205 protein-coding genes and 4 pseudogenes (1 of these 209 cut by a window edge) are annotated in these 190702 nt (G+C 74.8%); 121 read left to right on the plus strand and 88 right to left on the minus strand.

The window, feature by feature from the left end; all coding sequences use genetic code 11:
- The 3 genes in view from WCD58_RS20930 to WCD58_RS20940 are tightly spaced (at most 17 nt apart) and all read left to right on the plus strand, a layout consistent with a single transcriptional unit that may run on beyond the window.
- Positions 1 to 53, plus strand: the 3' portion of a protein-coding gene (locus tag WCD58_RS20930; RefSeq protein WP_337705001.1) for an LLM class flavin-dependent oxidoreductase. The gene continues 1105 nt to the left of window position 1, outside the view; the window shows 53 of its 1158 coding nt (coding positions 1106-1158); its start codon lies off the left edge, out of view; its stop codon occupies positions 51 to 53.
- Positions 50 to 1546, plus strand: coding sequence for an aldehyde dehydrogenase family protein (locus WCD58_RS20935; protein ID WP_337705002.1), 1497 nt, complete (start codon positions 50 to 52; stop codon positions 1544 to 1546). Before WCD58_RS20930 ends, WCD58_RS20935 begins: the two co-directional genes overlap by 4 nt.
- A 17-nt stretch (positions 1547 to 1563) precedes the next feature.
- A complete protein-coding gene (locus tag WCD58_RS20940; protein ID WP_337705003.1) occupies positions 1564 to 2694 on the plus strand; it encodes a cobalamin-independent methionine synthase II family protein in 1131 nt (376 codons plus the stop codon).
- A gap of 8 nt (positions 2695 to 2702) precedes the next feature.
- Here the strand turns inward: WCD58_RS20940 and WCD58_RS20945 are convergent, their stop codons facing one another.
- On the minus strand, positions 2703 to 3632 hold the full coding sequence (locus tag WCD58_RS20945) for a LysR family transcriptional regulator (RefSeq protein WP_337705004.1): 930 nt from the start codon (positions 3630 to 3632) through the stop codon (positions 2703 to 2705).
- 132 nt (positions 3633 to 3764) lie between these two features.
- Here WCD58_RS20945 and WCD58_RS20950 point away from each other — a divergent pair, with 132 nt between their 5' ends.
- Positions 3765 to 4277 (plus strand): cupin domain-containing protein, encoded by a 513-nt coding sequence (locus tag WCD58_RS20950; protein WP_337705005.1) that lies wholly within the window; start codon positions 3765 to 3767, stop codon positions 4275 to 4277.
- 11 nt (positions 4278 to 4288) lie between these two features.
- Here the strand turns inward: WCD58_RS20950 and WCD58_RS20955 are convergent, their stop codons facing one another.
- The 4 genes from WCD58_RS20955 to WCD58_RS20970 are packed head-to-tail and all read right to left on the minus strand — an operon-like array spanning position 4289 to position 7414.
- Positions 4289 to 5158 (minus strand): sugar phosphate isomerase/epimerase family protein, encoded by an 870-nt coding sequence (locus WCD58_RS20955; RefSeq protein WP_337705006.1) that lies wholly within the window; start codon positions 5156 to 5158, stop codon positions 4289 to 4291.
- On the minus strand, positions 5155 to 5916 hold the full coding sequence (locus WCD58_RS20960) for an SDR family NAD(P)-dependent oxidoreductase (RefSeq protein WP_337705007.1): 762 nt from the start codon (positions 5914 to 5916) through the stop codon (positions 5155 to 5157). Before WCD58_RS20960 ends, WCD58_RS20955 begins: the two co-directional genes overlap by 4 nt.
- Positions 5913 to 6566 (minus strand): nitroreductase family protein, encoded by a 654-nt coding sequence (locus WCD58_RS20965; RefSeq protein WP_337705008.1) that lies wholly within the window; start codon positions 6564 to 6566, stop codon positions 5913 to 5915. Before WCD58_RS20965 ends, WCD58_RS20960 begins: the two co-directional genes overlap by 4 nt.
- Positions 6563 to 7414 (minus strand): alpha/beta fold hydrolase, encoded by an 852-nt coding sequence (locus tag WCD58_RS20970; RefSeq protein ID WP_337705009.1) that lies wholly within the window; start codon positions 7412 to 7414, stop codon positions 6563 to 6565. Before WCD58_RS20970 ends, WCD58_RS20965 begins: the two co-directional genes overlap by 4 nt.
- 245 nt (positions 7415 to 7659) lie before the next feature.
- On the opposite strand from WCD58_RS20970, the gene WCD58_RS20975 reads away from it, so the two are divergent.
- Positions 7660 to 8172 carry a DUF421 domain-containing protein gene (locus WCD58_RS20975; RefSeq protein WP_337705010.1) on the plus strand — a complete coding sequence of 171 codons (513 nt, stop codon included), beginning with the start codon at positions 7660 to 7662 and terminating at the stop codon, positions 8170 to 8172.
- A 19-nt stretch (positions 8173 to 8191) separates the two neighbouring features.
- Positions 8192 to 8527, plus strand: a complete 336-nt coding sequence (locus WCD58_RS20980; protein WP_337705011.1) for a DUF1330 domain-containing protein — start codon at positions 8192 to 8194, stop codon at positions 8525 to 8527.
- Between the two features lie 39 nt (positions 8528 to 8566).
- Here the strand turns inward: WCD58_RS20980 and WCD58_RS20985 are convergent, their stop codons facing one another.
- Positions 8567 to 8956 carry a DUF5997 family protein gene (locus WCD58_RS20985; protein WP_337705012.1) on the minus strand — a complete coding sequence of 130 codons (390 nt, stop codon included), beginning with the start codon at positions 8954 to 8956 and terminating at the stop codon, positions 8567 to 8569.
- Between the two features lie 42 nt (positions 8957 to 8998).
- On the opposite strand from WCD58_RS20985, the gene WCD58_RS20990 reads away from it, so the two are divergent.
- The gene (locus WCD58_RS20990) at positions 8999 to 9685 is read left to right on the plus strand and encodes a LysR family substrate-binding domain-containing protein (RefSeq protein WP_337705013.1); all 687 of its coding nucleotides are present in this window, start codon (positions 8999 to 9001) and stop codon (positions 9683 to 9685) included.
- 15 nt (positions 9686 to 9700) lie between these two features.
- Here the strand turns inward: WCD58_RS20990 and WCD58_RS20995 are convergent, their stop codons facing one another.
- Positions 9701 to 10111, minus strand: coding sequence for a hypothetical protein (locus WCD58_RS20995; RefSeq protein WP_337705014.1), 411 nt, complete (start codon positions 10109 to 10111; stop codon positions 9701 to 9703).
- Positions 10112 to 10278: 167 nt separating this feature from the next.
- On the opposite strand from WCD58_RS20995, the gene WCD58_RS21000 reads away from it, so the two are divergent.
- The 3 genes from WCD58_RS21000 (at position 10279) to WCD58_RS21010 (ending at position 11876) form a co-directional block, all read left to right on the plus strand.
- Positions 10279 to 10716 (plus strand): tautomerase family protein, encoded by a 438-nt coding sequence (locus tag WCD58_RS21000; RefSeq protein ID WP_337705015.1) that lies wholly within the window; start codon positions 10279 to 10281, stop codon positions 10714 to 10716.
- Positions 10717 to 10735: 19 nt separating this feature from the next.
- Complete coding sequence (locus WCD58_RS21005; protein WP_337705016.1) at positions 10736 to 11470, plus strand: aspartate/glutamate racemase family protein; 735 nt, start codon at positions 10736 to 10738, stop codon at positions 11468 to 11470.
- A gap of 205 nt (positions 11471 to 11675) precedes the next feature.
- Positions 11676 to 11876, plus strand: coding sequence for a hypothetical protein (locus WCD58_RS21010; protein WP_337705017.1), 201 nt, complete (start codon positions 11676 to 11678; stop codon positions 11874 to 11876).
- Positions 11877 to 11946: 70 nt separating this feature from the next.
- Here the strand turns inward: WCD58_RS21010 and WCD58_RS21015 are convergent, their stop codons facing one another.
- Positions 11947 to 13029 (minus strand): LLM class flavin-dependent oxidoreductase, encoded by a 1083-nt coding sequence (locus tag WCD58_RS21015; RefSeq protein WP_337705018.1) that lies wholly within the window; start codon positions 13027 to 13029, stop codon positions 11947 to 11949.
- Positions 13030 to 13170: 141 nt separating this feature from the next.
- On the opposite strand from WCD58_RS21015, the gene WCD58_RS21020 reads away from it, so the two are divergent.
- The 5 genes from WCD58_RS21020 to WCD58_RS21040 all read left to right on the plus strand — a co-directional run bounded on the left by WCD58_RS21020 (position 13171) and on the right by WCD58_RS21040 (position 18661).
- Entirely contained in the window at positions 13171 to 15324 is a 2154-nt protein-coding gene (locus tag WCD58_RS21020) for a malate synthase G (RefSeq protein WP_337705019.1), read from the plus strand.
- Positions 15325 to 15388: 64 nt separating this feature from the next.
- Complete coding sequence (locus WCD58_RS21025; RefSeq protein ID WP_337705020.1) at positions 15389 to 15952, plus strand: TetR/AcrR family transcriptional regulator; 564 nt, start codon at positions 15389 to 15391, stop codon at positions 15950 to 15952.
- Between the two features lie 70 nt (positions 15953 to 16022).
- Complete coding sequence (locus tag WCD58_RS21030; RefSeq protein ID WP_337705021.1) at positions 16023 to 16925, plus strand: SDR family NAD(P)-dependent oxidoreductase; 903 nt, start codon at positions 16023 to 16025, stop codon at positions 16923 to 16925.
- A gap of 145 nt (positions 16926 to 17070) precedes the next feature.
- The gene (locus tag WCD58_RS21035; protein WP_337705022.1) at positions 17071 to 17814 is read left to right on the plus strand and encodes a GAF and ANTAR domain-containing protein; all 744 of its coding nucleotides are present in this window, start codon (positions 17071 to 17073) and stop codon (positions 17812 to 17814) included.
- A gap of 73 nt (positions 17815 to 17887) precedes the next feature.
- The gene (locus WCD58_RS21040) at positions 17888 to 18661 is read left to right on the plus strand and encodes an alpha/beta fold hydrolase (protein WP_337705023.1); all 774 of its coding nucleotides are present in this window, start codon (positions 17888 to 17890) and stop codon (positions 18659 to 18661) included.
- Here WCD58_RS21040 and WCD58_RS21045 read toward each other — a convergent pair whose 3' ends face one another.
- The 3 genes from WCD58_RS21045 to WCD58_RS21055 all read right to left on the minus strand — a co-directional run bounded on the left by WCD58_RS21045 (position 18662) and on the right by WCD58_RS21055 (position 20434).
- A complete protein-coding gene (locus WCD58_RS21045; RefSeq protein WP_337705024.1) occupies positions 18662 to 18877 on the minus strand; it encodes a dodecin family protein in 216 nt (71 codons plus the stop codon).
- Between the two features lie 115 nt (positions 18878 to 18992).
- A complete protein-coding gene (locus WCD58_RS21050) occupies positions 18993 to 19514 on the minus strand; it encodes a GtrA family protein (protein ID WP_337705025.1) in 522 nt (173 codons plus the stop codon).
- 74 nt (positions 19515 to 19588) lie between these two features.
- Entirely contained in the window at positions 19589 to 20434 is an 846-nt protein-coding gene (locus tag WCD58_RS21055; RefSeq protein ID WP_337705209.1) for a helix-turn-helix transcriptional regulator, read from the minus strand.
- A 175-nt stretch (positions 20435 to 20609) separates the two neighbouring features.
- Here WCD58_RS21055 and WCD58_RS21060 point away from each other — a divergent pair, with 175 nt between their 5' ends.
- Together WCD58_RS21060 and WCD58_RS21065 are read left to right on the plus strand one after the other, a co-directional pair.
- On the plus strand, positions 20610 to 21290 hold the full coding sequence (locus WCD58_RS21060; RefSeq protein ID WP_337705026.1) for a DUF3159 domain-containing protein: 681 nt from the start codon (positions 20610 to 20612) through the stop codon (positions 21288 to 21290).
- Positions 21291 to 21316: 26 nt separating this feature from the next.
- Entirely contained in the window at positions 21317 to 22285 is a 969-nt protein-coding gene (locus tag WCD58_RS21065; protein WP_337705027.1) for an SDR family oxidoreductase, read from the plus strand.
- 21 nt (positions 22286 to 22306) lie between these two features.
- On the opposite strand, the gene WCD58_RS21070 is transcribed toward WCD58_RS21065, so the two are convergent.
- The 3 genes from WCD58_RS21070 to WCD58_RS21080 all read right to left on the minus strand — a co-directional run bounded on the left by WCD58_RS21070 (position 22307) and on the right by WCD58_RS21080 (position 24856).
- Positions 22307 to 23044, minus strand: coding sequence for a response regulator transcription factor (locus WCD58_RS21070; protein ID WP_337705028.1), 738 nt, complete (start codon positions 23042 to 23044; stop codon positions 22307 to 22309).
- A gap of 48 nt (positions 23045 to 23092) precedes the next feature.
- Positions 23093 to 23566 (minus strand): 2,4'-dihydroxyacetophenone dioxygenase family protein, encoded by a 474-nt coding sequence (locus WCD58_RS21075; RefSeq protein WP_337705029.1) that lies wholly within the window; start codon positions 23564 to 23566, stop codon positions 23093 to 23095.
- Between the two features lie 81 nt (positions 23567 to 23647).
- Positions 23648 to 24856 carry an MFS transporter gene (locus tag WCD58_RS21080; protein ID WP_337705030.1) on the minus strand — a complete coding sequence of 403 codons (1209 nt, stop codon included), beginning with the start codon at positions 24854 to 24856 and terminating at the stop codon, positions 23648 to 23650.
- A gap of 73 nt (positions 24857 to 24929) precedes the next feature.
- Here WCD58_RS21080 and WCD58_RS21085 point away from each other — a divergent pair, with 73 nt between their 5' ends.
- Positions 24930 to 25835: a LysR family transcriptional regulator gene (locus tag WCD58_RS21085; protein WP_337705031.1), complete on the plus strand. Its 906-nt coding sequence runs from the start codon at positions 24930 to 24932 to the stop codon at positions 25833 to 25835.
- A 66-nt stretch (positions 25836 to 25901) separates the two neighbouring features.
- Here WCD58_RS21085 and WCD58_RS21090 read toward each other — a convergent pair whose 3' ends face one another.
- The gene (locus WCD58_RS21090; protein WP_337705032.1) at positions 25902 to 26483 is read right to left on the minus strand and encodes a DUF6790 family protein; all 582 of its coding nucleotides are present in this window, start codon (positions 26481 to 26483) and stop codon (positions 25902 to 25904) included.
- Between the two features lie 110 nt (positions 26484 to 26593).
- Between WCD58_RS21090 and WCD58_RS21095 the strand changes: the two genes are divergently transcribed.
- Positions 26594 to 29302, plus strand: coding sequence for a helix-turn-helix transcriptional regulator (locus WCD58_RS21095; protein ID WP_337705033.1), 2709 nt, complete (start codon positions 26594 to 26596; stop codon positions 29300 to 29302).
- Positions 29303 to 29304: 2 nt separating this feature from the next.
- On the opposite strand, the gene WCD58_RS21100 is transcribed toward WCD58_RS21095, so the two are convergent.
- From WCD58_RS21100 to WCD58_RS21115, 4 genes are all read right to left on the minus strand, one after another.
- The gene (locus WCD58_RS21100) at positions 29305 to 30246 is read right to left on the minus strand and encodes a ketopantoate reductase family protein (RefSeq protein ID WP_337705034.1); all 942 of its coding nucleotides are present in this window, start codon (positions 30244 to 30246) and stop codon (positions 29305 to 29307) included.
- Positions 30247 to 30615: 369 nt separating this feature from the next.
- Entirely contained in the window at positions 30616 to 31392 is a 777-nt protein-coding gene (locus tag WCD58_RS21105) for an alpha/beta fold hydrolase (protein ID WP_337705035.1), read from the minus strand.
- Positions 31389 to 31763, minus strand: coding sequence for a DUF1330 domain-containing protein (locus WCD58_RS21110; protein ID WP_337705036.1), 375 nt, complete (start codon positions 31761 to 31763; stop codon positions 31389 to 31391). Before WCD58_RS21110 ends, WCD58_RS21105 begins: the two co-directional genes overlap by 4 nt.
- 93 nt (positions 31764 to 31856) lie before the next feature.
- On the minus strand, positions 31857 to 32609 hold the full coding sequence (locus WCD58_RS21115) for an alpha/beta fold hydrolase (protein WP_337705037.1): 753 nt from the start codon (positions 32607 to 32609) through the stop codon (positions 31857 to 31859).
- A gap of 110 nt (positions 32610 to 32719) precedes the next feature.
- Between WCD58_RS21115 and WCD58_RS21120 the strand changes: the two genes are divergently transcribed.
- Positions 32720 to 33406 (plus strand): GntR family transcriptional regulator, encoded by a 687-nt coding sequence (locus tag WCD58_RS21120; protein ID WP_337705038.1) that lies wholly within the window; start codon positions 32720 to 32722, stop codon positions 33404 to 33406.
- Positions 33407 to 33421: 15 nt separating this feature from the next.
- On the opposite strand, the gene xylA is transcribed toward WCD58_RS21120, so the two are convergent.
- Entirely contained in the window at positions 33422 to 34606 is a 1185-nt protein-coding gene (gene xylA / locus WCD58_RS21125) for a xylose isomerase (protein WP_337705039.1), read from the minus strand.
- A gap of 89 nt (positions 34607 to 34695) precedes the next feature.
- Between xylA and WCD58_RS21130 the strand changes: the two genes are divergently transcribed.
- The 3 genes from WCD58_RS21130 to WCD58_RS21140 all read left to right on the plus strand — a co-directional run bounded on the left by WCD58_RS21130 (position 34696) and on the right by WCD58_RS21140 (position 36803).
- Complete coding sequence (locus WCD58_RS21130; protein WP_337705040.1) at positions 34696 to 35838, plus strand: PucR family transcriptional regulator; 1143 nt, start codon at positions 34696 to 34698, stop codon at positions 35836 to 35838.
- A gap of 88 nt (positions 35839 to 35926) precedes the next feature.
- Positions 35927 to 36379, plus strand: a complete 453-nt coding sequence (locus WCD58_RS21135) for a VOC family protein (protein ID WP_337705041.1) — start codon at positions 35927 to 35929, stop codon at positions 36377 to 36379.
- Between the two features lies 1 nt (position 36380).
- Positions 36381 to 36803, plus strand: coding sequence for a nuclear transport factor 2 family protein (locus WCD58_RS21140; protein ID WP_337705042.1), 423 nt, complete (start codon positions 36381 to 36383; stop codon positions 36801 to 36803).
- 48 nt (positions 36804 to 36851) lie between these two features.
- Here the strand turns inward: WCD58_RS21140 and WCD58_RS33700 are convergent, their stop codons facing one another.
- Positions 36852 to 37193: an aldo/keto reductase gene (locus WCD58_RS33700; protein ID WP_373696258.1), complete on the minus strand. Its 342-nt coding sequence runs from the start codon at positions 37191 to 37193 to the stop codon at positions 36852 to 36854.
- A gap of 144 nt (positions 37194 to 37337) precedes the next feature.
- On the opposite strand from WCD58_RS33700, the gene WCD58_RS21150 reads away from it, so the two are divergent.
- The 4 genes from WCD58_RS21150 to WCD58_RS21165 are packed head-to-tail and all read left to right on the plus strand — an operon-like array spanning position 37338 to position 40241.
- Positions 37338 to 37718, plus strand: a complete 381-nt coding sequence (locus WCD58_RS21150) for an STAS domain-containing protein (protein ID WP_337705043.1) — start codon at positions 37338 to 37340, stop codon at positions 37716 to 37718.
- A gap of 7 nt (positions 37719 to 37725) precedes the next feature.
- Positions 37726 to 39360: a PP2C family protein-serine/threonine phosphatase gene (locus tag WCD58_RS21155; RefSeq protein ID WP_337705044.1), complete on the plus strand. Its 1635-nt coding sequence runs from the start codon at positions 37726 to 37728 to the stop codon at positions 39358 to 39360.
- Positions 39357 to 39740: an ATP-binding protein gene (locus WCD58_RS21160; RefSeq protein ID WP_337705045.1), complete on the plus strand. Its 384-nt coding sequence runs from the start codon at positions 39357 to 39359 to the stop codon at positions 39738 to 39740. The genes WCD58_RS21155 and WCD58_RS21160 overlap by 4 nt, the downstream gene beginning before the upstream one ends.
- Positions 39741 to 39767: 27 nt before the next feature.
- On the plus strand, positions 39768 to 40241 hold the full coding sequence (locus WCD58_RS21165) for a cupin domain-containing protein (RefSeq protein WP_337705046.1): 474 nt from the start codon (positions 39768 to 39770) through the stop codon (positions 40239 to 40241).
- Between the two features lie 34 nt (positions 40242 to 40275).
- Here the strand turns inward: WCD58_RS21165 and WCD58_RS21170 are convergent, their stop codons facing one another.
- Both WCD58_RS21170 and WCD58_RS21175 read right to left on the minus strand, forming a co-directional pair.
- Positions 40276 to 41211, minus strand: a complete 936-nt coding sequence (locus WCD58_RS21170; protein ID WP_337705047.1) for a YihY/virulence factor BrkB family protein — start codon at positions 41209 to 41211, stop codon at positions 40276 to 40278.
- Positions 41212 to 41593: 382 nt separating this feature from the next.
- Positions 41594 to 42754 carry a hypothetical protein gene (locus WCD58_RS21175; RefSeq protein WP_337705048.1) on the minus strand — a complete coding sequence of 387 codons (1161 nt, stop codon included), beginning with the start codon at positions 42752 to 42754 and terminating at the stop codon, positions 41594 to 41596.
- Between the two features lie 331 nt (positions 42755 to 43085).
- Between WCD58_RS21175 and WCD58_RS21180 the strand changes: the two genes are divergently transcribed.
- The 3 genes from WCD58_RS21180 (at position 43086) to WCD58_RS21190 (ending at position 45591) form a co-directional block, all read left to right on the plus strand.
- A complete protein-coding gene (locus WCD58_RS21180; protein WP_337705049.1) occupies positions 43086 to 44066 on the plus strand; it encodes an AraC family transcriptional regulator in 981 nt (326 codons plus the stop codon).
- A gap of 170 nt (positions 44067 to 44236) precedes the next feature.
- Positions 44237 to 44620, plus strand: coding sequence for an STAS domain-containing protein (locus WCD58_RS21185; protein WP_337705050.1), 384 nt, complete (start codon positions 44237 to 44239; stop codon positions 44618 to 44620).
- Positions 44621 to 44682: 62 nt separating this feature from the next.
- Positions 44683 to 45591, plus strand: a complete 909-nt coding sequence (locus tag WCD58_RS21190) for a helix-turn-helix transcriptional regulator (protein WP_337705051.1) — start codon at positions 44683 to 44685, stop codon at positions 45589 to 45591.
- Positions 45592 to 45598: 7 nt separating this feature from the next.
- Here WCD58_RS21190 and WCD58_RS21195 read toward each other — a convergent pair whose 3' ends face one another.
- Entirely contained in the window at positions 45599 to 46180 is a 582-nt protein-coding gene (locus tag WCD58_RS21195) for a hypothetical protein (protein WP_337705052.1), read from the minus strand.
- A 146-nt stretch (positions 46181 to 46326) separates the two neighbouring features.
- Here WCD58_RS21195 and WCD58_RS21200 point away from each other — a divergent pair, with 146 nt between their 5' ends.
- Positions 46327 to 47448: a helix-turn-helix transcriptional regulator gene (locus WCD58_RS21200; RefSeq protein ID WP_337705053.1), complete on the plus strand. Its 1122-nt coding sequence runs from the start codon at positions 46327 to 46329 to the stop codon at positions 47446 to 47448.
- On the opposite strand, the gene WCD58_RS21205 is transcribed toward WCD58_RS21200, so the two are convergent.
- Positions 47438 to 47863 carry an NUDIX domain-containing protein gene (locus WCD58_RS21205; RefSeq protein WP_337705054.1) on the minus strand — a complete coding sequence of 142 codons (426 nt, stop codon included), beginning with the start codon at positions 47861 to 47863 and terminating at the stop codon, positions 47438 to 47440. The two genes, WCD58_RS21200 and WCD58_RS21205, sit on opposite strands and share 11 nt — an antisense overlap.
- Before the next feature lies 1 nt (position 47864).
- Positions 47865 to 49238, minus strand: a complete 1374-nt coding sequence (locus tag WCD58_RS21210; protein WP_337705055.1) for a mycothione reductase — start codon at positions 49236 to 49238, stop codon at positions 47865 to 47867.
- A 197-nt stretch (positions 49239 to 49435) separates the two neighbouring features.
- On the opposite strand from WCD58_RS21210, the gene WCD58_RS21215 reads away from it, so the two are divergent.
- The 6 genes from WCD58_RS21215 (at position 49436) to WCD58_RS21240 (ending at position 56047) form a co-directional block, all read left to right on the plus strand.
- A complete protein-coding gene (locus WCD58_RS21215; RefSeq protein WP_337705056.1) occupies positions 49436 to 50467 on the plus strand; it encodes a VOC family protein in 1032 nt (343 codons plus the stop codon).
- Positions 50464 to 51669, plus strand: a complete 1206-nt coding sequence (locus tag WCD58_RS21220) for a cytochrome P450 (protein WP_337705057.1) — start codon at positions 50464 to 50466, stop codon at positions 51667 to 51669. The genes WCD58_RS21215 and WCD58_RS21220 overlap by 4 nt, the downstream gene beginning before the upstream one ends.
- A gap of 53 nt (positions 51670 to 51722) precedes the next feature.
- Positions 51723 to 52646 (plus strand): LysR family transcriptional regulator, encoded by a 924-nt coding sequence (locus WCD58_RS21225; RefSeq protein ID WP_337705058.1) that lies wholly within the window; start codon positions 51723 to 51725, stop codon positions 52644 to 52646.
- A gap of 114 nt (positions 52647 to 52760) precedes the next feature.
- Complete coding sequence (locus tag WCD58_RS21230; RefSeq protein WP_337705059.1) at positions 52761 to 53876, plus strand: FAD-dependent monooxygenase; 1116 nt, start codon at positions 52761 to 52763, stop codon at positions 53874 to 53876.
- Entirely contained in the window at positions 53876 to 54892 is a 1017-nt protein-coding gene (locus WCD58_RS21235; RefSeq protein WP_337705060.1) for an SMP-30/gluconolactonase/LRE family protein, read from the plus strand. Before WCD58_RS21230 ends, WCD58_RS21235 begins: the two co-directional genes overlap by 1 nt.
- 21 nt (positions 54893 to 54913) lie before the next feature.
- The gene (locus WCD58_RS21240) at positions 54914 to 56047 is read left to right on the plus strand and encodes an alpha/beta hydrolase family protein (RefSeq protein ID WP_337705210.1); all 1134 of its coding nucleotides are present in this window, start codon (positions 54914 to 54916) and stop codon (positions 56045 to 56047) included.
- A 9-nt stretch (positions 56048 to 56056) separates the two neighbouring features.
- On the opposite strand, the gene WCD58_RS21245 is transcribed toward WCD58_RS21240, so the two are convergent.
- The 4 genes from WCD58_RS21245 to WCD58_RS21260 all read right to left on the minus strand — a co-directional run bounded on the left by WCD58_RS21245 (position 56057) and on the right by WCD58_RS21260 (position 58990).
- On the minus strand, positions 56057 to 56656 hold the full coding sequence (locus tag WCD58_RS21245; RefSeq protein WP_337705061.1) for a dihydrofolate reductase family protein: 600 nt from the start codon (positions 56654 to 56656) through the stop codon (positions 56057 to 56059).
- 10 nt (positions 56657 to 56666) lie between these two features.
- Complete coding sequence (locus WCD58_RS21250; RefSeq protein ID WP_337705062.1) at positions 56667 to 57401, minus strand: NAD-dependent epimerase/dehydratase family protein; 735 nt, start codon at positions 57399 to 57401, stop codon at positions 56667 to 56669.
- Between the two features lie 11 nt (positions 57402 to 57412).
- A complete protein-coding gene (locus WCD58_RS21255; RefSeq protein WP_337705063.1) occupies positions 57413 to 58255 on the minus strand; it encodes an AraC family transcriptional regulator in 843 nt (280 codons plus the stop codon).
- Positions 58256 to 58378: 123 nt separating this feature from the next.
- Positions 58379 to 58990, minus strand: coding sequence for a dihydrofolate reductase family protein (locus WCD58_RS21260; RefSeq protein ID WP_337705064.1), 612 nt, complete (start codon positions 58988 to 58990; stop codon positions 58379 to 58381).
- 16 nt (positions 58991 to 59006) lie between these two features.
- On the opposite strand from WCD58_RS21260, the gene WCD58_RS21265 reads away from it, so the two are divergent.
- Complete coding sequence (locus WCD58_RS21265; protein ID WP_337705065.1) at positions 59007 to 59213, plus strand: hypothetical protein; 207 nt, start codon at positions 59007 to 59009, stop codon at positions 59211 to 59213.
- Between the two features lie 40 nt (positions 59214 to 59253).
- Here the strand turns inward: WCD58_RS21265 and WCD58_RS21270 are convergent, their stop codons facing one another.
- Together WCD58_RS21270 and WCD58_RS21275 are read right to left on the minus strand one after the other, a co-directional pair.
- Positions 59254 to 60186, minus strand: coding sequence for a DUF5996 family protein (locus WCD58_RS21270; protein WP_337705066.1), 933 nt, complete (start codon positions 60184 to 60186; stop codon positions 59254 to 59256).
- A 17-nt stretch (positions 60187 to 60203) separates the two neighbouring features.
- Positions 60204 to 60611 carry a nuclear transport factor 2 family protein gene (locus WCD58_RS21275; RefSeq protein ID WP_337705067.1) on the minus strand — a complete coding sequence of 136 codons (408 nt, stop codon included), beginning with the start codon at positions 60609 to 60611 and terminating at the stop codon, positions 60204 to 60206.
- A gap of 80 nt (positions 60612 to 60691) precedes the next feature.
- Between WCD58_RS21275 and WCD58_RS21280 the strand changes: the two genes are divergently transcribed.
- The 3 genes from WCD58_RS21280 (at position 60692) to WCD58_RS21290 (ending at position 65358) form a co-directional block, all read left to right on the plus strand.
- A complete protein-coding gene (locus WCD58_RS21280; protein ID WP_337705211.1) occupies positions 60692 to 63430 on the plus strand; it encodes an AAA family ATPase in 2739 nt (912 codons plus the stop codon).
- A 78-nt stretch (positions 63431 to 63508) separates the two neighbouring features.
- Positions 63509 to 64693: a CE1758 family FMN-dependent luciferase-like monooxygenase gene (locus WCD58_RS21285; protein ID WP_337705068.1), complete on the plus strand. Its 1185-nt coding sequence runs from the start codon at positions 63509 to 63511 to the stop codon at positions 64691 to 64693.
- Complete coding sequence (locus WCD58_RS21290; RefSeq protein WP_337705069.1) at positions 64690 to 65358, plus strand: CE1759 family FMN reductase; 669 nt, start codon at positions 64690 to 64692, stop codon at positions 65356 to 65358. The genes WCD58_RS21285 and WCD58_RS21290 overlap by 4 nt, the downstream gene beginning before the upstream one ends.
- A gap of 3 nt (positions 65359 to 65361) precedes the next feature.
- On the opposite strand, the gene WCD58_RS21295 is transcribed toward WCD58_RS21290, so the two are convergent.
- The 5 genes from WCD58_RS21295 to WCD58_RS21315 form a co-directional block, all read right to left on the minus strand.
- Positions 65362 to 66918, minus strand: a complete 1557-nt coding sequence (locus tag WCD58_RS21295) for an acetolactate synthase large subunit (RefSeq protein WP_337705070.1) — start codon at positions 66916 to 66918, stop codon at positions 65362 to 65364.
- 103 nt (positions 66919 to 67021) lie between these two features.
- The gene (locus WCD58_RS21300; RefSeq protein WP_337705071.1) at positions 67022 to 67225 is read right to left on the minus strand and encodes a hypothetical protein; all 204 of its coding nucleotides are present in this window, start codon (positions 67223 to 67225) and stop codon (positions 67022 to 67024) included.
- 74 nt (positions 67226 to 67299) lie between these two features.
- Entirely contained in the window at positions 67300 to 68709 is a 1410-nt protein-coding gene (locus tag WCD58_RS21305; protein WP_337705072.1) for a cytochrome P450, read from the minus strand.
- Complete coding sequence (locus WCD58_RS21310; RefSeq protein WP_337705073.1) at positions 68706 to 69341, minus strand: TetR/AcrR family transcriptional regulator; 636 nt, start codon at positions 69339 to 69341, stop codon at positions 68706 to 68708. The genes WCD58_RS21305 and WCD58_RS21310 overlap by 4 nt, the downstream gene beginning before the upstream one ends.
- Positions 69342 to 69389: 48 nt before the next feature.
- On the minus strand, positions 69390 to 70217 hold the full coding sequence (locus tag WCD58_RS21315; RefSeq protein WP_337705074.1) for an SCO6745 family protein: 828 nt from the start codon (positions 70215 to 70217) through the stop codon (positions 69390 to 69392).
- A gap of 89 nt (positions 70218 to 70306) precedes the next feature.
- On the opposite strand from WCD58_RS21315, the gene WCD58_RS21320 reads away from it, so the two are divergent.
- A complete protein-coding gene (locus tag WCD58_RS21320) occupies positions 70307 to 70576 on the plus strand; it encodes a DUF2277 domain-containing protein (protein WP_337705076.1) in 270 nt (89 codons plus the stop codon).
- 6 nt (positions 70577 to 70582) lie between these two features.
- Here WCD58_RS21320 and arr read toward each other — a convergent pair.
- The 3 genes and pseudogenes from arr to WCD58_RS21340 all read right to left on the minus strand — a co-directional run bounded on the left by arr (position 70583) and on the right by WCD58_RS21340 (position 76312).
- Positions 70583 to 71009 (minus strand): annotated as a pseudogene (gene arr / locus WCD58_RS33705) (NAD(+)--rifampin ADP-ribosyltransferase).
- An 87-nt stretch (positions 71010 to 71096) separates the two neighbouring features.
- Entirely contained in the window at positions 71097 to 73529 is a 2433-nt protein-coding gene (gene hrpB, locus WCD58_RS21335) for an ATP-dependent helicase HrpB (RefSeq protein WP_337705077.1), read from the minus strand.
- A 47-nt stretch (positions 73530 to 73576) separates the two neighbouring features.
- Entirely contained in the window at positions 73577 to 76312 is a 2736-nt protein-coding gene (locus tag WCD58_RS21340; RefSeq protein WP_337705078.1) for an ATP-binding protein, read from the minus strand.
- 105 nt (positions 76313 to 76417) lie between these two features.
- Between WCD58_RS21340 and WCD58_RS21345 the strand changes: the two are divergent.
- From WCD58_RS21345 to WCD58_RS21355, 3 genes and pseudogenes are all read left to right on the plus strand, one after another.
- A pseudogene (locus WCD58_RS21345) lies at positions 76418 to 76724 on the plus strand (helix-turn-helix domain-containing protein); the annotation flags it as partial.
- Between the two features lie 55 nt (positions 76725 to 76779).
- Positions 76780 to 77757 (plus strand): aldo/keto reductase, encoded by a 978-nt coding sequence (locus tag WCD58_RS21350; protein WP_337705079.1) that lies wholly within the window; start codon positions 76780 to 76782, stop codon positions 77755 to 77757.
- 5 nt (positions 77758 to 77762) lie between these two features.
- The gene (locus tag WCD58_RS21355) at positions 77763 to 78164 is read left to right on the plus strand and encodes a DUF4260 family protein (RefSeq protein ID WP_337705080.1); all 402 of its coding nucleotides are present in this window, start codon (positions 77763 to 77765) and stop codon (positions 78162 to 78164) included.
- 9 nt (positions 78165 to 78173) lie between these two features.
- Here the strand turns inward: WCD58_RS21355 and WCD58_RS21360 are convergent, their stop codons facing one another.
- On the minus strand, positions 78174 to 79469 hold the full coding sequence (locus tag WCD58_RS21360; RefSeq protein WP_337705081.1) for an MFS transporter: 1296 nt from the start codon (positions 79467 to 79469) through the stop codon (positions 78174 to 78176).
- Between the two features lie 72 nt (positions 79470 to 79541).
- On the opposite strand from WCD58_RS21360, the gene WCD58_RS21365 reads away from it, so the two are divergent.
- The 4 genes from WCD58_RS21365 (at position 79542) to WCD58_RS21380 (ending at position 84406) form a co-directional block, all read left to right on the plus strand.
- Positions 79542 to 80417: a PaaX family transcriptional regulator gene (locus WCD58_RS21365; RefSeq protein ID WP_337705082.1), complete on the plus strand. Its 876-nt coding sequence runs from the start codon at positions 79542 to 79544 to the stop codon at positions 80415 to 80417.
- Between the two features lie 78 nt (positions 80418 to 80495).
- Positions 80496 to 81857 carry a phenylacetate--CoA ligase family protein gene (locus WCD58_RS21370; protein WP_337705083.1) on the plus strand — a complete coding sequence of 454 codons (1362 nt, stop codon included), beginning with the start codon at positions 80496 to 80498 and terminating at the stop codon, positions 81855 to 81857.
- A 12-nt stretch (positions 81858 to 81869) separates the two neighbouring features.
- Complete coding sequence (locus tag WCD58_RS21375; RefSeq protein WP_337705084.1) at positions 81870 to 82076, plus strand: hypothetical protein; 207 nt, start codon at positions 81870 to 81872, stop codon at positions 82074 to 82076.
- 2 nt (positions 82077 to 82078) lie between these two features.
- Positions 82079 to 84406 (plus strand): bifunctional salicylyl-CoA 5-hydroxylase/oxidoreductase, encoded by a 2328-nt coding sequence (locus WCD58_RS21380; protein WP_337705085.1) that lies wholly within the window; start codon positions 82079 to 82081, stop codon positions 84404 to 84406.
- On the opposite strand, the gene WCD58_RS21385 is transcribed toward WCD58_RS21380, so the two are convergent.
- The 4 genes and pseudogenes from WCD58_RS21385 to WCD58_RS21400 all read right to left on the minus strand — a co-directional run bounded on the left by WCD58_RS21385 (position 84403) and on the right by WCD58_RS21400 (position 87818).
- Positions 84403 to 84801: a RidA family protein gene (locus WCD58_RS21385; protein ID WP_337705086.1), complete on the minus strand. Its 399-nt coding sequence runs from the start codon at positions 84799 to 84801 to the stop codon at positions 84403 to 84405. The two genes, WCD58_RS21380 and WCD58_RS21385, sit on opposite strands and share 4 nt — an antisense overlap.
- Positions 84798 to 85565, minus strand: coding sequence for an SDR family NAD(P)-dependent oxidoreductase (locus WCD58_RS21390; RefSeq protein WP_337705087.1), 768 nt, complete (start codon positions 85563 to 85565; stop codon positions 84798 to 84800). Before WCD58_RS21390 ends, WCD58_RS21385 begins: the two co-directional genes overlap by 4 nt.
- A 4-nt stretch (positions 85566 to 85569) precedes the next feature.
- Complete coding sequence (locus WCD58_RS21395; RefSeq protein ID WP_337705088.1) at positions 85570 to 86394, minus strand: enoyl-CoA hydratase family protein; 825 nt, start codon at positions 86392 to 86394, stop codon at positions 85570 to 85572.
- 52 nt (positions 86395 to 86446) lie between these two features.
- Positions 86447 to 87818: pseudogene (locus WCD58_RS21400) on the minus strand (NAD(P)/FAD-dependent oxidoreductase).
- A gap of 132 nt (positions 87819 to 87950) precedes the next feature.
- On the opposite strand from WCD58_RS21400, the gene WCD58_RS21405 reads away from it, so the two are divergent.
- The 5 genes from WCD58_RS21405 to WCD58_RS21425 all read left to right on the plus strand — a co-directional run bounded on the left by WCD58_RS21405 (position 87951) and on the right by WCD58_RS21425 (position 91927).
- Complete coding sequence (locus tag WCD58_RS21405) at positions 87951 to 88154, plus strand: hypothetical protein (RefSeq protein WP_337705089.1); 204 nt, start codon at positions 87951 to 87953, stop codon at positions 88152 to 88154.
- An 86-nt stretch (positions 88155 to 88240) separates the two neighbouring features.
- Entirely contained in the window at positions 88241 to 88438 is a 198-nt protein-coding gene (locus WCD58_RS21410; RefSeq protein ID WP_337705090.1) for a hypothetical protein, read from the plus strand.
- A gap of 64 nt (positions 88439 to 88502) precedes the next feature.
- The gene (locus WCD58_RS21415; protein WP_337705091.1) at positions 88503 to 88697 is read left to right on the plus strand and encodes a hypothetical protein; all 195 of its coding nucleotides are present in this window, start codon (positions 88503 to 88505) and stop codon (positions 88695 to 88697) included.
- A gap of 273 nt (positions 88698 to 88970) precedes the next feature.
- Positions 88971 to 91076, plus strand: a complete 2106-nt coding sequence (locus WCD58_RS21420; protein ID WP_337705092.1) for a DUF222 domain-containing protein — start codon at positions 88971 to 88973, stop codon at positions 91074 to 91076.
- A 107-nt stretch (positions 91077 to 91183) separates the two neighbouring features.
- Positions 91184 to 91927: an ANTAR domain-containing protein gene (locus WCD58_RS21425; RefSeq protein ID WP_337705093.1), complete on the plus strand. Its 744-nt coding sequence runs from the start codon at positions 91184 to 91186 to the stop codon at positions 91925 to 91927.
- 13 nt (positions 91928 to 91940) lie between these two features.
- Here the strand turns inward: WCD58_RS21425 and WCD58_RS21430 are convergent, their stop codons facing one another.
- Genes WCD58_RS21430 through WCD58_RS21440 form a run of 3 tightly spaced genes read right to left on the minus strand, consistent with a single transcriptional unit; the run spans position 91941 to position 94123 of the window.
- Positions 91941 to 92666: a 3-keto-5-aminohexanoate cleavage protein gene (locus tag WCD58_RS21430; protein ID WP_337705094.1), complete on the minus strand. Its 726-nt coding sequence runs from the start codon at positions 92664 to 92666 to the stop codon at positions 91941 to 91943.
- A gap of 15 nt (positions 92667 to 92681) precedes the next feature.
- Positions 92682 to 93530, minus strand: coding sequence for a mycofactocin-coupled SDR family oxidoreductase (locus WCD58_RS21435; RefSeq protein ID WP_337705095.1), 849 nt, complete (start codon positions 93528 to 93530; stop codon positions 92682 to 92684).
- Positions 93527 to 94123: a hypothetical protein gene (locus WCD58_RS21440; RefSeq protein WP_337705096.1), complete on the minus strand. Its 597-nt coding sequence runs from the start codon at positions 94121 to 94123 to the stop codon at positions 93527 to 93529. The genes WCD58_RS21435 and WCD58_RS21440 overlap by 4 nt, the downstream gene beginning before the upstream one ends.
- 166 nt (positions 94124 to 94289) lie before the next feature.
- Between WCD58_RS21440 and WCD58_RS21445 the strand changes: the two genes are divergently transcribed.
- On the plus strand, positions 94290 to 95186 hold the full coding sequence (locus WCD58_RS21445; RefSeq protein ID WP_337705097.1) for a LysR family transcriptional regulator: 897 nt from the start codon (positions 94290 to 94292) through the stop codon (positions 95184 to 95186).
- Here the strand turns inward: WCD58_RS21445 and WCD58_RS21450 are convergent.
- A complete protein-coding gene (locus tag WCD58_RS21450; protein ID WP_337705098.1) occupies positions 95173 to 95766 on the minus strand; it encodes a dihydrofolate reductase family protein in 594 nt (197 codons plus the stop codon). The genes WCD58_RS21445 and WCD58_RS21450 overlap by 14 nt on opposite strands.
- A gap of 175 nt (positions 95767 to 95941) precedes the next feature.
- Between WCD58_RS21450 and WCD58_RS21455 the strand changes: the two genes are divergently transcribed.
- The 8 genes from WCD58_RS21455 to chrA all read left to right on the plus strand — a co-directional run bounded on the left by WCD58_RS21455 (position 95942) and on the right by chrA (position 102623).
- Positions 95942 to 96601: a head GIN domain-containing protein gene (locus WCD58_RS21455; protein WP_337705099.1), complete on the plus strand. Its 660-nt coding sequence runs from the start codon at positions 95942 to 95944 to the stop codon at positions 96599 to 96601.
- Between the two features lie 142 nt (positions 96602 to 96743).
- The gene (locus tag WCD58_RS21460; RefSeq protein ID WP_337705100.1) at positions 96744 to 97592 is read left to right on the plus strand and encodes a CPBP family glutamic-type intramembrane protease; all 849 of its coding nucleotides are present in this window, start codon (positions 96744 to 96746) and stop codon (positions 97590 to 97592) included.
- Positions 97593 to 97652: 60 nt separating this feature from the next.
- Positions 97653 to 98633, plus strand: coding sequence for an alpha/beta fold hydrolase (locus tag WCD58_RS21465; RefSeq protein ID WP_337705101.1), 981 nt, complete (start codon positions 97653 to 97655; stop codon positions 98631 to 98633).
- A gap of 187 nt (positions 98634 to 98820) precedes the next feature.
- Positions 98821 to 99954, plus strand: a complete 1134-nt coding sequence (locus WCD58_RS21470; RefSeq protein ID WP_337705102.1) for a heparin lyase I family protein — start codon at positions 98821 to 98823, stop codon at positions 99952 to 99954.
- Positions 99955 to 100068: 114 nt separating this feature from the next.
- On the plus strand, positions 100069 to 100248 hold the full coding sequence (locus tag WCD58_RS21475; protein ID WP_337705104.1) for a hypothetical protein: 180 nt from the start codon (positions 100069 to 100071) through the stop codon (positions 100246 to 100248).
- Positions 100235 to 100723: a Chromate resistance protein ChrB gene (locus tag WCD58_RS21480; protein ID WP_337705105.1), complete on the plus strand. Its 489-nt coding sequence runs from the start codon at positions 100235 to 100237 to the stop codon at positions 100721 to 100723. Before WCD58_RS21475 ends, WCD58_RS21480 begins: the two co-directional genes overlap by 14 nt.
- A complete protein-coding gene (locus WCD58_RS21485) occupies positions 100720 to 101151 on the plus strand; it encodes a chromate resistance protein ChrB domain-containing protein (RefSeq protein ID WP_337705106.1) in 432 nt (143 codons plus the stop codon). The genes WCD58_RS21480 and WCD58_RS21485 overlap by 4 nt, the downstream gene beginning before the upstream one ends.
- A gap of 62 nt (positions 101152 to 101213) precedes the next feature.
- Positions 101214 to 102623 carry a chromate efflux transporter gene (chrA, locus tag WCD58_RS21490; RefSeq protein WP_337705107.1) on the plus strand — a complete coding sequence of 470 codons (1410 nt, stop codon included), beginning with the start codon at positions 101214 to 101216 and terminating at the stop codon, positions 102621 to 102623.
- On the opposite strand, the gene WCD58_RS21495 is transcribed toward chrA, so the two are convergent.
- From WCD58_RS21495 to WCD58_RS21515, 5 genes and pseudogenes are all read right to left on the minus strand, one after another.
- On the minus strand, positions 102595 to 102807 hold the full coding sequence (locus WCD58_RS21495) for a MerR family transcriptional regulator (RefSeq protein WP_337705108.1): 213 nt from the start codon (positions 102805 to 102807) through the stop codon (positions 102595 to 102597). The genes chrA and WCD58_RS21495 overlap by 29 nt on opposite strands.
- 35 nt (positions 102808 to 102842) lie before the next feature.
- The gene (locus tag WCD58_RS21500; protein ID WP_337705109.1) at positions 102843 to 103976 is read right to left on the minus strand and encodes an MFS transporter; all 1134 of its coding nucleotides are present in this window, start codon (positions 103974 to 103976) and stop codon (positions 102843 to 102845) included.
- A gap of 2 nt (positions 103977 to 103978) precedes the next feature.
- Positions 103979 to 104395: an arsenate reductase/protein-tyrosine-phosphatase family protein gene (locus WCD58_RS21505; RefSeq protein WP_337705110.1), complete on the minus strand. Its 417-nt coding sequence runs from the start codon at positions 104393 to 104395 to the stop codon at positions 103979 to 103981.
- A pseudogene (locus WCD58_RS21510) lies at positions 104388 to 104510 on the minus strand (ACR3 family arsenite efflux transporter); the annotation flags it as partial. The pseudogene WCD58_RS21510 and the gene WCD58_RS21505, both read right to left, overlap by 8 nt.
- A gap of 44 nt (positions 104511 to 104554) precedes the next feature.
- A complete protein-coding gene (locus WCD58_RS21515; protein ID WP_337705111.1) occupies positions 104555 to 104983 on the minus strand; it encodes an ArsR/SmtB family transcription factor in 429 nt (142 codons plus the stop codon).
- Between the two features lie 72 nt (positions 104984 to 105055).
- On the opposite strand from WCD58_RS21515, the gene WCD58_RS21520 reads away from it, so the two are divergent.
- The 8 genes from WCD58_RS21520 to WCD58_RS21555 all read left to right on the plus strand — a co-directional run bounded on the left by WCD58_RS21520 (position 105056) and on the right by WCD58_RS21555 (position 109160).
- Complete coding sequence (locus tag WCD58_RS21520) at positions 105056 to 105604, plus strand: ArsI/CadI family heavy metal resistance metalloenzyme (protein WP_337705112.1); 549 nt, start codon at positions 105056 to 105058, stop codon at positions 105602 to 105604.
- Between the two features lie 180 nt (positions 105605 to 105784).
- Positions 105785 to 105931, plus strand: a complete 147-nt coding sequence (locus tag WCD58_RS21525; protein ID WP_337705113.1) for a hypothetical protein — start codon at positions 105785 to 105787, stop codon at positions 105929 to 105931.
- Positions 105932 to 105956: 25 nt separating this feature from the next.
- Complete coding sequence (locus WCD58_RS21530; RefSeq protein WP_337705114.1) at positions 105957 to 106484, plus strand: DinB family protein; 528 nt, start codon at positions 105957 to 105959, stop codon at positions 106482 to 106484.
- A 240-nt stretch (positions 106485 to 106724) separates the two neighbouring features.
- Entirely contained in the window at positions 106725 to 107063 is a 339-nt protein-coding gene (locus WCD58_RS21535) for an ArsR/SmtB family transcription factor (RefSeq protein ID WP_337705115.1), read from the plus strand.
- Positions 107060 to 107536: an SRPBCC family protein gene (locus WCD58_RS21540; RefSeq protein ID WP_337705116.1), complete on the plus strand. Its 477-nt coding sequence runs from the start codon at positions 107060 to 107062 to the stop codon at positions 107534 to 107536. Before WCD58_RS21535 ends, WCD58_RS21540 begins: the two co-directional genes overlap by 4 nt.
- On the plus strand, positions 107533 to 108159 hold the full coding sequence (locus tag WCD58_RS21545; RefSeq protein ID WP_337705117.1) for a maleylpyruvate isomerase family mycothiol-dependent enzyme: 627 nt from the start codon (positions 107533 to 107535) through the stop codon (positions 108157 to 108159). Before WCD58_RS21540 ends, WCD58_RS21545 begins: the two co-directional genes overlap by 4 nt.
- A gap of 97 nt (positions 108160 to 108256) precedes the next feature.
- Positions 108257 to 108535 (plus strand): hypothetical protein, encoded by a 279-nt coding sequence (locus WCD58_RS21550; protein WP_337705118.1) that lies wholly within the window; start codon positions 108257 to 108259, stop codon positions 108533 to 108535.
- A 28-nt stretch (positions 108536 to 108563) separates the two neighbouring features.
- Positions 108564 to 109160 (plus strand): carboxymuconolactone decarboxylase family protein, encoded by a 597-nt coding sequence (locus WCD58_RS21555; RefSeq protein ID WP_337705119.1) that lies wholly within the window; start codon positions 108564 to 108566, stop codon positions 109158 to 109160.
- A gap of 4 nt (positions 109161 to 109164) precedes the next feature.
- Here the strand turns inward: WCD58_RS21555 and WCD58_RS21560 are convergent, their stop codons facing one another.
- Positions 109165 to 109728, minus strand: a complete 564-nt coding sequence (locus WCD58_RS21560; RefSeq protein WP_337705120.1) for a TetR/AcrR family transcriptional regulator — start codon at positions 109726 to 109728, stop codon at positions 109165 to 109167.
- A gap of 86 nt (positions 109729 to 109814) precedes the next feature.
- Between WCD58_RS21560 and WCD58_RS21565 the strand changes: the two genes are divergently transcribed.
- The 4 genes from WCD58_RS21565 to WCD58_RS21580 all read left to right on the plus strand — a co-directional run bounded on the left by WCD58_RS21565 (position 109815) and on the right by WCD58_RS21580 (position 111996).
- Positions 109815 to 110468 carry an FAD-dependent oxidoreductase gene (locus tag WCD58_RS21565; protein WP_337705121.1) on the plus strand — a complete coding sequence of 218 codons (654 nt, stop codon included), beginning with the start codon at positions 109815 to 109817 and terminating at the stop codon, positions 110466 to 110468.
- Complete coding sequence (locus WCD58_RS21570) at positions 110465 to 111217, plus strand: FAD-dependent monooxygenase (protein WP_337705122.1); 753 nt, start codon at positions 110465 to 110467, stop codon at positions 111215 to 111217. Before WCD58_RS21565 ends, WCD58_RS21570 begins: the two co-directional genes overlap by 4 nt.
- Complete coding sequence (locus WCD58_RS21575) at positions 111214 to 111627, plus strand: hypothetical protein (RefSeq protein ID WP_337705123.1); 414 nt, start codon at positions 111214 to 111216, stop codon at positions 111625 to 111627. The genes WCD58_RS21570 and WCD58_RS21575 overlap by 4 nt, the downstream gene beginning before the upstream one ends.
- A 93-nt stretch (positions 111628 to 111720) precedes the next feature.
- Entirely contained in the window at positions 111721 to 111996 is a 276-nt protein-coding gene (locus WCD58_RS21580; RefSeq protein ID WP_337705124.1) for a hypothetical protein, read from the plus strand.
- Positions 111997 to 112010: 14 nt separating this feature from the next.
- On the opposite strand, the gene WCD58_RS21585 is transcribed toward WCD58_RS21580, so the two are convergent.
- Together WCD58_RS21585 and WCD58_RS21590 are read right to left on the minus strand one after the other, a co-directional pair.
- Positions 112011 to 112865, minus strand: a complete 855-nt coding sequence (locus WCD58_RS21585) for an aldo/keto reductase (protein ID WP_337705125.1) — start codon at positions 112863 to 112865, stop codon at positions 112011 to 112013.
- Positions 112862 to 113512: a CGNR zinc finger domain-containing protein gene (locus tag WCD58_RS21590; RefSeq protein WP_337705126.1), complete on the minus strand. Its 651-nt coding sequence runs from the start codon at positions 113510 to 113512 to the stop codon at positions 112862 to 112864. The genes WCD58_RS21585 and WCD58_RS21590 overlap by 4 nt, the downstream gene beginning before the upstream one ends.
- Before the next feature lie 87 nt (positions 113513 to 113599).
- Here WCD58_RS21590 and WCD58_RS21595 point away from each other — a divergent pair, with 87 nt between their 5' ends.
- Complete coding sequence (locus tag WCD58_RS21595; protein ID WP_337705127.1) at positions 113600 to 114472, plus strand: pyridoxamine 5'-phosphate oxidase family protein; 873 nt, start codon at positions 113600 to 113602, stop codon at positions 114470 to 114472.
- Positions 114473 to 114514: 42 nt separating this feature from the next.
- On the opposite strand, the gene WCD58_RS21600 is transcribed toward WCD58_RS21595, so the two are convergent.
- Both WCD58_RS21600 and WCD58_RS21605 read right to left on the minus strand, forming a co-directional pair.
- A complete protein-coding gene (locus WCD58_RS21600; RefSeq protein WP_337705128.1) occupies positions 114515 to 115594 on the minus strand; it encodes a CHAD domain-containing protein in 1080 nt (359 codons plus the stop codon).
- 279 nt (positions 115595 to 115873) lie between these two features.
- Positions 115874 to 116584 (minus strand): hypothetical protein, encoded by a 711-nt coding sequence (locus WCD58_RS21605; protein WP_337705129.1) that lies wholly within the window; start codon positions 116582 to 116584, stop codon positions 115874 to 115876.
- Here WCD58_RS21605 and WCD58_RS21610 point away from each other — a divergent pair.
- Positions 116565 to 116789: a hypothetical protein gene (locus WCD58_RS21610; RefSeq protein WP_337705130.1), complete on the plus strand. Its 225-nt coding sequence runs from the start codon at positions 116565 to 116567 to the stop codon at positions 116787 to 116789. The genes WCD58_RS21605 and WCD58_RS21610 overlap by 20 nt on opposite strands.
- Positions 116790 to 118209: 1420 nt before the next feature.
- The gene (locus WCD58_RS21615) at positions 118210 to 118524 is read left to right on the plus strand and encodes a hypothetical protein (RefSeq protein ID WP_337705131.1); all 315 of its coding nucleotides are present in this window, start codon (positions 118210 to 118212) and stop codon (positions 118522 to 118524) included.
- Here the strand turns inward: WCD58_RS21615 and WCD58_RS21620 are convergent.
- A complete protein-coding gene (locus tag WCD58_RS21620; RefSeq protein ID WP_337705132.1) occupies positions 118521 to 119141 on the minus strand; it encodes a DNA-3-methyladenine glycosylase family protein in 621 nt (206 codons plus the stop codon). The genes WCD58_RS21615 and WCD58_RS21620 overlap by 4 nt on opposite strands.
- A 23-nt stretch (positions 119142 to 119164) precedes the next feature.
- The gene (locus tag WCD58_RS21625) at positions 119165 to 119824 is read right to left on the minus strand and encodes a DUF4190 domain-containing protein (RefSeq protein WP_337705133.1); all 660 of its coding nucleotides are present in this window, start codon (positions 119822 to 119824) and stop codon (positions 119165 to 119167) included.
- A gap of 132 nt (positions 119825 to 119956) precedes the next feature.
- Between WCD58_RS21625 and WCD58_RS21630 the strand changes: the two genes are divergently transcribed.
- Positions 119957 to 120682, plus strand: a complete 726-nt coding sequence (locus WCD58_RS21630) for a PIG-L deacetylase family protein (protein ID WP_337705134.1) — start codon at positions 119957 to 119959, stop codon at positions 120680 to 120682.
- Positions 120683 to 120688: 6 nt separating this feature from the next.
- Here the strand turns inward: WCD58_RS21630 and WCD58_RS21635 are convergent, their stop codons facing one another.
- Together WCD58_RS21635 and WCD58_RS21640 are read right to left on the minus strand one after the other, a co-directional pair.
- Positions 120689 to 121597, minus strand: a complete 909-nt coding sequence (locus tag WCD58_RS21635) for a catalase family peroxidase (RefSeq protein WP_337705135.1) — start codon at positions 121595 to 121597, stop codon at positions 120689 to 120691.
- 122 nt (positions 121598 to 121719) lie between these two features.
- The gene (locus WCD58_RS21640) at positions 121720 to 122664 is read right to left on the minus strand and encodes an NADP-dependent oxidoreductase (protein ID WP_337705136.1); all 945 of its coding nucleotides are present in this window, start codon (positions 122662 to 122664) and stop codon (positions 121720 to 121722) included.
- A gap of 94 nt (positions 122665 to 122758) precedes the next feature.
- On the opposite strand from WCD58_RS21640, the gene WCD58_RS21645 reads away from it, so the two are divergent.
- Complete coding sequence (locus tag WCD58_RS21645) at positions 122759 to 123262, plus strand: MarR family winged helix-turn-helix transcriptional regulator (RefSeq protein WP_337705137.1); 504 nt, start codon at positions 122759 to 122761, stop codon at positions 123260 to 123262.
- Here WCD58_RS21645 and WCD58_RS21650 read toward each other — a convergent pair.
- Complete coding sequence (locus tag WCD58_RS21650) at positions 123259 to 123972, minus strand: TetR/AcrR family transcriptional regulator (protein ID WP_337705138.1); 714 nt, start codon at positions 123970 to 123972, stop codon at positions 123259 to 123261. The two genes, WCD58_RS21645 and WCD58_RS21650, sit on opposite strands and share 4 nt — an antisense overlap.
- A gap of 53 nt (positions 123973 to 124025) precedes the next feature.
- Between WCD58_RS21650 and WCD58_RS21655 the strand changes: the two genes are divergently transcribed.
- Positions 124026 to 125462: an MFS transporter gene (locus tag WCD58_RS21655; RefSeq protein ID WP_337705139.1), complete on the plus strand. Its 1437-nt coding sequence runs from the start codon at positions 124026 to 124028 to the stop codon at positions 125460 to 125462.
- Here WCD58_RS21655 and WCD58_RS21660 read toward each other — a convergent pair whose 3' ends face one another.
- The 4 genes from WCD58_RS21660 to WCD58_RS21675 are packed head-to-tail and all read right to left on the minus strand — an operon-like array spanning position 125463 to position 129364.
- Positions 125463 to 125822, minus strand: coding sequence for a hypothetical protein (locus tag WCD58_RS21660; protein WP_337705140.1), 360 nt, complete (start codon positions 125820 to 125822; stop codon positions 125463 to 125465).
- Between the two features lie 41 nt (positions 125823 to 125863).
- On the minus strand, positions 125864 to 126322 hold the full coding sequence (locus WCD58_RS21665) for a hypothetical protein (protein WP_337705141.1): 459 nt from the start codon (positions 126320 to 126322) through the stop codon (positions 125864 to 125866).
- Positions 126323 to 126359: 37 nt separating this feature from the next.
- Positions 126360 to 128327 carry a CheR family methyltransferase gene (locus WCD58_RS21670; protein ID WP_337705142.1) on the minus strand — a complete coding sequence of 656 codons (1968 nt, stop codon included), beginning with the start codon at positions 128325 to 128327 and terminating at the stop codon, positions 126360 to 126362.
- On the minus strand, positions 128324 to 129364 hold the full coding sequence (locus WCD58_RS21675; protein WP_337705143.1) for a chemotaxis protein CheB: 1041 nt from the start codon (positions 129362 to 129364) through the stop codon (positions 128324 to 128326). The genes WCD58_RS21670 and WCD58_RS21675 overlap by 4 nt, the downstream gene beginning before the upstream one ends.
- Positions 129365 to 129475: 111 nt before the next feature.
- Here WCD58_RS21675 and WCD58_RS21680 point away from each other — a divergent pair, with 111 nt between their 5' ends.
- The 3 genes from WCD58_RS21680 to WCD58_RS21690 all read left to right on the plus strand — a co-directional run bounded on the left by WCD58_RS21680 (position 129476) and on the right by WCD58_RS21690 (position 133721).
- Positions 129476 to 129754: a hypothetical protein gene (locus WCD58_RS21680; protein WP_337705144.1), complete on the plus strand. Its 279-nt coding sequence runs from the start codon at positions 129476 to 129478 to the stop codon at positions 129752 to 129754.
- Between the two features lie 44 nt (positions 129755 to 129798).
- Positions 129799 to 132630 (plus strand): chemotaxis protein CheB, encoded by a 2832-nt coding sequence (locus tag WCD58_RS21685; RefSeq protein ID WP_337705145.1) that lies wholly within the window; start codon positions 129799 to 129801, stop codon positions 132628 to 132630.
- Positions 132631 to 132731: 101 nt separating this feature from the next.
- Entirely contained in the window at positions 132732 to 133721 is a 990-nt protein-coding gene (locus WCD58_RS21690) for a helix-turn-helix transcriptional regulator (protein ID WP_337705146.1), read from the plus strand.
- Here the strand turns inward: WCD58_RS21690 and WCD58_RS21695 are convergent.
- The 3 genes from WCD58_RS21695 to WCD58_RS21705 are packed head-to-tail and all read right to left on the minus strand — an operon-like array spanning position 133685 to position 135715.
- Positions 133685 to 134908 (minus strand): RNA polymerase sigma factor, encoded by a 1224-nt coding sequence (locus WCD58_RS21695; protein WP_337705147.1) that lies wholly within the window; start codon positions 134906 to 134908, stop codon positions 133685 to 133687. The two genes, WCD58_RS21690 and WCD58_RS21695, sit on opposite strands and share 37 nt — an antisense overlap.
- 8 nt (positions 134909 to 134916) lie before the next feature.
- Positions 134917 to 135264 (minus strand): YciI family protein, encoded by a 348-nt coding sequence (locus WCD58_RS21700; RefSeq protein WP_337705148.1) that lies wholly within the window; start codon positions 135262 to 135264, stop codon positions 134917 to 134919.
- 31 nt (positions 135265 to 135295) lie between these two features.
- Positions 135296 to 135715: a DUF6069 family protein gene (locus tag WCD58_RS21705; RefSeq protein ID WP_337705149.1), complete on the minus strand. Its 420-nt coding sequence runs from the start codon at positions 135713 to 135715 to the stop codon at positions 135296 to 135298.
- Positions 135716 to 135869: 154 nt separating this feature from the next.
- On the opposite strand from WCD58_RS21705, the gene WCD58_RS21710 reads away from it, so the two are divergent.
- From WCD58_RS21710 to WCD58_RS21750, 9 genes are all read left to right on the plus strand, one after another.
- Complete coding sequence (locus WCD58_RS21710) at positions 135870 to 136847, plus strand: helix-turn-helix transcriptional regulator (RefSeq protein ID WP_337705150.1); 978 nt, start codon at positions 135870 to 135872, stop codon at positions 136845 to 136847.
- A gap of 104 nt (positions 136848 to 136951) precedes the next feature.
- Positions 136952 to 137932 carry a molybdopterin-dependent oxidoreductase gene (locus WCD58_RS21715; protein WP_337705151.1) on the plus strand — a complete coding sequence of 327 codons (981 nt, stop codon included), beginning with the start codon at positions 136952 to 136954 and terminating at the stop codon, positions 137930 to 137932.
- 50 nt (positions 137933 to 137982) lie between these two features.
- Positions 137983 to 138342: a hypothetical protein gene (locus WCD58_RS21720; protein WP_337705152.1), complete on the plus strand. Its 360-nt coding sequence runs from the start codon at positions 137983 to 137985 to the stop codon at positions 138340 to 138342.
- 12 nt (positions 138343 to 138354) lie between these two features.
- The gene (locus tag WCD58_RS21725; protein WP_337705153.1) at positions 138355 to 138699 is read left to right on the plus strand and encodes a rhodanese-like domain-containing protein; all 345 of its coding nucleotides are present in this window, start codon (positions 138355 to 138357) and stop codon (positions 138697 to 138699) included.
- Between the two features lie 202 nt (positions 138700 to 138901).
- Positions 138902 to 141271, plus strand: a complete 2370-nt coding sequence (locus WCD58_RS21730) for a molybdopterin cofactor-binding domain-containing protein (protein WP_337705154.1) — start codon at positions 138902 to 138904, stop codon at positions 141269 to 141271.
- 10 nt (positions 141272 to 141281) lie between these two features.
- A complete protein-coding gene (locus WCD58_RS21735) occupies positions 141282 to 141761 on the plus strand; it encodes a (2Fe-2S)-binding protein (protein ID WP_337705155.1) in 480 nt (159 codons plus the stop codon).
- A 31-nt stretch (positions 141762 to 141792) separates the two neighbouring features.
- Positions 141793 to 142101 carry a hypothetical protein gene (locus tag WCD58_RS21740; RefSeq protein ID WP_337705156.1) on the plus strand — a complete coding sequence of 103 codons (309 nt, stop codon included), beginning with the start codon at positions 141793 to 141795 and terminating at the stop codon, positions 142099 to 142101.
- Positions 142102 to 142257: 156 nt separating this feature from the next.
- A complete protein-coding gene (locus tag WCD58_RS21745; protein WP_337705157.1) occupies positions 142258 to 142482 on the plus strand; it encodes a hypothetical protein in 225 nt (74 codons plus the stop codon).
- A gap of 66 nt (positions 142483 to 142548) precedes the next feature.
- A complete protein-coding gene (locus tag WCD58_RS21750) occupies positions 142549 to 145176 on the plus strand; it encodes an amidohydrolase family protein (RefSeq protein ID WP_337705158.1) in 2628 nt (875 codons plus the stop codon).
- Between the two features lie 210 nt (positions 145177 to 145386).
- Here the strand turns inward: WCD58_RS21750 and WCD58_RS21755 are convergent, their stop codons facing one another.
- Entirely contained in the window at positions 145387 to 145593 is a 207-nt protein-coding gene (locus WCD58_RS21755; RefSeq protein ID WP_337705159.1) for a DUF8691 family protein, read from the minus strand.
- A 168-nt stretch (positions 145594 to 145761) separates the two neighbouring features.
- On the opposite strand from WCD58_RS21755, the gene WCD58_RS21760 reads away from it, so the two are divergent.
- The 3 genes from WCD58_RS21760 (at position 145762) to WCD58_RS21770 (ending at position 149847) form a co-directional block, all read left to right on the plus strand.
- On the plus strand, positions 145762 to 146889 hold the full coding sequence (locus WCD58_RS21760) for an AI-2E family transporter (protein ID WP_337705160.1): 1128 nt from the start codon (positions 145762 to 145764) through the stop codon (positions 146887 to 146889).
- Positions 146882 to 147112 carry a LapA family protein gene (locus tag WCD58_RS21765; RefSeq protein ID WP_337705161.1) on the plus strand — a complete coding sequence of 77 codons (231 nt, stop codon included), beginning with the start codon at positions 146882 to 146884 and terminating at the stop codon, positions 147110 to 147112. The genes WCD58_RS21760 and WCD58_RS21765 overlap by 8 nt, the downstream gene beginning before the upstream one ends.
- Before the next feature lie 179 nt (positions 147113 to 147291).
- Complete coding sequence (locus WCD58_RS21770) at positions 147292 to 149847, plus strand: winged helix-turn-helix domain-containing protein (RefSeq protein WP_337705162.1); 2556 nt, start codon at positions 147292 to 147294, stop codon at positions 149845 to 149847.
- A gap of 3 nt (positions 149848 to 149850) precedes the next feature.
- On the opposite strand, the gene WCD58_RS21775 is transcribed toward WCD58_RS21770, so the two are convergent.
- Together WCD58_RS21775 and WCD58_RS21780 are read right to left on the minus strand one after the other, a co-directional pair.
- Positions 149851 to 150633: a universal stress protein gene (locus tag WCD58_RS21775; protein WP_337705163.1), complete on the minus strand. Its 783-nt coding sequence runs from the start codon at positions 150631 to 150633 to the stop codon at positions 149851 to 149853.
- A complete protein-coding gene (locus WCD58_RS21780) occupies positions 150630 to 150992 on the minus strand; it encodes a cupin domain-containing protein (protein ID WP_337705164.1) in 363 nt (120 codons plus the stop codon). Before WCD58_RS21780 ends, WCD58_RS21775 begins: the two co-directional genes overlap by 4 nt.
- A gap of 128 nt (positions 150993 to 151120) precedes the next feature.
- Here WCD58_RS21780 and WCD58_RS21785 point away from each other — a divergent pair, with 128 nt between their 5' ends.
- From WCD58_RS21785 to WCD58_RS21805, 5 genes are all read left to right on the plus strand, one after another.
- Entirely contained in the window at positions 151121 to 152425 is a 1305-nt protein-coding gene (locus WCD58_RS21785; RefSeq protein ID WP_337705165.1) for a PP2C family protein-serine/threonine phosphatase, read from the plus strand.
- 109 nt (positions 152426 to 152534) lie between these two features.
- On the plus strand, positions 152535 to 152837 hold the full coding sequence (locus WCD58_RS21790; protein WP_337705166.1) for an urease subunit gamma: 303 nt from the start codon (positions 152535 to 152537) through the stop codon (positions 152835 to 152837).
- Complete coding sequence (locus WCD58_RS21795; RefSeq protein ID WP_337705167.1) at positions 152834 to 154885, plus strand: urease subunit alpha; 2052 nt, start codon at positions 152834 to 152836, stop codon at positions 154883 to 154885. Before WCD58_RS21790 ends, WCD58_RS21795 begins: the two co-directional genes overlap by 4 nt.
- 1 nt (position 154886) lies before the next feature.
- On the plus strand, positions 154887 to 155564 hold the full coding sequence (locus WCD58_RS21800; protein WP_337705168.1) for an urease accessory protein UreF: 678 nt from the start codon (positions 154887 to 154889) through the stop codon (positions 155562 to 155564).
- A gap of 79 nt (positions 155565 to 155643) precedes the next feature.
- Positions 155644 to 156288, plus strand: coding sequence for an urease accessory protein UreD (locus tag WCD58_RS21805; protein ID WP_337705169.1), 645 nt, complete (start codon positions 155644 to 155646; stop codon positions 156286 to 156288).
- Here WCD58_RS21805 and WCD58_RS21810 read toward each other — a convergent pair.
- Positions 156267 to 157934: a purine-cytosine permease family protein gene (locus WCD58_RS21810; RefSeq protein ID WP_337705170.1), complete on the minus strand. Its 1668-nt coding sequence runs from the start codon at positions 157932 to 157934 to the stop codon at positions 156267 to 156269. The genes WCD58_RS21805 and WCD58_RS21810 overlap by 22 nt on opposite strands.
- A gap of 139 nt (positions 157935 to 158073) precedes the next feature.
- Here WCD58_RS21810 and ureG point away from each other — a divergent pair, with 139 nt between their 5' ends.
- Positions 158074 to 158721 (plus strand): urease accessory protein UreG, encoded by a 648-nt coding sequence (gene ureG, locus WCD58_RS21815; protein ID WP_337705213.1) that lies wholly within the window; start codon positions 158074 to 158076, stop codon positions 158719 to 158721.
- A gap of 22 nt (positions 158722 to 158743) precedes the next feature.
- Here ureG and WCD58_RS21820 read toward each other — a convergent pair whose 3' ends face one another.
- Positions 158744 to 159565, minus strand: a complete 822-nt coding sequence (locus tag WCD58_RS21820) for an LLM class F420-dependent oxidoreductase (protein ID WP_337705171.1) — start codon at positions 159563 to 159565, stop codon at positions 158744 to 158746.
- A 46-nt stretch (positions 159566 to 159611) separates the two neighbouring features.
- Here WCD58_RS21820 and WCD58_RS21825 point away from each other — a divergent pair, with 46 nt between their 5' ends.
- Complete coding sequence (locus WCD58_RS21825) at positions 159612 to 160760, plus strand: cobalamin-independent methionine synthase II family protein (protein WP_337705172.1); 1149 nt, start codon at positions 159612 to 159614, stop codon at positions 160758 to 160760.
- Between the two features lie 66 nt (positions 160761 to 160826).
- Positions 160827 to 161384, plus strand: coding sequence for a dihydrofolate reductase family protein (locus WCD58_RS21830; protein WP_337705173.1), 558 nt, complete (start codon positions 160827 to 160829; stop codon positions 161382 to 161384).
- A gap of 6 nt (positions 161385 to 161390) precedes the next feature.
- Here WCD58_RS21830 and WCD58_RS21835 read toward each other — a convergent pair whose 3' ends face one another.
- Genes WCD58_RS21835 through WCD58_RS21850 form a run of 4 tightly spaced genes read right to left on the minus strand, consistent with a single transcriptional unit; the run spans position 161391 to position 165601 of the window.
- Positions 161391 to 162056 (minus strand): TetR/AcrR family transcriptional regulator, encoded by a 666-nt coding sequence (locus WCD58_RS21835; protein ID WP_337705174.1) that lies wholly within the window; start codon positions 162054 to 162056, stop codon positions 161391 to 161393.
- Between the two features lie 32 nt (positions 162057 to 162088).
- Positions 162089 to 163603: a pyruvate, phosphate dikinase gene (locus tag WCD58_RS21840; RefSeq protein ID WP_337705175.1), complete on the minus strand. Its 1515-nt coding sequence runs from the start codon at positions 163601 to 163603 to the stop codon at positions 162089 to 162091.
- Positions 163600 to 164403 carry an NAD-dependent epimerase/dehydratase family protein gene (locus WCD58_RS21845; RefSeq protein ID WP_337705176.1) on the minus strand — a complete coding sequence of 268 codons (804 nt, stop codon included), beginning with the start codon at positions 164401 to 164403 and terminating at the stop codon, positions 163600 to 163602. The genes WCD58_RS21840 and WCD58_RS21845 overlap by 4 nt, the downstream gene beginning before the upstream one ends.
- Positions 164396 to 165601 (minus strand): cytochrome P450, encoded by a 1206-nt coding sequence (locus WCD58_RS21850; protein ID WP_337705177.1) that lies wholly within the window; start codon positions 165599 to 165601, stop codon positions 164396 to 164398. The genes WCD58_RS21845 and WCD58_RS21850 overlap by 8 nt, the downstream gene beginning before the upstream one ends.
- Positions 165602 to 165701: 100 nt before the next feature.
- On the opposite strand from WCD58_RS21850, the gene WCD58_RS21855 reads away from it, so the two are divergent.
- Complete coding sequence (locus tag WCD58_RS21855) at positions 165702 to 166319, plus strand: helix-turn-helix domain-containing protein (RefSeq protein ID WP_337705178.1); 618 nt, start codon at positions 165702 to 165704, stop codon at positions 166317 to 166319.
- Between the two features lie 6 nt (positions 166320 to 166325).
- On the opposite strand, the gene WCD58_RS21860 is transcribed toward WCD58_RS21855, so the two are convergent.
- Both WCD58_RS21860 and WCD58_RS21865 read right to left on the minus strand, forming a co-directional pair.
- Positions 166326 to 166952, minus strand: a complete 627-nt coding sequence (locus WCD58_RS21860; RefSeq protein WP_337705179.1) for a histidine phosphatase family protein — start codon at positions 166950 to 166952, stop codon at positions 166326 to 166328.
- A 16-nt stretch (positions 166953 to 166968) separates the two neighbouring features.
- Complete coding sequence (locus WCD58_RS21865; protein WP_337705180.1) at positions 166969 to 168501, minus strand: AMP-binding protein; 1533 nt, start codon at positions 168499 to 168501, stop codon at positions 166969 to 166971.
- A gap of 182 nt (positions 168502 to 168683) precedes the next feature.
- Here WCD58_RS21865 and WCD58_RS21870 point away from each other — a divergent pair, with 182 nt between their 5' ends.
- The 8 genes from WCD58_RS21870 (at position 168684) to WCD58_RS21905 (ending at position 176118) form a co-directional block, all read left to right on the plus strand.
- Complete coding sequence (locus tag WCD58_RS21870) at positions 168684 to 170420, plus strand: PEP-utilizing enzyme (RefSeq protein WP_337705181.1); 1737 nt, start codon at positions 168684 to 168686, stop codon at positions 170418 to 170420.
- Positions 170421 to 170422: 2 nt separating this feature from the next.
- Positions 170423 to 170779, plus strand: coding sequence for an ester cyclase (locus WCD58_RS21875; RefSeq protein ID WP_337705182.1), 357 nt, complete (start codon positions 170423 to 170425; stop codon positions 170777 to 170779).
- 19 nt (positions 170780 to 170798) lie between these two features.
- Positions 170799 to 171896 carry a phosphotransferase family protein gene (locus WCD58_RS21880; RefSeq protein WP_337705183.1) on the plus strand — a complete coding sequence of 366 codons (1098 nt, stop codon included), beginning with the start codon at positions 170799 to 170801 and terminating at the stop codon, positions 171894 to 171896.
- The gene (locus tag WCD58_RS21885; protein ID WP_337705184.1) at positions 171893 to 173251 is read left to right on the plus strand and encodes a hypothetical protein; all 1359 of its coding nucleotides are present in this window, start codon (positions 171893 to 171895) and stop codon (positions 173249 to 173251) included. The genes WCD58_RS21880 and WCD58_RS21885 overlap by 4 nt, the downstream gene beginning before the upstream one ends.
- Positions 173248 to 174297 carry a TIGR03857 family LLM class F420-dependent oxidoreductase gene (locus WCD58_RS21890; RefSeq protein WP_337705185.1) on the plus strand — a complete coding sequence of 350 codons (1050 nt, stop codon included), beginning with the start codon at positions 173248 to 173250 and terminating at the stop codon, positions 174295 to 174297. Before WCD58_RS21885 ends, WCD58_RS21890 begins: the two co-directional genes overlap by 4 nt.
- Positions 174294 to 174692 (plus strand): PEP-utilizing enzyme, encoded by a 399-nt coding sequence (locus WCD58_RS21895; protein WP_337705186.1) that lies wholly within the window; start codon positions 174294 to 174296, stop codon positions 174690 to 174692. The genes WCD58_RS21890 and WCD58_RS21895 overlap by 4 nt, the downstream gene beginning before the upstream one ends.
- Before the next feature lie 23 nt (positions 174693 to 174715).
- A complete protein-coding gene (locus WCD58_RS21900; protein ID WP_337705187.1) occupies positions 174716 to 175681 on the plus strand; it encodes a D-2-hydroxyacid dehydrogenase in 966 nt (321 codons plus the stop codon).
- 110 nt (positions 175682 to 175791) lie between these two features.
- Complete coding sequence (locus tag WCD58_RS21905) at positions 175792 to 176118, plus strand: hypothetical protein (RefSeq protein ID WP_337705188.1); 327 nt, start codon at positions 175792 to 175794, stop codon at positions 176116 to 176118.
- 37 nt (positions 176119 to 176155) lie between these two features.
- On the opposite strand, the gene WCD58_RS21910 is transcribed toward WCD58_RS21905, so the two are convergent.
- A complete protein-coding gene (locus WCD58_RS21910; protein WP_337705189.1) occupies positions 176156 to 176824 on the minus strand; it encodes a LysR substrate-binding domain-containing protein in 669 nt (222 codons plus the stop codon).
- 166 nt (positions 176825 to 176990) lie between these two features.
- Here WCD58_RS21910 and WCD58_RS21915 point away from each other — a divergent pair, with 166 nt between their 5' ends.
- The 5 genes from WCD58_RS21915 to WCD58_RS21935 all read left to right on the plus strand — a co-directional run bounded on the left by WCD58_RS21915 (position 176991) and on the right by WCD58_RS21935 (position 180324).
- Complete coding sequence (locus WCD58_RS21915; RefSeq protein WP_337705190.1) at positions 176991 to 177605, plus strand: RNA polymerase sigma factor; 615 nt, start codon at positions 176991 to 176993, stop codon at positions 177603 to 177605.
- 15 nt (positions 177606 to 177620) lie between these two features.
- Positions 177621 to 178238 (plus strand): ribonuclease H family protein, encoded by a 618-nt coding sequence (locus WCD58_RS21920; RefSeq protein ID WP_337705214.1) that lies wholly within the window; start codon positions 177621 to 177623, stop codon positions 178236 to 178238.
- A 115-nt stretch (positions 178239 to 178353) separates the two neighbouring features.
- Positions 178354 to 178542, plus strand: a complete 189-nt coding sequence (locus WCD58_RS21925) for a DUF7455 domain-containing protein (RefSeq protein WP_337705191.1) — start codon at positions 178354 to 178356, stop codon at positions 178540 to 178542.
- A 55-nt stretch (positions 178543 to 178597) separates the two neighbouring features.
- Positions 178598 to 179827, plus strand: coding sequence for an MFS transporter (locus tag WCD58_RS21930; protein ID WP_337705192.1), 1230 nt, complete (start codon positions 178598 to 178600; stop codon positions 179825 to 179827).
- Positions 179828 to 179871: 44 nt separating this feature from the next.
- Positions 179872 to 180324 carry a hypothetical protein gene (locus WCD58_RS21935; RefSeq protein ID WP_337705193.1) on the plus strand — a complete coding sequence of 151 codons (453 nt, stop codon included), beginning with the start codon at positions 179872 to 179874 and terminating at the stop codon, positions 180322 to 180324.
- On the opposite strand, the gene WCD58_RS21940 is transcribed toward WCD58_RS21935, so the two are convergent.
- Positions 180321 to 181940, minus strand: a complete 1620-nt coding sequence (locus WCD58_RS21940) for an AMP-binding protein (protein ID WP_337705194.1) — start codon at positions 181938 to 181940, stop codon at positions 180321 to 180323. The two genes, WCD58_RS21935 and WCD58_RS21940, sit on opposite strands and share 4 nt — an antisense overlap.
- Before the next feature lie 180 nt (positions 181941 to 182120).
- Here WCD58_RS21940 and WCD58_RS21945 point away from each other — a divergent pair, with 180 nt between their 5' ends.
- Both WCD58_RS21945 and WCD58_RS21950 read left to right on the plus strand, forming a co-directional pair.
- Complete coding sequence (locus WCD58_RS21945) at positions 182121 to 183446, plus strand: MFS transporter (protein WP_337705195.1); 1326 nt, start codon at positions 182121 to 182123, stop codon at positions 183444 to 183446.
- Between the two features lie 119 nt (positions 183447 to 183565).
- A complete protein-coding gene (locus WCD58_RS21950; RefSeq protein ID WP_337705196.1) occupies positions 183566 to 185380 on the plus strand; it encodes a glycosyltransferase in 1815 nt (604 codons plus the stop codon).
- Here the strand turns inward: WCD58_RS21950 and WCD58_RS21955 are convergent.
- Genes WCD58_RS21955 through WCD58_RS21965 form a run of 3 tightly spaced genes read right to left on the minus strand, consistent with a single transcriptional unit; the run spans position 185346 to position 188320 of the window.
- Entirely contained in the window at positions 185346 to 185684 is a 339-nt protein-coding gene (locus WCD58_RS21955; RefSeq protein WP_337705197.1) for an AtuA-related protein, read from the minus strand. The two genes, WCD58_RS21950 and WCD58_RS21955, sit on opposite strands and share 35 nt — an antisense overlap.
- Complete coding sequence (locus WCD58_RS21960; RefSeq protein ID WP_373696261.1) at positions 185671 to 186957, minus strand: acyclic terpene utilization AtuA family protein; 1287 nt, start codon at positions 186955 to 186957, stop codon at positions 185671 to 185673. The genes WCD58_RS21955 and WCD58_RS21960 overlap by 14 nt, the downstream gene beginning before the upstream one ends.
- A gap of 19 nt (positions 186958 to 186976) precedes the next feature.
- Complete coding sequence (locus WCD58_RS21965; protein WP_337705199.1) at positions 186977 to 188320, minus strand: CitMHS family transporter; 1344 nt, start codon at positions 188318 to 188320, stop codon at positions 186977 to 186979.
- Between the two features lie 99 nt (positions 188321 to 188419).
- Between WCD58_RS21965 and WCD58_RS21970 the strand changes: the two genes are divergently transcribed.
- A complete protein-coding gene (locus WCD58_RS21970) occupies positions 188420 to 189343 on the plus strand; it encodes a LysR family transcriptional regulator (protein WP_337705200.1) in 924 nt (307 codons plus the stop codon).
- On the opposite strand, the gene WCD58_RS21975 is transcribed toward WCD58_RS21970, so the two are convergent.
- The gene (locus tag WCD58_RS21975) at positions 189340 to 190368 is read right to left on the minus strand and encodes a DUF2332 domain-containing protein (protein WP_337705201.1); all 1029 of its coding nucleotides are present in this window, start codon (positions 190366 to 190368) and stop codon (positions 189340 to 189342) included. The genes WCD58_RS21970 and WCD58_RS21975 overlap by 4 nt on opposite strands.
- Positions 190369 to 190702: the final 334 nt, after the last annotated feature.

A 190702-nucleotide genomic window follows, 5' to 3' on the forward strand; every position in this document is an offset into this window, starting at 1 on the left:
CCCGGTTCCAGGAGGAGACCCACCCGCTGCTGGTGCAGGCGGGCGTGCGGTGACGACGACCGACGTCACGGACTCCACCGACGCGGCGGCCGCCAACGACCGTCGCGTCCGCGAGCTGCTCGACCGGGACTGGCGCCTCCTCATCGGCGGCGAGCTGGTGGCGACCCCACGGACGTTCACCGTCACCAGCCCCTACAGCCGGCACGCGATCGCCGAGGTCCCCGACGGGACGGCGGCCGACGCCACGGCCGCCGTCGAGGCGGCCGGGCGCGCGTACCCCGGGTGGGCCGCGCGGCCCGCGACGGCGCGCGCCGACGTGGTGCACGCCCTCGCGGACGCGGTGGCCGAGCGCGCCCACGACCTGGCGCTGCTCGACGCCGTCGACGGCGGGGCGCCGATCTCCGTGATGGCGGGCGACGTGCGGATGGCCGTCACCGCGCTGCGCTGGTTCGCCGGGCTGGCGCTGGAGATGAAGGGCTCCTCGGTGCCCGCCAGCACCGGCCTGCACTTCACCGAGCGCCAGCCCTACGGCGTCGTCGCGAAGATCATCCCCTTCAACCACCCGATCATGTTCGCGGCCAGCAAGATCGCCGCGCCGCTGGTCGCCGGTAACACCGTCGTGCTCAAGCCCTCCGAGGCCACCCCGCTCTCGGCGCTGCTGCTCGCCGAGATCTGCCGCGAGGTCCTGCCCCCGGGCGTCGTGAACGTCGTCGTCGGCGACGGCCCCGAGGTCCCGGACGCCCTGGTGCGCCATCCCGACGTCCACCGCATCGGCTTCACCGGCAGCGAGCGCACCGGCCGCGGCATCCAGCGCGCCGCCGCCGAGGTCGGCGTCAAGACCGTCACCCTCGAGCTCGGCGGGAAGAACGCGCTGATCGCCTTCCCCGACGCCGACCCGGACGAGGTCGCGCGCGCCGCGGTGCAGGGCATGAACTTCACCTGGTCCGGCCAGTCGTGCGGCTCGACGTCGCGGCTGCTGCTGCACGAGTCGATCGCCGAGGACGTCGTCGGCCGGCTCCGCGGCCTGCTCGGCGAGCAGCACTACCGCTCACCCCTCGACCCCGCCGCCGACAAGGGCACGATGGTCAGTCAGCGGCAGTTCGACCGCGTCGTCGGCTACCTCGACGACGCACGGCGCGACGGTGCGCGGGTCCTGGTCGGCGGCGGGCGACCCGACGGGGTCGGCGACGCCCTGTTCATCGCGCCGACCGTGCTCGACGGCCTCCCGCCGACGCACCCGGTCGCCACGGAGGAGATCTTCGGACCGGTGCTGACCGTGCTGCGCTTCCGTGACGAGCCCGAGGCCGTCGCCCTCGCCAACGGGGTGCGCTACGGGCTGACCGGGAGCGTCTTCACCGACGACGTCCGCCGCGCGCACCGCGTCGCGCGCGCCCTCGAGACCGGCTACGTCTGGATCAACACGGCGGGGCCGCACTACCTCGGCATGCCCTACGGCGGCTGGAAGAACTCGGGGGTCGGGCTCGAGGAGGCCTCCGACGAGCTGCTCAGCTACACGCGGGTCAAGTCCGTGAACGTCGCCCTGTGACCAGGAAGGACAGCACCATGTCGAGCGGCCCCCTCGACGACCTGCGGGTCGACAACGTCGGGAGCCTCCTGCGCCCGCCGTCGCTGATCGAGGCCTTCGCCCGGTTCCGCAGCGGCGGGCTCTCGCCGGAGACGCTGCGCGACGCCCAGGACGACGCGGTGCGCGAGGTCGTCCGCGCGCAGGAGAAGGTCGGCCTGCCCGTCGTGGTCGACGGCGAGTACCGCCGGTCCACCTTCATGGACAGCTTCGCCGAGGTCGACGGGTACCGGGAGCTGGGCGGCAACCTGTGGGCCTCCCACGCCGACCGGGTGCTCGACGCCGCCGCCGGCGACCGCGCCGAGGCCCCGTCCGCGTCGAGCGCGACCGTCGCCACCGAGCGCCTGCGGCTGCGCGAGAGCGCCCCGCGGCGCGAGTTCGTGTTCGCGCAGGACTGCACCGACCGTCCGGTGAAGACGACGCTGCTCGGTCCCGACAGGATCTTCCAGACCTTCGACGCCGCCGGCTCGTCCGCGGTCTACCCCGACCCGTGGGCGTTCCTCGACGACGTCGTCGCGGTGGAGCGCGACATCGTCGCCGGCCTCGTGGACGCCGGGTGCCGCTACGTCCACGTCGACGCGCCGGGCCTGACCGCCTACGTCGACCCGCCCTCGCTCGAACGCTTCCGGCGGCGGGGACTGGACCCCGCCGAGCTGCTCACCCGCACACTCGCGGCCGAGAACGCCGTCGTCCGGGACACACCGGGCACGACGTTCGGCATCCATCTCTGCCGCGGCAACGAGCAGGGCCACTGGCACCGCGAGGGTTCCTACGACGCCATCGCGGAGCAGGTCTTCGGCGAGCTGACCCACCAGCGGCTCCTGCTGGAGTACGACACCGAACGGGCCGGGACCTTCCGCGCGCTGCGCTTCGTGCGCCCGGGGACCACCGTCGTGCTCGGCGTCGTGAGCACCAAGTCCGCCCGCGTGGAGACGGTCGACGAGGTCGTCGCCCGGATCGAGGACGCCGCGCGGTACGTGGCGCTCGACCGGCTCGCGATCAGCCCGCAGTGCGGGTTCGCGTCCACCATCGAGGGCAACGACCTCACCGCGGACGAGCAGTGGCGCAAGTTCGACGTGCTGCTCCGGGCCGCCGAGACGGTCTGGGGCTGACGCACGCCTCACCCGGCGCGGCCCCGCACGGCACGCAGCCGGGACCCGACGCCGGGACAGTGCTCGGCGGTGACGGCGAGGAAGGCGTCGACCACCGGCGAGTCGGTCTCGGCGCGGTGGACGAGGCAGAGGTCGGGGAGCGGCACGACGGGCTCCACCTCGAGCAGGGCGGTACCGGGGCGCACGAGACCGCGGGCGCAGGACGGGAGGAGCCCGACCCCGAAGCCGCAGGCCGCGAGGCCGATGATGGTGTGGACGTCGCGGGCGTGGGTCGTCGACAGGGTCGCGTCACGGTCGGCCAGGAGCTCCGCGAGGGCGGTGACCGTCGAGGGCTCGTCGTCGCTCGTGGTCAGGACCAGCGGTTGCCGCCGCAGCTGGTCGACGGTGATCACGCCCCGGGCGGCGAGCGGGTGGGCGCGCGAGCAGATCCCGACGAGCTGATCGTGGCCGACCGCGACGGCCTGCAGCCTCTCGGCGCCCGGGCCCCGCGGCATCCCCCGGCAGACGGCGAGGTCGATCTCGCCGGCGACGAGCGCGGCGGTGCTCTGGGCGCTGGAGAGCTCGCGGCAGCCGACGCCGACGCCGGGGTGGGTCGTCCGGAAGCGCGCCAGCAGCCCCGGCAGCAGCTCGATGAGGGCGGAGCCGATGATCCCCAGCCGCAGCGTCCCGCTCTGACCGCGCGCGGCGCGGCGGGCGTCCTCGGCGCCCACGTCGACCTGCTCGAGGATGCGGCGGGCGTGGGCGACGAAGACCTCGCCGGCCACCGTCGGGATCGTGCCGCGACCGGTGCGCTCGAACAGGCGCGTGCCGAGTTCCTCCTCGACGGCCGCCACCTGACGCGAGAGCGGCGGCTGGGCGATCCCCAGGGCGCGCGCGGCCCGGCCGACGTGCCGGTGCTCGGCGACGGCGACGACGTAGCGCAGGTGCCGCAGTTCCATCGTCGGCATTATCGACCTGCTCCCTGATATCCAGGAGGTATCAGGCCGATCCTCCTGTGGACCCTCCCCCGCCCGCGATCTCGTCCCGGGCACGGTGGGCGTGCTCGCGTCGAGAAGACAGGAGGGCCTGCGATGAAGCTGGTGACGACCGGACGGGACGGCGCCGGACGCTCGGTGTTCGTCGAGGACGATCGACCGGCGGCGCTCGTGGCGTCGGGCTTCGCCGGCCTGGTGAACACGCCCCTGTGGGCCGACGACGAGGTGCCCGCCGTCGGCGCGGACGGGTCCCGCCCGACCACGGCCGGGGACTTCCTGCCGCCGCCGGGAGGACACCGCTTCTTCGTGCTCACCATCGCCCCGGACCAGGTCGAGACCGCGCCTCCGACGACGGCGCAGGTGGCCGAGTTCGAGTCCCTCTTCCCCGGTCTCCTCGCGACCTACGACGGGGAGCCGGGGATGCACGCCACCCGGACGACCGACCTCGGGATCCTGCTCGCCGGGCGCCTGGTGCTCGAGCTCGACGACGGTGCGGAACGGGTCCTCGAGGCCGGCGACGCGTTCGTGCAGACCGGGACCCGTCACCGCTGGCGCAACCCCGGCCCGGACGCCGCGACCTTCGCCGTGGTCATGATCGGCGCCCGCTGACCCGGCCGCGCTCACCCTCGCCATCCCGGCGCCCGCAGCGCGGCGAGCACGGCGGCGTTGTGCTGCAGCGTCGCCAGCGGGCTCCGCTCCGAGCTCAGGTCCTCCAGCGAGACCCAGCCCCGGTATTCGGCGTCCACGAGGTGGCCGAGCACGGCGCCGACGTCCACCACGCCGTCGTCGAGGGGGCTCCACGTCGCGCGGTGCACGCGCACCGGCCCGGGCGTCGCCGGGTCCGGGGCGAACCGCGCGTTCTTGAGGTGCACGTGCCGCAGGTGCGCGCCGAGCAGCGCGATGCCGATCCGGTGGTCCTCGTAGCCCTCGACGACCATGTTGCCCACGTCGTAGATCACGCCCACGCGGTGCGGGTCGAAGTGCGCGACCAGCCGCTCGGCGAGCGAGGCGCTCGGGAAGATCGTGTCCTGGTGGATCTCCACGACGACGCTGCTGCCGTGGTCGACCGCGATCGCCGCGGCCTCGCCGGTGAACGCGAGGGCCCGGTCGAACAGCTCGCGGTAGCCCGGCCCGCCGCGGTGGGGGCGCGGGCCCTGCAGCCTGATCTGCGGCGCGGAGGCCGCCTGCGCCAGCGCGGCGACGCGCCGGAACGTCTCGAGGTCGCCGGTGCGGACGTAGGGGGTGAGCCCGATGAGGTGGAGGCCGGCGTCCGCGCTGATCCGCGCCGCGCGCCGGCCGTCCCGCGGGTCGAGGTCCAGCGTGGTGCGGTTGTCGGCGAGGAAACGGCGCGCCGGGCTGTCCCGGGCGCGGGGCGGCTCGCCGACCTTGCACTCGAGGCCCTCGAAGCCTGCGCCCGCGGCGGCCGCGGCCGCCTCGGCGAGGCTCAGCGTGGGCAGGGCGACCGTGGCGTAGCCCCAGCGCAGGGTCACGGCAGCGGGGCCAGCTGGGCGCCGCCGCAGACGTGGAGGACCTCGCCGGTGATGGTGCGCGCGGCCGGGGACGCCAGGAAGGCGACGGCCTGGGCGACGTCCTCGGGCTCGGTGAGGGTGCCGAGCGGGGTGATGCGCCGTTGCCGCTTCACCAGGTCCGACCAGCTCTGCTCGTCGTGCCCGCGCCGGGTGAAGGCGGTCGCGACGAACCCGGGCGCGACCGCGTTCGCCGTCACCCCGTGCGGGGCCAGTTCGGTCGCCAGCGAGCGCGTCAGCCCGACCAGGCCGGCCTTGGCCGCGACGTAGATCGGCGCGCCGCCGCTGAGCCAGACACGGGAGGCGATGTTGACCACGCTCCCCGCCCGCTGCCGCTCCCAGTACGGATGGACGGCCCGGCAGAGCAGCATCGGACCGCGCAGGTCGACCCGGTGCACCTCGTCCCAGTCCTCCGTCCGCAGGGCGGCGATCCCGCCCCGGCGCTGGATCGCCGCGTTGTTGACGACGACGTCGATGCGACCGCAGCCCGCCCCCACCCGGTCGACGAGGCGCTGGACCGAGTCGGGGTCGGCGACGTCGACCTGCTCGGTCCGCAACCGCTCGTCGGCCCCGGACCAACCGATGCGGGCGCTCGCCCGCGACGCGGCGTCCCGGTCGACGTCGGCCAGCACCACGACGTCCCCGGCGCCGTGCAGACGCCGGGCGATCGCGGTGCCCAGAGCCCCACCGGCTCCGGTGACGATGCTGACCCGGCCGCTCACCACGTCTCCCAGTGCAGGACCTCGTCGACGTCGACGCGGGGGCCCGGCCGGAAGTCGGTGCCCACGGTGTGGGCGAGCGGGATGAGCGCGGCCTGCATCACGGTGTCGTAGGGGATCCCGAGCAGGCTCGCGACGACGCGCTCGACGGGCATGGTCCCGGTGGTCCAGACGGTGCCGAGCCCGTGCAGACGGGCGGCCAGCATGAAGCTCCAGACCGCCGGGAGCACGGAGCCCCACTGGCCGGCCTGCCGGTCGGCGCCGAGCCCGTCGGTCCGACCCTCGATGCACGGCACGACCAGCACGGGCACGCGGTGCAGGTTCTCCTTGAGGTGGTCGAGCCCGCTCCACACCCGTTGCATCGAGCGCGGGTCCTGGTACGCCCGCCGCATGTCGGCGTCGGACATCGGGCTGTCGCCCTGGCCGATCCCGGCGCGCCACAGGTCCGCGAGCGCCGCGCGCCGCGCGGGGTCGGTGACCACGACGAAGCTCCACCGCTGGGAGTTCCGGCCCGACGGGGCCTGCATCGCGAACTCGACGCAGCGCCGGACGAGCAGCGGGTCGACCGGCCGATCGAGATCCAGCCGGCGCCGGACCGCGCGGGTGGTGGTCAGCAGCTCTGCGGCCGAGAGGTCGAGGGACGTGACGGTCACGAGGACACCTCCTGAGAGGGGGACGGGGACGGGACGGCGCGCCGGAGCCACCGGTCGACCGCGGCCGCGACGCGGGCCGGGCGCTCCTCGTGGATCCAGTGACCGGCGCCGGGGCAGACGCGGACCTCGGAGTCCGGGTGCGTGACGAGGCCGCGCTCCCACGAGGCCTGCTCCGGGCGCCGGTGCAGCGCCAGCACCGGTTGCGTCCGCCGCGCGAGCACGATCTCCGCCTCCGGCCGGAAGCGGGGCGAGGGGAGCCCGCCGACGAGGCCGGCGAGCGTCCCCCGGACGGCGTGCGCCGGGACGCGCGCGGCGTCGGCGCGGTGCGCGGCCCGCAGCGCGGGCGAGGCGGTGTCCGCGTCGATGCGGTCGAAGAGCTCGGCGACCGCCGCGCGCAGGACGTCGTCGTCGGGGATCGCCGCAACGGCGGCGAGCCGGTCGCGGGCACCGGGATCCCCGCCGTAGTCCGGGTCCACGAGCACCATCCCCGCGACCAGGTCCGGGCGCTGCACCGCCAGCCGGCTCGTCACGGAGCAGCCCAGCGAGTGCGCGACGACCACCGCCCCGCGCAGCCCCTCCGCATCGAGCAGTGCTGCGAGGTCGCCGGCCAGGTCCGGGAGCGCGTAGCCGGAGGGCGGCGCCGAGCTGGCGCCGTGCCCGCGCAGGTCGACCGCGAGGACCCGACGCTGCTCCCGCCACCGCGGCGCGAGGTGCGCCCACGTCCGGTGGGATCCCAGCCAGCCGTGGACGAGCAGGAACGGTGGCGCCCCGGGCGGCGACGATCCGCCGTCGTCGACCGCCAACCGCAGACCGGGCAGTCGGACGAGCCGCACCGTGCTCACAGCCATGGTCGGCCCTCCGTGGTCGTGTCCGCCGCACCGTCACGGTGCCGCGCACCGACCGGCGCGGCGGCCGCGATGAACCACACGACCGCCGCCGATACCTCTGCGGTATCGCGTCTCCCACCGCCGAGCCGGCGGAGGGCGGAGCAGGCGTTGCTCCTGGGCGGGCGCCACCCCGACGCCGTCGTCACCAGCGCGCCGGCCGCTCTCGGGGTCGGCCTGGTCGGGCTCGCACCCCGATGATGGCCGGCATGACCGGCCAACTCGGTACCGATCCCGTCACCGCGCTCCAGGTGGTCGTCGCGACGGTGGGCATCTGCCTCACCCTCCTCGTCCTGGTCCGCCTGTCGGGCGCGCGCAGCCTCGCGACGATGTCGGGGACGGACGTGGCGTGCGTGATCGCGCTCGGCGCGATGGTGGGTCGCACGACCCTGCTCGCCGACCCGACCCTCGCGACCGGCGCGATCGCGCTCGTCGTCCTGTTCGGCCTCCAGCGGCTCCTGGCGCGGCTGGAGCGTCGACCGGCCTGGGGACGCCTCCTGACCCGGCGTCCCGTGGTCCTCGTGGTCGACGGCGAGGTCCGGGCCGAGGGGCTGCGACGGGCCAGGATGAGCGACGACGACCTGCGCCAGCGACTGCGCCTGGCCGGCGCCGCGCGCCGGGACGAGGTCCGGCTGGCGGTGCTGGAACGCACCGGGCAGGTCAGCATGGTCCGCGGTGCCGCCCCTGAACCGTGGCTGCTCGCCGACCTCGCGACCGAGTAGGCGCTGCCAGACTGCCGCCATGAGTGCGATCTATGCGCTGAACCTGTTCGACCTCGCCCCGAACGACGACTACAAGGCCTACTCGAAGCGCTCCGTCGCCGCGGTCGGCAAGCACGGCGGCAGCGTCGTCGCATTGGGCAGGCTCAGCGAGGACTCCCCCAGCACCGGCGACTCCCCCCGCCAGGTCCTCGTGCTCGTCGAGTGGCCCTCCCCCGAGGCGTTCCAGGCGTTCAAGGACGACCCCGACCACGTCGACCTCCACCCGCTGCGCGAGGGCGGCACGGAGAACTACCTCTGGTGGGCCTACGACAAGCTCGAGGACCTCCGCCCGGTGCTCAACGACCGCGGCCTCTGACGGAGGCCGTCGCGCCGGGCGGGCGCCGGCCGGGAGTGGTTAGCGGGCGCCCTGGTTGCCCGCGCGCTCGGCGCGCAGGCGGGCCTCCTCGCGCTGCACCTCGGCGCGGAGGTTCCGCTCGCGGCGCAGCCACTCCGGCTGTTCCTCCTTCAACGCCGCGATCTGGGCCGTGGTCAGCGGCTCGGTGATCTCCGCCCGGGCCAGGCCGGAGATCGACACACCGAGCCGGTCCGCGACGACGGGGCGCGGGTGCGGGCCGTCGCGCCGCAGCTCGCGCAGCCACGCGGGCGGGTCGGCCTGCAGCGCGTCGAGCTCCTCCCGGGAGATGACGCCGTCGCGGAACTCGGCGGGCGTCGCGTCGAGGTGCACGCCCAGCTTCTTCGCCGCCGTCGCGGGCTTCATCGTCTGCGTCGCCCTCTGCCGCGTCATCGGTGCAGATTATCCGGCCCGACCGGCCGATAGCCTGGGCCCGTGACCCAGCCCGGCGACGCCGTGACCTTCCGGCTCGGCTACGTCCCGGGTGCCACGCCGGGCAAGTGGGCGCGGATCTGGGCCGAGCGTCGTCCCGACGTCCCCCTCGAGCTCGTCGGCGCGAGCACGGACGAGGTGGTGGACCGAATCCGGGCCGGGACGGTGGACGCCGGGGTGGTGCGGCTGCCGATCGACCGGACCGGGCTGCACGCGATCCCGCTCTACACCGAGACCACCGTGGTCGTCGCGCCGAAGGAGCACGTGCTCACCGCGGTCGACGAGGCGGGGCTCGACGACCTGGCCGACGACGTCGTCCTCCGACCGCAGGACGACACCCTCCCCTGGCCCGGCGACAGGCCGGGCCGGGCGGCGGTGTACGACCCCCCGACGACCGCCGAGGCGGTCGAGCTCGTCGCGGCGGGCGTCGGCCTGCTGGTCCTCCCCCAGTCGCTGGCCCGGCTGCACCACCGTCGGGACCTCACCCACCGACCGGTGGCCGACGCGCCGCAGTCCAGCGTCGTCCTCACCTGGCCGGACGCGGAGAACACCGAGCTGATGGAGGAGTTCATCGGCGTCGTCCGCGGACGCACCGCCAACAGCTCCCGCACGCCACGCCGGGAGGGCCCGTCGCCGAGCGCGGCCGCGACGAAGAGACCGTCGCGGCGCCGCACGGCCCGTCGTCGGTGACCACGGACGGCCCACTCAGCCGTTGGCGGCGTCGACGGCCTCGATCACCTTGAGGTCGTCGCGGACCGCCCAGTGGTCGGTGAGGTACTCGCCGTCGGTGGCGAAGACGTGCAGCTGCTTCCAGGCGATCAGGGCGCCGCTCGGCGGCCGGTCCCCCAGCCAGGGCATCCCGCTGTGGACGTGCCGGCCGTGCAGGGTCACCCACACCGCGATCCGCCCGTCGTCGAGCCTGCCCCAGCCGTGCAGCTCGGCGCGGCGCTCCTCGAAGCTCGACTCGATCCAGCCCCAGACGACGTCCCACGTCCCCGGCCCGCGCCGGCCGCTGACGTGGTCGTGCAGATCGTCCCGCATCATCGCCTGGAACCCGGGCTCGCCGTGCGCGATCCACCCGGCATAGGCCTGCGCGACCTGCTCCGCCTCGAGCACCGGCCCACTCTGGCACGGGCTCGGGCAGTGGTCACCCGTCCGGGCGCGCTCACCGCGGTCCCGGGTCGTTGGCTCGGGGTTGGAGCGGGGTGGGAGGCCCCTCGGACATCGTCGTTCCCGTCGCGGACCCCGCTCCCGGGGACCGCCCTCGAGGGGAAGGACACCCGATGCCCGTCTACCAGGTCGTGACCAGCGGAGTGGAGCTCACCGAGGAGCAGCGGGACACGCTCGCCACCCGGTTCACCCAGACCCACCACGAGACCACCGGCGCGCCCGACCCCTTCGTCCGGGTCGTGTTCCAGCCGATGCCACTGGGCCTGATGTACACCGCGGGCCGCGTCGAGCCGTCGCTCATCCTGAACGCCGGATGCCGCGCGGGACGCTCCGAGCAGACCCGCCACGAGCTGATGGACAAGCTCTACGCGGTCATCCAGGACGTCGTCGGACTGCCGGCCGACCAGGTCGTCCTGGTCGTCAGCGACACCCCCAGCAGCTGGCTCATGGAGGCCGGGATGGTGCTGCCCGAGCCCGTCCACGACGCCGAGGTGCAGTGGATGAAGAAGATCAACGAGCAGTTCCCCGGCAAGTACGCCCAGTACGTCTGACCGACGCGGAGGAGGAGCCGTGCCACACGCCGGCATCCTGGCCGCCAACCCGGACGGCGCGGCGCAGTGCTTCCTGCGCTACTGCCGAGCCGGCGCCGCGGAACTGGGCGGCCACACGTACCCCGACGTCAGCCTGGACTACATCGGGTTCGGCCACCATCTGCGCGCCTGGCAGGCCGGGGACCTCGACACGGTCGGGGCGTACCTCGCCCGGAGCGTGGCGCGCCTCGCCGCGTCGGGCGCGGAGTTCTTCGTCTGTCCCGACAACACCGCCCACCTCGTGCTCGACGAGATCGGACCCGAACTGCCCCTCCCCGGGATCCACATCGCCCAGGCCGTCGCCACGACGGCCCGCGCGGCCGGGCACCGCCGCGTGGGCGTCCTGGGCACGGCGTTCATCACCGGCAGCGCGCTCTACCCCACCTGGCTGGGCGCCGACGGGATCGAGGTCGAGACGCCCGCGCCACCGGACGCGGAGCGGCTCGACGGGATCATCTTCGGCGAGCTGGTCGACGGCATCGCGAGCGAGGCGTCCCGGGCCTGGTTCGTCGAGGTCGTCCGGGGTCTCGCCGCACGCGGCTGCGACGCCGTCGCCCTCGCCTCCACCGAGCTCCCGCTCCTGCTCGCACCCGACGACAGCCCCCTGCCCGTCATCGACTCGACCGTCGTGCTCGCCGACCGGGCCCTCGACACGGCACTGGGCCGCTCCTCGCTGCCCACCTGGCGCGGAGGTCGACACGGCGATCTCAGGTGAGCGACGGGGATCGAGCCGGCCGCCCGGTCGCCGGGGTTCGACTCCTCGGCGGCCGGGCATCTCTACTCCGTAGCGTCGGACCGTGGGCCGTGATGACCCGCGCTGCGGTTCCACTCGGGGGTTGGCCGTGTCCTCTCGTCTCTCCGTCCCGCGCCCGCGGTTGCTCGCCTGGGGGCAGCCGCCTGATCGTCGGCGGGGGGACGAGGTGCTCGGCGCCGCCGTCGCGCGGCAGCGCTACCACCGCGCGCTCTTCCTGCTGATCGGCTTCTGGGCTCTCGTCACGTGCGTGACGGCCGCCGTCTACCCCCTGGCCGCGCTCGTCGCCGCGGTCGCCGGGCTGACGCACATCATCGCCGGCTACCGGGTCGAGCAGCGGCGGCGGACCGAGGAACGGACGAGGGCCTAGCGAACCGGAACGCCGTGGGTCACCGGGCGCAGCTCTCTGGGGCCCGACGCCGATCGCCCGAGGGGCGATCTCAGGTCCGGGGGTCGCCGGCCCGTCCGACGTCGCGGAGCGCCGGCAGCACCTCGGTCGCGAGGAGATGGTCCGACCGCTCCCGCACGGTGTGGTCGACGTCGCGGGACGCGCCGACGAACACCAGGTGCGACAGGCCCAGCCCGATCAGCTTCTGCAGTCGGGCGATGCAGTCGTCCGGCGTGCCGATGACGCAGAACCGGCGCAGGAAGTCGTCGGGGAGCGTCGCCGCCTGCGTGGCGTGCTCGAGACCGTGGTGATAGAGGTCGTACTTCCCGGAGACCCGGTCGACGGCGGCCACGTCCCCCTGGGACAGCGACGCGGTGACGTTGCGCTGGAAGTGCGCCGAGATGCTGGCGTTGCCGCGCGCGAGCGCGTCGAGGGCTGCCTCGTCGGTTCCGACGCAGACCACCAGGAAGGCGCCGACCCGCAGCGTCGCCGGGTCGCCTCCGGCCGCCGCACGCGCGTCCCGCGCGGTGCGGATCGCCCAGTCGACCCGGTCGGGTTCGGCGCCGACGGTGGCGGTGACCTGGTCGCCGATCCGCGCGCCCGCGTCGATCACGTGCGGACCGGAGCCGAACACGTCGACCGGGACCTTCGTCTCCTCGGGGAGCGGCAGCCAGGTGATGTGGCTGGCGAAGCCGTCGGCGTCGACCGTCTCCCCGCGCAGGTAGGTCTGCAGCTCGCTGAGCTGACCCTCGAACGTGTGGGCCGACGGCGGCCGGACGCCGATCAGCTCCAGCGCCGTGTCGCCGCGTCCGACGCCGATGTGCGCCCGGCCGCCGCTGACGTGGTGCAGGGTGGCGATGGTCGAGGCCACCACCGCCGGATGACGGCTGGTCAGGTTGGTGACCGCCGTCCCGAGCTTGAGCCGCGAGGTGGCCGCCACCGCGAGGTAGAGCGACCCGTACACGTCCATGCTGAGGTTCTGGGTGTCGGTGAACAGGAGCCCGTCCCAGCCGTCCTGCTCCACCGCGGCCGCGTGGGCCGCCATGCCGTCGGGGATCGGGTAGGACCTCAGGTAGATCTCCGGCTGGGGCATGGCGACCTCCGGCTCGTCCCCGACGGCAACGGTGCGCAGCATGATGGCCGAGCGCGGCGATCCGCCGCCAGACGCAAACCACTCCGACGACCGGACGGAGCGGGTGTTCGACCGGTGCCCGCGTGGGCAACTGGGTCCTGAGAGGTCCAGCAGGTGAGAGAGGACGGTCCGTCTGTGTCCACGATGTCCGAGCGATCCGGACTGAAGGTCGACGAGCACCTGCGAGCGTTCGTCGAGGACGAGCTGCTCGCGCAGGTCGAGCTCACACCGGAGGACTTCTGGTCGACCCTGGCCCGCCTGCAGGAGCGGTTCGCGCCGCGGATCGCGACGGCGCTGACCGAGCGCGACGACCTCCAGGCCCGGATCGACGCCTGGCACGCGGAGCACGGCGCGGGCTCCCGCGACGACTACGAGAAGCTGCTCACCGATCTCGGCTACCTGCAGCCGGAGCCGTCGAGCGTCCCGACCATCGACGTCGACCGGGTCGACCCGGAGATCGCCGAGGTGCCCGGCCCGCAGCTGGTGGTGCCGTCGACGAACGCGCGGTTCTCGCTCAACGCCGCGAACGCCCGCTGGGGCTCGCTGTTCGACGCGTTCTACGGCACCGACGCGCTCCCCCAGGACCACGAGCTCGCCCAGGGCTACGACGAGCGGCGCGGCGCCCAGGTCATCGAGGCCGCCGACGGGCTGCTCGACGAGCTGTTCCCGCTCGAGCGCGGCAGCCACGCCGACGTCACCGCCTACCGCCCGTCGACCGACGGGCTGGCCGCCGACACGGCGGACGGCACCGTCGGGCTCGCCGACCCGTCCGCGTTCGCCGGGTTCACCGCCCCGGACGCCGACGGCAAGGGCAACGTGCTGCTCGTGCGGAACGGCCTGCACGTCGACCTGGTGATCGACCCGTCTACGCAGGTGGGCGGGCAGCACCACGCGGACGTCAGCGACGTCGTGCTCGAGTCGGCGGTGACCACGATCGTCGACCTCGAGGACTCCGTCGCGACGGTCGACGGCGAGGACAAGGCGCTGGCCTACCGCACATGGCTCGGGCTGATGACCGGCGCCCTCGTCGCGGAGTTCACGAAGGGCGGGAAGACGGTCACCCGCCGGGTCCACCCGGACCGGGAGTACACCGCGCCCGACGGCTCGGCGCTGACGCTGCCGGGTCGCTCGCTGATGCTGGTCCGCACCTGCGGCCACCACATGACGACGAACGCGGTGCTCACCGCGGACGGCGAGGAGGTCGCCGAGGGTGTGCTCGACGCGCTCGTGTGCGCCGTCGCCGCCCTCTACGACCTGCGTGGGCTCGGTCCGCACACCAACTCCCGCGCCGGGAGCGTCTACGTCGTCAAGCCCAAGCAGCACGGGCCGGCGGAGGTCGCGCTGACCGTCGAGCTGTTCGCGGCGGTCGAGGAGGCCCTCGGGCTCGACACGAACACGCTCAAGATCGGCATCATGGACGAGGAGAAGCGGACCACGGCCAACCTGTCGGCCTGCATCGGCGAGGCGGCGCACCGCGTGATCTTCGTGAACACCGGGTTCCTCGACCGGACCGGCGACGAGATCCACACCTGCTTCGCCGCCGGCCCGGTGCTGCGCAAGGGCGACATGAAGTCGACGGTCTGGCTGCAGACCTACGAGGACCGCAACGTCGACGTCGCGCTGGCGGCGGGCTTCGAGCACCACGCGCAGGTCGGCAAGGGGATGTGGGCCAAGCCCGCCGCGATGGCCGAGATGCTCGAGCAGAAGATCGGGCACCCGAAGGCGGGCGCGAACACGGCGTGGGTGCCCTCGCCGACCGCCGCGACGCTGCACGCACTGCACTACCTGCGCGTCGACGTGCACGCCGTCCAGGAGGAGATCGCGCAGCGGGAGACCGCCGACCGCCGGAACCTGCTGGAGCTCCCGCTCGCCGACCCGGGCACGCTGTCCGACGACGACGTGCGCCGGGAGCTGGAGACCAACGCCCAGTCGATCCTCGGCTACGTCGTGCGCTGGGTGGGGATGGGGATCGGCTGCTCGACGGTGCCCGACCTCGACGGGGTCGGGCTCATGGAGGACCGCGCGACGCTGCGGATCTCCAGCCAGCTCATCGCGAACTGGCTCGAGCACGGCGTCGTCGACGCCGACACGGTGCGCGAGACCTTCGCCCGCATGGCCGCGCTGGTCGACGAGCAGAACGAGGGCCAGGACGGCTACCCGCCGATGGCGCCGGATCTGGAGGGCAGCGAGTCGTTCCAGGCCGCCCTCGAGCTCGTCTTCACGGGCGGGACCGAGCCCAATGGCTACACCGAGCGTCCCCTCACCCAGTGGCGCCGGAAGGCCAAGGCCCACGCCTGAACGACCTCCGCCTGGTCCACCCGGCCTTCTTGACTGACCAGGCACTCTCCTACATGCTGTCCTCGTGCCGCGACCCCGGAGCGACGACAAGCGTGCCGCGATCATGTCCGCGGCGACGCGCGTCGTCGCCGTCCAGGGTCTGACCGCGGCGACGGCGGCCATCGCGAAGGAGGCCGGCGTCTCCAACGGCTCGCTGTTCACCTACTTCGACACCAAGGCCGACCTGCTCAACCAGCTCTACCTGGAGCTCAAGACCGAGATGGGGGCGGCCGCGGGCGGCGGCCCCGCCGAGGGTGACGTCCGCGAGCAACTGCTCCGCATGTGGACCGGATGGCTGCGATGGTCCACGGACCATCCGGAGAAGCGGCGCGCGCTCGCGCAGCTCGGCGTCTCCGACGAGATCACGGCGGCGACCCACCGGTCCGCGCGCGAGAAGATGGCGAACGCCGCAGCGATCCTGGAGCGCAGCCGCGAGCACGGACCGATGCGCGACGAGCCGCTGGCCTTCGTGCTCGGCCTGGCCGACGCACTGGCCGACGCCACGATCGACTACGTGATCCGTGACCCCGCCAACGCCGACGCCCACGGTCGCTCCGGCTTCGACGCGCTCTGGCGCATGATCGCCTGACCCCTCGCCGTCCGGTGGGCCACACCTGCTGCTCGTTGATGAGTGACCAGTCAGACTCGAAAGGAACGCCATGGCCGACAGGGCCTTCATCGTCACCGGCCCCACCGCGGGCATCGGCTACCGCACCGCACTCGAGGTCGCCCGGCACGGCGAGGTCGTGCTGGTCGGCCGCAACGCCGCCAAGCTGGACGACGTCCGCGCGGCCGTCGGGCGCGAGGGCGGCACGGCCGTCCCGGTGGTCTGCGACCTCGCCGACCCCACGAGCGTGCAGCGTGCCGCCGCCGAGATCCTCGCCCTCGACCTCCCGATCGCGGGCCTGCTCAACAACGCCGGCGTCTCGCCGACGCGCGCCACCACCAACCGGCTCGGGTGGGACACGACCTTCGCCACGAACCACCTCGGACCGTTCGCGCTCACCGAGGCCCTCGCCCCGCATCTCCCCGACGGCGCGAACGTCGTCTTCATCTGCTCGGCCGTCGAGGACCCCGGACGCCGGTTCGCGACGATGGCCGGGTTCCGCGGCGGCCGCTACATCTCCGCCGAGGCGAGCGCACGCGGCGAGTGGGAGCCCGGCGGCTCCGCGCTCCCCGGCGGCGACGCCTACGCCACCTCCAAGCAGTGCAACCTCGCGACCGTGCTGGCGTTCGCCCGGGAGACGCCGCGGCTGCGCTTCAACGGCATCGAGCCCGGCTTCTGCCCCGGTAGCGACCTGGGCCGCGACGCCCCTGCTGTCCTGCGTGCGGTGATGAAGTACGTGGTCTCCCCGATCGCCCCGCTCCTCCCGTACTGCAGCAACCCGAGGACGGCCGCTCGGATGATCACCGCGGTCCTCACCGACGAGTCGAGCGGCACCGGCATGTACTACGACGAGAACGGCCGGCCGATGACGGGCTCGGCGCTGGTCCGCGACCCGGACTTCGATGCCCGCGTCGTCGCCGAGACGCGCGCCCTGCTGGCGGCCGTGGCCTCCTAGCAGCGCACCCCGCACCAGGATCCGAGTGGACGCTCAACGCACAGCTTGTACGGTTGTCGGCGAGGGTCGACCCAGCGGCCCGGCGCCGGCGCGGGCTCACGGCGGCTCGGCCGGCTCCTTCCCGGGGCGGAGGAAGGACGACGGCATGCAGGATGTGCACGACGAGCAGCTGGTCAAGTCGCTGCGCAGCGCGGCCGAGCAGCTCACCGAGAACCGCAGCATCCGCGACCTCGAGACCACGGTCACCAAGCTGATGCACGCGGCGGTGGCCACGATCCCCGGCGTCGCCGGAGGCGGCATCTCGCGCACCGAGCAGGGCACCGTGCGCTCCAGCCACGCGACCGACGCCGGCATCTACGAGCTCGACCAGCTCCAGTCCGAGCTCGGTCAGGGCCCGTGCATCACCGCCGCGGACGACCCGCCCGTCGCCGGCGTCGTGACCGCCAACGACCTCGCCGGGGCGGACGCGGACCGCTGGCCCCTCTTCGCCCCGCGGTGCGTCGAGGCCGGCTTCCGCTCGCTGATGTCGGTCCAGCTGTCCCTGCAGGGCAGGCGGCGCTCGGCCCTGAACCTCTACAGCCACGAGGTCGACGTCTTCGACGCCTCCGCCGAGCTCACGGGCGGACTGTTCGGCATCCAGGCCGCGACGCTGCTCCACGGCGCCGAGCACGCCGCGGACCTGGGCAAGGCGCTCGAGAGCCGCGACGTGATCGGACAGGCCAAGGGCATCCTCATGGAGCGCTTCACCGTCGACGACGACGAGGCCTTCCAGATGCTGGTGAACTCGTCGCAGGACACCAACATGAAGCTCGTCGACGTCGCCCACTGGCTGGTCGAGGAGGCGCGCACCCGACGGACCGGCGGCGGGCCGCGGACCGACAGGCGGTAGCCGGCGGCCGGGCGCGCCGGAGCGGTCCGTCCCACGTCGCGACACCGACGCGGACGGAGCAGGATGCGGCGCCATGACGGTGGCACTGGTGCACGGCAACCCGGAGAGCGCGGCGCTGTGGGACCCGCTCGTCGCCGAGCTCGCCCGCGCGGGCGTCGACGACGTCGTCCGGCTCTCCCCGCCCGGTTTCGGCGTGCCGCTGCCGGCCGGCTTCCCGGCCACCGTGACGGCGTACCGCGACTGGCTGATCGGCGAGCTCGAGCGCTTCGACCGGCCCGTCGACCTCCTCGGCCACGACTGGGGCGGCGGCCACCTCGTCACCGCGCTCATGGCGCGCCCGGAGCTGGTCCGCAGCTGGGCCAGCGACGCGCTGAGCCTCTTCGAGCCGGACTACGTGTGGCACGACCTGGCGCAGACGTGGCAGACGCCCGGGGACGGCGAGTCCCACCTCGACGAGATGTTCGGCGGGACCCCCGCCCAGCGGGCCGAGCAGATGGAGTCGTTCGGCGTGAGCCACGCCGAGGCCCTGCAGATCGCCGGCGTCCAGGGCGACGAGATGAAGCGGGCGATCCTCGCGCTCTACCGCTCCGCCGCCCAACCGGCCATGGCCGAGCTGGGCCGGGGACTGCCGACCCTGGCCGCTCGCCCGGGCCTGGCGCTCCTCGCCACCGCGGACCCGTTCGGCGGCAGCGAAGAGCTCCGTCGCCGGGCCGCGGAGCGCGCCGGCGCCGAGGTCGCGGTGCTCGACGGGCTGGGCCACTGGTGGATGACCGAGGACCCGGCCCGGGCAGCCCGGGTGCTCACCGCCTTCTGGCGCGCCCGGGCCTGGAGCCCGTCGACGGCGTGATCAGCCGTCGGTGCCGTACTTGAACGAGATCGCGAGCTTCGTGCGGAAGGTCTTGATCTGGCCGTCCTCGATGACGACGTCCTGCTCCAGCACCTCGGCCACCCGCAGGTCGCGCACCGAGGCGGCGGCCGTGCTCACGGCGTTCCGCGCCGCCGCCTCCCACCCCTGGTCGCTGGTGCCGATCACTTCGGTGACCCGGTAGACGCTGTCGGCCATGGGACTCCTCCTCCGCTCGGGTCCCGCGACAATCTCCGCACAGGACCACGATGTGCTCTGCGTCACATCAGTACCCGTGCGGGCGGCGCATCGAACCTCGGCCGGCGGGGAGCGCTCAGCTCGGGCCGGTCCGGGCCCGGGTCGCGGTCGCGGTGCGGTGCTGGTGATCGGAGAACACCCACAGCCGCAGGAAGACGAACCGGGCCAGGCCGACCGCGCCGGTCACCGCACCGATGAGCACTACCTGCGCCCACCCAGCGTCGCTGATCAGCGGGTCGACCACTGCCAGGGCCGTGGCGGTCGCCAGCAGCCCGGCCACGGCCAGCCCGCCGCCTTCCCACTGCGCCGTCCACCACCCGACCCGGCCGCCGGCGTGGAAGGTGAGCCGCCGGTGCAGCTCGTTGGCGAGGACGGACGAGAGCACGGCGCCGACCAGGTTGGCGACCTGGCTGCCGAGCGGGCGCAGCAGCAGGAACACGCTGAAGTAGACCAGCGAGCTGATCACGCCCACCGTCACGAAACGGGCCAGCTGAGCGGCCGGGGCGTCGCCGTGCAGGCGGGCCCGCGTGCCGCAGAGCGCCACCTGCCAGGGCCGGGCTCCCTCCGAGCACGGCCGGCACCACCGTGCGGCGACCACTCCCTCACCGTAGCTCGGGGAGACCCAGGCCTCGTGAGGGTCCGGCTCCGCCCTGACGACGCACCCGTCGCCGGTCAGCGCGTCGTGACCGACGGGGCCCCGATGACCGAGAGCAGCTGCAGCTTCTCGTAGCTCTCGCTGCCCGGCACCGCGGTGTAGACGAACAGCCGGTGCGACTGGTCCGGGTCGAGCAGCGTCTGGCAGTTCAGTTCCAGCGCGCCGACCTCGGGATGCACGAAGCGCTTCACGTCGTGGGGCCGGATGCCGATCTCGTGGGCGTCCCACAGCACGCGGAACTCCTCGCTGCGCGCCAGGAGGAGGTCGGCGTAGTGCGCCGCCCTCGACCCCGGGCCGCGCAGCGTCGCGAGGCCGCGCAGACCCGACGCGTACATGCGGGAGAGGAACGCGTGCTCCTCGGGCGCGTAGATCGCGCGGCTCGCGGGGTCAGTGAACCACCGGTAGCCGCGGCTGCGCGCCGGGCCGGTGTGGTCGACGGCGTCGCCGACGAGCGCGACGCCCAGCGGGGTCTGGCGCAGCGTCTCCCCGAGCTCGGTGACGATCTCCGCCGGGGTGTCGGCGAGACGGTCGAGGATCCGCAGCAGGCCCGGGCTGATGTGCTCGCTGTCCACGCCCCGTGCCGGCGGGTGCTGCCCGGCGAGCCGGAAGAGGTGGTCGCGCTCGTCGAGCGAGAGATGCAGGCCCTGCGCGATCGAAGCGATCATCTGCTCCGAGGGCTGCGGCCCACGCTCCCGCTCCAGCCGCGCGTAGTAGTCGGTCGACATGTGACACAGCGCCGCCACCTCCTCACGCCGCAACCCACTGGTCCGGCGGCGCTGCCCCCGCGGCAGACCGACGTCCTCGGGCTGCAACGACTCCCGACGACGCCGCAGGAACTCCGCCAGCCCGGCCCGATCGATCATCGCCACCGCCCTCTCCTCCGTCGCCCCCGTTCCTACCGGCGCCGCACGGGGCGCAGCCACGGCCTGGCGATCCCCCTCTCCGCGCGTCGCGAAGGGGGGATCGGGAGGCCGTGGCTGTCCGGGTGGCGAGGCCCGAGTGTCGACGTCGTCCGGCCCCGACCCCGAGGAGCGCCCCATGACGAACGACCCCGCCACGGCCGCCCCGGCCGAGCGGCCCACCGACCCGCTCCCCGCGGACGGAGCGACCACGTTCGCCGACGCGCTGCGCCGGGCGCTGGCCCGCTCCGGAGGCGTGACGGGCATCCTCGTCGCCGCCGCCCCGGCCGTGGTGTTCGTCGTCGCCGACGCCCTCGGCGGGCTGACCACGGCGTTCGTCGCGCTGGCGGTGGCCGCGCCGGTGGCGTTCGGTGTGCGGCTCGCCCGCCGCGAGTCGGTGCGGGGCGCGGCGATCGGCCTCGCCGTCGCCGGGGTGTGCGCCGCCGTCGCCGCGTTCTCCGGCGAGGCGCGGGCCTTCTTCCTGCTCCCCACGCTGATCCCCGCCGTGCTCGGGGTGGTCTTCCTCGGCTCGGTGCTCGCCCGCAGGCCGGTCACCGGCATGCTGTTCAACCGCCTCGTCGGCGGACCCGACGACTGGCGTGACCACGCCCCGCTGATGCGCGTCTACACCGTCAGCACGCTCGCCGCGGTCGCCTTCCACGCCCTCAACCTCGTCCTGCGCGGCGTGGCCTACCTCGCGGACCAGCCGGCGGTCCTCGCCGCCCTCGGCGTCGCCGCTGCCCCCGTGTTCGCCGTCATCGCCGCCGCGACCCTCGTCGCCGCCCGGCGCGCGATCTCCACGACCCCGTCCGCCGCCTGACCACCGCCCCACCGGAGGAGACAGCCGTGCCCCGCACCCCCGACATCACCGTCCCCGACCTCACCGGCCGGCGCGCCGTCGTCACCGGCGGCAGCGACGGCATCGGCCTCGGCATCGCCCGACGGCTCGCCGCCGCGGGCGCCGAGGTCCTGCTGCCGGTGCGCAACCCGCGCAAGGGCGAGGCGGCGCTCGCCGCGATCCGGGAGGAGGTCCCCGGCGCCGCGGTGTCCCTGCGCAGCCTCGACCTGTCCTCGCTCGCGTCGGTGGCCGCCCTCGGCGCGACCCTGCGCGAGGAGGACCGCCCGATCCACCTGCTGATCAACAACGCCGGCGTCATGACCCCGCCGGAACGTCAGACCACCGTCGACGGGTTCGAGCTCCAGTACGGCACGAACCACCTCGGCCACGTCGCCCTCGTCGCCCACCTGCTGCCGCTGCTGCGCGCCGGCCGCGCCCGCGTGACCTCGCAGCTCAGCGTCGCCGCCCGCCGGGGAACGATCAACTGGGACGACCTCCAGTGGGGCCGCTCCTACGACGGCATGCGCGCGTACTCCCAGTCGAAGATCGCGTTCGGGCTCTTCGCCCTCGAGCTCGACCGGCGCAGCCGCGCCGGCGGCTGGGGGATCACCAGCAACGTCTCCCACCCCGGGGTCGCCCCGACCAGCCTGCTCTCCGCCCGCGCCGAGCTGGGCCGCGACGAGCCGGCCCGCGGTCGCCGGATCATCGGCGCCCTGTCGGCCCGGGGCATCCTGGTCGGCACCGCCGCGAGCGCCGGGCTCCCGGCCCTCTACGCCGCGACCATGCCGGACGCCCGCGGCGGGCGCTTCTACGGGCCGAGCGGGCTCGGCCACCTCGGCGGCCCGCCCGCCGAGCAGAAGCCGTTCCCCTCGATGCGCAGCACCGAGGACGCCCAGCGGATCTGGACGGTCTCCGAGCAGCTCACGAAGGTGACCTTCGGTGACCCCGTCGCCGGTCCGGGCGTGGCGACCCGCTGATCCGCGGCGTCGACCCGGACCTCAGCGCCCGCCCGCGACGAGCAGGGCGAGTTCCGTGCGGTTCGTGCACCCGGTCTCGGCGAGGACCTGGCTGGTGTACTTCTTGACGCTGTCGAGGGCCAGCCCGGTGCGGCGGGCGATGGTGGCGTTCGAGCACCCCTCGCCGATGAGCGTGGCCACCTCCCGCAGACGCGGGGGCAGCGACGCCAGCGCCGCGGGCGACCCCGCCGACGCCGGCAGGCGCCGCGCCACCGGCGACAGCTGCCGGACGATGACGGCGAAGCCCGCCAGGTCGGCGCGGCTCAGGCCGTCCGGGGTCTCGTGGAAGACCCCCGCGACGCCGCGCTGGCCCGCCGGGAGCTCCAGGTCGATCGCGCAGACCGAGCGGAACCCCCGGCGGAACACGAAGTCGTCCAGGTAGGCCCGGGCCGTGGCGGGCACCTGCTGCGGCCGGAGCTGGGTCAGCGAGCTGACGCCGTACCGGCCGATCCGCGCGATCGACTCCCGGGTGAACATGACGTCCTGCGGGAACCACCGGCCCCGGTACTCGTCGATGATCTTCGGGAGCCGACCGTTGAGGACCGGGGCCGGGTCGGCGAAGGTCCGGGTGAAGGCGCGGGTGCGGAAGAACGCGGTGTGGACGCAGCCGTACACGGACCCGAGTGCCTCGAGGAACTCCTCGCCGAACGCGTCGACCGACTCGATCCGCACGCACCGGTCCAGGACGGCGAGGGCGCGCTCGTAGTCGCGGGAATCCATGGTCGGGGCCACCGTCCACCTCCGCGTCGTCGCCGGCGCGGTGCCGCCTCAGAACGGGCTGAGATCGGGCTCAGGGTAGCCCTTGTCGCGGCAGAACTGCAGGTAGCGATCGGCGAACGTCTGCGCGGTCTCGATGCCGACGACGTTGTCGTCGCCGTCGAGGAAGTGGATGGGTCCCTCGAGGTAGATGAACAGGACGATGTCCTCGGACGGGTCGGCGACCAGCGTGTGCTTGCTGTTCGCGACCTCGTAGACGAAGTCCCCGACGTCGGCGACCCAGTCGTGCTCGGCGTAGCTCCAGCGGCCGGCGATGGAGTAGGCCAGGACCCGGCCGTAGTGGTCGTGGACCCCGAGCTGGGCGCCGGCCTTCGCGCGCAGGAGCACGACGGTCTCGTTGCGGGTGAGGTCGACGGTGAAGAGCTTCAGCTCGACGTCGTCGCTGTATGGGGTGAAGGGGTGCCAGTGCCGGGTCCCTCCGCCGATGTGGGCGGGATCGAGGGACGTCGGGGCCGTGGTCGTCATGGCGGGACTCCTGTGGTGGTCGCGGTCACCACAGGACGCTAGGCACGGGTCCGGCGGGCCGTCAGTGCACCAAAGTGGAGGTCAGCCGGTGCCCCGCTGCCGTCCGGTGACGACGATCATGAGTGCGGTGAGCGCGAGCGTGCCGACGGCGATGGCCGGCAGGGCCGTGTCGAGCGGGAGCGCGGTCGTGAGGAGGCCGACGAGCAGGGCCGGGAGGCCGGCGCCGAGGTAGAACGCCGAGTACACCGCCGCGGCGGTGCGGCTGGCTCGTCGCGGCGGGGCCGTCGTCGCGACGGTGGTGGTCGCCGCGCCGTAGAGCAGCCCGTTGGCCAGGCCCGCGACGACGCAGGCCACGACGACCGCGGCGAGGGAGCCGACGCCGGCCGCGAGCACAACGAGCGACACCGCCAGGGCGGCCAGGCCCACCAGCTGGGCGCGGCGGGGTCCCAGGCGGCCGACCGCCGGCACGGTCAGCGTCGACCAGAGCAGGAGCGCCCCGGCGAGGACCCCGGCCACGAGCGGGTCCCGGAGGCCGAGGTAGCGCTCGGCGACCGAGGAGATCAGCCCCAGGAAGAGACCGACCACCGCCCAGCCGAGGAAGCCCCCGACGGCCGTGACGACGAGGGCCCGCCGCGCGGTGCGGGTCGTACCCGCCGCGCCGGGCGCCTCGGTGGTCGACGGACGGGGCCCGGCGTCGCGCACGCTGCCCAGCCCGACGAACACGACGCCCAGCAGCACGAGGGCCACCCCGAAGGGCAGGAGGCCGGGCGTCGGCCCGACGCCGGTGAGCGCGCCCCCGAGGACGGGGCCGGCGCCCGTGCCGAGGATGAACACGACGGCCGACACCCGGCCCGCGCGCACCTTGTCCGCGCCGCTGGTGGCCACCGCGACCCCGGCGCCGGTCATCACGGCGAGCGCGATGCCGTAGGCGACGCGACCGACGATCAGCCAGCCCGTGTGCGCCGCCAGGGCGAGCGCGAGCGACCCGGCGGCGGCGATGACGATCCCGCCGCGCATGACCCGGCGCGGGGACAGCTGGTCGCCGAGCGGGCCCAGCAGGAACACGGCGGGCACGCTGACCAGGGGGTACACCGCGTAGACGGCGGTCATGGTCACGTCGGTGAAGCCGAGCTGCGCCTGGTACGCGGGATACAGCGGGCTCGGGATTCCCGCGCCCGCGGCCCCCAGGGCGAGCAGCGCGAGGGCCCACCCCCGCGCGGCTCGCGACGCCCCCGGGGACGACCTCGCCGGCACCGTGGCCGTCGCCGGCGTGGACGCGGAGGCACTCATGACCCTGACGATGCGGTGGCGCGAGCGTTCAGCACCAGCGCACGCTTCTTCATCCAGTGCGTAGCATCGCTACGTGATCGACGCGCGCCTGCGGACCCTGCAGCTCGTGGCCCACCACGGCTCGGTGAGTGCGGCGGCCCGGGTGCTGCACTTCACGTCGTCCGCGGTGTCCCAGCAGCTGCGCGGGCTCTCCGACGAGCTCGGCGTGGCGCTGGTGCGCCAGGTCGGGCGGCGCATGGAGCCCACCGCGGCCGGGCGCGTCCTGCTCCGTCACGTCGAGGTGCTGCACGCGCGCGCCGAGATCGCGCGCGCGGAGCTGGCCGGCGTCGAGGACCTGCCGGGCACGATCGGGCTGTGCGGGTTCTCCACCGCGGCGGCGAGGTTCCTCGTCCCGACGGCGGCGGCCCTGCGCGAGCGCTTCCCCGCGCTGGCGATCCAGGTCGTGGAGGCGGAACCGGCGCGCTGCCTCGACCTGCTGCTCGCCCGTGACGCCGACCTCGCGCTGCTCGTGGTCGACGACCGTGTCCCGCCCGGGGCCGACGAGCGCTTCGAGCAGCACACGGTGCTCGACGAGCCGATCGACCTCGCCGTCCCCGTCGGGCATCCCCTCACCGCCCGGTCCGAGGTGACCCTGCGCGACGCCGCCTCCGAGCCGTTCATCACCTGCCGTCCCGGGAGCGCCTACCACCACCTCACCCTGGCCGCGTGCCAGGCCGCAGGCTTCCGACCGACCGTCGCCCACCACGCCGAGGAGTGGGACACCGGCACGGCGCTCGTGGCCCACGGTTTCGGGATCTTCATGCTCCCCCGGTTGGCGCTGGTGCATCCCGGCACCGACGTGGTGCGGCTGCGCCTGAGCGGGCCGGCGGCTCCCGTGCGGCGGATCGTGGCGGTGACCCGCGCGGGCGGTGCCGCCCAGCCCGTCATCGCCCACGCGCTGGCGACGATCACGAACGCCGCGGCGTCGCTCGCCGCGTGACCCGGGCGCGCGCGAAGGCCGGTCGCGGGGTGCACGACCGGCCTCCGGGTGTGGCGAGGGTGGCGGCTACGCCGTGAGCACCGGCGCGTCGGTGCGGACGGTGACCTCCCCGGTGCGGCGGGCACGCCGCAGCGCCGCGGCGTGCCACAGCACGAACGCCAGCCCGACCGCGTTGATCGCGATGTCCGAGAACAGCAGCAGGCCGGTGTTGTTCACGGCGTCGTCGTGGTTCACGACGAGCTGGTAGACGTGCCCGAGGGCGGCGCCCCAGCCGAAGATCACCGTGGCGACGACCAGCGCGACCTTGCCGCGGAACGCGCTGTTCCTCGTGCACAGGATGAACGCCATGACGCCGACCCCGAGGCTGCTCAGGGCGAGCTCCAGCTGGAAGGGGCTCTGCGCCCAGCCGATGGTCCTCGCGGCGAAGTCGCCGAAGACGGAGTGCATGACGAAGTTGACGACCTGCGCCACGCCGATCGCCCAGAGGACGAAGGAGTTCAGGAACGTGCCCGAGATCGTGACGGGCGTTCGTTCCCGACCCTGCCTCAGGACCTTGACGGCCGCGACGACCAGGCCGACCACGAACAGCGTGGTCATGTAGTTGCCGATCAGGAACGCGATGGTGCCGGCGATCGGGCCGTTGTTCATGGGGTGCTCCTCGGGGCTGCGGGCTGCTCGTCACTGACACGAGAAGCGTCGCGCCGCCTCACCGCGGAAACATCCGTCATCTCACCCGGATTGCTTCGTACGATCCGTGGGTGGCGACCACCACGGACACCGTGCACCCCGACGCGCTCGACGTCCTCGGGGACACGGTCGACGCGATGGCCGACGGGCGGGCCCCGCAGCAGGTGCTGCTCCTGACGGGAGCGCCCGGGGCGGGGAAGTCGACGGCGCTCGACCAGCTGGGCCGCATGCTGGGCGAGCGCGGCGTGCGGGTGTACCGGGTCGTCGCCGACGAGATCGGGCGGCGCCGGCCGTTCGGGCTCATGACGTCGCTGCTCGGCCTGGAGGAGCACTACCCGCCGCTCGCCGAGACGCCGGACGTCGTGATGGAGGCGGTCGAGAAGCGGTGCGCCGAGGGGCCGGTCGCGCTGTGCGCCGACGACGTCCACCACGCCGACGCGGACTCGCTCGCGCTGCTCGGGCGGCTGACGGGCGCCGTCCGGGACCTGCCCTTGTCGCTGGTCCTCGCGCGCCGCGCGCTGCCCGTCCGCGAGACCCTCGAGGCCCTAGCCGCCCGCCCCGACGTGCGGACGATCGAGGTCGCCGGGCTGGGGCCGGACGGCCTCGAACAGCTGGTCCTCGCCCGGCTCGGGGCCCCGCCCGGGTCCGGCCTCCGCGCGCTGCTCGCGGTGACGGACGGCAACCCGTTCCATGCCGGCGTGCTGCTCGACGACCTGGAGCGCCAGGGCCGGCTGGAGGTCGCCGACGGCGTGGTCGTCGTCCGCGGCGGCGACCACGACGTCCCCACCTCGGTCCAGGCGAGCGTGCGCGCCCACCTCGCCCTGCTCGAGCCGGGTGCCCGCGATCTCCTGCGGCTGCTGGCGGTCTGGGGGCGTCCGTCGGGCGTCGAGCAGCTCGCCGCGGTGGGCGGGACCTCGGCCCTGGGCCTGGTCGGCGCGGTGGAGTCCGCGGTCTCCGCCGGCATCGCGGTCTGGACCGCCGACGACGAGCTCGCGTTCCGGCACGACCTCTTCCGCGACGTGGTCCTCGCCGACCTGGCGCCGCCGCTGCGCAAGCTGCTCCACGAGGCGTGCGCGGCGCAGCTGCGGGCCACCGGCGGCATCGCCACCCAGATCCTCCAGCACGACACCGACGCCGCCGAGCCGATCCCGCCCGCCGAGGCGCTGCGGATCGCCGGGTCCGATCTCGCGCACGCGCCCGCCCAGGCCGCGGACGTGCTCGCCGCGGCCGCGGCCCGCTGCGGGGCCGGTCCCGAGGCCGACGCCATCGCCCTGGCCCGCGCCGGCGCCCTCGCCGCGGCCGGGCAGATCGCCGAGGCCGAACGCGTCGCCCGGGAACGGCTCGGCGCGCACGGCGACCCGGCGGCGCGCTACGACCTGACCCGGGTGGCGCTGCACGCGATGGTCAGCAGCGCTCACGTCGACGCGGCGCTGGCGACCATCGACGATCACCTCGCCGGGGATCCGCCGCAGGCGCAGCGGACGACGCTCGGCCACCTGCGGCGCTGGGTGGAGGTGCTCGCGGGACGCGGGCCCGTCGACCGTGCGGTCCCGCCGGGGCGGCCGGGCACCCGCACCGGCGCCGCACTCGTCCCCGCGGCCATGGACCTCTTCCTCGCCGCCCGGTGCGAGAGCGCGCTGGAGCTGGCCGTCGAGGCCCGCGACGCCCGGGAGGCCGGCAACTCCCCCGCCTGGGCGGACGGGGCGACCGCGCCGATCTGGCCGGCGTGGTTCGCGCTCTACGCCCGGGGTCCGGAGGCCGCCCGCACGCTGTCCCTCGAGGCCCGCCGGCGCGCCCAGGAGCGGGGTCACGGCTGGCTCGGGCCGCTGCACCTGTTCGTGGCCGGCGAGATCGACCGCGTCGCGGGACGCTGGGACGACGCGCTCGCCGAGCTGGACACGGGGCTGGAATCCGCGGCACTCACCGGCAGCGGATGGCTCTCCCGCGGGACGGCCGGCGTGCTGCAGATGCGCATCCGCCGGGGCGAGCTCGACGGCCTCGAGGCCGCCCAGGAGCGCTGGCGGCTCCGCGGCCTCCCCGAGCAGTTCGGCCTCCCGGTGACCGCGCTGACCACGATCCTCCTGGCCGAGGCCCACGGCCGGCACGAGAGCGTCACCGACCTCGCGCGCGAGAGCTGGACGACCGCGCTGGGCGGCGGGCGGCTGCTCTGGGCGCTGATCGCCGGCCCGGACGTCGCGCGCGTGGCCCTCGACGCGGACGACCGGGCGCTGCTGCGCCAGGTGGCCACGGACACGGCGGCGGTGCCCGCCGAGGAGGCCGTGGCCCTGGCGCCCGCCGTCGACCTCGTCGCGGCCATGGCCGACGCGGACCCCGCGCGCGCCGCGGCCGCCGCCACGACGTACGAGAACCGGGGCCACGTGGCCGGGGCGCTCGGCGCGTGGGAGGAGGCCGCGGTCGCCGCCGCGACGTCGGGCGACGGGGAGCAGGCCCGGACCTGCGCGCGGCGGTGCACCGACCTCGCCGCGAGCCTCGGCGCCGCGGGCACCGTGCGCCGGCTCACCGCGCGCCTCCGGGCGCAGGACGTCCGCCTGGGTGTGTCCGGGTCCCGGCGCCGCCCGGCGAGCGGGTGGGAGAGCCTGACGCCCACCGAGCGGCAGATCGCCGAGCTCGTCGGGCAGGGCCTGACCAGTCCGCAGATCGGCGCCCAGCTCTTCGTCTCGCCGCGGACCGTCCAGACCCACATCTCCCACAGCCTGCGCAAGCTGGGCCTGCGCTCGCGGGTGGAGCTGGCGACGACGGTCGCGCGTCACCGGACCTGACGTCAGCTGGTCGAGCGGGCGGTCTCGTACACGCGCAGCCGCACGAGCGCCGCGTCGAGCAGCCCGGGCGACGGGTCCGGACGGCGGGCGACCAGGTCGCCGAGGAGGTGCTCCGCCTCGGTCCGCCGGCCCGCGCGCAGGTCCTGCAGCAGCGAGGGCACCAGCTCGGAGCCGGGCTCGGTCACCGTGCGCCGGGCGGACGCCAGCGCCTCCTCCCGCTGCGGGAAGCCCTGCGCCGCCGCGATCGCCGCGGCCTCCGCCAGGCACTCCTCGGCGAGCCAGGACCCGCCGGCCGCGACGAGCTCGCCGACCGAGCCGCCGACCAGGCCGGTCGCTCCCGCGGCGGCCGCGATGAAGACCCACTTCGCCCACATCTCGGCGGCGATGTCGGCGGAGCGGTGCACCGTGAAGCCGGGGCAGGTCAGCAGCGCCTCCACCGCGTCGGCGGGGACGCGCAGCGGGCCGCGCGCGCCGAACGTCAGCCGGGCCGCGCCCCCGCGGTGCACGATCGTGCCGTCGTCGTCGCGGCGGACCGACAGGAAGCAGGTCCCGCCGGCCACGGCGTCGGCGCCGCAGTGCGCGTCGAGGACGTCGAGCTGACGCAGGCCGTTGAGCAGGGGCAGCACGAGCGCGCCACGGCGCACCACGGGCTCGATCTCCCGGGCCACCGCGTCGAGGTCGAACGCCTTGCACGCCACCAGGACCAGGGCGAACGGCCGCTCCGACGCGAGCTCGGCGGCGGTGACCGTGCGCGGGTGGGCCAGCTGCGCGGGCGCCTGCGCGCTGTCCACGGTCAGCCCGCGCGCGACGGCCGCCCGCCGCGCGGGGCGCACCAGGAAGGTCACGTCCCGCCCCGCGGCGGCGAGCTGGGCGCCGAAGAACGAGCCGATCGCGCCCGCCCCGGCGACCAGGATGCGATCCCCGTTCTCCTCGCTGTCCGGCATCGGATCCTCTCCCCCGGGGTGCTCCGTCCGCGTCGACGATAGGAGCGAGCGCGGCGCGGTGGATGGGTGCAGCGCACCCAGGCGAAGGGCCACGACGCGTCCCTAGCGTCGGCGGCATGGATCACGACCGATCACCACGTCAGCAGGACCAGACGACCGTCCTGGTGTGCCACGCCGCGGCCTGGCACCGCCGGCACGTCGCGGAGACCGCGCCCGACCCGCGAGGTCGGCGCCGCCGGCGCACACCGCCGTCGCGCCCGACCACGACTGAAACCTAGGGGGCTCGGACGTCGCCGAAGTGCCTCTCCCGGGGGAAGTCGGGGAGGTCGGCGAACCGCTCGTCGGGCGTCCGCAGCGCGGGGATCGTGGTCACGACGCGACCTCCTTCCAGAAGTCCACGAGCACTCGGGCACCGCGCTCCGGGTCCTGGGCCATCCACCAGTGCCCGAGGCCCTCGAGCTCCGCGATCCGGGCCCCCGCGCGCGCCGCCGCGCGCCGGCGCTGCTCCTCGTTCCCCACCACGTGGTCGGCGGTCGCGAGCACCGCGAGGCCCGGGCGCCGCGCCGCGTCCGGCAGGTGGGCGCCGGCCTGCGCCATCACCGGCTGCACCGCGGCGCGGTAGTGCCGCAGCACCGCGCGTCCCATCGCCTCGTCCTGGCCCGCGACGACCCGCCGGGCGACCGGCTCGGGCATCCCGCGACCGACGAGCAGCGCCACCACGGCGTCCACGTCGCGGTCCGGGCCGAAGCGTTCGGCGACGTCGGCCTCGCCCACCCCGGGCGTCTGCCAGCGCTGCGCGAGCTCGTGCCAGACGTAATCGGGCTCGAAGGCCCCGAGGGTGTCGCTGACCCAGCTGCGCAGCAGGTCGGGACGGCTGATCGCGACGCGCAGCGTGTGGCTCCCGCCCAGGTCGTGACCGACGAGGTCGACGGGCCCGTCGGTGGCGGTGATCGCCTCGAGCTCGCCGACGAGCCAGTCGCGGTAGGCGTCCGGCGTGGCCGGGAAGTCCTCGGGCAGGGGCGCACCGAACCCGGGCGGCGCGAGCCGCACGATCCGCTCGCGCACCCCGGCCCGCTCCAGCGCCTCGAGCAGCGGCTCCCAGACCGCGGGGGTCTCCGGGTTGCCGTGCACCAGCACCACGGTCACGCCGCCACCTCGGTCAGCGGCACGGTCGGCTGCAGCACGGCCTCGACCAGGGCCTCGGTGCGGAAGTGCTCGGCCTGCCGGTACTCCGGGTCGCTGATCATCGCCGCGAAGTGCTCCCTGCTCGGGTAACGCACGAGCGCGACCATGTCCCAGGCCTGCCCCTGCTCGGCGGCGAGCGGGCGGCCGCCCTCGCCGAGGTAGGTGATCTGGACGCCGTGGCGCGCCACCACGCCGGCGATGGCGTCCACGTAGCGCTGGTAGCTCTCGCGCCCGCCGTCGGGGCGGAAGCGCAGCAGGTTGAGCATGACGACGGGACCCCCGGGGTCCTCGGCGAGCATCGTCTCCACCGCGCCGTCCTGTAGCTCGATCATCGATGGCTCCTCTCGGGTCGCCACCACTCTCACATACTTGCAAGCTGACACGCAAGTAAGGCTCGACACGGTGCCTTCCCGGGGGTCGCGCGATCAGCCCGCGGTCGCGCGGGCGGCCTCGCGGATCAGCTCCGCGACGGCGTCGGGCCGCGACACCGTGACGGCGTGGGAGGCCGTGACCTCCACGGTGTGCGCCCCCGCGCGCTCGCCCATGAACCGCATGGCGGCGGCGGGGATGGCGAGGTCGTCGGTGGTGACGAGGTTCCACGAGGGGATCGTCGTCCAGGCGGCCGCCGCGGCCGGCTCGTCGAGCGCGGCCGAGGTGATGGGCCGCTGGGTGGCCGCCATGAGGTCGGCGACCTCCTCGGGGACGTCCGCGGCGAACACCTTCCGGAACTCCTCCTGCCGGATCCAGAGGTCGGTGCCGGTGCCCCCGTCGGGCAGGGGGATCGGCACGGCGTCGAGGGCGGCACCGAGCTGGGCACCGGGGAACTGCCCGGCCAGCTGCGAGGTGCTCTCGCCCGGCTCGAGGATGAAGCTCGCGACGTACACCAGCGCCGCGACGCGGGGGTGGCCGTCGGCGGCCTCGCTCATCACCGACCCCCCGTAGGAGTGCCCGGCCAGCACGATCGGCCCGGCGACCCCGTCCAGGACGCTCCGCACGTAGGCGGCGTCGGTGTGCAGGCCGCGCAGCGGGTTGGCGGCCGAGACGACGCGGTGGCCGTGGTCCTGGAGGTCCCGGATCACGCCGTTCCAGCTCGAGGAGTCGGCGAACGCGCCGTGGACCAGCACCACCGTCGGCGTGGTCGAGGACTCGGTCGTCGCGGTGGGGTTCGCGGTGCTCATGGGGGCGCCCTCTCTGGCTGTGATCCGACATGCAAAATATTGCACTCTGCATGAGGGCGGTCAAGAGTGTCGTGTTGACAGAGCTGCGCGAGCGAGATGCGGTGTGCTGCATGCCGGTTCCGGAGAGTCGAGGACTCGTCGCCAGATCGCTCCTGCGCGAGGACGCCTACCGGGCGCTGCGGGACGCGATCGTCGACGGCACGCTCGCCCCCGGCGAGCGCCTCAACGACGGGGACCTCGTCGAGTGGCTGGGGGTGAGCCGCACCCCGGTGCGCGAGGCCCTCGCCCGGCTGGAGCAGGCCGGACTGGTGGAGACGAAACCCGGCCGCTACACGATGGTCAGCCCGCTCGACGTCCGGGCGGCCCGCAACGCACAGTCGGTCACGGCCGCCATGCACGAGCTCGCCGCCCGGGAGGCGCTCCCCCACCTCTCCGCCGCGGAGCTCGACGCCATGCGCAGCGCGAACGCGGTCTTCGCCGACGCGCTGGACCGGAAGGACCCCGACGCCGCGACGAGGGCCGACGACGACTTCCACGGCGTCCTGGTCACGGCCAGCGCGAACACCGCCGTCCGCGAGGTCCTCGAGCGGTACACCCCGGTGCTGCGCCGCCTCGAGAAGCTCCGCTTCGCGTCACTGAGCGGCCGGGCCTCGGTGGCGCAGCACGAGGAGATCATCGCGCTCTGCGCCGCGGGGGACGTCGACGGGGCCGCCGCCGCGAACCGCGCGAACTGGCAGACGCTCGCCGCCCTCATCGACGGCCTCGACGCCGCGGAGGACGCCGCCGCCGGGACCTGACGCCGGCCCGCGGCGTCAGCGCCGCCCGAGCAGGTGCTCGACGGCGAGCCGCTGGACGCGGGCGAACCCGTAGCCCTGGGTGCGGGCGCGGTCGATGTCGAAGTCCTCGAAGGCGCTGCGGTCGGCGAGCAGGTCGCTGTAGGTCTCGCCGGCGCCGAGGGTGGGCTGCGCGAGCTCGGCGACCCGGGCGGCGTCGAGCGCCTCCCGGACCTCGGGGTCGGCGCGGAAGGCCCGGGCCTTCTCGCGCAGCGCCAGGTAGGTCTCCATGTTGGCCAGCGCGGACTCCCACACGCCGTCGATGCTCTCGGTGCGCAGCGGCTTGTAGTCGAAGTGCCGCGGCCCGTCGTAGCCCGGCCCGCCGCCCGGGGAGCCGTTGTCGAGCAGGTCGACCGTCGAGAACGCCTGCAGCAGGTCGCCGTAGCCGAACACGAGGTCCTGGTCGTAGCGCGGACCCTTCTGCCCGTTGAGGTCGATGTGGAAGAGCTTGCCCGCCCACAGCGCCTGCGCGATGCCGTGCGTGTAGTTGAGCGTCGCCATCTGCTCGTGGCCGGTCTCGGGGTTGATGCCGACCATCTCGTGGTGCTCGAGCCCGTGGATGAACGCCAGCGCGTGCCCGACGGTGGGCAGCAGGATGTCGCCGCGCGGCTCGTTGGGCTTGGGCTCGAGCGCGAAGCGGATGCCGTAGTCGTGGTCGAGGACGTACTGCGCGAGGGTGTCGATGGCCTCGCGGTAGCGGTCCAGCGCGGCGCCGACGTCCTTGCCGAAGTCGACCTCCGAGCCCTCGCGCCCGCCCCAGAACACGTAGGTGTGCGCGCCGAACTCCGCGGCGAGGTCGAGGTTCCGCATGACCTTGCGGATCGCGTAGCGCCGCACGCTGCGGTCGTTGCTGGTGAACCCGCCGTCCTTGAACACCGGGTCGCCGAACAGGTTCGTGGTGGCCATGGGCACCACAAGCCCGGTCTCGTCGAGCGCGCCCCGGAACTCGCGGACGATCTGCGCGCGCTCGTCGGCGCTGCTACCCGGCGGGACCAGGTCGTCGTCGTGGAACGTGATCCCGTAGGCGCCCAGGTCGCTGAGCCGGTGCACCGCCTCGACCGCGGCCAGCACCGGCCGTGTGGCCTCCCCGAACAGGTCGCGGGCCTGCCAGCCCACGGTCCAGAGCCCGAAGCTGAACTTGTCCTCGCGGGTCGGCGCGGCCATGGGCACATCCTCGTGTCGGCGTCGACGGCGAGCCTCGTCCTCGTCGTCGACGACGTCCATGGCCCACGCCACCGACTATCGTCCCGGGGGTGTCCGCGAGTCCGTCCGAGCTGGTCGCCGGTGCGCTCGCGGCCCGCGGCGACGACATCGCCCGCACTGTCCACGCCCGCATCGACGCGAACATCCCCACCTACGAGCGGGTGCCGCGCGCCGACGTCCAGGCGTCGGTGGTGCAGATCGTGCGGGACGTGTGTGCGGTGGTCCGCACGGGCGCGGTTCCCGCGCCGCCGCAGATCGTGCAGGCCGAGGAGTCGTCGCGGGCACGCGCGAAGCAGGGCGTGCCGATCCACGACATCATGCATGCCTTCCGGTTCTCGATGGGGGCGATCCGGGACGCCCTGGCGGCGGTCGCCGCGGAGGTCGGGCTGGACGCCACCGACACGGTCCGGCTTCTCACACTCGCGTGGTCCTTCAGCGACGCCTACACCGGCAACGTCGTCGCCGTGTACCGGCAGTCGGACATCGAGAACGCGCTGGACCAGGCCCGCCGGTCGCAGCAGTTCCTCCTCGGGCTGCTCGACGGCACGCTCGAGGGCGCCGACCTGACGCTGGCGGGCACGGCGCTGCTGCTCGACCCGGCAATGCCATACCGCGCCCTGCGCGCGCAGCCCGCAGCAGCGGACCCGGGTCCGCTGCTGCACGAGCTGCAGCGCCAGGCGGCGCGGCACCCCGGGGTGGCGGTGCTCGCGGCGATCGGCGCCCACGTCGCCGGCGTCGTGCCCTTCCGCCCGGACGCGGTGGGCGACGGGACCCTGATCACCCTCGGCCCGGCGGTCCCCCTCGACCGGCTCGACCGCTCGTTCCGCACCGCCCAGGCCGTGCTGACCGCGTCGACCACACTCGGGCTCGGCGGCGTCCGCGCGCTGGAGGACCTCAGCTGGCGGGTCGCCGCGACCCACGCCGGCGAGGTCAACGGGCTGCTGCGCGAGCGGTACCTCGCGCCGCTGGACGACCAGGGCGAGTTCGGGCGGCTGGTGCTCGAGGCGGTCGCGGTCTACCTCGCCGAGGACCGCCACGTGGCCCGCGCCGCCCGCGCCCTGCCCGTGCACCCCAACACGCTGCGGTACCGCCTGCGGCGGTTCGAGGAACTGACCGGGTCGTCCCTGGACTCGACCGAGACGATCGTCGAGGTCAGCTTCGCGCTCGGCGTCAGCGCCCGCGCCGCGGAGTGAGCCCGTCGTCGGCCGGGACGAACGACGGGCACCAGATGTGTGGCCGCGAACGAAGACCGGCCGCCCGCCGGTTCCTAGCGTCGGGGACATGCCGCTTCCCGCGAACCCCGCCCGCAATCCCGCCTCGCCCTTCGCCTCGATGCGCGCCCACCACACCGGCATCCGCTACCCCGACTTCGAGGACGCCCGCTCGTTCTGGGTCGACAAGATGGACTGGCGGGTCCTGCAGGCCTGGCCCTACGGCGACCTGACGCTGGCCTACGTGATGCCGCCCGACCAGGACGACTTCCACCTCGAGATCCTCGCCGGCCCCGGCGCCACCGCGCAGCCGGAGTTCGCCGACGTCGACGAGAGCCTCGGGGTCACCGGGCTCAACCACGTGTGCATCGAGGTCGACAGCGTCGACGACACGCTCGCCGAGCTCCGCGCGCGCGGGGTCGACGTCGTCAACGAGCCCTTCGAGCTCGAGGAGATCAGCGCACGGCTGGCGTTCTTCCGCGACCCGTGGGGGAACATGTTCGAGCTCTCCCAGAGGATCTGACGTGGCCAGGGACCTCGCCGCGGAGGACGCCCGCAAGCAGACCGTCGCCCGCGCCTTCGACGACTGGGCCGCCGGGACCGGGGGCCCGTTCGCCCTGCTCGCCGACGACGCCCGCTGGACGATCGTCGGCAACAGCCCGGTGTCGCGGACCTACGAGAGCCGCCAGGAGTTCCTCGACGTCTTCATCGACCCGTTCAACGCCCGGATGTCGGCGCCGCTCGTGCCGGTCGTGCGCGGGCTCTACGCCGACGGCGACTGGGTGATCGCGCTCTTCGACGCCGCCGCGACCGCCCGCGACGGCCGCCCCTACCGCAACACCTACACCTGGTACCTCCGCTTGCACGGCGAGGCGATCGTCGAGGCCGTCGCGTTCTTCGACACCCTCGAGTTCACCGACCTCTGGGAGCGGGTGGTGCCGGCCTGACCGACCGCGCCCGCGTCCCGGAGGGCCACCGCACGTCGCGGGCGCCGCTCAGCGCTCGATCAGCCTCATCTGGGCCTCGGTGTGGTGGCCGCCCTCGGCCGGGGGCAGCTCGTCGAGGCGGCGCAGCTGCTCCGCGGTGAGCTCGACGGCGTCGGCCGCGGCGTTCTCCTCGAGGCGCGCGAGGAGCGCCTTCCCGACGAGCTCCTCGTTGGCGTACGGCCCGTAGACCTCGGCGGTGTCGAGGAAGGTGACGCCGAGGTCGAGGGCGCGGCGGATGGTGCGGATCGACTCGGCGTCGTCGCTGCCGGCGCCGGTGTAGCCGTGGGACATGCCCATGGCGCCCAGTCCGATGCGGCTGACCTGGAGGTCGCCCAGCGTTGCGGTCTTCACGGTGTGGTCCTCGGGGTCGTCGGGGTGGCGTGCGGGCGGGCCCGTCCAGGATGACAGCGGGGCCGGACGCCGGGGACGGCCGCCGATCGGCGGCAGCCGCCTCCTGCCGTCGAAACCCGAACGGGCGCGCGGCAAGATGAGCCCATGACCGAGCCCGGACGGGATGGTCGAGGCCCGCTCGACGACGAGCCCGAGGGCTCGGTGACCCTCGAGCAGGTCCCGGAGGGCGTGGTGCTCGCCGTCGCCGGCGCGCTCGACCTGTCGCTGGCGTCGACGCTGCGCCGCACCGTCGAGCGGGCGGCCCGGTTGCGTCCGTCGGTCCTGGTCATCGATCTCACCGCGGTGACGTTCCTGGCCTCGGTCGGGATGGCGGAGCTGGTGCGGGCCCACCGCCAGTCGGGCGAGGACACCGCGGTGCGCGTCGTGGCGACCGGGCGGCTGGTGCTGCGCCCACTGCAGGTCACCCGGCTCACCGACGAGCTCGCCCTGCACGACACCCTCGCCGACGCCCTCGCCGCGCGGTGACCCGCCCATGACCCTCACCCCACGCGGCGCCGCCTCGTCCGAGCCGGAGACCGCCGCCCTGCTGGACGCGCTCGCCCCGTCGTTCACCGCACCGGACGGGCGCCCGGTCGCCGTGGAGCGGCGCGCGATCACCCCGGACGAGCTCGCCGCCCTGGCGCCCGTCGACGGCGAGGTGGTCGTGGTCCCCGACGACACCCGGCTCGCGGCGCTGGTGCCCGGCGCGACCGCGGCGCTCGTCGTCGTCGACCCGGAGCGCGGCGACAGCACGAGCGGCGCGGGCGGCACGGCGCTGGTCGCCCGGGAGCCGGTGGACCGGTCGCACGTGGCCGCGGCCCGGGCCGTCGCCGCGGCCACCGGCGAGCTGCGCCGCACCGTCGCCGGCCTGCGCGGCGAGGCCGCCGTCATCGACGCGCTGCAGTCGGTGGGGCGGCAGCTGACCGCGCAGCTCGACATCGACACCCTCGTGCAGGACGCGACCGACGCGGCGACGACGGCGGTCGGCGCGGCGTTCGGCGCGTTCTTCTACAACCTGATCAACCAGTTCGGCGAGTCCTACACCCTCTACACGCTCTCGGGCGTGCCGCGGGAGGCGTTCTCGCGCTTCCCGATGCCCCGCAACACCGAGGTGTTCGCACCGACCTTCGACGGCAACGGCACCGTCCGCAGCGACGACATCACCGCCGACCCGCGCTTCGGCCACAACGCGCCGTACCACGGCATGCCCGAGGGGCACCTGCCCGTGCGCAGCTACCTCGCGGTGTCGGTGATCAGCCCGAGCAACGGCGAGGTCCTGGGCGGCTTCTTCTTCGGGCACCCCGAGCCCGGCCGCTTCACCGCCCGCCACGAATACCTCGCCGAGGGCATCGCCGGCTACTCGGCGATCGCGCTGGACAACGCCCGGCTCTACGGGCGCGAGCGCAACTTCACCCGCGAGCTCTCGCGCAGCATGCTGCCCGACGTGCCGCCGGTGCCGGGGCTGGACCTGGTCACGCGCTACCTGCCGGCGGCGACCGGCCCGAACATCGGCGGCGACTGGTTCGACGTCATCCCCCTGGGATCGGGCGCGACGGCCTTCGTCATCGGCGACGTGGTGGGCCACGGTGTCCCCGCGGCCACGATCATGGGGCAGGTCCGGACCGCGATCCGCTCCTACGCCCTGCTCGACCTGGGCCCGGCCGACGTGCTGGGCCACGTCGCCACCCTGCTCGGCGGGTTCACCGAGCCGACGTTCGTGACCTGCTTCTACGCGGTGCACGCCGCGCAGGAGCTGGTGTACGCCAACGCCGGGCACCTGCCCGCCCTCCTGCGGCGGGCCGACGGCACGATCGAGCAGCTCGGCGAGGCGACCGCCCAGCCCCTCGGCGTCGGCGCCGCGTTCCCGGAGCGCCGGACGACGTTCCCGCCGGGCGACGGGCTGCTGCTCTACACCGACGGGCTGGTCGAGAGCCGCAGCAGCCGCGACCTGGCCCAGGGCATGGAGTGGCTGCTGGCCGCGGTGGCCGCGCTGCCCCGTCCCCTCGGCCCCGCCGACTGCGACCGCCTCGTCGCGACCCTGACCGGCGGCGAGCACGACGACGACATCGCGCTCGTCTCCGTGCACCACCGCGACGGGCATCACCGCGACGCGGAGGCCGCCCGATGACCGACGCGGACTTCCACGCCCGCATCTGGGCCACGGCGCAGCGGCTCATCGGGCTGCGGCAGTCCCTGGCCCGCTGGGCCGCGGAGACGCCGCTGTCCGAGGACCGGCAGGAGGACCTCGTGCTCGCCGCGTACGAGGCCATGGCCAACTCCGCCGAGCACGCCTACCCCGCCGGCCAGGGCGGCCCGCTGGAGATCACCGCCGTCTGCGCGGCCGACGAGCTGCGCGTGACCGTGGCCGACGAGGGCCGCTGGAAGACCCCCGACCCCGGCGAGACCGTGCGCGGGCGCGGCCGCGCGATGATCGGGTTCCTGTCCGACGCCAGCGACGTCGAGCACCGCGACGGCGGCACCACCGTCACCATGCGCTTCCAGCGCTGACCGCCGACACCGACGGAAGGGTTCCCCATGGATGCCGCGACCGACCCCCTGGTCGTCCGGCCCGGTGAGGCCGCCACGCTGCCTCTCGCGCACGGGGCGTTCGAGCTGCTCACCGACGGGTGCGCGGTCAGCGCCAGCCGTCTCACCCTGGCCACCGGGGCGGACGGGGCTCCCCCACACCACCACGAGTCGTCCCACGAGGTCTTCTACGTGTTGGACGGAACGATGCTCTTCCGCCTCGGCGACGCCCTGACCACGGTCGGGAAGGGCGGTCTCGTCATCATCCCGCCCGGTCTGACGCACGCCTTCGGAGCCGCCGAGGGCGAGGTCGCCGACGTGGTGATCCTGCTCAGCCCGGGCGTCGAGCGGTTCGGCTACTTCGAGCAGCTGTCCCTCATCAGCCGTGGGGAGGCGGACTTCGCGTCGCTGCTGCCCCAGCAGGACCGCTACGACGTGCACCTCGACGAGCTCCCCGACTGGCGGTCGGGCTCACCCCGCTGACGCGGGTGAGCACCGTCCGCACGGTGCGGCGAGGTCACCCCACGATGTCGGCGACGAGCTCGAGACCGACACGGCCGGCCTCGCTGCGATCGGTGACGGCGGCCGGTGCCCGCGTGTCCGTCCACACCGTCACCAGGAACAGCCACCGGACGACGAGGTAGACGATCAGCAGGACGCCGACCAGCGCGCCCAGCGCCGTCACCGCCGGCGAGTTGCCGAGCAGGCGGAAGTAGAGGCCGCCGAGCTGCTGCAGGACGCCGAGGCCCACCGCCGCCACCGCCGCGGCCGGCAGCACGGGGCGCAGCGGACGCGCCGGGCGCGGGAGGTGGGCCAGGCACCAGGCGACGACGAGCCAGTTGGCGGCGAGCCCGATCACGACCGAGCCGACCGCCAGCACGATGCGGGCGCCGGAGGTGCTGGTGAGGTCGAGGAGGGCGAGCAGCCACCGACCCACGGCACCCGAGAGCGCCGCCAGCGCGAACGAGACGGCCAGGGCGAGACCGATGCCCAGCAGCGCGCCCACGTCCGAGACCGCGTGACGCCACCGGCGCTCCGGGAGCGGCCGCCCCAGCAGCGCGGTCATGGCGTCGCGCAGGTGGCTGATCCAGCTCCACCCGGACACCGCCGCGGCCGCCAGGCCGAGCACGCCGAGAGTTCCCCGCTCGGCCACCACGATGTGGACGACGTCGACGACGGCCGTGCTCGCCGGCTGCGGCAGCGCCACCGCGATCAGGTCCTCCACCTGCGCGAACACGCTCTGGCTGGACGACAGCAGGAACCCGACCACCGAGACCGCCATCATCAGCAGCGGCACCAGCGCGAGCACGGTGAAGAAGGTGACCGCCGCCGAGAGGTGGTCGCCGTGACGGGCGCGGTAGACGCGCCGCGTCTCGCGCAGGCGTCGCCACCACGGCGCGACCCGGCGCGTCGTCAGCGCGACGACCCGTCCTCGCCCGATCGCCGGTGCCATCCGACCACCCCCGGCACGCAGGCAACCACGAGCACACACGGCCACCACGGCCGGGGCCGATACGGCGACTCCGATCGGACACGAACGGTCGTTGTCCGTCGAGCGCACGCGGCGTACAACAGACGCATCAGGGCCGCGGTCGGCCACGACGGGACCGGTAGAGAAGGTCACGTCCCCCGGCGGGCTCTGTGCTCGGACCACGGGAACCCACGCGACACCGCCGCGGGATGCGGAGGCAGCCGGGGGTCTGCGTCGGCCGTTGATCCGCGGCGACCGACGCCGAGACCGCGACCACGGCTCCAGGTGCACGCCTGGTACCCCGCGCTCCGAGTACCCGGGCGCCCGTCCCTGCCTTGCTCCGCGGGGGCGGGCGCCCGGGACCTCACGTGTCGGAGCGGTCCGACGAGGTGGCCTGCTCCTCCGGGTCGACGGCGTCGTCGGCGTCGGCATCGGCGACGCCGGAGAGGTCACGCACGGACAGCTCGGCGGTGTCGTCCGTGTCGTCCGTGTCGTCCGGCGGGGTGCCGCCGAACGTCAGCACCGAGGTCCCGACCGCCGGCGCCGAGCCGTCCGGCGGCGCGACGGGTGCCTCCGCCGGGACCGCAGCCGGCCCGCCGGAGCTCGGTCCCTCCGCCCCGGGCGCCGCCGAGGGAGTCGGCGTGGGCTCCGGCGCCGGCGCCGGCGCCGTGCCCGCTCGCAGTGACCGGCCCGCCTCCGGGTCCTCGGCGCCCCCCGACGGCACCGAGGACCCGGGCGACGAGTCCCGCGGACCTTCCTCGCTCGCCGTCGAGGAGCTCTCGACGGCTACCGGGCGGACCGCGACCGCCCGGGTCGTCGGCCGGCCGGCCACGACGGGTCCCGCCGCACCGAGGGGCGTCGAGACCCGGACGGCCTGCACCGGTGTCCGGTCGCTCCGGGACGCGGCCCCGGACGCGGCGAGACCCGCGCGGTCGCCCGCGAGCCTCAGGACCGCCGCCTCCATCGGGTCCCCGAGCACACCACGACCCGAGTCCAGTTCCCGCAGCATCTGCTGCGCGGCCCGGAGCTGCTCCGCGGCGCTCGACAGCAGCGGTTCCGACGCGGGCTCCGCACGGAGGGCGACCGTGGCCGCCCGCAACGTCTCGCGGTGCCGCTCGAGCGCGGCCCGCCGATCGAGCAGCGCCGCGACCGCGCTCGGCGGTGGCCCGGTGCGCCGCGCCATCGGCGACGTCTCCCACTGCTTCCGGACGCCCTCGACCCGCCGGAGCTCCACCTCGACGCCGGCCAGCACGGGGCCCGCGTCCCGCAGCCACAGCGAGCTCCGGGCCAGGACGGACCCGGAGGTGTCGGCGGGTCCCGGTGGCGGGTCCGGCCGCCACACCGACCGCGTCTGGGTCGCCGCGGCCCCGCCCGCCACGACGCAGGCCGCGAGCGCGCCGACCGCGACGGCGCGGCGCCGGAGCAGCCCCTCCCGTCGTCCGGGTCCCCGCGAGGCCCGGTCGACGCTGTCCGGGAGGTAGCCCCGCCATCCGGGCATCTCGTGCCGGCCCTGGTGAACGGTCACGCCCCGCACCTCCCCCGGATCGAACGGCGCCGCCACCCTCCCCCGCGATCGACGCCGCAGGAAAGCCTTCTGCGCGAATCTCGACACTATTTTCTTGTCGTCACAGATCCATTACGGCGAATGCGCTAGGCATCCGCCCGCGAATGGTTGTGGATCGGGAATGTGATGAGCTCGAATTGTCCGGCCGCTGATCACGTCGTCGCCCTCCTCCGGGGCGCTGCGCGCCGCGTCGCCGCCACGGTGGACGATCCGCGCGGCGCGGGGGCACGCTGTGCTGTCGTCGGCGTGGTGCGGACGGCCCAGAGCGGTCGTCCCGACGGAAGGGGGACGGGTGACGTCGGTGTCGGCGCCGGAGGCGTACGAGTTCGCGACCGACGACCCGGAGACCGCGTACGAGATGATCTGCGCCCGGTACACGGAGAGCACGTTCCGGCTCTCGGGTCACCGCGCGGGATTCCGCCTGCACATCCGGGGCACGGACACCGACCGGTTCACCCTCGAGCGGATGCGCCAGTCGGTGGCGTTCCGGACCGGCACCTCACCGAGCGAGGGGCTGTTCGTGGCCCGGCCGAGCGCCGGTCGCTGCCAGGTGACGTCGAGCGAGCAGGAGATGCGGTTCGGCGCGGGCGAGACGGTGCTGATCGATCCGCACCTGCCGCTCGAGGTGCTCCTCGACGACGTCGACTACGACGTGGTCCGGCTCGACCTGGGGCCGACGCGGGCGCTCGCCGCGGACGTGTCCGGGCTCGCTCCCGACCGGATCCGGTTCCGCATGTCCCGGCCCGTGTCGGCCCGGCGGGAACGGCACTGGCACGCGGTCGCCGAGTACGTGCGTCGTGACGTCCTGGGCGACGACGAGATCGCCGCCAGCCCGCTGGCGCGTGCCGAGGCGTTCCGGCTGCTGGCGAGCACGTTCGTCCACACCTTCCCCAACGCGGCGCTGGACGCCGTGAACGACCCGACGGGTCCCGGTCCGGGCAACGGCGATCCGGCGGTCGTCCGGCGGGCGATGGACTTCATCGAGGAGCACGCCGGCGAGTCGATCGACGTCGGTGACATCGCCGCCGCGGCGGGGATCGGCGCCCGCGGCCTGCAGCACAGCTTCCGCCGGCACCGCGGCACCACACCGCGTGCCCACCTGCGGATCGTCCGGCTCGAGCGCGCCCACCGCGACCTCCAGGTCGGGGACCCGTCGCGGGGCGACACGGTCTCCGCGATCGCGCGGCGGTGGGGGTTCACGCACCTCGGCCGGTTCACCGCGGCGTACCGCGACCACTTCGACTGCCTCCCGAGCGACACGCTGCGCCGCTGATCTCCGTCCTCCTATCCGTTACCCGACAACACGAGTACGGTTCGCGACGCCTGCCCTGAGGACGGGGCGGGGTCGAGGGGGACCTGGTCATCAGCGGACGGCCTGACGTCGGCGGCGCAGAGCCGCACGACCGACCGAGCGGAACCGGGAACGGCTTCCGGGCGGACGTCGTGTGGGCGGCCGGCGAGGAGGTCGTCGTCCTGCGCGGCGAGGGCGAGCTCGATCTGGTCACCCGCCCCGAGGTGCACAGCACCGTCGCCCGCGCCCTCGGCGAGCGACCCGGTCCACCGCCGGAACGGGCGGCACCGGCCCCGGCCCTGGTGATCGACATCGGCGCGGCCACCTATCTCGGTGCCACCGTCGTCGCCGCCCTCGTCGAGGAGGCGGAGCGGAGGCCGGCGACGCGCACGCCCCGGCTCGTCGTCGGTCGGTGCGGGCCCGCGGCCCGCGTGGCCGCGATCCTCGACCTCACCGAGGCCTTCGACGTCTTCGCCGACCTCCACGAGGCGATGGGCGGAGGGGACGCACAGCCCCGGCGAGAGGAGGGCCCCTGACACGCGCGGGGCCGGAAGAGACGGTCACGCGGACGCGGTGGTCGAGCGCCGATCCGGACGCGGTGACCCTGTACCTCCGGGCGACCTACACCGACCTCCGGCCGGCGCCGATCGACGCGGACGGGTTCGCGTTCTGGACGCAGGTCGTCTCCACCCGCGCCCTGTCGATGGGGCGGTTCCGGCACTCGGGGTCCGTCGAGGCCGTCGCCGAACCCCCGTCGGCCCTCGTCGTGTTCCAGACCCTGTGCGGCGGGGCACTCCGCATCGAGGACGACCACGGGCAGGTCAGCGCACCGCTCGTGCTGCTCCCGACCTGGTCGGCCTATTCCCTCGGGTGGGACGACGTCACGGTCCGGACCACCACCCTCGACCCCGCCGAGGTCGCCCGCGTCGGCGCCGAGCTCTCCGGTCTGAGCCCCGACGCCGTCGCGTTCACCTCCGCGGTCCCCGTGTCCGCCGCACTCGCCCAGTACTGGTCCCGCGTCAGCGCCCACGTCCACGACGACGTCCTCACCTCGGACACGCTGGTCGGCGCACCGCTGGTCCACGCCGACACGGTGCGCCATCTCGCGACCGCCCTGCTCGCGACGTTCCCGAACACCGCCGTCGCCGCCCTCGACCGCGGCGACGCCGATCCCCGGGGCGAGCCGGCGACCCTGCGCCGGGCCGTGGACTTCATGGAGGCCCACGCCCACGAGGACATCGGGCTGGCCGAGGTCGCCGACGCCGCCCGCGTCGGCGTCCGGTCCCTGCAGCTCGCCTTCCGTCGCCACCGCGACAGCACCCCGCTGGAGCACCTGCGCCGTGTCCGCCTCGAGCGCGCCCACCGCGACCTCCAGGCCGGCGACCACACGCGCGGCGACCGCGTCGAGGCCATCGCCGCGCGGTGGGGCTTCGGGCACCCCGGCCGCTTCTCCGTGCTCTACCGCGAGCACTACGGGCACTCCCCGAGCGACACCCTGCGCCGCTGAGCCGCCGTCAGGTGGCGCGCGAGCCGGCCGACGCCTCCTGGGCGACGGCGAGACCCAGCGCGGCCAGCCCCAGCTCGAAGCCGATGAACACGGTCCAGAAGGCCGCGTCGGTCCCGATCGCGATCATCACGGGCAGGAAGACGGCGAGCACGTAGGCCCCGACGGCGAGCGGGACGACGCGGCGCCACCCCGACCACCGCCGCGCGTGGAGCACCGCGGCGCCGGCCAGCACCAGGCCGGGCCCGATCACCAGCGGGGCGAGCTCGAAGATCGCCATGGCCGTCACCGGGTCGACCGGTTCGAGGACCTCGGCGACGGTCAGCGCCACGAAGCCCAGGATCGTCAGGCCGAGGCCGAGCCGGCCCCACCACGCGGTCCCGACGGCCCCCAGGGCGGCCAGCCCGGCGAGCGCGACGATCGTCGCCACGTGGAGCAGCGCGTTGCGCAGGCCCGAGGTCGTGCTCACCTCCAGGGGCAGCGTCGAGAGCTCGTAGGCGCCGACGCCCACGGCGACGAGTCCGCCGACGAGACCGACGATCCCGGCGGGGCGCGCCCACCCGGTGCGCTGCGCGACGGTGGTGGTGTCCATGGCTGCTCCTCGCTGTCCCGTACGGAGGTGTCGGCGAGCAGAGTGACGCCACGCCACCGGCGTGCCCATCCCACGAAGCTGGCCCGCGGCGACCCCAGAAAAGTGGGGGATTCCGATCAGGATGTGCAGCGCATCACACTCGAATCGTGCAGATCGCGGCAGAACGGGCACGCCTGGAGATCCGATCGCTGGCGACGGCCGGCCTCGACATGCCGACGTTCAGCCACGCCGCGCTCGACGTCCTGACCCGCGCGGTCCCGTTCTCGGTCGCCTGTCTCGCGCCCGCCGATCCCGCCACCAACCTGATCACCGGCAACGTCAAGTGGGGCGGCGTCGGCGACGAGTACGACGAGCAGTGGATCTACCACGAGTACGAGGGGCCGGACCCGTTCAACTTCCAGGTCGTGGCCGGACGGCCGGGCGGGGTCGCCACGGCGATGGTGGAGACCGGAGGGGACCTCCGCAGTTCGCCACGGTTCACCGACCTGTACCACCACTGGGACGTCGGCGACGAGGCACGGATGGCGCTCCAGAGCGACGGTGCGTCCTGGGGGTTCCTCGCGCTGTTCCGCGACGGGGCGCGTTCGGCGTTCACCGACGCGGAGCAGGAGTACCTCAGCGGCGTGCGGACGGCCCTGGCGGTCGGGCTGCGCGCCGGGACGATCGCGTCGGCGGGCACCGAGCTGCTCCCGGCCGCGCAGGGCCCGGTCGTGCTGGTCGTCGACGGCGCGGACGAGATCGTGCGGCTCAGCGTGGGCGCCGCGGACGGGCTGGCGCACCTCACCGGCGAGCCGATCGGCCGGGGCCCGTTGCCGTTCAGCGTGCGCGCCCTGGTCGGGGCCGCCCGCCGGTTCGCCCGCGGGCAGCACCCCACGGTGCCGCGCATGCGGCTGCGCTCGCGCACCGGGCGCTGGCTGGTCGGGCACGCCTCGCCTTTGCTCGCACCGGACGGCGGCGCCGCCGAGGTCGTCGTCACCCTGGAGGAGGCCCGGCCGCCCGAGATCGTGCCGCTGGTGATCGCGGCGCTCGGCCTCACCGGCCGCGAGCGGGACGTCGTCGCCCTCACCCTGCAGGGAGTCAGGACGGCCGACATGGCCCGGACCCTCGAGCTGTCGAGCTACACCGTCCAGGACCACCTGAAATCGATCTTCGAGAAGGCGGGCGTCCGGAGCCGCCGCGAGCTGCTCGCCACGGTGTTCTACGACCAGTACGCCCCGCGGCTGGAGGCCGGCGCGGGCCTCGGCCCGTCGGGGTGGTTCACGACGTAGGACCTCGGCCCTCCCCCAGGATCGGCAGCACCTCCCGCGCGAAGAACCGGCCGTCGGCGGGGTTCGACAGCCTCCCCGCGACCTCCTCCGGCGCCACCCACCGGGCCTCGGGGTTCGCCGGGTCGCGCGGCTGCAGCGTCGCCTCCGGGCTGCGGAACAGGAACAGCGTGATCGTCTTGCTCTCGGGCAGGGCGTGGCGGACGCCCAGCCGCGTGTAGGACCCCAGCTCGCGCACGAGCTCGAGGTCGGTGAGCCCGCACTCCTCCTCGATCTCGCGCCGTGCCGCCTCGAGCACGGACTCGCCGTCCTCGACGTGCCCCTTGGGCAGCGACCACGTCAGGGCGCGCTGGCGGACCACCGCGACCCGCCCCCGCGGATCGACCACGACGCCGCCGGCGGCTCGGCTCCGGAGCACCTCAGACCGCCAGGCTGCGCAGGGCGTTGTCGATGACCTCGGTGAGGGCGGGGTGGACCCAGTAGGGCCGCTGCGACAACGCCGTCGCGTCGATGCCGAACGTCATCGCCACGCTCAGCACGTGGATCATCGCGGGCGCCTGCGGGCCCATGATGTGGGCGCCGAGAATGCGGCCGGTGCCCCGCTCGGCGAGGACCTTGCAGAAGCCCGTCCGCTCCTCCATGGCCCAGCCGTAGGCGACGTCGGCCATCTCCACGGTGGCGCCGATGTAGTCGAGTCCCTCGTCGCGGCACTGCTGCTCGGTGCGTCCCACGGCCCCGACCTGCGGGTTGGTGAACACCGCGGAGGGCACGAGGTCGTGGTCGACGGTGCGCAGGTCGTCGGGGTGGGCGAGGTTGTGCCGGACCACCTCGGCCTCGCGGTTGGCGACGTGCTTGAGCTGCAGCGGCGAGCTGACGTCGCCGAGCGCCCACACGCCCGGCGCCGAGGTGCGCTGGGCGTCGTCGACCGCGATCCGCCCGTCGTCGTGGACGTCGATGCCGGCGGCGGCCAGGTCGAGCCGGTCGGCGTTGGAGGTGCGCCCGGTGGCCACGAGCAGGGTGTCGGCCTCGACCACGCTGTCGTCGTCGAGCACGAGGCGCAGCGCCCCCGGCTCGCCCTCCAGCCTCTCGAAGCGACGCTCGAGGTGGAGCTCGTAGCGCTCCCGCGCGATGTCGGTGAACCGGGCGGCGACCGACTCGTCGTGGCCCTCGAGGAGCTGGTCATGGGGCTCGATCACGACGATCTCGCTGCCCGCGGCGTGGAACACGTGGGCCTGCTCGGCGGCGATGTAGCCGCCGCCGAGCACGGCCAGACGCCGCGGCGGCGCGTCGATGCGCATGATCGTGTCCGAGGTGTGGAACGGCAGCCCCGACTCCTGCACCGGCGGCGGGACCGAGGGACGCGACCCGGCCGCGACGACCACCTGGTCGCCCTCGATCTCCACCGGGTCCTCGCCGTCCTCGCCCTCGATGCGCAGGCGGCGCGGGCCGGTGAAGCGGGCGACGCCGGTGTAGACGGTCACGAAGTCCTCGCTCCGCCGGCCCTGCTCGCCCTCGGCGGCGGTCCCGTCGGTGCGGTCGAACACCCGCTTGCGCACGTCGGGCCAGCGCATGCCCTCGAGCCGGGCGTCGACGTCGTAGGTCGGCGCATCGGCGACGAGCTCGGTGACCTCGGCGGTGTAGGACAGCATCTTCGACGGGATGCACCCGCGGTTGAGGCACGTGCCGCCGAAGGCGTTGTGCTCGATGACGGCGACCCGGCGGTCCGACCACGAGTCGTCGATCACCATGTTGCCCGAGCCGGCACCCAGGACGACCAGATCGAAACGACGCACGAGACACCTTCCACGGAGGAGCAGAACCCCGCCGTGGTACCCCCGGCCACCCGCATCCGTAACGCTCGCGGCCACGATCCATCGACTCCGACGATGCCAGAAATCGACAACAATTGTTTCCGGCGATCTGACGGGCGAAATAGCGTTCCCCGCACGGTCGGCACGGCGCCGAACCCCGCGTGCACGGGAGGAACGGCATGCCCAGGCTGCTCAGCCATCTGATCTCCCTCGAGATCACGAGCCCGGACGTCGAGTCGTCGGTCGCGTTCTACGTGGAGCGTTTCGGCCTGCGGGTGGTCGACCGCGCCGACGGGAAGGTCTACCTGCGCTGCTGGGGCGACCACTACCGCCACAGCGTGGTCGTCGCGCCGGGCCCGGACGCGGGGCTGGCGGACATGACGTGGCGCGCGGACAGCGAGAGCGCCCTCGACGATCTCGTCGGGCGTGTGGAGGCGGCGGGCGTGCGGGGCGAGTGGCGCGACGACCGGCCCGCACAGGGCCGCACCTTCACCTTCGTCGGCCCCTTCGGGCACCGGATGAGCCTGGTCTGGGACGTCCCGGCGTTCACCGCCGAGCCCGGCCACGAGTCCACCTACCCGGACCGCCCGGAGCGGCGGAGCAGCCACGGCGCGGCGCCGCGGTTCCTCGACCACGTGACGATCGCGGCGTCGGACGTCCGCGGCTTCGCGCAGTGGTACTCCGACGTCCTCGGGTTCCGCGTCATGGCCTTCACCGACCTCGAGGACGCGCCGGTCACCGTCTTCTCGGTCCTGACCACTAACGAGAAGTCGCACGACCTCGGCATCGTCATCGACACGTCCCCGACCGCCGGCCGCGTCCACCACATCGCGTTCTGGGCCGACCATCCCGAGGACCTCAACCGCGCGGCCGACATCCTCATCGAGAACGGCACGCCGATCGAGTACGGGCCGTCGGTCCACGGCATCGGGGAACAGAACTTCCTGTACTTCCGGGAGCCGAGCAACCTGCGGGTCGAGCTCAACTCCGGCGGTTACCGCAACTACGTGCCGGACTGGCGCGCCCGGACGTGGCGGCCCTCGCAGGGGTCGAACGACTTCTTCCGCAACTGGCACATGCCCGACTCGATGATGGACGCCTTCCCGTCGGCGGCCGGGATGGCGGGCACCGAGGACGGGGTGTCGCCGCAGCTGCACGAGGACCTCACCAACCCGTGGGCCGCGAAGACGCCGGAGGTGAGCCCCCGGTGACGACGATCTCGGGTCCCTCGGCGGGGTCGGCCTTCGATCCGTTCGCCCCCGAGCTCCGCGACGACCCCTATCCCGCGTACGCCGCCCTGCGCGACGAGGCGCCCTGTGTCCGTCTCGACCGGTACGGCGTCTGGCTGATCTCCCGGTACGACGACGTCGCCGCGGTCCTGCGCGACTGGGAGACGTTCTCATCGGCGCAGGGAGCGGGCCTCGAGCCCGTCGCCACGCCCGAGGAGGGCGGGGTCATCCTCTCCACCGACCCGCCGGACCACACCCGGGTCCGCCGCGCCGTCGCCCGCGACTTCACCCCCAAGGCCATCGGCGCGCTGGAACCCCGGGTGCGCGACCTGGTGCGCGCAGCGCTCGACGGCGCCCTGACCGAGGGCGAGGTCGACTGGATCGCGCAGGTCGCGCAGCCGGTGCCGACGACGGTGATGGCCGAGCTCATGGGCTACCCCGACCGCCACCGCGAGGAGTACTGCCGCTGGGCGTCGACGATCTTCGACTCGATGGGGTGCCCGGCCGGCGGGGCGACGCCCGCCCTCGCGGAGGCCACCGGCGGGCTCTTCGGCTTCGTGGCCGGGATCGCCGCGGAGGGCGAGTACGTCACCGACGGGTGGGCCGACCGGATCGTGCAGGCGGGCGGCCGGGGCGAGCTCGCCCGGGGCGAGGTGGTCTCCCTGCTCGGCGGGATCCTGGTCGCGGCGATGGACACCACGGTGAACATGCTGGGCAACCTCGCGCACGCCCTCGCGACGCACCCCGACCAGTGGGCCCGGCTCGTGGAACGGCCCGAGCTGGTGCCGTCGGCGATCGAGGAGTGCCTGCGCTTCGAGTCGCCGGTCCAGCCCGGGTTCTTCCGCGTGACGACCACCGACACCACCGTCGCCGACGTCCCGCTCCCGGCCGGGTCGCGGGTCATGGCCGCCTTCGGCAGCGCCAACCGTGATCCGCGCCGGTTCGCCGACCCCGACCGGTTCCTCGTCGACCGGAGCCCGAACGAGCACCTCGCCTTCGGGCGCGGGGTCCACTTCTGCCTCGGCGCCCCGGTGGCCCGGCTGATCGGGCGGGTGGTGCTCTCCGAGCTTGTGGCGAACGCGGCGGAGGTCCGCCTCGCCGGGTCGCCGGTCCGCAAGCCGAACCGCATGCTGCGCGGGTTCGACAGCCTCCCGCTGGCTGTCCGAAATCGATCACGTCGATGACCGGGCGCCGCTCGCGGTAACGTCGTCGCCCCGCGGAGGAGGTGGCGCCGACGATGGACCGCGACTCCCTGCTGCCGCAGCTGGACCTCAACCTGCTCGTCGCGTTCGACGTCCTGATCGCCGAGTGCAACGTCACCCGGGCCGCGGAGCGGCTCTCGGTGGGCCAGCCGGCGATGAGCGCGTCGCTGGCGCGGCTGCGGAAGTTCTTCGACGACCCGCTCCTCGTGCGCGAGGGCCGGTCGCTCACCCCGACCCCGACGGCCCTGGAGCTCGTCGGGCCCATCCGCGACGCGCTGGACACCATCGAGTCGACGGTGCGCGCGACCCGCGAGTTCGACCCGCGCACCGACTCGCGCACCTTCGCGCTGATGGCCAGCGACTACGTGCTGCTCGTGCTGCTGCAGCCGCTGCTCGCCCAGCTCGAGGCGGAGGCGCCGAAGCTGCGCCTCAACGTGCGGCCGGCGACCTCCGACTCCGACGAGCGCCTCGCCCGCTCGGAGCTCGATCTGCTCATCCTGCCCACGGAGCTCGCCGCGCGGAGCTCCGAGGTGCGGTCCGCGCCGCTGTTCACCGAGCGGTTCGTGGTGGCCGTCGACCGCGACCACCCCGACGTCGGCGAGCAGATCACCGAGGAGCAGTTCCGGACGCTCCCGTACCTCGCCTACGACGGCGCGCCGGGCGTCACGATCAGCGAGCTGCGGCTGCGCCGCCTCGGCATCGACCGGCACGTCGACGTCCACACCCAGAGCTTCGTCATCCAGCCGCTGATGCTGCCGGGCACGCGCCTGATGGCGTTGCTGCACGAGCGTCTCGCCACCTACTTCGCGTCCCACCTGCCGATCCGGCTGCTCGACCCGCCGTTCGACGTCCCGCCGATGACCGAGGCCATGTTCTGGTCGCCGCGGACCGACGCGGACCCGGCGCACCGCTGGCTGCGCGACCGCGTGCGGCGCGCCGCGGCGGCCATGGACGGCTGACGAGCACGCTCCGGGCGATCGATGCGGTCGATGGCTCGCATCGACACGCGTCGCTAACTGCGACACACCGGACGCCCCTAGCGTCGTCGGCACAGCCGCCGAAGGAGGAGCGCCATGACGAGGGCACTGGTCGTCGGGGGCGGGATCGGTGGGCTCGCCACCGCCACCGCCCTCGCGTCCCGGGACATCGACGTCGAGCTCGTCGAGCGCGAGTCGGAGATCCACGCGCTCGGCAGCGGCATCACGCTCATCGGCGCCGCGCTGCGGGCGCTGGAGCGGCTCGGGGTCTACGAGGAGTGCGCCGCCGCCGGCTACGCCATGGACGACTTCGAGCTCTTCGACCCGGCGGGCAACGCGATCACGCGCTTCCCGCTGCCGAAGGCGGTCGGCACCGACCACCCCGGCATGGTCGGGATGATGCGCCCCGAGCTGCACCGCATCCTGCTCGCCCGCGCGCAGCGGGCCGGGGTCACGATGCGCACGGGCACCGCGGTCGCCGGCGTCGAGCACCACGCCGGCTCGGCGACGGTGACGCTCGACGACGGCGGGAGCGCGCGCTACGACCTCGTCGTCGGCGCCGACGGGCTGCGCTCGACCGTGCGCCGGCTCGTCGTCGGCGACGTCCCGATCCGGTTCCTGGGCCAGGGCATCTACCGGGTCGTGCTGCCGCGACCGGAGGCGCTGACCACCGAGTGCCAGCTCGTCGGCGACCCCGAGACCACCGTCGGCTTCACGCCCACCGGGCCCGACAGCATGTACATGTACGTCCTCTTCCCGATCGACGAGGCCTTCCGCCCGGGCCCGGACGCCGCGGCGGCCGTCCGCGAGCGCCTGGAGCCGTTCGGCGGGTTCGGTGCGACGGCGCGCGCGGCGGTCGACGAGACGACGCCGATCAACTACACGGTCTTCGAGAACCTCCTCGTCCCCGAGCCGTGGCACCGCGACCGGGTCCTCCTGGTGGGCGACGCGGCCCACGCCACGACCCCGCACCTCGCGGCGGGGGCCGCGATGTGCCTGGAGGACGCCGTCGCCCTCGGCGAGGAGCTCGGCGCCGGGGCGGGCATCGACGACGGCCTGCGCACCTTCGCCAAGCGCCGGTTCGACCGGTGCCGGTACGTCGTGGAGACCTCGGCGCAGATCAGCTACTGGGAGACGCACCCGGGCACGCCCGGCGCGGACCACGCCGGGCTGATGGGCCAGGCCTTCACGCAGCTCGCGCAGCCCTTCTGATGGCCTCGAACCCGCTGCTGACCTGGGAGTTCGATCCCACCCTCGTCCGCACCGTGGGGCGCGACCTCCAGCGGCCGGAGTGCATCCTCGCCGAGCGCGACGGCACGCTCTGGACCGCGGACGCGCGGGGCGGCGTCGTGCGGATCCACCCCGACGGCACGCAGGACCTCGTCGCGGCGCGCCCGTCGGAGCACTTCGACACCGCCCACGACATGGCGGGGAGCCTGCTGTCGGGCACGCTGCCCAACGGGCTCGCCTTCGCCGCGGACGGCGAGATCCTGATCGCCAACTTCGGCACCGACGCCCTCGAGGTGATGGACCGCGACGGCCGGGTCCGCACGCTGCACGACACCATCGACGGGCAGCCGCTCGGGAAGGTCAACTTCGTGATCCGCGACCGGCGCGGCCGGATCTGGATCACGGTGTCGACGAGCGTGAACCCGTGGAGCGACGCGATCGGCCGCCACGTCGCCGACGGCTACGTCGCCGTCCTCGACGACCGCGGCCTGCGCGTCGTCGCCGACGGCTTCGCCTTCACCAACGAGATCCGCTTCGACGCCGACGAGCAGTGGCTCTACGTCGCCGAGACGACCGGCAAGCGCGTGAGCCGCCTGCGCCTCGCCGACGACGCCACCGTGCTCGAGCGCGAGGTGTTCGGGCCGAGCTCGCTGGGTGACGGCGTCGTCGACGGCATCACCTTCGACAGCTACGGCAACCTGTGGGCGACGATGATCTTCGCCGACCGCCTGGTCGCGCTGACCCCCGACGGCGAGCTCCTCGAGCTGTTCGCCGACGGCGACCCGGAGGCCACCGCGGCCTTCGAGGCGGAGTTCGCCGGCGGGACCGCGGTGAGCTTCGAGACCCTGTCGCGCACCGGCGGCACCCTCGCCCCCTGGCTCGCCAGCGTCACCTTCGGCGGCCCGGGCCTCGACCAGGTCTACCTGGGGAGCCTGCGCGGGACGACCCTGCCGACCTTCCCCTCCCCCGTCCCGGGACTGCCCCCGATCCACTGGTGAGAGGAGCACGCCGTGTTCGAGATGTTCCCCGGCAACTACGTGTGGAACCTGTCGGTCAACATCGCGCTGAACACCGGCGCGCACATCAGCGAGGTGGACGAGGCGTGCGCGCCGGTGCTCGAGGCCGCCCGTGACGGTGAGGACGCCGGCACCGAGCTGTTCTTCCGCTCCTGGACCGCGGTGGCCGACCGTCTCGCCGGGCTCGCGCAGGAGGACGAGGCCGCCGGGCGGTCGCTCTCGGCCGGCGCCCGGTACTACCGCGCCGCCGTGCACTACCTGACCGCGGAACGCCTGCAGAGCAGGCACTACGCCCCGCGCCGGGAGGCCTACCGCGCGATGCTCGACGCCTTCGCGAAGGCCATCACGCTCGACCGGCACGACACGGTCCGGGTGGACATCCCCTACGGGGACACGAGCATGCCCGCCCTCTTCGTCGCCGCGCAGGGCGTGTCCGGGCCGGCGCCCTGCATGGTCTTCACCAACGGGCTGGACAGCACCAAGGAGATGGTCCACGGGTCGGGGATCGCCCGGGAGCTGGCGCGGCGGGGCGTGTCGACCCTGATCGTCGACCACCCCGGCAGCGGGGAGGCGCTGCGGCTGCGCGGGCTGACCGGACGGCACGACAGCGAGCACTGGGCCGGGCCGTGCGTGGACTGGCTCGAGACCCGCGACGACGTCGACGGCGACCGCGTCGGCGTCATCGGCTGGTCGCTCGGCGGCTACTACGCGCCGCGCGCCGCCGCGTTCGAGAAGCGCTTCCGCGTCTGCGTCGCCTGGGGCGCCAACTACGACTGGGGCGAGCTGCAGAAGCGCCGCCTCGCCCGCGAGGGCGACCGGCCGGTGCCGCACTATTGGGACCACGTGCAGTGGGTGTTCGGCAAGGAGAGCCTCGACGAGTTCATGCAGTTCGCGCCGTCGATGAGCCTCGTCGGGGTCACCGAGAGGATCACCGTGCCGTTCCTGGTCACCCACGGCGCGAACGACCGGCAGATCCCCCGCGAGTACGCGGTCGCCCAGTACGAGACCGCGGTCAACAGCCCGCGGCGCGAGCTGAAGTGGTTCACCGCGCGCGAGGGCGGCGTCGAGCACGTCAGCGCCGACAACATGCCCGCCGCCACCGGCACCATCGCCGACTGGATCCGCGAGACCCTCTGACCGGGCCGGTCACCCCGTCCTGACGGTGTAGTGCAGGTGCAGGACGCGGTCGCCCTGGACGATCCGGTCGGCGTCGTCCAGCAGCACGGCCCCGGTGTGCGCGCCGAAGAAGCGGACCCCCTCGCCGAGGACGACCGGCACGACGTCCATCGCCACCTCGTCGACCAGGCCCGCCGAGAACGCCTGCCCGCCGAGGTCCCCGGCGGAGACGACGACGAGCCCGTCACCGGCGAGGTCCCTCGCCAGCGCGATCCCGTCCTCGACCGACCCGGCGGTGTGGAACGGGGCGTCCGGGTGGGCCGCGACCCAGTCCTCGGGCAGGGGCCGGTGGGTGACGACGACCAGCTGCTCCCCGGCGGCGGGCTTGCCGTCCCATCCGTTCGTCGTGTCGAACAGGTGCCGGCCGATGACGGTGACCGCGACGGCGTCCCAGATCGGCTGGAGGTACTCCTCGGACGCGGGCGACACGCGGAACGTCCAGCCGCTCGGCCGGGCGGTCAGGGTGGAGGCGCCGTTGAAGTACCAGTCGAACAACGGTCCGACGGTGTCGTCGGGGAAGGCGATGAAGCCGTCCACCGACACCACGGCCTGGATCACGACACGTGCCATGGCGAGCTCCTCATGCCTCGTGGGTCCGCAGCCAGGCGACGTAGTCGGGCACGGCGCGCCCGACGTCGTAGGCGGGGGTGAAACCGGTGTCGCGCGCCAGCCGGCCGATGTCGAGGTGCCCCTCGGGAGGGCGGCCCGTGCTGTGTCCCGGCGGCAGGGTGAGCTCCGCGCGGAGCAGCCGCGGGAGCGCGAAGAACGGCGAGTCGGGCAGCCCGAGCGGGCCCCAGATCGTGCCGATGCGCAGGGTGACCACGTCGAACCCGGCGTGGGCGCCGGCGAGGGTGCTGAACAGCTCGGCGGCCTTCTTGAACACCGGGATCTGGTGCGGCGCCACCGTGGGCAGCGGGGCGTCCTCGCGCCACGGCGGGTCGTCCACCCCCACATACGCCGCGATCGTGCTGGCGACGGCGAACCGCCGCACACTCCACGCCGTGGCGGCCTCGAGCGCGTTGAGCAGCGCCGTCGTCTCGGCCCGGAGGTAGGCGACGGGGTCGGGCGAGTCGTGCGGGGCCGCCGCGAGGTGGACGATGCCCGTGATGCGGTGCCGCGCGCCGACGTCGAGGAACGCCGCCGCGTCCGTGGTGTCGAGCGGCTCGACGACCACCCGGTCGCGCGGCTCGTCGGCGAGGAAGTCCGGCAGCCGGGTCGAGCGGTGCGCGGTGAGCACCACCGGCTCCCCGAGGTCGAGCAGCGCCCGCGCGGTGTGCGAGCCGATCGAGCCCAGGCCGCCGGTCACGAGGATCATGGGTGGGGACGCTAGGCCGGGCGCCGCGCGCGCTCTTGTACGGAACGGCCATGTGCCCGCAGCATCGGCAGGTACGCCGCCGCGTGGTCGTGGTCGTCGGCGCCGCCGCAGGCGTCGCGGTACTGCCCGAGGAACTCCGCGGGTGTCACGCCGGTGAGCCGGCGGCACTCCCGCGTGAGGTGGGCCTGGTCGTGGAAGCCCGCGTCGACCGCCCACCCCGCGAGGTCCCCGGGCGCGCCCCGGTCGACCGCGGCCTGGACGCGGGCGGTGAAGCCGTGGAAGCGCAGGATGCGCTGGAGCTCCTTCGGCCCGACGCCGACCGCGGCACGGCACCGGCGCCGCAGCTGCCGCTCGGACACCGGCAGCAGCTCGGGGAGCGCCGTGGTCCCGCCGCGCCACGGCATGAGGTGCCGGACCGCCTCGTCGACGACCGGGTCCGGGTCACCGATCGCGCGCGCGACGAACACCTGCAACCGCTCGAGCGCGGCCTGCGGGGACGGGGCGGCGCCGAGCAGGTCCGTGAGGCGCGGGAGGTCCCGCCACAGCTCGGAGCCCGCGAGGTCCTCGTCGGTCACCTCGTCGGCCGGCATCCCGGCGAGGCCGCCCAGCATGCCCGGCCGCAGCCGGATCCCGATCACGGTGCCGCCGGCCGGGGCGTCCCGGTGGGTCGCCGCGGTCAGCACCCCCAGCAGGCGGGGCTCCTCGCCCAGGACGCAGCGCACCTCGGCGCCGCCGTGGGGCACGTGGCGCTGGGCGATCGGCTGCGCCCCGACCTGCTGGATCCACACCGACGACGCGAGCCCGGCGAGCGCGGGCGCCGGCGCCCGGTCCGTGTACGACGACGCCGCGGTCACCCCGGCATCGTCCCGCGTGGATCGGCGACCCGGGGAGGGCGCCGAGATCACGAGCGACGCCATCCACCTCCGGCGACACCCGAGGTGCACAGCGGCGCCCCTGATCATGGCGGGCGGCGACCGTCAGCCGGCGCCGGCCCGGCGGTAGCGGATGTGCGTGGCCAGCGGCGACTGGAGCACCTCGACGGGCTCGAAGTCGAAGGACTCGACGCCGTCGAACAGGCGCTCACCCGAGTGCAGCAGGGTGGGGGCGATGTCCAGGGTGAACTCGTCGATCACGCCCGCGATCAGCGCCTGGCGCACGGTGGAGGCGCCACCGGCGATGTCCACGCCCCGGTCGCCCGCGGTCTCGGACGCGCGGGCGTAGGCGACGTCGAACCCCTCGGTGACGAAGTGGAACGTCGTCCCGCCCTCCATCTCGACGGGGTCGTGGGCGTGATGGGTCAGCACGAACACCGGCGCGTGGTACGGCGGTTCGGGCCCCCACCAGCCGCGCCAGTCCTCGTCCCACCCGCCGCGGACCGGCCCGAACATGTTGCGGCCCATCACGTACGCGCCGCGGGGGCGCATGAGCCAGCCGGTCGCGACCTCGTCGGCCTCGTTCGCCCGGGGGTCGCCGATGTGCCACCCGTGCACCTCGACGCCCCGCATCCCGAGCGGGTTGTCGCGGCTCTGGTCCGGCCCGGCGGCGAAGCCGTCGACCGAGATCGACATGTGGCAGGTGGTGTCCGCCATGGGCACTCCTCGGTGATTGCGAGATGCAAGCAGTTCGGAGGAGGCTAGCAGCCCGGAACAGCTGGAGCGCGCCGAGCAGACCCTGTGCGACCTGCTGGCCGACGCCCCGGCCGACGGCTACGCCCGCCTGCTGCTGGGCCGCACGCTGCAGCGCCGGTCCCGGCACGCCGAGGCCGCGACGCACCTGCGGCTGGCCGCGGCGATGGGTGTCGCCACCGACTGATGTGCCTGGTCGGGGTCGCAGGACGCGACCCCGACCGGGATCAGCGTGGCGTCCACCGGAACGGGTCGTCCTCCAGCGCGGCGCGGTCCCAGTGCCCGCGATCGGCCGCGGCGGCGTAGGTGGCGTGCAGGAACTCGGCGACCGCGCGGTCGGGGTCGGGTGCGGCGCGCGCGACCTCGTAGGGCAGCAGGAACTGCTGGAACTCGCGGCTGAAGAACGCGCCCTCGGGCCCGGCCGGCTGGTCGGCGAACCCGTCGGGCTCCGGGTAGGCGTAGGCGTAGAAGGCTCCCTCCTCGCCCCCGCCCGGCCAGAACCCGCAGCTCGACAGCTCGCGGGAGTAGCCCTCGACCATCACCCAGTCCCCGCAGTTCGGCGCCCCGCCGGGGTGCGGCGGCGCCGGGCGGCCGGAGAAGCGGGTGCAGGCCAGGTCCATGGCGCCCCAGAAGAAGTGCACCGGGCTGACCTTGCCGACGAAGTGCGAGCGGAACTCGCCGATGACCCGGTTCGCCTGGAGCAGCTGACGCCAGAACAGGGTGGCCGCCTCGGCGTCGTAGGAGGCGTGGGTGTGGTCCTCGGCGAAGGGGATCGCGGGCTCGACCTCGTTGGGGTGCGGGCGGATCGGCGCCTCGATCCCGAGCGCGTCGAGCATCTCGAGGGTCCGGGCGTAGAACTCGGCGACGGGCATCGGCCGCAGCGGGAAGCTCCGCGCGCCGCCGTCGCTGCTACGGACCTCGAGGGTGTGGCCGACGAGGTCGAACTCGATCTCGAAGGCCCCGCCGCGGTACGGGACCGTCGACGTCGTGAGCCCCCGCGGGCTGACGTACAGGGTCACCTGCCACCAGTGGTTGAGCAGCGGGGCGTGGGCCATCCGGATCTTGCCCACGATCTGGGTCCACATGTGCAGGGTCTCGCGGGTGTCCGTCCAGTCCGCGACCCGCAGGGCCGGCCAGCTCGTCGTCACCGGGCTGATCATCGGTTCCGTCCTTCCGCTCAGGTGTCGAGCAGGGTGTGGAGCGACCGGATGCGGCCGTCCGCGACGAGCACGACGTCCGTGCCGGTGACGACCGGGTCGCCGCCGTCCGGCCCGAACGCCCAGTCCAGGACGCTCACGGTCCCGGCGTTCTGGCGCGCGCGGATCAGGGAGAACGCGAACCCGGGCGCGTCGTCGAGCAGGGCGCCGGCCTTGGCCGCGACGGCTTCCCGCCCGCGGACCGTGCCCTCGGGGTCGTGGAACTCGATGTCCCCGGAGTAGATCTCCTCGGCGGCGCGGGCGCGCGCCTCGGGGTCGCGCTCGTCGAAGACCTCGAACAGGTTGCGCTGCGCGAGGGCAGACGCCGAGGGCGGCGGCGATCCCGGTCCGTCCTCCTCGGGCACGATGGCACGTGCGGGGTGGGTCACGCGCCGAGTGTCGGGCGCCGCGGACCCCGGCGAATCGGTCGTCGGATCGGTCGTCACGGCGACGGGGAGACTGCGTGACCATGGAGCTGTTCGGGCGGCGCGCCGAGACCGCGGCCCTGGACGAGCTGCTGGCCCGCGCGGCCGACGGCGCGGGCTCGGCGCTCGTGCTGTGGGGCGAGCCGGGGATCGGCAAGACCGCCCTGCTGGAGCACGCCGTCGACGCCGCCGCGGGCGCCACGGTGCTGCGCTGCCGCGGCACGCGCATGGAGACGGGGCTCGCGTTCGCCGCGCTGCACGAGCTGCTGTGGCCGGTGGCGGACCGGCTCGAGACGCTCCCCGACCCGCAGGCCGCGGCGCTGCGCGGCGCCCTCGGCCTGAGCCCGGCCCCGGCCAACCGGTTCCTCATCGGCGCCGCCGTGCTGTCGCTGCTCGCCGGCCTCGCCCGGGAACGACCGGTGCTCGTCGTCGTGGACGACGCCCCGTGGATCGACGAGGCGACCGCCCACTGCCTGGGCTTCGTCGCCCGGCGGGTGCGCAGCGACCCGATCCTGGTGCTCCTGAGCGGGCACGAGGAGCCGGACACGGGGCCGTGGGAGGGCCTGCCGTCGCGGGAGGTCGACGGGCTGGCCGACGACGACGCCCGCCGGCTGGTCGCCGCCGACGTGCCGGGCGCCGACGCGGCGACGGTCGAGCGCACCGTCCGCGCGGCCGGGGGCAACCCGCTGGCGCTGCACGAGCTGCCCACCCTGGGCGGCGGGGAGGACGAGGCGGCGCTGACGCCGTCCGCGGAGCCGGTGCCCGTCGGGCCCCGGTTGCGGCGGGCGTTCTGCGCGCGGGCCGAGGCCCTCAAACCGCCGACGCGGGCGCTGCTGCTGCTCGCCGCGGCCGAGGGACGCGGCGACCGCCACGTCGTGCACCGGGCCGGCGCCGGGTGGGGCGTCGACGCGTCCACCTGGGACGAGGCCCTGCGCTCCGGGCTGCTGCGCGCCTCGGGCGCCCGCCTCGAGTTCCGGCACCCGATGATCCCCGCGGCCCTCTACGACGGCGCCACGGTCCCGGAGCGGCAGGCCGCGCACCGCGCCCTCGCCGCCGCCCTGCCCGACGACGCCGTCGAGGAACGGGCGTGGCACCGCGCGGCCGCCGCGGACGCGGCCGACGAGGACGTCGCCGCGATGCTGGAGGGCGCGGCCGCACGCTGCCTGCAGCGCAGCGCCGACGCGATGGCGGCGCGGACCCTGCGCCGCGCCGCCGAGCTGTCGCCGGCGCCGGCGGACGCCGCCCGGCGGCTCGCCGCCGCGGCGCGCGCCGCGTGGGACGCCGGGCACGCCGAGACGGCGCGGCGGCTCCTCGACGACGCGGAACGCCGGGGCGGCGAGGAGCCCGTCGCCCGCCGCAGCGGCGGGCTGCGCGGCATCCTCGAGTTCGCCGACGGCAGCCCGGAGCGCGCGCACCACTACCTCGCCCGCGACATGGGCGTCGTCGACGGCGCCCGGGGCGCGGTGGAGCTGGGCACCGTGGCGGTCCGCGCGGCGTGGTCGGCCGGGCGGTCCGACCTGCAGCGGGAGGCGCTGCGCCGGCTGCTGGCCGTCGACGTCGAGAGCGACCCGGGCCTGGCGCCGGTCGTGCCGGTGCTGCGCGCCTGGTGGGCCTGCTACGACGAGACCGGTGAGGTGGTCCCCACGGCGCCGCCCGGGACCGGCGACGCGGTCGGCCGGCTCGCCACCGCCCCGTGGGAGCTGCTGCCGCCCGTGCCGCTGGTGCAGGCCTGGGGCGTCGAGGGCCCGCTGTCCGACGTGCTGGGCCTGCGCGCCGCGCAGCTGCGCCGGCGCCACGAGCTCGCCGCGCTGGCGATGGTCCTCGCCCAGACCGCCGTCCTCGATCTCCACGCCGGCCGGTGGGAGGCCGCGGAGTCCTCGGCGACCGAGGGCCTGCGGCTGGCCGAGGAGGCCGGCGCGCACCACGTCGCCACGCAGAGCCGGCTCTGCCTGTCGAGCCTGGCCGCGGCCCGCGGCGACGACGACCTCGTCGACGAGCACACCACGCACGCCCTGACCGCCTCGGCCCCGCGCGGGGTGCGCGCGCTCAGCGCGTCGGCGTACTGGCACCGCGGCCGGGCGGCGCTGTTCGGCGGCCGGCCGCAGGACGCGCTGCAGCACCTGCTCCCGCTCGGCGAGCCCGGGCACGAGGCCGCCCACACCACGTTCGCGCTGCTCGCCGCCCCGGACACCGCCGAGGCGGCGGCGCAGGTCGGGCGCGCGGACGTCGTCGCGTCCCGGCTCGCGACGGTGGCGACCTGGGCGGAGCGCACGGGCGCGGGCTGGGCCCGCGCGGCCGCCCACCGACTGCGCGCCCTCGACGACGGCGAGGCCTCCTACCGGGCGGCCCTCGACGCCGAGGGCCCCGGCGACGACCCGTTCGAGCACGCCCGCACCCGGCTGCTGTACGGGGAGTGGCTGCGGCGGGCCCGCCGTCGCGCCGACGCCCGTCGCGAGCTCGCCGCGGCCGCCGACACCTTCGGCCGGCTCGGGGCGACGCCGCTGCGGGCGCGGGCGCTGCGCGAGCAGGACCTCGCCGAGGCCTCCGGCGTCCGCGACACCACCGGACCACCGACCGGGCTGACCGCCCAGGAGCTGCGGGTCGCGCAGCTGGCCGCCGAGGGCCTGACCAACCGGGAGATCGCGGCACAGCTGCTGATCAGCCACCGCACGGTCGGCCACCACCTCGCCAACGTCTACCCCAAGCTCGGCATCACCTCGCGCGCCGAGCTCGCCCGGATCGACGGCGACCTCCGCCTCCGCGCGGCCTCCCCCGGCCGATGACCGATTGCGTGCCCGATTCGCCCGCCCCCGGGCGTCCCTAGTCTCGCGGCGAGATCACCTCCCGAGAGGACCCTCGCCGTGCAGTTCGGCATCTTCACCGTCGGCGACATCGCCCCCGACCCGCTCGGCGGGCCGACGCCGAGCGAGGCCGAGCGCCTCCGCGACATCGTCCGGCTGGCCCGGCGTGCCGACGAGCTCGGCCTCGACGTCTTCGCCCTCGGCGAGCACCACAACCCGCCGTTCGTGCCGTCCTCGCCGCCCGCGATCCTCGGGCACGTCGCGGCGTCGACCAGCAGCATCGTCCTGAGCACGTCGGTCACGCTGATCACGACCAACGACCCGGTGAAGATCGCCGAGGACTACGCGACCGTCCAGCACCTCGCCGACGGCCGCCTCGACCTCATGATCGGGCGGGGCAACACGGTGCCCGTCTACCCCTGGTTCGGCAAGGACATCCGCGAGGGCCTCGCGCTCGCCCTCGAGAACTACAACCTGCTGCACCGGCTGTGGCGCGAGGACGTCGTCGACTGGGACGGGCGGTTCCGCACGGCCCTGCAGGGCTTCACCTCGACGCCGCGGCCGCTCGACGACGTGCCGCCGTTCGTCTGGCACGGCGCGATCCGCACACCGGAGATCGCCGAGCAGGCCGCGTACTACGGCAACGGCTACTTCGCCAACCACATCCTGGCGCCGAACATGCACTTCAAGCCCCTCGTCGACTTCTACCGGAAGCGCTTCTCCCACCACGGGCACGGGGCCGAGGACCAGGCGATCGTCGGGCTCGGCGGCCACGCGTTCATGGCCCGGCGGTCCCAGGACGCCTACGCCGCGTTCCGCCCCTACTTCGAGACCCACAGCATGTTCCGCGGTAGCCGCCTCGAGGACTACGCGGACCGCACGCCGCTGTCGGTGGGCAGCCCGCAGGAGGTCATCGACAAGACCCTGACGTTCCAGGACGGGTTCGGCGACTACCAGCGCCAGCTCTGGGCCGTGGACAGCCTGGGCGTGCCGATCGAGGCGGCGCTCGAGCAGGTCGAGCTGCTCGCCACCGAGGTCGTCCCGGTGGTGCGCCGCGAGCTGGACGCCCGCCGCGCCCCCGGTGTCCCCGACGCGCCCACGCACGCCGCGCTGGTGCGGGCGAAGTACGGCGACGCCGAGCCCCGCCGGCCGCGACCCAACCCGAACCGCGGCGACAACCTGACCGCCGGCTCCCCGTACGAGGACAGCGACCGCACCGCGCCGACCCGGTACCCCGCCGCATGACCACGACCCTGGTGGTGGTCAGCGCCGGGGTGAGCGAGCCGTCGAGCACCCGGCTGCTCGCCGACCGCGTCGCCGGGAAGGCCCTCGAGGCGCTGCGCCGCGACGGCGGCGACGCGACCGCGAGCGTGGTCGACCTGGCGCCGCTGGCCGCCGACGTCGCGCGGGCGGTCGTCTCGGGCCAGCTCGACGGGCCGGTGCAGGACGCCGTCGACCGGATCGCCGCCGCCGACGGGCTCGTCGTGAGCACGCCGGTCTACAAGGCCGGGGTCAGCGGGCTGTTCAAGTCGTTCGTCGACGTCCTCGACGACGACCTGGTCGTCGCGACCCCGGTGGTGCTCGCCGCGACCGCGGGCAGCGCCCGCCACGCCATGGTGGTGGACGAGCAGATGCGCCCGCTGTTCGCCTTCCTGCGGGCGCTCCCGGTGCCGACGTCGCTGTTCGCGGCGCCCGACGACTGGGCCTCGCCGGCGTTCACCCGGCGCATCGGGCGCGCCGCCGCGGAGCTGGCCCACCTGGTCCGCGCCGGGGTCCGGACGACCATCGCCGACGCGGGCTGGGACGGCTACCAGCACCGCTTCGCCGGCAACGCCACCCGCGCCGAGCAGTCGGTCGACGACGTCGACTTCGACACCGACCTCATGCGGCTGGCCACCGGCGGCGCGTGACCGCTACCCCAGCGCCGGGACGATCGCCTCGATCAGGTGCGGGCCCGGCTCGGCGCGCGCCCAGCGCAGGGCGTCCAGCAGGTCCTCGGTCGTGTCGACCCGCCGCGCGGGCACCCCGTAGCCCGTGGCCAGGGCGACGAAGTCCGGCGTCGGGTCGGTCAGGGTCAGCATCCGTCCGGCGCGCCCGGAGTGGGCCGCCTCGCCCGCCCCGGTGCGGGCCAGCTCCACCCGCAGGATCGCGTACGCGGAGTTGTTGATCAGCACGGTCGTCACGTCGAGCTGCTCGCGGGCCTGGGTCCACAGCGCCTGCAGGGTGTAGAGCGCGCTGCCATCGGCCTGCACGGCGATCACCGGGCGGTCCGGCGCCGCGATCGCCGCACCCAGCGCGGCCGGCGGGCCCTGCCCGATCGCCCCGCCGGTGAGCGCGAGCTGCGTGTGCGGGGCCGCCGTCTGCAGCGCGGGCGCGAGCAGGGCGGCGGCGGTCAGCGACTCGTCGACCACGATCGCGTCCTCGGGCAGCGTCGCCGCGACCGCGGCGCACAGCGACGCCACGTTCAGCGGCCCGGCCGGGGGCTCCGGCGCGTCCCGCGGCGCCGGGTGGGCCTCGGCGTCCGGGGCGACCTCGGCGGCCAGCGCCTCGAGGGCCGCCGCCGCGTCGGACGCCGCGTCCGCCAGCCCGACGACCGTGCACCCCTCCGGCACGAGGTCGCCGGGGATCCCCGGGTAGCCGAAGAACGACACCGGCGAGCGGGCGCCGGCCAGGACCAGCGACGACGCCCCGTCGAGCTGCTCGAGCGCCTGCTCCGCGAAGTAGGCCAGCTTGTCCGCCCGCGGGCGGCCGGCACCGGTGTCCCACCGGCGCGGGAACGTCTCCACCAGCAGCCGGGCGCCGGTGGCGGCCGCGACCCGCCCGGCGGCGTCCATGGCCGCCGCGGTGAGCGCGGGGCCGCCCAGCAGGATCACCGCGCCGGGCTCGCGCACGGCCTTCGCGGCCGCCGCCACCCGCGACGGCGCGGGCGGGACCGGTGCCGCGGACGGCAGGGCGGGGGCGAGCGCGCCGCCCTCGGACCACGACAGGTCGGCGGGCAGCACCAGCGTCGCGACCTGGCCGCCACGCTCGGAGGTCGCCGCCACGGCGCGCACCGCGTCGTCGGCGACGTCCCGGACGTCGCCGCAGACGTGCACCCACCCCGAGACGGTCCGCGCGAGCGCGGTGATGTCGGACTCGAGCGGCGCGTCGTGCCGGACGTGGTCGGTGGCGTGGGCGCCGACCACGCACAGCAGCGGCGTCCGGGCGCGGCGGGCGTTGTGCAGGTTCGCGATCCCGTTGCCCAGCCCCGGGCCCAGGTGCAGCAGCACCGCCGCGGGCCCGCCGGCGAGGCGGGCGTAGGCGTCGGCGGCCCCGGTGGCGACCCCCTCGAACAGGGTCAGCACCCCGCGCATTTCCGGCACCGAGTCCAGCGCCTGCACGAAGTGCATCTCGGAGGTGCCGGGGTTCATGAAGCACACGTCGACGCCCGCCCCGACCAGCGAGCCGACCAGCGCCTCGGCGCCCCTCACGCGACACCGCCGGCGGTCGAAGCGGGCGGGGAGCACACCATCGAGGTCGGCACGGGTCCACTCCACACGATCGGAGCGGGTGCGCGCGACGCGGGGTCGGCGGCTACTCCGGCCCGTGGAGGAAGATGCCGAGGGACGTGCTGCCGCTGTCGTCGCCGGACAGGGTGTGCCCGAGCACGACCTCCACCCCGGTGACCAGCAACAGGGCGAGCACGAAGATGGCGACGGCCGTGAGGACCGCGTGCGCGACGGCGACGGTCCGGCCGCGCGGGCGCCCGTGCGCGGGCCCGCGTGTCGTCCGGTCCATACCGGTCCATACCCCGGACGGCGCCGGACGACTCCCCGGGCCGCTCAGGGCCGCTCAGAGCCGCTCAGGGCCGCTCAGAGCCGCTCGAGGCGCAGCGGCAGGTGGTCGGCGGGCGTCGGGCCCGTCGTGAGGCCGACCGGCATGACGTAGTCCGCGGGCACCGACCAGCGGAACCGGCGCAGCATCGCGTGCATGATCGCCTTGACCTCCATGCCGCCGAAGTGCAGCCCGATGCACTTGTGCACCCCGCCGCCGAACGGCATCCAGGCGAAGCGGTGCGACTTGTCCTCGGCGCGCTCGGGGGCGAAGCGGTCGGGGTCGAACTCGTCGGGGCGGTCCCACCACGGCTCCATGCGCTGCGAGGCGTGGACGCCCAGCGACATCAGCGTGCCCGCGGGGATGTGGAAGCCCTGCAGGTCGGCGTCGCGCACCGTGATCCGGGCGAGCTGGCCCACCGGCGCGTACATGCGCAGGGTCTCGCGCATCGCGAGGTCCAGGGAGACCAGCGAGTCGAGCTCCGGTCCCGTCAGCTCGTCGCCCCCGAGCGCCAGCGACTCCGCGCGCAGCTTCTCCTGCCACTCCGGGTTCTTGGCCAGCAGGTAGCACATCATCGACAGCGTGATCGTCGACGTGTCGTGCGCGGCCATCAGCAGGAAGATCATGTGGTTGACGACGTCGTCGTCGGAGAACGTCTCGCCCTCGTCGCTGCGGGCCCGGCACAGCACGCTGAACATGTCCCGTCCCTCGCCGGCGCGCTTGGCGGGGATCTGCTCGGTGAAGTAGCGCTCCAGGACCTTGCGGGAGTCGAGCCCCCGCTTCCACGAGCCGCCGGGGACCGGCGCGCGGACCACCGCGACGCCGGCGTGCACGGTGTCGACGAAGGCGCGGTTGACGCGGTCCGCGCGCGGGCCGAGCTCGTCGCCGACGAACACCTCGGTGCCGATGTCGAGGGTCATCTGCTTGATGCGGTCGTAGATCCGGATGCCGTCGCCGGTGGACCAGTCGTCGAGGCTGCGCCGGATGCGCGGGTTCATGACCTCGAGGTACTCGGCGAGCCGGTCGCGGGTGAACGCTTCCTGCAGGATGCGCCGGTGGGTGCGGTGCTCCTCGAAGCCGAGCAGCATCACGCCGCGACGGAAGAACGGCCCGATGAAGAAGCCCCAGCCGTCCGCGTTGCCGAAGAACTTGTCCTTGTTGACCAGCACCTGGCCGAGCGCGTCGGGCCCGAGCACCGCCACCATGGGCCGCCCGAACGCCCCGGTCCACGACACCGGCCCGTACTTCTCGTACCGCTGGCGCGCGAACCCGAGCATGTCGGCGGCGAACTCCAGGGACCGCCCGACCAGCGGGGCGCCGAAGTCACCGGGCACCGGCGCCAGCCCGCTGCCCGGGGGCGGCGGCGCCAGGGGGCCGGACGACGCCGGGACCCGGCTGACGGCGTTGGCGAGCACCTGCTGGACGCGGTGCTGCAGCATCGACGTCATCGTTCCTCCCGGGCCATCTCGGTGTGGTGCTGGTCGGCCGCGGCCACGACGAGGCGCGCGCAGCGGGTCAGGAGCGCGTCGACGTCCGCGTCGAGGCGGCCGTCGAGCCAGAACCCGACGGCGTCGATGACCCCGCCGGTGAGCACAACCGTGCTGAGCCGCACGTCCTCGGTGCGCAGCGCGGGACGGGCGTCGGTGATCAGCCGTTCCAGGAGCGCGGCGAAGGCCGCGATCGTGTCCTGGCGGCGCCCGGCGAGCTCGGGGTGGCCGATCGCCTCCCGGTAGAGGCGGGCCACCCGCGGGTCCTCGCCGAGCAGCGTCGTCGTCGCGCCGATGGCGGCGCGCGACCGGTCCTCGAGCCGCGCGGGCGGGACGGCGTCGGCGGCGCGCACGGCGAGGTCGAGGGCGTCGGCGGCGACGCTGTCGAAGAGCGCCTCGAGCAGGTCCTCGCGGCGGGCGAACGACTCGTAGAAGTAGCGCTCGGTCAGCCCCGCCGCGCGGCACACCGCGGTCATCGTGAAGTCCCGGACCCCCCGCTCGCCGACCACGTCGAGCGCCGCCGCGAGCAGGCGCGTGCGCCGCTCGGCGACGCGCTCCGCCGCGCTCGCGCCCTGGAGGGTCCGCGTGACCACGCCCGCATCCTGACAGGACGTCCTGTCAGAAAGGAAGAGCTGCCACCCTCACGAGGACCCGGCGGCGACCAGCCTCGCGGTGAGGGGCTCGAGCACGGCGATCAGCTCGGCGAGCTCGTCCGGGGCGAGCGCGTCGTACGGCGGGGCGGCGAGCTCGTCGGTGACGGCCTCGATGCGCCGCTTGGTCTCGCGGCCGGCGTCGGTGAACCGCCCGTCGGCGTCGACGAGCCCGCGCCCGCGCAGCCCGTCCATCACCGCGGCCAGCCGCGTCCCCGGCAGGTGGTGGATGCGCCCGAACGACTCCGCCGGGTGGATGTCCATGTCCAGCGCGCTCAGCACGTGCGCCTCGGTGCCGCCGACGCCCGCCGCGAGCAGCGCGGCGACGTGCCCGTCCCCGCGGTGCTCGCGCAGCATCGTCGCCGCGTGCCACAGCCGCGTGACCGGGTCGGCCGGCACCTCGAGGCTCCGCCACCCCGCGTGTACCACGCGGCCCTCCGTCGGCGCGCTCACCGCGGCCTTCGTCGTCAGGTCGGCCGCGCGCACCAGGCCCGGGGAGTCGGCCAGCTCGTCACCGAGGATCCGCCGGACCGACGCCGCGCTGCCGCGACGCCACGCGGCGAAGGACACCTCCGCCGGGACCGTCTCCCACGCGCTCGGGATGTGCCGCGCGGCCTCCCCCTCGGCGAAGCTGTAGAACGCCGCGTGCACGACCTCCGCCGGCACCCGGCCCAGCGGTGCCGCCCGGGCGGCGAAGTAGCCGTCCCAGTAGGTGCGGTGGCCGAGCGCGGCCAGCTCCTCGTTGCTCTCGTCGGCGAAGTACGTGACGAGGCAGATCGGCTCCAGGAGCTCGAACATGCGGCGGGCGGTGCTGGTCATGGCGGGTGCCTCTCGCTCGGTGATGGGGCCGTCACCACGACGACGAAGGAGGCTCCCGCCGATTCGACGTCCTGGGGCACGATCGGGGCATGTGCCGCAACATCCGGGTCCTCCACAACTTCGAGCCCCCGGCCACCGACCACGAGGTGCACGAGGCCGCCCTGCAGTTCGTGCGCAAGATCAGCGGTGCGGCGAAGCCCTCGAAGGCCAACGAGGACGCCTTCGCCCGGGCCGTCGCCGAGATCACCGCGAGCACCCGCGTGCTGCTCGACGAGCTGGTCACCACCGCCCCGCCGAAGGACCGCGAGGTCGAGGCGGAGAAGGCGCGCGAACGGTCGCGGGAGCGCTACGGCCGCTGAGCCGCGTCAGTCGTAGATCACCGCGGCGCCCCGACGCCGGAGGTCGGCCAGGCCGTCCGTCATGGCCTGCAGCTGCTCGGGGGTGTGGCCGATCCAGTCCTCGATCTCCCCGACGACGCGGACGGGCTCGCGGGTCCGGTACGACCGGGTCGGGTTGCCGGGCATCTTCTTGTCGGTGACGTTCGGGTCGTCCTCGATCGCACCGGTGGGCTCGACGACGTAGATGCGACCGGGGCCGTCGCCGGCGGCTCTCGGCGCCCCAGGTCGCGGCGTCGAGCGTCTCGGTGACGTAGACGTGGTTCATCACCCGCCCCTCCTCGAAGTTCGAGAGGCGGCCGGGGACCAGCAGGTCACCGACCGCGAGGTCCGCCTTCGTGCCGTGCAGCAGGACCCCCGGCCCGTAGACCTCGTACGGCGTCGGCACCGTCGCCATGTCACGTCCTCCCGTCGCCGGCAACGCGGGAGATCGTCCACCGCGACGGAGGGCTTGCCGCAAGCCCCGTCCCGCGCTATACGTTGATCACGGCGGGGTGCTGCGCCGCGGGTCCTCGGGCCACGCGTGCTTCGGGTAGCGGCCGCGCAGCTCGGCGCGCACCTGCGGGTAGCCGGTGTCCCAGAACGACGCGAGGTCGGCGGTCACCGCCGTCGGGCGGCCCGCCGGCGAGAGCAGGTGGACGACCACCGGGACCCCGGCGAGGACGGGCGCCCGCTCCCACCCGAACGCCTGCTGGACCTTCAGCGCGACCACCGGCGCCGCGGGGTCGGAGTAGTCGACACGGACGCTGCGCCCGGACGGCGTCGTGATCGTCGTCGGCGCGAGCTCGTCGAGCCGGCCGGCCTCCGACCACGGCACGAGGTGGCGCAGCGCGGACGCGACCCCCAGGCGCGCGAGGTCGGCCCGGCGGCGGACCCGGGTGAGGTCGAGCCACTCGTCGAGCCGGGCGAGCAGGGCATCGTCGTCGACGGCGGGCCACGGCTCGCCGCGCGCGGCGTGCAGGAACGCCAGCCGCGCCCGCAGCGCGGTCGCGGCGTCGTCCCAGCGCAGCAGCCCGAGCCCGTCGACGGCCAGGCCGTCGCGCACCGCGGCCGCGACCGCCGCCGGGTCGGGGTGCGCCAGCGGCCGGCGGGCCAGCACGATCGCGCCGAGGCGCTCGCGGCGCTCCGCGACGACGTCGCCGTCCTCCCAGGCCACCACCGCGTCGTCGTGCCACCAGCCGGCCGCGGCCTCCCGCGCCCGGTCCTCGTCGACGGGCACGGCGAGGCGCACCCGGGCCACCCGGTCGCCGGGACCGCGCACCGCGTCGGCCACCGCGATCCAGGGGCTGCCCCGCAACCGGGACCCCGTGGCGAGCTCCACCCCGGTGCCACCGGTCGTCAGGTACTCGCGGGCGTCGTCGCCGCGGGCGCGCGCGATCCGGTCGGGGTAGGCGAGGGCGACGACCGTCGCCGCGTCCCGGGACCCCGAGCCGGTCGTGGGCGTCACCGGCCGGAGCCGGCGCACCTCCGCGCGCCACCGCGGATCCCTCGACGCCCGGACCGCCCGCAGGCGCTCCTCGAGGTCGTCGGTGTCGCCCGGCACGTCGGCGGCGAGCAGCGCCACCACCTCGCTCGCCGTGTCCGCGCCGACGATCTCGGCGCCGTCGAGCAGCGCGCGCCCGAGCCGGGGGTGCACGCCCGCCGTGGCCACCGACCGTCCCCGCCCGGTGATGCGCCCGCCCTCCTCGATCAGCCCGAGCCCGCGGAGCACCTCCCGTGCCGCCCCGAACGCCGTGGCCGGCGGCGGGTCGAGCAGCGCCAGCCCCGCGGCGTCCGGCGTGCCCCAGCGCGCGAGCTGCAGCGCGAAGCCGGCGAGGTCGGCGTGCGCCACCTCGGGGGCGTCGTCGCGGTCGCGGTGCGCGTGCTCGGCCTCCGACCAGCAGCGGAACACCGTCCCCGCTGCCTCGCGGCCGGCGCGCCCGGCGCGCTGGGTGGCCGAGGACTGCGACGCGAGCACGGTGACCAGGGCGTCCAGACCGCGGGCGTGGTCGGTCCACGGCCGCCGCGACAGCCCCGCGTCGACGACGACCCGCACGCCGGGCACCGTCAGGCTCGTCTCCGCGATCGAGGTCGTCAGCACGACCCGGCGCCCGCCGGCGCCGCCGCCCAGCACCCGGTCCTGCTGCGCCGCGTCCTGGCCGCCGTGCAGCGTGAAGACCTCGGCCGCGACGCGGTGCCCATCTTTCTGGCCGAGGCGCCGGGCGACGTCGTCGATCTCCCGGCGGCCGGGCAGGAACACGAGCACGTCGCCGGGCACGGCGTCGAGCGCCCGGCGCACCACCGCACCGACGTGGTCGAGCAGCGCCGGCTCCACCCGCATCCCGCGCGGCGGCGGCACGGGGCGCGGCGGCGGGCTCCAGACGACGTCGACGGGGTGCAACGGGTCGGGCGCGGTGACGACGGGGCCGTCGAGGGCGACCGCGAGGTCGTCGGCGGCCGCCGTGGCCGAGGTGGCGAGCAGGCGCAGGTCGGGGCGCAGCGCCGCGCGGGCGTCGACGGCGAAGGCCAGGGCGAGGTCGGTGTCGAGGTGGCGCTCGTGGCACTCGTCGAGGACGACGGCGTCGACGCCCGCGAGCTCCGGGTCGCGCTGCAGCCGCGCCACGAGCAGCCCCGTGGTGACGACCTCGATCCGCGACCCCGGGCGGCGCTCGCCCCGGATCGCGTAACCGACCCGCTCCCCCACCGGCTCGCCGAGCAGCCACGCCATCCGGGCGGCCGCGGCACGCACGGCGACGCGGCGCGGCTCGGCGACCAGGACCCGCCCGTCGACCGACCCGGCGAGCGCGAGCGGCACCAGCGTGGTCTTCCCGGTGCCGGGCGGCGCGACGAGGACGGCCGCCCCGCGCCCGCCCAGCGCGGCCCCGAGCTCCGGCAGCGCCGCGCGCACCGGCAGGTCGAGGTCGACCTCGTCGATCACGCCTGCCGGTCTACCAGTCGGTGCACGCCGGGAGGGGCGTCGCCCCGTCAGTCGAGCGGCAGATCCCGGAGTCGGCGGCGGGAGGTGATGCCCAGCTTGCGGAAGATGTTGCGCAGGTGGGTCTCGATCGTCCGCGGGCTGAGGAACAGCTGCGCGGCGACCTCCTGCGAGGTCGCCCCGGTCGCCACCAGGCGGGCGATCTGCCGCTCCTGCGCGGTCAGCGCGTCGGACGGCCGCTCCGTCCGCTTGCGGGGGTGCTCGCCGGTGGCACGCAGCTCGCGCGCGGCGCGCTCACCGAACGCCTCCGCCCCCATGGCGGTCAGCTGCTCGTGGGCGGTGCGGAGCTGGTCGCGGGCCGCCTGCCGGCTCCCCTCCCGGCGCAGCCACTCGCCGTAGACGAGGTGGGTGCGGGCGAGGTGGGTCGCCATCCGGCTCTCCCCGAGACGGTCGATCGCCTCGCGGTAGTGCCCGTCGGCCTCCGGGCCGGTGCTCGTCAGGGCCCGCGAGCGCGCCGCGAGACCGAGTGCCCACGGGGTGCCGCTCGCCGCGGCCCGCGAGGTCAGCTCCTCCAGCGCCGCCGCCGCGCGCTCGGGCGCGCCCGCGCGGACGGCCGCCTCCACCAGCTCGGGGAGGGCCAGGCTGCTCGTCGGCGGGTCGTCCGACGCGCTCGCCCGCGCGGCGGCCTGCAGCGCCGAGGGATAGTCGCCCAGCCCGTTGTGCAGCACGGCGAGGGCGTACTGCGCGAACGTCGCCTCGGCGCCTGCTCCCCGACCGCCCGCGTCCTCGGCGCCGGCCGCCGTCAGCTCGGCGGTGTCGGCCTCGCGGCCGCGCCAGCCGGCCAGGGCGAGCTGCGCGTACCGCGTCGGTTCGGCGCCGGTCGCCCGCATGAGTGCGGCCCCCTCGGCGTCCAGGTCGGCGGCACCCTGGGCGAGCCGGCCGGTGAGCACCAGCGCGGCGGAGCGGGCGATCAGGGCCGCGGGCAGCGTGGACAGCGCGCCCGCCTCGCGCGCGAGCCGGACGTTGCGGGCCGCGAGGACGTCGGCCGTCTCGTCGTCGTACAGCGCCGTCGCCGTGCGCATCCCGAGCAGCAGCCACCGGTGGTCGGCCCGTCCCCCGTCGCCGCGCCCCCCGTTCCGGATCGCCTCGAGCGCCCGCCGCAGCCCGGGCGCGCCCGCCGCGAACCCCCGCGTGAACGTCGTGACCAACCCGTCGAGCAGCAGATCCGCCGCCCGGGGCCGCCCAGGCGCCGGGGGCGCGGCGCGGGCGGCCGCCGCGATCTCCCGGACGCTGCGGTCGTGGCCGCCGCCGGTGACGGACGCGGCGTCGATCGCGTGCAGGTAGGTCTCGCGGGAGAGCGCGGCATCGAGCGGGGCGAGCGCCTTCGCGGCGTCCAGCAGCATGCCCGGCACCTCGCCGCCGGGTGACAGGTGCAGCGCGATCCGGGCCCGCAGCAGCTCGAGGCGGGCGAGGGACAGAGCGTCCAGCGGCCCGTCCGCCGCGACCGCCAGCAGCTCCAGCGCCTCCGCGGACGCACCGGCCTCGTGCTGGGCGTCCGCGGCCTCCAGCGCCCGCGCCGCCCGCCGTGCCGGGTCGGGGGTCAGCTCGGCGGCGTGCTGCAGGAACGCGGCCGCCGCCGCCACGCCGCCACGGGCGCGGGCACGCCCCGCCGAGAGCTCCAGCTCCGCGGCGGCCTCCTCGTCGGTGCCCAGGACCGCCCGCGCCCGGTGCCACGCGCGCCGGTCCGGGTCGGACCGCGGGTCGGTGGCCGCCGCCAGCGCGGCGTGGGCGCGGCGGCGATCGGTCGGCGTGGCGGCCCGGTACACCGCCGAGCGCACGAGCGGATGCCGGAACCGCACCCGGGCGTCGATCTCCACCAGCCCCGCCGCCTCGGCGGGCGCGGCGGCGTCGTCGTCGACGCCCAGGTGCCCGGCCGCACGCCGCAGCAGCGCCGTCTCGCCGGTCGGGTCGGCCGCCGCGACGAGCACCAGCAGCTGCGTCGCGGCCGGCAGGCTCGCCGAGCGCAGCCGGAACTCCTCCTCGACGCGCCGCGGCACGCCGAGCACGTCGGGCCGCTCGAAACCCCCGGCCAGCCGGGCCCCCTCGGCGGCCCGGGGCAGTTCGAGGAGCGCGAGCGGATTGCCGCGGGCCTCGCCGACGATGCGGTCGCGCACGCCGGCGTCCACCGGTGCGGGCCATCCCGCCGCGAGCAGCGCCCGCGCTTCGGTCACGCCGAGCGCGGCCGGGCGCAGGACCGGGAGCCCGGTGAACGGGTCGGTCCCGGGGCCGTCCGTGTCGCGCAGCGCGAACACCAGCGCCACGCGTTCGGCCACCACCCGCCGCGCCACGAACGCCAGGACCTCGGCCGACGCACGGTCGAGCCACTGCGCGTCGTCGAGGAGGCACAGCACCGGCGCGTCCTCGGCGACCTCGGCGAGCAGGGTGAGGACGGCCAGGCCGACCAGGAACCGGTCCGGGGCGTCGCCGTCGCGCAGACCGAACGCGACGCCCAGCGCGGCCTGCTGCGGTGCGGGGAGCGCGTCGACCCGATCCATCAGCAGCCCGCACAGCTGGTGCAGCCCCGCGAACGCGAACTGCGTCTCGGACTCGGCGCCGGCCGCGCGCTCCACCCGGAAGCCCGCCCGGCCGGCCGCGTCGCGGGCGTGCTCGAGCAGCGCCGACTTGCCGATGCCGGCCTCGCCGCGCACCACCAGCACCCCGCTGCGCCCGTCCCGTGCGCCGGCGAGCAGGTGGTCGACGGCCTCGCGCTCCGCGCGACGGCCCACGAGGTCCGCCAGCTCTGCTCCCGTCCGCCTGCGCCGCGCTCTCCGCACGGGCTACGGAAGTATCACCGACGCGAACCGGACGTTCCAGACGTCATCCTCGGGCGCGTGACCTGGAGTACGCGCGAGCTCGCGGAGCTCGCCGGCACGACCGCACGGACGGTGCGGTACTACCACGAGATCGGGCTGCTCGACGAGCCCGACCGCCGGTCCAACGGCTACAAGAACTACGACGTCGCCCACCTCGCCCGGCTGCGGCGCATCAAGCACCTCGGCGACCTCGGGTTCTCCCTGCCCGAGATCGGCGCGATGGGCGAGCACGACCCCTCCGACGAGGCCCTGCGCTCCCTCGACGCCGAGCTGGCGGCCGCCGTCGAGCGTCTCCAACGGGCCCGCGCGGAGCTCCGCACGATCCGGCGGCACCCGGTCGCGGCCGGCCGCCACGAGACCCTCCCGAGAGGACACCGGCCATGCGCTCTGCCCAGCTCGGCGGGCTGACCGTCGCCCGGATCGGTCTGGGCGTGATGGGGATGTCGGCCTTCTACAGCGGCGCCGGCGAGGACGACGCCGCGTCGATCCGCACGATCCACCGCGCCCTCGACCTCGGCGTCGACCACGTCGACACCGCCGAGGCCTACGGCCCGTTCACCAACGAGGAGCTCCTCGGGCGCGCGCTGCGCGGCCGTCGCGACGCGGTGGTGCTGGCCACCAAGTTCGGCTTCGTGTCGCACACCGGACGCCCCGAGGGCGCGCTCGACAGCAGCCCTGCGAGCGTCCGGGCCGCGGTCGAGGGCAGCCTGCGCCGGCTGGGCACCGACCGCATCGACCTGCTCTACCAGCACCGGGTGGACCCGGCCACGCCCATCGAGGACACCGCCGGCGCGCTCGCCGAGCTCGTCGCGCAGGGCAAGGTCCGCCACATCGGGCTCTCCGAGCCCGGGGTCGAGACCATCCGCCGCGCCCACGCCGTGCACCCGGTCGCCGCGGTTCAGTCGGAGTACTCGCTGTGGACCCGGGACCCGGAGGCCGAGGTGCTCCCCGTCCTGCGCGAGCTGGGCATCGGCCTCGTGCCGTACTCCCCGCTCGGCCACGGCTTCCTCACCGGCACCATCCGCTCCGAGAGCGACTACGGACCCGACGACTGGCGTGCGACCAACCCCCGGTTCACCGGCGAGAATCTGCGCAGCAACCTCGTCATCGCCGACCGCGTGCAGGCGGTCGCCGCGGACGTCGGCGCGACCCCGGCCCAGGTCGCGCTGGCCTGGCTCCTGTCCCGCGGCGACGACATCGCCCCCATCCCCGGCACCCGGCGCATCGACCGGCTGGAGGAGAACCTGGCCGCCGAGGACGTCACCCTGGCCCCGGAGCAGGTCGCCGCCCTCGACACGCTCGCACCGCCCGCGGGCACCCGTCACGACGAGGCGCAGATGCGCCTGCTCGGCGGCTGACGGCGATGAGCACACGGACCCTGCAGCGGGTCGAGAGCGCGGTCGTCGCGGTCGTGGCTGTCGTCGCCGCCGTCGCGTGGTACCCGTCGTGGTGGTGGGTGCTGCTCGCCGCGTTCCTGCTGTTCGACCTGTCGATGGTGGGCTACGTGCGGTCACCCGGCGTGGGGGCGGCCTGCTACAACGCCGTGCACACCTACGTCTGGCCCGGGGCGCTCGCGGTCGTCGCGATCGTGACGGCGGCACCCCTCCCGCCCCCGCCCGTCTCGACCGCGGCGGGTGTCGCGGCCTGCGCGTGGGCCTTCCACGTGGGTGTCGACCGGATGCTCGGCTACGGGCTCAAGCTCCCCGAGGGGTTCGACCACACCCACCTCGGTCGGACCGGGAAGCGAGCGGCACCGTCGTCGTGATCAGGACAGTCAGGATCCCGCGGTGGCTCGACCGGGCACCAGGGCCATCAGCACCGCGCCGATCACGGCCGGGATCGCGAAGGCCAGGAAGTTGGCCTGGAAGCCCCACCCGACCGACATGATCAGCCCGCCGTAGAGCGGCCCGGCGATCGCGCCGAGGCGGCCGACGCCCAGCGCCCAGCTCAGGCCGACGGCGCGGAGGTGCTCGGGGTAGAAGGTCGCCGTGTAGGAGTTGACGATGATCGTCGTCCCGATCGTGCAGGCGCCCGCCACCGCCACCAGCGAGAGCAGCAGCACGGTGGGCAGCGGGACCATGAGCAGGAGGATCGACCCGGCCGCGGCGAGGAACATGCCGGTGACGACCGGGCGCGGCCCGATCCGGTCCGCGAGGGTGCCGAACAGGGGCGCGCCGAGGATCGCGCCGAGGTTGAGCGCGAGCAGGAAGCCCAGCGCCGGGCCCAGCGGGTAGCCGGCCTGCCGCATGATCTGCGCGAGCCAGGTGTTGAGCCCGTAGACGAGCAGCAGGCCCGCGGCGGTCCCGCCCCAGAACAGGAACGTGCCGACGCGGTTCCGGTGCGCCAGGAGCTCCCGCAGGCCGCCGCCCGTCCGCCCGGCCACGGGCTCGGGGACGTCCATGCCGTAGCGGGCGGCGACCTCGGCCGCCTCCTGCTGCCGCCCGCGTCCGACCAGGTAGACCACCGACTCGGGCATGAGCGCCCACACCACGACGACCAGCACGGCGCCGACGAGCGCGCCGGTCCAGAACATGGACCGCCAGCCGAGCGCCTCGATCATGACGATCCCGCCGAGGGCCGCGAGCACGCCGCCGACCGAGTAGCCGGAGAACATGAGCGCGTTCGCGGCGTTGCGGCGGCCGGGCGGGGCGAACTCGACGGTGAGCGCGATGGCGGTCGGCACCACGCCGCCCAGACCGATGCCGGCCACGAAGCGCGTGAGCAGGAACAGCTCCGGGATGGGCGCCAGCGCCGAGAGGCCCATCGCCACGGAGAACCAGGCGATGCACAGCACCATGAGGCGCCGGCGCCCGATGCGGTCGGTGAGGTAGCCCGCGACCAGGGCGCCGAGCAGCATCCCGACGAGTGCCGCCGCGCCGATCCGCCCGCCCTCGGCGGCCGTGAGCTGCCACTCCCCGCGGAGGAGGGCGGGGAGCACGGAGCCGTAGACGATCAGGTCGTAGCCGTCGACGACGATGGCGAGCCAGCACAGCCCGATCACGGTGGCGCGGGACCGGACCCGCGGCGGCGCGCCCGCCACCGGGGCGGCACGGCTGGCGGGATCCTCCATGGCACGCTCCTCGGAGTCGACCGTCGGATGCTGCGATCATGACGCCCGTCACGTGCGCGCTACGCTAACGCCGTGTCAGATGCGGGGGCAAGGTCCGATTCGCCGGGTTCACGGGAGGAGGGCGACGAGGGGGTCGTCGGCTCCCGGGCTCCCCGGGCCCTGATCGTCACCCTCTACGGCCTGTACGGGCGCGACCGCGGCGGGTGGATGTCGATCGCCGACCTCGTCGCCCTCATGGCCGACCTGGGGGTCGACCAGCAGGCCGTCCGGTCGTCGATCTTTCGCCTCAAGAAGCGCGGACTGCTGGTGGCCGAGAAGGTCGACCGGGCCGCGGGCTACCGGCTCTCCCCCGACGGCGAGGCGATCCTCGCGGAGGGCGACACCCGGATCTTCGCGCGCACCCGCGCCGCGGTCGGCGACGGCTGGCTGCTGGTGGTGTTCTCGGTGCCGGAGGCCGAGCGGGACAAGCGGCACACGCTGCGCACGACGCTGGCGCGCCTCGGGCTGGGCACGGTGGGGCCGGGGACGTGGGTGGCCCCGGCGCACCTGGAGCCGGCCGTGGTCGAGGCGCTCGAGCGGGTCGGCCTGCGCGGGTTCGCCGACCTGTTCGTGGGCGCGCACGTCGGGGCGGCGTCGGTGGGCGAGACGGTGGCCGGCTGGTGGGACCTCCCGGCCATGGAGATGCTGTACGCGGAGTGGGTCGACCGGTGCGCGCCGATCGGCGCCCGATGGAGTGCCGGGGACGCCCCGGACGCCCAGGCCTTCGCCGACTGGGTCGACACCGTCACGGCGTGGCGCCGCCTGCCCTACCTCGACCCGGGCCTGCCGCCGGCGGCGCTGCCCCCCGACTGGACCGGCCTGCGCGCGGAGGCCCTCGTCGCCGAGCTCCGCGAGCTCCTCGCGCCGCGCGCGCGCCGTCACGTCGACCGCGTCCTCGCGAGGGCTTGACCGGCACCGAACAGGTCGTAGTGTGTTGTCGTGACCACCGCAACGTAGACGCAATATTGGTCCCGACGGGAACCCGCCATGGCCGACCAGCCCTTCTGGAACCCCAAGACCGAGACCCTGCCCCGCGAGCAGCTGCGCGAGCTCCAGCTGGCCAAGCTGCGCCGGCAGGTGGCGTGGGCCCGGTCCCGCAGCCCGCACTACCGGCGCACGCTGCGCGACGTCGATCCCGACCGGCTGCGGAGCTGGGACGACCTGGACCGCCTCCCGTTCCTGACCCGCGAGGAGTGGATGGCGGGCCAGGAGACGCACCCGCCGTTCGGTGAGCTGCCGGTGGTCGGGCCGGAGGCCGCGATCCGGGTCCACACCACCAGCGGCACCTCCGGCCGCATGCCGCTGCGGGCGCTGGACGGCCGCAAGGACTGGTCGTGGGCCGCGGAGATGTGGTGCTACGCGTTGTGGGGCGCCGGGGTGCGCCCGCACGACGTCGGGTACGTCGCCTTCGGCTACGGGTCCTTCATCGGGTTCTGGGGGCTGCACGGCGGGCTCGAGAAGCTCGGGGCGCTCGCCGTGCCCGGCGGCGCCCAGACCACCGCCAGCCGGGTTCAGCAGATCGTCGACTTCGGGGCGACGGTCGTCGCGTCGACGCCGACGTACGCGCTGCGGCTGGCCCAGGAGGCGGAGTCCCTCGGCGTCGACCTCCCCGGCAGCGCCGTCCACACGCTGATCCTGTCCGGCGAGCCGGCGGGCTCGATCCCGGAGACCAAGGCCCTCATCGAGCGGGCCTGGGGCGCGAAGGCGTTCGACACCGCGGGGATGACCGAGGTGTCGACGATCGTGATGTTCGAGCCGGCGAACCAGCCCGGCGGCTGCCACGTCATCGAGGACCACTTCATCGAGCAGGTCGTCGACCCCTCCACGGGCCTCGAGGTGGGCTACGGCGAGCGCGGCGAGCGCGTGTGCACCTCGTTCGGCCGCAGCACCACCCCGCTGATCCGCTACCGCACCGCCGACCTCGTGGTGAAGGTGCCGGGCGCGACCGCCGGGAACGGGCGCACCTTCGACCTCTACGAGGGCGGGATCATCGGCCGCGTCGACGACATGAAGCTCGTCCGCGGCACCAACGTCTACCCCGGTGCCATCGAGGCCATCGTCCGCGGCCACGCGGGGATCGAGGAGTTCCAGGTGCGCCTCGAGCACCTCGACGGCCGGGACGAGGTCATCCTGCTCGTCGAGCCGCACCCCGCCCTGCCCGAGGACGGCTGGTCCGCCCTCGAGCGGGCGCTCGCCACCGACCTCGCCGACGCCCACGAGGGCCTGCGCTTCCTGCTCCGGCGCGCCGAGACGGGATCGCTGCCGCGCTTCGAGCTCAAGGCGAAACGCCTCACCGACCTCCGCGCCGAGCAGCGCGCCGCGGCGGGCGTCCCCGAGCTGTCCGTGTAGGGGGGAACCTCCATGTCCGACGCCACCGACCTGCTCGGCACCCCGCTGACCGACGACGAGCGCGCGCTGCTCGCCTCCTACGACGGCCTGCGCGCGCTGCTTCGCACCGACCTCGCCCCCTGCGCCGCCGCCGGCGTCCGTGCCGCCCTCGCCCACCTCGGCGTGGTCGTCACGGACCTCGGCCTGCGCTACGACCACCTGCTCGACGACGGGGTCTGACCATGGCTCCACCGAATCGACTGCCGATCCGGAGGGTCGCCTCGATCGGCGGCGGCCCCGGGGGTCTGTTCACCGCGATCCTGCTGAAGAAGGCCCACCCCGACCTCGCGGTCACCGTCTACGAGCGCAACGCCGCCGACGACACCTTCGGCTTCGGGGTCGTGTTCTCCGAGGAGACGCTGCAGAACATCGCCGACGCCGACCCGGAGTCGATCGCGCGCATCCAGGCCGAGTTCCGCCACTGGAGCGCCATCGACGTCGACTTCCTCGGCACCGTCGAGCGCTCCGACGGCCACGCCTTCGCCGCCCTCGAGCGCCGGCGCCTGCTGCAGATCCTCGGCGAGCGCGCCCGGGAGCTCGGCGTCGACGTCCGGTACGAGACGCCGGCGCCGGCGCTGGCCGACCTGCGCCGCGAGAACGACGTCGTGCTCGCGGCGGACGGCGTCAACAGCCCCACCCGCCAGGCGCTGGCCGACGACCTCCGCCCCCGCACCGAGGGCCGGACCGCGCGCTACGCCTGGTTCGCCACCGAACGCCCCTTCGACTGCTTCACCTTCCTCATCGTCGACACCCCGTACGGGCTGTTCTGGGCGCACATCTACCCCTTCGACGACACCCGCTCGACGTTCATCGTCGAGACCGACGAGGCGACGTGGCGCCGCGCCGGGCTCGACGCGTACGCCGCGGTGCCGCGGAGGCCGGGCGAGAACGACGAGGCCTCGATGCGGTTCTGCGAGGAGGTCTTCGCCGAGCACCTCGACGGCCACCCGCTGATCGGCAACAACTCCGGCTGGCTCGCCTTCACCGTGATGCACAACGAGCAGTGGTCCACCGGCGAGGTCGTCCTCGTCGGGGACGCCGCGCACACCGCGCACTTCTCGATCGGCTCGGGCACCAAGCTCGCCCTCGAGGACGCGATCGCGCTGGCCGGCGCGCTGGATCGGGAGCACGACGTCGACGCCGCGCTCAAGAGCTACGCCGACGAGCGCCGGCCGGAGGTCGCGTCGCTGCAGCGATCCGCGCAGACCAGCCTCGAGTGGTTCGAGGGGCTGCCGCGCTACCGGCACCTCGCGCCCGAGCAGTTCGTGTTCCAGCTGCTCACGCGCAGCCAGCGCATCACCTACGACAACCTGCGGCTGCGCGACCCCGACTACGTCGCCCGCCTCGACGCCTGGCTGGCCGGCCGGACCCGCGCGTCGGGTCTCGAGGTCGCCGACGGCACCCCGCCGATGTTCCACCCGTTCCGGCTGCGGGACCGCGTGTTCCCGAACCGCATCGTCGTCTCCCCGATGGCGCAGTACTCCGCGGTCGACGGGATGCCGACCGACTGGCACCTCGTGCACCTGGGCGCCCGGGCCACGGGCGGCGCCGGACTGGTGATGGCCGAGATGACCTGCGTGACGCCCCAGGGCCGCATCACCCCCGGCTGCCCCGGGCTCTGGAACGACGCCCAGCAGCAGGCCTGGACGCGCATCGTCGACTTCGTCCACGACAACAGCGCCGCGCTCATCGGGATGCAGATCGGCCACTCGGGGCGCAAGGGGTCGACCAAGGTGATGTGGGAGGGCATCGACGACCCGCTCGAGTCCGGTGGGTGGGAGGTCCTCGCGCCCTCCCCGCTCCCCTACCGCCCGGACAGCCCAGTGCCGCGGGAGATGACGTCCGAGGACATCGAGGACGTCGTCGCCGCCCACGTCGCGTCGGCGCGGCGCGCGGCCGCGGCGGGCTTCGACCTGCTCGAGCTGCACTACGCCCACGGCTACCTGGTCTCGAGCTTCCTGTCGCCGCTGTCGAACCGGCGCACCGACGCCTACGGCGGCTCGCTGGAGAACCGCGCGCGGCTCGGGCTGCGGATCCTCGACGCGGTCCGCGAGGTCTGGCCCGACGACCGGCCGGTCAGCGTGCGGATCAGCGCGACGGACTGGGTCGACGGCCTGGAGGGGATCGGCCCGGGCTTCTGCGGTGACGACGCCGTCGCGCTGGCGGCGATGCTCGCCGAGCACGGCGCGGACGTCGTCGACGTCTCCACCGGGCAGACCTCCACCGACGCGGCGCCGAGATACGGGCGGCTCTACCAGACCCCGTTCGCCGACCGGATCCGTCAGGAGTGCGGCGTCCCCACGATCACCGTCGGCGCCGTCGCGTCGGTGGAGGACGCGAACACGATCGTCGCGGCCGGCCGGGCGGACCTGTGCGCGATCGCGCGCCCGCACCTGGTCGACCCGTCCTGGACCTGGAACGCCGCGCTCGACCAGGGCTACGAGGGGGTCGCCGTGCCCAAGCAGTACCTCGCGGGCCTCTCGGCGCGGCGTCGGGAGCAGCGCCCCTAGGAGGCGACGCAGGCGGTCCCCTGCACCTCGACCAGCGCCTCGGCGTCCCAGAGCCGGGCGACCCCGATCCCCGCGACCGCGGGGTAGGAGCCGCCGATGAGCTTCTTCCACACGCGCCCGAGCTCGCGGGAGTGCGCGCGGTAGTCGTCCACGTCGACGATGTAGATGGTGAGGCTGACGAGGTCGGCGGGCGTGCCCCCGGCGGCGCGCAGGGCGGTCACGAGGTTGCCCAGCGCCTGCTCGAACTGCTCGACGACGGTCTCCCCGACGATCACCCCGTCGGCGTCCAGCGCGGTCTGCCCGGCAAGGTGGACGTTCTCGCCGCCGGAGGTCCGCACGGCGTGGGAGAAGCCGGAGGGCGTCGCGAGCTCGGGCGGGTTGATATGGGTGATCATGACTGCACGGCTCCTCCGTCGACGTTGATGCCCTGGCCGGTCACCGCGCCGGTGGCGACGCAGAAGGCGACGGCGTCGGCGACCTCGCCGGTCGCGATGAGCCGACCGATGGGCTGGCGGCGCGCCAGGGCGTCGCGGGCCTGCTCCTCGGTGCGCCCGGAGCGCTCGCTGATCGCGCGGACGGTCCGGTCGGTCATGGGGGTGTCGACGTAGCCGGGGCAGACCGCGTTGACGGTGACGCCGCTGCTCGCGAGCTCGGCGGCGGCCGAGCGCACCAGCCCGAGCACGCCGTGCTTGCTCGCGGTGTAGGCGGCGACCTGCGCCTCGCCGCGCTTGGCGACCACCGACGCGATGACCACGACCCGCCCCCACCGGCGCTCGAGCATGGCCGGCAGCGCGCGGCGCAGGCAGCGGAACGGCGCGGTCAGGTTCAGCTCGATCGCGCCGCGCCAGTCGTCGTCGGTGGTGTCGACGAGGGCTTTGCCGGAGCCCGACCCGGCCGCCGCCACCAGCACCTCGACCGGCCCCCACGCCTCCTCGACCGCGCGGTACATCCCCTCGACGCCCTCGGCGTCGGTGACGTCGGCGGGGACCGGCAGGACCTGCCCGTCGTTCGCCCGGATCGATGCGGCGACCGCGTCGAGGTCGTCCTCGGAGCGCGCCGCCAGCGCGACGCGGTGACCGTCGGCGGCCAGGCGCTCGGCCACCGCGGCCCCGATGCCGCTGCTCGCGCCGGTCACCAGGCAGACCCGGCCCGAGGTCATCGGGTCATCGCCCCGTCCAGCGCGGGTCGCGCTTCTCGGTGAAGGCGGCGTGGAACTCGGCATGGTCGTGCGTGGTCATGAGCAGCGCCTGGGTCATCGCGTCGAGCTCCATCGCGGCACCGAGCGGCATGTCCATCTCGCGGGTGACGAGCGACTTGGTCTGCGCGTAGGCCAGGGTCGGGCCGTCGGCGAGCCGGCGGGTCAGGCGCGAGCAGGCCTCGTCGAGCTCGTCGTCGGCGACGAGCTCGCTGACCAGGCCGTACCTCTCGGCTGTGGCCGCGTCGACGGTGTCGCCGAGCATCAGCATCTGCGTGGCGCGGCCGGCGCCGACCACGCGCGGCAGCAGGTAGGCCGCGCCCATGTCGCCGCCGGAGAGCCCGACCTTGGTGAAGAGGAAGGCGAACCTCCCGGACTGCGAGACGATCCGGAAGTCGGACGCGAGCGCCACGACGGCGCCGGCCCCGGCGGCGACGCCCTGGATGCCCGCGACGATCGGGATCGGGCACTCGCGCATCGCCTTGATGACGTCGCCGGTCATCTTGGTGAAGGCCATGAGGTCGCGGGCGTCCATGCGGATGAGCTCGCCGATGATCTCGTTGACGTCACCGCCCGCGCAGAACGCCTTGCCCTCGCCCAGGATCAGCAGGACCCGGACGTCGCCGCGCTGGGGCAGTTCGTGGAGCAGGTCGCGCAGGTCGGCGTAGCTGTCGAAGGTCAGCGGGTTGTACTTCTCGGGCCGGTTGAGCCGGACGGTGGCGACGCCGTCGTCGACCGCGAAGTCGAAGTGCTCCCACTCGCCGGTGAGGGGCGCCGAGGCACGGAACGGCATGGCCCCACCGTATGACGGTCGTTCCACGACCGTCAACGCAGCGCTATACGCGCTACTCGCCGGACGTGATCGACCGCTCCGGCGGGAACGACATCCGCGGGTGGTGGGGCACCTCGGGCGAGGACGAGTCGAGGGGCACCGAGGGCGAGCGCACCAGGCCCAGCTGGGTGGTCTGGCGCCCCAGGACGGCGTCGTGGAGCCAGTCCGACGCCGTGCGCACGCGGTTGCCGGGCATCGAGAGCAGGTGGTAGCCGCGGGTGATCACCTTCGCGGGGAAGCCGGCGAGGCGCAGGTGCAGGGGGTTCGCGGCGGCGTCGGTGCTGCCGAGGTCGACGAGGAACCCGAGGTCCCGGTGCCGGTAGGGACGGCGCCTGCCGTGGCCCAGCGACGCCGCGACGTTGCGCCCCGCGAGCCTGCCCTGGCGTTCGGCGTGCTGGGCGGTCATCGCCGTGGAGCGGTCGGGGTGCTTCGGGTCGGGGACGGCGGCGGCGTCGCCGCAGGCGAACACGTCGGGGTGGCCGGGCACGTTCAGGGCGCGGTCGACGACGACCCGGCCCTCGGCGAGCTCGAGGCCCACGTCCTCGATCAGCGGGTCGGGGCGGACGCCGACACACCACGCGAGCGTGCGCGTCGGCACCTCCTCGCCGCTGCTCAGGCGCACGCCGTCGGCCGTGGCCTCCTCGACGGTCTCCCCCCGTGCGCACCTCGACCCCGCGTTCGCGCAGCACCCGGTCGGCGGTGGCGCCGAGGTGCGGGTCGAGGCCCGAGAGGACCTTGCCCCTGCTCACCAGGAGCCAGCGGACGGCGTCGTCGCCCAGGCCCCGGGCGCGGGCGAGGTCGCGGGTGAACAGCTGCCCCTGCGCGGCGACCTCCGTGCCCGTGTAGCCCGCGCCCACGACGACGAAGGTGCACCGGGCGCGGCGCTCCTCGGGGTCCTCGGCCTGCGCGGCCAGGTCGATCTGGCGGATGAGGTGGTCGCGCATGTACAGGGCCTCGGGGATGCCGCGGAAGCCGTGCGCGTACTCGCTCAGTCCCGGGACGGGCAGCAGCTTGTGCACGCTGCCGACCGCGAGCACGAGGCGGTCGTAGGTGGTGGTGTGGTGGCGGCCCTCCGGGTCCATCCACCGCACGGTCCGCTCGGCGAGGTCGAGGGCGTCGACCTCGCCCTGGGCGTGCGACACCGTCGCCGGCAGCGTGTCGGCCAGCGACACCGAGATGCGCCGCGGCTCGAGCACCCCGCTCGCGACCTCGGGCAGCAGCGGCAGGTAGAGGAAGTAGTTGGTCGGGCTGACCAGGACGATGTCCACGGCGTCGCCCATGCTCCGGGCGAGGGACTTCGCCGCGTGGTAGCCCGCGAACCCGCCGCCCACGACCACCACCCGCGGACGGGAGCCGGTCTCGTCGTGCCGCTCTGCGCGCGTCATGGGGCGGGCTTCCCCGGCGGGTGGTGACGGCGAAACGACGCTCGCCGCAATCGCTTACGGCCTCACCCGGCACGCGATGCTCGAGGGGAATGAGGTGGTTCACCGGACACGCAGCGTGCATGCTTGTCCACCATGACCGCTGCGCCGCACGACGCCGAGGTCCCTGGCGAGCAGGGCACGGATGCCGCTCGCCCGCAGGTCCACCTCGACGGGACCTACGACAACCCGGTGCTGAGGGTCTTCCGGACCGCCGAGTGGATCCCGCCGGCGTACCGCCAGGCCTACCTCGACGGCGCCGCCGCCGTGCTCGGCACCGAGCGCCTCGACGACCGCTGAGGCGCGGACGGTCCGGACCGCCACGGTTTCGCGATCCGGCCGGATCGGGCAGGCCCATCCCATCGGTCCACCGAGGGGAGACGCCGATGCCTCGTGTCCCGAACCTCCACGGAGCGGCCGTCGCCCTGTCCCGCGCGCAGGCGGTGACCGCCGCGGCGCAGGCGGCCCGTGACCGCAGCACGGAGGGGCGGCTGCGACGGTGGCGCCAGCGGCGCCGGGAGCAGCGACCCCTGGAGGTCTCCTCCGAGACCGAGGCGATGCTGCGGGACCGTCTCTTCACGTAGCTCGTCACGGAGCTCTTCACGGAGCGGGGTGCCGTCGACACCGTCCGACGCGGATACTGGGCGCGTGGAGCCCGACCACGGCGAGCCGGCCGACCGCTTCGCCACGCTCCAGCGCGCGCAGGCGGTGCTGGCGCGCGCCGAGGCGACCCGCGAGCGGGCCCTCGAGCAGCAGCTGCAGGCGATGCTCATCCGCCGACGCGGCGAGTACCCGCGGCTCGAGGAAGCGACGCTGGCGAAACTCCGCTCCCTGCTGGGCTGAGACTTCGCTCGCGGGGTGTGTCAGCGTGGCGGCCACGCCGGCGTTGGACGTCAGGATCGCCACCAGCTCGATGTGCGACACGCCGGGACTCGGCGGGCTGCTCGAGGTTCGCCGGTTGTGCCAGCGATGCGGCATCGCTGGCGTGGGACGCCAGGATCGCCTCATCCTCGCTGCGCGACACGCCGCAGCTCCCGCGAAGGCCCGATGAGGTGCCTGTGACCTGCAGTTCTTGATCCACCGAGGTTGTCGGGGGTCGGGGCTAGCGTTCTGGTCGTGAGCATCGAAGACGTCGAGACGGGCACGTCGGTGCCGCTCGACGCCCTCGACGCGGTGGAGTTGTCCGGCCTGGTCGGGGCCGAGGTCGTGGACCACGCCAGGGCGTGTTTCCGGGCCCGCAACCGCGCCACCGCCCGGTTGCTGACCGCGCTTCACGAGACCGGCCGCGCGGTCGACGGGCACAAGGGCCGCCGGGCGCTGCTCGACGAGTTCTCCGCCGACGAGTCCGCCGCCGCCCTGGGCTGGTCGCGGGCGATGGCCACCCGCTGGCTCGACCTGGCCGACGACCTGCTGCGCCGGCTGCCCGAGGTCCACGCCGCCATGCGCAGCGGCGAGCTCGACGACACCAAAGCCCGGGTCATCAGCGACTGGACCCGCGACCTGAGCGACGACCACGCCCACCAGGTGTGCGAGCTGGTGCTGCCCGAAGCACCCGAGCTGCCGGTCGGGGCGCTGATCGAACGCCTCCAGCAGCTCGCCGGGGCACTCGACCCCGAGTGGGCCGCGCGGCGGGAGAACAACGCCGAGAAACGCGCCCGCGTGCTCGCCTCGCGTAACCCGTCGGGCACCGCGAACGTTTGCGGCTACGACCTGCCCCTCGAACGCGCCGCGGTCGGCATGGCACGGATGGAGGCGATCGCGGCGGCACTGCGCCGCCGCGGCATCCCCACCAAGATCGAGACGCTGCGCGCGCACGTCTACATGGCCCTGTTCGACGGCACCGCCGCCGGCCTCGACGAGGACACCCTCATCGACCTCCTCGCCGCCAACCTCCGCCCCGACGATCCTGACGATGACGGACCGGACGACCAGGGACCCGACGACCAGGGACCCGACGACCAGGGACCCGACGACCAGGGACAAGACCACGGCCCGGGCGATGGCCCCGGCGATGGGCCCGGCGATGGGCCCGGCGATGGGCCCGAGGACGCCGACACGCCAGACGACTCCCGCGACGGGCCGGATGACGATCAGGGCGACGGTCACAGCGACGGTCACAGCGACGGTCACAGCGACGAGCCCGTCGGGGATCCTGAGTCCGACCACGACCTCGAATCCGACCCCGACCCCGACCCCGAGCCCGAGCCCGAGCCCGAGCCGGACATCGCGCCCGACGGGGAGCCGGCGCGGGGGTCGCCGGTGCGCGACGGGACCGTGGAGATCCGCCTGCGGCTCACCACCGCCCTCGGACTCGACGACCTCCCCGCCCACATTCCCGGCTGGGGCACCACCACCGCCCCCACCGCCCGCTCCCTGCTCGAGCGCTACCACCACGGCCAGTGGCACATCGCGCTCACCGACCCCGACGGACGCCTCGAACACCTCTTACTCGCCCGCCGCCGACCCACACCCGGCAGCGATCGACCACCCGGCCCCCGCCGCCACCCGCGGCGGGGGCGACACGGACCAGCCATCGTCGAACTCCAGGTTCCGACGACGCTGCTCGCCGCCCTCGACCCCGACGACCACCCCACCTGGGCCGGACTGCTCCACGAACTACAACACCGCCTCACCCACACCACCGACCCGGACAACGGCGCACCACCCGGCGCCCCCGGCGCACCCGGCGCACCCGACGACCACGTCGCGCCCGCCGACGCCCGCCACCGCCGACCCAGCGCCGAGGTCGACCGCTGGGTCCGCACCCGCGACCGCCACTGCGTCGCCCCCTGCTGCCGGCGCACCGCCCACCGCAGCGACCTCGACCACACCCTCGACCACGCCCACGGCGGACCCACCCTCAGCCGACAACTCGGCGCCTGGTGCCGCCACCACCACCGCGCCAAACACGACGCCGGCTGGCAAGTCACCCAACCCCAACCCGGCCGCTTCCTGATCACCACCCGCGCCGGCGCCCGCTACCAGACCCAGCCCCGCCGCATCACCGAACCACTCCCCGCGCCCTCCCCCGCCGCCACACCCCGCCCCCTGCCGCCCCACGAACACCCCCGCGACGGAGACGACACCCGCTCCTTCAGCGACCTCCTCCGCCGAGCCCGCGACGACGCCCGGGCCCGCCGCACACCGACCACAGCCACGACCACAGCCACCACCACCGGGAACACCGCCCCCGAGCCCGACCTCGACCCACCGCCCTTCTGAGCCCGCTGCGGGTCACGCCCTCGCCACCCGGCCACCGCCGGAGATCGACGACAAACCGGCCAGGGTTCGGCTGGGCTACCGACCGGTAGGGGTTCTACAGTCGACGCGTGGTCGAGGACGACGGCGACCGGCTCGAGTCCGGGATACGCGACACCGCCCGGGCGCTGATCGACACGATCGACCTGCGCGCCGACCACGCGGACGTGCTGCGAGCCCTCGCCGACGCCGCGGTCCGCGTCGTCCCCCACGCCGACGCCGGGGGCATCTCGCGGATCGCCGAGCCCACCGTCGAGCCGGCTCGGGCCACCGCCGCCGTCGGGGTCCTCGACCGGATCCAGGCCGACCTCGAAGAGGGTCCCTGCCTGGATGCCGCGAAAACGCCGGCCGGCGCCGGGGCGATCCTCGTGGGCGACCTCGCGAACGACGAGGCCCGCTGGCCCGAGTTCGCCCGCCGCGCCGTCGCCCTGGGCTATCGCTCGATGCTGTCCGTGCAGCTGTACGTCAAGCCCGGACGGCAACGCTCGTCGCTCAACCTGTACTCCCGGCGACCCGACGCGTTCGACGACGCCGACATCCGTGCGGCCGGCCAGTTCGCTCTCCAGGCCGCCGCGCTGCTGCGCGGTGCGGACGAGATCGGCGGACTCGTCCGGGCGCTCGAGAGCCGCGACGTGATCGGGCAGGCCAAGGGCATCCTGCGCGAGCGGTCGGGCCTCACCGACGGCCAGGCCTTCCAGCGGCTGGTCACCGCGTCACAGGAGACCAACATGAAGCTCGTGGACGTCGCGCAGTGGCTCTGCGACGAGAGCGGCACCACCGCGGCGTCCCCCGTCGACCACGCCGTCGCGGACTGAGGGAGCCGGCCGACTACGCGCGACGGGATGCCGCGACGATCTCCGCGGCCGCGGCGACCAGGTCGGCGTTCGACGTCGCGGCCGAGCCGTCGGGCAGGGTGTCGAGGTCCTCGAGACCGACCCGGACGCCGTGCCCCCGCAACGCCGCCCGCCGGATCACGTCCCACGAGGCCGCGCCGACGCCGTGGTGGAGCTGCTCGAGCGTGACGCCCGCCGCGACCACGACGTCCTCGATCTCCGCCGCGAGGTCGAGCGCCGCCTGCGGGTCGCCGACCAGGGGTTCGACGACCACCCGCGCGAACGACGAGATGCGCGGCGACCGCACGAACCGCCGCGCGTCGTCCACCGAGAGCAGGCACGCCTCGACCGCCACCCCGCGGGCCGCCAGGGTCTCGCCGAGCTCGTCGATGCCGTCCTCGCCCTGGTTGGCGGCGACGAGGTCGGGGAGCTCGGTCCAGGCGCTGACCAGCCGGAACCGCCGGTCGACGTCCGGTTCGATCTCGGCGAAGGTCGTGACGTTGAGCGGCGTGCCGGGGCACGCGGCGCGGACGGCCCGCAGGACCCGTCCGACGTGCTCGCCGTCCAGCGACTCCCGCCCGTCGTCGTCGAAGGCGTGCAGGTGGAAGAGGTTCGCGCCCGCCGCGACGCACGCCGCGGCGTCGGCCGCGATCTCGTCGGGGGTGCGAGGGACGGCCGGGTGGACGCTGTCGCCGTTGAGGGCGGCCTGGAGAGCGGTCACCGGCGTCGTTCTACCTCACCCCACGGCATGCGGAATCTTGAACGGCGCCGTGATGCCGCCGTCGACCGGCAGCGCCACGCCGGTGACGTAGCGGGCCTCGTCGGACGCCAGCCACGCGACCGCGTTGCTGATGTCGACCGGATCGGCCCAGGAGATCGGCAGGGCGTGCATGCCCTTCATCGCGGCCGCCGCCATCTCCCGGTCCGCGTCGGGCACGCCGGCGAACAGGCTCTGGATCGCCGGGTTCTGGATCATCGGGGTGTCGACGTTCGTGGGGTGCACGGAGTTCACCCGGATGCGGTGCGGCGCCAGCTCGACGGCGAACACCTTCATGAGCCCGACCAGGCCGTGCTTGGCCGCGCAGTAGTGGGCCAGGTTCGGGAAGGCCATCAGCCCGGCCACCGAGCTCGTGAGGACGATCGACCCGCCGCGGCCGCCCTCGACGACGGCGGGTGCGGCCGCGCGGAGCGTCTTCCACACCCCGCTGAGGTTGATGTCGATCATCTCCTGCCAGCTGGCCTCGTCCATCTCCAGCGCGGGCGCGAAGCCGGCGATGCCGGCGTTGGCGACCACGATGTCGAGCCTCCCGAACGCGGCGACCGCGTCGGCGACCGCGCCCTGCAGCGCCGCCAGGTCACGGACGTCGGCGGTCACCGCGAGGGCCCGTCGATCGAGGTCCTCGACCAGCTTCACGGTCTGCTCCAGGTCCGCGGGCTCGGCCATCGGGTAGGGCGCCGAGTCGACCGGCGCACAGAGATCGACGAGGACGACGTCGGCACCCTCCTCGGCCAGCCGGACGGCGTGCGAGCGGCCCTGCCCGCGCGCTCCCCCGGTGATCAGCGCGACCTTCCCCTGCAGCTTCACGGCAGCACCCGGTCGATCTCCGGGGCGAGCAGCTCGGCCGCGCGCTCGGCGGTGATCACGTCGGCGGGGTCGGGGCGGGTGATCTCGCGGGACGCGCCGTCCTCGTAGACGTGCTCGCCGATGAGCCGCTGGCGCTCGTCGTACGGCCAGACGAAGGCCAGGGTGCGACGCAGCAGGTACATCTCGCCGGGGTCGCCGGCGCGGATGTCGGAGAAGGCGCTGTCGCCGAGCATCGGCGCCGGGACGAACGCGTTGAACACGACCTCGCCGGAGAAGCCGTGGTCGTTCACCGCGATGTCCTGGTCGGCCACCCACATGACGATCGCGTTGGCGGCCATCAGCGACTCGTAGAAGGCGACGACCTGCTCCATGCCGTCGATGACGATCGACTGGCCGCCCTCGTGGAGGCGGTACTGGGGGTGCTCGACGGTCATGTCGGGGGCGAGCAGCTCCTGGTAGCGCCCGGCGACCTCCAGCAGCCCGTGGCGGCGGTAGTTCTTCAGGATCGCGCGGTGGCGGGGGTTGTCGATGTTCTCGAGCTGCTTCTCCAGCCCGGCGAACATCGTCACGAACTCGTGCTCGTAGCGACTCACGGTGGTGGCTCCTCGGTCGGTGGGGGGCACCGACGAGCGTCACGGGCGGCGCGGGCCCGGTCCATGACACATGTCGACAGGGCCGTGAACCATCCGGTTATCGCCGCAGGTAGAGGACGTGCAGAGCGCGTGATGTGCGACACTGACGGCGATCGGAGGAGTCGGCGTGGACCTCAACCTGCACCTCGTGCGCTACCTCGTCACGGTCCTGGACGAGGGGCACTTCGGCCGGGCCGCCGCGCGGCTCTACGTCAGCGGGCCGGCGCTGAGCAAGCAGGTCCGCACCCTCGAGCGCAAGCTCGGCGTCGACCTCGTGGACCGCAGCGCGCACCCCCTCGCCCCGACCGAGGCGGGCCGCCGCTTCCTCCCCGAGGCCCGGGCCGCGCTGGCCGCCGCGGACCGCGCCGTCGCGGAGATCGAGACGCACCGGCGCGCCCTCGCCGGGGTCCTGCGGCTGGGCTTCATGACGGCCGCGACCGGCACCCACACGCGGCGCGTCCTCGAGGCGATGCAGCGCGAGGTGCCCGACGCGTCGGTCCAGCTCGTGCAGCTGCCGTGGCCCAAGCAGGCCGAGGCGGTGCGCGCCGGCACCGTCGACGCCTCGCTCGTCCGGCCCCCGGTCGCCGACGCCGAGGGTCTGCGGCTCGAGCTCGTCCGACACGAACCCCGCGTGGTCGCGCTGTCCGCGGGGCACCGGCTGGCCGCGCACGCCGCCGTCACGCTGGCCGACCTCGACGACGACGCCCACGTCACCGACGACGAGACCGACGAGCAGTGGGTGCGGTGGTGGGCGTGCGACCCGCGGCCCAGCGGCCGGCCGGTGCGCTACGGGCCCACGGTGCACACGCTCGACGAGCTCCTCGAGGTCGTCGCCTCCGGCGAGGCCATCGCCATCACCGGCGGCTCGGTCGCCGACAGCCACCGCCACCCCGAGGTCGTCTTCGTCCCCGTCTCCGACGCCGACCCCTGCCCGATCTCGCTGTGCTCGCGCAGCGACGACCCGTCGCCGCTCGTCGCCGCCCTCCGCCGGGCCGTCCGAGAGGCCCGGCTCAGCCTCGGCTGACGTGCAGCGTCGGCCGGTAGACGAGCTCCTGGATGTCGCGGTCGAGCGTCCGGTGCTCGAGCAGCTCGAGGTCGAAGTCGTCCGCGCCGCCGAGTACCGGTCCCTCGCCGGTCCTCCCGGTGATCACGGGGAAGAGCGTGACCTGGATGCGGTCGACCAGGCCGGCCGTCATGAGCGCCCAGTTCAGCGAGAGGCTGCCGTGCGAGCGCAGCGGCACGTCGGACTCCTCCTTGAGCCGGCGCACGATGTCGATCGCGTCCCCCTGCGCGACGGTCGCGTCGGGCCACTCGAGAGGCCCCTGCAGCGTCGACGACACCACCGTCATGGGCATGCTGCGCATCCGGTCCACCCACGGGTCGCGCACGTCGGACTCGTCGGTGCTCTCGGCCAGCATGTCCACGAACTGCCGGAACGTCGTGGCCCCGAAGACCATCCGGTGCGGGGTGTCGAACGAGCGCAGGCGGTGCTCGAGGAGCTCGGGGCCCTGCTTGCCCCAGTAGCCGCCCCAGTCGCCGTCGCCCCCGTAGGAGCCGTAGCCGTCGAGGCTGGAGAAGACGTCGAAGGTGTACGTGGCGGTCATCGGGTCCTCCGTCGGACGGTGGACCGGCCCGTCGCCGGTCCCTCATCTCGACGACGAACGGGCCGTACCCCCTTTCGACATCGGCGGCTGTCGGGTCCCTGACGCGCTGCTGGCGTCGCACCGCGGCGACCCGATACACCTCGCCGGACTCGCCGCGTCCACGTCTGGGGGAACCATGCGCGCCACCGTCGCCGCACTCGCCACCGCCGTCCTGCTCGCACTGGTGGCCACGGGGTGCTCCGGCGCGTCCGGTGGCACCGAAGGCTCCGGGAACGTCCAGGCCCAGGACCGGCCCGTCGCCCCCTTCACCTCGGTCGACTTCTCCGCCGCGGGCACCGTCACGATCGAGCAGACCGGCACCGACTCGCTGCGCGTCGAGGCCGACGACAACATCCAGCCCCTGCTCGTCACCGAGGTCGAGGGCACCACGCTGAAGCTGGGCACACGCCCGGACGCGAACCTCGGGCGCTCCACCGTGAACTACCGGATCACGGTCCGCGAGCTGCGCGGCATCGTGCTCTCCGGCGCCGGCACGGTGACCGCCACCGGTGTCGACAGCCCCGACCTCGCGCTCGCCAACAGCGGCGCCGGCACCCTCACTGTCTCCGGGCGCGCGGCGCAGCTCAACGTCGACCTCATCGGTCTCGGAGCGGTCGACGCCCGCGGGCTCACGGCGCAGGCCGCCGACGTCTCGGTCGGCGGTGCCGGCACGGCGACCGTGAACGCCACCGCCACCCTCGACGCCCGGATCACCGGTGTCGGCGGCATCGTCTACCTCGGCAACCCGGCCGTCGTCCAGAACGTGTCCGGTCTCGGCAGCGTCAGCCGCGGGTGACTGCGCTGCGTGTCGGATTTCCGCCATCCGCTGGGCCAGCGGAGTGATGCGGCGTTGACGCTCCGATCACCACGAGCTGACGATCGCCTCGAGCGAGGGGGTCGCCATGAGCGAGGACGTCGACAGGTCCGCACCGGGAATCGTGGACGTACGAGGGAACGCGCGCCGGGGTCTGACGCTGTTCCTGTCGTTGGTCGTCGCCTTCTCGATCGCCGTCAACGCCTGGGCGTTCACGCACCCCGCCGACGCCGCGGTGTCGATCGCCGTCCTGATGTGCACGCCCGCGCTCGCCTCGGTCATCACCCGGGTGGTCCGGCGCGAGGGCTTCGCCGACGTCTCCTTCCGCTTCGGCCCCGCCCGCACGACCCTGCCGTGGTTCGCCGCCGCGGCCGTCCTCCCGATCGTCGTGGGCTCCGTCGCCTACGGGACCGCGTGGGCGACAGGACTCGCCGACTTCACCGGCACGGTCGGCGGCGTCGCGGTCGGCGTCGCGTCGATGTTCGTGGTGGCCGTGTGGGGGACGTGCGTCTTCGCCGCCGGCGAGGAGATCGGCTGGCGCGGCTACATGCTCACGCGCCTCATCGACGCCGGGGTGCCGCGTCCGGTGCTCGCCAGCGGTCTGATCTGGGGGGCGTGGCATCTGCCGATGGTCGCCGGAGGCTTCTACGCGGCCGGCACGAACCGGCTGCTCTCGAGCGTGCTGCTCCTGATCTCGGCGACGTCGTTCGCGTTCTTCCTCGCCCGCATGCGACTGGAGAGCGGGAGCATCTGGCCGGTGATCTTCGCCCACAGTGCGTGGAACGTGATCATCCAGAACCCGTTCGACGGCGCCTCGGGCGGCGAGGGCGCGACGCTCTGGGTCGGCGAGGCGGGCATCCTCACCTGCGTCGTCCTCGTCGTCATCGGCGTCGTCGTGTCGCGCGGACGATGGGCCGACCGTCGGTGGCCGCCACGCGCGTCGGACGGCGATCCGGCGCTGTCGCGGGCGTGACAGCCGATCCGTGCCCGCCTCCCTAGATTCCGTCAAGTGATCGCCGGACGCGGAGGACCCATGAGCGCCTCTCGACGGATCCCGCGCGCGGGACTGCGCCGGGCCGCGATCGTCGCGACCCTGGCGATCGCCCTGACGGCCTGCGCCGGCGCGACCGGGGCGACACCGCCGCCGCCGAGCGGGGCGTCGGGCGACTTCGCGCAGGGCGTCGACGTCGGCAGCCGCAGCGTCTACCTCGAGTGCCACGGCGCGAACGCCCCCGGTCGCCACACCGTCGTCCTGATCTCGGGGTACCACGACTCCAGCGACGCCTGGGGCATCGACGAGATCATCCAACCGCCGGCGGTCGGGCCCGCCGTCCCCGTCGCCCTCGCCCGCGACCACCGGGTCTGCACCTACGACCGTCCCGGCACCCTGCGGATCGCCCTCGAGGGCGCCCCGATCACCGACCGCAGCACCCCGGTGCCGCAGCCGCGCACCGCCGCGGACGTCGTCGCCGAGCTGCAGGCCCTCCTCGCGGCGGCCGGGGTGCCCGGGCCGTACGTCCTCACCGGGCACTCCATGGGCGGGCTGTTCGCCCGGCTGTACGCGCAGACCCACCCGGAGCAGGTCGCGGGCGTGGTGTTCGTGGACGCCTTCTCCCCGACGGTGCCGACGGTGTTCGGCGGCACGAGGTGGCCGATCTACCGCGACTCGTACCTCAACGCGGTCCCGCCGGGCACGCCGCTCGCGGCGCCGGAGTCGGAGCGGATCGACGTGGACGCCAGCGTGGCGCAGGTGACGAGCGGGCCTGCCTTCCCGCCCGTCCCGATCGCTGTGCTCACCAAGACCGAGCCCTTCCAGACCACGCTCCCGCCGCCGCCCGGACTGACCGTCGAGGAGCTCAACGCGCTCTACGAGGACGCGCAGGCCGACTACGTCGCGCTGCGGCCGGGCACGCCGCAGACGATCGCGAACGGCGACGCCCACTACATCCAGTGGCAGAGCCCCGACCTCGTGGTCGGCGCGACGGAGCTCGTCGACGGGCGCGCGGCACGCTGAGAACCCGTGCACTGCCCGGGCGACCAGCGACCTCGCAGACGTCGCAGGCGATACCTCCACCGGCCCCAAGTCGGCCCGTCAGGCGTTTCGGTCCCGGTCACGCGGCAACGCTTCAGGGGTCGGGAACGAGGGGGCTGCCGGTTCATCCATGGGACGTCATCGCGACACAGGCGCCGGACGACGCCCGATGCCGCCGTCCGCCGGGCGGGACGTGCGGTCGCACCGCCGGCCGCCGGGACCGGCCCGGGCGCGCGCCGTCTCGCTGGTCGCCGTCGGAGCGCTCGCCGGCGGGGTGGCGATCGCGAGCACGTCGGCGCCGTGGCCGCGCGAGGCGACGGACCGGCAGCCGCAGGGGCCCGACAGGGCGTCCGGCGCGTCGGGGACCGATCATCGCGTGGCGCCCGTCCCGCCGGTGCCCGCCCAGGAGCCCGTGGCCGCCGAGACCGACCCGGACCCCGCCCCGCCCGTGCCCGCACCGCAGGTGTGGCGGGCCGACGGCCCGGGCGCGTTCCACCGCACTCCGTGGACCACGGTCGGGACCGCCGTCCCGCAGGTGGACGGCGACGAGGTGTCGTTCCGGCTGACCGGGCGCGGTCAGCGCAGCGAGCTCGAGCCCGCCATCCCCGTCGTCCACGAGGGGGACCAGCACGACCTCACCTTCGCGGTCCGCCTCGACGGCGAGCACACCGGCGACCACGTCATCGCGCGGTGGGAGAACGACAGTCCCGGACAGGCACCGCTGGCCCTGCGTGTGCGGAACGGTGAGCTGGTCCTGCGCGGCGGCGAGGGCCACCCGTCGGGCCCCCGGACGTTCACCCGCGCCCTGGGCCACGCGCCCCTCGGCGAGTGGACCCGGCTCCGTGTCCTGGTCCGCTTCTCGGCCGACCCGGAGAAGGGCGGCGTCAGCGTCTGGCGGGACGGGCGACCGGTCGTCGACGACGAGCGCCCGCGCGGCGGCACGCTCTACCCGGGTCAGCAGAGCTACCTCAAGGTCGGCCTGCACCGAGACCGCACCGTGGCGTCACCGAGCACGGCGCGCTTCGGAGCCTTGCGGGTCGACCACGGACGCGCCGACCGGGAGCGCGACGACTCCCGCACCGACGTGCGCCGGTCGACGGACGACCGTGCCGGGTCCTCCGGAGACAGGTCGGCGCGGGACGGGTCGGAACGCCGCCGGGACGAGGCGTCCGAGAGGTCGGGGCGGCAGCGGGCCGACCGTGGCGGGACCGGGACCGACGAGCGGCGCTCGACCGACGCCTCGGAGGACACCGGTTCCGATCGGGACGCCCCGTCGACGGGGAGCGACACCGAGGACCGGTGAGGTCGGGACGCGAGCAAGCGCTGGTCGTGCGTCCGGCTGGTGCAACCGCGGTTTCTGTGCAACCGTGGTTGCATGATTCACGTCCAGTGTCGGCGATCGGGCTCGTCGCCCGGCGTGAGCGCCTGCGACGGACCCGCGGTCGCGGCGCTGGTGGTGGGCCTCGTGCTGCTCGTCGCGCCGGCGCCGTTGCAGGTTTCCGCGCTGCTCGCCCTGGTGGGCGCCCTCGCCGCGTGGACGGTCAGCGACCGGCTGGCCCGTCGGCTGACCGAGGAGGACGTCCGTGGCCGGCCGTGACACGGCGGGCCCCTGGGTGCTGCTGACCCATCGGATGCCGCGGGAGCCCTCGACCGCCCGGGTGGCGGTGTGGCGCAAGCTCAAGCGCCTCGGGGTCGTCCAGATCGCCGACGGCGTGGTCGCCCTGCCCGCGGACGCCCGGACCCGGGAACACCTGGAGTGGCTGGCCGACGAGATCGTCGAGAACGGCGGAAGCGCGACCGTCTGGGACGCCACTCCGGGCAGCCGCGAGGCCGAGCGCGACCTCGCCGAGGCCATGAGCCGGGCACGGGCCGCCGAGTACGCCGCGATCACCGAGCAGGCACGGGTCGCGGTCAGCGAGGACCCCGGAGCGCGGCAGGCCGCCGTGCGCCGGCTGCGGGGCGAGCTGCGCAGGATCGGCCGCCGCGACTACTTCCCCCCGCCCGAGCGCACCGAGGCCCGTCGCGCGGTCGACGAGCTCACGGCGTCGCTGCCCGAGGAGGTGCACCGATGAGGTGGGCGACCCGCGCGCACATGCACATCGACCGCGTGGCCTGCGCCTGGCTGATCCGCCGCACCGTCGACCCCGACGCCGAGTTCGTGTTCGTCACCGACCCCGCCGACGTGCCCGCCGACGCGACCGCGTTCGACATGCGCGGCGTGGAGCTGTCCCACCACGAGGGCGACTGCAGCTTCGAGACCATCCTGCGCCGCTACGAGATCACCGACCCCGTGCTGTGGCGCATCGCCGAGATCGTCCACGAGGCCGACCTCGACGACGAACGCTTCGACTCCCCCGAAGCGCCCGGCGTCGACGTCGTCGTGCGCGCCCTGGGCATGGTCTGCGACGACCCGACCCTGCTGCAGCACACCGGCCCGCTGTTCGACGGGCTCTACGAGTACTACCGCCGCGCCACCCTGCTCGGTCGTGAACCCGCCTGAACCCCGCCGTCCCGCTCAGCCCACCCGACGTGGGTCGCCGCCGCCCGCCCGAGGAGCCGCCCGTGCCGTCCGACCCGCTCCCGCCCGCCGACGACACCGCCGATACCGGCGCGGCCCGAGCGGAAGGGCAGGACCTGGTGCCGTTCGCCACCGCGCTGCGGGCGTGGTTCGCGATCTCCTGGCAGACCTTCGGCGGTCCGGCCGGCCAGATCGCGGTCATGCAGCGCGAGCTGGTCGACCGGCGCCGCTGGATCGGGCAGCGACGGTTCCTGCACGCCCTGAACTACTGCATGCTGCTGCCCGGCCCCGAGGCCCAGCAGCTCGCCATCTACATCGGCTGGCTGCTCAACGGCGTCCGCGGCGGACTGGCCGCCGGCATCCTGTTCGTCCTGCCCGGCGTGGTCACCCTGCTCGCCCTCTCCGGCATCTACGTGGCCGCCGGTGACACCACCGTCGTGACCGCCGTGTTCGCCGGCCTCGCCCCCGCCGTGGTCGCCGTGGTCGTCCAGGCCGTGTGGCGCGTCGGACGCCGGGCACTCACCCGGCCCGCCCTCGTCGGGATCGCCGTGGCCGCGTTCCTCGCGCTGACCGTGTTCGGCGTGCCCTTCCCCGCGGTGATCGCCGTCGCCGCCGTCGCCGGCTGGACACTGCACCGCGTCCGACCGCGGGCCGACACCGGCCCCGATCGCGAGTCCGACGACGAGCCGGCCCCGGTGGTCGCCGACGACGCCCTGCACTCGAGCCGGCCGTCCCTGCGCCGCGCGGCGCTGATCCTCGGCATCGGCGTGGCGCTGTGGGCGGTGCCGATGCTCGCCGTGGTCGCCCTGACCGGCGCGGGGAGCGTCCTGACCACCCAGGGTCTGTTCTTCTCCGGCACCGCGCTGATCACCTTCGGCGGCGCCTACGCCGTGCTCGCCTTCGTCGCCCAGCAGGCCGTCCAGACCTACGGCTGGCTCACCGCCGGCGACATGGTCCGCGGCCTCGCCCTCGCCGAGTCGACCCCCGGCCCGCTGATCATGGTCGTGCAGTTCGTCGCGTTCCTCGGCGCGTTCCACCAGCCCGGCACACTCAACCCCTGGGTCGCCGGCGTGCTCGGGGCGCTCCTGACGACCTGGGTGACGTTCGTGCCCTGCTTCCTGTTCATCTTCCTCGGCGCCCCGCACATCGAGCAGCTCCGCCACAACCGCGCCCTCTCCGCGGCCCTGACCGGCATCACCGCCGCCGTCGTCGGCGTCATCGCCAACCTGGCGCTCTACTTCGCCGGGCACACCTTCTTCGACCAGTACCGGCCGGTGCAGCTCGGGCCGCTGACCCTGGACGTTCCGCAGCTCGCGAGCGTGCAGCCCCTCTCGGTGGCGATCGCGGTCGTCGCCGCCGCACTCATCTTCTGGCGCGGCTGGCCGGTCCTGCGCACCCTCGGCGTCTGCGCCCTCCTCGGGCTCGTCACCGCCCTGGCGCCGGCCCTGGCCTGAAGGCGTCGGGCTCCCCGAACAGCTCGTGGACCAGGACCAGGGCCTCCGCGGGAGCGCGGACCTCCAGGGCGTACCCCGACGCCGACCGGCGGGCCGGCAGCAGCCCCTCGGTGTCGTCGTACCGCACGGTGCTCGCCGGCACCCCGGCCCGGTCCGCGAGCTCGGAGACCCTCCACCCGTCCACGGCGGCGACGCCAGACCCGGGAGTCGGCTCGAAGGTCAAGCGCGAGCACGGGTCAGCACGGTGAAGGCGCCCACGGCCAGCCAGGCCGCGGTGCCGACAGCGAGGAAGGCGACGTAGACGCCGGTGAAGCCGAGCATCGGGGCGAGCGCGGCGGCGGCCACCGGCGCGAGCAGGCCGGCGAGTCCCCACCCGGTGAACACGAGCCCGAAGGTGGCGCCGAACCGCTCGGGCGGGGTCACATCGGCGGTCGCCGCCGGCGTGAGCGTGGACAGGGCCCCGTACTGGGTCCCGAGAACGAGCAGGGCGACCAGCGCGACCGGACCGTCGGCCCCGAGCGCGAGGGGAAGGCACACCAGGACCAGGAGCGCGGCGTTCGCGTGGAGCGCGACCGGGCGCCCGATCCGGTCGGAGAGCAGGCCGGCGATCAGGCGTCCGGCGAAGTTGCCGACGTTGAGGAGGGTGACGGCGAGCGCGACGCTCGCGGCCGTCCCCGCGAGCTGCCCGGCCTGCGCGAACGCGGCCAGCGCCGGCGCGCTCCCCAGCCCGAACGCCAGCCACAGCGCGACGACGGGTGTCCGCCGAGCTCGGCCGGACCTCGCGGCAGCCGCCCGCCGCTCCGGGGCAGCGCCGGGGACGAGGACCGCGGCGACGACCAACAGGACGCCGAGGACGGCGGCGAGCAGGGCGAACGTCGCCGGACGTCCCACGCCGTCGAGAAGGGTCGAGGCGACGGGCGCGAGCGCGGCGGTGCCGATGGCGTAGGCGCTGACCACGAGACCCAGCGCCAGACCTCGGCCGGTCGCGACGGTGCCGGCGACGCGGACCGCGGTCACGTAGCCGACCCCGCTCGTGGCCCCGACGAGGACACCGAACGCGAGCACCATCGTCGCCACCGAGCCCGCCGCCGCGCTGCCGAGCAGGCCGGCCGCCATGCCCACCGCGGCGACCACGGCCAGGCGGCGCGGCGCCACGCGGTCCGCGACCCGCCCGCCGAGGACCACCGCCGCCATGAACGCGACCAGGCCGACGGAGAAGACGCCGGCCAGGGCGGTGTCGCCCGCGCCGAGCTCGCTCCCCAGGGCGTCGGTGAAGACGTCCCACGCGAACAGCGGGCTGACCGCGAGGTCGAGCAGGACCGCACCGGTGAGCGCACGTCTCTTGCCGGCCACGATCACAGGGTGGCGGTGGGGACCAGTTCGGTCAGCAGTTCGCGGACGCGACGGTCGATCTCGTCGCGGATCGGGCGGACCTCGTCGACGCCCCGACCGGCGGGGTCCGGGAGCTCCCAGTCGAGGTAGCGCTTGCCGGGGAAGACGGGGCAGGCGTCGCCGCACCCCATGGTGACGACGACGTCGGCGGCGTCGACATCGTCGGTGGCGAGCCTGGTCGGCACCTGCTGGGAGAGGTCGATGCCCACCTCGTCCATGGCCGCCCGGACGGCGGGGTTGACCTCGTCGGCCGGTGCCGAGCCCGCGGACCGCACGCGGACGGCGCCGGCCGCGTGGAGGTCGAGCAGGGCGGCGGCCATCTGGGAGCGGCCGGCGTTGTGGACGCAGACGAACAGGACTTCGGGACGGTCGTCAGCCATGGCGGGCCTCCTCGAGAAGTGGGCGGGACGAGAAGAGTCGACGGCGCAGCCACAGCGAGACGTAGACCAGGGCGACCAGGACCGGCACCTCGATGAGGGGTCCGACGACCCCGGCACCAGCTGGATCGGCCGGATCGCGCGAGGTCAGGTTGTCCGCGCTCACGCGTCGACCACCGGCAGCGCGTCGCGGTCAGCGGGCATCGCGGCGGGGCTGCCCGGGGCGGCGGGCACGAGCACGGCCGACAGCTGGTCCAGCAGCTCCGGGCGCACCCGGTAGTAGACCCAGGTGCCGCGGCGCTCGCCGGTGATCAGCCCGGCCTCGCGCAGCACCTTGAGGTGATGGCTGATGGTCGGGCCGGACAGGTCGAACACGTCGGTCAGGTCGCAGACGCAGGCCTCTCCTCCGGCGTGGGAGGCGATCAGCGAGAGCAGCCGCAGGCGCACCGGGTCGCCCATCGCCTTGAACACCCGCGCCAGCTCGGTGGACTGCTGGGCGGTCAGCGGCTCGCGCGCCAGCGGCTCGCAGCATCCGACGACCGCGGCGAGGTGGGCGAGCACTCGCTCCTGCGCCTCATCCTGCTTCGACATACGTCTACCTTGACATCCATCGAAGCAGTAGGCAACCTTTGATTCGACTGACATCGAAACAAGGAGGACACCATGTCTTGTGTGCAGCTCGCCCTGCGGGTCTCCGACCTGGAGGGCTCGGTCCGCTTCTACAGCCGGCTCTTCGGTGTCGAGCCGGCCAAGCGCCGGCCCGGCTACGCCAACTTCGCGGTCGTCGAGCCGCCGTTGAAGCTGGTGCTGCTCGAAGGTGAGGCAGACCGTCCGACGGTGATGGACCACCTCGGGGTCGAGGTCGAGTCGACCGAAGAGGTCAACGACGCCACCGCGCGCCTGTCCGAGCTGGGGCTGTTCACCCAGGTCGAGGACGACACGACCTGCTGCTACGCCCGCCAGGACAAGGTGTGGGTCCAGGGCCCGGGCCACGAGCCGTGGGAGGTCTACACCGTCAAGGAGGACTCCCAGGTCTACGGCACCGACGGCATCGTCGGCACGATGCCCGACGACGCCTCCGCCGAGCAGACCACCGGCCGGACCGCGTGCTGCGGGGTCACCGCCTGCTGCTCCCACGACGAGCAGGCCACCGACCCCGGCGCGACCGTGACCGAGGCCAAGACCGCCGCCGGCTGCGGGTGCGTCGCGTGACCACCGGGTCCGCGGCGACGCCGACGACCCGGCCGACCTCGCCGGCACCGCGGGCGCGGGGGCGGCGAGCCTCGGGAGCGGGAACCCGCTCGCGGTGGCCGAACTCGACGCCGGGGAGACCGTGCTCGACCTGGCTCGCGGCCACGCCGCCGAGGCGGGCGCGACGAACGTCGAGTTCCTGTGCGGGCATATCGAGGCGATCCCGCTCCCGGACGCCACTACCGCGCGCAGCTCAAGAGCGCCGGGCTGTCCGGGGTCACGATCACGCCGACGACGGCCGTCGCCACCGGCGTCTCCTCGACCGTCGTCCGGGCCTCGCGCCCCTGACCCGGCCGGGCGCACACTGCGCCTCATGGACCGACAGGCGGTTCACCAGGACCTGGAACGCGCGCGCTCGACGTTCCACGACCTCCATGCGCAGGCGACACCCGCAGCGTTGAGGCGACGCTCGAACGGCACGCGGTGGAACAACCAGCAACTGCTGTTCCACATGCTGCTCGGTTACCTGATCATTCGGGCGCTCGGGAACCTCGCGCGTGTCGTCGGACGGCTTCCGCCCGGTGTGGGCCGCGCCTGGGCGAGGACCTTGAATGCGGGGACCGTGCTGTTCGACGTCGCCAACTTCGTCGGCTCCTGGGCCGGGGGCAGCACCCTCGGACGGCGCGGGCAGATCGTGCTCTTCGACCGGGTCATCGCCGCCCTCCACCGCCGCCTCGACCGGGAGACCGACGCCGACCTCGCTCGCGGCATGCACTACCCCACCCGCTGGGACCCCTACTTCACGCCCTATATGACCCTCGTCGACATCTACGCCTTCCCCACCCAGCACTTCGACCACCACCGTCGACAGCTCACGCTCGAGCTGCCCGAACCGTCGTGACGCGATGCTCACGGCTCCGGCGTCGACGGACGTACTCAGCGTCGTGCTGATGGGGTCTCGACGGTCACCACGGTCGACTTGATGACCGCGATCGCGAGGTCGCCGACTTCGAGGTCGAGCTCCTCGACGTCGCGGCTCGAATCGCGGTCACTTCCGATCAGACCCGCTGCGCCACGGTCCCTTCCCATTCGTAGTTCGAGGGCTTCCGCGATGCCATCGGTCGTTCTAGGCTTACCGTTCGTGTCGGCTTACCAAGATACCGGGCTGGGGTTGCTGGGCGACCCCATGCGCCGCGCGATCTTCGAAACTCTGGCGCGCCGGCCCAGCTCGGTCGGCGAGCTCGCCGCACAGCTCCCGATCAGCCGCCCGGCGGTCTCCCAGCACCTCAAGGCGCTCAAGGACGGCGGCCTGGTCGTCGCCCACGCCCAGGGCACCCGACGCATCTACCGGCTCGACCCCCAGGGCGTGGCCGCGCTGCGCAGCTGGCTCGACGGCGTCTGGGAGCACGCCCTGGCCGACTTCCACAAGTTCGCCGAACAGGCCGTCGCCGATGGATCCACCACCGAGGAGCAGCCGTGACCACGCCGATCCCCGCCATCGAGGGCAAGACCACCGTGAACATCAGCCGTGACCGCGCGTTCGCGCTGTTCACCGGCTCCTTCGGCGCCTGGTGGCCCCGGCAGTACCACATCGGGCAGGCCGAGGTCGCCGACGTGATCCTCGAACCCGCCGAAGGCGGCCGCTGGTTCGAGCGCGGGGTCGACGGCAGCGAGTGCGACTGGGGCCGGGTGCTGGCCTGGGAGCCCCCGGAGCGGGTGCTGTTCACCTGGCAGATCGGCGGCGACTGGCAGTTCGACCCCGACCCGGCCCACGCCAGCGAGATCGAGGTCCGCTTCCACGCCGACGGGCCCGAGCAGACCACCGTCGAGGTCGAGCACCGCCACTTCGAGCGCCTCGTCGGCGGCGACGGTGTCCACGGCGCCATCGAGCACGGCGGCGGCGGTTGGGTCGCGCTGCTCGCCGCCTACGCCCGGATGGTCGAGAACCGGTGACCGACCCGAAGCGCCTGGCCCAGGACGACCGCGCCGAGCTGGCCGAGTTCCTGGGCGGGCTCACCCCTGAGCAGTGGGGAGCCCCCACGCTGTGCACCCGGTGGAGCGTGCGAGAGGTCGTCGCCCACGTCATCAGCTACGACGACCTCGGACCGGTCGGCTTGGCGCGACGCTTCGCGGCCGGCCGGTTCGACCCCGACCGGGCCAACCAGGTCGGCGTCGACCAGTACCGGTCACTCGCCCCGGACGAGCTGCTCGCCGAGCTGAACCGCCATCTGCGGCCGGCCGGACTGACCGCGCGGTTCGGTGGCCGGATCGGCCTGGTCGACGGGCTGATCCACCACCAGGACATCCGGCGCGCGCTCGGAGCGCCCCGCACGGTTCCGCGGGAGCGGCTCGCCGCGGCGCTGCCGTTCGCCACCATCGCACCGCCGATCCGGGCCTCCGCGCGGATCAAGCGCCTGCGACTCGTCGCCACCGACGTCGACTGGTCCACCGGCCAGGGCCCCACGGTCGACGGCCCGGCCGAGCCGCTCCTCATGGCGATCGCCGGCCGCGCCGACGCCCTCGACGAGCTCTCCGGACCAGGCCTGCCCACGCTCACCTCCCGGATCGCGGGATAGCCGGCTCTCGCCCGTCGAGGTGACCCCGAGACGAACACCCGGCGACGACACGCGCGCCGCACCACACGGACTGCGCGTCCGCCGCCATGCTCGGGTCGTGGTGCACCTGGTGCGCGTCCCACATCCCTCCGACAAGGTCCTGATCTCGCTGCGCCCCGACGAGGACGACGAGGCGGCGATCGTCGCCGTGCGCGGACGGGTGCGCGTCGCCGAGCCCGCGGTGGCCGACCGGCTCGAGCAGCTGCTCCACGCCACCGTGGCCCACCGCCGGGCCGCCGGCCTCCCGGTGACGGTCGACCTCGACCGGCTCCTCGACCGCGCGACGACCGACGTCGCCGGGCGACGCCCGGGTCCGGTGGTCGGGCAACACCCGTAGGAGCCGGCCGCGACGCGAGGATGGCGCGATGGACGAACGCCCCCTGCGCGGCCGGCCGCGACCGCTCGGCCCGCCGCGTCTCGAGCGGCTGCACCCGGCGGACCTCGACACCGACCAGGCCGGTCTCCACGCCCGGATCGCCGGCGGCCCACGACGCGCGCAGGCCCGTGTCCCGCTCGTCGACGAGCACGACCGGCTCCTCGGACCGTTCGGGCCGATGCTCCTGTCGCCGCGGATCGGCGACGCCGTCCAGCAGGTCGGCGCCGCCCTGCGCACGGATCCCGATCTGCCACCGCGCCTGCGCGAGCTCGCGATCCTAACGGTGGCCGTGCACACCGGGTGCGCCTTCGAGTGGTCGGCGCACGAAGAGGCCGCCGTCGAGGCCGGCCTGGACGACGACCAGTTGCAGGCGCTGCTCGACGGCCGCGAACCCGGCGGGCTGGAGCCCGGCGAGCTCGTCGGGCTGCAGATCGTGCACACGGTGCTCGCCGGAGGAGGTCCGGACGACGAGCTCCACCGCCGCGCCGAGTCGACGCTCGGCCGGGCGAGCCTCGCCGCGCTGGTCTGGCTGACCGGCTACTACGCCGCGCTGGCGGGCGCGCTGGCCGTGTTCCGCCCGGAGTAGGGAGTCACGGACCGAGGTCGGGGTCGGTGAGGTAGCGAGCGAGGGTCGGGCCGACCCAGGCGCGGACGTCGTCGCGGGACATCGCGGCGGCGGCCGGCGCGCCGAGCACCAGGCGCACGAACGCGAACCCGAGGATCTGCGAGCCGACCAGCGCCGCGCGCTCGGCGGGCCGGTCCACCGCGGCCGTCGCGAGCGCAGGCCCGGCCTGGTCGAGGATCACCGCGAGGAGGCGCTCGGCGGCCTCCGGGCTGGTGGCGGCCGCGCGCAGGAGCACCAGCAGCGTGGGGCTCTCCTCGAACAGGGCGAAGAAGCGGTCGACGAGGGCGTCGGCGATCTCGTCGGGCCCGAGACCGGCCAGGTCGGGCAGGACCAGCTCCGTCGCCGCCGCCTCGGCGAACAGCCCGGCCTTGTTCGTGAAGTACCGCATCACCATCGCCGGATCGACGCCGACCTCGGCCGCCACCGACCGCACGGTGACCCGCTCGAAGCCGTCGCGGGCGAACTGCCGGCGGCCCGCGTCGAGGATCGCGGCACGGGTGGCGGTCGCGTCGCGGGGTCGTGGCGTCATGCCCCGAGTATAAGTCCACGCGTGTTGACTTCGATCTCGAACCCGCCCTAGCCTTCAAGTCAACATGCGTTGACCGAGGAGGCACGGTGGAACACACAGAGGTCGTCGTGGTCGGCGGCGGGCCGACGGGGATGACGGTCGCGGGCGATCTCGCCCGGGCCGGACGCTCGGTCGTGGTGCTCGAACGCCGCCCGCAGCCGCACCCCGCGAGCCGCGCGTTCGCGACCATGCCCCGGACGCTCGAGCTGCTCGACAGCCGCGAGGTCGGCGGGCGCAGCATCACCGACCAGCTCCTGGAGCAGGGCGCCACGGTGCCGCAGGTGAACCTGTGGCCCGGCGCCGCGGTCCGTCTCGCCGACCTCGACTCGCCGCACCCGTACGTGCTGGTCGCCCCGCAGACGGTCGTCGACGGCCTGCTCGCCGACCGCGCGCAGGCCGAGGGCGCCACGGTGATCCGCGGCAGCGAGGTCGTCGACATCGACCAGGACGCCGACGGGGTCACCGTCACGACGGCGGACACGTCGTGGCGCGCGTCGTACGTCGTCGCCGCCGACGGCGCCCACAGCACGGTCCGCCGGCTGCTCGACATCGGCTTCCCCGGGCGGGCCGTGCTCTCGTCGGTCGTCCTGGCCGACGTGCTGCTGGAGCACCCGCCCACCGGGCCGGGGCTCACGCTCGGCACCACCCCGGAGGCGTTCGGTTTCCCGCGCCGTACGGCAACGGCTGGTACCGGTCGATGACCTGGGACCGCCACCGGCAGCTGCCCGACGACGCGCCGGTCGACGACGCCGACGTGTCCGCGGTGCTCGACCGCGCGATGGGCCGCGACGTCGGCGTCCGCGACGTCGGATGGCGCTCGCGGTTCCACTGCGAGGAGCGCCAGGTCGTCCGCTACCGCCACGGCCGCGTCCTGCTCGCCGGCGACGCCGCCCACGTGCACTCGCCGATGGGCGGGCAGGGCATGAACACCGGCATCCAGGACGCGATCAACCTGGCGTGGAAGCTCGACGCCGTCCTCGCCGGGGCCGACGACGCCGTGCTCGACAGCTACCACGACGAGCGCCACCCCATCGGCCGCCGCGTGCTGTTCCAGAGCGGGGCGATGATGCGCGCGGTCACGCTGCGCCCCCGCCCGGCGCGGGCCGTCCGCGACGCCGTCAGCGGGCGACTGTTGCGCTGGCGCCCCTCCGCCGGCCTCATCGCCGGGAGCTTCTCCGGCGTCGGCCTGCGCTACGCGCGCCGTCGCGGCGACCACCCGCTGGTCGGGACCCGCGCCACCACGATCCCGCTCACCGAGGGCACCGTCGCCGACCGCCAGCGCGACGGACGGTTCCTGCTGGTGCGCGAGGCCGACCGACGCGACGACGGGCCCGCCGTGCTCGTCCGCCCCGACGGCTACATCGCCTGGGCCGGCGCCGGCGACGACTTGCGCCGCGCCCGCGACGCCTGGACCACCCCGCAGACCCACCGATCGGAGGCCACACGATGACCGTCAAGGTGCTCCAGACCGGGCTCGACCCGGACCTCATCGACTACGGCGCGCCCGAGTTCGCGCGCTTCGAGGGCCTGACCCCCGAGACGCTGCGCCAGGCGAACGACGACAACGTCGCGGGCCTGCGCGCGGCCGGCTACGACGTCGACAACATCCTCATCGACTTCGGCGAGACGGCGGTCGACGTCATCCGCGAGGCCGTGCGCGCGACGCCCTACGACGCCGTGCTCATCGGCGCCGGGGTGCGCCTCGTCGCCTCCAACACCCTGCTGTTCGAGGCCCTGGTGAACCTCGTCCACACCGAGCTCCCGTACGCCCGGTTCGTGTTCAACCGGTCGCCCGAGTCCACGCCCGACGACATCGCACGGTGGTTCGCCTCCCCGGAGGCCACGGCCCCGACGAGGTGATGTCCGCCGGTGCGGCGCCTCCCGCCCGGTGTGACCGACGAGGCCGTGCACCGCGGCGGATCTCCCCCCGGCGGCGAACTAGGCTCGGCGACCGTGAACGACACAGCGGTCGATCGGGAACGGCTCGCGATCACGGCTCGGTCCGTCGCGGCGAACACGGAGGTCCTGGAGGACGGCCGGCTGGACGCCGACGGCCGCGCCCGTGTCGCCCAGCTCGCGGAGCAGCTGGGCGGCGAACCCGGTGTGGCGGACGAGGCGTCGGTGTCCGCGGCCGCCGGCGAGCTGCGGACCCTTCTCGCGTCCAGCGACGGCGACACCGAGCACACGTGGGTCGTGTGGCTCGATGACGCCCTGGCCGGCGGCGAGTGACCTCCCGCGCAGGGTCAGCGGGCTGATCCGCCCGGGTCGTCGGGCACCGGACCGATCCGGCCGGCGTCGTCGGGGACGTGGAGCGTCGCGATCGCGGCGTGGTCGTCGGCGCTGAGGCGGAGGTCGGCCGCGGCGCGGTTCTCGGTGATGCGGCCCGGGGTGTCGGACTTCGGGATGACGATGCGCCCCGCGTCGAGGTGCCAGCGCAGCACGACCTGGGCGGGCGTCGCGCCGAGCCGGTCGGCGATCCCGTGCAGGACCGGCTCGTCGAGCACCGAGCCGCGCCCGAGCGGGCTCCAGGCCTCGGTGACGATGCCGTGGGCGTCGTGCAGGGCCCGCATCTCGTGCTGCTGCAGGTGCGGGTGCAGCTCGATCTGGTTGACCGCGGGCACGGTGCCGCCGAGCTCCAGGATGCGGCGCAGGTGACCGGCGCGGAAGTTCGACACCCCGATCGTGCGGGCGCGGCCCTCCTCGCGCAGCTGCTCCATGCCGTCCCAGGTCTGCACGCACTCGGCGAGCGCGTCGGTCGGCCAGTGCACGAGGTAGAGGTCGACGTACTCGAGGTCGAGCCGGTCCAGGCTGGCCGCGGCACAGTCCAGGGCGTGGTCGCAGCCCTGGTGGCCGTTCCAGACCTTGGTGGTGACGAACAGGTCCTCGCGCGGGACGCCGGACGCGGCGATCGCGCGCCCGACGCCGTCCTCGTTGCCGTAGACCGCCGCGGTGTCGATGCTGCGGTAGCCCTGGGCGAGCGCCTCGGACACCGACGCCTCGGCGTCGCGGGCTTCGGAAACGCCGAAACCCAGCTGCGGCATGCGGACGCCGCTGTTCAGCGTGATCGTCGTGTCGGCGCGGCCGAGGATCTCGGTCATCGGGTGTCCTCCCGGGTCGCGGTGGTCGATGGGCGGTGGCGCCGGTAGTGGCGGGCGACGCGGGCGCGGTTGCCGCACCCGGCGGAGCACCACTCCCGCCGGGGGTGCTGCTGGGTGAAGTACAGGACGCACCCGGGCCCGTGGCAGGCGCGCAGCAGGGACGCCTGCTCGCCGGCGAAGAAGGCGGCGCCGCCCTCGGCGAGCCCGGCCACGAGGACCGCACCCGGCGCGGCGTCGCCGTGCACGACCCGCCGCGGGCTCTCGCCGTCGGGCCACCGCAGCGAAGACCAGGTCGGCGCGGCGGCGCAGGCGCGGTCGAGCACCGCGAGCGCGACCTCCCGGTCCGGGAGCGCGGCACCGGCGGGTCGGTCGTCGCCGGTGGTGTCCGCGGCGAGCCGGCGCAGGGCGTCGCGGAGCCGGCGGAGATCGTCGGCGGCGGCGTCGAGGCCGTCCGGGCCCGGCTCCCGCAGCCAGTGGTCGACCGTCGGCGGCCGCGGCGGGAGACGGTCGTGGACCGCGCGCCACCAGCCGAGGGCCAGCGCCGGGGTGCCGAGGGCGTCGTGCACGCCGTCGCGGTCGGCCCAGACGGTGTTCATCAGCTCGACCGGCAGCTCCTCGCCGAGCAGCGGCGCCGCGGTCCCGTCCATGACCACCACCGTACCCGTTCCTAATGGTTGACAGTATCTCTAACGTTAGAGAAGACGACCAAGCGTTAGCCGGACGAGGAGAGCCTCATGACCGCTTCCGACCTCCGGGGCTTCCACGACGGGGAGCTCGCGGTGCAGCAGCGCGCCGGCGTGCGGAGGGCGGCCGACCGGCTCGAGGGCATGCTCGACGCGCCCGCACTCGACGGCGGCGCGGGACGCTTCCTCGGTGAGCGGACCTTCGCCGCCCTCACCGCACACGACGCCACCGGCCGCCTGTGGACGTCGCCGCTGACCGGGGCGCCGGGATTCCTCGAGACCCTCGGATCGTCGACGCTGCGGGTGGCCGCGGGTCCGGGCGTCGGCGACCCCCTCCACGCCCTGCCGGCCGGCCAGCCCGTCGGCATGATCGCGATCGAGTTCTCCCGGCGCCGCCGGTTCCGCGTCAACGGCACCCTCACCGCGGTGGGCGAGGACCTCCTCGTCGAGGTGGACCAGGCCTACGGCAACTGCCCGCAGTACATCCACCCGCGCGTCCTCGAGACCGGCGCCCCCGGCGACGTCGCCCGGGGACGACGGGGCGACGGCCTCGACGCGCAGGACACCGCGCTGATCGGGCGCGCCGACACGTTCTTCCTCGGCACCGTCCATCCCGAGCGGGGCGCCGACGCCTCGCACAAGGGCGGACCGGCCGGCTTCGTGCGCGTCGAGGACGAGCGCACCCTGTGGTGGCCGGACTACGCGGGCAACAACATGTTCAACAGTCTGGGCAACCTGGTGGTCGACCCCGCCGTCGCCCTGCTGTTCGTCGACTTCACGACGGGCGCGACCCTGCAGCTCTCCGGCACCGCGCGCCTCGACTGGCACACCGACCCCGACGTCGAGGGCGGCACCGGCCGCCGGGTGGTGGTCAGGGTCGACGCCGTGTCCCGCGATGGCCGGGTTCCCCTGCGCGCCGCGTAGCCCGCCCCTTCGCCGAGGGATCGACACCACGCGTCGTTCTGATCAGGCGGCGTCCGCGAGCCCCTTGCGCAGCTTGGGCCGGGTGTACGCCGCGACGGCGGCCGCGAGCGCCTCGTCGGCGACCGCCCGGCGCGCGCCCGCCTCGGCGTGCAGCACGCCGTAGGTGAAGCTCGGCTCCCCCGCGCGGTGGGCCAGGTCGGCGAGGTCGACCAGCCAGTGCGCGACGGCCTCGCTGCGGCGCCGCTGCTCGAGCGCGCCGGCCAGCGCGTCCGCCGCGTCGGCGAGCTTGCGGGCCTGCTTGCCCAGCACGGCACGCGAGACCCGGGCGGTGGTCGCGACCGTGTGCGCCGCCGTCACGACCGACGCCAGGTCCGGGTCGGGCGCCTCGACGACGGCGTCGGCGGCCTCGCGGGCCGTGGCGTCGACGTCGGCGAGCGCGCGGGCCAGGACCCGCACCGTCTGCTTCGGCTTGCGGCCCCCGATGGGCGCGGTGAGCACCAGCTGGTCGGCGTGCGCGAGCAGGCTCGTCCACTCGGGCTGCGCGAGCATCGCGGTGACGGCGTCGCGGCGCTCGGAGGTGCGCGCGGCGACGACGATCCCGACCCGTGCCTCGACGGGTCCCTGGCGCAGGGTGGGGTCGAGGTCCTCGAGGAGCTCCTCGAGCACGTCGACGGTGCCGTCGAGCGCGCGGACCTCCTCGACGGTCGAGCGTGCCCACGCCAGCTCGGCGCGCAGCGCCGGGAGCTCGCCGCCCTCGATGAGCGGCGCGAACCCGGTGACGACGGCCTCCAGGTCGGCGAGCGCCTCCGCGAGGCGCTCCACGTCCGGCTCGTCGGGACCGCCCGTGGCGGGGGCGGGCTCGTCGTCCGGCGTCTCGTCCTCCGCGGCCGGGACGGTCACCGACGACCCGCCGTCCGCGCCGAAGTCGCCGTCGCCCGCGGTGTCGGTCTCCTCGGTCTCCTCCACCTCCGCCACGACCTCCGCCGGAGGCGCGGTGTCCGGTTCGACGGCCGCATGGAGAGCGGCGACCCGGTCACGGATGGCGGCGAGGACGACGGTGGAGGCGGAGACGGTGTTCGACACGGCCCACACATACCCCAACCGCGCGGCGCGTGCGCTCACGGGGCCGACGGATCCTCCGTGTTCACGAGCAGGCCACCTCGCGTCCGGGGCTCCGGAGGGGAGTACTGAACGGCGATGGCACCACAGTCGGTCTGGAGCGGGGCGATCACGTCCCGACTCGTGACCATCCCGGTCGGCCTCCACAGCGCGACCGGGCGATCCGATGCCGAGCGAGGACGTGGTCAAGGGCCGCGAGGTCGAGGGCGAGATCGTCGTCGTGGAGCCCGACGTCGAGCTCCCCGGCCAGACGCAGCACAGTGCTCGCGCCCTGATGCCCCATCACCCGCCACGCACCGCCGGGCCGGTGTCGTCGCCGCCGGCCTCCGGCTCGTCGCCGGCGGACTCGGCGTCCTCGCCGCCGGATCGTGCTCCGTTCTCGGCCTCGGGCGCGCCGCCGGCTCCGGCGTCCGCCGCGTCGTCGGCACCGGCGGCTCCGCCCTGGCCGGCACCGCCCGCGGCCGGCGCAGCGGGAGCAGCCGGACGCGCATTGCTCCCCGACCCGCCCCGGCCCGAGCCGGACGTTCCGGAACCGGCCGACGCACCACCTGCGCTCGCCGGTGAGCCGGCACTGCCCGGGCTCGCTCCCGCACCCGCCTGGCCGCTGTCGGCGACCGGGGCCACGCCGGCCGGGGCCGGGGCCGAGGGCGTCGACGACAGGCCCGACCCGAGGGCGATCGCCCCCGCGGCGGCCGCGGCGACGAGCACGGTCGCCACCACGCCCCGCTTCGCGTAGCGCGTGACCTTGCTGCGGTCGATCCCGGTCTGGTCGGGCGAGGGCTCGTAGCCCCGCGGCACCTCGTCGACCGCCTGCCACTGCGTCGGGACCCCGTCGTTGCTCGCCGGCGGGGTGTACGGCCGGGCCACCGCACCGACCTGTTTCGTGGGCGGGGTGTACGGGCGGACGACCGCCCCGACCTGCTGGGTCGGCGGCGTGTAGGGACGCACCGCCGCGCCGACCTGCTGGGTCGGCGTGTACGACCGCGGCGGCACCCCGACCTCCGCCGTGTTCGTCCGCGGGATCGCACCGATCTGCGCCGCCGGCGTGTACGACCGCGGCGGCACCCCGACCTCCGCCGTGTTCGTCCGCGGGATCGCACCGATCTCCGCCGTCGGCGTGTGCTGCCGCGGCACCCCGACCTCCGGCTCCGGCGAGCTCGACGGCCTCGCCTCGGGCACCGGGGCCCGCCACCGGTAGTGGAGACCGTTGTCCCGACGGCGGTGACGGGGTAGGCCTGCTCGATCGGGACCATCCGCCCGGACGCGTCGGGAGCGGTGTGCACCTCTTCGATGTCGCCGCTCGGGCCGGTGGCGAGGTAGCGCGTGCCCCCGTTCTTCCGGGGATAGCTCTCCTCGAACCATTCGGCGGGTTCGCCGACGATCTCCTCGAACTTCTGGACCGTCGGGTCCCAGATCATGTGGTGGGGCACGGTGGTGACCCGCTTGCCGTCGAAGGTGCGCCTCGTGGGCACCCGGGCGTCGGCGCGCGTGGACGGCGCCGGGCCCTGACCGGTCCGCGGAGTGGGCAGCACCGGGGTCGGCCCCGTCGGCGGGTCGTCGACCCCGCCGTCACCGGCCGGTGGGCCGGGCGCCCGCACGACGGTCGTGACCACGGGCCGGCCCTTGTCGGTGTCGCCCGGGCTCTCGGGGCGGTCCGCGCCGGCCTGGTCGCCGTCCGCCCCACCGCCCGGCGTCGCCTGCAGGGGCGGCGCCGCGCCCGAGCCCGTCGTGGGGGACGGCCCGCCCGCGGAGGGTGGTTCGGCGTACGACCCTCCGACGAGGTGCACGCCGTAGTTGTACGTGTCGAGCTTCCGCAGGCCGGTCGACATGGGCGCTCCGGGGAACTGCCCGATGGCGACGTACGTGTTGGACGGTCGCAGCACAGCGGCACGGTGCCCCCACCCGTCCCCGCCGTCGTTGTACATCCACCCGAAGACCGCACCCGCCGGGTTCGAGTCGGTGGCGAGGATCTCGTCGGGGTTCAGCGCGTCCAGGCCTGCCGCCGCCCGGCGGTCCTTGTACCCCGCGTGGGTGGGGTTCGTCCCGGCGACCCAGGCGTCGGTCATCTTCCGGAGCGGCTGTCCGGCACCGCCCCGCGTGAGAGCCGGGAGCCCACCCGCCTCGCGCTCGATGTTGAGCAGGCAGAAGACCTGGTCGTACGGCGACCGTGACAGGAAGTCGGCCGGCAGCACGAACTTCTTCGGGGAACCGTCCGGGTTGCGGATGTCCTCGGCCGTCCAGCGCTCCTGGAAGGCGCTCGTGATGAGCTCGAGCGTCGGGGAGTTGGTGAGCCAGAGGGCGGTGGGCTGCACGTCCCGGGTAGGAGTCCCTCTGGGCATCCTGCGCTCCTCGCTGCTCCGAGCGGGGCAGTTCGCCCGCTGCGAGCACGGAGAGTACTCAGAACCCTGTGATCTCGGTCAAGTAGGCTCGACCGGACACTCGAACAGCCGCTTCTCGATTACTGAGAGCTGATCAGCGAGCACCCCGGTACTCGGTGACCCGAGAGGCACGCCGCGCATGATCGACGGCGGGATTCGTCTGCGGGACGTGCCGGTGGCCTGACAGGGTGGCGGCCGCACCGGGGTACTCCCCCGGTCCCGACGGCCCCAAGGAGCACCGTGTACCTCGACATCGCCAGCGACGGACTCGACCTGCGCCAGCCCGAGAACACCAGGGACCTCTACGCGTCCTACTACGAGCGCCTGGGGCCGGAGCAGATCCAGAAGGTGCTGGTGGACAACGACGCGGGCGAGCTCTCCGAGGACCGCCAGCACGTCATGATCCCCGTCGCGGCGCTGCGCCGCCTCGCCGCCGGCAAGGTCCCCGAGGGCTGGGACGCGGAGTTCGACGCCATGATCGAGAAGGCCCGGGAGCGGGGCTGGCTCAACGAGGCCGGCGACGCCGTGCAGGCCCACCTCGAGCGGGAGCGCTAACCGGGCGCCTGGCCCAGCACCGCCCAGCAGTACCAGGCGGCGACGCTGCGGGCGGGCCGGAACGCCTCGCCCAGGACGTCCAGTTCCTTCGCGGTGGGCACCGGGACCTCCCAGGCGACCGCGTAGCCCTTGCGGATCGACAGGTCGCCGGTCGGCCAGACGTCGAGGCGTTGCAACCAGAAGAGCAGGAACATCTCGGCGGTCCAGCGACCGACGCCCCGGACCGCGGTCAGGTTCGCCACCACGGTGTCGTCGTCCTGCTCGGCGAGCGCGGCCCGGTCGAGCACCACCGTGCCCTCGGCGACCTTCGCGGCGAGGTCGCGCAGCGAGAGGATCTTCGCGAGCGACAGGCCGGCCCGGCGGAGGTCCTCGTCGGTGACCGCGAGCAGGGCCGCGGCCGTCATCTCGCCGCCGAGCGCGTCGAGCAGCCGTCGGTGGATGGCCTCGGCCGAGCGGTTCGAGAGCTGCTGGTGGGTGATCGCGCGGGCGAGGGAGGCGAACCCCGTCTCCGTCGGTGCGGGATAGGTCGGCAGCCCGTAGGTGTCGGCGAGCCGCGCGACGACGGGATCCCGCGCCGCCAGCTCGACGGCCGCCGCGCGGTGGCTCTCCGACAGCACGGCACCACCGTAGGGGTGGGCGGTCAGCCCACCCGCGCGATGTCGACCGTCGCCTCGCTGCCCTCCACCGCGGTGACGCGGGCCTCGAGCTGCGCCTGCTGCCCGTCGACCGCGCCGGCGCAGATCGTCGACGCCTCGACCTGCGCGGGCAGGTAGCCGGGGCAGATCACGTCCGTCGCGCCGCTCTGGGCGCCGACCTGCTCGGCGAGGGCCTCGCTGGGCACCTCCGGGCCGTAGTCGCCGTCGGCGATTCCGACCTGCGCGGTGCCGGCCGGTCCCGTCGGCACCGGCCCGGTCGGCGCGACGGGCTCCTCCGCGGGCAGGTCCGCGGGCTCGGAGACGCCGGGCTGGTCGGTCGGCACCGAGCCCACGAACTGCGCCGCGAGGACGGTGACGTACAGGGTGGCCGCGACCGCGGCGACCAGGAAGACGATCGACAGCACGAGCCCGGTGGCCGCGAGCCCGCGCCCGGCCTGCCCGGTGCGCCGGGTCTGGTTGCGCCCGACGACCCCGAAGACGATGCCCAGCGGCGAGAACACGAACGCGAAGACGATCGCGAGGATCGCCATCGTGTTGGTGCCGGTGGGGCGGTTCTGCAGCGGCGGAGGCGGGCCGTGGGTCGCCGACGGGCGCAGCGTCACCGTCGGCGCGTCGTCGTGCGGGTACGGCGGCTGCTGGCTCATGCGCGGCGTCCTCGGGGGGAGCGATGCGGGGTGCCGCGAACGCTACGACCGCGACGATCACCGGCGAAGGCCTGCGCGGGCGATGCAGTAGCGCGCCGGTCGGAAGCAGTAGTCGTGATCTAGGCTCCGCCCGTGCCCGACCCCGTGAGCCGCGCCCTGGTCGTCGTCGCGCACCCCGACGACGTCGACTTCGGGTCCGCCGGCACGGTCGCCGCGTGGACCGCCGCCGGGATCGCGGTGTCGTACTGCCTGGTGGCCTCCGGGGACGCCGGCGGCTTCGACGACACGCCCCGCGACGCGATGGCCGGGCTGCGCGAGGACGAGCAGCGCGCCGCCGCCGCGGAGCTCGGCGTCACCGACCTGACCTTCCTGCGCTGGGCGGACGGCGAGGTGACGCCGAGCCTCCCGCTGCGCCGCGACATCAGCCGCGTCATCCGCCGGGTGCGCCCGCAGCGGGTGCTCACCCAGTCGCCCGAGTACTTCTGGGAACGCCTCGGTGTCTCGCACCCGGACCACCGCGCGACCGGCGAGGCCGCCCTCGCCGCGGTCTACCCCGACGCGCGGAACCCCTTCGCGCACCCCGAGCTGCTCGCCGACGAGGGCCTCGAGGCGTGGACGGTGCCCGAGACGTGGCTGATGGGCTGCCCGCCGGAGCGCGTGAACCGGGTGGTCGACGTCGGTCCCACCCTGTCGGCCAAGTTCGCGGCCCTGCGCGCGCACCGCTCCCAGACCGCCCACCGCGACGACCTCGAGACGCTGATCAAGGGGTTCCTGGCCCGCAACGCCGAGCGCTACGCGTCCCTCGCCACCGGCGGCGAGGAGTACGTCGAGGCGTTCCAGGTGGTCGACACGGCCTGACGCCGCTCACGTGCGCCGGCGCACCGACTCGGCGTAGAGCAGCGGGCGCAGGTGCAGGATCGGGTCGTCCGAGGGCTCGATGCCGTCGGTCACCCGCATCGGGTCGTTGACCAGGACGTCACCGTCGCGCTCCCGCTCGGTGTCGGGCCCGGTGACCTCGACGACGCCGAGGTCGACCCACTCGCGCTCGGCGGGCCACGCCTTGCTCGCGTCGGTGGTCTGGTCGCCGTCCTCCGCAAGCTGGGCGAGGAGGCGGTGGCGCACCGGGACCTGCTCGAGGACGCCGGTCATGAGGTAGTCGTCGTCGGCGCTCCCCTGCTGCTCGGGCGGCAGGGAGGCGACGCCGGCCTCGGGCTCGAGGCGGAAGCGCACGTACCGGCCGACGCCGTCGGCGTTGACGAGGCGGTAGGCCACCAGCGAGTTGAACGCCATCGCGCCCCACGCGAGCGGCGGATCCCCGAGCGCGGCGATCGCCTCCAGCGCCTCGGCGATGTCGGGGTTCTCGGCGAGGAAGCTCTCGGTCGCCTCCGGCCCGGCGCCCTGGGCGCGCATCAGCCCGAGGAACGCCCGCGGGGTGCCGGCCGGGAAGACCGGCCACGACTGGCAGACGAGGTCGGTCTCCGACCCGTCGGGCAGCGCGAACTTGACCGCCATCCCCCGCGGGTCGTTCTGCGCCGCGTCGGGGCACCGCGGGTCTCCCGCGCCGTTGGAGAACCGCACCGTCACGGGCACCGGGTCGCCCTGCATGTGCGCCGCGCGGGTCAGCTCCCGGGCGCGCGGCGTCGCGGTGAACGTGCCGCGCAGGACGATGCCCTTCGCGTGGGTCACCCGGTGCCCGGGCACCGAGCCCATGACGACGGCGACCGCGTCGATGAGCTCCCGGGCGAGTTCGGTGTCGTCCTGCACTCCGGTCATGGCGTCCCCCGGCGACACGGACGTCGTGGTGGTGACGTCGGGTGCGCACCGACGCTAGCCGGGGCCCCGCCCCCGGACCAGGACGGTCGCAGTCCGGACGGACACGATCGGATTGCCCACGATCAGGCGCCCGGGGCCAGGACCACGACCTTGCCGCGCAGCGTGCCCGCGTCCGCCTCGGCGTGGACCGCCGGCAGGTCGGCCAGCGCCACGCGGCGGTCGACGTCGACGCGCAGCTCGCCGCGGTCGACCATCGCCACCAGCCCCGAGAGCTGCTCGGCGTCGCTGCGGACGAAGACGTCGACGGCCCGCACGCCCCGGGCCTCGTCGGCGGGCGCGGGCGTGCGGGGCACCGTGTTGACCACGACGCCGCCGTCGCGGACCAGCGTGACGAGCGCGCTCAGCTGCTCCGGGGTGATCGTGGCGAGGTTGAGCAGGACGTCGACCGGCTCCCCCACGGCGGCGACGACGTCCGTGGCGGTGTGGTCGACGACCTCGTCGGCGCCGATCGCCCGCAGCCGCTCGGCGCTGCGGGCGCTGCCGACGGCGACGACGTGGGCCCCGACGTTCTTCGCGATCTGCACGGCGTAGCCGCCGACGCCGCCGCCCGCGCCGTTGATCAGCACGCGCTGCCCGGCGGTGAGCTTCGCGTCGTCGACGAGCGCCTGCCAGGCCGTGAGCCCCACCGACGGCAGCGCGGCGGCGTCGGCCGGCGGGACGCTCGTGGGCGCCGCCGCGAGGAGCTCCGCCGGCGCGAGCACGTACTCCGCGGCCGCGCCGTCGGCCAGCATCGGGAGGAAGCCGACCACGGCGTCGCCGACCCGCCACCCCTCGACACCCTCGCCCAGCGCGTCGACCGTGCCGGACACGTCGATGCCCGGCGTGTGCGGCAGCGCCACCGGGAACGGGCCCTGCAGGTACCCGCCGCGGATGCCGTCGTCGACGAGGTTGAACGCCGACGCGGCGACGCGGACCCGCACCTCCCCCGCGCCGGGGACCGGCTGCGCCACGTCCTCGTACCGCAGGACCTCGGGGCCGCCGTACTCGTGGAAACGCACTGCCTTCATGGGGAGCCTCGCTCTCGTCCGACGTGCTTCGAACTCGAAGCACCTGCCGACGACGCTAGACTCGCTTCGAATTCGAAGCAAGTAGGATCGAGCGATGCCGGAGCCCCCGCACTCGGTCGACCCCGTGCAGCTCGGCGCGTACTTCGCGCTGATCGAGGTGTCCGGGCTGCTCCGGTACGCGATCGAGCAGCAGCTCGGCGAGGCGGGCGACCTGACGTTCGTGCGGTTCCAGGTGCTCATGCGGCTGCGGCGGACGCCGACGGGGACCCTGCGCATGACCGACCTCGCCGACGCGATCGTCGTCAGCCGCAGCGGCCTGACCTACCAGGTCGGCCTGCTCGAGAAGGCCGGCCTCGTCACGCGCGCGCCGTCCCCGGACGACGACCGCAGCGTCACCGTCACCATCACCGACGCCGGCCGCGCGCTGATCGCGGAGGTCCTGCCCGGTCACGAGGAGGTCGTCGCCCAGCAGCTCTTCGAGCCGCTCTCGCGCGACGACGCCCGCACCCTGGCCGCGCTGCTGGAGCCGGTGCGCGACCACATGCGCGCCGCCCCGCCCCGGTCCGCGGCGGCCCGCCGCCGGCGGAACGCGCCCTAGCCGAGACCGCCGAGCAGCAGGCCGAGCGTGAAGTCGAACCGCTCGTGCCCCTCGCCGCCGGCCAGCTCCGGGGCGTGGGCGACGGTGTGCGGGAAGCGGTCGGCGGGCAGCATCCGGAACCGGGCGACGACCTCCTCGCGATCGAGGAGCCGCCGGTCGGCGTCCGCGGCGGCGCGCCGGCGCAGCGAGGCCTCGAGGCTGTAGGCGCCGACGTAGAGGAACGCGGCGTCGATCGTCCAGGCCGCGTCCTGCGGCGGCACCCCGCCGGCCAGGAGGATCGCCAGCAGTCCCTCGGTGAGCCGGAGGGCGTCCGGGCTGCTCGGGGCCGTCGCCAGGGCGGCGCGCGAGATCCCCGGGTAGCGGAAGTACTGGTCGCGCAGCTGCCCGCAGACGTCGAGGACCTGCTCGCGCCACCGGGCGGCGTCCGGCTCGGGCAGCACGATCCGGGCGCACACCTCGCCGATGAGCAGGTCGTCGAGCTCCGCCTTGTCGCGCACGTGGGCGTACAGCGAGGCCGGGCCGGTCTCCAGCGCCGTCGCGACACGGCGCATCGTCAGCGCGTCGTACCCCTCGGCCTCGATGAGCGCGAACGCGGTCGCCACGATCCGCTCGACGGTGATCGGCGGCTTGCGCGCCCGGGACCGCCGCGGCTCGTCGAGCGCGGCGACCTGCGCCGCCCACCGTTCCCGCGACGCACCCCGCTCGGCCACGGCCGCGAGACTAGCAGTTGACACGAACACTGCTCGTCGCTAGAACGGTGTTCGTGACTGGAACGCTGTTCGTCGCCCGGCGCCCGCGGTCCCTGCGCGAGGCCTGGGTCGCCCTCACGGGCCTCTCGGCGGTCTTCCTGTTCGAGATGCTCGACAACTCGATCCTCAACGTCGCGCTGCCCACCATCGGCCGCGAGCTGGCGGCGTCGACGGTCGCGCTGCAGTGGGTCACCAACGCCTACGCGGTCGTCTTCGGCGGGCTGATGCTGGTGCTCGGCGCGGTCGCCGACCGGGTCGGGCGCCGCCGCATCATGATCGTCGGGCTGACGCTGCTCGCCGCGGCGAGCCTCGCGACGGCGACCGTCACCAGCGCCGAACAGCTCATCGCCGTCCGCGCGGTCATGGGCGTCGCGGCCGCGATGACCACGCCCGGCTCGATCGCGCTCGCCTTCCGGCTCTTCGACGAGGAGGGCCTGCGCGTCCGCGCGATCACGCTGATCTCCACGGTCGGCCTGGTCGGGCTCGCCGTGGGCCCCACCACCGGCGGGCTCGTCCTCGCGGTCGCGCCCTGGCAGGTCCTGCTGCTGGTGAACGTGCCCGTCGCCCTGCTCGCGATCGTCGGCATCCGCGCCGGCATCGCCGCGGACGGCGCCGACGACCTCCACCGCGCCCCCGCCGACGTCCTCGGCGGCGTGCTGGGCACCGCGGCGGTGGTGCTCGCGCTGGTCGCCCCGACGCTGTTCGTCGACCAGGGCACCCGGTCGTGGGCGCCGTGGGCGGCCGTCGCCGCCACCGCGGTGGCCGTGGCGCTCTTCGTCGTCCGGGAGCGCACGGCGCGCCATCCGCTGCTGGACCTCGCGCTCGTCGCCCGGCCCCTGGTGTCGAGCGGGCTGGCGTTCAAGGCCGCGGCCGGGCTCGCGATCGCCGGCCTGGGCTACATGGTGACCCTGCAGCTGCAGCTCGATTGGGGGTGGCCGCCGGCGCTCGCCGCGCTCGGGATGCTGCCGCAGGTCGTCGTCCTCGTCGCGGGCGGCCCGTTCGTCGGCCGCTTCGTGGCGTGGGCCGGCATCGGCCGGGCGGCCGCGCTCAGCGCGGCGACGGTCGTGGCCGGGCTCGCCGTCTACTCCGTGCTCGGCACCCTCGGCTACCCCTGGGTCGCGGTCGCGCTGGTGCTGGTGGCGGCCGGGCTGCGGGTCGTCGGCGTCGTCGCCGGCTACAACGTCCTGCACGGCCTGCCGGGCAACCGCACGTCGATCGGCGCGGCGCTCGTCGACACCGCCTCAGAGGTCACGTCCGCCGCCGGAATCGCCGTCGTCGGGACCATCCTGGCGGCCCTGTTCGTCGGTGCCGTCACCGCGCCGGGCTGGACGGCGCAGCAGACCGCCCGGTTCGAGGCGGCCCTGCACGTCTCCGGACTCGTGCTCACCGTCGTCTCGGCCGCCCTCGTCGGCTGGGCGATCCTGCGGTCCCGCCGGGCCGCGGACGGATGATCACGCGAGGGCGCGCGGCTCCCCGAGGTCGAGATCCAGGAGCGCCCGGCACCGCTGCCGCGTGGACTCGAGGTTGGCGCGGCCCCGGTCGGCCGCGGCCCGCAGCCGCTCCTGCCGCGGGCCGGGCCCGGTGACATCGACCAGGCGGTCCAGCTCCCGCACCGAGCGCTCGTAGTGGCGGCGCATGTCGGTGAGCACCCGCAGCGTCTGGTCGCGCAGTACGCACGCCTCGCTCACCAGCGACTGCTTGAAGTTGAGCTCCTCGCACGCGAGCTCCAGCGCGTCCTTCACGCAGCCCGTGCGGGAGGGGCGGCTCGAGGGGCCGGCGTCGTCCAGCCACCACGACGGGTCGTCGTGCACGGGGACAGCATGCTCTGCGTGACCGATCTCCACCAGAGCGATCAGGGACCGGGCAGGAGCTCGCCGTCGTCCTGGTCGTCGCGCGCGAGCTCACTCGCGCCGGACTCGCGGTCGATCGTCTGCTGCTCGCGCTGCGCCAGCTCCGTGAAGCGCCGCAGCGCGTCCCGCGACCGCGCGACGCGCTCGCGGGCCCGCTCGACCGCCTGCTGGTCCCGGTCCAGCGCGCGCTCGGCCCGCTCGACCGCACCCGGCACGTTCGCACCGAGCGCCCGGGCCGTCGCGTCCATCCGGGCCTCGCGCTCGTCGGCGCGCGCCTCCCGGGCATCGGCCGTGCGCTCCCGGCGGTCGGCCTCGGCCTCCCGGCGGTCGGCGTCGACGTCGCGGCGGTCGGCGGCCTCGTCCCGCGCGTCGGCCCGCGCCTCCCGCTCGGCCAGGAGATCCTGCCGGGACGGTGAGCCGCCCGCGCCACCGTCCGGCACTGCCGCGGTGGTCTCGCCCATGCACCGAATGTAGTGCCCCGGACGGTGCGCGTCACGGTCAACTGGTTCGTTCAGTGTCCCCCGGGCCGACCCCGTCGCCCTGCTCCACCGATTCCGCCCCGTCCGACGGCTCCGCCGCGTCCGCCTGGTCCATCAGCACGATCGCGCCCGTCGGGCCGCTGTTGCGCAGCCGCAGCGGCGACGCCGACAGCGCGAGCTGCACCGTCCGCCCGCGCCGGTTGATCGCCTCGAGCCGCAGCGTGTCGTCCGAGCCGCCGTTGAGTGCCCCGCGGACGAGCGGGCGCAGGCGCTCGGTGGGCAGCCCGATGTCGAGGTTGAGCAGGTGCTGGCCGATGGTCTCGTCGGCGCGCAGGCCCCAGAGGTCGTCGGCCTGCCCGTTCCACGCCCGCACGATGAGCTCGGTGTCCACGACGACCACGGCCGTGCGCAGACTGCCCAGCACCGACTCGAGGAAGTCGTTGGCCTCGTCGAGCTGGCTGGTGCGCTCCCGGAGCTCGTCGTTCATGGACTGCAGCTCGTCGTTGGTCGACTGCAGTTCCTCGTTGGTGGTCTCCAGCTCCTCCACCGTCGACTGGAGCTCCTCGTTGGTGGTCTCCAGCTCCTCCACCGTCGACTGGAGCTCCTCGTTGGTGGTCTCCAGCTCCTCCACCGTCGACTGCAGCTCCTCGTAGGCGGTCTCCACCTGCCGGTGGGCGGCCTGGAGCTCGCCGTTGAGCCGCTGGTAGCGGGTGACGTCGGAGAAGAACGCGGCCACCGCGGGGCCGCCGTTGGCCTCGCTCTCCAGCGGCACGAGCTGGACGTCGAAGTAGAGCGTCTCGGTGGCCGACCGCGAGTACTGCACCTCGTGCAGCCACATCGAGTTCCGGCTGCGCCGCACGTCGTCGTACGCGCTGCGCAGCCCGCCGACGCGCTGGCACAGGTCGAGGTCGGTGAAGTTCCGCCCGATCTCCCGCTTGGTCACCCCGAGCTGGGCCTCGGCGCGCTGGTTGGTCTTGGCCACGACCTGGTCGGCGTTGACGACGATCGTCGCCAGCGGGCTGTGCAGCAGCGTCTCGTCCTCGAGCCGCACCTCCCGGCCGTTGCGGCCGTCGTCGAGGCGGGCGGACACGGCGAACCGCTGACCGGGGTCGACCTGTTCGGCCTTGCGGAAGAACCGGCGCTTGAGGTCGATCGGGAGGAACAGCCGGGCGTGGCTGAGCAGCATCTCGGCCTTGCCCAGGAACAGCACCCCGGTGGGGTTGAGGGCGAAGTGGAACCGGCGCAGCACCTGGGCCTGGGTCTCGGCGTTCAGGTACATGAGCGTGTTGCGGCAGACGAGCAGGTCCAGGCGGCCGATGGGCGCGTCCTGGACGAGGTCGTTGCGGCCGAAGATGACGCTGTGCCGCAGGTCGCCACGGAAGGTGAAGCGCGAGCCGTTGCGCTCGAAGTACTTGTCGCGCAGCTCCTCGGGCACCGGCTGGAGGTCCTTCTCCGCGTACGTCGCCTGCCGGGCCGTGGCGAGGGCGTCCTCGTCGACGTCGGTGGCGTAGACCTTCACCCGCCGGCGGAACTCCTCGGGCCCGATCTGCTCGGCGAGCAGGATGGCCAGCGCGTACGCCTCCTCGCCGCTGGCGCAGCCCGCCGACCACACCCGGATGCTCTCGCCGCGCGTCTTGGGCGCCAGGAGGGCGGGCACCACCTCCTGCTGCAGCTCCCGCCACGCCTCGGGGTCGCGGAAGAAGCCCGTGACGTTGATGAGGATCGTGTTGAACAGCTGCGTGAACTCGTTCTGGTCGACCTGCAGCCGGTCGAGGTACTCCGTGAAGCTCTCGATCTCGACCTGCTGCATCCGCCGCTCGACGCGGCGCTGCACGCTCGAGCGCTTGTAGCCCGTGAAGTCGAAGCCCCGGCTCTCCTTGATGAACTCGAGCAGGTTCTCGAAGTCGGAGTTCTGGTCGGAGTTCTGGTCGGCACTCTCGCCCGCCGTGCCCTCGGTGTTGCCCCCGGTGTTGCCCTCCGTGCTCACCGCACGCTCCCGTCGTCACCCTCGGACCCCTCCGGGTCCGCCCTGCCGTTCGCCGCCCCGCCGCTGCCCGTCAGCAGCCGACGCAGCACCACCGCCGACCGCATCGCCTCCCGCGCCGACTTCCGCGACCGCGCGGCCACCGTCGTCGCCCCGCTGCCCTCGGCCGAGCTGGCCACACGGCGGGCGAGCGCCATCTTGTCCTCCAGCGCGCGCAGCGCCGCATAGAGGGCGCGCTCGGCGGTCTCGTCCTGCTCCGCGCCGAGGCTCACCACCGACCAGGCGTGCCCGGTCCGGCACCGGTAGCGCGGTCGGTCCTCGCTGCCCAGGTCGAACAGCGGGCCCGCGCAGTCGGGACAGCTCAGGCCCGCCGGCGCGCCGGGCGGGTCGTGCTCGGTCATCTCGACCTCGTCGCCCCGGCTGATCCGGACTTCGTAGGCGAGCTGCGCGGACGGGCGCGCCACGTCGAGCGGCCGCCGGGCGACGATCTCCGTGAGCGCGGGCCCGATCTCGCGGGCCGGGCGCACCAGGGCGCCCGGCACCTGCTCCAGCGCCGCGGTCGGCATCCCGTCGTAGAGCGCGTCCCCCGGCTCCTGCACCACGGCCGTCCCACCGTGGCGCACGAGGTCGAGCAGCCCGGCCGCGCCGTCGTCGAGCATGCCGCTGAGCACCACGCCCGTGGCGCGCGGTCCCGCGGCCAGCGCGAGCGACCGGAACAGCGGGTCGATGCCCGGGCGGTGCCCGTTCTCCTTCGGCCCGCGGGAGACCTCGACCCGGCCGTCGACGACGTGCAGGTGGTGGTCCGGGGGCGCCACGAGCACGCGGCCGCGCTCGAGCCGCTCGCCGCCCTCAGCGCTCGCCACGGAGAGGGCACACCGCCGGTCGAGCAGGCCGGCGAGCACGGACGGCGCGTCCGCCGCCTGGTGCACGACCACGAGCACGGCGGCGTCCAGGTCGGCGTCGATCCCCGCGACCAGGTCGAACAGCGCCTCGATGCCGCCGGCCGACGCGCCCACCCCGATCAGTGGCAGGTCGTTCATCCCGTGCCCCCAGGACCTGTGTCGCCGTCCGTCCGCGCGACGGGGCCCGTCGCTGTGCGAGGGTAGCGACAAGCCCGCCGCATCCTCACCCAGCGGGTGCGTGGAGGCGTCGTGCCCGAAGACCCCGCAGCCGAGCCCGTCGAGTCGCCGATCGACCGCGCACAGCGCCACAGCCTCGAGCTCACCGACCGGCTCGCCCGCATCGCCGAGGAGGTGGCCGAGTCGGAGGACAAGGTCGCGCAGGCGTACGAGGACGCCGCCCGCCTGCGGCCCCACGCCGCGGAGCGCCTGCAGGGCGCGGCCCGGGAGGCCCGCGACTTCGCCGAGCGGGAGCGCGAGCACGCGCGCCGCGTGCGCGAGCAGCTGGGGAGCAGCGACCAGGAGTCCTGACTCCGCGCCTGGTGCACCGGCCCCCGGGGGACCACAGTGGTGCGGTGGGTGGCTCGGCCGCGGACCGACCCCTCGCCGGGGTCGTGGTCCTCGTGGCGTCGGCGGGGGGCTTCGACGCGATCATCCGCGTCCTGCTCGGCCTGCCCGCCGACGCCGGCGTCCCGGTGGTCGTCGCCCAGCACCTCTCCGGGCCGCACGAGAAGTTCGTCGGGGTGCTCTCCCGGCGGGTCGGGCGCGTGTGTGCCTGGGCCGAGGACGGCGACGTCGTCGCGGACGACCGGGTGACCGCCTGCCCGCCGGGCAGCGTGCTGGAGGTGCTGCCCGACGGGACCTGCAGCGTGCGCCCGCTCGACGGGGCCGCCGGGCACCACCGCTTCGACGTCCTGCTCTCCTCGGTCGCCGAGTCGTTCGGCGCGGGCGCCGTCGCCGCCGTCCTGTCCGGCATGGGCAGCGACGGGACGGCCGGGGCGCGCGCGGTCCGCGCGGCCGGGGGCGTCGTGCTGGTCCAGGACGAGGACACCGCCGAGCACTTCTCCATGCCGGGCTCGGTGGTCGACGCCGGCGTCGCGGACCGGGTGCTCCCGGTGGACGAGATCGGTGCCGTCATCGGCAACCTCGCCGGCGGGTTCGGGCTGCCGCCGTCCCGGGCGGAGCTCGACGCGGTCCGCACGGTCCTCGCCGGCGCGGGCGAGGTGGCGCGCCTCGCGCGCGGGACGGACTGGGAGGCCACCCCGTTCGGCGCGGTGAGCGGCTGGCCGCCGGCCCTGCGCACGACCGTGCGCCTCGTGCTCGGGTCGCCCCTGGCGATGTGCCTGTGGTGGGGACCGGACCGGGCCAGGCTCCCCAACGACGCCTACCGCGCGCTGATGGGCGCCGACGACACCGGGCTCGGTCAGCCGGGTGACGTGCCCGACGTGCTCGACGAGGACGTCGAGCGGCGCGTCCGCGCCGGTGAGTCGGTCGAGGTGCGGGAGGTGCGGCAACCGGTCACCCGGGGCGGCGGCACGGAGGACGCCTCGTTCGACCTCGCCGTCGTCCCGGTCGAGGACGCCGGCACGGTCCCGGGGATCCTCGCCACGGTCGTCGAGCGCACCGCGGAGGTGCTCGCGGACCGCCGCCTGCGGGCCCTCCACGAGCTCACCGAGCGGACCGCGGACGCCGACGGCTGGCACGAGACCTTCGAGCGGGCGATCGGGGTCCTCGCCGGGCACGCCGAGGACGTCCCGTTCGCCCTCGGGTACCGGATCGACCACGTCGGAGCGGTCGCCCGGCTGGTGGCGGGCACCGGCGCCGCCGGCGTGCTCGCACCGCCGCGGATGCCGCTCGGCGAGCGGTGGGGCTGGCCGCTCGCCCACGCCGAGTCCACCGGGGAGCCGGTCCTGGTCGAGGACGTCGGGGCGCGCTTCGCGGACGCCGGCCGCGACGGGGACCCGCCCTGCCGCCGGGCCCTGGTGCTCCCGCTGCCCCACACCGACGGCGAGGCCGGCGCCCTCGTGCTCGGGCTCCCGCCCCGGCACGACGCGCGCCACGAGGAGTTCCTGCGGCTGGTCGGCGCCGCGGTGGCGCTGCGCCTCGGCGAGGCGCGCACGCGCGAGAAGGACCGCGAGCGCGCCGAGCGGCTCGCCGCGCTCGAGCGGGCGAGGACGAGCTTCTTCGCCGACGTGTCGCACGAGTTCCGCACGCCCCTGACCCTCGTGCTCGCCCCGGTCGAGGACGGCCTCGCGCGGCCCGACCTGCCCGACGACCTCCGCGCCGACCTCGAGCTCGCCCGCCGCCACGCCCGGCGCCTGCTCCGGCTCGTCGGCACCCTGCTCGACTCCGCGCACGTCCGGGCGGGACGGCTGCGCGCCCGGTTCGAGCCCGCCGACCTCGCGGCGCTCACCGCGGAGATCGTCGCGGTGTTCCGCGAGGCCGCCGACCGCGGTGGTGTCGCGTTACGGGTGGACGCCGCGCCCCTGCCCGCGCCGGTGTGGCTCGACCCGCAGCTGTGGGAGAGGATCCTCGCGCACCTGCTCTCGAACGCCCTGAAGCACACCTTCGAGGGGGCGATCGACGTCCGCGTCCGGGCGCTGCCCCACCACGCCGAGGTCCAGGTCGCCGACACCGGCGTCGGCATCCCGAGGACGGACCTGCCGCTGGTGTTCCAGCGGTTCCACCGCGTCGCCACGACCGCCGCCCGCTCGCACGACGGGGCCGGGATCGGCCTCTCGCTCACCGAGGAGCTCGTCCGGCGCCACCGCGGCCGCATCCGGGTGCGCAGCGAGGAGAAGGTCGGCACGACCGTCACCGTGTGGCTGCCCATGGGATCCCGACCCGAGATGGAGCACACCGTCGAGGAGCGGTCGGACCACCCGCTCGACGTCGCCGAGGCGCTCGCGGAGGAGGCGGCCGCCTGGGCGCCGGTCGACGGCGACCGGACGCTGCACGACGTCACCCTGCTCGACGAGCCCCCGGGCGCGGCGGGCGATCCGGTCCGGAGCAGCCGCGTCCCCGGGGCGCGCGTGCTGGTGGCCGAGGACCACCCGGACCTGCGCCGCTACCTGCACCGCCTGCTCGCCGCCACGTGGGACGTCCGGACCGTGGAGGGCGCCGCCGAGGTCCTCGAGGCCGCGCGCGAGCACCGTCCCGACGTGGTGCTCGCCGACGTCACCGCACCGCCCGACGGCCCCGCGCTCGTGCGCCGGCTCCGGGCCGACCCGCAGCTCCGGGCGACGCCGATCGTCCTGCTGACCACGGACCCGAGTGCGGACGCGGGTGCCGACGACCACCTCGTCACGCCGTTCTCCGGGCGCGAGCTGGTCGCGCGGCTGGGGGCGCAGATCGAGCTCGCGCGGCTCCGGCACCGGGGCGCCGAGGGTGCCGGGGGCGCCCGCTGACCCGTCCGGCACGCGCCTTGCGACCGGCCGGGTCCCGTGGAATGTTCGTCGCGGACAGCAGTGTTCGTTTCGCGAACAGATCCCGCCCGGGGGTAGCGGTGGTGGGCGAACTCCACGGATCGGCGCCGTCGCCGGTGCAGCGGCTCCGCGTCACGTCGACCGACCTCGACGAGGCGACCGCCCTGCTGCGGTCCCGGTACGCCGAGCACCACCCGTCGTTCCACGGCTCCCGCGAGGGGTTCGCGTTCGGGCTCGCGGCCACCGCGGTCGCGGCCCCGGCGGGCACGGTGAGCGTGGACGGTCTGCGGCACAGCATGCGGGCGTCGGCGCTGGCCGAGCCCCTCGCGGCGCCGACGGTCGTCGTCCCGCTGCGCGGGCGGGTGCGCTACGCGTGCGGCCGGGACGAGGCCGGTGCCGGGCCGACCCTGTGCCCCACCTGGGACCGGTTCCGGGTCGAGTGGGACGACGTCGAGCTCGCCGTCGGCAGCGTCGACGCCGACGGGCTGGCGCGCGTCGCCTCCGAGATCCACGGCATCGAGCCCGACGCGGTCGCCTTCACGGGGATGACCGCGATCTCGGCCAGCCGGGCCCGCTACGTCCACGCCCTGCTGCGCCACCTCGAACAGATCCTGCGCAGCCACGACGAGGTCATGGCCAGCCCGCTGGCGCGCGCCGAGACCTTCCGCCAGCTCGCCGTCGGTCTCCTGCAGGTCTTCCCGAACACCACGCACACCGCGGACGCCCCGCGCAGCCCGGGCTTCCACGGCCCGGCCACGGTCCGCCGGGCGGTCGCCTTCATCGACGGCCACGCCCACGAGGACATCAGCCTCACCGAGATCGCCCGCGCCGCCCGCCTGGGCCCCCGGGGCCTGCAGAGCGCGTTCCACCGCCACCTCGGGACGACGCCGCTGACCTACCTGCGCAAGGCGCGGATGGCGGGCGCGCACGCCGACCTGCAGGCCGGCGACCCGACCCGCGGCGACACCGTGGGCGCGATCGCCGCGCGCTGGGGCTTCGCCAACGCCGGGCGGTTCTCGGTCGAGTACCGGCAGGTCTACGCCCGCTCCCCCCGAGAGACGCTGCGGTCCTGAGCGAGCTGGTCCCGCCGGCCCTGCAGGAACGCCCGCTCGGTGTCGTTGCCGGCCAGGGCGAGGGCCTCCTCGTAGGCCTCGCGGGCCTCGTGGGTGCGTCCGAGCCGGGCGAGCAGGTCGGCGCGGGTGGCGGGCAGCAGGTGGTAGCCCGGGATGTCCAGGGCGTCGACGGCGTCGAGCGCCGCGCCCGGCCCGTGCACCTCGGCGACGGCGACGGCGCGGTTGAGCGCGACGATCGGGGTGGGACGCAACGCCAGCAGCTGGTCGTAGAGCGCGAGCACCTGCGCCCAGTCGGTGGCGTCGCCGTCGGTGTGCACGGCGTTGATCGCCGCCTGGAGCTGGTAGGCGCCGGGGCGGTCGCGGCGCAGGCAGCGGCGGACCAGCTCGTGGCCCTCGGCGATCAGCGCCCGGTCCCAGAGGGCGCGGTCCTGCTCGGCCAGCGTCACCAGCTCGCCGCCCGGGCCGACCCGGGCCGCGCGCCGCGCCTCGGTGAGCAGCAGCAGGGCGAGCAGGCCGAGCACCTCCGGCTCGTCGGGCATGAGGTCGGCCAGCGCCCGGGCCAGGCGCACCGCCTCCGCCGACAGGTCGGTGCGCAGCAGCGGGCCGGTGGTCGCCGCGTAGCCCTCGTTGAAGATCAGGTAGAGCACGGTGAGCACGGGCGGCAGCCGGTCGGGCAGCTCCGCCTCGCCCGGCACCCGGTACGGGATCGCGGCGTCGCGGATCTTCTTCTTGGCCCGCACGATCCGCTGGGAGATCGTCGCCTCGGGCACGACGTAGGCCCGGGCGATCTCGGGCACCTCGAGCCCGCCGAGCAGGCGCAGCGTCAGCGCGGTCTGCGCGAGCGGGGAGAGCGCCGGGTGGCAGCAGGTGAAGATCAGGCGCAGCTGGTCGTCGCGCACCGGTCCCACCTCCTCCTCGTTCTCGTCGGGCCCGTGCAGCAGCAGGGCCTGCGCGTGGCGCGCCTCGCGGGTCGACTCCCGGCGCAGGCGGTCGAGGGCCCGGTTCCGTGCGGTGGTGACGATCCAGGCGCCCGGGTTGCGCGGCGGCCCGTCCGCGTCCCACTTCTCCATCGCCACCGCGAACGCGTCCTGGACGGCCTCCTCGGCGAGCCCGATGTCGCCGAGGAGGCGGGTCAGGGTGGCGACGCAGCGGCCGTACTCGTCGCGGTAGACGGCGGTGAGGTCCATCGGAGGGGTCAGGCAACGCCGCCGAAGGGGCGCACCTCGATCGGCACCTGACAGGCCTCGGCAGCCTTCCCGGCCCAGTGCAGCGCGGCGTCGAGGTCGTCGACCTCGATGACGTAGAAGCCGCCGAGCTGCTCCTTCGTCTCCGCGAACGGCCCGTCGGTCATGGCGGTGCTGCCGTTCTCCACGCGGACGACCGTGGCGCTGTCCGACGGCAGGAGCCCGCCGCCGAACACCCACACGCCCGCGGCCTTCATTTCGTCGTTGACCTTCCCGACCCGGGCGTAGCTCGCCTCCATCTCCTCGTCGGAGTAGGGCAGCACGCTCTCGTCGATCCGGACACCCATGAGGTAGTGCACGGCACTCGTCCCTTCGCGTCGTCGGGGGTCGTCAGGCCAGCTTGCGGGCCACGGCGGGGATCACGATCGCGGCGGCGGCGACGTGGGTCAGCATGAGCAGCACCTTCGTCGCCACGGTCGCGTCCGCGAGCACGTCCGGGACGAAGGACAGCACGGTCAGCGCCACCGTGGTGCGGATCCACGCCGTGCGGGGGCTGCGGGCGAACCGGCGCAGCACGGTCGCGATGGCCAGCCCGACGACGGAGAAGATCGCGGTCAGGACGGCGAACCCGGTCGCCTGGATCGTCGCGCCGGACACGGCGGTGCCGATGCCGACCGCCTGGCCGGCGGCGGCCACGACCGCGGTGGCGGCGGCCGCGGCGACCGTGGCCACGGCGCCGGTGCGCAGCAGCGCGCCGGCGGTCGGGACGGTGGTCGGGGTGGTGCTGGTGGGGACGGCGAACGTGGTCACGGGAACCTCCGGTGGTGCGGAGACCGGCTCGGTGCCGCTCTCTCACCCTGGCGACGAACGGGGCCCGCACCGTTTCGACACGCCCCGCGAAGATTCTTCGAGGAGTTTCCGGCGGACCCCCGGAACGGGTAGGACACGACCGGAGGTGGTGGCAGTGCCGCGGACGGAGTCGTCGCCGGTCGCACGGTTCGACGTGCGGTCCCGCGACCCGGAGTTCGCGGTCCACGACATCAGCGGGACCTACGCCGAGTACACCGCGCGCTTCCTCGGCAGCCGGGAGGGCTTCTCCTACGTGCACTCCGGGGTGGTGGCGCCGGGGTTCGCGCTGATGCACCTCGAGTACGGGATGGCGACCGAGCTGCGCTCGGAGGTGTCGCCGGAGGACCTGATGGTCTGCCGGGTGACGGGCGGAGAGCTGTCGGTGTCCTCCGGGCAGGACGTGGTCCGGGCGGCGCCCGGGGCGCCGACGCTGCTCCCTCCGGACCGGTCGGGGTGGACGGTCGAGCTCGACGACCTGCGCGGCGACGCCGTGATGCTGGACCGGGCCGCGGTGGACCGCGCCGCCGCGGCGTCCGGCGTCGAGGACGGGCGGCTGACGTTCACCTCCCGGACCGCGGTCTCCCCCGCGGCGGCCCGGTACTGGGACGGCGTGGTCGACCACGTCCGGCGGATCGTGCTGGCCGACGACGACCTGGCCGCGAGCCGGCTGGTGCTCGGCGAGGCCACGCGGGCGCTCGCCGTCGCCGCCCTGGTGATGTTCGCGGACGCGGGGCACGTCGAGGACCGCCGGCGCAGCGACCGCGCCGAGCCCGCGGTGCTGCGGCGCGCGCTGGCCTTCATCGACGAGCACGCCGGCGAGGACATCGGCGTCGAGGACATCGCCGCGGCGTCCGGGGTCGGGGCGCGCGGGCTGCAGCAGGTGTTCCGCCGGCACCGGGACACCACGCCGCTGGCGTACCTGCGCCGGGCGCGGATGTCCCGCGCGCACGGCGACCTCGTGGCCGCCGACCCGACGCGCGGCGACACCGTCGGCGCCATCGCGGCCCGCTGGGCCTTCACCAACCCGGGACGGTTCTCCGTGGAGTACCGGCGCATCCACGGCTGCTCGCCCAGCGAGACCCTCCGGCACTAGCCCGCGTCGCGTTGCCGTGATGCCCGTGTCGCCACCGCGACCTCGGGATCCACGAGGGCCGTCGGCCGCTGTCGGATCCGGGTCGGCCCGGGCACGATGACCCCGTGGCGAGTGCCGTGCGGATGTCGCCGTCCGCGACGACGAAGTGGCAGCCGGCGCCGGCGGCCCTCACCGCGCCCACCACCGCGGTCGAGGACCTCTACGTCATCGGCCACTTCGGCATCGCGCACGTGCCCGCCGACTCGTGGCGCCTGCGGGTCGGCGGCCTCGTCGACCGGCCCCTGGAGCTGGACCTCGCGCAGCTCCGCGCGCTGCCGAGCGTCACCGTGACGGCCGTCCTCGAGTGCTACGGCAACCCGCTGGACCCCGACGTCCCCACCCGGCGCGCGGGCAACGTCGTGTGGCGGGGCACGCCGGTCGCCGCGGTCCTGGAGCTCGCCGGCGCGTCCGACGGGCCGATCCTGTGGGCCGAGGGGTACGACGCCGGCGTCTTCGACGGCACCCGCTGCGGCGAGTACCTCAAGGACCTGCCGATGGACGTGGTGCGCGAGCGCGGTGTGCTCGCCTACGAGATGGACGGCGCGCCGCTGACGGCCGAGCACGGGCACCCCGTGCGGCTGTTCGTCCCGGGCTACTTCGGCACCAACAACGTGAAGTGGCTGCGCGCGCTCACCGTCGCCGACCGGCGCCCCGAGCACCTGTTCACCACCACGCTCTACCAGCGCGCGACGCCCGGGACGGGCGCGCTCGCCCCGGTGCGCGACCTCGACGTCGCCAGCCTGGTCACCGCGGTGCGCCTCGACGGCGACGGCCTGCACGTCGCGGGGTGGGCGTGGGGGTCGTCGGCGGTCGTCGGCGTGGAGGTGGGTTCCGGGCCCGACGAGCCGCGGGACTGGGTGGACGCCGCCCTCGACACCCCCGTCGGCGGGGAGCACGGCTGGCGGGCGTTCGCCGCCACCGTGCGCCCGGGGACCGTCGTCGGCGCCCGTGCCCGCGACGCGGCGGGCCGGCGGCAACCGCTGCGGGGCGCGCGCAACGCCTGCCACGTCGTCGCCGTGGATCCGGAGTTTGCCGATCCGGGGTGAGGGCACTCACCCTGAACCGTCCCGAAGCCCCTTCGAGAGCAGGACCAGCGATGACGGCCGACCCAGGCGCCGTGACCACCCTCCGCACCGACACCACCGTGCTCGAGCTCGAGCGCCTGCACGTCGCGGCACGATCGGTCCTCGAGTGGCTCGGCGAGACCGGGAACGGGCGGCTCGACCCCACGCAGGCCGAGCATCTCCGGCACCACGCCGAAGCGCTCCTCGACGCCCACGGCTCGCCGACCCCGTTCGCCGCGACCCGTGCGCACGCCCTCCGCGTGCGCAACGAGCTCACCCTGCTCGCCACCGAGCGCTCGCTGACGATCGCGGTGTGGATCGACGACGCCCTCCACCTCGCCGACCACGGGCCGCAGATGGTCACGGAGGATCCGCTGGAGGGCGGCGGCTGAGCCGGGTGCCCCGTGGACCAGGAGCTCTCGGTGGCCGAGCTGGCCATCGAGCTCGAGACGCGGAGGATCCTCCTCCTCGACGTCCGTGACGGCGAGGACGTCGCGGTGGGCCACATCCCCGGCGCCTGGCCCGTCAGCCTCGCCGCACTGCCCCTGCGCCTGCGCGACCTCGACGACCCGCTGCACCACAAGCTCGGGACCGTCCGCGCCCGCGTCGCGCTGGTGGCCGGCGACGAGGACCGCCTCCTCGTGGCGCGCGCCATGCTCGCCGAGGTCGGTGTCGACGCGCTCGCCGTGGCCGGCGGGGTCGCCGCGTGGAGCCGCGCCGGGCGTCCGTTGAACCGCGGCGCGCACTGAGTTGTGCGTGACCGGACCCACACGGACCTCTCGGCACCTCTCGTTCTACAGACGGTGAACGCAGCGTTACCGGCGCTTTGCACATGTTCACCGAACGAGCTAAGAGTCCATGTTTGCCCGGATCGTTACTCCACTGAGACCACCACCTCTCGGGCAGTCGGCTTGCGACGCGACCCCCGGGTGCTCCCCACCGGAGGCAACGATGCCCACCCACCGCATGGCCCCGGCGCCGTCACGGCGTCCACATCGACCGAAGCGGGCCGACACCGGCCCCGCCGACCCGGGGCGGCGCCGGTTCCTCGGCATCGTCGTCGCCGCGCCGGTGCTCGTCGCCGCCGCCGAGATCGGGCGGCAGACGATCTTCGACTCGGTGCCCAACGCGTCCGCGGCAGCGCTGCCGTCCGCGCCGCAGACACCGGAGCTCTACGACCTGCTCGACGCCCTGCGCGACGCCGCCCGACCGACCGCGAACCTCATCCAGGTCAAGGTCAACCGTGACGGCACCGTCTCGTTCGCCCTCCCCCGCTCGGACAACGGGCAGGGGATCATCACCTCGACACAGATGATCATCGCGGAGGAGATGGGCCTCGACCCGGACCAGGTGAACGTCACCCTGGCCGACGCCCGCCCCGAGCTGGTGTTCAACCAGCTCACCGGTGGCTCGTCCACGACGTTCACCACCTTCACCCCGATCCGGGTGGCCGCCGCGCTCGCCGCGGGCCGGCTGCTGGACGCGGCCGCCGCCCAGCTCGGCCAGGAGAGCAGCGTGCTCACCAGCCGGGCCGGCGCGATCATCGGGCAGAACGGCGAGTCCCTGCCGTTTGGCGAGCTGACCGAGGCTGCCGCGAGCCCGGTGACCGAGGCCGTCGAGGTCGCGCTGAAGCCGCGCGAGGAGTTCACGGTCATCGGCACGCCGCGGACGAAGTCCGACGCCCGCGCCATGGTCACCGGCAGGAAGAAGTTCGTCACCGACCTGAAGGTGCCGGACGCGCTGCCGACGGTGATCTGCCGCGCGCCGGACCTCAACGGCGCCCCGGAGGACGTCGAGAACCTCGACCAGGTCCGCACCATGCCCGGCGTCACCGACGTCGTGCAGGTCAGCACGGGCGTCGCGGTGCGCGCGCGGACCTTCGGTCAGGCCGTCGACGCGGTGAATGCGCTGCAGGTCTCCTGGGAGGCCGGCACGGTCGCCGGCGAGGACGACGACTCGGTCCTCGCGCAGGTGCGCGGGGGCGAGCTGCCGCTGGCGGTGCCCGACGTCGGCGGGAACACCGTCGAGGGCGAGTTCACGTTCTACTTCCGCAGCGGTTCCCCGCTGGAGACCAACGCGGCGATCGCCGACGTGCGCGAGGACTCCGCCGAGATCTGGAGCCCGTCGAAGAGCCCGATCGCGGCCCAGGCCGAGATCGCCCGCAAGATCGACCTGCCGACGAACGCGGTGACGTTCCACGTCCTCGAGGGCGGCGGCTCGTTCGGGCGCAAGCTGTTCTTCGACGCCGCGCTCGAGGCCGCCGAGGTCTCCAAGGAGATGGGCAAGCCGGTCAAGCTCATGTGGACCCGGGCCGACGACTCCCGGCAGGGCCGCACCCACCCGATGTGCACCTCGCGGGTCCGCGCGGTCGTCGCCGGCGACGCCGTGGCGAGCTTCGAGCTCCGCCACACCAGCGTCGCCACCGAGGGCAACCCGGGGCTGTCGGAGCCGATCACGGCCGCGGCGGTGAAGGCACCGCTGGGCAACCTGACGCTCTCGGAGAGCCTGTTCGAGCTGACGCAGGTGACGCCCTACAACTTCGGGGCGAACACCCGGCTGCTCAACGAGGTCGAGATGGGCTTCAACACCAGCTCGACGCGCAACATCTACTCGCCCGACGTCGCCACCGCTCGCGAGCTGATGGTGGACAAGATCGCGGAGGCGATGGGCAAGGACCCCTACGAGCTCCGGTCGGAGTTCATCAAGCTCGACCGCTGGAAGAACGTCCTGGACCGGGCCGCCGAGGAGGCGGACTGGGGCAAGTCGATGCCCGACGGCACGGCCCAGGGCATCGCCTTCCACACCGAGTACAAGGGTGCCGCCGCGGCCGTCGTGGAGATCGACTGCCGGCCCGAGACGGTCAACCGTCAGATCCGCTCCGCGCGGACCGGGCCGCGCGTCACCAAGGTGACCTACGTCGTCGACGTCGGCATCGTGATCAACCCGCGCGGCCTCAAGGCGCAGATGCAGGGCGGGATCATGGACGCGATCGGCAACACCCTGACCGCGGGGCTGCACCTGCGCGACGGGCACTTCGTCGAGGCCAGCTGGGACAACTACTTCTACACCCGGCAGTGGAACACCCCGGACGAGATCGACGTCGTGATCATCGAGGACTCCGAGTCCCCGGAGCCGGGCGGTGCCGGCGAGTTCGGCGTCGCGGCGACCAGCGGCGCGATCGCGTGTGCGTACGCGCGGGCGACCGGCACGACGCCGGAGTACTTCCCGATCATGCACAAGGAACCGCTGCCGTTCGAGCCGTACCCGACCGTCCCCCCGATCCCGCCGTCGCCCGTCGACGGCCTCGAGAAGACGACCTGAGGACCACCACATGCCCACCCACACGTTCAAGCTCAACGGCGAGCAGGTGTCGGTCGACGTCGAGGACGACGTCCGGCTGCTCTGGGTGATCCGCGACCTGCTCGGGGTCACCGGCCCGAAGTACGGCTGCGGCATCAACGTCTGCAAGGCCTGCACCAGCCACATCAACGGCAAGGGCTTCAACCCCTGCTCGGTGCCGGTCGGCGCGATCAAGCCCACCGACGAGGTCACGACCATCGAGGGCCTCGCCGACACCACCCCCGGCGGCGGGCTGCACCCCATGCAGCAGGCCTGGATCGACAACGACGTCGCGCAGTGCGGCTACTGCCAGCCCGGCCAGATCATGGCCGCGGTCGCGAAGGTGAAGCAGGCCCGCGCCGAGGGCCGCGACATCGACGACGACGTGCTCGACGAGATCCGCAACATCTGCCGATGCGGCACGTACTACCGCATCCGCGAGGCCATCAAGGCCGGCGCGGAGAACATGTGATCACCGCTCCCCTGTCTGGAGGAACCTCCCCATGACCAACCCGATGCGCCGCCGCGGCACCGCCGCCGCCCTCGGCCTCGCCGCCACCGTCCTGCCCGTGCTGGCCGCCGGCACCGCGCAGGCCGACGAGACCGGCTACCCCAGCACCCAGAGCCCGACCCAGGGCGTCGACGCCCTGCTCGGGACCGGGGCCACCACCGCGGAGTCGTCCGCGGACGCCGTCAACGGCGAGGACCGCGCGCCCGGCGTGGACGGCACCGAGACCGAGTTCCCCGAGGCCGACCCCCGCTACGTCGAGGGGCCGCTCGGCGGCCTGCTCGTGAACGGGCCGCTCTCGTAGCGAGTCCTGGAGCGAGCGTTCGTCCCGCGAGCCGCGTCCTCGGTCGAGGACGCGGCTCGTGGTGCGTCCGGGGGCCGGTGACTGCGTAGTTCGGGTAACGGGTACGTTCGGTGGACATCGCCACCGCCCCGACCCCGCACGCAGGGAGGCGCGCGCATGGAGCACCCCGGGCCCGACGGCGCCGCCGAGCAGGACACGGACCACTCCCTCGACGACGAGGCCGCCCGCCGCAGCGTCGAACGCGCCCGGCACGCGGCCGAGCGCGCCCGGCGCGCCGTGGAGGTCGCGGAGGAGAAGCAGCGGCGCGCGCGCCGGGCGGTCGCCCGGCGCCGTGAACACCCGACCGAGATCGGTGCCCGGGAGCGCCCGGCGAACCCCTGAGGAATCGTCCGGTGGTGAACGGCACGGGTCTGTCCGGCACCGGCCGCCGTCCGGGATGCTGGTGGCATGCAGCCAGGACGCAACGGGGTCGAGACGCCCGCGCGCGTCGCGGCCGTGCGCGCGTCCCGGCTGCTCGACCAGGGCCCGGAGGAGTCGTTCAACCGCATCACCGCGCTGGCGGCGAGCCTGCTGGGCACCCCCATGACGTACATGACGGTGGTCGACGACGTGCGCTCGGAGCTCAAGGGCGCCCCGGACACGGCCGCGATCTGCGGGCCGGACGGCCGGTTCTCCGCGCCGATCTACGAGGCGACCTGCCACCTCGTGATCGACTCGGGGCGCGAGGTCGTCGTCCCCGACACCGCCGCCGACCTGCGCACGCGTGACCTCGCGCAGATCAAGGCGTTCGGCGCCGCGTCGTGGGTCGGCGTCCCCATCGTCGACCCCGACGGGTACGTGCTCGGCAACCTGTGCGGGATGGACGCGCAGCCGCGGGAGTGGACGGAGGCCGACCTGCGGGGGCTGCGGACCCTGGCCGAGACGGTCGACGAGACCATCGCGCTGCGGCTCGCCGGGCACCGCCTGCAGACCTACGCCGAGCAGACCCACGAGCTCGCCGAGACCCTCCAGCAGAGCCTGGTCCCCCTGCTCCTGCCGCAGGTCCCCGGCCTGACCGTCGCCGCCCGCTTCCACCCCGGGGGCACCGGCGTCGAGGTCCTCGGCGACTTCTACGACGTCGTCCCCACCCCCGACGGTGTCGACGTCGCCGTCGGCGACGTGTGCGGGAAGGGGGCGACGGCCGCGCGCACCACCGCGCTCGTGCGCTCGGCGATCCGGACGGCCGGGCACCTCGACGCCGACCCCGTCGCCGTCCTCGGCACGGTGCACCAGGTCCTGCTCGACTGGTTCCGCCCGCAGCGCAGCTTCGTCACCGCGGCGCTCGCGAGCCTCGTCCGCGGCCCGGACCACTGGGCCGTCCGGGTGGGCAGCGCCGGGCACACGCCGGGGTTCGTCCGCCGGTCCGACGGGCACGTCGACGAGCTCGCGGCGGGCGGCCGGGTCCTCGGTCTCACCGACGAGCCCCGCGTGCGGATCGAGGAGGTCACCCTCGGCGCCGGCGACAGCCTCGTCCTGTGCACCGACGGGATCACCGAGGCCCGCGATCCCGACGGCGTGCAGCTCGACGAGGCCGGCGTCACCGCGGCGCTCGCCGCCACGAAGCCCGGCGCGGACGCCGAGGAGCTCGCCGACGCCCTCGTCGACGCCGCCCACGCCACGCCGGGCACACCAACTCCGACGACCTCGTGGTGGTCGTCGTCCAGGTGCCGCGCCCCGGGTGACCGCCCGGGCGCGGTCGGTGATCGTTCTTGCGCCGCCGGGGGATCCTCGGGTGCGCTGGGTCCCGTGCCCGACGGATCCGTGCTGCTCGACCACGTCCGGCTCATCGACGGCCACGGCGGGCCGCCCGTCGAGGACGCCGCACTCCTCGTCGACGGGTCCCGGGTGTCGTGGGTCGGGGCGTCCTCCGAGCGCCCGGCCGGCCACGAGGACACCCCGCGCGTCGACCTCGGCGGCCGGACGGTGTGCCCGGGCTTCGTCGACGCCCACGTGCACTTCGCCCTGCCCGGCCGGTCGGGCAACCCGCTGGAGGGACTCCAGGAGCCCGCGACCTACCGGGTGCTGAAGGTGCTCGAGCGCCTGCGGACCACCCTGGAGAACGGCGTGACCACCGCGCGGGACCTGCTGGGTCTCGACGCCGGGTTCCGGCGCGCGGTGGCCGAGCGCCGTATCCCGGGGCCGCGGCTGCTCGTGTCGATCGCGATGCTCAGCCAGCGCGGCGGGCACGGCGACTTCACCCTGCCGTCGGGGATGGACGCGCTGGCCACGGCGGTCGCCTTCCCCGGCAGCCCGCCGAACCTCGTCGACTCGGTGGACGCGATGCGCCTGCGGGTGCGCGAGCTCGTCGCGGGCGGCGCGGACTGCGTCAAGCTCGCCACCAGCGGCGGCGTCACCTCCCCGCACGACGACCCCGACTGGCTGGGGCTGCGCCCGGAGATGATCCGTGCCGCGGTCGAGGAGGCCGCGGCGTACGGCGGGCTGCCGGTGGCGGTGCACGCGATCGGACGCCTGGGCATCGCGGCGGCCGTGCACGCCGGGGTGACCAGCATCGAGCACGGCTACGCCCTCGACGACGACCTGCGTGCGGAGATGGTCGAGCGCGGCCAGTTCCTCGTCCCCACCCTCGTGGAGACGATGGACGAGCCCGATCCGGCGCGCAGCGCTCCCGGTGCCTACGAGAAGGCCGTGCGGTGGCACCGCGTCGCGCACGACTCGGTGGCGCGCTCGGTCGAGGCCGGCATCCGGATCGTGCTGGGCACCGACGCCGGCATCACCCCGGAGCACGGCACGAACCTGCGGGAGCTGGACCTGCTCGTGCGGCTCGGCGGGATGACGCCGCTGCAGGCGATCACCGCGGGGACCCGCGACGCGGCCGACCTGTGTGGCGTCGGCGACATCACCGGGACGCTGGAGGCCGGCAAGGCCGCCGACCTGGTGGTCACCGACGTCGACCCGCTCGCCGACATCGCCGGCCTGGCCGACCCCGCGCACGTCCTCGCGGTGGTCAGGGACGGACGCGTGGCGATCGACCGCGGCGGCGTCCTCGCCGGGGCCCTCCCCGCCCTGTGCCCGTGAACGCCGGGGCGTTCCGGATCGGACACCTCGGCACGATGACGGTGCCCGGCCGTGTCCTGGAGGGGGTGGCAGGGATGGCGCCTGGGCCACGTGTTCCTGCAGGAGGGGCGCCTCGCGGCGCCAACGGGTCCGGGCCGGCCCCCGCCCTGGTGGTTGCCGCGCCGGTGCCCGGGGCCCGCGCCGCTCGGTGGGCAGGCGCCGTAGGGCGGCTCAGTCGGGCACCGCGCGCAGCGAGGTCACCTGCAGCCCGAGCGCCTGCAGGCGGGCGAGCACGCCGTGCAGGTGGGCGTCGTCGACGATCTCGCCGTACATCACGGTCTCGGCCGGCGCGTCCCGCACGGTGAACTCCGTGAAGTCCGCGGCCACGTCCTCCGACAGCAGGCCGGCGACGCGCACCTCGTAACGGGCGGGGCTCATGGCCGGGCTCCTCTCCTGCGAGCTCCCCCTCACCGTGCCGCCGTCCGCGCGGGTCGGCGTCATCCGTCGCGGGTGAGACCGGACGATCTCACCCGCTGCGTATGAGGCCGTGTGCCCGTCCTCCCGTCACGCTGGGTCGTCGATCGGCCCGCCCCGAGAGGTCCCGACATGACCGAGCCCGCCGGCGACTCCCCCCGCCCCCGGCGCATGCCCCTGACCGACTACGCCGCGATCACGGCGACGGTCCTCGTCGTGCTGCTCGCGGCCGGGGCGGCCTACGTGGCGCGCGGCGCGCTGCTGCTGGTGTTCGTCGGCTTCTTCCTCGCGACGGGCATCGAGCCGGCGGTCCGGGCCCTCGGGCGCCGGGGCGTGCGGCGCGGGCTGGCCCTGGTGCTGATCGTGCTGGCGCTGCTCCTCGTCGTCGCGGGGCTCGTCGCGGTCCTGGTGGTGCCGGCCTCGCGGGAGATCGGCCAGCTCGCCGACCAGCTGCCGGCGCTGCTCTCCGCCCTCGGCGAGCGGCTCGGCGGCCCGCAGAGCGCCCCCGGCCAGGCACTGTCCGACCCCGGCACCCACCAGCAGCTCCAGGGTCTGGTCAGTGCAGCGGGCAACGTGCTGGCCGTCTCGGTGGCGGCGATCTTCGGCGTCCTCGGCACCCTGCTGGGCGGGGCGTTCGCCACCCTGACCGTGCTCGTCCTGCTCGTCTACTTCACCCTCGCGATGCCCCGCATCCGCGCCGGGATCGACCGCATGATCGGGCGCGAGGACCGCATCGACGCCGCCGACCAGGCGCTCGGGCGCATCGGCGGCTACGTGTCCGGCCAGCTGATCGTCTCCGGCATCGCCGGGGTGTGCGCGTTCCTGTTCTTCCTGCTCGCCGGGACGCCGTACCCGGCGCTGCTCGGGCTGGTCGTCGCCGTGCTCGACGCGATCCCGCAGATCGGGGCGTCGCTGGCCTCGCTGGTCGGGATCGCGGCCGGGCTCTCGGTGAGCGTCGGCCTCGCCGTCGCCACGCTCGTCTTCTTCTGCGTCTACCAGGCGCTGGAGAACTACCTCGTCGCGCCGCGGGTGTTCTCCAAGGCCATCGAGATCTCCCCCGCCGCGGCGTTCGTCGCCGTGCTCGTCGGGGGGTTCGTCGGCGGCCTGCTCGGCGCGATCACGGCGCTCCCCCTCACCGCGGCCGGCAAGGTAGTCATCCGCCAGGTGAACGACGAGCGCCGCCGGACCACCACTCCACCGCCCGCGCCGGCGTCACCGATCACCGATTCCGTCGGCACCGCGGAGGTCGACCATGGCTGAGAAGACCGCCGGACCACCCTCGACGACGCCCTGGTGGCGCGCGCGCTGGGTGCTCCCCCTGCTCCTGCTCGTGCTGGCGCTGATCTTCGTGCTCGAGAACCGGGACCTGGTCAGCATCCGGCTGCTCATCCCGATCGTCGTCATGCCGCAGTGGGCGGCGCTGACGATCACCCTCGTCATCGGCGTGATCATCGGCCTGCTCGTGCGGCGCCGGCGGCGCTGAGCGGGTCTCCCGGGAGCGATCTCCACGGGCGGTGATCGTCCGGGTACGACCGGTCCGCGATCAGCGCGCGAGCGGAGCAGCATGTCCCCCTCCCTGGTCGCATTGCGGCGTCGTCCCTGGTCACGAGGCCATGATCGGCGTACAACAAGTGGATCTGTCGAGGCCGGCAAGGGGAGGACATGCCGCGCGCCAAGACCGTGGTACCCCATGCGCCCGCGCAGCTGGTCGACCGTCCGGCGCTGCGCGGTGTCCTCGACGCGCGCTCGTCCGGCGGCGAGCAGGGGCCGGTGGTGCTGGTCAGCGCCCCGGCCGGCTACGGGAAGACGGCGACCGTCGCGGGCTGGGTCCGTGCGCGGGACGACGTCGACACGGCCTGGGTCACCCTGGACACCGCCGACCGCGAGGAGGCGTCGTTCTGGTCGTCGGTGCTCGCCGCATTGCACGCCTGCCCGGGGCCGCACCGGCCCGTGCCCGACCCCGCCGACGCGGCCGCGCTCCGCGCGCTGGTCGTCGAGGCCCTCGACGAGCTCCCGGCGCCCGTGTGCCTGGTGCTCGACGACGTCCACGAGATCCTCGGCCACCCCGCGGTCGAGGGGCTGCGCGCGCTCGTCCGCCACCCGCTGCGCCGGCTCGTGCTGGTGCTGTGCACGCGCGTGGACCCGCCGCTGGGCCTCGACCGCCTCCGCCTCGACGGGCGCCTGGGCGAGCTGCGGGCCGCGGACCTGCGCTTCAGCACCGACGAGGCCGCGGCGCTGCTCGACCTCGAGCGGATCGACCTGCCGCCGGACCGGGTCGCGACGCTCGTCGCGCGCACCGAAGGCTGGCCCGCGGCCCTGCGGCTCGCCGCGCTGTCGCTGCGCACCGCGCCCGACCCGACCGCGTTCGTCCGCGACTTCGCCGGCGACGACCGCTCGGTGGCCGACTACCTCGTCGACGAGGTGCTCACCCGCCTCTCCGAGCGCGAGTACCGCGTGCTGGTCGCCACCAGCGTCCGGCGGGTCGTCGCCGTCGACGCCGCCGTCGCGCTGACGGACGACCCGGGCGCGGGCGACGTGCTCGCCGAGCTCGCCGCGGGCGGCGGGATGCTCACCCCGCTCGACCGGCACGGGCGGCTCTTCCACACCCACGAGCTGCTGCGCTCCCACATCCTCACGCGGCTGCGCCGGCGCGACCCCGAGCACCTCGCCGAGCTGCACCGCCGCGCCTCCGCGTGGTGCGAGGAGGACGGCGACCCCGTCGGCGCGCTCGAGCACAGCACCGCCGCGGGCGACCGGTCCGCGACCGCGGCCCTGCTCCGGCGCCGGACCGCCGACCTCCTCGCGCGCGGGGAGTTCGAGGTGCTGAACGGGACCCTCGGGACGTGGCCCGCGGAGCCGCGGCTGGACCTCCTGCGCGCCGTCGTCGACCTCGAGACCGGCCGCCTCGACGCGGCCGACCGGGCCCTGCGCACCGCCGGGGCGAGCGGCGACGAGACCCTGCGGCGCGTCGTCGAGGCACGCCGGGCCGCCGTGCACGGGCGGCCCGCCGAGGGCGTCGCCGCCGCCCGCGGGATCGACCCGGACGCGATCCCGGGAGCGGCGCTGCGCGGGATCGCCCACGCCACGCGCGGCACCGCCCTCGCGACCGTCGACCCCGCGCGGGCCCGCCGCGAGTGCGAGCGGGCGCTGGAGATCGCCGACCGCCACGGGTTCCCGTACCTGGCGCTGCAGGCCGAGTCGACCCTCGGCATCGCCCGCACGAGCGAGGGCGACCCCGTCGCGATGACGCGCAGCGCGCACGCCGTCGTCGAGCGGGCGGCCCGCCACGGCTGGGTCGAGAGCCCGTGGGCGATCGCCGCGCTGGCGATCCTCGCCGCGGCCGACCTGCGCCGGGCCCGGCCGGCGCGCGCCCGGGAGCACGCGACCCGCGCGCTGCAGGCGGACGCGGCCCGCTTCCCGGCCCTGCTCCTGCTCGTCAGCACGGTCCTCGGCGCCGCCGAGCACGACCTCGGCGACACGCTCGACGGCTGGCGGCGCATCCGGCACGCGCGCATGAGCGGGGACCCGTCCGCCCTCGACGAGCACCTGCTCGCCCTCACCGCCCTCCACGAGCAGGAGACCGCCCTGGCGCTCGGGCACGCCGCCGAGGCGCACGAGGCCGTCCGCGCCGTCGCCCACCGGCTCGCGGGATCCCCGGACCTCGCGTTCCTCGAGGCCCGCGGCGCGTGGGTCACCGCCCGCGACCCCGGGGCGCGGCGCCTCCTGGCGCCCGCGCTCGACGACGCGCGCCCGCCCGTCCTGCTCCCCGTCCTCGTCGAGGCGCCGCTGCTCGACGCCGAGATCGCGCTGACCCGCGGCGAGCGGGCCACGGCGCGCCGCCGGGTGCGCACCGCCCTCGAGCGCGCCGACCGGCTCGGCGTGACCCGCCCGCTGCACCACCTCGCGCCGCCGGTGCGGCTGCTGCTCGCCGAGCACGCCGGTTCGTTCGGCCGGGTCGACGCGCTGGTCCGCGAGGCGCTCGCGCTGCCGGCCGCGGCGGCCGCGCCGGAGCCCACGGCCCTGACCGACCGCGAGCGCGCGGTGCTGGAGATGCTGCCGACGCAGCGCACGGCGGTGGAGATCGCCGACGACCTCGCGGTCTCGGTGAACACCGTGAAGACCCACGTCCGCGCGATCTACGCGAAGCTGCAGGTCGACAGCCGTCGTCACGCGGTCACCGAGGCCCGCCGGCGCGGGCTGTTCGACGTCGCGCGGTAGATCTCAGGACGGGGTCGGCACCACGAGCACCGGCCGGTGCACGTGGTGGAGCACCGCCATGGCCGTGCTCCCGACGACGAGGTCGCGCAGGGCCGAGCGGCCGCGGGCACCCACCACGACCACGCCGGCGTCGTGGTCGGCGGCCTCGGTGTCGAGCGCGGCGGCGACGGCGCGGGCCGATCCGCCCGGAGCCCGCGACACGACGACCGTGCGGTCGCCCAGCAGCCGGTCGGCGGTCGCGCGGGCGTGCTCGGCGCCCGCGGACCCGTCGTCGCCGACGAGGACCGGCCCCGTCGAGGCGGCGGCGCGCTCGCGGCTGAGCAGGGGCGGCACGACCAGGACCGGCGCCGGGCTGTGGTGCACCACGAAGTCCGACACGCTGCCGAGCACGGCCGCGACGCCGCTGGTCCCCCGCGAGCCGACGACGACCGCGGCCGGCCGCACCTCCTCCGCGAGCCGCGCGAGCACGAGCCCCGGGTCGCCGTAGGCGCGCTTCGCGGACGGCTCGCCCGCCCACCCGGCGGCGCGGGCCAGCGCGACCCCGTCGGCGGCGACCAGCAGGGCGGCCTCGCCGCCCTCGTGCTCCATGAGCTCCGTCAGCTGGTCCAGGGTGCTCGCGTGCCGCCGGACCCGGTGGCGCAGCGCCGAGTCGGCCCACGGCGGGGCCCAGACGTGCACGACCCGGGCGGTGCGGCCGGGCAGCAGGCGGGCGCCGGTCGCGATCGCGGCCGACGCGTCCCGCGAGCCGTCGTAGCCGACGAGGAGGTCACCGACCGGCGGCGTCACGCGCGGGCGTAGGTCTCGGCGGTCTTGGCCTCGAACTCGAGACCGGTCACCGGTTCGTCGCCGACCACCCAGGCGTCGTGGCCGGGCGTCAGCCGGTAGATCTCCCCGGCGCTCAGGTCGGCCTCGGTGCCGTCGTCGGCCACGATGTGCATCCGCCCGGACATCAGGTAGCCGAGGTGGGCGGCCTGGCAGCTCTCACCGCCGACGACGGGCCGGATGCACTCCGACCAGCGCCAGCCAGGCTGCAGGGCGATGCGCGCCACCGTGGCGTCGCCGAGCTGTACGACGTCCAGTCTCGTCTTCTCGGGCGTCCGGGTCTCGTCGGGCGCATCCATGCTCCGGTGTTCGATCGCGGGCATCTCCCTCTCCTCTCCGCTCGCGAGGGACCCAGCATCCTCGGGTGATCTCCGGGAGGAAATGCGGAACACGAACCGCCGTCGGTCGGTGACGATCCGCGACGCGGGGGTCGCCACGTAGGGTCGCGCGCGTGGCGACCGACGGGCTGACGTGGGGCGATGTCTTCACCGCACTCACCGATCGCTCGCATCTGGTGGTGGGTGAGGGCCTGTCCGCCATGGTCGACGAGTGCGTTGCTCCGCTCGGACTGCACGCCGACGTCCTGCTGGTCGATCTGGGGCAGCGGGTGCTGACGTCGGTGCGCCCGGACCCGCCGCCACCGGTCGCCGTGGACGGCACGCTGGCGGGACGCGCGTTCCAGCACGGCGAGTTCGTCACCGGTCTCGCCGACTCCGGGCGGCGCGTGCTGTGGATCCCGATGCTCGACGGCACCGAGCGCGCGGGGATCGTCCGCCTCGAGCTCGACCCCGACGTCGTCGACGACCTGGAGTTCCGCCGGCGCTGCTGGACGCTCTCCGGGCTGATGGGCCACATCGCCATCGGCAAGCTGCCCTACAGCGACCGCATCCGCCGCATCCGCGCCCCGCGGCCCCTCTCGGTCGCCGCCGAGCTGCTGTGGCACCTCGTCCCGCCGCGCACCTTCGCCACCGACGCCGTCGTGGTCACCGCGCTGCTCGAGCCCTACGACCAGGTCGCGGGCGACGCGTACGACTACGTCGTCGACACAGAGACCGCCTACGTCGCGGTCTTCGACGGCGTCGGGCACGACCTCGCCGCGGGCAGCGCCACCGCCCTGGCCGTCAGCGCGCTCCGCAACGCCCGCCGCCGGGGTGTGGAGGACCTGGCCGAGCTCGCCACCGACGCCGACACCCAGATGCGGGCCGCCGGGGTCCGCCCGCGGTTCGTCACCGCGGTCCTCGCGCGCCTGGACCTGCACACCGGGGAGCTCCGGTACGTCGTGGCCGGGCACCCGCCGCCGCTGCTGCTGCGCCACGGGCATCTCGTCGACGCCTTCGGGGCGTCGCCGTGGCCACCCCTGGGGCTCGGCGCGGCCCCCGCCCGCAGCGACGTCGCCGTCGAGTGGCTCGAGCCCGGCGACCGCGTGGTGTTCTACTCCGACGGGATCACCGAGGCCCGCGACGCGGACGGGGCGTTCTTCGGCGAACGCCGCCTGGCCGATCTGAGCGAGCGCGCCGAGCTCGACGAGGTCTCTGCGCCGGAGACCCTGCGCCGGCTCGCGGCCGCCGTGCTCGAGCACCAGGGCGGCGAGCTCCAGGACGACGCGACCCTGCTGATGCTGGACTGGTCGACCGCCGGCCACGAGCGGATGCTGCCCTCGCTCGCCCGCGAGGTCACCGCCGCCGACCCGCCGACCGCGCGCCCCGAGCAGGTGTCGGCGGCCGCCGCGGAGGGCTTCCGCTCCCCCACGGTGTGAGCGGCCGACTGTTACATCGGTGGGTCGGTCGGGGTCGCGACGTCCCGCGGCGGCGGCCCGCTCATTAGCCTCCCGGGCACGACCCCGTGACCGGCAGGAGAGATCCCGAGTGCTGCTGACACCGCACGAGCAGGAGCGGTTACTGGTCCACGTGGCGGCCAACCTCGCCCGGGAGCGCCGGGCGCGCGGCCTGCGGCTCAACCACCCCGAGGCCACCGCGCTGCTGACCTCGTGGATCCTCGAGGGCGCCCGGGACGGCCGCTCGGTCGCCGACCTCATGGCCGACGGGCAGCACGTGCTCACCCGCGACGACGTCATGGACGGCGTGCCGGAGATGCTGGCCACGGTCGCCGTCGAGGCGACGTTCCCCGACGGGACGAAGCTCGTCACCGTGCACGACCCCATCACGTGAGCACGCCCGGGGAGGTCACCCCCGCCGACGGGGAGCTGCGCTCGGGCGAGGGGGCGCCCTCCGTCGTCGTCCACGTCCTCAACGGCGGCGACCGGCCGATCCAGGTCGGGTCGCACGTCCACTTCGCCGCCGCCAACCCGGCGCTCGAGTTCGACCGGGACGCCGCCGTCGGCATGCGGCTCGCGATCTCCGCCGGGACGAGCGTGCGCTTCGAGCCCGGCGTGGAGCAGGACGTCACGCTCGTCGCCCTCGGCGGGGCCGGCGTCGTGCCCGGGCTGCGCCTCGACGTGGCCGACCCGGCGGGCGCGCGGGGCGGGTCCCCGGGGTCCGGCTGGACGGTGACCCGCGAGGCCTACGCCGAGCTGTTCGGGCCGACCGAGGGCGACCTCGTCCGCCTCGCGGACACCGACCTGCGCATCCGGGTCGAGGCCGACCACTGCCGGGGCCCGCGCGGCGGCGACGAGGCGGTGTTCGGCGGCGGCAAGGTCATCCGCGAGTCGATGGGACAGGCGCGCACCACGCGCGCCGAGGGCGCGCCGGATCTCGTGATCACCGGGGCCCTCGTGCTCGACCACTGGGGCGTGGTGAAGGCCGACGTCGGCGTGCGGGACGGCCGCATCGTCGCCCTCGGCAAGGCCGGCAACCCCGACACCATGGACGGGGTGCACCCGGAGCTCGTCATCGGGCCGGGCACCGAGGTGCTCGCCGGCAACGGCAAGATCCTCACCGCGGGCGGGGTCGACTGCCACGTCCACCTCATCAGCCCGCAGCAGCTGCCCGAGGCCCTCGGCTCGGGGGTCACCACCATGATCGGCGGCGGCACCGGACCGGCCGAGGGCACCAAGGCGACCACGGTGACGCCCGGGCCCTGGTACCTGGCGCGGATGTTCGAGGCCCTCGACGGCGTGCCCATGAACTTCTCGCTGCTCGGCAAGGGCAACACCGTCGGTGTCGACGCGCTGCACGAGCAGGTCCGCGCGGGGGCGAGCGGGTTCAAGGTCCACGAGGACTGGGGCGCGACCCCGGCCGCGATCGACGCCGCCCTGCGCGTCGCCGACGAGACCGGGGTGCAGGTCGCGCTGCACACCGACACGCTCAACGAGGCCGGTTACGTCGACTCCACACTTGACGCGATCGCCGGCCGGGGCATCCACGCCTACCACACCGAGGGGGCCGGCGGCGGGCACGCGCCGGACATCATCACCGTCGCCGGGCAGCCGCACGTGCTGCCGTCCTCGACGAACCCGACCCGGCCCCACACCGTCAACACCGTCGACGAGCACCTCGACATGCTGATGGTCTGTCACCACCTGTCCCCGTCGATCCCCGAGGACCTCGCCTTCGCCGAGTCGCGCATCCGTGGCTCGACGATCGCCGCGGAGGACCTCCTCCACGACCTCGGGGCCATCTCCATGATCGGCTCGGACTCGCAGGCGATGGGGCGGGTCGGCGAGGTCGTCCTGCGCACGTGGCAGACCGCCCACGCCGCGCGGCGCCGCGTGGTGGGGACCGGCGGCACGACCGGGGACGACAACGACCGGGCCCGCCGCTACGTCGCCAAGTACACGATCTGCCCGGCGGTGGCCCACGGTCTCGACGGCGAGGTCGGCTCGGTCGAGGTCGGCAAGCTCGCCGACCTCGTGCTGTGGGACCCGGCGTTCTTCGGGGTGCGCCCGCACGTCGTCCTCAAGGGCGGCCTGATCGCCTGGGGTCGGATGGGCGACGCCAACGCGTCCATCCCCACCCCGCAGCCCGAGCTCTCCCGCCCGATGTTCGGCGCCGCACCCGCCGCGGCGGCGGCGACGTCGCTGCACTTCGCCACCGAGCAGGCGCTGGCCGACGGGCTCGCCGGCCGGGTCGACGTCCGGCGGCGGTTCGCCCCGATCCGGTCGACGCGCACGGTGGGCAAGGCCGACATGCCCGAGAACGCGGCCACGCCCGACATCAGCGTCGACCCGGACACCTTCACGGTCCGCATCGACGGCTCGGTGGTCGACCCGGACCCGGTCCGCGAGCTCCCGATGGCCCAGCGCTACTTCCTGTTCTGACGTGGACCCCGCGCTGCTCCTGCTCGCCGACTCCCGCCTGCCCACCGGCGGCCACGCCCACTCCGCCGGTCTGGAGGCCGCCGCGACCCGGGGAGTCGTCCGGGGCCCCGAGGACGTCGCGGCCTACCTGGCCGCGCGCGTCCCGACCACCGGCCTGGTCACCGCGGCCGCGGCGGCCGCGGCGTGCCGCACGCGCACCACCACCCAGGAGGCCTGGGAGCCCTGGGACGCCGCGGTGTCCGCCCGCACCCCGGTGTCCGCGCTCCGGGAGGTCTCGCGGGCCCAGGGACGGGCGCTGCTGCGCACGGCGCGCGCGACCTGGCCGTCGCCGGACTACGACGCGCTCGGTCCTCGCCCGCACCAGGCCCTCGCGCTCGGCGTCGTCGTCGCGGCGGCCGGCGGCGCTCCCCACGACGCGGCGGCACTCGCCGTCCACCACCTCGTCGGGCAGATCTGCTCGGCCGCGGTCCGGCTGCTGGGTCTCGATCCCCTGGCGCTCGCCGGCGTGCACGCCCGGGCGCTCGGCGCGGCAGCCGGGACCGTCACCGAGGCGGTGGCCTCCGGGGTCGCGGCAGCCGAGAGGGACGACCCCGCGCTCCTGCCCGCGGCCACCACGCCGCTGCCCGAGGTGCTCGCCGCCCGGCACGCCCGGGCCGACGGAGCCCTCTTTGCGTCCTGAGACCGCGCCCGGGGTCGGGGCACACGCCCGGCTGTCCCGACGGGACGGGCGCCTCACCTGGGCGTCCAGCCCACCACTGGTGCTGCGGCGGACCGGGCGCGAGCGGGTGCACCTGGTCCAGGTCGGCGGCGGCCCCCTCGGCGGCGACGTCCTCCGGCTCGACCTCGACCTCGGTCCCGGCGAGCGTCTCGAGCTGCGCACCGCGGCCGCGACCGTGGTGCAGCCCGGGCGGGAGGGCGGCACCGCCCGGTTCGCGGTGCACGCCCGTCTCGACGAGGGGGCCGTGCTCGACTGGCGCCCGGAGCCGACCGTGGTCACCGACGGCGCCGACTGGTGGGCGAGCCTGGACCTGCACCTCGCGCCCGGGGCGGTCGCGACGGTCACCGAGCAGCTCGTGCTGGGCCGCGCGGGGCAGCGGGGCGGTCGCGCCCGCAGCGACCTCGCCGCCGCCGTGGACGGGCGGGCGCTGCTCGTGTCGTCGAGCCGTCTCGACGGCGCCGACCCCGTGGTCTCCGGTCCGGGCGGGAGCGGCGGGGCACGGTCGGCCGGGACGCTGCTCGTGGCCGGGCGGCGGATCGGGGAGGACGGCGGCGAGGAGAGCGGCCTGCGCTGGGCCCGGACCGCCCTCGACGGCCCGGGCACCCTCACCACCGCCGTCGGGTCGGCCGGTGCCGTGACCCGGCTGCTCGCCGCCGAGCGCGCTCAGCTCGCCGGCAGCACGTGACGCCCCTCGCGGTCGGTCGACAGGCACAGCGAGCAGACGTGGCCGGACCCGGTGCCCGACGCGGTCATGTCGGGCCGCTCGAAGTCCTGGTCGCACACCTGGCAGTGCAGCGTCGCGCCGATCGGGTTGCCGTGCTCGTCGAACATCGGCACGTCGATGCCGTCCTCGGTGCGCCGCAGGTAGTACCGCCCGCCCGTCGCCAGCGCGATGACCGGCGGGAGCACGAACGCCAGCCCGATCGCGACCAGCGGCGAGTACGACGCCAGCGTCTCGCCGAGCAGCCCGAAGAACGCCAGGATCGAGACCCCCGCGGCGACGAGCATCGAGCCGAAGCCGACCGGGTTGACCGCGTAGAGCATGCCGCGCCGGAACTCGGGGACCTTCGGCGAGATGCCGAGCAGGTACTTGTTGATCGCGATGTCGGAGGCGACGACGACCACCCAGGCCATGCCGCAGTTGGCGTAGAAGCCGAGGATCGTGTTGAGGAAGTCGAACATGTTCGCCTCCATCAGCACCAGCGCGATGAGGAGGTTGACGCCGAGGAAGACGAGCCGGCCCGGGTAGTGCTTGGTGACGCGGGTGTAGGAGTTGGTCCAGGCCAGCGAGCCGGAGTAGGCGTTCGTGACGTTGATCTTGATCTGGCTGATCACGACCAGGATCACGGCGAGGGTGAGCGCGAGCCACGCCGGCATGATGTTCGTGTAGATCTCCAGGAACTGGCGCACCGGCTCGTTGGCGAACGCCGAGGCCCCGGCGACGGTGGCGAGCAGGTAGACCGCGAGGAAGAGCCCGACGACCTGCTTGGCGGCGCCGAAGATGACCCATCCCGGCCCCGCGAGGATCGTCGCGGCCCACCAGCGCCGGGAGTTCTCCGGGGTCTTCGGCGGCATGAACCGCAGGTAGTCGATCTGCTCGGCGATCTGGGCGATCAGCGAGAGGCACACGCCCGCCGCGAGCATCACGGCACCGAGGCTCGGCGTGCCCCGGCCCTCCTCGCCCTGGTAGGCGAAGAACGTCTCGACCGACTCGGGGTGGCTGATGAGCAGGTAGACGAACGGCAGGACCATGAGGACCAGCCACAGCGGTGTGGTCCAGAGCTGGAGCTTCGAGAGCAGGCTCATCCCGTACACGACGAGCGGGAAGATGATGATCGTCGAGACCGCGTAGCCGAGCCAGAGCGGCATGCCCAGCCCGAGCTCGAGGCCCTGGGCCATGATCGAGCCCTCGAGGGCGAAGAAGATGAACGTGAACGTCGCGAAGATGATGTTCGTGACGACCGACCCGTAGTAGCCGAAGCCGGAGCCTCGGGTGATGAGGTCGAGGTCCAGGTTGTACCGGGCCGCGTAGTAGGCGAGCGGGAAGCCCGACAGGAAGATCACGACCGCGAAGACCGCGATGCCCCACAAGGCGTTCACGGTGCCGTAGGAGATGCCGATGTTGGCACCGATCGCGAAGTCCGCGAGGTAGGCGATACCCCCGAGGGCCGAGGTGGCGACGACGCCCGTCGACCACTTCCGGTAGCTGCGGGGCGCGAACCGCAGCGTGTAGTCCTCGAGTGTCTCGCGGGCCGCGCCGGCCCGGGAGGCCGTGGCGTCCGTCGGCGGCGCGGTGCTCGGTTCCGGGGGGCGCGTGGCGTCCTGGGTCACGATGCGAGCGTGAGATCGGTGTGTGTTCACGACGCAACAGCCGATCGACACTCGTGTTTCCGGCGGGGACAACGGGCGCCTCGTGCCCGATGATCCCGGGGTGCACCGACTCGACACCGAGGACCCGGGCGGCGGCTCCGTGAACCACGCCCCGGAGCAGCACCGTCACGGGCGCGCGCTGCGCGTCGGCATCGGCGGTCCGGTGGGATGCGGCAAGACCGCGCTCGTCGCCGCGCTCTGCCGCGCACTGCGCCACGAGCTCTCGCTCGCCGTGGTCACCAACGACATCTACACCACCGAGGACGCCGACTTCCTGCGTCGCGAGGCCGTCCTGCCCGACGACCGGATCGTCGCCGTGCGCACGGGTTGCTGCCCCCACACGGCCATCCGCGACGACATCACCGCCAACCTCGACGCCGTCGAGGACCTCGTCGAGCGCCACGACCCGGAGCTCGTCCTCGTCGAGTCCGGCGGCGACAACCTCACCGCGACGTTCAGCTACGGCCTCGTCGATCGCCAGATCTTCGTCCTCGACACCGCGGGCGGCGACGACGTGCCGCGCAAGGGCGGTCCGGGGGTGGCGGGCGCCGACCTGCTGGTGGTCAACAAGGTCGACCTCGCGCCGCTGGTGGGCGCGGACGTCGACCGCATGGCCGTCGACGCGGCCCGTGTGCGCGAGGGCCGCCCGACGATGCTCACGTCGGTCCGGACCGCGCCGGACGTCACGGACGTCGCCGGGTGGGTTCGTGGGCAGGTCGCCCTCCACGGGGCCGGAGCGGGGGTCTGAGGAGCAGCACGGCGGGACATCCTCAGCGCACCCAGCGCTCGGCGATCGCGTCGAGGCGGGTCAGCACGTCGCGCTCGCCGACGGGGTCGACCCAGAAGGTGATCCGGTCGACGCCGGCCTCGTCGAAGCCGGTGGGGTCGAGGGTGTCGGGGTCCGCGCCGAACGCGGTGAACGGGACGTCGGGACGCCCCTGCTCGGACAGCCACGCGCGCACCCGCCGGTAGTCGGCGACGTCGAAGGTGTCGGGCAGCCAGGCGTCGCCGTGGTCGCGCAGGCGGGCCAGCGCGGCGTCGCTGCCGCCCCCGACGAAGATCGGCGGGTGCGGGCGCTGCACCGGCTTGGGCCAGCAGTACAGCGGCTCGAACGCGACGTGCTCGCCGTGGAACTCGGCCACGTCCTCGGTCCAGATCCGGGCCATCGCGGCCAGCTTCTCGTCGAGCACCCGGCCGCGCCTGCGGGGGTCGACGCCGTGGTTGCGGGCCTCCTCGCGGTTCCAGCCGACGCCGACACCGAACAGCGCCCGCCCGCCGGAGACGAGGTCGAGGCTCGCGACCTGCTTGGCCGTGTGGATCACGTCCCGCTCGGCGGGCAGCGCGACCCCCGTGCCCAGGCCCAGACGAGTGGTCGTCGCGGCGACCACGGCGAGCGTCACGAAGACGTCGATCGTGCGGTGGAAGTGGCGCGGCAGGTCCCCGCCGCCGGGCGCCGGGCTCTCGCGGCTCGCCGGGATGTGGGAGTGCTCCGGGACGAAGAGCGACTCGAACCCCCGCTCCTCGAGTGCCGGACCCAGCACCGCCGGTGCGATGGTCTCGTCGGTGGCGAACAGCACGACCCCGTACTCCACGCGCGAGATGATCGCGCGTGAGGCGGCGCGACGACAGGGAGGAACCGTGACCCGTATCCGGACGACCCACGTGGGCAGCCTCGTGCGCACCCCCGAGCTGGTCGAGATCCTGCGTGCCCGCGAGTACGGCGAGCCCGTCGACGCCGACCGGCACGCCGAGGTGCTCGCCGCGGCGGTGGCGGACGTGGTGCGGCGGCAGGTCGAGCTCGGCCTGGACGTGGTCAGCGACGGCGAGTACGGCAAGTCCGACAGCTGGTCGCGCTACATCCGCGAGCGCCTGGGCGGGTTCACGGTGTCGGCGGCGTCCGACCCGACCGCCGGCCGGTCGAACGTGCCGCCGGGGACCGACAAGCACCTGTTCGGCGAGTTCTACGCCGAGTACGAGGCGGGCCAGGGCTTCGTCGGCGGCGGCGGGGAGTGGCGCGCGACGGGCCCCGTGCACTACACGGGCGCGGCGGCGGTCGGGCGGGACATCGCGAACCTCACCGCCGCGCTGCCGGACGGCGCCGAGGGGTTCCTGCCCGTCGTCGCCCCGGCCAGCGCGGTGCCCCGGCCCACGCACGACTTCTACTCCTCCGACGAGGAGCTGCTGTTCGCCGTCGCCGACGCGCTGAACCAGGAGTACCGCGCCGTCGTCGACGCCGGGCTGACCGTGCAGATCGACGACGCCCACTTCGCCATCGCCTACGACACGATGCGCGGCGACCTCGCGGCCTACCGGCCCTGGGCCGAGCTGCGCACGGAGGCGCTGGTCCGGGCCCTCGACGGCATCCCGCCCGAGCGCGCCCGCTACCACGTCTGCTGGGGCAGCTGGAACGCGCCGCACGTCGGCGACGTGCCGCTGCGCGCGATCGTCGACCTGATCCTGCGCGTGCCCGTGCAGACCTACTCCCTCGAGCAGGCCAACCCGCGCCACGAGCACGAGTGGCGCGTGTGGGAGGACGTCCTGCTGCCCGACGACAAGGTGCTGATGCCCGGTCTCGTCAGCCACGCCACCAACGTCGTCGAGCACCCGGAGCTGGTCGCCGAGCGCATCCTCCGCCTCGCGAAGCTCGTCGGGCCCGAGCGCGTCGTGGCCAGCAGCGACTGCGGGTTCGCCCAGGGCCCGCTGGTGCGCCGCGTCCACCCCACCGTGCAGTGGGCCAAGCTCGGCGCGTTGGTGGAGGGCGCGCGGCTGGCGGAGCAGCGACTCTGAGGCCCTGTTGTTCAACCTTCTGATTGAGTACACTTTCAGGACTACTCACCGCAGAAGGAGGACGACATGGCGACCCTCATGGTCGACTTCATCATCTCCCTCGACGGCTACGGCGAGGGCGAGGGCTGGCCGGGCTTCTGGGGCATGGAGGGCCCGGAGTACCTGCGGTTCCTCGAGGACGAGCCCGCGCACACCGCCCTGCTGGGAGCCACGACCTACCGGCTGATGGCGGGCCTCGCCGACGAGATGCCCGACGAGCTGGCGGGGATGACCGCGCAGCCCAAGGTGGTGTTCTCGTCGACGCTCGACGAACCGCTGACCTGGGCGAACACCGAGCTCGTCCGCGGCGACCCGGTCGAGGCCGTGCGCGCCATGAAGCAGGACCACCCGCGTCCGTTGCACACGGTCGGCAGCCTGAGCCTGACGCGCGCCCTGCTGGGCGCGGGCGTCGTGGACCGCTTCCGGGTCGTCGTCTTCCCGGTGATCACCGGGATCACCGGCCGGAACCGCGTCTTCGACGACTATCCCGACGTCGCCCTCGACCTCGTCGAGAGCCGGACGATCGACGGGCGGCTGCAGCTGCTCGAGTACGTCCCGACGGTGATCGACGGACCGCCCGGATGACCGCCGTCAGGACGCCCCGGCCGGCGGCATCGAGCGGAACCAGACCTCGGCGATCGAGACGGCGATCGCCTTGACCCGCTCGGGCCGCGGCGCCCGCTCCGGGAGCCCGATGTGCACGTAGGCCATCTGCTCGACCATCGACCCGAGGCACTCCGCCAGCAGCTCGAAGTCGGTGGCGCCGATGGCGCCCGCCCGGTGACGTGACTCGAGCCAGCGGCGCGTCCGGTCGATGAACTGCGCCCGCTGGTCGAGCCAGACCCGGGCGAAGTCGCTGTCGGCGGTCATCGCGGCGGCCTCGCGCAGCACCCGCAGCAGCCGGCGGTTCTGCGCGTAGGAGATCAGGTAGGCGTTGGTGCGGTCGATCAGCGCGTCGAGCGGGTCCCGCGGCGTCTCCGGCGACCGGCTCGACGCGGACAGGAGCTCGTCCATGCCCGGCTTCAGCGCCTCGAGGAAGATCGCTTCCTTGCTCTCGAAGTGCCGGTAGAAGTTCCCCTGCGAGACGCCGGCGTGGAAGACGATGTCCGCCACCCGGGTCTGCGCGTAGCCGTACTCGGAGAAGCAGGAGACCGCGGCGTCGACGAGCTTCTTGCGCGTCCGCAGACCCCGGACGTTCTTCTTCACCGCGGGCGGGCTCTCGACGGCCGCGGCGGCACTGGACTCGGGTCGCCCCACAGGTGCTCTCCGCTCGCCGACGTGACCGAGGTTCACAGAATACGCTGCACGCGGGCCAGCAGCCCGGACAACGACGCCGACCCGCCGTCGACGCCGAGCCGCGCCGCCGCCCAGGTGCGCAGCGCCGTCTCCGCCTCCCCGGGTCCGGTGGCGTCGCCGTCGGTCACGAGGTCGCCGTCGAGCACCACGCCGCGGGTCCCGTCGACGGTGACGCGGCGCCCGGCCAGCGCCGCCACCGTGCCGTCGCCGCACCCGACCACGCAGGGCAGGCCGGCCTCGCGGGCGACGAGCGCGGCGTGCGAGGTCGTGCCGCCGTGCTCGGTGACCACGGCGACCGACGCGTACATGGCGGGGACGTCGTCGGGCGCGGTGTGCGGGCGGACCAGCACGATCGCGGCGTCCTCGTCGGCGTCGAGGGCGTCGTCGGGATCGGTGACGACGAGGCCGGCGGCCACCCCCGGACCGGCGGCGGTGCCGCGCGCGAGCACGACGGCGTCGGCCGGCCCCGTCGTTCCCCCGGTGCCGAGGGCCTCCGCCTGCTCGACGCCGACCAGGGCGAGCGCCTCGTCCTCGCCGAGGATCCCGTCGCCCACGAGGTCCACGGCGATCCGCACGGCCGCGGCGGCCGACCGCTTCCCGGCCCGGACCTGCAGCACGTGCAGCTGCCCGGACTCCACGGTGAACTCGATGTCGACCATGTCGCGGTACTCGGCCTCGAGGCGGGCGGCGACGTCGCGCAGCTGTGCGTGCAGCGCCGGCATCGCCTGCGCGAACGCGTCGATGGGGGTGGGGGTCACGGCGCCGGAGACGACGTCCTCGCCCTGCCCGCGCGCCATCCACTCGCCGTAGAGCACGGGCTCGCCGGTCGCCGGGTCGCGGCTGAAGACCACGCCCGTGCCCGACCGCGCGTCGCGGTTGCCGAACACCATCGCCTGCACGGTGACCGCCGTGCCGAGGTCGTGGTCGATGCCGTGGCGGTCGCGGTAGACCCGTGCCCGCGGGCTGTCCCAGGAGCGAAAGACCGCGCCGATCGCCGTGCGCAGCTGGCGCCATGGGTCGTCCGGGGGCTCGGTCGCGCCGTCCTCGAGGCCGACGACGTCGGCGTAGGAGCGGCGGAACCGGTCCCAGGTGTCGCGGGCCCAGGCGGGGTCGCCGGTCTGCACGGCCAGGGCGTCGGTGAGCTCGCGGGTGAGGCCCAGGTTGAGGACGGTGTCCATCATCCCCGGCATGCTCTGCGCCGCGCCGGAGCGCACGGAGACCAGCAGGGGCGAGGCGGGGTCGCCGAACGTGTGGCCGGTGGCGCGCTCGATGCCGGCGAGGGCGTCGAGGACGCCCGCCCAGACGTCGTCGGGGAGCTCCGCCCCGCCGTCGCGGAAGCGGGCGCAGGCGTCGGTGGTGATGGCGAAGGCCGGCGGCCCGGGCAGGCCGAGCGCGCGCATCCGGTTGATGCTCGCCGCCTTGCCGCCGAGGCGGTCGCGGTCGAGCGGGCAGGTGCCGTCGAGGGCGACGACCTGGGTGCTGGCCTGGGCGCTGACGGAGGTGGTCACGTCCGGCTCCTCGTCGGTCCGGCGGTACGAGCGGTCATGGCGGCACGGGCGGCCCGCACCGCGAGCAGGCCGCCCTCCACGGGCAGGTCGGTCCCGCTGATCCAGGACGCGTCCGGGCCGAGCAGGAAGGCGATGGCGGCGGCGACCTCCTCGGGGCGGCCGTGGCGGCCGACCGTGGCGGCCGCGCGGTCGATGTCGGCCTCGCCCATCGAGCGGCGGAAGTCCGCGAGGATCGGGGTCTCGACCGGGCCCGGGCTGACCGAGTTGACGCGCACCCCGCGCGCCACGGCCTCGCCGGCGGCGAGGCGCGTCCAGCGCACGAGGGCCTTCTTCGCGGTGTCGTAGGCCTCGGCGCCGGTGTGGGGGTGCCGGCCAAGCCAGTCCGCGAGCTCGGCGGTGTCGGTGCAGCCCAGGAGCTCGTCGAGCACCTCGTCCGGCACGGCGGACCGGTGGGCGGCGACCGACGACACGGTGACGGCCGACCCGCCGGGACCCATCCGGGCGACCAGGGGCCCGACGAGCAGCACCGGCGCCAGCACGTTGACCGTGAGCACGGTCAGCGGCGGCGCGGTGCCGGGCACGCCCGCGACGTGCGCGACGGCCGCCGGGTCGACCCGGTCGAGGACCGCGGCGATCGCCGCCGGGTCGGCGAGGTCGCACGTCAGGACCTCGACGCCGGGTCGCGGGTCGACAGACACACGGTCGAGCGCGAGGACGCAATCGCCCCGGGCGAGCAGCAGCTCGACGAGCGCCGCCCCGATTCCTGAGGCGGCGCCGGTGACGAGCACCCCCTCAGACACGGGCGGCCTCGACGATCCGGACGGGCAGGTGCTTGATCCCGCGGAAGAAGTTCGAGCTCAGGCGGTCGACCTCGCCGGCCTGCTCCACGACGAGGCCGCGCTCGTGCAGCCGCCGGAAGAACACCTGGGCCTCCAGGCGCGCCAGGTGGGCGCCGAGGCAGGCGTGCGGCCCCCAGCCGAACCCGAGGTGGTCGGCCTCCGCGCGGTCGGGGCGGAACCGGTCGGGGTCGCTGAACACCCGGTCGTCGCGGTTGCCCGACACGAACCACATGACGATCTTCTCGCCGGGCGCGACGGTGCGACCGTGCAGCGCGATCGGCTCGACCGCGGTGCGGCGCATGCACAGCACCGGCGAGACCCAGCGCAGCATCTCCTCGATCCCGCCGCGCAGGTTCTCCGGCGACTCGCCCATCCAGGCGTGGCTGCCGGGCTCGAGGTTGAGCGCGTGGACGCCGCCGGAGAGCAGGTTCCGGGTGGTCTCGTTGCCCGCCACCATGAGGATCAGGTAGTACGCGTCGAGCTGGCCCCGGGACAGCGGGCAGCCGTCGACCTCCGCCGTCGCGAGCACCGAGACGATGTCGCCCTGCGGCGCCGCCCGCCGGCTCGCCTCGAGCTCCCGGAAGTAGGCGAACACCTCCTCGCGGGCCCGCACCGCGGTCTCCGGACCGTCGGAGTACTCCGGGTCCTGCGAGGCCATCTGGTTGGTCCACCGCAGGATGTCCGGGCAGTCGGCGGCCGGGACACCGAGCAGGCGGCCGAGGACGAGCAGCGGGAGGCGGGACGACACCTCGGCGACGAGGTCGAGCTCGCCCGCGCCGACGAGCGGGTCGAGGAGCTCGTCGACGGTCCGCTCGATCTCGCCCTCGAGCCGCTTGACCACCGCCGGCCGCACGTGGGGCACCACGACGCGGCGCAGCTTGAGGTGCTCGGGCGCGTCGAGGTGGTGGATGCTGCGCGCGCTCTCGCCCTCGGCGCGCCGGCTCGGGATCTGCGTCCCCTCGCGCACGGTGACCGCCGGCTCGGAGGCCACGCGCCGGACGTCCTCGTGGCGCGTGACCGACCAGAACCCGGGGCCGCCGTCGGGCTCGGCGTTCCAGTGCAGCGGGTCCTCGTCGCGCAGGAGCCGGAAGACCTCGGCGTCCCGCCCCTCGCGGAACACCGACAGGTCGGTGAGATCGATACTCGCCGCTGAGGTCACCCTCGGCTCCTCTGGTGGGCGTGGTTGCCGACGGGTGACACGCAACACTAGTCTGCGTACGAATGCAACTAGCGTTCACAAACTGAGCCAGGAGGACCTCGTGGACGACGGCCGCTTCCGGACCTTGCACGCGCTGCGGGTGAAGGGGCTGACCTCGCCCGCGGTGGCCGCCGAGATCGTGTCGATCACCGTGGAGGACGCGCAGGCGCAGCTCACGGAGCTCGAGCAGGAGGGCCTGGTCCGCCACCGGGGCGCCGGGCGCGTGCAGGGGTACGCGCTCACCAAGGACGGGAAGACGGCGCACTCCGCACTGCTCCCCGACGCCGTGGACGCGGCCGGCCGCGCCGCCCTCGAGGCCGCGTACGAGCGCTTCCTGCCCGTCAACGGCGACTTCAAGGAGGTCTGCACGGCCTGGCAGACCCGCGGCGACGACACCACCCCGAACGACCACACCGACGCCGCGTACGACGCGGGCGTGGTCGAGCGGCTCGCGGCCGTGGACTCCCGGGTGGACGGGGTGCTGCGGGACCTCGGCGCGGAGGTCGACCGGATGGCGGGGTACCGGCCGCGGCTGGCCGACGCCCTCGCCCGCGTCCGCGACGGCGACCCGACGGCGTTCACCACGCCGATGACCGCGTCGTACCACGACGTGTGGATGGAACTGCACCAGGACCTGATCGTCTCGCTCGGCCGCACGCGCGGCGCCGCCGACGAGTGAGGGCTCTCAGGGGACCGCGCTCCCGACCGACCCCGGCGCGAGCTGCAGGTGCGCGGTCTCGTTGATGCTGACCAGCTGGCGGTGCCCGCGACGCGACGCGAGGACCCGGCTCACCGAGGTGTAGCCGAGCTGGCAGAACATCCCGTGCGGGCGGTCCAGGATCGAGCACAGGTAGGAATTGATCACCCCGCCGTGGCAGACCACGGCCACCACGGCGCCCTCGCGGGCGGCGACGATGTCGGTGAAGGCCGCGACGACCCGCTGCTGGAAGGCCTCGGGGTCGAAGCGGTGGCTCCCCCACCGGCCCGTCTCCAGCGCGCGCCACAGCTCCGCCCGGTCCCCCGGGCCGACCTGCTCCATCGGGACGTAGGCCGGGGCGCCGAGGTCGAACTCGGCGAGGCGCTCGTCGACGCGGACACCGACCCCGGCGCGCTCGGCGACGTGCTCGGCGGTCTCGCGGGCCCGGCGCATCGGCGAGCTCCACACGACCTCGGGCGTCGGCACGTCGGCCGCGACGAGGTGGGCGCCGAGCAGGCGCGCGTCGTGGTGCCCCTGCTCGGTCAGGCCGGGGTCCGCGCCGTGGCTCGCCTCCACGCGCACGGGCCGTCCGTGGCGGACCAGGACCAGTTCCATCAGCGACCCCCGCCCCTCACCGGGCGTCCACGGTCGTCAGCTGCTCGCGCACGACCCGGTGGAGGAGCTTCCCGGCGTCGTTGCGCGGGAGCGCCGCGACGACACGGACCTCCCGCGGGCTCTTCGCGGGGGCGAGGCGCTCGCGGGCCCATCGCAGGAGCCCGTCGTCCGCCTCGGCGCCGGGCGCCGGGACGACGACGGCGACCACGCGCTCGCCGAACTCGTCGTCGGGGACGCCGACCACCGCGACGTCGTCGACGGCCGGGTGCTCGAGCAGCAGGTCCTCGACCTCGCGGGGGTAGACGTTCACCCCGCCGCTGATGATCGTGTGCCCGGCGCGGCCCGTGAGGTAGAGGTAGCCGTCCGCGTCGAGGTGGCCCAGGTCGCCGACCGTGCCCCAGCCGGGGGTCGCGGCGAGGTCGACGCGCCCGTCGGCGTCCGGGACGGGGTCCGGCGCGTCGGGGCGGGCGAACCAGACCGCCCCGTCCTCCCCCGCCGGCAGGAACCGCCCGTCGGGGTCCGCGACCGCGACCCGGCTGGCGACCGCGCGCCCCACCGAGCCGGGGTGCGCGAGCCACTCCTCCGGACCGATCACGGTGCGCCCGTGGCCCTCGCTCGCGCCGTAGTACTCGAACACGATCGGCCCCCACCACGCGAGCACCGCCCGCTTCACCGACGGCGGGCAGGGCGCCGCCGCGTGCACCGCGACGCGGTGGGACGACAGGTCGTGGCGCGCCCGCACCGCGTCGGGCAGGCGCAGCAGCCGCACGAACATCGTCGGGACCCACTGGCTGTGGGTGACGCGGTGCCGCTCGATCGCGGCGAGCGCCGCCTCCGCGTCGAACCGCTGCATGAGCACGACGGTGCCGCCCGCCTGGTGCAGCGACTGCAGGAACCCGAGGGGGCCGGCGTGGTACGCGGGGCCGGGGACGAGCAGGACGTCGCCGTCGGCGGGGACCCGGTCGCCGTCCGGCACGGTGAAGCCGAGCATCCGCATCAGCCCCGCCGAACGGACGCCGACGTCGTCGGGGTGCACGTCGCGCGGGGCCACCCGCGCGGGCTTCGGGCGACCGGTGGTGCCGGAGCTGAACAGGAGCCGGCCGCCGGCACGCTCGGGCACGTCGAGCCGTTCGGCGTCGTCGGCGAGCACGGCGTCCAGGTCCGCGCCCACCAGCAGCCACAGCGGCTCCGGCAGCCCCGCCGCCGCGAGCGCTGCGGCGACGACCGGGCGGTGCTCGGCCGTCGTCACGACCGCCCGGGGCGCGGCGTCGGCCAGGACCGGCTCGAGCTCCCGCGCGGTGAGGTGGTGGTCGACCGCCGCGAGCACGAGGCCGCTGCGCCAGCACGCCCAGCAGACGTCGCCCCAGCGGACGTCGTTGCCGAGCAGGATCGCGACGACGTCGCCGTCGCCGAGCCCGTGCCGCCGCAGCGCACCGGCCAGGCGGGCGCTGCGCGCGTCCAGCTCGCGGTAGGTGACCGTCTCGCCGGTCTCGGCCAGCACCATCGCCGGCCGGTCGGGCACCTGCGCCGCGATGCTCCCGGGGTACACGACCCTCCTCCTCGACGACCGTCGATGTAGACGTCCGTTCGCATTGTGTAGCGCGCTGAGGGCCGTCGCGGCAAGAGAAGCCGCCCCTTGACACCGATAGTGGCCGCCATCACGATGCGACTGCGGGTCACAGACTTGGGCGCCGCGCTCGATGCGTCCTCAGCGACGAGGGAGACACCTCCGTGAACGACTGGCCGATCTTCGACGCGACCTCGAAGACGTTCCCGCTGTACTCGCGGGCCAACGTCGGCGAGATCTTCCCCGACCCGATCTCGCCGCTGAACGCGTCCGTCGGCTTCCAGGAGTACCTGGAGCCCGGGTGGCGCGACGCGTTCGTCGCCTGCGGGGTCTGGGACCACGACCTCTACGACACCGCGGTCGACCGCAACATCCTCCCGGCCTTCGGCAGCTACCTCTACATCAACATGTCGCTGATGCGGCTCTTCGGCGTCCGCGTGCCGGGCATGGGCGCCGAGGCCGTCGACCTGCAGTACTTCGGCGACATGCCGGGCATCCCGTCCTACGAGAGCGAGAAGCGCGACTTCGACGACGACCCGGCGGCGAGCGAGAAGGCCGGCGCCTGGCTCATGAACGAGGTCCTGCTCGCCGAGGGACTGCCCGCCTACGACGCCGACCGTGCCGAGGTGCTCGGCATCCGCGCGGCCCGCCCGGACGTCGCCGCGCTGTCCGACCGCGAGCTCGTCGAGCGCCTCACCTCGTTCGGCGGGGTCCAGCGGCGGCTCTTCCAGCACCACATCGAGTCGAGCCTGAAGTCCGGCGTCGGGCTCGGCGCCGTCGCGCAGGTCGCGGCCGCCGTCGGACGCCCCGAGCTCGGCCTCACGCTGGTCAGCGGCATCGGCGACGTCGACTCGGCCGGGCCGTCGAACGGGATGTGGGCCCTGAGCAGGCCGGCGCGCGGCGGCCCGGTGGCCGCGCTGTTCGACGCGGGCGTCGCGGGGCTCTACGAGCGGATCACGGCGTCGACCGAGCCGGAGGTCGTCGCCTTCCGCGGGCAGCTCGACGCCTTCCTCGCCGAGTGGGACTTCCGCGGCCCGGCCGAGTGGGAGCTGCGCGCCCTGACCTGGGGTCTCAAGCCCGAGCTCGCGCTGCACACCGTCGACCGGATGCGCACCGTCGCCGACGACGAGGCGCCCGCGGTCAAGAACGCCGCCCGCGCCGCCGAGCGCGAGGCCGCCACCGCGACCCTGCGCGAGATGCTCGCCGCCGACCCCGAGGCGGCCGGCCAGTTCGAGGCCGCCCTCCACGCCGCGGCGCTGTGGCTGCGCGGCCGTGAGCGGTCGCGCACCACCTCGGCGATGCTGGTCCACGAGCTGCGCCTGCCCGCCCTGGAGCTCGGGCGCCGCGGCGAGGCGGCCGGGCACCTCGACACCGCGGCGCAGGTCTTCATGCTCTTCGCCGACGAGCTCGACGGCTGGCTCGCCGACCCCGGCGCCTTCACCAAGCGGCTCCGCGAGCGCGAGCGGACCTACGTCGAGCTCTTCGACCTCGAGCCGCCGTTCGTCGTGATCGGCGACGCGCCGCCGCTCGCCGAGTGGACCCGCCGGTCGAGCAAGCAGCACACCGTCGCGCAGGCCGGCGAGGTCATCCAGGGCGTCTCCGGCTGCACCGGCGTCACCCGCGGGCGCGCCCGCATCTTCACCGACCCCGACGACGACGCCGAGCTCGAGCCCGGCGACATCCTCGTCGCGCCCATCACCGACCCCTCGTGGACGCCGCTGTTCGTCGCCGCCTCGGCCGTCGTCGTCGACGTGGGCGCGCCGTTCTCCCACGCCGCCATCGTCAGCCGCGAGCTGGGCATCCCGTGCGTGGTGTCGGCGGCCGACGCCACGAGCCGGATCCCCGACGGCGCGACCATCGAGGTCGACGGCACCGCCGCCACCGTGACGGTCGTGGGCTGACCGTGGGCGACGCCCCGGTGGCGGTGGTCCGCCGCTACCTCGACGAGATCTACCACGCCGGCGACGTCGAGCTGGTCCGCGAGATCACCGCCGACGGGGTCGTCCGCCACGACCCCGGCGGCGCCCGCACGCTCGACCACGAGGCGCAGATCGCCCGCATCCGCGCCGACCTGCCGCAGTGGCAGCCGTGGTTCACCGCCGAGGTCCTCGCGGGCGACGACGACCACGCGGTGCTCGTGTGGACCGCCCGCGGACGCACCGCCGAGCGGCTCCTGTCCGGGATCGAGGTCTTCCGGGTCCGCGACGGGCGCATCACCGACGTCTGGAACACCCCCTACTCCACCGAGCCCTGGGGCTGACCGCCCCGAGGAGGTCCCGATGGCCCTGACCGCCACCCCCGCGGCCCGCCTGCTCGACACCACCGACGAGATCGACGCGGCGTGGGTGACCACCGTCCTCGCCGAGCGCTTCCCCGGGGTCGCCGTCCGCGGCGTCGCCACCCGGCCGATCGGCGCCGGGAACGTCAGCGACACCGTCCACCTGCAGCTCGACTACGAGGTGCGGCCCGACGGCGCACCGGACGCGCTCGTCGCCAAGTTCCGGCCGCGCGCGCCGGAGGTCCACGCGCACGCCCTGGGCAGCGGCGCCTACCACCGCGAGATCGGCGGCTACCGCGCGATCACCGAGCGCAGCGCGTGCCGGATCCCGCGGCTGTTCCACGTCGCCGGCGATGAGACCACGATCAACCTCGTCGTCGAGGACCTCACGGCCGCCCGGCCCGGCGACCAGGTCGCCGGGTGCGGGGTGGACGAGGCCGCGGCGGTGCTCGCGCAGCTCGCGCGCCTGCACGCGACGTTCGCCCCGACGGACCCCGCGACCGCGCCGGCCTGGCCCATCCGCATGACCGAGGCCGCGGACTACTGGACGCCGACGATCGAGCGCGGCGCCGCGATCCTCCTCGACCGGTTCGCCGACCGGCTCGAGCGCGGCGACCTCGACACGGTCGCCGCCGCGGGCGAGATCGCGCGCGACTGGCACCTCCTGCCGCAGACCCGCCTCACGCTCACCCACGGCGACCCGCGGGTCGACAACGTCCTCTTCGAAGCCGTCGGCGACGGTCTCGGCGCGGTGCTCATCGACTGGCAGGTCACCGGGCTGCGCAACCCGATGTACGACGTCGGCTACTTCCTCTCGGGGAGCATCGGCGTCGCGGACCGGCGGGCGCACGAGCGCCGGCTGATCGAGGGCTACCTCGACGGGTACGCCGCGATCGCCCCCGGCTACGACGCCGACGAGGCGTTCTCCGACTACCGCACCCAGGTGCTCTCCGGCCTGATGATCACCACGGCGGCCATCGCGGTGCTCCCGGACGTCGAGCCCGTCAACCGCCTGATCCTGGCGCTGCTCGAGCGCAACTGCGCCGCGGCCCGCGACTGGGACGGCGTCGCCGCCACCCGCGAGCGGAGCGGCCGATGACGACGCCGACGATCAGCGACCTCCTCGCCCGCTACCGGACCCGCTTCGCCGCCGGCTCGCCCGGTCACGCCGAGATCAGCACCGCGCTGCGCGGGGACGTCCTCGCCCTGTCCGGCGCCTCGCTGGAGCCGCCGGCCCTGAGCGACGTCGACCTCGACGACCTCATCGCCTACAGCGGCTGGAACGTGTGGGACATGCTCGGCAGCCGGGCCACCGAGGGCGAGTCGGGCCTCATCCCGCGCCAGGAGTACGAGACCATCGCCGGGGTCGCGCAGTTCGCCGCGTATCCCGAGGTCTTCGCGCGGATCACCGAGGCGGTCGGCGGCGCGGACGGCGTCGTGGACCTCGGCGCCACCGCGCGCCGCGAGATCGGCACCAAGGTCAACCTGCTCCACGCCTGGTGCTGCTGCATGCCGTTGCTGACCGGCCGCGGGTTCACCACCGGGCTCGGGCTGGCCTCCCCCGCCGACCGCGGCGCCGAGCTCGCCACGGCCCTGCAGTTCCCCCGCCGGCTCTACCGCGGCCTGTGGGGCGACGAGGGCCCGATGTTCGCCACCGGCCGGGACTACCGGGCGCCGCTGCTCGCCGGCTCGGGATGGATCGAGCGGTTCCACGACGACGTGGTGTGGTTCGACGACGACCGCGAGCGGGCCGCGACACGGCGCTCCTTCAACGCGATGACCCAGCTCTTCGCGTTCCTGCTCCACCTCGACAACCGCCTGGGCCTGGCCGACTCCGGCCCGTACCCGCAGCCCGACGGCACCGTGCTCGTCGTCCGCGACCACTTCCTGCACGACCCGGCCTATCCCTGGTTCGGCGTCTCGGCCGACCTGCCGCACGCGGTGACCCAGGCGCTGTTCTTCCGGCCGCCCGCGGGCATGCGCTTCACCGTCAACGACCTCTCGACGACGTTCACCGACCCGACCGACTACCTCCCCTACCTGGCCGGCACCGCGGTCTACGCCCGCGACCGGTGGGACACCCCGGTCACCGACATCCGGCTGCTCGACGAGGCCGAGCTCGCCCCGATCGCCACCGCGGCGCGCACACGCAACGCCGGGCTCTACGCCCGCTACGCGTCGATGTCGCGCGACGAGCTGATCATGGCCGGCGTCCAGATGTACGTCCTGGACTTCGTGCTGCCGTTCCTCCGGCTCGCCGGGCTCGCCGACGAGGCCACCCTGCGGGACCTCGGCCTGCGCCTGCCCGACCGCGACGCCCTGGGGCCGCTGGCGCAGGCGTCGTACCCGTTGCTCACCGACGCCGGGACGGCCGGCGAGCTCCTCCCCCGCGTGCTGATCGCGGGCGAGGGGTTCGTCCCGATCCACGGCGACGACCCGGTGGGCCTGCCGTGAGCCGGCGCATGCCCGAGCTGGGCTTCTACACGCTCGGGGGCCAGCCGGACTCGCCGCGCGCGATGCTCGACGAGGTGCGTCTCGCGGAGGATCTCGGGTTCGGCACGGCGTTCCTCTCGGAGCGCTTCTCGATCAAGGAAGCGGCCTCGCTCACCGGCGCGATGGGCGCGGTCACCTCCGAGCTCGGGGTCGCGACCGCGGCGACCAACCACAACACCCGCCACCCCGCGGTCACCGCGGCGTGGTCGACGACGATGCACCGCCTCACCGGCGGGCGCTTCACGCTCGGGCTGGGCCGCGGGCTCCCGCCGCAGCTCGAGGCCTTCGGCCTGCCGCCGATCACCACCGCGCAGATGGAGGACTTCATCGGCCTGATGCGCCGGCTCTGGCGCGGCGAGACGGTGGAGGGCCACGACGGCCCGGCGGGGAGCTGGCCGAGGCTCCGGCTCGACCCGACGTTCGACGAGGACATCCCGATCGCGCTGACCGCGTTCGGGCCGCAGACCCTCGCGCTCGCCGGCCGGGCCGCCGACGCCGTCGTCCTGCACACCTACTTCACCGACGAGACCACGGCGCGCTGCGTCCGCACGGTGCGCGAGGCCGCCGAGCGGGCGGGCCGCGACCCCGCCGCCGTGCGCGTGTGGGCGTGCTTCGCGACGGTGCCCGACCACCTGCCCGAGGACGTGCGGCTGAAGCGCACGGTCGCCCGCCTCGCCACGTACCTGCAGGTGTACGGCGACCTCCTGGTGCGCACCAACGAGTGGGACCCGGCGGCCCTGGCGCGCTTCCGCGCCGACCCGGTGGTCACCGGGTTGTCCGGGTGGGCGGACATCGTCGCCACCCGGCCCGAGATCGAGCACATCGCGGAGCTGCTCCCCGACGCGTGGCTCGCGCCCGCCGCGACCGGGAGCCCGGAGCAGTGCGCGAAGTCCGTCGCCGCCCAGTTCGACCTCGGCGTCGACGGCGTGATCATGCACTGTTCGGCGCCCGCCGAGCTCGCTCCCGTCGTCGACGCCTACGCCACGCACCACCGGAGGACCGCATGACCGAGACCGCCGCCGGCACCGTCATCGGGCGGGGGACGTCGGCCTACACCTCGCCGGAGGTCGTCGAAGGGCCGGTGCGCTGGCTCGACTCGCCGGACGCCGTGCTCGACCTGGTCGGCTCGGGCCGGATCGGCGAGTACATCGCGATCAGCCGGGGCGGCACCACGACCTTCATGGCGCCCGCCCTCGCCGCCGGGGTGCGCGGGTTGCTGACCCTGCAGGGGATGCCCACCTCGCACCTGGGGATCCTCTCGCGCGAGTTCGGCATCCCGTGCCTCATGAGCGTGACGTTCACCGACGGCGTGCGCACCGAGCGCGGCGAGACGGTCCCCGCCGACGACACCGTCGTGCGGCTCGACATCAGCCGCGGCGAGGGAGCGGTCCTGCTCGGCTGACCGGGTCGACTAGGAAGGACGGCGTGCAGATCGTGATCGGCGGCGCCGCCGGGTTCGACGACGTGCCCGGGCTCGCCCGCCTCGCCGAGCGGCACGACATCGCCTTCGCCCCGAATGACGCGGCCCTCTCGCAGCACCTGCCGAGCGCCGAGGTGTTCGTCAGCTGGAGCTTCCGCGGCTCGGGCCTCGAGCGGCACTGGCCGCTCGCGCGGCGCCTGCGGTGGGTGCACTGGTGCGGGGCAGGCGTGCGGCCCGCGCTGTTCGGAGACCTCGTGGCGAGCGACGTCGTGCTCACCAACGCCCGCGGCGTGTTCGACCGCGCCATGGCCGAGTACGTGCTCGGCACGATGCTGGCGTTCGCGCTGCACCTGCCGGAGGCGCTCGAGGAGCAGCGCGCCCGGCGGTGGACCCACCGGCTCTCGGAGCGGCTCGGGGGGACGACCGCGCTGGTCGTCGGGGTCGGCTCGATCGGGCGGCGGGTCGCGGAGCTGCTCACCGCCGTGGGCGTGCGCGTCCGCGGCCTCGGGCGCACCGCGCGCGACGCCGACCCCGTGTTCGGGCGGGTCCACGGCCGCGAGGACCGGTTCGCGCTGCTCGCCGAGGCCGACTGGGTCGTCGCCGTCATGCCCGACACCCCGGGCACCGAGGGGTGGTTCGCCGCCGAGGAGTTCGCCGCCATGCGGCCCACGGCGCGGTTCGTCAACGTGGGGCGCGGGAGCACGGTCGTCGAGGCGGACCTCGTCGAGGCGCTGGTGACGGGACGGATCGCGGGGGCGGCGCTCGACGTGTTCGCCGAGGAGCCGTTGCCGGCGGACAGCCCGCTGTGGTCGCTGCCGGGCGTGATCGTGACCCCGCACCGGTCCGGCGACCACGCGGGCTTCGAGGACGCCCTGTGCGACCAGTTCCTCGGCCTTCTCGTGCAGTGGGAGGCCGGCGCGCCGCTGGACAACGTCGTCGACAAGCGCGCCGGGTACGTCACCCGCCCGTGACGACCGACCGGCCACGATGAGGGGGCGCGCCGACCGACCGGGTCGATCGATCCGGGTCGGCACCCGGTGCGAACCCTCCTCGACCGCTCGGCCCGACAGGAGGTGGCCCCGTGACCCGATCGACCCCGGGCTCCTCCGGCGAGGACGAGCGCCCGCTCGACGCCCGCGAGACGCGGGAGTTCGACCGCATCGTCGCCGACTACCGCCGCACCGCCCGCCGCCGCGACCGCACCGGACACCCGGCGCCGACGCTGCGGTGGCGCACGGTCGTGCTCGTGCTGCTGGCGAGCGCGGTGTTCGCGGTCCTCACCACGAGGCTGCCCGCGCCGGTGAACCTGTGGTCGCCGGTCTTCCTGCTCGTCCTCGTCGCGCTCGCGAGCCTCGCGTGGGCGGTGCGCGGCAGCCGCCGCGCCGGCCGCCGGGGCGACACGCACTAGCGGTCCCTCCCGGCGGCGCGGCGGAGCGCGCGCCCGGTCAGACCGGGGACTGCTCGCGCACGAGCGCGACGAAGCCGGTCGCCGCCGGCCCGAGGTCGTCGTCGCGCCGCAGCACCAGGTAGAGGCAGCGCTCGATCGGGTCGCCGTCGAGGCGGACCTCGCGGACGTCGGCGCGGCCGTGCCGGGCGAGGGCCCAGGAGCTGACGACACCGATCCCGTCACCGGCGGCCACGGCCTCGATGACGCCGGCGTTGGTGTCGCGGATCGTCCACTGCTGATCGGTGATCAACGGCGTGCCGCGGGCGGCGAGGGCGTCGGTGAACGAGCGTCGCGTGCCCGATCCCTCCTCGCGCTCCACCAGCGGCGTCGCGGCGAGCTGCGCGACGGTGACGGACCCCGCCCCGTCGAGCGCGTGCCCCCGCGGCACCGCGAGCACGATCTCATCGGCGCCGACGACCTCGGCGTCGAGGTCGTCGCCGTCGGGCTCGGCGCCCGCGAACCCGACCTCCGCGCTCCCGTCGCGCAGCGCCGCGAACACGCCCGCCGAGTCGGTGACGACCGTGTCGACGACGGCCTCCGGGTGCTCGGCGGTGAACGTCTCCACGAGGTCGGGCACCAGGAACTCGCCCGGGATGCTGCTCGCCGCGACGGCGACGGCGGTGGCGTCGACGTACGGGTCGTCCTCGAAGCCCTCGGGCGTGGTCAACTCGATCCTCCTCCGGTCGGCGTGGTGACGGCCCTGGGCGTACCCGTCTGCACGTGGCGCACGCCTCGCGGGTCCATCGCGAACGATTGAATGGTGGACAACCGTCCGGGGTACGAGATCGGTGTCGCGGCACCGTCGCCCGACACCGCACCGAGGAGCCACCACCGTGCTGTCGACTCCCCGCTCGGCCGGCGCCGCCGGCGTCACGCTCGACCCGACCGACCGGTTCCTGGTCGACCGCGCCCGCGGCGGCGACCGGGACGCCTACGCCGCCCTCGTGCACCGTCACCGCGAGCGCGTCTACCGGACCGCGCTGCAGGTCCTCGGGAGCCCCGCGGACGCCGACGACGTCACCCAGGACGTCGTCATCCACCTCGCGACGGCCCTGGTCCGGTTCGACGGCACCGCGTCGTTCACGACCTGGCTCCACCGCGTCGTCGTCAACCGGTGCCTCAACCACCGGCGGGCCCGCCGCCCCACCGGTGAGATCACCGAGAGCGCCCACCCGCACGTCCGCGGGCCCGAGCACGCCGTGGTGACCGCCGCGGAGGTCGCCGCCGGGCTGCGGGCACTGGCCGCCCTCCCGGACGACCTGCGGGTGCCCTTCGTGCTGGTCCAGCTCGAGGAGATGTCCTACCGGCAGGCCGCCGCGGTCATCGGCGTGTCCGAGGCGACGCTGCGCGGGCGTCTCGCCCGCGCCCGGCGCCGTCTCGCCGCCGCGATGACCGAGTGGTCCCCGGCGGCCCCGGCGGCACCGAGGTCCGTGCCGGCCGCTGGCTAGCCTGGCCCCGTGCCGATGACCGCGAAGTACGCCACCACGTGCGGGGTCTGCGCCTCCGCCGTCACGCCCGGCGAGGAGATCGCCCGCTCCGGGGAGCGCTGGGCGCACGCGGACTGCGCCGGCTCGTCGGGCACAGGTGCCACCCCCAAGAAGGCGAGCCCCAAGGCGAAGAAGCCCCCGCGCCCGGACATGCCCGCCGCCGAGGGGGCGCTCGAGGTGTGGACGGACGGCGCGTGCTCGGGGAACCCCGGTCCCGGCGGCTGGGCCTGGGCCACCCGCGACGGCCGCCAGGACAGCGGCGGCGAGCCCGGCACGACCAACCAGCGCATGGAGATCCGCGCCGCCCTGGAGGCGGTCCGCGCCCTCGACGGCCCGCTCGTCGTGGTCAGCGACTCGACCTACGTCGTGAACTGCTTCCGCGACGGCTGGTGGAAGGGCTGGATCGCGCGCGGCTGGACCACCAGCGCCAAGAAGCCCGTGGTCAGCCGCGACCTCTGGGAGCCGCTGATCACCATGGTCAACGAGCGCGGCGACGTGTCCTTCCGGTGGACCAAGGGCCACTCGGGTGACGAGATGAACGACCTCGTCGACCGCCTCGCCGTCGAACAGTCGAAGGCCGTGTCGACCTCGTAGGACAGCTGGTGGGGTTGGCCCCCACCGTCGAGGGGCGCACACCATGTCGACGCCGGTGCCGTCGGAGCAGTCTCGGTCCATCGATCCGAGAACGCCGACGAAGGAGGCGAGCACGATGAACGCCACCACCACCGCCACTGCGCCGCAGCAGGCCGTGCGAGTGAACTGCGACCGCTGCGGGGTGCGCGCCCTGTCGCTGGCGATCCTGCCCGACGGCGGCGAGCTCGCGTTCTGCGGCCACCACGGCCGCGCCCACCACGACGGCCTCGCGGCCGCGGGCGCGCAGCTGATCCCGCTGCCCTGAGCGGACCGGCCTAGGCTGGTGTCGTGTCGTTGCGCGGCGGAACGGTCTGAGGCCGGTGCTGCGTACCCGCACCCACGGCCGCTTCGCGACCTTCGCCGTGGCGTCCGTGGCGTCGGTCGCCGCCTCCGCCGCGGCGGGTGTCCCGGCACCCCTCTACGTCGTCTACCAGCAGACCTACGGGCTCTCGACGGTCGTGCTCACCGGCGCGTTCGCGATCTACATCCTCCCGCTGCTCGCCGCGCTGCTCTGCTGCGGCGGCCTGTCCGACCACCTCGGACGGCGGTGGGTGGCCGTCCCGGCCCTGCTCGCGGGCGCGGCCGGGTCGCTCGTCCTCGCCACCGTGGACTCCGCGGCACCCCTGCTCGTGGGGCGGGCGGTCCAGGGGGTGTCGGTGGGTCTGGCGCTCTCCGCGCTCGGGGCGTTCGTCGTGGACCTCGAGCCGCCGTCGCACCCCGGCCTCGCCGGCGCCGTCACGAGCGGGGCGCCGCCCGGCGGCATCGCGATCGGCGCGCTCGCCTCCGGGACCGCCGTCGCCCTCGCCCCGGCGGCCGCGCCGGTCCTGGCGTTCGTGGTGACCGCCGCCGTGCTCACCGCGGCCGCCGTGGCCGTGCTGTTCCTGCCGGAGACCGTGGCACGGCGGCCGGGAGACGAAGCGGAGCGGAGCTCGACCACGAGGTGGGGCGCCGTACGGTCCCTGCGCCCAGTCGTGCGGGTCCCCCCGACGGCGCGGCGCGTCTTCCCCACCGTGTGCGTGCTCGTCGCGGGCACCTACGTGCTCGGCGGCTTCACCCAGGCGCTGGCGCCGTCGCTGGCGGTGTCGGTGCTGGACGGGGACGGCCTGTTCAGCGGGGCGCTCGCGGTCGCCGTCTACCACCTCGTCGGACCGGTGGCGGGGCTCTCCGCGAACCGGATGCGCGCCGGGCGGGCGCTGACCGGCGGGGCCGCGGGGCTCGTGGTCGGCATCGGGGGCTACATCGTCGCGATCGCCGTCGGGAGCTTCGCGCTGTACATGGTGGGCGCGGTCGTGGCCGGCGCCGGGTTCGGCATCGCGTTCGCCGGCGCCATGCGCATCCTGCTCGAGCGCAGCCCGGAGGGCACGCACGCCGGCACCCTGGCCGCGATCTACCTCTACTGCTACCTCGCCGCCGCCGTCGCCAGCCTCGTCGCGGGCGTGGCCGTGGAGGTCTGGGGCCTGGCGCCGGTCGCGGTGGGCGTCTGCGGCGCGGTCGTCGCGATGGTGGCGCTCGGCGCGGTCGGGTCGGTGCTGCGGATGCGCACCGCCTGAGGGCTCCCTGGACGCCCCTCCCCGACCCCGGCACTCTCTCGACCATGGACGAGGACAGCACCGTCGCGAGCGTCGGCACCGACGACAGCATCGCCGTCGCCGCGAGCGTCGACACCTCCCGCAGCGTCGCGGTGGCCGGGAGCGTGGCCACCGTCGGCAGCGTCGGTGTGGCGCGCAGCGCGGGCACGGCGGGCAGCGTCGCCGTCGCGGGCAGCGCGGCCACGGCCGGCAGCGTCGCCGTCGCGGGCAGCGCGGCCACCGCCGGCAGCGTCGCCGTGGCGGGCAGCGCGGGCACGGCGGGCAGCGTCGCGATCCTCGCCAGCGTGCTCACGCTGGTCGGCCTGCGCCTGCGGCTCTGCCTGGCCACGATCGCCTGCGTCGACTGCGTGCGCTCCGTCGGCTGCATCGGGTGCGTGGACTGCGTCGACTGCGTGGGGTGCGTCGGCTGCGTCGGCCTGCGCGGGGCGGTCGGGCAGCGCGGGGTCACCGCCGCCTAGTCCCGCAGCGCCCGCCGCAGGATCTTCCCCGTCGTCGTGCGGGGCAGCTCGTCGAGGAACGCGATCTCCCGCGGCACCTCGTGCGCGGCCAGCCGCGCCCGCACGTGCGCGCGCAGCTCGTCGGCCAGCTCGTCCGTCGCCGTGACCCCGGGGCGCACCACGACGAACGCCTTCGGCACCTCGCCGCGCCGCTCGTCGGGCACGCCGACCACGGCGGCCATCGCGACGGCCTCGTGCCCGCCGAGGCTCTGCTCGATCTCGCCGGGCCCGATCCGGTAGCCGGCCGAGATGATGACGTCGTCCTTGCGGGACTCGAACCAGACGTAGCCGTCGGCGTCCTGGCGGGCGAGGTCGCCGGTGAGCAGCCAGTCGCCCCGGTACTTCGCCGCGGTCGCCTCCGGGTTGCGCCAGTACTCGAGCATCGTCGACGGCGTGCGCCGGTCGAGGGCGAGCTCCCCGACCGTGTCGATCACCGGCTCGCCGCCGTCGTCGAGCACCACCGGCGTGAAGCCGGGCAGCCCCTTGCCCAGCGACCCGGGGCGGATCGGGTAGACCGAGGCGCAGTTGCCGATGCAGGCGTTGAGCTCGGTCTGCCCGTAGCCCTCGTTGACGGTCGCGCCGAAGAACTCCTCGCTCCACTTCAGCAGGTCGGCGCCGAGCGCCTCGCCGCCCGAGCAGATCGCGCGGAACGCGAACCCGCCGCCCTCGATGCCGGACGCGCGGATCATCCGCAGCGCCGTGGCCGGGAGCAGGGTCAGCGTGAGCCCGAACTCGCGCATCAGCCACACCGCGCGCTCCGCGGTGAACGCCGGCTCGCGGTCGACGACCACGGGCAGCCCGTGGAACCAGGCGGGCGTGAGGATGTCCATGATCCCCGCGATCCACGCCCAGTCGGCCGGGGACCAGATGACGTCGTGGGCCTGCGGGAAGAACTCGTACACCGCCTCGAAGGCCGGCAGGTGCCCGAAGATGATCCGGTGGGCGTGCAGCGCGCCCTTCGGGTCGCCGGTGGTGCCCGAGGTGTAGATGAGGAACGCCGGGTCCTCGGCCGACGTGTCCACCGGCGTGAACTCCGGCGACGCCGCGGCCAGCGCGTCCTCGTAGGACTCGTCCCCGCTCAGCCCCTCCTGGCTCCCGATGACCAGCAGCGGCACCTGCTCGCCGCCGTCGTCGAGGGCCTCGCGCACCCGGTCGGCGTTCGCCGCCGCCGTCACGACGGCCTTCGCGCCCGCGTCGCGCAGCCGGTAGCGCAACGAGTCCGGGCCGAACAGCGAGGACAGGGGCAGCGCGATCGCGCCCATCCGGAACATCGCGACGAAGCCGACGCCGGTCTCGAACGACGCCGGGCTGACGAGCCCGACGACGTCGCCGCGCCCGACACCGAGGGCGGCCAGGGCGTTCGCGAGCCGGTTCGACGCGGTGGTCAGCTCGCCGAACGTGTGGTCGCGGGCGGTGCGGTCGGGCGCGACGACCGTGAGGGCGCGGGCCTGCGGGTCCTGGCGGTCGGCGCAGGCCACGCCCAGGTTGAAGCGCTCCGGGATGTCGATCGTGGCGAAGTCGACCTGGCGCCAGAGCTCGTCGTAGCTCGTGGCCGGGCGCAGCAGCGGTGGTTCCACGACGACTCCCCCGGTTCCCCGATGGTGTGACCGCCCTCACGGTAGGGGGAGGCGAACGCCGTCGGTAGCCGTCGGCATCGTCCGCCGCGCGCACCTTCTGGTGATTTCGCGAAGCGCTCCGTATGGTACTCGTCACACACCGCGACCGATTCCGCATGGCGGAAAGGCAGGGGTTCAGCGATGCATCCTGCTCCGAGCGCACCGCACACGCCGACGGCCAAGGAGACCCGCCGCGTCGCGGGCGCCACGCTCATCGGCACGTCCATCGAGTGGTTCGACTTCTTCGTCTACGGCGCCGCGGCGGCGCTGGTGTTCGGGAAGCTCTTCTTCCCGACCGCCGACCCGCTCACGGGGACGCTGCTCGCCCTCTCGACGTTCGGCGTCGGCTTCCTCGCCCGGCCGTTCGGCGGCGTGATCTTCGCGCATTTCGGCGACCGCATCGGGCGCAAGTCGATGCTCGTCCTGTCGGTGGTGATGATGGGCGGCGGCACGTTCGTCGTCGGCCTGCTGCCGACCTACGCGACGATCGGGATCGCCGCCCCGATCCTGCTGGTGCTGCTGCGGATCGTGCAGGGCATCGGCCTCGGCGGCGAGTGGGGCGCCGCGGCGGTGATGGCGGTGGAGTACGCGCCGCCGAAGCGCCGCGGGTTCTTCGGGAGCTTCCCGCAGACCGGCGTGCCCGCCGGCATGCTCACCGCGAACCTGTCGCTGCTGATCATGTCGGCGCTCATGTCCGACGAGGCGTTCCTGGCCTGGGGATGGCGGGTGCCGTTCCTGGCCTCGATCGTGCTGGTCGTCGTGGGCATCGTGATCCGGCTGAAGGTGGCCGAGTCGCCGGTCTTCGAGGCGGCGAAGTCGGCGGGGAAGATCGAGCGGCAGCCGATCCTCGCGGTGCTGCGCCGCCAGCCGCTGAACGTGCTGCGCGCCGCGGGCCTGCGGTTCGCCGAGAACAGCACGTTCTACATCCACACCACGTTCGTCCTGACCTACGGCACCGTCGTGCTCGGGCTGGCCCGCAGCGACCTGCTGCTCGCGGTGATCGTGTCGTCGGCGCTGGGCCTGCTCAGCATCCCGTTCTACGGCTGGGCCGCCGACCGCTTCGGACGCCGCCCCGTCGTGCTGTGGGGCTCGCTGGTGCTGCTGCTCATGAGCTGGCCGTACTTCTGGGCGCTCGACACGCGCTCGCTGCCCTGGATCATCCTCGCCACGGTGGTCGCGGTGAACATCGGCAACTCGGCGGTCTACGCCCCGCAGCCGGCGTGGTTCTCCGAGCTCTTCGAGCCGGAGGTCCGCTACAGCGGGGCGTCGATCGGCGCGCAGGGCGCGAGCGTGTTCGCCGGCGGCCTGGCCCCGGTGATCGCCACCGCGCTGCTCGACGCGACCGGCGGCTGGGGCTGGATCGCGGTGTACATGTCGGCGATGGTGCTGATCACGATCGTCGCCGCGCTGTTCTCCCCGGACCCGTACCGGGCGTCGACGAAGGAGCGGGAGGCGGTCGCGGCCTGACGCCGCCGCGACACCCTTCCGGGTCCTCCTCGTTGGACTCCGTGGGGCGCTGCCCTGTACTGCGCGTGATCGGGAGACCCTCGGTCACCGACGGGGTGGACACTCCTCGGGAGGACAGCATGTCGGTGGGGTCCGCGACCCGCCCGCAGGATCGACCGGACACGGTGCTCCGGGCCCTGCTGCCCGTCGTCGCCGTGGTGGGCACGGTGCCGCCGGCGCTGATCGGCCCGGTGGTGCCCCCGCCGGCGTCGCCCGAGGTCGTGCTGGCCGCGGGCGCGGTCGCGCTCGCCGGGGTGGGGCTGACCACGGTGGGTGTCTGGCGCCTCCTCGCGCTCGGGACCCGCGTGGTGCCCGCGGTGGGGCTCCTCGGGGCCGGGGTCCTGCTCGGCGAGGGTCTCGCCATCGGCGCCGAGGTGGCGCCGGCCGGGTCGACCGGGCTCGTGGTCGGGGCCGCCGGCGGCGCGCTCGCCGGGGCCGGGCTGCTCGGGGTGCTCGTGCGCTGGCGGCGCGGGTCGCTGCCCGGCACGCCCGCCCCGCGCGCCCTGCGCGGGCCGCTGGTCGGCGCGGGTCTCGTGCTCCTGGTGCTCGCCGCGACGCGGACGTCCGTGCCCGCCTGGCTCGTCGCGGTCGGCGTCGTCGCGCTCGCCCTCGCCGGGCTGCCGCTGGTGGCCGCCCACGTCCGCGCCGGGACCCCGCGGGCGGCGCTGGCGGTCGACCCGGTGCTGCGCCCGGCCCCCGTGAGGACCCCGGTCCCGGACGACCCCTACGCGACGATCGAGGTGGACCCGCCCGCCGTCAGCCCCGTCCCGTCGGGACCGCGCCTGCGCGTCCTGCACCTCGCGGGCGCCGACCCGGACGCGGCCGCCGCGCTGCACCGCCACCTCGCCGCCGCCGGGCACGAGGTCACCGTGCTCGGCCCGCGCTCCCCCGGCGTCCACGACCGGATCGAGCAGCACGGGACGGGCATGGTGCGCTGGACCCACCCGGTGCGCCGCGGGTGGACGCGATCCGGGCGGATGCTGGGCTACGTCGCCGCCGCGGTCGTGGCCGCCCGGCACACCCGAGCCGACGTGGTCGTCGAGGAGATCGCCGCCTCGCCGGGCCCGCTCGCGGTGCCGCGCTGGACGACGCGTCCCGTGGTGGCGCTGGCGACGCGGCTGCCGGACCCGGAGCCCGCCGAGGGGGCGACGTCCCTCCTGCGCCTGCGCTGGTGGGCGGTGCGCGCCCACCGCTCGATCGTCGTCCGCTCCCCCGCCGACGCCGAGGTCCTCGCCGCCGCGCGCTGCCGCGCCGACGTCGCGGTGATCGGCGACGGGATCGACCCCGCGGCGCTCCGGACCCCGCCCCATCGCCGCGAGGACGACGTGGTGGTCCGCGTGGGACGCCTGGGTGCCGGGGCGGACGCCGTGCGCCCCCTGCTCTACGCCTGGGCGCGGGTGGCGCCGTCGACATCGTCGCCCGGCGGACCCCTGGTGCTGCTGGGCTGCGGCGCCCACGAGGCCGCGCTGCGGGAGTGTGCGGCGCAGCTGGGGCTGGCCGAGCAGGTGGAGTTCGCCGCCGACGCGGGCGGCGAGCACGCGCGGGTGGCGTCGGCGCGGCTCGCGGTGGTGCCGCCGGGCGCGCCGGCGAGGGCGGCGCGGGCCGTCGCGCTCGAGGCGCTCGCCGTCGGAACGCCGGTGCTGGGTCCGGACATCGCGGCACTGCGCGAGGTCGTGCCGCCGACCGTCGGCGTTCTGGTGCCCGAGCAGCTCGACCCCGCCGCTCTGGCCGACGCGGTGACAGCCCTGCACGCCGACCGGCCGCGCCGCGAGGCCGCGGCGACCCGGGGCCCGCGGCTCGCGCGGGCGCACGACCTCGACGTCCTGGCCGGCCAGCTGGAGGACGTGTACCTGGCGGCGGTCACGCGGGGCGCGATGCCGCTCGTGCGGCGCTGACGTCCTCCAGCTCCAGGGCCAGGAGCCGCGAGCTCAGCGACTTCCCGTGGGTGTCGAGCGCCGTCGACACCGTGACGCCGCCGCCCCGCACCCCGGAGCAGACGAACTGCAGCACGCTGATCAGGGGCAGCTCGTGACGCACGACCTCGCCGCCGATCCAGGGGTCGAGGTGCGCGCGGACGCGGTCGGCCGTGAGGACGCGGACCAGGTCGTCGTAGGACGCGTCGTCGTGCGGGACGACGGTCAGCGTGGCGACCGTGCCCTTGTCGCCGGCCCGGCAGTGCGCGAGGTCATGCAGCTGCACCGACCGCCTCCAGGATCCTCGTGCGCGGGCGCACCGCGTCGCGCGGGATGAAGGTGGACAGCACGCCGAGCACGGGGGCGTGGTGCACGCGCACGCCCCCGCCCCCGGCCGGTCCGTTGGTGTAGAGCGCCTCGACCTCGTGGCCGACGACCTCGAGGACCGCGGGGTCGTCGCCGCGGGCCGCGACCCGCAGCCGGGCGTCGGCGGGGCCGCCGAGGACCTCGATGCGCGGCGTGACCGGGAGCCCGGCGAGCCGGGTGGCGACGACGTCGGCGGCGAGGCGTCCGCGGGCGTCGGCACCCGGCCCGGCGTAGGAGATCTCGGCCTCGACGCGGGAGCCGGCGTCGTAGCCGACGGTGACCTTGAGCCGCTCGGGGCGGGGACGACCGCGGGCACCGTGCACGCGCACGCGGTCGGGGCCCGTGGCGTCGACCCGGACCCCGCGCAGGTCGAGCAGGACGTCCGGGGTGACGTAGCCCGAGGGGTCGGTGACCTCGTAGAGCAGCTGCTCGCGCACGGTGTGGCGGTCGAGGCGCCCGCCGGTGCCGTCGAGCTTGCCGTAGGTCGCGGTGCCGTCGGCGGCGACGTCGGCGAACGGGAAGCCGAGACGCGCGAGGTCGGGGACGTCGAGGCGTCCGGGGTCGGCGGCGTACCCGCCGGTCAGCTGGCCCGCGCACTCCAGCAGGTGGCCGACGAGCGTGCCCGCGGCGGCCGCGTCGACGTCGTCGGGGGCCCAGCCGAGTCGCTGCGCGAGCGGGGCGAGGAACAGCGACGGGTCGGCGACGCGGCCGGTGACGACGACCTGCGCGCCCGCCTCCAGCGCGGGCGCGATCGCGTCGGCGCCCAGATAGGCGTTGGCGGAGACGATCTCGCCGTGGGCCCGCAGCGGGCGGGCGTCCTCGAGGGCGGGCGCGTCGAGGTCGAGCGCGTCGAGCACGTCGTCGCCGGTGACGACGCCGACCGTGGCGGTCGAGCCGGCGTCGTCGAGCATGCGGCGGACGATGTACCCGGCCGCGGGCGGGTTGGCGGCGCCCATGTTGGTGAGCACCCGGGTGCCGGTGTCCAGCGCGACCGGCAGCAGCGGCGCCAGGCGCGCGTGCAGGCGGGGGTCGTGGCCGGCGCCGGGGTCGGCGAGGCGTCGCTGCTGGCCGAGGGCGATGGTGCGCTCGGCGAGGCACTCGAGGACGAGGTCGTCGAGCGCGGCGCGGCGGGCGAGGTCGACGGCCGGATCGATGCGGTCCCCGGCGAACCCGGCGCCGCTGCCGATCCTCACGGTCACGGCGGTCCTCCCCTCAGATCGCGCCGGTCAGCAGCGCGACGGCGGTCATGACGAGCGTGGTGCCGAACGCCCAGCCGAAGACGAAGCGCTGGTGGGCCCCGAAGTCGACCCGTGTGAGGCCGACGAGGATGAACGTCGACGCCGTCAGCGGGCTCAGCGGGAAGCCGGTCGTCATCTGCCCCAGGATCGCCGCGCGGGCGACCTCGGCGGGCGCGCCGCCCAGCGACGCCGTGGTCTCGGCGAGCACCGGCAGCACGCCGAAGTAGTAGGCGTCCGGGGTGAAGACCAGCGACAGCGGCATGCCGGTGACCGCGACGATCGCGGGCAGCAGCCCGCCCGCCCCGGCCGGGATGACCGACACGAGCGCCCGGGCCATCGCCTCGATCATCCCGGTGCCGGCGAGGATGCCGGTGAAGACGCCGGCCGCGAAGATCATCGTGACCACGAGGACGACGCTCTTCCCGTGACGCTCGAGGAGCTCCTGCTGCTGCGACCAGCGCGGTGCGTTGATCAGCAGCGCGATCACGAACGCGCCGATGAAGACGACGGGCAGCTCGGCGAGCTGGAGGAGCAGGACGACGAGCAGGGCGAGCGTGACGGTGGCGTTGAGCCAGAAGCGCACGCGGTCGGCGCGGGTCCGCGGGGTCGTGCGGGTGAGGGTGGCGACGGTGCCGTCGTCGTGCCCCTGCTCCTGCTGCTCCTCTGTCGTGCCGGACGTCGCCCCGGGCTCGTCCAGCGTGATCACCCCGAGGCGCTTGCGCTCGCTGCGGCCGAGGATCCAGGAGACGAGCACGACCCAGGCGATGCCGGCCGCCATGGCCGGGATGACCGGCACGAACACCTCGCCGCCCGAGAGGTCCAGCGCCGCCATCGCCCGGGCCGTCGGGCCGCCCCACGGGACCATGTTCATCACGCCGGCGCCGAGGCAGATCAGCGCCGCCAGCACGATCCGGCGCATCCCCAGGCGCTCGTAGATCGGCAGCATCGCCGTGACCATGATCAGGAAGGTGGACGCGCCGTCGCCGTCGAGGGCGACGAGGACGGTGAGCACGGCGGTGCCCACGCAGATCTTCAGCGGGTCGCCGCCCGCCCAGCGCAGGACCCGCCGGATCGCCGGGTCGAACAGGCCCGCGTCGATCATCAGGCAGAAGTAGAGGACCGCGAACGTGATCATGATGGCCACGGGCGCGACCTGCTCGAGGCCGTCGAGCACCAGGTCGCTGAGGTCGCCGCCGGCGCCGATCGCCACCGCGGCGACCGCGGGGATCACGGTCAGCGCGAAGAGGACCGACACCCGCCCCGAGAGCACGGCGACGAGGAAGACGGCGATGGTGAGGAATCCGGCCGCGGCGAGCATCGTCGACCTCCGGGGTCGGGCTGGGATGTGCCGTGACGATGGCCACTCGGACCTATGCTCGTCAAAGACCGGTTCCGGATGGATTGATGCTCACAAGACATGGACGTGACGCTGCCGCAGCTCCGCGCGGTCGTCGCCGTGCACGAGGCCGGCGGCTTCACCGCGGCGGCCGCGTCCCTGCGCGTCGCCCAGCCGTCGCTGAGCCGGACCGTCGCGGAGGTCGAGCGGCGCCTCGGCACGACGCTGTTCACACGGACCACCCGGCGTCTCGAGACCACGCCGGCCGGCCTCGAGCTCGTCGCGGCGGCCCGGCGGGTGCTCGACGGGCTCGACGAGGAGATGCGGCGGTTCTCCGACTACCTGGCGGGCACCCGCGGCCGGGTCCGCGTCGCGACGCTGCCCTCGCTCGCCGCGCTGCTCCTGCCCGGCGTCGTCGCGGTGTTCCGCGCGGCGCGGCCCGACGTCGAGGTGACCCTCTCCGACGCGCTGGCCGACGAGGTCGTCGAGCACGTCCGGGCCGGGCGGGCGGACCTCGCCGTCACGGTCGTGTCGGTGTCGACGCACGTGCTCGACGACCTCGCGGTGCGCCCGGTCGCCGAGGACCGGTTCTGCGCGCTGGCGCCCCCGTCGCATCCCTTGGCGGCCCGCGACCGGCTCGCGTGGCGCGACCTCGCCGGCGAGCCGTTCATCGACTTCGACCCCACGACGAGCATCCGCCACCACGTCGACCACGCCCTCGTCAGCACGGACACGCGGCCGCGGCGGGTGGTGGCGGCACGCAACATCGCGGCCGTCGCGGGCCTGGTCGCCGCGGGGCTCGGGATCACCGCGGTGCCCGGGCTGGTCGTGCCCCTGACCGGGTTCGCGGGCCTCGTCGCCGTCCCGCTCGACGACCCGGTGGTGGTGCGCCGCATGGCGCTGGTGCACGGCGAGGTGGCGTCACCCGCGGCCGCGGCCTTCGCCGACCTGCTGATCGCCGGGCGTGACCGCCCGGCATTGCCGGCGTTCGCGTCGTGGCTCTAGAACCAGCTCAACATCCGTCCCCGTGACCAGCAGCGACCGACGGCGTCGGCGCGCAGCGTCCCGTGCTCGAGGATCACGAGGCCGAGGATGCTGTGACCGGAGGCGGGGCGGTCGCCCATCGTCGGGACCGCCGGCGCGACCCCGACGCCCTCCGCCGACACCCACGCCACCGGGCGGTCGGTCGCCGCGGCATCGAGGCGTTGGAGGAAGCGCAGGCGGTGCTCGAGCGGGAAGGCCGAGAGCGTCCAGGTGGTGGTGACGACGGGCAGGGCGTGGCCCGGTACGCGGGCGAGGGCGTCGGGGAGCAGGTCGACGGCGTCGCCGCGGAGGAGGGTGGCGTCGGTCTCCCGTGCCATGGCGATCTCGGCCTCGCGGTGGTCCTTGTCCGCGTGGTCCGGGGGCAGGCAGGCCCGCAGCCACCGAGCCTGGTCCGGATCGGCGACGTCGATCGGGTCGAGGTCGATGCCGAGGCGGGCGACGACGTCCGGGACCTCCCGTGGTGGTACGGGCCGGCTCTTCACCACCGAGGCCGTGTACCGGACGGTGCTCATCGCCGCGCCGCGCGTCGGGCCGTCGTCGTAGGTGACGGCGACGCGGTCGAGGGCCAGGTCCAGCCCCGCGGCGCAGCCGACGTCGACCAGCCCGATCGCGTCGGCGCCGACGCGGTGCGCGGCCTCGGCGACGAGCGGGTGGAGGACCGTGGCGCGGCCGGTCACCTCGGGTCGCGGGGCCCTCGTGAGGTCGACCGCCTGGCGCAGGAGGACGTCGATCGCCGCCGTCGCGGCGGCGTCGGCGTCGCGGGCGGCGTAGGCGTCCGCGAGCGCCGGCGCGTGCCCGGCGAGGGCGAGATCGTGCAGGGCGGCGAGGACCCGGGCGGGGTGGCGATGCCGGGCGGGCGCTGCCTCGATGGCGCGCAGCGCGGCGTCGGAGCGACTGATCGCGACGGCCACGCGCTCGGACAGCGGCGACGTCCCGGCAACGTTCTCCCCGAACCGCCGGTACCGCTCCGCGAGCACGCTTCCCACGGCGTCAGTCGTACCGGAGGTCGTCCGCCGCTGGTGGTTCCGACCGAAGGGCACCGTTGGTCGGGTAGATGGGCGAGAGGCACCCTCGGCCGGAACGCTGAGCGGGGCAGCGCTCGCGCGAGAGGCGCGGCGCGCATGATCATCGGGCAGCTGAGCTGCGGACGGTGCCGCTCGCGCATCGGCCGCGCGGGGGGCGCCCGCGACCGGCACCTCCCGCATGATCATCGGGTCGCTGAGCTGCGAAGAGTGCCTCTCGCAGGGTCGCCGAGGCGACCTCGACTTCGCGGTTCGTGTCTGACGCAGGTGTCGCCGATGGCGCGATTCAGGTATACTC

The organism is Actinomycetospora flava, assembly GCF_037400335.1.
Lineage (GTDB): Bacteria > Actinomycetota > Actinomycetes > Mycobacteriales > Pseudonocardiaceae > Actinomycetospora > Actinomycetospora flava.

What these genes read in the sequence shown, in the direction of transcription:
- WCD58_RS20940 (WP_337705003.1), top strand. Translation starts at nt 1,564, where the DNA reads ATGTCGAGCGGCCCCCTCGACGACCTGCGGGTCGACAACGTCGGGAGC.
- WCD58_RS20945 (WP_337705004.1), bottom strand. Translation starts at nt 3,632, where the DNA reads ATGGAACTGCGGCACCTGCGCTACGTCGTCGCCGTCGCCGAGCACCGG.
- WCD58_RS20950 (WP_337705005.1), top strand. Translation starts at nt 3,765, where the DNA reads ATGAAGCTGGTGACGACCGGACGGGACGGCGCCGGACGCTCGGTGTTC.
- WCD58_RS20970 (WP_337705009.1), bottom strand. Translation starts at nt 7,414, where the DNA reads ATGGCTGTGAGCACGGTGCGGCTCGTCCGACTGCCCGGTCTGCGGTTG.
- WCD58_RS20975 (WP_337705010.1), top strand. Translation starts at nt 7,660, where the DNA reads ATGACCGGCCAACTCGGTACCGATCCCGTCACCGCGCTCCAGGTGGTC.
- WCD58_RS20980 (WP_337705011.1), top strand. Translation starts at nt 8,192, where the DNA reads ATGAGTGCGATCTATGCGCTGAACCTGTTCGACCTCGCCCCGAACGAC.
- WCD58_RS20985 (WP_337705012.1), bottom strand. Translation starts at nt 8,956, where the DNA reads ATGACGCGGCAGAGGGCGACGCAGACGATGAAGCCCGCGACGGCGGCG.
- WCD58_RS21000 (WP_337705015.1), top strand. Translation starts at nt 10,279, where the DNA reads ATGCCCGTCTACCAGGTCGTGACCAGCGGAGTGGAGCTCACCGAGGAG.
- WCD58_RS21015 (WP_337705018.1), bottom strand. Translation starts at nt 13,029, where the DNA reads ATGCTGCGCACCGTTGCCGTCGGGGACGAGCCGGAGGTCGCCATGCCC.
- WCD58_RS21020 (WP_337705019.1), top strand. Translation starts at nt 13,171, where the DNA reads ATGTCCGAGCGATCCGGACTGAAGGTCGACGAGCACCTGCGAGCGTTC.
- WCD58_RS21030 (WP_337705021.1), top strand. Translation starts at nt 16,023, where the DNA reads ATGGCCGACAGGGCCTTCATCGTCACCGGCCCCACCGCGGGCATCGGC.
- WCD58_RS21035 (WP_337705022.1), top strand. Translation starts at nt 17,071, where the DNA reads ATGCAGGATGTGCACGACGAGCAGCTGGTCAAGTCGCTGCGCAGCGCG.
- WCD58_RS21040 (WP_337705023.1), top strand. Translation starts at nt 17,888, where the DNA reads ATGACGGTGGCACTGGTGCACGGCAACCCGGAGAGCGCGGCGCTGTGG.
- WCD58_RS21045 (WP_337705024.1), bottom strand. Translation starts at nt 18,877, where the DNA reads ATGGCCGACAGCGTCTACCGGGTCACCGAAGTGATCGGCACCAGCGAC.
- WCD58_RS21055 (WP_337705209.1), bottom strand. Translation starts at nt 20,434, where the DNA reads ATGATCGATCGGGCCGGGCTGGCGGAGTTCCTGCGGCGTCGTCGGGAG.
- WCD58_RS21060 (WP_337705026.1), top strand. Translation starts at nt 20,610, where the DNA reads ATGACGAACGACCCCGCCACGGCCGCCCCGGCCGAGCGGCCCACCGAC.
- WCD58_RS21070 (WP_337705028.1), bottom strand. Translation starts at nt 23,044, where the DNA reads ATGGATTCCCGCGACTACGAGCGCGCCCTCGCCGTCCTGGACCGGTGC.
- WCD58_RS21075 (WP_337705029.1), bottom strand. Translation starts at nt 23,566, where the DNA reads ATGACGACCACGGCCCCGACGTCCCTCGATCCCGCCCACATCGGCGGA.
- WCD58_RS21080 (WP_337705030.1), bottom strand. Translation starts at nt 24,856, where the DNA reads ATGAGTGCCTCCGCGTCCACGCCGGCGACGGCCACGGTGCCGGCGAGG.
- WCD58_RS21090 (WP_337705032.1), bottom strand. Translation starts at nt 26,483, where the DNA reads ATGAACAACGGCCCGATCGCCGGCACCATCGCGTTCCTGATCGGCAAC.
- WCD58_RS21100 (WP_337705034.1), bottom strand. Translation starts at nt 30,246, where the DNA reads ATGCCGGACAGCGAGGAGAACGGGGATCGCATCCTGGTCGCCGGGGCG.
- WCD58_RS21110 (WP_337705036.1), bottom strand. Translation starts at nt 31,763, where the DNA reads ATGATCGAGCTACAGGACGGCGCGGTGGAGACGATGCTCGCCGAGGAC.
- WCD58_RS21115 (WP_337705037.1), bottom strand. Translation starts at nt 32,609, where the DNA reads ATGAGCACCGCGAACCCCACCGCGACGACCGAGTCCTCGACCACGCCG.
- WCD58_RS21120 (WP_337705038.1), top strand. Translation starts at nt 32,720, where the DNA reads ATGCCGGTTCCGGAGAGTCGAGGACTCGTCGCCAGATCGCTCCTGCGC.
- xylA (WP_337705039.1), bottom strand. Translation starts at nt 34,606, where the DNA reads ATGGCCGCGCCGACCCGCGAGGACAAGTTCAGCTTCGGGCTCTGGACC.
- WCD58_RS21135 (WP_337705041.1), top strand. Translation starts at nt 35,927, where the DNA reads ATGCCGCTTCCCGCGAACCCCGCCCGCAATCCCGCCTCGCCCTTCGCC.
- WCD58_RS21150 (WP_337705043.1), top strand. Translation starts at nt 37,338, where the DNA reads ATGACCGAGCCCGGACGGGATGGTCGAGGCCCGCTCGACGACGAGCCC.
- WCD58_RS21155 (WP_337705044.1), top strand. Translation starts at nt 37,726, where the DNA reads ATGACCCTCACCCCACGCGGCGCCGCCTCGTCCGAGCCGGAGACCGCC.
- WCD58_RS21160 (WP_337705045.1), top strand. Translation starts at nt 39,357, where the DNA reads ATGACCGACGCGGACTTCCACGCCCGCATCTGGGCCACGGCGCAGCGG.
- WCD58_RS21165 (WP_337705046.1), top strand. Translation starts at nt 39,768, where the DNA reads ATGGATGCCGCGACCGACCCCCTGGTCGTCCGGCCCGGTGAGGCCGCC.
- WCD58_RS21170 (WP_337705047.1), bottom strand. Translation starts at nt 41,211, where the DNA reads ATGGCACCGGCGATCGGGCGAGGACGGGTCGTCGCGCTGACGACGCGC.
- WCD58_RS21195 (WP_337705052.1), bottom strand. Translation starts at nt 46,180, where the DNA reads ATGGACACCACCACCGTCGCGCAGCGCACCGGGTGGGCGCGCCCCGCC.
- WCD58_RS21215 (WP_337705056.1), top strand. Translation starts at nt 49,436, where the DNA reads ATGCCCAGGCTGCTCAGCCATCTGATCTCCCTCGAGATCACGAGCCCG.
- WCD58_RS21225 (WP_337705058.1), top strand. Translation starts at nt 51,723, where the DNA reads ATGGACCGCGACTCCCTGCTGCCGCAGCTGGACCTCAACCTGCTCGTC.
- WCD58_RS21230 (WP_337705059.1), top strand. Translation starts at nt 52,761, where the DNA reads ATGACGAGGGCACTGGTCGTCGGGGGCGGGATCGGTGGGCTCGCCACC.
- WCD58_RS21235 (WP_337705060.1), top strand. Translation starts at nt 53,876, where the DNA reads ATGGCCTCGAACCCGCTGCTGACCTGGGAGTTCGATCCCACCCTCGTC.
- WCD58_RS21240 (WP_337705210.1), top strand. Translation starts at nt 54,914, where the DNA reads ATGTTCCCCGGCAACTACGTGTGGAACCTGTCGGTCAACATCGCGCTG.
- WCD58_RS21245 (WP_337705061.1), bottom strand. Translation starts at nt 56,656, where the DNA reads ATGGCACGTGTCGTGATCCAGGCCGTGGTGTCGGTGGACGGCTTCATC.
- WCD58_RS21250 (WP_337705062.1), bottom strand. Translation starts at nt 57,401, where the DNA reads ATGATCCTCGTGACCGGCGGCCTGGGCTCGATCGGCTCGCACACCGCG.
- WCD58_RS21260 (WP_337705064.1), bottom strand. Translation starts at nt 58,990, where the DNA reads ATGGCGGACACCACCTGCCACATGTCGATCTCGGTCGACGGCTTCGCC.
- WCD58_RS21270 (WP_337705066.1), bottom strand. Translation starts at nt 60,186, where the DNA reads ATGATCAGCCCGGTGACGACGAGCTGGCCGGCCCTGCGGGTCGCGGAC.
- WCD58_RS21280 (WP_337705211.1), top strand. Translation starts at nt 60,692, where the DNA reads ATGGAGCTGTTCGGGCGGCGCGCCGAGACCGCGGCCCTGGACGAGCTG.
- WCD58_RS21290 (WP_337705069.1), top strand. Translation starts at nt 64,690, where the DNA reads ATGACCACGACCCTGGTGGTGGTCAGCGCCGGGGTGAGCGAGCCGTCG.
- WCD58_RS21300 (WP_337705071.1), bottom strand. Translation starts at nt 67,225, where the DNA reads ATGGACCGGACGACACGCGGGCCCGCGCACGGGCGCCCGCGCGGCCGG.
- WCD58_RS21305 (WP_337705072.1), bottom strand. Translation starts at nt 68,709, where the DNA reads ATGACGTCGATGCTGCAGCACCGCGTCCAGCAGGTGCTCGCCAACGCC.
- WCD58_RS21315 (WP_337705074.1), bottom strand. Translation starts at nt 70,217, where the DNA reads ATGACCAGCACCGCCCGCCGCATGTTCGAGCTCCTGGAGCCGATCTGC.
- WCD58_RS21320 (WP_337705076.1), top strand. Translation starts at nt 70,307, where the DNA reads ATGTGCCGCAACATCCGGGTCCTCCACAACTTCGAGCCCCCGGCCACC.
- WCD58_RS21350 (WP_337705079.1), top strand. Translation starts at nt 76,780, where the DNA reads ATGCGCTCTGCCCAGCTCGGCGGGCTGACCGTCGCCCGGATCGGTCTG.
- WCD58_RS21355 (WP_337705080.1), top strand. Translation starts at nt 77,763, where the DNA reads ATGAGCACACGGACCCTGCAGCGGGTCGAGAGCGCGGTCGTCGCGGTC.
- WCD58_RS21360 (WP_337705081.1), bottom strand. Translation starts at nt 79,469, where the DNA reads ATGGAGGATCCCGCCAGCCGTGCCGCCCCGGTGGCGGGCGCGCCGCCG.
- WCD58_RS21370 (WP_337705083.1), top strand. Translation starts at nt 80,496, where the DNA reads ATGGCCGACCAGCCCTTCTGGAACCCCAAGACCGAGACCCTGCCCCGC.
- WCD58_RS21375 (WP_337705084.1), top strand. Translation starts at nt 81,870, where the DNA reads ATGTCCGACGCCACCGACCTGCTCGGCACCCCGCTGACCGACGACGAG.
- WCD58_RS21380 (WP_337705085.1), top strand. Translation starts at nt 82,079, where the DNA reads ATGGCTCCACCGAATCGACTGCCGATCCGGAGGGTCGCCTCGATCGGC.
- WCD58_RS21385 (WP_337705086.1), bottom strand. Translation starts at nt 84,801, where the DNA reads ATGATCACCCATATCAACCCGCCCGAGCTCGCGACGCCCTCCGGCTTC.
- WCD58_RS21390 (WP_337705087.1), bottom strand. Translation starts at nt 85,565, where the DNA reads ATGACCTCGGGCCGGGTCTGCCTGGTGACCGGCGCGAGCAGCGGCATC.
- WCD58_RS21395 (WP_337705088.1), bottom strand. Translation starts at nt 86,394, where the DNA reads ATGCCGTTCCGTGCCTCGGCGCCCCTCACCGGCGAGTGGGAGCACTTC.
- WCD58_RS21405 (WP_337705089.1), top strand. Translation starts at nt 87,951, where the DNA reads ATGACCGCTGCGCCGCACGACGCCGAGGTCCCTGGCGAGCAGGGCACG.
- WCD58_RS21410 (WP_337705090.1), top strand. Translation starts at nt 88,241, where the DNA reads ATGCCTCGTGTCCCGAACCTCCACGGAGCGGCCGTCGCCCTGTCCCGC.
- WCD58_RS21450 (WP_337705098.1), bottom strand. Translation starts at nt 95,766, where the DNA reads ATGACCGCCACGTACACCTTCGACGTCTTCTCCAGCCTCGACGGCTAC.
- WCD58_RS21455 (WP_337705099.1), top strand. Translation starts at nt 95,942, where the DNA reads ATGCGCGCCACCGTCGCCGCACTCGCCACCGCCGTCCTGCTCGCACTG.
- WCD58_RS21465 (WP_337705101.1), top strand. Translation starts at nt 97,653, where the DNA reads ATGAGCGCCTCTCGACGGATCCCGCGCGCGGGACTGCGCCGGGCCGCG.
- WCD58_RS21470 (WP_337705102.1), top strand. Translation starts at nt 98,821, where the DNA reads ATGCCGCCGTCCGCCGGGCGGGACGTGCGGTCGCACCGCCGGCCGCCG.
- WCD58_RS21485 (WP_337705106.1), top strand. Translation starts at nt 100,720, where the DNA reads ATGAGGTGGGCGACCCGCGCGCACATGCACATCGACCGCGTGGCCTGC.
- WCD58_RS21505 (WP_337705110.1), bottom strand. Translation starts at nt 104,395, where the DNA reads ATGGCTGACGACCGTCCCGAAGTCCTGTTCGTCTGCGTCCACAACGCC.
- WCD58_RS21515 (WP_337705111.1), bottom strand. Translation starts at nt 104,983, where the DNA reads ATGTCGAAGCAGGATGAGGCGCAGGAGCGAGTGCTCGCCCACCTCGCC.
- WCD58_RS21520 (WP_337705112.1), top strand. Translation starts at nt 105,056, where the DNA reads ATGTCTTGTGTGCAGCTCGCCCTGCGGGTCTCCGACCTGGAGGGCTCG.
- WCD58_RS21530 (WP_337705114.1), top strand. Translation starts at nt 105,957, where the DNA reads ATGGACCGACAGGCGGTTCACCAGGACCTGGAACGCGCGCGCTCGACG.
- WCD58_RS21555 (WP_337705119.1), top strand. Translation starts at nt 108,564, where the DNA reads ATGGACGAACGCCCCCTGCGCGGCCGGCCGCGACCGCTCGGCCCGCCG.
- WCD58_RS21560 (WP_337705120.1), bottom strand. Translation starts at nt 109,728, where the DNA reads ATGACGCCACGACCCCGCGACGCGACCGCCACCCGTGCCGCGATCCTC.
- WCD58_RS21570 (WP_337705122.1), top strand. Translation starts at nt 110,465, where the DNA reads ATGACCTGGGACCGCCACCGGCAGCTGCCCGACGACGCGCCGGTCGAC.
- WCD58_RS21575 (WP_337705123.1), top strand. Translation starts at nt 111,214, where the DNA reads ATGACCGTCAAGGTGCTCCAGACCGGGCTCGACCCGGACCTCATCGAC.
- WCD58_RS21585 (WP_337705125.1), bottom strand. Translation starts at nt 112,865, where the DNA reads ATGACCGAGATCCTCGGCCGCGCCGACACGACGATCACGCTGAACAGC.
- WCD58_RS21590 (WP_337705126.1), bottom strand. Translation starts at nt 113,512, where the DNA reads ATGGACGGGACCGCGGCGCCGCTGCTCGGCGAGGAGCTGCCGGTCGAG.
- WCD58_RS21595 (WP_337705127.1), top strand. Translation starts at nt 113,600, where the DNA reads ATGACCGCTTCCGACCTCCGGGGCTTCCACGACGGGGAGCTCGCGGTG.
- WCD58_RS21625 (WP_337705133.1), bottom strand. Translation starts at nt 119,824, where the DNA reads ATGAGCCAGCAGCCGCCGTACCCGCACGACGACGCGCCGACGGTGACG.
- WCD58_RS21635 (WP_337705135.1), bottom strand. Translation starts at nt 121,597, where the DNA reads ATGACCGGAGTGCAGGACGACACCGAACTCGCCCGGGAGCTCATCGAC.
- WCD58_RS21640 (WP_337705136.1), bottom strand. Translation starts at nt 122,664, where the DNA reads ATGAAGGCAGTGCGTTTCCACGAGTACGGCGGCCCCGAGGTCCTGCGG.
- WCD58_RS21645 (WP_337705137.1), top strand. Translation starts at nt 122,759, where the DNA reads ATGCCGGAGCCCCCGCACTCGGTCGACCCCGTGCAGCTCGGCGCGTAC.
- WCD58_RS21665 (WP_337705141.1), bottom strand. Translation starts at nt 126,322, where the DNA reads ATGGGCGAGACCACCGCGGCAGTGCCGGACGGTGGCGCGGGCGGCTCA.
- WCD58_RS21675 (WP_337705143.1), bottom strand. Translation starts at nt 129,364, where the DNA reads ATGAACGACCTGCCACTGATCGGGGTGGGCGCGTCGGCCGGCGGCATC.
- WCD58_RS21695 (WP_337705147.1), bottom strand. Translation starts at nt 134,908, where the DNA reads ATGGACCTCACCGCCGTCTACCGCGACGAGTACGGCCGCTGCGTCGCC.
- WCD58_RS21720 (WP_337705152.1), top strand. Translation starts at nt 137,983, where the DNA reads ATGACGGCCGACCCAGGCGCCGTGACCACCCTCCGCACCGACACCACC.
- WCD58_RS21730 (WP_337705154.1), top strand. Translation starts at nt 138,902, where the DNA reads ATGCCCACCCACCGCATGGCCCCGGCGCCGTCACGGCGTCCACATCGA.
- WCD58_RS21735 (WP_337705155.1), top strand. Translation starts at nt 141,282, where the DNA reads ATGCCCACCCACACGTTCAAGCTCAACGGCGAGCAGGTGTCGGTCGAC.
- WCD58_RS21740 (WP_337705156.1), top strand. Translation starts at nt 141,793, where the DNA reads ATGACCAACCCGATGCGCCGCCGCGGCACCGCCGCCGCCCTCGGCCTC.
- WCD58_RS21745 (WP_337705157.1), top strand. Translation starts at nt 142,258, where the DNA reads ATGGAGCACCCCGGGCCCGACGGCGCCGCCGAGCAGGACACGGACCAC.
- WCD58_RS21750 (WP_337705158.1), top strand. Translation starts at nt 142,549, where the DNA reads ATGCAGCCAGGACGCAACGGGGTCGAGACGCCCGCGCGCGTCGCGGCC.
- WCD58_RS21755 (WP_337705159.1), bottom strand. Translation starts at nt 145,593, where the DNA reads ATGAGCCCCGCCCGTTACGAGGTGCGCGTCGCCGGCCTGCTGTCGGAG.
- WCD58_RS21760 (WP_337705160.1), top strand. Translation starts at nt 145,762, where the DNA reads ATGACCGAGCCCGCCGGCGACTCCCCCCGCCCCCGGCGCATGCCCCTG.
- WCD58_RS21765 (WP_337705161.1), top strand. Translation starts at nt 146,882, where the DNA reads ATGGCTGAGAAGACCGCCGGACCACCCTCGACGACGCCCTGGTGGCGC.
- WCD58_RS21770 (WP_337705162.1), top strand. Translation starts at nt 147,292, where the DNA reads ATGCCGCGCGCCAAGACCGTGGTACCCCATGCGCCCGCGCAGCTGGTC.
- WCD58_RS21780 (WP_337705164.1), bottom strand. Translation starts at nt 150,992, where the DNA reads ATGCCCGCGATCGAACACCGGAGCATGGATGCGCCCGACGAGACCCGG.
- WCD58_RS21830 (WP_337705173.1), top strand. Translation starts at nt 160,827, where the DNA reads ATGGCGACCCTCATGGTCGACTTCATCATCTCCCTCGACGGCTACGGC.
- WCD58_RS21860 (WP_337705179.1), bottom strand. Translation starts at nt 166,952, where the DNA reads ATGGAACTGGTCCTGGTCCGCCACGGACGGCCCGTGCGCGTGGAGGCG.
- WCD58_RS21880 (WP_337705183.1), top strand. Translation starts at nt 170,799, where the DNA reads ATGGCCCTGACCGCCACCCCCGCGGCCCGCCTGCTCGACACCACCGAC.
- WCD58_RS21885 (WP_337705184.1), top strand. Translation starts at nt 171,893, where the DNA reads ATGACGACGCCGACGATCAGCGACCTCCTCGCCCGCTACCGGACCCGC.
- WCD58_RS21895 (WP_337705186.1), top strand. Translation starts at nt 174,294, where the DNA reads ATGACCGAGACCGCCGCCGGCACCGTCATCGGGCGGGGGACGTCGGCC.
- WCD58_RS21920 (WP_337705214.1), top strand. Translation starts at nt 177,621, where the DNA reads ATGACCGCGAAGTACGCCACCACGTGCGGGGTCTGCGCCTCCGCCGTC.
- WCD58_RS21925 (WP_337705191.1), top strand. Translation starts at nt 178,354, where the DNA reads ATGAACGCCACCACCACCGCCACTGCGCCGCAGCAGGCCGTGCGAGTG.
- WCD58_RS21935 (WP_337705193.1), top strand. Translation starts at nt 179,872, where the DNA reads ATGGACGAGGACAGCACCGTCGCGAGCGTCGGCACCGACGACAGCATC.
- WCD58_RS21945 (WP_337705195.1), top strand. Translation starts at nt 182,121, where the DNA reads ATGCATCCTGCTCCGAGCGCACCGCACACGCCGACGGCCAAGGAGACC.
- WCD58_RS21950 (WP_337705196.1), top strand. Translation starts at nt 183,566, where the DNA reads ATGTCGGTGGGGTCCGCGACCCGCCCGCAGGATCGACCGGACACGGTG.
- WCD58_RS21965 (WP_337705199.1), bottom strand. Translation starts at nt 188,320, where the DNA reads ATGCTCGCCGCGGCCGGATTCCTCACCATCGCCGTCTTCCTCGTCGCC.
- WCD58_RS21970 (WP_337705200.1), top strand. Translation starts at nt 188,420, where the DNA reads ATGGACGTGACGCTGCCGCAGCTCCGCGCGGTCGTCGCCGTGCACGAG.